Origin of the sequence: Malacoplasma muris (assembly GCF_046774425.1) — a bacterium.
GTDB classification, from domain to species: Bacteria; Bacillota_I; Bacilli_A; order Mycoplasmatales; family Mycoplasmoidaceae; genus Malacoplasma; species Malacoplasma muris.
Genome location: NZ_CP177248.1, coordinates 173,014 through 403,699 on the forward strand (window position 1 = coordinate 173,014; position 230,686 = coordinate 403,699).

Below are 230,686 nucleotides of genomic sequence, written 5' to 3' on the forward strand. Positions count from 1 at the left end.
TAGAAAAAGAAGAATCATATGTGCCAAGTCATAGAAACATGATTAGTACATATGATGATAGTGCTGGTACATTAACAATAGAATTAACTTATGGAATTATTGATGCTAACACTATTCCAAATAAGTTTATTCAAACTTATACAGGATTTACAACTTCTTCTCAAGCTAATATTAATTGACAAGGATCAGATGTTAAAAATAAACCAGTTAATCAAATTTTTCAAGATACTACAATTAAGGATATTACTTCAATAGGTGCATATAATGATTTAAAAAATACTGTAGCAAACCAAGTGCAAGCAAACCAACTTGGACAAATTTATGATACTAAGTTATCAAGAATGGGATATGTTCCAAAAATTTCTATTGAAAAAATGACATCACTTGATAACGAATATGGCTCATTCATTGTTACTCTTGATTATTCTGGAGATAAAACAGATCCTACAAAATTAAAACAAGCATATAAGAATATGTTTGGACTTACAAACTTTAAAATATCTCAAAGATATTCTGGTATGTTACCAATTGGTGAGTTATATGGAATAACATTAGATCCAAATAGTGCTAAGGCAAAAAGAGTTATTCAAAAATATGATGTTGATTCAGCAATATCAACAGATGATATAATTTCTGCTTTGGATATTAAAGGGTATAAATTGAATCAAGAAAATCCAAATAATAATGATAGTGTTACAATTCAAAGTTTTACTTGAGATGGAGAAAAATTTGTATTTACTGTTTTTGCTCAAAGTAAAGAATATTCAAGTGTATCAGAAACAAAGAATTTTACTTTAGATTGAGCTCCTAAATTTAAAGCAATTAGAGAACGTAACATGATTATTGCAATTGTTACTTCAATATTAGGTGTAATAATTGTTTCAACAGCAATTACTCTATATATTTTCAGACGTAATAGAATTAGAAGACTATTGAAATAATAAACTTAAAAATCTATCCTTAGTTTATAGGATAGATTTTTATTTATTTTTGTCAAAAGTTGCATTTGATAATTTATAAAAATATAATCATAAATGTAAAAAAACAAATTTTAATATTTGTTAGGTGGGGTATGAAATTAAAAAAGCGAATGACATTTATAAGTGCAGCAATAGGTGTTACATCTATTGTTGTGCCATCTCTTGCTATTTTAGCAAGCAATAATAATAAAACTTTAATAAATGATTTTGATGCAGTAAATAGAAATGCTGCAACATATACAAATTACTATTCTCAAGGAAATATGGAAACAATTACAAATGTAAATGGACCAATTTTATTAAAGGACAATGGATCAAAAGTTGTTAGTATGGATTGATACGGCAACATTAATTGGGAATATAGTGTAAGCGAATTAGATACAACTGATAATTCAACTAAAATTGTTGATTGAAATTATATGGATTCACATGACTGATTGTATTTAATTACAGATAAATCTTTTATCATAAAAATTATTAGTACAACAGGGTCAATCGCAGGTAGAGCAAGTAAAACATCAAGTGGTGTTAAAGATGGATCAAATAGACTTGCAACAATTTCGTTTAATAATTCATTATATGTATGAAATTCTACACAAGAAGCACCAGATGCTGTCCAAATTGATAGAAACACATTAAAACAAATTGCAACAACTGGTGTGAAAGCAGAAGCAGGTTATTTGGTTGATATTTTACCAATAGCTGTTGGATACAATGTTGGTGTTTTCTCAAATAAAAGTGTAATAGATTCAAACCAATTTAATAATGACACAATAACTCTTAAATTTATAGATGATAATTTAAAGAAAATTAATAGTTCAACTGAAACAACTGTTAGTGGTCTTTCTAGTGCTACAACATACAAGGATTTTGCAACTTATTCATTTCAAAGAAGTAAGAATACAACTTCTCCTTTGATTATTGTAGATAAAAAAGCATATTCAGTTATATTAAATAAAACAAGTATGGCCAATTCATCAATAAGTGAAGTTACTATTGCATCAGGTCATACAAATAATAATAATTGAATAAATTCTGCATTCATGGATGAAAATGATACAGTTTATTTTAAGACATTTGGTGAAACAAAAATTTATACTATAAATTACAATAATAATTTTATAGTGCATACAGAATTGAATAGTTCAAATAACACAACTTTGCAAAATATTGTTAATAATTCTAATAATAATGTTCAAATTTTTGGTGTAGCTGAAACTGGAAAGTCACAAAATATTGAATTTGGAATGGAAAAATTATATTCACAAGACACATTATGAATTACTTCTAGTGAAAATTCATATATAACAGGTATGAGAGAAAAAAGGGTAGAGAATTCTGATTATTCTATTCTTAAACCTGGTATACAATTGAAAGCATCTTCACAATCTAAGTTTGTTGCAAATGTGCCATCAATTGTTACAGCTAATGATTTTTCTTCAACTAATGCTGATGCATTAGTTGGTAATCAAGTTACTTTTAAAGCAAATGATTTAACTGGTGAATTGATTGTTAGAGCAACTTTAACAAAAAGTGCTTGATATAGTAATCAACAAAAAACAACTTCTATTGTAAAAGCAGTATATGATTCAAAAGTAAGTGTTAAACCAAAAAAATTATCTGATTTAGTAAAATGAGCAGATGATAGACAATTTTCTACACAGTTTGGAAAATATACTCCATCTCAATTAGTGGAATCTGATTTAAACAAATGATCAGGTCTTATTACAACAACAGGAATTCAGGAGGGAAATAATTTTAAGAATGTAAGTAAAAATGTTGTAATTACTAATAGAGTTGATACAAATGGTCAAATTACATTACAAGGTGTGGTGTCTTATACAGATAGACATAATAATTTTGTAAGTTATACCTTACAAGAAAAAACTTATACAATAACTCCATCAACTGGAAATTATTCTATTAAATTTTATGGTGGGGTTGGAAATGCAACTGGTACTACACAAAATCAACCATCAAAACCAAATGATTCTATATCAATGGATAATGTTTCAAATGCTGCTGTTAAAGATATGCAAAAATATTTACCTTCAATGATTTCTTGAGATCAATTGCCATTATTTTTAGAAAAAGAAGAATCATATGTGCCAAGTCATAGAAACATGATTAGTACATATGATGATAGTGCTGGTACATTAACAATAGAATTAACTTATGGAATTATTGATGCAAATAAAATTCCAAATAAGTTTATTCAAACTTATACAGGATTTACAACTTCTTCTCAAGCAAATATTAATTGACAAGGATCAGAGGTTAAAAATAAACCAGTTAATCAAATTTTTCAAAATACTACAATTAAGGATATTACTTCAATAGGTGCATATAATGATTTAAAAAATACTGTAGCAAACCAAGTGCAAGCAAACCAACTTGGACAAATTTATGATACTAAGTTATCAAGAATGGGATATGTTCCAAAAATTTCTATTGAAAAAATGACATCACTTGATAATGAATATGGTTCATTTATTGTTACTCTTGATTATTCTGGAGATAAAACAGATCCTACAAAATTAAGATATGCATACAAGGATATGTTTGGACTTAAAGAATTTAAAATATCTCAAAGATATTCTGGTATGTTACCAATTGGGGAGTTATATGGAATAACATTAGATCCAAATAGTGCTAAGGCAAAAAGAGTTATTCAAAAATATGATGTTGATTCAGCAATATCAACAGATGATATAATTTCTGCTTTGGATATTAAAGGGTATAAATTGAATCAAGAAAATCCAAATAATAATGATAGTGTTACAATTCAAAGTTTTACTTGAGATGGAGAAAAATTTGTATTTACTGTTTTTGCTCAAAGTAAAGAATATTCAAGTGTATCAGAAACAAAGAATTTTACTTTAGATTGAGCTCCTAAATTTAAAGCAATTAGAGAACGTAACATGATTATTGCAATTGTTACTTCAATATTAGGTGTAATAATTGTTTCAACAGCAATTACTCTATATATTTTTAGACGTAATAGAATTAGAAGACTATTGAAATAATAAACTTAAAAATCTATCCTTAGTTTATAGGATAGATTTTTTTTATTAAAATTTATTTAGTAATTTTTTATTAAAACAATAGATTTATTACATTTTTTATATAAAAATGCAACTTATATAGCATTTTATAATATTTTTTAAATATATATGTGATTTAATTAATAGTTAGTATTTTATTTATTTGGTGCATAAAATAGATTTTTAAAGGAGTGCTTATGAGAGACTATAAAAGAACATTAAATATGCCTACAACTGAATTTGAAATGAAAGCCAATTTAAATGTTAAAGAGCCAAAAATCCAATCAAAATGGATATTAGATAAGATTGAAAAGAAAATTTTGGCAAAAAATAAGACTACTAAGAAAAATTATATTTTGCATGATGGGCCACCATATGCCAATGGAGACTTACATTTAGGACATTCATTAAATAAAATAATCAAGGATTTTATTATTAGATATAAATCTATGAATGGATATTACTGTAGATACATTCCAGGATGAGATACACATGGTTTACCTATTGAACAAGAATTGATAAAAAAAGGTTTAAATAAAGATCCAAATCTTACAATTACTCAAAAAAGAAAAAATTGTAAAGAATTTGCTGTGCAAAACGTTTATAACCAAAAAGATCAATTTAGAAGACTTGGAATATTGTCTGAAATGGATGAAATATACTTAACATGTGACCCAGATTATGAAGTTAGACAACTTAAAATATTTGCAAAAATGTTATCAAAAGGTCTAATATATCAAGATTTAAAACCTGTTTATTGAAGTTGATCAAGTCAAACAGCATTAGCTGATGCTGAAATTGATTATAAAGAAGTTGAATCAAATAGTATATATGTTTCATTTGTTATAACAGAAAATAATGATGTTGTTCACAAAAATGATAAATTAGTTATTTGAACAACTACACCTTGAACTTTACCTTCAAATTTAGCTGTTGCAGTTAATCCAAAAATAAGTTATTCAAGAGTTAAAGTTGATTCTTCATATTTCATTATAGCAAGTTCTTTACTAGAAAAAGTAGCTGAAAAATTAGGATGAAAAAATTATAGTGTTGTAGAAGAATTTCTAGGAAAATCTTTGGATAAATTAACTTATAAACACCCCCTTTATAGCAAAAAATGTGAAGTTATTTTAGCTGGATATGTAAGTGATAAAGATGGAACAGGTTTAGTACATAATGCACCAGGATTTGGGCATGATGACTATTTGGCTTGTAAAAAATATGGAATAAAAGTTTTTTGTCCAATTGATAAATATGGAAAATTTACTGATGAAGTTAAAGATAAAGAATTGGTAGGTTTATTCTATAATGATGCTAATCAAATTATTATTGAAAGACTAAAAAAAGATAATTCTTTATTATTGTTTGAGACTATAAAACATCAAGCTGCTCATGATTGAAGAACAAAAAAACCTATTATTTATCGTGCAACAAGACAATGATTTGTAAATATTTCTAAAATAAATGCAAATATTATGAAATCTTTAACTAAAGTTAAATCAATTGATTCAACAATTGTTACAAAAATGAAAGAAATGATTAATAATAGACAAGAATGATGTATTAGTCGTCAGCGTATTTGAGGGGTTCCAATACCAATAATTTATGATAAGGACAATAAACCCATTTTAGACTCAAAAGTTGTTAATCACATAATAGATGTTATTGATGAAGAAGGACTTAATGTTTGATATACAGAGGATGCAAAATATTTTTTGCAAAATAGTGGATACAAAGACTATAGTTCCTCTAAAAAATACATTAAAGAAACAGATATAATGGATGTTTGATTTGATTCTGGTACAAGTTATAGTGTTCTTAAAGAAAATAAATTACCTTTTCCAGCAGATTTGTATTTTGAAGGAAAAGATCAATTTAGAGGTTGATTTAATTCATCAGTAATTACAAGTGTTGCTGTAAATAATGAAGCGCCATATAAAACACTTTTGACACATGGATTTGTGCTTGATGAAAATGGTAATAAAATGTCAAAATCAGCTGGTAATGGAATTGATCCAATGACAATTTGTAAAGAACTTGGAGCAGATGTTTTAAGAATTTGAGTTGCTTCATCTGATTTTTTAGAAGATGTTAGAATTTCAAAAGAAATATTGAACCAATCAGCTGAAGTTTATAGAAGAATAAGAAATACATTATTTAAATTTATATTAGGAAATTTAAGCGATTTTGACTTAAAAAAATTTAAAGGAATTAAGTATAGTCAAGCAGATTATTATGTGCAAACGCTTTTAATGGAAACTGTAAAAGAAGTACAATCTTATTATGAAAAATTTAATTATAAAGCAGTAATAAAACTTATAAATAAAAATATTTCTGATTTATCAAGTTGATATTTTGATTATATAAAAGACATTTTGTATTGTGAAAAAAAAGACAATTCTGAAAGAATTGCAATTCAAGGTACAATGCATATTTTGTTAGATAATTATTTAAGAATGCTTGCTCCTATTATCCCCCATACTTGTGAAGAAGTTTATACTTATTTCGAAAAGAAAAATAAAGAAAAATCTGTTCATTTAGAAGACTTTCCAAATTTTAAAATTGATGTTAAAAATAGAGTCAATATGGAATTATGGAATCAATTTTTTAAAATAAAAAATGAAGTATTTTCAAAACTTGAATTTGCTAGAACAGAAAAAATTATTTCACACAATGGTGAAGCAATTGTAAATATAACATCTACTGATAAAATGCCATTTGATGATGTAACAATGGCAAGATATTTAAATGTAGCTGAATTTACTTCATCATTAAAATCAAAAGGTGAATCAAATATTAAAATCAAAAACTCTAAATTTATTAAATGTGATAGATGTTGAAATTATTATCATAAAGATAAAATGTCAAAACAAGAAAAAGAAATTTGTATAAGATGTGAAAAAGTAATTTTATAAAGAATATGCTTTTAGTGCAATATATCCATTTTCTTTTATATTATAAAAATCTATAAATCCTACTTTTGCAATTCAAATATTGAATGCTTTTTCATGGCATTTAATATTTGAATTTTTTAATACATTTCTATGAGTTTCAAGAACATTAAATCTAATATCACATACAATTATGTCAACTGCACTTTTAAACATATGTGTTGAAATATTGTTTGTTCTTTCCAATAAATAAACTCTATTATTTATTCAATTATGAATCGGCGCTAATTCATTTATGATTTGTAATTTATTTTTTATTTTAATTGTTTCTACATAAACAATTTCATTATCAATATAAAGTTTATTTTTATAAATTTTTGTAGATTTCCTAATTAAAGATAATTTACAAATATGTTCAATTTCTTTTGCTCTTTTTTTTGTTCTAAACATTTTTATTCCATTTCTAAAATAATAAATTAATAATTATTAATTAAACCCTTTAAAATAATACTATATAAAAATTATAGAGGTATTTTATGACTCCACATATAAAAGCAAAAAAAGGTGATTTTGCAAAAATTGTATTAATGCCAGGAGATCCATTAAGAGCTAAATGGATTGCAGAGAATTTTTTAGAATCATATCAATTAGTAAATGATGTTAGAGGAATGTATGCATTTACAGGAAATTACAAAGGAATAAAAATAAGTGTTATGGGGCATGGTATGGGAATTCCATCAATTGGAATTTATTCATATGAATTATTTAATTTTTTTGATGTTGAAGTGATTATAAGAATAGGTAGTGCTGGTTCTTATACAAGAGATGTAAAAGTTGGAGATTTAATTTTAACAAAATCTGCATACAGTGAATCAACTTATGCAGAATTAATTAATGTTCCAACAAATAATAGTACTTTATTACCATCATTAGAAATTAATACAGCAATTGTTGATGTTGCTAGAAACAATAATATATCAATAAAGGAATCAGTTGTTCATAGTAGTGATGTTTTTTATGGCGTTCGTACTGTTGAAGAATTAGTTAAGAAGACAAATGCTGATGTTGTAGAAATGGAGTCTTTTGCTTTATTTGCTAATGCAATTAAACTTAATAAAAAAGCTGCAACTATACTAACATGTAGTGATTCATTAGTTACTCATGAATCAATGAGTGCTGAAGATAGACAAACAAAATTTGTTAACATGGTAAAATTAGCACTTGAATCTGCATGAGAATTATCAAAAAAATATAAATAGGTTTTATATGACAGTAGTAGACTTAATAATAAAAAAAAGAGATAAACAAATTATAAGTGAAAAGGAATTTGATTTGTTTATCAAAGGAATTTTAGATAAATCAATTAAAGATTATCAAATATCAGCATTTTTAATGGCTATTTATCTAAATGGATTAAATGATGATGAAACTTATTATTTAACAAAAGCAATGACTTTTAATGGTGAAGTACTAAATTATAAAGATATAGATGGTCCAATTATTGATAAACATTCAACAGGGGGAATTGGTGATAAAGTAACATTAATATTAGCACCGTTGCTTGCTTCTTTTAATTTAAAAGTTGCAAAAATGTCAGGAAGAGGTCTTGGATATACTGGAGGTACAGTTGATAAAATCGAGTCCTTTGGTGCAAAAACAGTTTTTCCTATCAAAGAATATTTAGAAATATTAAAGAAAAATAATATTTTTATTATTGCACAAAGTGATAAAATAGCTCCAAGTGACAAAATTATTTATGCAATTAGAGATACGTCAGGAACGGTAAATAATCTTTCATTAATGGCATCATCAATAATGTCAAAAAAACTCGCAACTAATGCAGAAAGAATTTATTTAGATGTTAAAGTGGGTGATGGATCTTTTTTCAATAGTTTAGTTGATGCTAAAAAATTTAGTAAAATGTGTATAAATATAGGAAAAAGATTTAACAAAAAAGTGATTGTTCACTTAACAAACATGAATAAACCACTGGGAAGGTGCTTGGGAAACTTAATTGAAGTTAAAGAGACAATTAATTTTTTATTAGGAAATTTTGAAAGCACTCATTTAAAAGAAATTATTTATGAATTTGCATCAGATATATTAATTGATAATAAAATTGCTAATAGTAAAGATCAAGCATATAAAATGATAGATGAAAAAATATCTTCAAAAGATGCATATAAAAAATTTAAAGAATGAGCAAAATCTCAAAAAAGTACATATGATTTTGACAATATCAATGACTTATATAAGACAAAATATACCGATGTGATTGTTGCAAAAGAAGATGGATATATTGATTTTAAATCAAATAAGGAATTTGGATTAGTTCTAATTGATTTGAAAGCTGGAAGAAAAAATAAAGAAGAAAAATTAGATTTTTTGTCTGGCATTTATTTAAATAAAACTTTTAATGAATATGTTGAAAAAGGTAAACCGATTATAACTATTTATAGTTCTTTACCAATCACAAGTGATATTATCTCACGTTTAAACAATAATATAATTTATAATAAAAAGAAGTTAAAAGAAGAAAAAAATATTATAGGGGTAATTGAATAATTATGAAAGAAAATAATATGAATATGAAAGCTATTTTTAAAAAATTATTGGAACTAAAAAATAATTCATATTGTCCATATTCAAATTTTTATGTGAGTGCAATAGCTAAAGCAAATAATAAATATTATTATGGTGTTAATATTGAAAATGCAGCTTTTCCATCAGGTAATTGTGCTGAAAGAAGTGCGATTGCAACAGCAATAAGTTATGGAGAAAAAGAAATTGATACATTATATGTTTTAACAAAATCTTATAATTTTGGAATGCCATGTGGTAATTGTAGACAATTTATGAGTGAATTTATGCAAAATGATAATACAAAAATATATGTTTTCAATCCAGATGGAGATTATAGAGAATTCACGATTGCACAAATTTTATTAAATCGTTTTACAAAAAAAGAAGTTATTTAAGTTAATGAGAGGTATTTTTTATGAATGCAATTTCTAATTTATGAATTAAATCAAGTAAAATTTCAACTTTATCTAAAGAATATATTATAAAGATGAATAAAAAAGAAATTGAAGATGCCTTTAATCCAAATAAAATGAAATTTGGTACAGCAGGCATAAGACAAATAATGGGTCCAGGTACAAATAGAATGAACGCTTTTACTTATCAACAAATAAGTCATGGATATGCTCAATACATTTTGTCTAAAAATAGTGAAAATCCAAAAGTTGTTATTGGACATGATAATAGAACAAATGCTGATATGTTTTCCATTATTTGTGCAAGAGTTTTGACAAGTTTTGGTATTGAAGTTTATTTATTTAACAATAATAAATTAATTCCAACGCCAATTGTTTCTTATGCTATTAATCATTATGGTTTTGATGGTGGAATTGTTGTTACAGCCAGCCATAATCCAAAAAATTATTTGGGTTTTAAAGCATATAATGAAACTGGTGCCCAAATTCTTCCTGATGAGGCAAAAATTATTGAACAAAATATGCCTCAATCTGAGACTATTTTAAATAATGAATACAAATATAATCAAGATTTAATTCAATATCTTTCAGATTCTGTAATAAAAGATTATTTTATAGATGCACGTAGTTGTCTAATTCACACAGACATTTCAAAAAGAAAAGAATACCCTATTGTGTTTACAGCTCATCATGGTACAGCATCACAATTAATGCCACAATTTTTAAGTTCATTAGGATATTTAAATGTTGTGAGTGTTAAACAACAATGTGTACCTGATGCAAATTTTACTTTTTCAAAATGTTCTAATCCAGAAGACCCAAGTTCTTTTGAATTATCTGAAAAATATGCGTTTAGAGTTGGAGCAGATATTATGTTAGGAGTTGATCCTGATGCTGATAGATTAGCTGTTGCTATAAAACATAATGGAGCATGAAGATACTTAACTGGTAATGAAATGGGAATAATATTTGCACATTATGTATTAACAAATAAAGATTTTCAAAAGAAACCATATATAGTATCAACATATGTCTCAACTTATTTAATTGATTCAATTGCTAGAACTCATAATGCATTAATAAATAGAGTGGGGACAGGATTTAAATGACATGGAAATTTAATTAATGAAAAAATTAATACTGGTGAGTTAGTAGTTGCTTTTGAAGAAGCTATTGGTTCTTTAAATTCAACAATAAATAGAGATAAAGATAGTTTTCAAGCAGCAGCACTTGCTTTAGAAATATATGATTTATATAAAGAAAAATCAATGACATTAGTTGATTTATTAGAAAAAGAAATATATCCAAAATATGGATATTGAGCTGGTGGAACAATTTCTTATACATTTCAATCAATGAATTGACAAAATGACATGGATGAAAAATTAAGCCAATTAGCAAGTATTAAAAATCCTGAAGTAGGTGGAATAAAGGTTTTAAGTAATAGATGAAATTCTGAAGCAGAGGCTTTGGAATGAAATATGGAAAGCGGAATGTGAATTAAATTTAGAAAATCAGGAACTGAGCCTAAATTTAAAATTTATTATAATGTTTATGGCAATGATTTAGAAGAAGCACAATCTACATATGAAATTTTTAAAAAAGAAATAAGTAATTTAATGAGAATGTAGTTAATAAAATTATTTATCTATTAAATTTTTGTTATAATTAACCTTGTATAAAGAAAGTAGTTAATAGTAACTCACCTGATTTCAATAAATAATTATTTGAGATAGGTTAATGCTTAATAATCAAACAAATTTAAGTTGTTTATTATCTATTGATATGCTTTTTTATGCAGCACATAAAGAAGCATATTTTCTTTGTACAAAATATTTTAAGGAAGTTTATGAAAAATAAATTTGTATTAAATGAAGACATTAGAGAAAAAACATTGTTAGTTATTGATGAAAACGGAAATAAACTTGGTGAAATGTCTAAACAAGAGGCTCTAGAATTAGCAAGACAACATTCAAAAGATCTTGTATTGTTTTCATCTGGTGATAAACCAACAGCTAAAATAATTGATTTTGGTAAATTTGTATATGACCAAAAGAAAAAATCTAAGGAAAACAAAAAGACTCAAGTGCAAACAAAAAATAAAGAAATTAAAGTTAAACCTCAAATAGGATTGCATGATTTAATGGTTAGAGTTGATAATGCAAAAAAGTGACTTGAGAGTGGTTATAGAATTAGATTTGTTGTTTTAGCATATGGAAGAATTGGAACAAAGATTGATCAAATAGAAGAAGTTTACAATAAGTTTATTTCTTTACTAGAAGATAAAGCAGTTGTTCAATCTCCATTGAAAAAAGTTAGCAATGTTCAATATGAATCTTTTTTAATTGCCAATAAAGGTAAAAAATAGGAGCGTTTTATGAAGGTTAAACAAAAAACAAAAAAATCTGTTTCTAAAAGAATGAGTAGAACAAACAGTGGTGAGATAAAAAGAAAACATGCATACAGATCTCATTTAGCACATAATAAAACTACTAAACAAAAACGTCATTCAAGAAAAGACACTTTAGTGAGTAGTGCAGATAAAAAAAGATATGATCAATTACTTTAATATATTAGGAGTTAACAATGAGAACTACATCAGGATCAACTACAAGACAACGTAGAAAGAGATGATTAAAAAAAGCTGAAGGAACTTGAGGTGTTAATCATAGCTCTTATAGAAATGCAAAGCAAACTGTAATAAAAGCTAGTCAATATGCTTATAGAGATAGAAAAAACAAAAAAAGAGATTTTAGAAAATTATGAATTAATAGAATTAATGTTTCAGTAAGAGCATTAGGATATACATATTCAAGTTTTATGGCTCAACTAAAATCTAAAAAAATTGAAATTAATAGAAAAATGCTTTCTGAATTAGCAATTCATCATCCAGAAGAATTTAAAAAACTTGTTCATTCTGTAATGTTAAATAAATAGGAGAAATAAATTAGTATTAATTACTAATTTATTTTTTTGTACTAAAAATTGACTTATTCTCTGATTTAAAATATCATTAATATAGTCTATGTCTATTAATAAATAAGGATAAAAAATGAAATCTTTGGTAAAAACAATATTAATTGAATGCTGTTTATCAGTTTTGTTAATTGCTTGATTAATAATTCTTTTAATTAGTTTAAATAAGATTCCTGTATCAGGATTTGAAACAATTCAAAATTTATTTGTAAATACTCCTGATAATACTAAACAATATGGAGCAGTGGCATTGTTTGGCGGTGTGGGATTAGCAATATTTTATTCAATGCTTATGGTCTTTCTTTACTTTATAAGAACTCCAAGAAAATTAATGTACACATTAAATATAGCCTTTTACTCTTTGTCATTTTCAGGTGTTGTGGTTGGACTATTATTAATTTTCTTGAATTTTTAATTTTTTGGTTTAGCATTATACTACTAAATGATTTTTCATTTAGTAGTATTTTATACAAATAATATAATAAAAGTACTTTAAAAATTGAACTGAGGATAATAATGAAATTTATATTTAAATTAATTTTCACACTATTCTTCTTAGCATTAGCAATCTTATGGATTCTATATACTATCAGTTTCTTTGGTATATATCATGGAGGATGGGAATGAGTACAAAGAATTCCTGGAGTGTCATGATTGAACAATCAAATTGAAAAATGAATTAATAGTGTTCCAACCGATGAAAAAGTTAGAGTAATCGGTTTACAACTGTTTTTAGCAGGTGGTGCTATTTTATTGGCATATACTGCATTATATTTCCCACTTAAGAAAATTCCATTTTTTGGACAATTAATCAAATTTTTAACTTGTATTATTCCAACAATTTCAGCACTTGCTTTAATTATTGGTGCAGTGTTATTATTTGGTGATCTTAATTGACTTCCAGGAGGATGATCTTCATCATCTCAAGGAGATCAAGGGAATGCTAACCAACAAGCTTTAATGGCTTTTAAATTAATGTTGGCTTAGCAACATACAATAAAGTAGCATAATAACTATGCTACTTTTTTATTTACTTTTGTATATACTACATATGTGTAGTAAAATTAATAGGCATAAAAATTATTTTTGAAATTTTAATTAAAATAGAGGTTTTATGGTTTTAGCAGTTGATGTAATGGGTTTTGAAAATCCAATTGATGAAGCAATAAAAGCATGCAGAGACTTTGTTAGAAAAAATAAAGATGTAACTATAATTTTGGTTGGAAAAAAAGAATCGATAATAAAGCATTTAAAAAAAAATGATGAATTTGAGATTCTTGATGCAAAAGATGAAATTAAAATGGATGATAATCCTTTATTTATAAGAAATAAAAAAGAATCATCAATGTATAAAGCAGTTGAATTGGTTGCTAATGACAAAGCTGATGGTGTTTTATCTGCAGGCAATACTTCATGTTATGTTGCTATTACTTATATGTTACTAAAAAGATTTAATAAAATTTCAAAAGTTGCTTTTATGCCTTGAATTCCTACTCGTTATAAAAAGGGATTCAATATGCTTGATTGTGGTGCAAATAAAATTGTTAATCAAAATGATCTTGTAGATTTTGCTATTATGGCTGACTTGTATAATAAAAAAGTTAGAAAGATTAAAAATCCAAAAATAGGTTTAATAAATTTAGGAACAGAAGATCAAAAAGGATTAGATTATTTAATTGAAGCAAATAAAATTTTAAAGAATACTAAGGAAATAAATTATGTTGGTTTTATTGAACCAAGATATTTATTAGAAGAAATTGTAGATGTTGCAATTGCAGATGGATTTACAGGAAATATAACTTTAAAAACTTTAGAAGGTACAGCAAAATCAATTAGTAATGCATTAAAAGATGAGTTTAAAAAACCATGAAATTTTTTAGGTTTTGTTTTATCTATGTGTGCTTTATTATCTTTGAAAAAGAAATTTGATTATAAAAATAATGCAGGAGCATTTGTTGTAGGTTTACAAAAGATTGCATTAAAAACACATGGTAGTGCTGATTATAAACAATTTTATAGTTCTTTAAGAATGTTAAGAGACACTGTTAAATCAAACATAATAAATGATTTCAAGGAGAAATTTAACTAGTATGAATTTAGGAAATTATCAATGACAAAAAATTCTTACTTTACTAAAAAAATTAAATATAAATGCTAATAATAAAAGTTTATATGTAGAAGCAATGACACATAATTCATATAATAATGAACATAAATTGGGCTTTACTTATCAAAGACTTGAATTTCTTGGAGATGTTATTATTTCTAAAATAGTATCTTGTTATTTATTTTATTTAAAATTTGATGAAAAAAGTATGACAGAAATAAGAAAAGCAATTGTAAATGGAATAACACTAAAAAGAGCAAGTGATGAATTAAGTTTAATTGATCATGCTTTTTTAGGCAGAGGTGTTAATGCTTTAACTGAAACAAATAAAATTAGAGAAGATTTATTTGAATCACTAATGGGTGCAATATATTTGGACCAAGGTGAATCAAAAGTTTATGAAATTTTAAAGAATACTATTATTAAGTATTACAACAACAATGATTTACAGGATACTTTTGATTACAAAACAAAAATTCAAGAATTATTACAAAAAAATATGTCTAGTACAAAATCAAAAGGCAAAATACATTACACTAAAGAAGATGATGGTAATGGCAATTTTAAATCAACCTTATATTTTGGTGATATAAAATATGGAACAGGTTTTGGTTCAACAAGAAAAAAAGCCGAAAATGAAGCAGCTAGGATTGCATATGAAAAATTCGTTAAACCAAATATCAATGAATAATTTATGTTTAAATTTAAATAAATATTTATTGTTATTAATAAACTACATTTATTTTTGAATGATTGTTTATATAAATGTTAAGTGTGATAGAATTTATTAGTTATAAAATTCATTTTGGTAAGTTATTATGTCAAAAAAAGCAGAAAAAAAAGCAAAAGATAAAGATGAAATAAAAAAAGCGTCATTGGATGATAATAAAGTAGATGATGTAAATAATGAACAATCATTAAATAAAAAAGATGATTTAAAAAATGCTAATGATTTGCAAGATGACAAATTAAAAATAAACATTAATTTATCAAAAGAAGATATAAGTGATTCTGATGATGAAGTAAAAACCTTATCATTAGATGAAACTAAAGATATAAAAGAAGAACAAATTGTAGAAGAAAAAAAAGTTGAAACTAAAAACACTAATGAAGAATTAACTGAAAAAGAAAAACAAGAAATTGATGAATTAAAAGCAAAATTAAAAGAAATTGATTTATCAACACTTGAAAAACAAGAAGACAAGCAAGAAGCATCAAAATCATCTGTGGAAACTAAAGAAAATACATCAGTTGAGGATGGAGAAATTACTTTACAAGCAATTAGTTCTACTGATGTTGAATTAAAAAGAAAAATTGCTCAAATTAAATCAGAGTTAAAATCCGATTTATCTTATAGAGAAAGATTCAAAAATTTATTTAAATCTAAAAAGCAAAAGCAGTTAGAAAAAGAATTAATTGAAAAAAAGGCTATAAAATTAAGTAAATCTAAAAAAGAAGTAAAATATGTTTTAACAAGTTTTAAATCTACAATTGGTTTGTTCTCAATTTTTTATAGTAGAAATGATATGCCATGAAGAATTGGTATAGCTTGTATTGTCGGTTTAATTATGAGTTTAGTATCAGTTATATTTGTTCAAAATACAGGTGTTGTAATAACTGGTATGTCAGGTATTTTTCAGGGAATTGCTAGAATTTCAAGAGTGTTATTAATTAAAAATGGTATAGGTGATAGTATTAATCATTCAACCATAAACATGATTTATAACTTAATGTTTTATGGAATGTATTTATTAGTAAATATTCCTTTAATTATTTTTTCATATAAAAAAATAGGTAAAAATTTTACAATAATTTCAACAATTCCTGTTGTTATATCCAATGTTATCCCTTTATTGATAAATTTGATTCCTAATGTAAATGAATTGTTTATATTTGGAGATACTAGACCAACTGAATTATCAATTATTCAACAAGTTCAAAATGGAGTACCAATATTGGTTGAAAAACATACAGAATTATATAATAATGGTGTTAGTATATTAACATTTATTTTTAAAGAAACTAATTCAACACTTGTTACAGATGCTCCAAAATTTATACCAATGGTTTTATACACTCTTGGAGCTGGACTTATAAATGGATTTGCTTTTTCAATGATTATAGCTGTAGGAGGAAGCACAGGAGGTTTAGATTTTATATCTTTTTATTTTGCATATAAAAAGAACAAATCACTAGGTCCTGTATTATTAGCATTTAATGTTGCTTCAGTATTTATAACAACAATGTTAGGATCTTATATCTCAGCTGTTGTAGTTAATCCACAAGCATATTCAGGATATGAATATTTCTTTTCACAGAATTTATTTACAGGAATTATTTATGCAATAACTTTATCTACAATGATTGGGAATTTATTTCCTAAAGATAAAGTTGTTAAAATTACTATTTATAGTTCAAAAGTTTATAAAATTAGAAATCATTTATATTCAAAAAATTTTAATCACTCATTAACAATCAATAACACAACAGGTGGATATAGTTTAACTGAGCAAAAAAATATTGAAATAATTTGTATGTTTATTGAAGTGCCAAAAATTCTTCAAGAAATTAAATCTTGTGATGCAAGTGGTTTAATTACAATTACACGTATAAAAGGTATTGATGGTAAACTTACAATTGCAAGTTCAATTAATTAATATAATATGAGAAATAAAAAATGTTTCTCATATTTTTTTATAAATTAAAAATTAATAAAAATATTGAATAAAAAATATTAGAATTATATAAATGATAAATGAAAATTTAAAGGAAATTTCTTATGGATTATTTAAAATATGCTAAATATATTGATCATACATATTTAGGACAAGATGCTACTAGTGAACAAATAATTACTTTATGTGACCAAGCAAAAAAATATAAATTTTATTCTGTTTGTGTTAACCCATGTAACATTAGTTTGGCAAAGAAATGTTTAGAAGGTTCTGAAGTAAAAGTTTGTGCTGTTGTTGGGTTTCCTTTAGGGCAAAACACAACTTCAACTAAAATTTTTGAAACTACTGAAGCTATAAGACTTGGTGCTGATGAAATTGATATGGTTATTAATGTTCCAAAATTAAAAGGAAAATATTTTGATTATTGTTTATTGGAAATTAATCAAGTAAAAAGTTCATGTGATAATAAACCATTAAAAGTTATTGTGGAAACATGTTTATTATCTGAAGAGGAAAAAGTTTTTGCTTGTGAATTGATATTAAAAAGTGATGCTGATTTTATTAAAACATCTACAGGTTTTGCAAAAACAGGGGCAACAATTGAAGACATTCAATTGTTTAAAAAAATTATAGGAAATAAAAAATTGATTAAAGCAGCAGGTGGAATTTCTACTAGCCAAGATCTTGAAAAGTTTATTGAGGCTGGTGCTGATAGAATTGGTACATCAAGAGGTGTATCATTAGTAACAAATAGTTTTATAGGTAATGAAAATAAATATTAAACTAATTTAAAATAAGATTCTAGTATTTATAGAATCTTATTTTTGTGTCTAAATTAAGGAAAAATATGCAAATTTTATGATTGATTATATTGCCAATACTATTTTTTATAAATTCATATTGTATTGGGAAAATATATTCCAATTGATATAAAACTTTATCAACATCATATTCTATTGTAGCAGGATGATTTTCTCTTGTATCTATAATTGGTTTTTTATCCATACCTTTTTATTATGTTACTAATATTAGACCTTATTATTTATATTTTATTTTATCCATACAAATTTTTTTGACAATTTTATATTTTTTTAATTACAAAATAATGCTAATTGGTTTTTTTGTTGAAAAAGTAAAGATTATTACTTTATTAAGCATTTTTTTAATCATAGCTATTATTTTTACTTTATTTTTTTTCCATTCCAACATTGTTGATAGTTTTGTTTCTAAAAATGACAAAATAGTAAAAAATAGTTCATTATTTAATTTTTTTATTGATAATTTATTTGATTTTTATCATGTTGAAAGAATGTACTATAGCAAGTATTCATTACCAATATTTATTGCTTTTATTCTTGCATTCTTAATTTTTAGTTTTACAAAAAATAATTATGTTTTTAATATAAAAAGATTTATTTCTACATTACTTTTAACTTCTATTTTATCAACAATAATTTTTAGCAATAGTTCAAACAACTATAATAATTATTCATTGTTGTTTTTAGGATTGTTTTTTGCAATTCATTTTTTGGTTACAAAATATAAAGAAATAAATTATAAAAATAATTATTTTATCTATAATATTCTTGCACTTTATTTGGTCATTATTAATTCCAATAATTTTGCATATCTTTTGTTAATTCATGTTTTGTTTATAATGAGTAATTATTCAATGAAAAACAATTTTGGTTTAGATAATATATTAAGGGCAACAATATATCTATTGATACCCTCTACTTTATCTATTTTAACTCAGCCAATATATGTTCCAATAATTGTTTTTGTAGTATTTATTTTATTTATATCTATTTATTATATTCTTAGAAAAAATGTAAATTATTATGAGTATATTTACAAAATAGAAAATTTTTTGAATAATAAAATTCGATATATTATTATTTTTGTTTTTGCAATAATTTTAACAACTATACTAGTGTTATTTTTTAAAAACTCATACTATTTTGACATTAATATTTTTAAAATTAGTTTCAGATCATCTAATAATATTGTCTATCAGCAAGTGATGCTTTACTTATATTATGTTTTCTATGGTATACTTGTTATTTTTTCTTATGTTTATTTTATTTTCAAATTTCAATTAATTATTAAATCATATGTGCCAGCATATTTGATATCTATGTCTGTAATTTTAATTTACAATCCACTATTTATTTCATTGTTGTATTATGTTAATACTATTTATGAAATTGATTATTATATTTTCTTTTTAATTTTATTTTTAATAGTTTATTTATTTTTATTTAGAAATTCATTAAAAATAGATTTTAATAATAAACAAGTTCTATATGAAGACAAAAAATATTTTTTAAGTAAATCTAAATTATTTTTTAAATATAATTTAAATAAAATTTTATATAGTATGTATTGCATTACTTCTATATTTCTTGTTGTAATGCCTATGGTATTTAATTTAATTTAGAAAAAAAGGAAATAGTATGAATGATGAATCAAAAAAAGAGATAAAAAATAAGATGGATCAATTGGTTAAACAATTGAAACAATATGAATATGAATATTATGCATTAGAAGAACCAACAGTAAGTGATTATGAATATGATCAATTATTGAACCAATTGAAAAAATATGAGAATAATTTTCCTGAATTCATTAGATTTGATTCGCCCACAAAAAGAGTTGGTGGATTTATTTCTGAAAAATTTAATAAGGTTAAGCATAAAATACCAATGCTTTCATTAAGCAATGCTTTTGATGAGAATGATTTAATTAAATTTGATACCGATATAAAAAAAGAGCTTGGTATAAGTGATATAGAATATGTTGTAGAACCTAAAATTGATGGTTTAAGCATCTCATTAATTTATAAAAATAAGTTTTTTTATAAAGCTATTACAAGAGGAGATGGTTTGACTGGAGAAGATGTTACAGAAAATGTCAAAACTATTAGAACAATTCCTCTAACAATAGATTATGATGGTGAATTAGAAATTAGAGGTGAAATTTTTCTAGATAAAGAAAGTTTTCAAAAGATTAATAATGATCCAAATACTGTTAAAAAATTTGCAAATGCAAGAAATGCTGCAAGTGGATCATTAAGAAATTTAGATACTACAGTTACAGCAAATAGAAACTTAAAAGGATTTTTTTATTATGTCCCAGAAAATGAGAAAATTAATTTAAGTAAACAATTTGATATTTTAAAGTGACTAGATAGTCAAAGAATTCTAAGATCAAAAGATATTGTAAAATGTAAAGATATTTTTGAAGTATTAGACAGAGTTAAATATTTAACAGAAAATAGAAATAATTTTGATTATGACATAGATGGTATAGTAATAAAAGTTAACAATGTTAGTTTTTATGAAGAACTTGGTTATACATCAAAATTTCCCAAATGGGCTATTGCATATAAATTTCCTGCTAATGTTAAAGAATCAATATTGAAATCAATTGATGTTACAGTTGGTAGAACTGGAAGAATAAATTTTATAGCAAATATTGATCCTATTGAATTGGATGGAAGTGTAATTTCAAAAGCTACTCTTCATAATGCTGAATATATTTATGAAAAAGATATTAGAATTAATGATGTAGTTCAAATTTATAAAGCTGGGGATATTATTCCTAAAATATTGGGTTCAAAATTAGAAAATAGAGATGAAAATAGCATAAAATGAATTAAACCTACACATTGTCCAAGTTGTAATTCATTATTGAAACAATTTGAAAATGAAGTAGATCAATATTGTATAAACAAAAATTGTCACGAAAAAATTATTCAGCAGATTACACATTTTTGTAGTCGTGATGCTATGAATATAGATGGTGTATCAGAGTCTATTATTAGAAAATTATATGAAAATAATTTAATAAAGGACATTAGTGATATTTATTTATTAAAAGATAAAAAAGAAGAAATATTATCAAAGGATTTACTAATAAAAGATAAATCTTTTAATAATATAATTAAAGCAATTGAAAAATCAAAACAAAACTCTCTTGAAAAATTAATTTTTGGTCTAGGTATTAAACATGTTGGTTATACTGCTGCAAGACTTTTATGTAGAAGATTTAAAACTTTACAAAATATTGCTCAATTAACAAAGGATGAAATACAAGAAGTGGCTGAAATTGGCGATAAAATGGCTGAATCAATTATTGAATGGTTCTCTAATTCTAATAATATTGAATTGGTAGCTAAACTTTTATCATATTCTATAAATATGACATATATAGATGAATATGCAAATGTTAATGTTAAAGATGAAAATTTAATATTTATGAATAAAAGTTTTGTAATCACAGGATCATTCAATGATAATAGAAATACAATTAAAAATATTCTTGAAAGTGTTTATCATGCCAAAGTAAGTGGAACTATAACAAAAAATACAGATTATCTTATAACTGGTAAAAATGCTACTCAATCAAAAGTGGATAAGGCAAATACATTAAAAATTAAAATAGTGTCAGAAGAATTTTGAAAATAGTTTAATTTTTAATAAAATTATTGTTCTAGTATTTTAATTAAGTTTTTAAACTTTTTAGATTATTGATTATCTTTTTTACTACAATTAATAGTGTCTAGAAATCTTATTTTTTATTTGAAAGGTGTTGTTATGAAAAAAATGATTATTGGTAATTGAAAAATGTATAAAACAACTTCTGATATTAACATTTTTAAATCAGAATTTGAAATGGCTATTGATTCTGCAAATATTAATGTTGAATATGGAATAGCTGTTCCATCAATTTATTTATGTAAAGTTGTTGATATTTTTAGAAACAATAAAAACATTAAAATATATGCACAAGATGCACACTACAAAGAAGAAGGTGCTTACACAGGTAATATTTCATATAAACAGTTGTTGGATTGCAATGTTTATGGAAGTATTATTGGTCATTCAGAAAGAAGAGCAATGTTTAATGATACAGATGAAGAAATTAATAAAAAAGTACTAGCATTATCTAGAAACGATCTTTCAACAATTTTATGTGTTGGGGAAACATTGTTGGAATATCAAAACAAAATATCTGTATCTATAGTAATTAATCAATTAAAAAAAGCATTAAATTCTGTTATGGATAATGATGTAAAAAATGTAATTATTGCATATGAACCAGTATGAGCAATTGGTACAGGTATTGTTCCAAAACCAGAAGAAGTTGATTTAATAATAAAAGAAATCAGAAAAACTATTTCTGAGTTATATAATCCTAAATTTGGTAATTCAATAAAAGTATTGTATGGTGGTTCTGTTAATGCTAAAAATATTAATGATTTTTTAAAATTAAATTCTATTAGTGGTTTTTTAGTTGGATCAGCATCTTTGAAAGGATCTGATTTTGCAGAACTTCTAGAACTTGGGGGTAAAGATGCGTAAAAAACCAATTGTTTTAGCCATTTTAGATGGTTTTGGCGAAAGAGAAAATGAGTTTGGTAATGCTATAAAAAATGCTAGCATGCCATGTTATCAATCTTTGCTAAAAATGTTTCCACATATTTATCTTGATGCATCAGGCGAAAGTGTTGGATTGCCAATTGGTCAAATAGGAAATTCAGAAGTAGGTCATTTAAATATTGGGGCTGGTAGAGTTGTTTACACTGGTTTATCACTAATTAATAAAGATATAAAAGATAAGATTTTTGATACAAATCCAGCATTATTGTCTGCTATTAAACATGCTATTAAAAATAAATCAAAATTTCATGTAATGGGTTTATTTTCAAATGGTGGAGTTCATTCAAATCAGGAACATATATTTAAGATTATTGAAATTGCCAATGCTTATGGATTAACTCCTATTATACATATCTTTGGCGATGGACGTGATGTTGCCCCTCAAACACTAACAAAAGATATTAAGTTACTTCTTGAATTGCTAAACACATTGAATGGCAAAATAGGTACAATTGCTGGAAGGTTTTATGCAATGGACAGGGATAAAAGATTTGATAGAACTGAATTAGCTTATAAAACACTGTTGGGATTAAATGAAAATTATTATGTAGATCCATTAGAATATGTTAATTCTCAATATCAAAAAGAAATATATGATGAGTTTTTAGAACCTGCAACAAGAAATGATGAGTTGGTGCATATTTCAGATAATGATGCAATTATTTTTGCAAACTTCAGACCTGATAGAGCAAGACAACTATCACATATGTTTATTGGTAGTGAGTTATATGATTATTCATGTCCAAAAAAATTAAATAATATATATTTTGCTACAATGATGAATTATGAAGGTATTAATCCACATGGTGTTTTATATCCTAAAGTTGTTATTAAAAATACCTTAGGTTCTATTATTTCAGAAAATGGATTAAAACAATTAAGAATAGCTGAAACAGAAAAATATGCTCATGTTACTTTCTTTTTTGATGGAGGAGAAGAAATTGATTTACCAAATACAGACAAAATTTTAATTCCATCTCCAAAAGTCACAACATATGATTTAGCACCAAATATGAGTGCAGTTGAAATTACAAATAAATTATTAGAAATAATTCATGAATATGATTTTATTGTTTTAAATTATGCAAATCCAGATATGATTGGTCACACTGGAAATTATGAAAAAACAATTAGTTCATTAGAGTGTTTAGACAAACAAATATTACGATTATATGAAAATGTATCAAAATTAGGTGGAACTTTATTTATAACTGCAGATCATGGAAATGCAGAAGAAATGATTGATGAAAACAATAAGCCTATTACAAGGCACACAACAAATAAAGTTCCATTTCTTGTTACAGATAGTAAGATAGGTTTGATACAAAACAAAGGAAATTTATCTAATATTGCACCCACAATATTAGATTATATAGATATTGATCAACCTAAAGAAATGACTGCAAAGTCATTAATTAAATGATAATTCAACTAAAATAAGGAGAAATATATGACAAATAAATTTATTATTACAAAAATCGAAGCTTATGAAGCAATTGATTCAAGAGGATATCCTACAGTTGCTACAAAAGTGTATTCTGATAGAGTATATGCTAAAGCTATGGTGCCATCAGGTGCATCAACAGGTGAACGTGAAGCTGTTGAATTAAGAGATGGAGATAAAAATAGATACAATGGTAAAGGTGTATTAACAGCTGTAAACAATGTCAATACAATAATTGCAAATGCTATTGTTGGATTGGACTGTAGAAATCAAGAAGAAATAGATAACTTAATGATTCAATTGGATGGAACTTACAATAAAGGTAATTTAGGAGCAAATGCAATATTGTCTGTTTCATTAGCAGTTGTAAAATTAGCAGCAATATTATCAAATAAACCACTATATCAATATATTAGTGAAAATATTTTAAAAGAAAAAAGAACTCATTATATTATGCCTGTTCCAATGTTAAATGTTATTAATGGTGGAGCACATGCTGATAACACAATAGATTTTCAAGAATTTATGTTTATGCCAGTTGGAGCAAATAGTATTAAACAAGCAATTCAAATGGCTTCTGAATGTTTTCATGCATTACAAAACATTTTAAAATCAGATGGTTATAATACAAATAAAGGTGATGAAGGTGGATTTGCTCCAAATTTAAAAGATGCAAATCAAGCACTTTCTTTAATGGTAGAAGCTATTAAAAAAGCTGGATATATTCCTGGAGATGATGTTTCAATAGCATTAGACTTAGCTTCAAGTGAATTGTATGATGAAAATAACAAAGTTTATGTATTAGAAAAAGCTATTAATGCAAATATCATTTCTAAAGAAGAAGGTACATTAACATCAACAGAAATGATAAATTATTGAGAACAACAAATCAATGAATTTCCAATCATATCCATCGAAGATGGATTGGCTGAAAATGATTGAGAAGGATTCAATCAAATGGTAACAAGACTTGGTAGTAAAATTCAAATTGTTGGTGATGATTTATTTTGTACAAATCCAGAAATTACAGAACGTGGTATACAAGCTAATGTTGCAAATTCTGTATTGATAAAAGTTAATCAAATAGGAACTTTAACAGAAACAATTAAAACTATAAAATTAGCTCAAAATGCTGGTTGAACTGCAGTTGTTTCACACAGGTCTGGAGAAACAGAAGATACTACTATAGCTGATATAGTTGTTGGAATGGGAACTGGTCAGATAAAAACAGGTTCTATGAGTAGATCTGAAAGAATTGCTAAATATAATAGACTAATTGAAATCGAAAATGAATTAAAAGATAAATCTATATATTTGGGCAAAAAAGCTTTTACAAGTGTAAAGTAGAAAATAAATTTTTATTTTTATCTATTAGATAAAATATAAACCTTTTAAAGGTTTATATTTTTATTATCAAATAGACTTATAATTTTACTTAATATATAATGTTTGTTGAGGGTTAATTATGGTTAGTATTATAAAAAAAATGACTGATGTTTTAGTTTCAGATAAACAACTATATGATGAATGTGGTGTTATTTTTACTTATTTAAATGAATTGAAAATTAATTTTTCAAATATTGAATACCATAATATAGCATGACAATATAGTCAAGTAATTGAAATAGTATATTCAAATAAATTAGAAAATATTAATTTAAATATTTTTGATGTCATTATTGGTTTTGCTAATGAAAACCATGCTACTACAAAAGTTAAACAATTAATTTCAGCAAATTTTGATACAACAATATTTATTTCTGATTATAGAAAAAACAACCCAGTTATTAAATATTCACTGTTTGATAATATTTCAGATGAACTTTTAAATTATCCTTGTTATAAAAAAATGGATAAAAAGAAAAATATAGTAAGTGAATATAATATATTAACAAATTACGAAAAAGAAGTTTTTGAAAAATTAATTAATTCTACTTATTCAAATAATGGTTTGTATTTTGTTGGATTTTTTATTTATTTACATATGAAATTTAATTCAACATTACCTGTATTAAATGTTAATAGAAGTTTGTTGGTAAATTTATATTTAATGAAAACAAAATTACTTTTTGCACCAACTTTGTGTATTAGTTATCCTCTATATCATAACCATAATGAATTTTTATATTTATTTCAAGAAGTTAATGATGATCCAAAAGAAATTATTAAATTTTCAAGATTGTGCTTTGATATTATTAAGCAAGCTGCAATTATAAATAGAGCTTTTGTTTCAAAAGCAATTGTAACTTATAGTTTATTAGAAGAAATTATTTCAAAAAATAAAGTATTAAAAATGCTTGAAAATAAACCATATAAAAATTTATTTAAAATATTAGCTTTTGATAAAAATATGCTTAAAAAGTATTTGGAAATAAATGATATAAGCGATGTTTTATTAATAATTGATGAATTAATTAAATTAAATTTAATTGTTAACATTTCAAATAGGGAAAATCAAGATTTTTATATGTTTAAAGAATTATTTAAAGCAATAAAGAGATTAGATAGAAATAAATCACAATCAACTGCTCAAATATTTAAATTAAGAGAAAATATGAATTAAAAAAAATAGGTTAATTATACCTATTTTTTTTATTTGTATGATTTATGACAGTTTTTATTATGTTCCCTTTAATAATAAAACTTATTTTTTCTTGATTATTTATTAATCTAATGTCTCCATTTTGAAATTTTTGATCAATTACTGAGTTTTTAATTAACTCTTCTATATATGGATATAATTGGTAATCTTCTAATTTGGATATATCTATTCTTTCTTTAATTCTTCTTCTAGCATGATGAGTGAGTACCCAATCTGTAACTTTTTTATAGTAACTCATTATTATAAATCCTATTAATAAGATGATTTATTGAAGCTAAAATAATTGAGTCTGCAACAATTCCAAAAAAATAACTCATAATAATTAATTTCTTAGATGCTATTATGTTTTCATAATTTTTATACTTTGTTTTAACTTCAATAATGCTTTTATGTGAGACAATTTTGAACATTAATGAAAACATAAAAAATATTATAGCAGAACCTGTAGCACATCAAGCAACTAAATATGAGTAAAATGAAGTGTATAAACTATTCCCATCATCTGAATTTGCAATAATATATTTGTCATATCATCTTAGTTCATTTAAAAGATCTTTATTTATTTTTACAACAATAACTTCTAAATAACCAATAATAAGCAATAATATAGCAATTATTAATAATGATGAAAAAATTATAGAACCTATATAGTTTCTTCTTGCTCTTAATAAAATATTATATACAATTGTTTTTTCTTCTAATTCATTAGTTGTATAGTAATTTGAAATAATATTTTTGTGATCATTTGTAAGGTTATAGTTTTTAAGCACATTATTTACCAAATTACCTAATATTTTACACTTTATATTTTATAAAAAAAGATTTTTTGCTAAATATTTAAAATATATTTTATTTATATATATTTTTATTTGCTTTTTTTTACTATTTTAATATAAAATTATATATGTCTATGTTAGTGTTATAATAATATATAAACTAGCAATTTATGTGTGAATAAATTTGGAGGAAACACATGGGAGTAAAATCTGTTGAAAAATTAGTAATTACTAATACTAAACCATTAACAAAAAAAGAAATTTTTAAATTAATAAGTGGAAATGCTAATATTGCAGAAAGTGTTATTAGAGATATTTTTGATGACTACACTAAATTACTATTTTCAGAATTAGATAGATGTGGAGAATTCAAATTATTGGATTTAGGCAAGATTAAAATTAGTCATACTGATGCAAGATTGGGAACTAACCCTTTAACAGGTGAAAAAACAGTTTTTAAATCAAAAACTAAACTTAAATTTTCTTTTTCTAAACAATGCAAAGAATTTGCTGACACACTTTATATTTAGTTGTCTAACAATTTTGAAAACCTATTATTTTAATTTAATAAATAATAGGTTTTTTATTTTAATTATTTTAAATTACACAAATTAGTTTAATATGATAATTAATTAATGTTATCATATAGTTAATTGTAGAAATTTTTTATATTTTTTAGAGGTATCATGAAATTTAATCACAAATACTTTGTTCCAAAGAGAGAGAGAGAGAGTTTACTATATATAATTATTATTATTTTATGATTAATAATTTCTTTATTTTCTATTTGATTTCTAATAGTTTTTCAATGACACAACACACTTAATTCTAAGCAGCCTATAGTTGCACAAGTTTTTTTAATTATTAATTGATTTTTTATAGATGTTTTATATTGTAATGGTATAAAAGACTTTATGTTTGTACTAACATATTATTTTTTTTTAAAAAATAAAAAATATAGGATTGATTATTTAGACAATGATATAACTAATAAAAAAGTAATTATTTTATATACAACATGTAATGATTTTGATGCCAAAGCATTGTTGGCATGCATGAAACAAAATTATAGTAATTTTGAAACTTTTATTTTAGATGATTCTTATGAAGAAAGCTTTAAAAATGAAATTGATAAATTTGCACAACTGCATAGAAATGTTAAAGTAATTAGAAGAAAAGATAGAAAAGGTTTTAAAGCTGGCAATATTAATAATTTTTTAAAAAATAAAAAAGATTATGATTATTTTGTTTTATTAGATAGTGATGAAATCATTCCTTGCAATTTTATAGAAAAAACTATTATTTATTTTAAAGACAAAAGTGTTGGAATAGTTCAAGCAAATCATGAAGCTAAAAGAGTTACAAACATATTTAATTTTATGGGTTCTAAGGGTGTTGTAAGTGCTTGAACAACATTTATAAGTGTTAAAAATTATTTTGGTAGTGTCACATTAAATGGACATGGAGCAATGATATCAAAAGAGTGTTATTTGGATAGTGGAGGGTTTCCTGAGATAGTAGCAGAAGATTTAGGATTAACATTAAGTGCATTAAATGCTGGATATAAATCTGTTTTTGCAAAAGAAATATTATGTGATGAAATGTTCCCAATTGATTATTTAGCTTTTAAAAAAAGAAATATAAAATGGACACAAGGCAATTTTGAATTTTTTAAAAAAGTTGGTGGATGAAAAATTTGAAAATTAAAAATTCCTTTTCATCAAAGAATTGATTTATGAATGTCTAGTACATCATTATCATTAACAGTTTTTTCTTTATTTGCTACATTAATAAACTTTACAATTTTGTATCCAATAGGGTTTAAATATAATTTTATATATCTAATTTGGATATTTATAATAATACTAACAATAACACCTATGCTGAATGATATTATATATTATTTTGGTAAAATAAATTTTTTTATATTGTTGTTAAAATTGTTTTTTGATTACTTACTTTATCCATCGATGATGGTAAGTTCTTTATCTACTTTATTGTTATCTATTTTTGGAAAAAAAGCTAAATTTATAATTACTCCTAAAAATGAGAAAAAATATAATTTATGAGACTGTATTAAATATAATTGAAAAGAATTATTTATAGCTTTATTATCAACAATTATTTTGCCAATAATATTTATTTTTGTTCATGAGTACAGATACATTTTCTTAATTTGATATATATTATTTGTACTTCCTTTAATTGGCACCATTCCGTTAACATTAATGAGCAATATTAAAGTATATAAAAGAAATCTTAAACCAAAAAAAATAAGAGGTAAAATAAAATGAAAATAAGAAAAGCAATAATTCCAGCAGCTGGGCTTGGAACACGTTTTTTGCCTGCAACTAAATCAATTCCAAAAGAAATGTTACCTATAATAGATAAACCAACAATTCAGTTTATTATAGAAGAATGTGTTAGAGCAGGAATAGAAGAAATTATAATAGTTGTTTCATCTTCAAAAAATTCTATAATTGACCACTTTGACTACAACTATGAACTAGAAGAAAGACTAAAAATAAAAAATAAAATAAAAGAGAAAAATGAAATAAAATCAATTGCTGACATGGTTAATCTATACTATATTAGACAAAAAGAACCATTAGGTTTGGGAAATGCTATTCATATTTGTAAATTGTTTATAAATAATGAACCCTTTGCTGTTTTATTAGGTGATGATGTAATAATAAATAATAAAACTAAGAAATATGGAATAGCTGAATGTATAGATTTATTTGAAAAAACTAAGTCTAATGTTTTGGGTGTTCAAATAGTAGAAGATAAAGAAATATCAAAATATGGAATTACTGATGTTCATAACATTGTTGATAATCAATACTTTGAAATAAAGAATGTTATTGAAAAACCAAAAATAGGTGAAAATCCTTCAAATTATGCAATTTTTGGAAGATATGTTTTTAATCCAGAAATATTTGATGAAATTGAAAAAGTAAAAGAAGATATAAATGGAGAAATACAATTAACAACTGCAATTCAAACATTGATAAAAAAACAAAAATTATATGGAAAAATATTGTCTAGTCATAAGTATGATTTAGGATCAAAAACAGGATTTGTTAAAGCTGTTATTGATAGTGCTATAAATAGGGATGATATATCTGATGAAATATTAGAATATATAAATAAAATTAAGGAAAATGTTAAATAGATTTATTTCAATAATTTTACAAAAATTTTAGTTATGATAAAATAAATATGTAGTTCTTAGAGTACCATTTATGGCTCTAAGGGTTTTTTATTTTATCCTAGATTTTTGTTTTATAATCAATAACATTGTGGTAATAAATATTATGTGATTTAAAGAATTTAAAAATAAAAAATATGAACTTGACGAATTAGATTTAAAACACAATTTATGAAGAATGAAAAATGATCTTTTGTGATTATGTAAAAATACAAATAATATTAGTAATTTAGCATCCATTTATTGATTCGATATTGATTTAAAGAATATTTGTTTTCCTTGAGTGTTAAAACTTGAAAGAGAATTTAAATCAGTTTTTATTTGATATTATAAACAAAATTTTCGCACAAATGATTCACAGTATTTATTAGATAAAAAATATTACAATGTTAAGAAAAACAATACTAAAAAAATAGATAAAATTATTTACAATGTTGAAGATATTTTAGCAAAAAAAAGATCAAATAACATAGATGAACTTGTTTTTGCTTTGACATTTGGCGAATTTGTGACAACATTTACACACTATAATGAGTCTATTTTTAATAAAGTGTCTTTTTCTTTTAATTTATCTCCAGATATATTTTGTAATATTTTAAAATTTTTAAATATATTAAGAAATTCTATTGCTCATAATAAAACAATTTTAAAAATTGTAGATGAAAAAAATAACAAGAGATTTAGTTTAAAGACTTCATTTTTTGATTTTCAAATTACTAAAGAACATGTAGATATTTTATCAATAAATGCTGGTGGAATAATTTATGTTATTTCTAAGATGATAAGAACACCAAACATGAATAAAACAAAAGCATTTTTAAAAGAAGTTGAAAATCTTTTAAAAAGATTAAAGTATTCATTGGATTCAAAAAATACATATTTGGATTTTGTAAATAAAATTTTTCTTAACTATAAAGACCAAATTTTAAATAATAAAAAATTTTAATAATAAAAAAATTCTAATAATACTCTTTTATTTAATATAATAATTAAAGTTATTTTGTGGAGAATTATATGAAAATAATTGAATGTAAAAAGAGTAATAATTCATATGTTGTTAAAGTTGATGTTGATAAAAAGGAATGAATCAAAGAACAAGAAAAAGCTACAAAATTTTTAGCTTCTGAAATTAAAGTTCCAGGTTTTAGAAAAGGTAATGTTCCTTTTGAAGTAGCATCAAAAAGAGTGAAATTACAAGATGTTTTTTCAAGAGCACTTGATAAGATTATTCAAGTTGTTGCTAAGAATGTTATAACAACTCCTGAATTTAAAAAAATTGAAGATGATATTTTAGAATTGCCACCATCAGTAGATGTTGCTAAACTTTCACAAGATGAACTTCAATTAAATTTTTCTTATGTATTATATCCAGATGTTAAAGTTGATGGATATAAAAATATTAAATTGACAGCAAAAATAAAAACTGTTACTGAACAGGATATAAAAACTCAACTGGATAATTATTTAGCAAAAAATGCTATGACTATTCCTAAAGAAAAAGGATGAGTTGCAAAGGATGATATAGTAACTTTTGATTTTAAAGGATTTGTTGATGGAAAACCATTTAAAGGTGGAGAAGCAAAAAATTATGAACTTACTATAGGTTCTGGACAATTTATACCAGGATTTGAAGATCAAATGGTTGGAATGGCTATTGGTGAACAAAAGGACATTAATGTTACATTTCCAAAGGAATATCATGAAAAAAAATTAGCAGGTAAACCAGCAAAATTTGAAGTTAAAATACATTCTATTAGTGTTTTAGAAAAATCTAAAATGGATGATAATTTTGTAAAAACTTTACAAATTAAAGATGTTGAAACAGTTGATGCTTTAAAAAAGCATATCAAAGAAAATTTAGCAAAAACTTATAAAAGCGAATTTGAGCAACAACAAAAATCAGAAATTTATAAATCAATTCTAGATATTGTAAAAATAGATAATATTCCACAAGCTTTAATTGAAAGAGAAAAGGCAAAAATTTCTAGAAATACTGAGCAACAAATGTCTATGTATGGAATTAAAATAGATCAATATTTACAAATGATGAATATTAGTAAAGAAGAATATGATAGACAACAATCTGAAGCAGCAATACAAAATTTAAAAATATCTATGGCTATTTTAAAAATTTGTGAATTAGAGAAAATTGAAGCTTCTGAAAAAGAATTGCAAGAAGAATTAGAAAAAGCAGCAAAAATGTATAACATGAAAAAAGAAGATATACTTAAAAATGTGAATAATGACTTGTCAATTTTTGAGTCTTTTATTGTTGAAAGAAAAGTAGTAGATTTTTTCTTAAATAAAAAATAATTAACTAGATTTAATATATATCTTGTATTAAAATTCTTTCATACAAGATATATATTTATTTTATTAATTTAAATTAATTTTTTGTATATTCTTTATAATAGTTAAGGTATTTTATGAATAAACTATTTTTTTATATTTCTATTCCAACAAGTATAGTAGCAACCGTTGTAGGTGTTGGATTGACATTTGCTTTTTTACCAAATTTCTTAGAGAATCAAAAATTTGAAAAAATATATAATATGGAAAAAGGAAAATCAGATTCTAATTCTATATTGCAAGGTGAGTACAACATTATATTTAGTTCTAACAATTCAATGAATCAAGTGTTAAATGAATATAATAATTCCAATAATAAAAAAGAATTCTTAAATAATAAGTTATCTTTGGTTTTTAATAAAGATACTATAAATATAGACACCCTAAATCAAGAAATTCAAAAATTAAATGCTCTTTCACAAGAACAAATAAAATCATGAGAAGAATATAAAAGACAAAATATAATTTCAAATAATTATTTTTGAAACTTATTTCAGACAAAAAATTATTTTACATTATTAAATTCAATAACGTTTATTAGTACAAATTACACTGGCTTTATCTTTGGGTTGATTTTATTTGTCCCTGGCATCATTGGGTTTATAGGACTAATTTCATTTTATTACACGTCAAGAAAACATGGCTTTACTTCTGATATGGAATATGATGGTATAATTACATCCAAAGAAAAAGAAGAATTTGATAATGGTGTAGAAAATCAAACTTTTGATAGATCTAAGGCAATAGATGCTATTTCAAAAAGTGATGAAATGAAAAAGTACCTTGAAAAAAATAGTAGATTAGGGTTTCAAAATCCTCTTCTACAACCAAAAGAAAAATTAAATGGTGATAAAATAAAATATTCATCTTCCCAAAAAGAACATTTGGAATCTGATGTTATTAGACCTAAATCACCATTATCAGAACAAAAAGTGGATTTAGAAAATAATCAAAATTTAAATAAATCAAAATCATTTATTTTTTATAAGAAAATAAATCAAAAAAATAAAACTAAAAAAATTAGTTTAAATTTTATAAAACAAGTTAATCAAAAAAATAAAATTAATTTGAAGAAAGAAAAAAAACTTTCTAGAAGAGAAATAGATAAAATATTACAAGGCGATTAAAATTATCACTTGTATAGTTAATCTGCTAAAAATTGTGTATAATTATGTAGAAATATCAAAAAAGGGGTGTTATGAAGAAAAATAATTTTACTAACTTATTAATAACTAGAGGAATAATAGTTTTCCCACAAACAAAAGCAGTTGTTGAAATTGGTAGACAAATTTCAATGAATGCTATTGATGATTGTATATCTAAAAAAACTAATATCATTTTGGTATCTCAAAAAAATCCTGCATTGGATACACCTAAGAAAAATGATATTTATAAGGTAGGTACTCTTTGTAAAGTTGATATTCAAGCAAAGCAAGAAGATGGTTCTTATACAGTTATTTTTACTGGTATCAAAAAAGTTAAACTTACAAAAATTAATGACAATACAACAAAGTTCTTTACTGCAGAATATGTTGATGTTGATAAAAATAAAGCACTTAATAAATCAACAATTGCTTTAATAAACGAAATGATTGAAACTTATGAACCAATTTTGTTAAACAACCAATTTGTTAAAAGAGAGCAAAATTTAAAAGAATGATTAGTTGCTAATGATAAAAAAGAATTAGCATTAAATTGAATTTCAGGATTAGCTAAAATAGATTTAGATAGCAAACAAAAGATTTTAGAATCAAATGATTTAAACTATATTTGTACAAAAATATTGGCTTTAACTATTGATGATGATGAATCTAAAAAAATTGATAATACAATAACAAAAAAAATTAATTCTAATTTGTCAAAACAGCAAAAAGAATTCTATTTGAGAGAAAGAGTAAGAGCTATTAAAGAAGAACTTGGAGATATCACAAGTAAAGAAGATGATGCTGATTCAATTAGAGAGAAAGTAAGAACAAATCAATATCCTGATCATATTAAAAAAAGAATTTTGTCTGAATTGAATAAAATGGAATCTGCTAGTAATTCTAATGAATATTCAATTACTAAATCATATGTTGATTGATTAATGAAACTTCCTTACTGACAACAAACAGAAGATACTAAATCATTAACAGAGGTTGAAAAAATTCTTGAAGAGAATCATTATGGTTTGGAAAAAGTGAAAGAAAGAATTATTGAATATCTTGCAATTAGAATGAAATCATCTAATACTAAAGGATCTATTATTTGTTTGGTTGGACCTCCAGGTGTAGGTAAAACATCTCTTGCACAATCAATTGCACAAGCATTGAAAAAGAAATTTGTTAAAGTTTCGCTTGGTGGTATGAAAGACGAAAGCGAACTTAAAGGTCATAGAAAAACATATATTGGTGCAATGCCTGGTAGAATTATAAAAAGTATGAGCAAAGCAGGAGTTAATAATCCAGTATTTTTACTTGATGAAATTGATAAATTAGCAAGTGATCATAGAGGTGATCCTGCAAGTGCAATGCTTGATATTTTAGACCCAGAACAAAATAAGTATTTTAGTGATAATTATATTGAAGAAGATTATGATTTATCTAATGTTTTATTTATTGCAACAGCAAATTATGAGGAAAACATTCCTGGACCACTACATGACAGACTTGAAATTATAAGATTAAGTTCATATACTGAAAATGAGAAAAAATCAATTGCAAAAAATTACTTAATTAAAAAAGTTTTAGCTGAATCAAATTTAAAAAAGGATGAATTAAAATTCACAGATAGTGCTCTTGAATATATTATTAAAAGATATACTAGAGAAGCTGGTGTTAGAGAAGCTGAAAGATTAATTAGACAAATAGCTCGTAAATTTGTTGTTAGACAGCAAAAAGAAGGATTAAAATCTGAAGAAATTACAGTGGATAAAGTGAAATTTTATCTTAAAAAAGAGTTGTATGACTATACAGTAAAAGATAAAGATCCAATTCCTGGAGTTGTAAATGGAATGGCATATACTTCAACTGGTGGAGATTTACTCCCAATAGAAGCTACATATTCTAAAGGTAAAGGTAAAATTTCAATTACTGGTAACCTTAAAGAAACTATGAAAGAATCAGTTTCTGTAGCTTTAGGTTATGTAAAAACTAATGCTGAAAAATTTGGGTTAGATCCTGATTTATTCAGTAAAATAGATTTACATGTTCACGTTCCAAGTGGTGGAATTCCTAAAGATGGACCTAGTGCAGGAATAGCATTAACAACAGCAATATTATCTTCATTGAAAAATGTTAAAATACCTAGTAATGTAGCAATGACTGGAGAAATTACTTTAAGAGGAAGGGTATTAATAATTGGTGGTGTAAAAGAAAAAACTATTTCTGCTTTTAGAGGTGGTGCTAATAATATTTTCATGCCAAAAGAGGATGAAAGATATTTAGATGATGTTCCAAAAGAAATACTTTCAAAAATTAAAGTAACTTTAGTTGAAAATTATGAAGATGTTTATAACAGACTATTTAAATAATTAATTTAAAAATAAGAACAGCATATGTTCTTATTTTTTTATTAAATTTAATAAAATAGTGTATTATATATTAGACAAAGAATATGATGCAGCATATTTTCTTTATATAAGAAATAGCTGTATCTTTTTTTATTTATGGGGTTTTAAATGAAAAAAATAACTATTAAAAATTTATCTGCATCAATAAATGAAAAAGAAATTTTAAAAGATATATCAATTGAATTTGGGCAGGGAGAAATTATTGCAATAATTGGACCTAATGGACACGGTAAGTCAACCTTTGTCAAATCACTAACACATCACTATTTGGTTGAAATCACAAAGGGAAAAATAAAAATAGATAATAAAGATATTAGTGATCTTTCAACTGATGAAATTTCAAGGTTGGGTTTGTTTTTGGCGCCTCAGCATTCTGAAGAAATACCAGGTGTTTTAATGGTTGATTATTTAAAATCAATAATAAATGTAAGAAGAGAGAAAAAAATAACATTACCTGAATTTTATAAATTAATTGAAACTAATTTAAGTGAACTACAAATGAATAGGGAATTTTTGCATAGATTTGTAAATCATGGATTTAGTGGAGGAGAAAAAAAGAAATGTGAAATTTTGCAAATGAAACTAGCTAATCCAGATTTTGCAATTTTGGATGAAATTGATTCAGGATTAGATGTTGATTCATTAAGAATAATTATCAATCAAATTAAAGAGTGACATAACAAAAATAGAACATTATTAATAATATCTCATCATGAAAATTTATTTAGAGAAATAAAGCCTACAAAAGTTGTTGTTATTTATAACGGAAAAATAGGAAAAATAGGTGGTTATGAAATTTTAGAACGAGTTTATAAAGATGGATATGGTTGAATCAGCAAGGAAATAGGTAAACCATAATGAATAACATTATTTTTTTAGAAAATCATGACTTTAACAAAACTATCAAAGTTAATAGTAATAAAAATGCAAATTTATATATAATTGATACTTTAGAGAAGGAAACAAATTTAAAAATAGAAGTTTATGTAGAAAATAATGCAAATGTTGATATTATTATTTCCTCTTTAAATAAAAAAAAGTTTTATAAAAAATACAATGTAATTATTCATCATTTAGGAAATAATTCTATCAGTACTTGTCAAGTTTTTGGAGTTAATAATGATAATTCTCATACTCTTTTTGATCTTGAAGCAATTATAAAGGATAATTCTGTTGGAAATTACTGTGAACAATCAATCAAAGGTGTGCTTTTATCTGACGAGTCAAAAATTGAAGGAAAACCTAATTTAATAATTAATACAAACAATATTAAAGCAAAACATGCATTAGCAATAGGAAGATTAAATCCTGCTCATATTTATTATTTACAAAATAAAGGAATATCTAAATCTGATGCAATAAAATTAATTTTAACTAGCTATTTTAATGTTATTTTATATAAATTAGACAATGAAAAAGATAGACAAAAAGTTATTGATAAAATTTATAAAGAAATTGGTGATATAGGGTAATTTTATGAGTAATATTAGAAAAGACTTTGAGTGATTTAATCAAAACCCTAACATGGTTTATTTAGATAGTGCTGCTACTTCATTAAAACCAAAACAAGTTATTTTGAAAACAAGTGAGTATATTAATAATGATTGTACAAATCCACATAATACTGATTCATTATTTTCATATAAAGTTTATAGTGTCATAGAGGAAACAAGAAAATTATTAGCTCAATATATTAATGGTAATTATAAAGAAATAATTTTTACTCCAAGTGCTACGTTTTCTTTGAATATGATTGCTGATTCATTGGAAGAATATTTAAATGCAAATGATGAAGTTTTAATAACAAATGCTGAACATGCTTCAAATATTTTGCCATGACTGAAACTGAAGGAAAGAAAAAATATTAAATTAATATTTGCAGATTCTAAAATTAAAAATATTTCTCCTGAAGAACATGATATTTTAAATAAAATAACTAATAGAACAAAAATTGTTTCTTTTGCAAATGGAACAAATTTAATTGGAACAAAAATAGATGCTGAAAAGCTTTCAAAGTTAATAAAAGAAAAAAAGTCAGATGTAATAGTAATAGTTGATGCCACACAATATCTTTCTCATTCTAAAATGGATGTTAAAAATTCATCTATAGATGTTGTTGTTGGTTCTGCACACAAAATGTTTGGGCCTACAGGTATTGGTTTTATGTATGTAAAAGAGTCTTTATTAAATAAAATTAATTCTCAAGTAGTTGGTGGGGGAATGAATCATGTAATAACAAGAGATCATTTTGAAGCCAATGATGGCTTTTCAAAATTTGAAGCAGGAACTCCAAATGTGGCAGGTATATATGGATGAAATGCAGCATTAAAATATTATAATCAATTAGATCTTTGTAATTTAAGAGACAATATTTATAAACTTAAAAAATATTTAGATGACAATTTGTCAGAAATAAAAGGAATCAAAATTTATAATAAAGGAATAGATTCTTTCATTACAATTTTTTCTTATGAAAATGTTTTTAGTCAGGATTTAGCAGGCTTTTTAGGTTCAAAAAATATTATTGTTAGAAGTGGACTGTCATGTGCAAAACTTACATATGAAATAATAAATTATGAACATGTTGTTAGAGTGTCAATGCATTTTTATACAACAAAAGAAGATATAGATAAATTACTTAATGTTTTAAAGAATTATAAAAAAGGAGATGAGATAGATGCCATCATTTAATAATGATCCAATAATTATTAGACAAATGATTATTGAAAGATATGAATCACCTATTTATAAAATTGAAAATGATGATATAAAATCAGTTAAAGGTTATAGTAGTTATAATCATAAATCAGATTCATGCATTGATAATATTACAGTATATTTAAAAATGGAAAATGATTTTGTAGTAGATGCTAGATTTTCAGGTATTGGATGTGCTATAAGTACATCATCTACTGATATTTTATGTGAAATCATTATTGGAAAAAATAAGAATCAAATTATTTCTATTTTAGATAATTATTACAATATGATTAATCAAGAGGAATACAATTTAGAAGAAATTAAAGAATTGTATATTTTTCAAAATGTTGGTAATCAAATAAATAGAGTAAAATGTGCTTTAGTTGGTGTTAATTCAATTAAAAATATACTAATTTAAAAAAAGGATTGATAATGATAAAAAAGAAAGATATTAATACAAAATATGAATATGGATTTTCTGATAAAGATAATGCAATAATAAAATTTAACAAAGGTCTTAATGAAGAAGTTATTAGAAATATTTCTAAAATTAAAAATGAGCCAAAATGAATGTTAGACATAAGATTAGAAGGCTATCGTAATTTTTTAAAATTAAGTAATCCAAAATGAGGACCTAGTTTAGAATTCATAAATTTTGATGATTATATTTATTACAATAGTTCAAATAAAAAAAGTGAAAAAGATTGAGAGAAAGTACCAGTTGAAATTAAAAATACTTTTAAAAAACTTGGTATCCCAGAAGCTGAAGCTAAATTTTTAAATGGTGTAAGTGCACAATATGATTCAGAAATAGTTTATAAAAAATTGCAATCTGATTTAGAAAAAAAAGGTGTTATTTTTACAAATGTAGAAACAGCAGTTTTAAAATATCCAGATCTTGTTAAAAAATACTTTGGTAAATTAGTTTCTTCAAATGATAATAAATATGCAGCTTTAAATACAGCTGTTTGATCTGGAGGATCATTTATTTATGTTCCAAAAGATGTTATTTTAGAAAAACCTTTACAAGCATATTTTAGAATAAATGGATTGGCAACTGGTCAATTTGAAAGAACATTAATAATAATAGAAGAAGGAGCAAAAGTTCATTATGTTGAAGGATGTACAGCACCAATATATAGTGAAAATAATTTACATGCAGCTGTTGTTGAATGCTTTGTACATAAAAAAGCAAATTTAAGATATACAACAATACAAAATTGATCTAAGAATGTCTTAAATTTAGTTACAAAAAGAGCAAAAGTTTATGAACATGCAAATATGTCATGAATTGATGGAAATATAGGTGCAGGCATTAATATGAAATATCCTTCAAGTATTCTTTGTGAAAAATATGCAAGTAGTGATTGTATTTCAATTGCAGTTGCTTCAAAGGGTGTTATTCAAGATGCAGGAGCAAAAATGATTCATTTAGCCCCTTATACTAAATCTAAAATAATATCAAAATCTGTTTCTTTGAATGGTGGTGACACAAGATATAGAGGGTTAGTAAAAATCACAAAAGATGCAATTCATTCTCATGCTAGTGTTGAATGTGATACACTAATTCTGGATTCAATATCAAGAAGTGATACTGTACCATTAGAAATGATTTCAAATAAACTTTCTTTTCTTGAACATGAAGCAAAAGTTTCAAACATAAGTGAAGAACAGTTATATTATTTAATGAGTAAGGGTTTAAGTAAGGATGAAGCAGAATATTTGATTGTATTAGGGTTTTTAGAACCTTTTGCTAAAGAATTACCAATGGAATATGCAATTGAATTAAATCGTTTGGTAAAATTGGATATGGAAGGTTCAGTTGGTTAAAGAATTTTATACTTTTTCCTCTTTGTCCTTGTAGCTCAATTGGTAGAGCATTTGTCTTCGGAACAAAGGGTTGTAGGTTCAAATCCTATCAAGGGCGCCATTTAATATTAAGTGCTTATTAGTAACTATTTCGCTAATAAGCATTTTTTGAAAGGGGTATAAAATGACTGATTTAGAAAAAGAATTTAATTTAAATATGGACAAAGCAATTAATAATTTCCAATATGTGTATCCTACATATCAAGATAAATTATTTTTTTTAAAAGAACTTAAAAATAATCCTAATTTATTAGATTCTCATAAGCATAAAAATTTATTAGAAGAATCAATGTATTTATTAGTGAAAAATGCAAAAGTGACTGAAACTAGAAAAATGCAACAAAAATTGATTTTGCCAATTCTTACAAAATTATTTCAACATGCACCAGTTAGTCAAGTTAGTAAGGAATTTGAACAAGATCAAAAAGCATTTGCAATTTTTTGTATAACTGCTTTGTCTTTTAAATTTGAAAATACAATGAAAGATCATGGTGAAACTCACCACAAAAATATAATTGAAGTATTGGAAAAATATACTTCAGAATTATCAAATTTATAGTGTAATATTAAATGGTATATAAAAGAAAGGAGAACAAACAAATGAAAAAGATTAGTACAATATTAATGGTTATATTATGAACTTTAACTGCTTTATCAATTTTAGCTGTTGGTGTTTATAACATTGTAGATAATAATCAAGCTTGTTTATGAGCATGATTCTTACCTGCTATTATAGCAGTTGTTTCAATTGGATATACAGCAATTCACTTTGTTGTAAAATCAACTTTAAACAAAAAAGCAATGTTACAAAACAATTAATTAAAAACAAAAAGATTGCAAAATATTTTGCAATCTTTTTTATTTTCTAATATAACTATACTATTACTTTTTGTTATACAAAAAAAGTAATTTATGTTAATAATGTTTGATATAATTTTTATTACACTTCCAAAAATGGTAAAATATATATTTATAGGGGGATTATTTTTATAAACTAAAAATAATAATTAATATATGAGACCTATTAAAAAATTATTTTCTTCTATTTCAATTTTAACTTTTTTATCAATGGCTGTTGTTCCAGTTTTTTCATGTTCAAATTCTATAAACTCAAAAGATAATCAAAATGGTGGTGATTTGAATTTGGATCAATCAGAGCTTGATGATTCAAAAGGAATTTTAGATAGTAGAATCTCTGAATATTTATTGAATATTAAAAAAATTAAATACACAGAAATTGAATCTAACATATTTGGATTTGATATGTATAAAGAAGACTTTTTAAGATATTTTAATCCTTTTACTGCTGTAGCTTTAACAAATGCAAATAAAGATTACTTAAAATTAGATGTTTATTCACTATTGGAAAGAATATATAAATCAAGTGATTCAAAAATTGATTTAAGTATTACTAAAGAAAATATTAATTATGATGCTACAAATGATAGTATTTCTATTGATTTTGAAATAACTATATCAAATACAAATAAGCTAGCAAGATATTTTGTTGTAAATAATAAAGAATTTTTTGTTACTCCATTTACTACTAGAGTATTAAAAATAAAAGCCCCAATGCAAAAATTAACATATACAATAAATTATGATGCTTCAACAAAAAGAAATTATTTGCAGTGATTATGTGAAAATGTTTCTTTTCAAGTTGATGATAAAATATTTGATGTAAAAGACTTTGCATTTAATTTAAAAAAATCATATGCAATACCTTATTTTGTAAAAAATATATTTGTTGAAAATCAAAATTATATTAATGAAAGCAAATTTGATTTAAAAAAATTAACTTCTGAACAAGTTAAACAAGATATTGCAAATCATTTTATAACAACTAGAGAATCTATTTTGAAGTACATTGGTTATGCTCATCCAATATTGCAAGAAATTGTAAAGAATGAATCTCTTGATAAAACTATTAAAACACTTGCTCCAACTATAGCAAATATTTTAGTGGAAAGTAAATTAATAGATCAAACACTTGTTCCATTTGTTGTAGATTTATTATCTAATGAAAAAGGTATATTAACAATTTTCAATGAGCAAAAAGAAGTTTTTACAAACTATATTTCAAAATTTTTAAAAGATTCAAGTATTCCAATAGAGTCAATTAATGAAATTTTAAAAGATCTTTCTCCATCAATGACTGATGAAAAAAAGGAAATGTTTTTAAATTTAATTAAAAGTGATTTTATACCAACACAATATCAAGCAATTCTTATAAGTATTTCACAACTTGTATTTAATGATTCTAATATTTTGAATTTAATTGATGCAATTTTTGGTGAATTAAATGAACAAGTTCAAGGTTTACTTCCACAAACTGAATTAATTAAATCTATTTTTAGTTTTTTAAAATTTGCCTTTACAAAAAATCAAGATGGTACATATGAAAATACTTTGCAATTATTATTTAAGGATAAGAATTTTGTTGCTAGTATATTAAAAAATATTCTTCCAATTTTTGGTATGGATGGATATGAAAAAATGATTGATCAAATCTATACAAACAATAATAATTTTAATATTACTAAATTTACAAATTTATTAAACACATCAATAATTCCTTTTGCTGAATTTTTAGCTACTAAAGAAAATTATGAAATAGTTAGTCAATTTGTTACTCAAGATAATAATGATGTGTATTCATATAATAAAAGCACTCAGCAAGTAACTTATAAATATCAATTGAATTTTATCTTTAAAAAAGAGTTTAGATTAGAATTGCAACCATTCTATAATATATTGCCACCAAATATGGATGTTAATGGTACTAATGTTCCAATTTCTATTATATTAGGTGTTGATGTATTGCCTTACTTTTTTACATTTGGAGTAAATGACTCTTTAGATATGTTGTTTAGTGCTAATAATAATTATTTATATTTAACACCAATTCAAGAATTGGATCATTATGTTTTTAATTACACAATACCATATACTGTTGATTTTAAATTAAATATGCCTTCAGGTTTTGATAAGATGTTTAGAGAATATGATGAAAAGGTTTTTGGATGAGATTGAGGTTTAGATACTATTCCTTGGGGATTTATTACATCTTTTTCTTATTCCTTCTTGTTTCCTTCATATACTCTTTCAGGCAGTTTAAACACAACTCATTCTAATTGATTAAATTATAATTATTTACCTTCACTTCCATCTTTAGATTTGACATTTAAATGAAATGAACTAACTGATGCTCAAATACAATCTTTGTATACATTTATTGAATCAACAGATTCTAATACTTATGTAGTTCACAATAAAAGAGGAAAAGAAAGAACATTCACTGGTAAAAAACCTATTTTAATAGAAAGCAAAAGAGAAGAACTTCAAAATATGATGTTTACTATTGGAGAAGGATTTAAATCACTACCAAGTAATATGCAACCTGTGATTTCAATTAATCCAACAGTTGATGGAAAAATTGTTTATACTGGAAGTCTTGATCAAGGTGTTAATATAAAAATAATGGAAATATCAGTTTATTTTCCAAATCCAAGAATTATAGATTTAAATAATTCAAATATTGATACAAATACATTTGTTTATCAAAATATGTATAAAAAAACTTTCTCATTCTAGAGTATTTTTTAAATATAAACTTATAATTCATTTTGATTATAAGTTTTTTATTTTATTAAATTTGTAGAACATGTTAATTTTTCTATATTTTTACTTTATAAATTACTGTTTAAAGTTGTTTTAACAGATTTTTGAATTTTAAAAAATACCCCTCTAAACTATTAATTACATACTATATAGTTTATAATTATGGTATGAATTTAAGTGGGGTTTGTATGACAATTGAAGAAAATGAAAAAAAAATTGCTGTTTCTAATGTAAGAATAGCAATAATGGTAGCAAATGAAAGTGAAGATATTGAAGTCTTGGCGCCTTATGATCTCTGAAGAAGAGCAGGTTTAATTGTAGAATTGGTTTCTGTAGAGAAAAAAAATACAATTATATTACAGTCTGGAGCTAAGATGTATTGTAATAGTATTATTGAAAGAACAAATTTAGATCAATTTCATGCAATTTATCTGCCAGGTGGTAGAGGTCATACAAAGTTTTTAGAAGAAAAATATTCTTCTGATAAACTTATAAAAACACTAAGAAAATTCGCAAATGAACAAAATAAATGGTTGCTTGCTATGTGTGCATCGCCTTCTATTTTGGGCATTTTAAGTGTGTTGGGTAATTCAAAAGCAACCGCTTATCCAGGGTTTGAAAAATCTCTTGGAAAAAATTATGTTGATGAAGGTGTTGTTGCAAGCGGCAATGTGATAACAGGCAAATCTGTCGCCTATGCAATAGAGTTTTCATTACTTGTTATAGAAAAATTGTTAGATAAAAAAACAAGAAATTCTGTAGCTAAAGAAATTTTATATGTAAAATAAAATCTGATTTCTTGTAAAATATAAGTTGAATTATTCAACTTATATTTTATTTTATTATTGGAGCTTTTTATGGAAATTACGAATAGACAAAAAGAGTTGTTGAAATATATTATTGAAGAATATATTGAAACAGCACAACCTGTTGGAAGTAAAATTATTATAGAAAAGTATATGAAAAACATTTCAGGTGCTACTGTAAGAAATGAAATGGCTTTACTTGAAACATTAGGTTTTCTTGAAAAAAATCATACATCATCTGGTAGAGTTCCATCAACAAAAGCATACAAACTTTATGATAAAGAATTTTCAATATCATTAATTGATGAAAATATTAAATATAAATTGAGACAAATATTTGAAAATAGGAAAAAATCAATTGATTTAATTATTGATGAGAGTTGTAAAGTCATTAGCGAATCAATGCAATTACCATTAGTAACAATAGAGAGAAATAAAGATGTTTCACTAAAAAGAGTTGATTTAATTAAAATAGGCGAAAATACAGCATTAATGATTGTTATTTTATCTAATGGTGAATTAACTAAAAATATTATTGAAATAAATGATAAATCTGTATTATCTGATTTATCTATTTGTATAAGAATATTTAATGATAGATTAATTGATTGCAAAATTAGTGAATTAAATGAAAGACTTGATATAGTTAAAAAGCTAATTAGAGAGAAAGTGCAATCATATGAATTTATTATGCAAGAAGTTGTAGAAAGAATTTTTAACATTCAAAATAAAATTATTACAAATGTTGTTGGTTCATCATCTTTAATTAATTTTCCAGAGTTTAATAATCATGAAAAATTAAAAGAAGTTTTAGTGATGTTGGAAAATACATCTGTTTGAGAACAAATAGCCTTAAAGCAAGAGAAATCTCATGATGGTAAAACTTCAATTACATTTGGTGATGAATTAGGTCAATCAGATGATGTTGTTTTTGCAGCAACAGATATTGGTATTGATGATAATAAGACACAATTGGTTATGGTGTCTCCAACAAGAGTTGATTATTCTAAAATAAAAGGACTTTTAGAATTTGTTCGTGAAGAGTTCAAAAAAGTGTGAAATAAAAAATAATTTATGTATAATTAAGCATACAGTGAGTAAGGTCTTTTCAAGGATCTTACTCATTATTATTTTTATAGGAGTCTAAAAATGAGTATAAACATCTCAAAATTGTTTGATAATATTCAATCAATTGCAGAAGAAAAAGGAATTACTGCTCAACATGTTAGTGAACTATTAAAAGAATCAATCGAAAAAGCATATTCTAAAGAAAATCCTGATGTTAATGTTGAAGCAAGAATCAATTTGTCTAAAAAAACAATTAATTTAGTTGAAATTAAAAAAGTTGTTGAAAAATCTGAAGATGAAATTGATGATGATATTGAAATAAATTTATCTGATGTTATTAAATTGAAAAAAGATGCAAAAATAGGTGATGATTTTGAAATGGATGTAAGCATTAGCAATTTTGAAAGAAGAATGGCAATGCATATCTTACAAATATTTCAGCAAAAATTAAATGAAATAACAAATTTAAAGATTTATGAAAAGTGAAAAGATAAAGAAAATTTAGTAGTTTATGCTGAAGTTGAAAAAAATGATAATTTAAGAAATGCTGAAGTTAGATTAAATGATGATTTTGGTGTAGTTAATAAATCTGATCAAATACCAAATGAAAGACTAAATCCAGGCCAAAAATATTATTTTCTTATAAAAGAAGTTAAACAACAGTCAAAAAGTTGACCTATTATTCTTTCTAGAACTAGTCCATTATTAATTCAACATTTAATGGCAGCTAATGTTCCAGAAATTTTTGATGGAATTGTTAAAATGGAATTGATTGCAAGAGTTCCAGGTTATAAAACAAAAATTGCTGTTTCTTGTACAGACCCAAATATTGATCCAGTTGGTACTTGTGTTGGACGTTCTGGTAGTAGAATAATGGCTGTATCAAATCATGTTAATAAAGAAAAAATTGATATTTTTGCATATGATAGTGATCCTAAACAATTGATTGTGAATATGTGTTCTCCTGAAAGTATAGTTGGTTTAGAAATAACTGATGATCCTACTGAAAATAATCCTAATAATAAAATTGTAACAATTGTATGTCAAGATGAAGTTGTTGAAAAAATTATAGGTAAATCAGGAATTAATGTTAGATTAATGTCAATGTTAACTGGATGAAGTATTGATGTAATTTCATTAAAATTAGCAATTGAAGATCAAATAGAATATGAAGATGTAACTAATTTGAGTCCTTCTAAATATAATGCATATGTTAAAAGACAAACTAATAATGTTAATTTTAACAATGGAAAATCAAAATTTAAACCATTTAGTTCTTCTTCTTCACAAGGGTTTAATGATTTTGATTATGATATTGAAGAAATCGATAATTGGGGTTCAAAAGTTACTGAAGAAGATGTAGAAAATTTATTAAATAGTAGTTCAAAAGTTTCAAAGAAAAAGAAAAAAGTTGATGACGATGATGAAGAAGTTATTTTTGTAAGTGGAAATGAATCAACTGATGAATATGAGATATTAGAAGATAGTTTTAGTAATATTGATGTATCTAAAGAATCAAAAAACAAAACAACTAAAAAAACAAAAACTATATTGAATGATTTTTCATTTGATTCTATACCATCAAGCAAGAGTGATGATAATATAGAAAATAATGATTCAATTAAGACAAATCAACAAAAAGAATCACAATCAATTGATGAATTTTTTGATAGTTATGAAGAACCTTCTACAAAGAAGAAAACTAAAAAAGATTCTAAACAAAAATCTAATAAATCTCAAACTAATAGTCAGGACAAAAAAGATAAAAAGAAAATTAATGTTCTTGATGAATTTGATGTTAGTGAAGACGATTTTGATGATACAAATGATAACAATATTGATTTAGATAATATTAATATTGATGATGATTATGAAGAATAATATCTTTGTATATCCACAAAGAATGTGTTCTATCTCAAAGAAAAAATTCCCAGTTAATCAGTTAGTTAAAATTACATATTCTAAAAAAATGAATTATTTATTTATTAATGATAGTAAAATTAAGGGAAGGTCAGTATATTTTAAAGAAGAAAATATTTTAAAAATACCTTTAAAAAAATTTAATTCAATTATTTTTAATAAACTAAAAATAACTCCAAATAGTAATATGATTGATCAACTTAAAAAAATTTTTAACAAGGAGATTTAGCATATGAAAAAAAATAACAATAGTAAATTTAATAAAAATAATAATAAAAACGCTGATAATAGAAAAAATAATGATTTAAAATCACAATTAAAAAAAGTTGATGTTGGTATTCAAGATGGTGTTTTTATTTATGTTGAGCCATTAACAATAAATGAATTTGCTAAAAAAATAAATAGAGCAAGTTCTGAAATTATTAAATATTTTTTCATACAGGGAAAAGTTTTAAATTTGAATAGTGTCTTAACAGAAGAACAAATGGGTGAAGTGTGTCTTGAGTTAGGATATGACTTTAAAAAAGAAATTCAAATTAATGAGGATAATTTTTTAGATCATCTTTCAATTGATAAAAGTGATGATCTTGAAAAAAGACCTCCTATTATTACAATTATGGGACATGTAGATCATGGTAAAACTACATTACTTGATAGTATTAGAAACACAAATGTAGCAGATAATGAGGATGGTAGAATTACTCAAAATATTGGTGCTTATCAAGTTAAATGAAAAGATAATTTAATAACTTTTATTGATACACCTGGTCATGAAGCATTTAGTGCTATGAGAGCAAGGGGAGCTGATTTAACAGATATTATTATTCTTGTTGTAGCAGCAGATGATGGTTTAAAACCTCAAACTGAAGAAGCAATAGATCATGCTATTTTTGCTAAAGTTCCTATAATTATTTTTGTAAATAAAATTGATAAAATCCCAAACCCTAATCTAGATAAAATAATGTCTCAGCTTGCTGATAAAAATGTTTTAGTAGAAGAGTGGGGCGGTAATCACACTATGATTAAAGGAAGTGCACTTACAAAACAAGGTGTTGATAAATTATTAGAAGCTATTGTTTTACACTCTGAGTTATTAAGTTTAAAAGCAAATAACAACAAATTAGCATATGGAGTAACTATAGAAGCTCAACTTGATAAAGGAATGGGTCCAGTTGCAAGTCTATTAGTTCAAAATGGAACTTTAATGGTTGGAGATTATATTCTAGTTGGTGAATACTATGGAAAAATTAGAAGTATGGTTAACGACAAAGAAGAGCAAATAAAAGTTGCATTACCTTCAACACCTGTAAAAATATCTGGATTAAATGGTGTTCCAAAATCAGGTGATAAATGAGTTGTTGCAAAAGATGAAAAAACAATTAAAGATTTAGCAAATAAAAGACAGGTAAATGCTAATAAAAAAAGAACATCAAATTTAATAAAAATAGATGGAGAAGGAGAATCAAAGACAAAAGAACTTAATTTAATAATAAAAACAGATGTCTTTGGTTCACTTGAAGCATTAAAATCAACATTATCTAGTATAGAAGTTGATGGAGCAAAAATTAATATTATTAGAAGTTCTGTGGGTCAACCAAGTGAAACGGATATAAATTTTGCAAAAAGTGCAAATGCATTGATATTTTTATTTAAATTAAAACCAACACCTTCTATATTAGATATTGCTAAATCAAATAATATTGAAATAAAAACTTACAACATTATTTATGAAATAAAGGACGCAGTTGAAAAAATATTAAAAGGAACTTTAGATCCAATTTATGTAGAAGAAAAGATTGGAGAAGTTGAAGTTAGACAATTATGAACTCATTCATCAGTTGGTACAATTGCAGGATGTAAAGTTTTAACTGGTGAAATTGCAAGAAATGCTTTTATAAGGCTATTAAGAAAGAAAGAATTAATAGTAGAAAATAAGAAAATTTCTTCATTAAAACATGGTAAAGATACAATAAATAAAGTTGAAGCGGGTAAAGAGTGTGGTTTCACTGTTGATGGTTTTAATGATTTTGTAGTTGGTGATATTGTAGAAATATATAAAATGGTTGAAAAGAAACATGAGTAATTCTAGTAAGATAAAAATTTCAAGATATGAATCAACAATAAAAAAAATTTTAACTAATACAATTCATATAGAAATATATGATCCACTAATTAAACTTGCAACAATTGTTGATGTAAGATTAACAAATGACAAAAGTATTGCTAAAATATATATTAGTTGTTATGATAAAAATATTATTGATAAAATATTAAGTAAAATTAATGGAGCTAGTGGTTATTTTAGAACAATTCTTGCTAAAGAATTAAATTGAAGAAAAGCGCCTCAAGTTATTTTTGTAAAAGATAATACACAAGAGAAATTTGATGAAGTGCAAAATATCATCAATAGTTGAAAGGAGAAGTCAAATGGATAATAGAGATAAAACTTTAAATAATAATCCTAATAATGCTAGTTCAAATACTTCTACTACAAATAGTAATAGAGTTGATGAATTAACAAATTTGCCAAAAGTTAAGTCTTATGCAGAATCAAAATATGATAAATCTTCTCAAGAATCTAATGCAACATTTTTTGAAAAATTTGAAAGAACTAAAAAAGATTTAATTAGAGAGAAAAAACAAGGTAAATTAAAAGCTCAAAAATCTGTAAAATTAAAAAATAAAATCTTAGGTTTTGAAAACAAATTGAGAGATGATGAGTTTATTAAACATTCTTGAATTGCATTCATATCTTTTAGTGTATTTTTTATAGTATATGCTTCAATATGTTTAGGATTTTTGGCAACTTCTTTTAATGGAACAACTGATCCAAAATGATCTTTTGCTCAACATTATGGGGCTATGACAAAAACAATTGTAATTTTTTCATCAATTGTAATTATTCTTGTTCCAATGCCCTATATTTATTTAATGGGTATGTGATTTGTCGGTATAAATGGAGCACATAAGAGTAAAGGATTTTTTGTATCAAATTTCATTATTTTATTAATATCATTATTATTAATATTGTGTGTAATTCCAATGTCATCAGTTATTTTTGAAAAAGTGAACAATTTTGTTCCATTTGATATACCAGTTAGTGGTGGTGATAGTGGAACTGGAGAAGATACTGGTGGTGGAGAAGCAACTCAGTCTACTTTTAAATACATTAGTAGTTATTATCTAATTTAGTTTAATTAATCTTGGTTTTCCAAGATTTTTTTATTATTTTCAATAAAATTATTTATTTTTTCATTTTTTTAATAACTTAGTGTTTAATCAATTTTATATATTAGGTTATTGAAAGACACAAGTTAAAAAGTTATAATATTAATATCTTATGCAAATTAGCATATTAAATGATTGTAATGTGGGAGTTTAAAATATATGGTTACTTTATTAAAGAATTGTTTGTTATCAAATAATAAAAAAGTTGATATAGTAATTGACAATAATATTATTGCTCAAATAAGTGAAGAACCTATTTTAGTTGAAGAAGTAGATTATAGAATTGATCAAGTTTTTGATATTAGAAAAAATCTTGTTATGCCAGGAATAATTGATGGTTTTGCAAGAGTAAAAACTCTTTCATCATATGATCTAGCAAACTATACAACTGAATCAATTGCTTGTGCTCATGGTGGAATTACTACATTTATAGATATCCCTACAAATCCTATCAGTACAAACTATTTTAATGAAATAACTTCTAAAATTAATGAAGCAAATGAAAATTCTTTAGTAAATTTTGCATTTGCAGTTAATGCTTCTGATATATCTAATCAAAAAGATTTGATGAAAATTCAAGAATATGTTGTTGGAACAATTTTAACTTTAAATTCTAGAAATTTTAAAGAAAGAATATCAGACTCTATTGGACTACAAAAAATGATAGAAGCTTCTAAGATGATTTTGATTCACTTATCAGGAACTGATATTGATATCTTCTTTGATATTTGTCATGATAAAAATATTAGAATATTATTTTATGATATTACAAATGAATATGATTTGGAAAAAATACTTGCATATAAAGCAGAAGGATACAATATTAAAACTGCTACATCAATAATGTATTTATTGTTTAATAAAGATCATATTAATAGTGAATATAAACGAAAAACAATTACTACTGAATATAAATTGGGAACAATGTTAAATAATATACATTTGTGAAATGCTATTAAGAATGGAAAAATTGATATAATTACTTCATCTCACATGCCAGTTACTTTAATTGAAAAATTTGAATCTGAAAGACCAGGAATTCCAAATTTTGAAACCTTATTTTCAATTTTATTTGATAATTGTTATTTTAAAAGAATACCAATTACAATCTTGGAAAGATTGTTATGTAAAAATCCTGCAAAAGCATATGGTTTTAAAAATAAGGGAGAAATCAAAGTAGGTTATGATGCAGATTTGGTAGTAATTAATACTACTAAGAGATGATGAATTAAAAATGAAGATATTGTAAGTAGTGCAAGATGAACACCATTTAATGATTACAGAATTAGTGGAAGAGTTATGATGACATTTGTTAATGGAGAATTAGTTTATAATTTTATTAATCAAATGATGCCAATTAGAAATGTTAAATCTGCAAAACTTGTAGAATTTGATTACGAAACTATTTATAAAAACAATTAGTATTAAAAAAATATTTATATCTTTATGATATAAATATTTTTTTAATTTATATAAATATTAATATTTTTAAATATCTTTAATTTATTGTTATATAATAAAATTTTTTAGTATTTTTTTATCAAATTATTTTTTTAAAAATGCCTTATTTATTATTTTTATAAATTAGTTGATACATTTTTTTAATATGTTATTATAAATCCATAACTTCATTTTTATGAAGTTTATAAGTGCTTTATATAAGCATTTATTTATAAATAAATATTAAGGAGAAAAAATATGCCAAATCCCCCAAGAAGAAATGCCCAGGGATGTCCTGGTTTAATATATAGAATAGATTTTAGAGAACCAAGTGAAGTTTTTGAACAAGGTTTTCAACCATGAGGAAATAATAGAAATTTTTTCCAACATATTTTAGGTTATTCTTTAGGAGATGAAATTCCTGAAGAAAGAAGAACAGGAATTATTTCAGCTTCTGATTCACCTGATTCTAGTTTGAGATTTTTTGGAGGAATGTTAAATGAACCAGAAGATCCACTTGAATATTACTTATATGAAATTAGAGCTGATGAAAATGTTTATAGTGCTGAACGTACTGCAAGTTTTTATCATCAAAGAATTAGTACTGGTCAAATAGATTTTTCAGAAGGTGATTTAGAAACTGCAATAGATGCAGTAGATGCAATATTTAGAGAATTTGCATACCAAAGAGAGTGATTTAATGTAGGACCAATTCCAAGAGAAAGAATTAGATCAGCTTGAAGAGTTGACTCAGTGCCAATTTTGCCTAATCATATAAGACATCAAAGAAACACAGTTTACTATACACCTAGAATTAATGAACCTGAAATTTTAAATGAACATTATGTTGATGAAGATACATATGCAAACAATGCCCCATATACTGAAGGAGCAACATTAATTACACCTTCTACAGTAAGTGTTCCATCTCAATTAGTTGAATCTGATGCTACAGGTGGAGTTTCTGCATCTTTAGGATTTGCTTGTTCTTTAACTCCAGATTCACCTCATAGAAGTCCAAGATCTGATAATGGTAGTCAAAAACTTAAATGTTATTTTGACACAAAAAAAGTTACTCATGATTTAAAAGCTCAAAAATATCCAAAACCTGTAATATTAAGTGATGTATTTTCATCACAATTATTTTTAAGAGGAAGTAAGACAAAGTCTGAGTTTTTGCTAACATCAAGTGTTAATGAAAAATCAAATAATGTCGCAACTCTTGCTGATTTAGAAGAACTTCATAATGTTCCACTTTTTATCTATGATTGTTTTCAATGTATATCATGAAGTACAGATGAAATTGATTTTTCTTATGCATTAACACCAATTAAAATGGGTGATATACAAACTCATTATGATTTGCAATATACAGTTGCAACAACTAATAATCAACGTCAAAAGTGAAGATTAGAACCAGTACTTATAACTCCAGATGAATGTTTTTTCAGAATTAGAAATATAGATCTTCATGATTTTTGTATTAAAAGAGATTTAAAAACAAGTAAGTTATGAGTTAGACCTATTGATGAACAAGATGATCAATATTTTGAAGAACTTTATGTTGTAATTGCAGAAAATAAATGTGATACTTGTATTTTATTGCCTCAAAATTCTAAAACAAAACTAGTTGATATTTCTTTATCATGAGTTTATGATGGCTTAAATTATGTACCAAGACCTGAAAATAATACATCTATAGAAAAAGGACCACAAAAAAATGTATTTTTCTATGATTTAAAAACTTGCAAAATAATTTATATTAGCAATAATGTATATAAGAAAACAAGTATATATGCTTTATATAACAATAGAGATAATCGTTATTATAGATGAGATTGAGTTAAATGAGTAGCATCTGATTTGAAACCAGCATCAAATAGTAGATATAAATGATATTTCCAAAACGATAACTTTAAAACTAAAGATAAATTAAATTTCCGTAACATTAGATCATATTATAAAAATGACTATTTAAGAGTTGTTACTCAAGGTATGTCATGAGGTTCATTATATACTACATGATATGAATCTGACATTAGATCAATAGCAATTTTTAGAATTGATCAATTTGCAGATGTTTAATAATATATAATTAATAAAAATCCATTAACATAATGTTATAAATTTTTATGAAATCCTTAATATTATTGAGTTAAGTAATCTAAGTAATCATCAATTACTTTGATTACTTTTTTATTTTGCTCTAAATCAATTTTTCTTGATAACATTTCAAGCAAGTTTCCTAAATCTACCAATTTAATAAAAATATCCCAATTATCTGGCAAATTTTTATTTGCTATATCATTATATGAATCTTGAAAAATATTAATCAAAAATTTGTTAGAATATATTTCTTTTTCCCTAAAAAGTTGACCAATGTCTAAAAAAGAATAACAATATGAAGCAAATTCTCAGTCAATTATACAAGGAGATAAATCGTTTTTAATTAATATATTATTTGATTTAAAGTCACAATGACAAAATGATTTATACTCTTCAATTGTTGAAAAAAACTTTTTATAATAATTATCTAATCATTCAATTTTATTTTTTCTTTTATACCCTAATTGTTTAATGACATTATTTTTTGTTAAAAAAATTTTATATCAAGAGCTGAAATCAGGCACGTTTAACTTATTGTATTTATCTGATCTAATATTATGAATTATTGCTAAAGATTTTGCTATGTTAGAAAAAATTTCTTCGATATTTTGATTATTGATGTGCTTTTCATATTCAAAAAATGGAATAGATTCTAAAACATATTCATACACCAAAATGTTTAAATCTTTTGATTTTATAGCATAGAATAATTTTGGAACTGATACAGTTTCTTTAACAATCTTATAAATTTGAATTTCATTATTTATTGCTTTTTTAGTGTCAAAACATTTAATAAACAGTTTTTTATTGTTAATTGTTTTGATACTAAAACAAATATTTTTTCATCCATATTGTATTTTTTTTAATTCAAAAACTTTAATTTTATATTTCTCTAATGTTTTCAATAATTTTTCTATATCTATATTAAAAGTATCATTTTTGTTTTTTATTAAAATTTTATTCATACTAAATAATTATAAGCAATTATAAATGATTATTAATTATTAAATAAACATATTAAAACCATTAATTAGATAGTAAATAATAATTATTTTTATGATTTCATATAAAGAAAAAACCACATACAAAAAATGCATGTGGTTTATTTTTAAATGGTGGAGATGATGGGGGTCAAACCCACGACCTCCTGAGTGCAAATCAGGTGCTCTATCAATTGAGCTACATCCCCAAAATAATGGTGGAAGTAAATGGGCTCGAACCATCGACCTCACCCTTATCAGGGGTGTGCTCTAACCAACTGAGCTATACTTCCATAATTATTATTGTTTTACAACTTAATAATTATATTATATTAAACAAAAATTTTAAACATTTCTAATCTATATTATTTAATTTTGAAAAAAGCAAAAACTAATAAAAATAATTTATATATACATGTATTCATAAGTATCTTTTTATCCATTTGCTCTCATTGACTTTGGTAAAAATTGTAGTTACACTTAATACACTCATAATAAGGAGGTTCTAGTTATTATGACAAAATATAAAAAACTTGGATTATTGTTAAGTGGTGTTGTAGCATCAGCATTAACAGTTGGTGTTGCTATTCCACTAGCAACTAGTGCTATGAATAATAGTACAAGTATAAAACAAGAAGAAAATAATTCTGGATCAAATGATCAAGGATCAAATATCCAAAAACCAGTTGATCAAGAATCAGTAAATTTTACAACTAGACAAAATGTAGCTATAGGTGAAAACTTAACATTTACAGCTGATGTAAAATCTATTTCAAAATCAAATGTTAGTTTAAAATCTGCATCTACAGATGAAACTCAAGTGGGTTCTACAAAACAATTAACTACTGTTAGTGGCAAAAAACAAGATTATAGAGTAACAACAGAATTTGCAAATAATAGAAAATATATGCCAATTCTAGCATATGATGAAAATATAAGTTACAACAATTATTCGCAATCTAGAAGTTATAGCGATGCCAATAAAGAATTATTTCCTGGTTGAGACAGAGTTGAAGATAAAAATGCAACTCAAGGATTACAAACAAAAGTGAAATCTTCTGATGGAATGTATGTTTATAAGTTCATAGCAAACAAAACTTTAAAAGGTGCATTTCCAAACATTGAAGATCAAGAAATTACTTTTTTAGTAATTAATTTACAAGATGCTGGAAATCAAACTTCATCAACAGATTTTAAAACAAGATTTGAAAATGATTTGAAAAAAATTCAACCACAATTTGTAAGCATTTCAGGTGTTAATGATTGAAATAAGAGTATGATTCCTAATTTATCTATCGATAAAAATCTTAAAAAATTAACTATTTGAGATACTTGAGATACTTTAACAGATTTTAGTGGAATTAATATTCCAAATTCGGTAAAAGAATTAGAAATTAGAAGTAATTCTTTAAAAAATATTAATCCATTACAAATACCAAAAGATACTTCTATTATTCATGAAATGGGATTTGGTGCAACTTTCAATTGTATAGATTTAAGTTCTCAAGGAAAAATGGATGATGCAAAATTGCAAGAAGCAATTGATCTTGTTTATAAAACAAGAATTAAAGAGCGTGCTTTTCAATCAAATTTTGCAGGTGGTTACATTTATCAATGAAACTTAAGAAAAACAGGTTTAACATCATTTAACAATGTTACTGTTCCTATGCTTGAGGATGGAACTGGAAGATTCTATATTGCATATGTTGCAATTGAGTCAGATGCTGGTTCATCAAATTCAACAAGTAATGAAACAATAACTGATGGAAAAGAACCATCAAATGATGCTAATATTGGTGAATGATTTGATTGAAACGAAAATGGTTGAAGTAAAGTAGAAACTGTAATTGTTTCAGCAAAAGATGGCAAAGCTTTAGATTTTGATAAAACTGTTAAAGAAATTATTGGATTTATTAATAAATATCCAAATGTAAAAACAATTTATGTTCATAGTTTAACATTTACTGATACAACTAAAAAACCAGCTGATTTAAAAGAAGCAGTTAAACAAGCTTACACTGGATATCCAGAAAAAATTGATGCAATAACTTTTTCAGATAAATCTCCTGAAACACCAGTAGAAAATAAATAATATATTAATATATTGAAAATTCATAATCATTAATTTGATTATGAATTTTTTATTTTAATTTTCTGTTTTACTTCTATTTATATTGTTAAATACTTATAGACATTTATATTTTGATAAACTATATTTGTAATAATTTAATATAATAATTCTATGTAAATTTTATTTACAATAAATTTTGCAGATTTTAAACAGGTGATAAATTATGGCTACAATTGAAATACGTAATGTAACTCAAAATGAAAAAGAAGAAATTTTAAAACTTGCTAGAAATTTAGTTGAAGAATATGAAGATAAAAATTCTTTAAACTATAACCAAATGGTTGAAAAAATGAGAGCAGGAATAAATCAAAGAATTGTTGATTTTAAATCAATTTGATTTGATAGACAACTTGCTGGTTATTTTCATATTGGAAAAAAAGATGAACAAATTATTGAAGTTTATTTCTTATATGTTTATGAAAATTTTAGAAAAAAGCATATTGGATCTCAAGTTTTAGAACATGCTGTAATACAAGCATCTAATAGAAATAAGATTTTGCAAATACAAGTAAGTGAAAATAATGCATATGCTATTAAATTTTTAACAGAATTTGGTTTTAAAAAGACAAATTCAAATGACTCTAATGTTGTTGTATTTGAAGTGGATGCAAGAAAAAAGTTTTAATTTATATTCTAGAAAAAATATATATTGTATTAATTATCATTGACTTAAATGTCAATGATTTTTCTTTATATATTTATTTTTAGCACTCTAATTTGTAGAGTGCTAAAAATGGTGTTATAATACTTTATATAAAGAATGAGGTATTTATTATGAATGAAAAAATTTATGAATTAAAAATAAGAGAAAAAGAACTTGAGACTAAAATTATTGAATTAATTAAAAAAGACAATTTAAGCGAAGAAGAAAAGAATAATTTAACAGCTTTTCAAAATGAATTAAAGAATGTCAATAAAGAAATTAAAGAATTAAAAGAATCTATAGATAATTGATCATGCTCATACTCTTACACTTCTAAGAATGGAAAAATAGAAAAACATTTTTCTATAAATAATAAAGAAGTCTCAGAACAAGAATATAGAGAATTTGTTGTAAATAAAAATATGTTACAAAAAAAACAAAACCAATTTTTTTCACTTGGAAAAATGATTGATCATATATTTAATAACTATGATGAAAATGGATCATTTACGAGATTATTAAATTGATAATTAAAAATCTAAAATGCTCATATTAGAAGTATTTTAGATTTTTTAATACTATTAATTCTTCTCTTTATTACCATTTGTAATTTATATCTAATTATCTGGTTTTATATTGTAAAATATATTTAATTTTTAATTCTTATTTTTTAAGGATAGGTTATGGAAAAAATTAAATATGGATATATTGTTGATTCAGCTATTAGTATGAGTGATGAGGAATTAAAAGAACTTAACATAAATAAAGTATGTTTTGGAATTACAGATTCATTAAATAATGAGTATGAAGATGACAATAAAATTTTGACTACAGATGTTATTATGTCAAAGTTAAAAGAAGGTATAACTTTTAAATCTAATGCTGTTAGTCCTGGTAAAGTAATGGTTTGCCTTGAAGAGATGATTGATAAATATGAAAATATAATATTGTTTACAATCTCATCAGGTTTATCATCTTTTTATCAAAATGTTCAATATTTAACAGATGAGTATAAAGGTAAGTTTCATATAGTTGATACTGGTGAAATTGGTTATGGTATTAGAAACATTGTTTTAGAATCAAAAAAAATGTTGGAAAAAGAAAATAAATCTTTAGATGAAGTTTTGAAATATGCTAGAAAACAAAACAAATTGAATTATACAATGTTTACTTGTAGATCATGAGAACCTCTTAGAAAGAGTGGTAGAGCTCCAGCAATTTTAGCTAAGACATTTGATTTTTTTAAAACAAAACCTTTAATAAGATTTGAACTAAAAAATAAACTAGGTGGAATTGCAACAAGTTTTAAAAAGCAAGTGGGAAAAATGATAGCAACTTTTTTTAGCACTTTTAAAAATATATCTTTATCAAAGATTAAAACAATTGTTTTTTATAATAATAATGTTGATGAAGAAGAAGCAAAATATATTAGGGATGAAATAATAAAGAACTTTAATGTTGAAAAAAATAAGATTATTGAGTGTTTTGTTCCTAATTTAGTATTAATTTATACATCAAATCAATCATTTGGCATTCATATTCAAACAGAGGAATAATTGTATTACTTATGATTAATGATTCATTTAAAGAAGAAGACTTATTAGAACCATTTGATGTTGAAGCTACATTAAAGGAAACAAGGGTTAAAAAATATAAGTCATATAGAGTAAAAATTAAAAAAGACTATAATGAACTTGAAAAAGGAAATGCTGAAAAAGATTATTTAAATTCTTTTGAAAAATCAATAAAAAAAATAAATCCTAAGTTAATTATTAACCAAAATGATCCAAAGCAAATGTTTATGGATATAGTAGTTAATGAAACTAGTGCTCATGGTTATCTTGATAAAGCAAAAACAACTTTGAATAAAATAGAAAGCAAAAAATTACAAGACATTATTTTTCAATCATCAAATTATGAAGACAAATTTCAAAGTGATCCAACATTTGATAAAGAAGGTAATTTATCACTTGATTGATTGAAAAATGACTCTAATTTTACTACTCTTAAAAGGTTGCAACAATGAAATAATTTCATGATAAATAATAAACATAATATAGAAAATATTTTAAAAGAAAAAAGTTATGTTTTTAAAACTTCAATTTCTAAAAGTCAAACAGAATCAATCGTTAATAGTATATTACCAAAAAGCATTGAAAAGAAAGCTGTTTATAAAAATGTGAAGTTAAAGAAAATTTTTTATATATTGTTTTTTTTGTTTTTCTTTAATAATTTTATTAATTTTTATATTTTTAATTTTATTATTAGTCTAAGGAGATTATTATGAGTTACAAAATTGCAATTGATGGTCCAGCTAGTAGTGGTAAATCTACTGTAGCTAAGATTATAGCAAAGAATAATGATTTAGTATTTATTTCAACAGGTTATTTATTTAGAGCATATGCACTAATATTAAGAAATAATAATTTACTTGAATCTACTCCAGATGCAGTTATTTCTTTTTTACAAAAAAGAATGATAGAAGTAAAAAATGAAAGATTGTTTATTGATGGAAAAGATTATACAAATGAATCAAAATCTGAACAAATTTCTGATTTTGCATCTGATTTAGCTACTAAAGACTATATTAGAGCTTACTATAATCATGTTGTTCAAGAAATGATTGAAAATATGAATGTTGTAATGGATGGTAGAGATATTGGTACAATAATAATGCCAAATGCTAATTTAAAAATATATCTTACAGCATCTATAACTGAACGTGCTAGAAGAAGAACAAAAGAATTAAAAGAATTAGGTAAAAAAGTAAGTTTTTATAAAATATGGCTTGATATATGTAAAAGGGATTATGTAGACAAACATAGAAAAATTGCTCCATTGAAAAAAGCAAAAGATGCAATTTTAATTAAAACAAATAAAAAATCTATTCAAGAAGTTGTTGATGCAATACAAAAGCATATAAATAATACAAGAAAAGTAGAAAAATAATGTTAACAGTAGCAATTGTTGGAAAACCAAATGTGGGCAAATCTACTCTGTTTAATAGAATTATCAAAAAAAATAAGTCTATTATTGATGATTTACCTGGTGTTACACGTGATCGTATTTATGCAAAGGCAACTTGACTAACAAAAGATTTTTATTTAATTGATACAGGTGGACTAACTCAAAATAATTTTGATTTTAAACAACAAATAGAAACTCAAGTTTCTTTTGCCATTGAAGAATCAAACATTATTATTTTTTTAGTTTCTAGTAAAGATGGAATTAATACAGATGATCTATATGTAGCTAAACTTCTTAAAAAAAATAAAAACAAAAAAATAATTATAGTTTCAAATAAAAGTGAATCAGCACAAGTAAATGAAGCTGAGTTTTATAAACTTGGCTTTGGGAAACCAATATTTATTTCATCATCTCATGGTATTGGAATAGGTGATTTGTTAGATAAAATAGTAAGTTATGATACTGGAAATATTAAAGATAGTGAATCATATAAGTTTTGTATAATTGGTAGACCAAATGTTGGAAAATCATCACTTGTAAATGCTATCCTTAATAAGGAAAGAGTAATTGTCTCTGATATTGCTGGAACAACAAGAGATGCAATTGATACTGATTTTAAAAAAGATAATAATTTATATACAATTATAGACACTGCTGGGATTAAAAGAAAAGGTAAAATAGGTATAGGTGTTGATAAATATGCTTTTATTAGAGTTGAACAATCTATTCATAGAAGTAATTTAATTGTTGTTTTATTGGATGGAAGTCAAGAATTTAATGAGCAAGATGAAATAATTGCAGGTCTTGCATATAAAGCAAATATACCATGTATTATTGCTGTTAATAAATGAGACCTTGTTTCAAAAAATGAATTTACTATGAGAGAGATGGAGAAAAAAATAAAAGCAAAATTTCAATTTCTATCATGAGCACCAATAGTATTTTTTAGTGCAAAAGAAAATAAGAGAATTTCAACATTGTTTGATAACATTCTTAATATTCAAGAAAATGCAACAAAAAAATTTTCTTCAAAGGTTTTAACTGAAGTAATTGCAAGGGCACAAATGTTAAATAATCCACCAAGTTTTAAAACTGGAAGAATTAAAATTAATTATGTAACTCAAGTTAATGGTCAGATTCCTACATTTGTATTGTTTTGTAATAATCCTAATTATTTGCATTTTAGTTATGCAAGATATTTAGAAAATGAAATAAGAGAAAAGTTTGGTTTAAACAATGTTCCTATAACATTGTATTTTAAAAAGAAAACAGAAGATTTAAGAAAAGGTAAAGATTTTGATTATGAATAATAAAATTGCAATTTTAGGAACAGGAGCTTGAGGGACTGCTTTATCTTGTTGTTTATCTAATAATGGGTATGAAGTGGAAATGTGAGGTATTAATCCTAGTGAAATAAAAGATTTAAATTCAGGATATAATAGAAAATTTTTTGGAAATAAGAAATTATTTGCAAAAGTAAAAGCTAATATAGATTTACAAGAAGTAATTGAAAATGCAAAATATATTTTACTTGCTATTCCATCAACATTCATTATTGAAGTGTTAGATAAAGTTAAACCTTTTATGAACAATAAGAATAAATATATAATCATTAATGTTGCAAAAGGTCTTGATCCAATAACAAATAATGTATGAAGTAAATCAATTTATAAAAATCTGAAAAAATATAACATAGATTTAGCCACTTTAATTGGTCCATCTTTTGCCATAGATGTTTTTGAAAAAAAACCAACAGTTGTAAATGTTGTTTCTAAAAAATTGGATGTTGCAAAAGATGTTGCACAATTATTTAATTCTGATTTTTTTAAAGCTGTACCTTGTAAGGATGAAATTGGATCGCAAATTCTAGCATCTTTGAAAAATCTTTTAGCAATTGCAATAGGAATTTCTGAGGAAAATCATAATTCTATTAATACTATATCTGCACTATTGACACAAGGAGTTAATGAAATGCAATTGATTGCTAAACATATGGGTGCTAAGGATAAAACAATTTTACAGTTTTGTGGTATTGGTGATATATTTTTAACTTGCACTTCAAATAAATCTAGAAATTTTACATTTGGAAAGCAAATTTTTAAAAATGGTCTTGATAAAGTTTTAAAAGAAAATAAAGCAACAGTAGAAGGATATAAAGTTTATCCAATTGTTAAAAAAATAATAAATCAAAAGAAATTAGATGTTCCTGTTTTTAAACTTATAATAAAAGTTTTAGACAAGAAACTTGAACCATCAAAGTTTGTAGATACAGCATTAGATGATTTGATGTGAACTGAAATAAATAATCCAAAAGATTCACAAAAAAATAAATAATATAGTTTTAACTATAAATTTATTAGATAATAATATATGTATAAAAACACTTTAATAGAAAGGGATAATTCTTATGACAAATAAAAATAAAAAATTAATGGGCATGAATATATCAATTGCATGCATGTCTATTCTTGGTATTATTTTTTTATTGGTTGGTTTATTAATTAATTATGTATTTAATAATGAAACTAATGTATCTAAAACTATAATGCTTATATTTACAGCGCTTTCTTGTGTTTCTTTTATTTCTGTAGCAGTGCTTGCTGTTGTTTCATGTTTTAAATCTAGAGAAATTAGTAACAAAGAATTAGAAGATAATATTTCTGAAGTGCAACATATGGCTTCTCATGAATCATTAAATGCATATGAGTATGAAAACATGAATGTTCAAGAAAATTTTCAAAATGATAAATTGGCAAATAAAAACATAAATAATAATCAAGTTGAAAATTATTTTGAAGAAAACAGTATTGTTTTAGAGCAAAATAATGTTGCAAACCAAGATTCAAATATTAATGAACAAGTTGTGTCAACTTTTCCTTCATTTAATCAAAGAAACAGTGTATCTTTAGAAAATAATCAAGAATCACATGTAGATGAAAATATCCCAGATGCTAGCAACCCCTTTGTAAATGTTCCTATTATAAATAATGCTATTGTAACTTCTAATGTAGAGCAAAAAGTCAATAATAGAGAAAATACAATTATTGAAAAACCAGCTATAGTAGAAAATGAAAATGTAAGTGAAAATTCTTATAATGTTCCATCTGCTCAACCAATGCCTACTGTTATTCAACAACCACAATTTTCAAATAGACCAAAACCTACATATATACCTGGATCAAAACCAATGCCTAAGCCTTTAGCAAGACCTATTTCATCTAGTAATTTTAATAGTAGACCAGTATCACAAAATGTGCCATTGCCAAACAAAACTCCTTCAACAAGCACACTTCAACAAAAACCATTACCTAAAATTGTTGCTACTCCAAGTAGTAGTAATTCAGAAAATAATAATTCTATATTTTCATCTAGATTTAAAAAATAGTTACTTTTTAGTTTGATTAAAAATCAAACTTTTTTTATTTAAAAATAAAAAAACTATAACTTTTAAATAGCTATAGTTCCCTGAATGAAATATGAAGTGCAACATCATAATAGCACAACTTATAACTCATAGCCAATAAAATGGTTATGAGTTTTTATTACCTTTCTATATAATGTTTATTTATTTCATGACTTGATTTAAAACCAAACATTTTTCTTGGCATGAAGTTTATCCTATTTTGTAGTCTAACTACATCATCATCTGTTAATAAATCAAAGTTTGTTCCTTTTTTATAAAATCTTCTAATAATACCATTAGCATTTTCATTGCTTCCTCTTTGAAATGAAGCATATGGTTCACAATAATAAATTTTGCAATTTAATCAATAGGCAAGGATTCCTATTTTATTAAACTCAATTCCATTATCTATTGTGATTGTTTTTACTTTTAAATTATTTTCTTCAACCAATTTTTTAATTGTTGAATTTATTGTAAAAGAATTTTTATTTTTGACTTTAATAATATATGTCATTCTTGTAACTCTTTCTACTAGAGTTAGCAAATTACTATATCCAGCTTTTCTTTTTCCAATAATTAAATCTGCTTCAAAATGTCCATACTCTTCTCTTTTTTCTATTTTAGAAGGTCTAGCTCAAAAAGGAAATACATATTTTTCATCAAATTTAGAAAACATACCTTTATGTCTTTTTCTTCCTTTTACATATCCTTTTCTGAGTCTATCTGATCTTTTTAATTTTCATCTATTGGATTTTATTCAATTAAAAACCTGTCTAGAACTTGGTGTTTTGACACAAGGATAATTTTTTTTAATATAATGACAAGTTGCTTCAACTCCATGATCTATTTTTCTAAATTTATCTAAAAATAGATCTGTAAAGCTTTTGTATCTATCAAGATAAAAAGCATGAGAATTTCATTTTCTATTTAAATATTTTTTATGAGCATTATTAGAATTATATATTCCACAAGATTCATTTCTTTTTAATTCTCTTGATATTGTAGATCTATGTCTATTCAATTCTTTTGCAATTGAATTTAAAGATCTTCTTTCTTGGTAGAACATAAATTCAATTAATGCTCTTTCTTTTTCTGATAAATGGTTGTATAACATAGTGGGTGTCTCGTTGTTGTGAAAAAATAAGGGCACCTTTTTCTTTTGTCCTATTTTATGTAAACAAAAAAATGAAGTGCACATATATTTTACAATATGTGTTGCACTTCATATTTCAATCGAGCAAACTATAACTTTTAAATAGCTATAGTTTTTAAATATTATTTATTTTCAATTAGTTTAATATTTTTGAAATCAATTTCTACAATTTTTTTAAGTTCTTGAACATATTTTTGATCAAGGTTTTGTAATTTTATAATTATATTAAAATTTAAAAAATATCTAAAAATAATATTATTAATTTGTAGTATTGATCATCTATCTGCATCACTTAAAACTTCAGCTTTATCAAAAATGATATTATCGATTATTGAATCTTTTAATTTCATTTTAGCTTTAGCTTTTTCAAGTTGTTTATTCATTTTTTGTTCAGTTTTAACAACAAAACCAAATTTGATCATATAATCAATTTTTTTCATTACATAATCTTTAATTGCAAGTCCTTTGTTTTTAGGAATCACTTTAGTTATTATTCATAAATAAAATATTCCAATTATTAATGTAATTACTGTAAATACTAGTGCTACTATTGTGTTGCCTGTTCCAAAAGCTTTTTGTCATGCTTCCCCTACAGTTTGCACTGTTGATCCAGCTTTTCCAATATTAATTGTGGCATTAACTGCATCAATAATTGGAGATGCGACTCCTGTTATTAAACAAACAACAAAGGCAATAAGTGAAATTCAACAAATAAAATCAATTAATAATATTCAAATTGGTCTTTTTATAATAGAATTTGTATTATGTCTAAAATGATTTGATCTCATTAAAAATGAAATTATTATGTAGCAGAATTTATTTCCATATCTTAAACGATAATCTAATTGACTATTCAATCATGTGAAATATCTGTCAGAAGTGAATAGATTACTAGATATGCAACTATTTTTATCAATATTTTCAATATTGTTATTTGTTATTATTAATTCCATAATTTTCCTTTTATCTAATAAGACTAATATATTTTATTACAATAATCACTAATTTATTTTATAGTTATAGTAACAAACTTATATTTTATGTATTCATAATATAAATTAATAATGATTATTAATTCATATTAAAATGAATATATATTATATCAATGGAGATTAATATGCTATTAAAATTCAGATTCAAAAATTATTCATGTTTTAAAGAATGACAGGAAATAGATTTGTTAGATTTTGCCACTTCTTTAGATAAAATATGTGCCTCTCCAGTGAGTGGTATTATAGGAACTAATAAAAGTGGTAAATCATCAATAATTAAATTGTTGCAAGTATCCATTGATTTTCTAAAACATTTTTTAAATTATGAAAAAACTGTAGATTTTAATCCTAATAGAAACCAAAGTATATCAGCAAAATCCAATCCCTTTGTATTCAATAATTTTTCAAATATATTTAAAAAAACTACAGAAGAAATTCAAGAAATTAATAATACTGTAGAAGAACAAAAGGAAATTTTGGAAAGTAATCAATGACTTGATGAGAATCATAATTTAAGCAAAAAAACAATTAAAATAAATAATGAATATGAACCTTATAATGCATGTATTGAATTGTTTTTTTTAGATTCTACTACATTATATAAATATGAATTAAGTTTTAATCATCTTTATTCTGAATATGAGAGATTATCAATTTCAGAAAATAATGGTGATCAAGAAATTAAATGAAAATATATTTATAAAAAAGAAAATCTTACATATGATGTGATTAACCAAGAAGAAACATGTGTTTATAGTATAGATTTAGACCTAGATTTTTTAAAAGTAAAAAAAGAACCTTCATTTATTCATATTAATAAGAAAAATTCATTAATAAGTTATATAAAAAGTATTTCTCAGTCAAATGCATTAACAAATTTTTTAAAATTATATTCTAATGTTGTGTTTGTAGATGAAAATAATTGACAAGGTATTTATAAAACATATAACATTGATAAAGATTATTTAAAAAGAAATAAAAGTAAATTTATTTTAGCTTTAAACACTTTGGGTTTTAATGTTGTTGATTTTAGTGTAAATCAAATAAACATAAATTCATTTTATTTGATGATTGGCAAAAAGAACATTCATGAAAAAGTTATGTACATAAATAGTGAATATGAATCTGAAACCTTAAATAAGGTAATACACATTTTATATTATGTGTTTAATGCTTTAGATAATTCACAAGTATTAGTGATGGATAATTTAAATAAATCACTAAATCATGATATTGTTGCTTATATTATTGATTTGTTTAATAAACAAGAGGGAGATATTGATAATAAAGCTCAATTTATATTTACTATGAATAGTAAATATGAAAATGATTTAATAGGAATATGTCAATCTACAAATAGAGTTGAATCAGATGATGTTGAATCTAAAATAAAGAGGGTAATATAATATGTCAGATAGAATACAAAAAAAAATATTATGTTTTGGTGATAGTAATACTTTTGGTTATAATCCATCAAACAAACAGAGATACAACAATAATGAGAGATGAACAAAGCTTTTAGAAAAAATATTAAATGATAAAAATAACTCATCTTATGAGTACAATGTTATTGAAGAAGGTAAAATTGGTAGAAGTATGTTTATTTCATTAAATATGAAAGAATCACAACCAGCAATTATTGAATTTCCCATTATTTATAATAAATATGCACCAGTTGATTATATTGTCATATGCTTAGGCACAAATGATTTAAGAAGTGACTTTAATTTAGATAGTATTACTATAGCAACTGGGGTTGAAAAAATTATTAAGTTAATTCAAAGAATAGATATCACTAAAAATGCAAAAACAGTTTTAGTATGTCCGCCAAGATTAAGTGATGATTTTAATTTAATAAAATCTTTTAATTTTGATAAGTTTTCAACTGTTAAATCATATGATTTACCATTGCTATATAAAGAAGTTGCAAATATGAATAATTGTTTATTTATGGATGCTGGATCATTTGCAAAAGTATCTTCAGTTGATGGTGTTCATTTTTCAAATATAGATCATGAAAATTTTGCAAGAGAAATAGCACAAGTTATATATGAACATGAAACAAGATATAACAATAATGAAGACTCAAAATAAATAATATATGTCACTTAAAAGTTTTTTAATTATATATATAAATCTAAATATTATACAAGTTTGCTATTAGTTAATGTATAAATTAATATTTTGGGTTAATATAAAATCCCCTAAAGGTGATTAATTTAGGGGATTGTGGTTTAATATTCACATCTTTTGATTGTATAGAAATGTTATATTAAAAATTGTATTTTATTAATAACTTTTTATATCTTTGTAATTTTTCCGTATTATTGTTTAATATATATTTCCTTTGTACTTATTGAACTTTAATTAATATTAGATTTTTGCAATCCTTTCTGATCTAGTTATTCTATTGATATTATATATTCAGCGCATTATTCTTTTTCATAGCTAAGTCTAAACCCATCTATCATTAGTTATTTATTTATGCATTGAATTAATAGATTTTAAACCACAATTAAATTATTTCCTCAATGATTTAAAAAATATTATTAAGTCATAAAAGTCTCACTAAGAATATAATGTATTTAAACATTATATTTTTTTTATTATTATTTTAAACTTCATGGTTGATATATAATAGAATTATTAATTTGGAGTTTTTTATTTTTTATGAATATAAAAGTTAAATTAATACTCTACCCAACAATATTATTTTCAGCTTCTCTAATACCAAGTATTAGTATTTTTAATGCTGTACAAAATAATATTTGTGGAAGCCAAGAGAGAGAGAGAGAGAGAGAGATACTCTTTACTAATAATGAATTAAATAATAATTATAATGAAGAATTTGAAGTATGAAAAAATACAATTATAGAATCATCAGATAACACAAATGTGAAAGTATTTTTTACTCGTAACATCACGATGGGTTATCAACAAGCACTAATTGCTACAAATTATATGTTACAAAGCAAAAAAGAAAGAACAGGTTCTGATGAGATTGTATGATTTGTAGACTATGATTTGTATGATATACAAAAATATAATTTTAATCATTATAATCAAAAATATGGTTTACAAGACAGTACTAAAAATATATCTAGTAAATATAATTTTAGTTTGTGATCTAGATTGGGAAAACAATTTTCAAATATAGACACTACAAATAAAGATGATAATTATAGAATTAGGCCATCAGAGTACCAAATAGGAAATTTTCTGGAAAACTATGTAAAAAAGTATGGTGATAATGTCAAGTTTGATGTTTGGGTTCCAGATATTTCACTTGTTGATATGTGAAAATCAGGAATTAAAGCACCAACAGCAACAAATTTTTATGCTTTTTTTAAACATGTTAATAAATTTAATATAATTACTGATGGAAATTGACAGACTTTAAATTTAGCTACAACAATGGTTGATAGATTGAATAAATCATCATATGTACAAATGACAACTGAAGAAATGGATAATAATGTTAAATTATTTCAGAGTGATGTTGATAATAGTTATTATTCTGAATTTAGAAAACATGATTTATATGATTATTTGCATTATAGTAAAATGATTACTGTATTTCATACAAAAGGATATACAAATTCACCATATTATGTTTATCCAGAAAATAAAACATTATACACAGCAAATTCTATTGATTATGATTATGTTTCAATGTCAGAGAATTATTTTGCAAATGATGAAGTAAAAAAGAATCAGTATATAACAGATTTTGAAACATTTTTTAATATTCAAAATAATAAATCTATAGTAGATTTTGTTTGAAAAAATGTTGAAAATTATGATCCTAAAAAGAAAAATATAATTTGAATGGGAGATTCTTTAATTAGACCAGATGCAAATGGTAATGAAATTTATAGATATAAAGAAAAAGAAGAAGAGATAAATAAAACAATTCAAGCACATGTTAAAAAATTTCCAACTAGTGAATATAACTATTTTGTAAAACATCATCCTTCTTTTGATCGCGAATATCAAGAAAATTTAAATCAATATTTATTTAAGGATATAATTAATCCTATTTGTATAAATCCACTACCTTGAGAAACATTTTTATCATGAGATCATAAAATGCAAGTTAATAATAAAGATGGTAAATATAATCCATTTTTTAGTGAATGATCAAATTCTTCAAAGTTTCCAAATACAAAATTAATTGGAATACAATATACTACAACAACTGTTCAGACCACAGCATTTTATCTTGCTAAAACATACAAAATGAATTTAGATCAAATTTATAAGTCTATTGGTATTAGTGATTGACCAATACCAATGACTTTTGATATTGTTAAAAGAACAACAAGTTATTCAGTTGATGCTAACAAGCAATATAAAATTAATTGTGACAAAATAGATGATATTTATGCGCCATTTTATTATCTAAATGTATTTCCTGATTATGTAAAAGACAGAATGCCTACTTTATCATATATAAATAAATTGGGAATTGATTTTTATTTAAAAAATGAGTCAATGAATAATACAACAATTATTTTAGCTACTTCTATTCCAACGATTTCAATTATTTTATTGTGTTTTGTAATAAGTATATTTATATTTAAAAAAAATAAGAAATGTAAATTTAAGTAATTAGTACAAAATAAAGATCATAAAATTAAATTTTAGAATTTTTTAATTAAATATATGAAATCAATATCATATTTTTTATTATTCTTATTTCAAACTCCATGAATGATATATAATAAAATTATTAATTTGGAGTTTTTTATTTTTTATGAATATAAAAGTTAAATTAATACTCTATCCCACAATATTATTTTCAGCTTCTCTAATACCAAGTATTAGTGTTTTTAATGCTGTACAAAATAATATTAATAAAATAAAGAGTAGAGAAAAAATAAAGGAGAATGAAACAATTGTTTCTAATTCTCAATTAAGTAGTAATCCTAGTGCAGAAATAGGAGTATGAAAAAATACAATTACAGAATCATCAGATAACACATATGTAAAAGTATTCTTTACACGTAATGCTACAATTGCTTATCAACAAGCATTAATTGCAACAAATTATATGTTGCAAAGCAAAGAACAAAGAACTGGTTCTGATGAAATTGTATGATTTGTAGACTATGATTTGTATGATTCAAAAAAATATAATTTTGATTATTATAATCAAACATATGGTTTACAAGATAGTACTAAAAATATATCTAGTAAATATAATTTTAGTTTGTGATCTAGATTAGGAAAAGAATTTTCAAATGTAGACACTGCAAATAAAGATGATAATTATCAGGTTAGACCAACTGATTATCAGATAGGAAATTTTTTGGGATATTATATCCAAAAATATGGTCAAAATGTTAAGTTTGATGTTTGAGTTCCAGATATCTCACTTGTTGATATGTGAAAATCAGGAATTAAATCAACAACAGCAACAAATTTTTATGCTTTTTTTAAACATGTTAATAAATTTAATATAATTTCTGATGGTAACTGACAAACTTTAAATTTAGTTACAACAATGGTTGATAGATTGAATAAATCATCATATGTACAAATGACAACTGAAGAAATGGATAATAATGTTAAATTATTTCAGAGTGATGTTGATAACAGTCATTATTCTGAATTTAGAAAACATGATTTATATGATTATTTGCATTATAGTAAAATGATTACTGTATTTCATACAAAAGGATATACAAATTCACCATATTATGTTTATCCAGAAAATAAAACATTATATACAGCAAATTCTATTGATTATGACTATGTTTCAATGTCAGAGAATTATTTTGCAAATGATGAAGTAAAAAAGAATCAGTATATAACAGATTTTGAATCATTTTTTAATATTCAAAATAATACTTCTATTAGTGATTTTGTTTGAAAAAATATTGAAAACTATGACCCTAAAAAGAAAAATATTGTCTGAATGGGAGATTCTTTAATTAGACCAGATGCAAATGGTAATGAAATTTATAGATATAAAGAAAAAGAAGAAGAGATAAATAAAATAGTTGAAGCTTATACTAAAAAATTCCCAGTTAGTGAATATAACTATTTTGTGAAACATCATCCTTCTTTTGATCATAAATATCAAGAAAATTTAAATGATTATTTATTTAAAAATATGATTGAACCAATTTGTATGAATCCTTTTCCTTGGGAAATATTTTTATCTTGAGATCATAAAATGCAAGTAAATAATACTGATGGTAGTTATATTCCATTTTTTAGTGAAATATCAAATGATGCAGAGTTTCCAAATACAAAACTAGTTGGGATACAATATACTACAACAACTATTCAAACTACAGCATTTTATCTTGCTGCAACATATAATATGAATTTAAATCAAATTGATAAATCTGTTGGTATTGGTGATTGACCAATACCAATGACATTTGATATTGTTACAAGAACAACAAGTTATTCAGTTGATCCAAATAAGCAATATAAAATTAATTATGAAAAAATAAATGATATTTATGCCCCTTTTTATTATTTACATGTATTTCCAGATTATGTTAAAGAAAGTGTGTCCACTTTATCATATATAAATAAATTAGGAATTGATTTTTATTTAAAAAATAAACCAACGAATAAGAGTGTAACAATTGCTTTAGCTGCTGCAATTCCAACTATCTCAATTATTTTATTATGTACAATAATAGGGATAATTATATATAAAAAAAAGAGTAAAAAAAATAAACTTAACTAATTTATATGAAAAATCCTACAATTCTAAATTGTAGGATTTTTTTAAATCTTTGGTAACATCAAATTAAATATATTAATTAATTCTCTAGCAACACCATCATTATCATTATCATGTTGAGTTATTTTGCTTGAAATTAATTTTAATACACCTCTACTATTTTTCATTGCATAACCATTAATACTTGCATTAATAATCATTTCTAAATCATTCTCACCATCACCAAATGTATAACAATTGTGAAGGGGAATAGCATAATAACTTGATAAAAACTTTAGAATTGTACCTTTATTTGAAAAAATTGAATTAATTTCAAGAACTGTTCCTTCGTCATCATGAGGGACGCTCCAACTTCTTACTATCAATGTACTTGTTATAGCTTTTATTTTAAAAGACAATTCATCCATTTTTCTTTTATCTTTTATATATATTAGAATAGAGTTTATATCTTTGTTAATTTTTTTTGTATCCTTAATAGTTATATATTGAACTTTTTCACTTGAATCAATATGAAATTTTTTAAGAAATTCTTTACTAATAAAAGGATTGAATTTATTTGATGCAATGTATGCGCCATCAATATTTTCAATTAATATACAACCTACATTATCAATGATAAATTTATCACTTAAAATGTTTTTTACCACATCTTTTGAAAAAGTTAAGTTGATTGGTAAAAAGTGTTTATCGGTTGGATTAGTTAATATAGATCCATTTAAATTTGCTATAATACTTTTTAACCCTAATTTTCTATATATTTGAATAGAAGAGCGCAAAGGTCTACCTGTAGCAATGCAGACTATATGACCAAGAGAAGCAATTTTTTTTATTACATCAACTGTTAACTTTGATAATTCCTCTTTGCTATTTAGTAAAGTGCCATCAAGGTCTGTCAAAATTAATTTTCTTTCATATCCATTTTTCATTTAATTACCAACTTTTAATCCTAAAATTTTATGAATTTTATCTATTTTTTTTGCTGCGATTTTTTGACATATTTGTGCATTTTTTTGTAATTGCTTGTCAAAATCTACATTCTTAATTATTTCATAATATTTGTCTTGTAACTCTTTTATGTGGTTACAAACAATATCAGCTAAATCTTTTTTAAAATCTCCATACTTTTTATTTTTATATAATAACTCAATATCATTAATAGATTTATTTGATAGACATGAATAAATTATTATTAAGTTACTTACACCTGGCTGATTTGTTTGATCATACTTAACATTATCAAAAGAGTCTGTTTTTGCAGACATAATTTTTTTTCTAATGTTGTCAATAGGTTCTAATAAAAAAATTGTTCCTTTTGTATTTTCATTTGATTTAGACATTTTTATGTCTGGATTTTGTAAATCCATAATTTTTGCACCTTTTTCAGCAACATATATGTTTGGAACTTTAAATATATCTTCTTTATATTTTTTGTTAAATCGAATTGCAATATCTCGTGTTAATTCCATATGTTGAGTTTGGTCTTTTCCTACAGGCACTATATCTGCATCATATAGTAAAATATCAGCAGCCATTAGTGTTGGATAAACAAATAATCCTGTTGGGATGTTTTGTGTTCCATTTGCCATTGCCATTTTTGAAGACTTATCTTTAAATTGAGTCATTCTATTTAACTCTCCCATGTAAGTGTGACACAATAAAAGATAAGATAAATGTGAGTGTTCAATAACATCTGATTGATAAAAAATTATATTATCATAAGGATTTAAACCACAAGCCATATATAATGCTGCAATAGATTTTTTGTTTTGTTGCAATTCTTTGGGATTAAAATCTTTTGTTATTGCATGTAAATCTGCTATAAATATCATTAGTTTATTATCTTTTTGAAAATTTATAATGTTTCTTAAAGCGCCTAAATAATTACCAATTGTTATCATATTTGTGGGTTGTATACCAGATAATACTATTTTCACATTTCCTCCTTTCCTATTGTGCTATTGGTTATAATTTATTGTACAATAAATACTAGTACATTAATAAAATAATATGGAGATTAAATATGAGAATACTTTATTGTTTAAGTAATTGTAGAGGCTCTAGAATAGCTGAACAATTTTTAACAAAACATTCATACGAATTTATTAAGAAAAACTTGTCATATGAACCAATCAAAGATACTGAATTATTAGATATGGATTCTTTAATTCCAAATGGTGTTATTGATCTAATTAATCCACATTCTTGATATATAGTAGAAAATAAAATTAGTTATAAAAATTTATCTAAAAGAGAATTAATAGATTTAATTATTAAGAATCCACAAATTTTGTCATACCCAATTTTATTGCAAACAAATGGTAATAAAGAGCCAAGAAAATTAATAGTTGGATTCAATGATCAAGAGTGATTAATTTTTGAAAAAGAAGTAAAAACTACTAGATATTATAATAATCTTTCAAAATTATATAAATTTAATAATTGTTGTTATTTTGATGAAGTAAATATTGAAAATTATAATAAAACTCAAAACAATGGAAAATAAATATTTTTTTGTTATTGACAATAATTCATCTAAGTCACTATTGTTAAAAAAGAAATTGAATTCAATTTTATGTAAGGAAAATTGAGTTGAAAATGAAGAAAAAAGTGAATTTATTTTTGTAATTGGTGGGGATGGAACATTTTTAAAAAATGTAGATAAATATTCTGATAAAAAAATTGTTGCTATAAATGGTGGTAATCTTGGTTATTTTTCTTCTTTCAATTCCAAAAATATTGATAGTATTTTAAAAACGATAAAAAATGAGAAGTTATTTAAAAATATATTAATGCTAAATGTTAATATTGATAACAATAATTATTGAGGTTTAAATGAAGTTTATATTTGTAGTGATACAACATTAAAAACAAATATATATATTTGTCATCAAAAGTTAGAGTTATTTAAAGGAACTGGATTAATGGTGAGCACTCCAATGGGTAGCACAGCACATAATAAAAATGCAGGTGGAGCTATAATTTGACAAAATGAAAATTTAATACAATTATTAGAGGTTCATCCAATAACTCAAAAAAAATATTCAACATTAAAATCGCCATTAATATTGAATTATAATTCAACAATTGAATTAATAAATGCATCAAATGATTTTGGAAATATTATTATTGATGGAAAGAAAATAAAAGATTGTTTTATTAATAAAATAAAAATTACAACTGAATTCTCACATTTTAAGGTGTGTGTTCCAACTACATTGAAGCCTTATATCCAAAAGTTAAGAGATTCATTTATTAGGGAGAAATAAATATGAATAAATTTAGTCTATGAATGTTTTATATATTTACATTTGGTATTGGATATATTGTTTTAAAAAATAAAGCTAAAAAACAAGCTACATTAACAAATACAGAATTAACTGTAACACATACAATTCCAATAGATGTAAATCAATTTATAAGTTATGTTGGTGGTATTGAAAACATAACTAGTACAAGTGCATCAATTAGTTCGATAAAATTAAATGTTAATGATACAAATATCATAGATGTTGATTCTATTAAAAAAATTGGTGCTAAAGGTGTTATGTTATCTGATAAATGTGTTACATGTTTATTTGGAGATTTTTCAAAAGAATTATCAAATAAAATAAATAGTATGATTTAAATTAAACCAATTTTTCAACAAAAATATGAAGTGCAATATCATAATATACAACTCATAACTCATAGCCAATAAATGGTTATGAGTTTTTATTACCTCTTTATGTATTGTTTATTTTATAATTAGATTTAAAATATTATCTTGGTATTTAATTATTTTATTTTGAAATAAAATCACATCATTACCAATTAATAAATAAAACTATTTATGTCTGTTTATGTAAATGAAATAGAAAAAAAGTCTTTCTATTAAATATTGGTTATCAAGTTTTAACAATTTAATATTTACAGATTCATTTTTAACTATCTCTATTATGTCATTATCTAAAGAATTTGTAAGATTATATTTTAAACCATAAATTTTTATTACAGATGTATTAGGATTGTTAATGATTGACAATATTTCCTGCTCTGTAAGAAATAAATTATCAAATCATTGATTTTCTTTATTTGGTGTTAATAATCAAGAATAATATTCATTAGACTTATGTAAAGCAAAATTATCACTTGTACCTTTAGAAATGATATTTAATTTTGTTATATAATCATTTTTTGTATTATTTTGTTTCCCAAAATTGGCTAAAAATAAATTGTAATTGTTTGGGTATTCAAGATAAAAATTGTAATTGCATGAATTATTTTTTTTATTTAAACTTAATCACTGAAGTTTAATTAATGTTTTCATAAATGTTTTAATAGATAATGGATTATTTGTTGTGTTTTGTCATTTATCAAAGCCTTTATAATCAAAGTTCTTCAAGAATTTACTCATTGTTATATAGTATTGATTAATTGATTCATTATAATCAAATATCAAAAATAAGATTAATTCTGAAACAAGGGATAATATCTCTTCTTTAAAAAATAAAATTTGATCAGCTGTGATATCATTAATACTATTTATAAAATTAATTTCTCTATTATAGTTGCTATTAAAAAAATTTAAATTATCAATGAATGTTTTGTTTTTATGATTTTCTTTAATTGTATGATTCGCATTAAATGAATCAATTGATAATAAATTGTTTTCATTTTTGTTTAAAACATTATATTCTTCATCATTAAAGTAAATTGGCATAATGTAGTAATCTTGTTGATAATAAGATAAGCATTGTCTTATATATTCTTTCATTATTGAATTTTTTAAAACTTGAGGATAAATATTAGACTTATCGAATAGTAAAATTTCTACAAAATTTTTATATTCTTTTGTACTAAGTAAATCAAGATTTGTAAATATTTTTTTATAAGCATCCAAAAATGATTTGTTATTTAATATTTCTGCATTCATAAAATTATTTAGGTTATATTCATTTGCTATGTTTTGGCTTCCTTTACAAATAATAATTTTATTTTTAAGATCATCATTATCCTTAGATAACATTTCATTTGATTCATTTAAATTTTTTATTTCTCTTTCTTTTTCATCTAATTGATCATAAAGAGATAAAATTAATTTTTTTCTTCCAAATAATTTGATTTTTCTTTTCATAACATAAAGATTATAACAATACAAGAATGAATATTAATAAAATATAGTCTATTAAGCTTTAAACTTAACTAGACTATATTTTAATTTTTAATATTATTTATCACATTCAAGAATTAATGTTCCATCTGCTAATTTTTCTACATTTTCTCAATTAATTACATTGAAAAAAGCTTTAATATAATCAATTCTTTTGTTTTGATATTTTAAATAGTATGCATGCTCTCAAACATCTAATCCTAAAATTGGTTTTAAACCATTCATAAGTGGTGAGTCTTGATTTCCAGTACTAATAACTGATAATTTGTTACTTTTGTCTACTACTAATCAAGCTCATCCACTTCCAAATCTTGATTTAGCAGCATTTTCAAACTGTTCTTTAAAATTTTCATATGAACCAAAATCTCTATTAATTCAATCTAACATTCTTTGATTAGGATTAGGATTGTTTGTTATTTTCATCACTTGTCAAAATAATGAATGATTATGATGTCCGCCACCATGATTTCTTACAGCTACTTTTACTTCATCTGGCAATGAATCAAAATTGCTTAAGATTCTACACAAAGGCATTTTTTGCAATTCTGGGTGATTTTTAATTCCAGTATTTAACCCATCTACATAAGCTTGGTGATGTCTTGTGTAATGTATTTCCATTGTAAGAGCATCAATGTGTGGTTCTAATGCATCATATGCATAACCAAGTTCTGGCAATTTAAACATAGTTTTCTCCAAATATTATTTATTTAATAGTATATTATAATAAATAAACATAAGTTATTAATAACTTTATGACTATATATTAAATACAGTTGTTATCACAATTGGATTTTTTCTTTTATTCTTTCATACAAAAGAAGAAATTATTTTTTTTACAGTTTCTTCTATACTTTGATTATTTAATTCATTTTCTTTTTTCAAAGAAGTCAAAATTTCATCTTTTATTGAATGTGATATTTTTGACATTAAACCTGAATCATTTTTAGCATAGAAGCATCCTCTTGTACTTAACATGGGATTTTTATATAATGTTTTATTTTTTTTATCTATACAAATTAATGCCATAAAAATTCCATCTTCAGATATTAATTTTCTATCTTCAATTAATTCATAAGCATGCTTTGAAGGAAATTTACGATCTATTAATAGTGGTGTAGTGTCTACGCAATAATTTGTAAGCTTTAATGTTTTATTGCTAAGTTCTAATTTTTGACCATTTGTAACAATAATAATTTGCTCAGGTTTAAAACCAACACTTATAGCATTATCTTTCATTGAATTAAGCATTTTAGCTTCTCCATGTATTGGAACAATATAATTTGGTTTAATCAATTTCATCATCATTTGTTGCTCTTGTCTTGTAGCATGTCCTGAAGCATGAATTTTAAAATTTGGAGAATGCTGAATAACATTAACACCCAATTTAAATAATTTATTAACTAGATTTTCAACATTTTTAAAGTTTCCAGGTATTGGGTTACTAGATAATAGAATTGTATCAGAAGGTTTTAAAGAAATTTTGGCATACTTGCCTTCAGCCATTAAATTTAATGCTGCCATTTCTTCACCTTGTGAACCAGTTAAAACAACAAGTACATTGTTATCAGTTCCTAACTCTTTGCTTGAAACAAAATCAGTTTCACTTAATTTTATGTAACCAACTTTTCTAGAAGTTTTAATATTTGCTTCCATGGATCTTCCCATAACACATATTTTTCTTCCCAAATTTATTCCAATTTCTATTATGGTTTCAATTCTTCCAAGGTTTGAAGCAAATGTAGAAACGAAAACTCTTCCTTTAGATGAACGAATAATTGATTCAATGTTTTCAATTATTTTGTCTTCTGTTTCACTAAAACCTGGTTGATCACTATTTGTGGATTCTCCTAAAAATACATCAATTCCTCTATTAGACATTTCAATTATTTTGTGAATGTTTGTGTCATCAGAATGTTTACCAAAATCAAAACGGTAATCACCTGCACTCATAATATTTCCATTAGGTGTTTTTATACACATACCAAAACAGTCAGGTATTGAATGACATACTCTAAAAAAATCAATTTCAAAGTATTTAGATTTAATATTAGAATTGTCATCATAAACAATAATTTCTGGTGGATTATTTATTTCTTTAAATTCACTTATTTTTCTCTTTATTAATTCAGCTGCTAATAATGGAGCCACAATTTGCTCAACTTGAGTCAACATTATCAAAAATGCAACACCACCTATATGATCTTCATGTCCATGAGTTATAAGTAATTTGTTAATTTTTTTATTGTTTTCTTTAAAGTAATCAAGATTAGGAATTATTCCATTAACACCTAACATATTTGCACTAGCAAATTTAATTCCAATGTCTACAACAATGGTTTCATCATTGTGTTCAACAACATACATGTTTTTTCCAATTTCTTCTAATCCACCCATTGCAAATATATATGTTTTATCTTTCTCATTATTATCTTTGTTTGAAGCGATTAAGTCCTTATTTTTTTCATAATTTACTTTTTCTTCATCACTTATTTGAGTAATGATAATTCTCTTTTCTGTTTGCTTTTTAAAATCTTTACTAATAGAATCATCACTTTGATTTAAAGACTCTTTATTATCACTTTTTGAAAGTGATTTTTTTTCTTCAATAATGTTGTTGCTTTCTAAGTTATTGATTTCAAATTGTTGATTTGAATTAATTTCTTGATTATTTTGATTATCATTTGTGATACAAATTGTTTCATCATTTTGTTTTTTGCTATTTTGTGAATCATTATTTGAATTTTTAGAATTTTGATTTTTATCTTGAAATTCTATTTCAATTTCATCAAGTTTTTTGTATTCATTATTCATATTATCTCCTTAATTAACAAAAATTAGTAAACTATTATAATGTTGTTATAAATTTACTTGTAAGAGTTTATATAGTTAAGATCTAAAAAATGTTAATTTTTATTTACTATTATAATAATATATTTTTAGTAATATTATGAATAATTATTTAAATTCTATTAAGAAAATTAGAAAATTATGAAAAATATTGATATTTTTTATTTTATATGGATTTTATATATTCAACCTATATAATAATAACTATGGGGATGTCACGGTTTCGACATGAGCAAAGGATCCTTAAATGCAGTGGGGTATGCCCCTTACAGCTGACGAGGTAGAATAAATGCTAACTCTAAAGAAGAAAGTGTTGAATTAGATTCTTTCGAAATCAACGCTATCAGCCAACAAGCAAATTTTGCAATTGCATAATTTAAACTATTGGAACATACTTGTTTTGTCTCCATTACAAATAAGTATTATTTAATTGGATAGTTATACTGATTTCTATAAGGTATAATGAAATCTATAGGATTACTTAAGTGCGGGTTGTTCTAAGCCTATGTGTTTAAGGAAATATTAAATTAGAACTAAACTGTAGAATTTATTGAAAATTTGTTTGTGGAAACGGGTTCGACTCCCGTCATCTCCACCAATTATATTTCCACCCATTAGAATATTCTAATGGGTTTTTCATTTTTGTAAAAAATGTCAGTTTATAATTCTAATGAATGTATTCATAAGAAACCACATTTATGTTATTAAAATGCTGAACAAAGAATTGAGAATGAATTTTGAAAAATATAAACAAAATAAAGCTTACATTAATTTATTTGAAAGAATAAAAGCTGATTTTTATAATAATGGTTGTAATCAAGAGAATATTAGATTATATAAAAGTGGTAATGTTTGAATATTTTAACACTCTTAAACAACAATCTTTATTAAACCAATAGTACCAAAATGTTTTATTATAAAATAGATGTTTTAGATGTAATTTATGATAAGTTCAATATTGATATACCAATATATATGAAAATTGATAAGAACGGATAATTAATCATGATTTTATTAGAATGTCTGATGAAGATGCTATATTAAAAGATAATGTAATGATTGAGTCTTGATTCACTATACTTGCAGTAAATAATAATTTAATATAATAAAGATATTGTTATAGTAAAACTAATATATGTTAAAAATGGTTTTTGAACAAGTATAAGATTTACCATTATAGCAGAAGTGATAATTGGAAGAAATTTAGTAGTAGATGAAGGAATGTAGTTATAAAATTTCAGATAATACTTTAGTTTGCGGTAGCCTTTATAGATACATAAAAAATATTTAATGAATTACTATGTGTTATGTTACTGTATGGGTGTGAATATGTATACTCATGTAGATTTTGTGTTAAAAAGTTTATTTTTATCTTATATAGTATTATCAAGCTCATTAACTCCTGTTGTTGCAAATCAAGGTGTTCAACAAAGAGCTGATCAAATATCTCTAAATAATAATGATATTCTTATCAACTCTAATGTAATTGATAATATTCAAAATACTATTTAAAAGAATAAAGATTTATTTTCATATGAAATTAATAATTTTTATAATAGTTTAATGAATGGTAGTGAAATTAATAATGAAGAATTAATTAAATTACAAAATGTTATTTATATAAATGAAATTGAATCAAGATCATGAAATAAATGATGATAAATTTGTGAGTTAATTTAACAAAAGGAAAAACTGATTATTATTTAAATTCTTATACAAATACAAAGATGTGTCTAATGCATTTAATTCTGTTGGTGCAGTACTTGATGATTTATCAACAAATCTAGGTGAAATTGGTGGACAAGCTGGCAGAAGCATGTTAAGTTCATTTATGTCTCTTATATCTACTATTTCTAAAATAGCAAGTTCATTAATTGTAGGATTTAATGGTTTTGTTAAGTATAACTTTATTAGATTATTAGCTGATAGAGGAAATGGCGTTGTTTTATTTAGATTTATTTTTGGTTACTTTATGTTAGAATGTGTCTAGGTTATGAAGTTAGATACTAATTAGTTTTTGTATGATAAAACAAGTAAATATTAATTATTTAAAATCATTATGTATTGGTAGTTTTATATCAACAATTTGAATATGTTTTTCATTAATATATACAATATTATTTTCTATTAATGATATTGATAAATTATTTAAATTAGATTTGTCTAATTTAAATAATTTTGATTTATGAGGAATACCTATAATATCTTTTATAATATTTTGGACTATGATGTTTTTTATTGGTTTTTATCTTATATCATATTTAAATATATTATGCTTTGCATATCATTTGTTTAAATATACACAAGATAAAAAGTATATTTTAGGATATTTTATATTTGTCTCTTCTTTTTTATATTTTCTTTTAAAAAAATCTAATACAACAATAAATAATGTTGATAATAGATCCCTGAATGAAATATGAAGTGCAACATCATAATAGCACAACTTATAACTCATAGCCAATAAAATGGTTATGAGTTATTATTACCTTTCTATATAATGTTTATTTATTTCATAACTTGATTTAAAACCAAACATTTTTCTTGGCATGAGGTTTATCCTATTTTGTAGTCTAACTACATCATCATCTGTTAATAAATCAAAGTCTGTTCCTTTTTTATAAAATCTTCTAATAATACCATTAGCATTTTCATTGCTTCCTCTTTGAAATGAAGCATATGGTTCGCAATAATAAATTTTGCAATTTAATCAATAGGCAAGGATTCCTATTTTATTAAACTCAATTCCATTATCTATTGTGATTGTTTTTACTTTTAAATTATTTTGTTCAACTAGTTTTTTAATTGTTGAATTTATTGTAAAAGAATTTTTATTTTTGACTTTAATAATATATGTCATTCTTGTAACTCTTTCTACTAGAGTTAGCAAATTACTATATCCAGCTTTTCTTTTTCCAATAATTAAATCTGCTTCAAAATGTCCATATTCTACTCTTTTTTCTATTTTGGAAGGTCTAGCTCAAAAAGGAAATACATATTTTTCATCAAATTTAGAAAACATACCTTTATGTCTTTTTCTTCCTTTTACATATCCTTTTCTAAGTCTATCTGACCTTTTTAATTTTCATCTATTGGATTTTATTCAATTAAAAACCTGTCTAGAACTTGGTGTTTTGACACAAGGATAATTTTTTTTAATATAATGACAAGTTGCTTCAACTCCATGATCTATTTTTCTAAATTTATCTAAAAATAGATCTGTAAAGCTTTTGTATCTATCAAGATAAAAAGCATGAGAATTTCATTTTCTATTTAAATATTTTTTATGAGCGTTATTAGAATTATATATTCCACAAGATTCATTTCTTTTTAATTCTCTTGATATTGTAGATCTATGTCTATTCAATTCTTTTGCAATTGAGTTTAAAGATCTTTTTTCTTGATAGAACATAAATTCAATTATTGCTCTTTCTTTTTCTGATAAATGGTTGTATAACATAGTGGGTGTCTCGCTGTTGTGGAAAACTAAGGGCACCTTTTTCTTTTGTCCTATTTTATGTAAACAAAAAAAATGAAGTGCACATATATTTTACAATATGTGTTGCACTTCATATTTCAATCGAGCATCTAATACAACAATAAATAATGTTGATAATAGATTTAATTTTAGAAATATTTACATATTGTATTCAATATATGTGGGTCTAGTAATTTCTTTAATTTCATTTGGTATGTATTTCACTCTTTTAAATAGATTTAATATAGTAACTGAAAAAAGTATAGGAATATTAATATCAGCTATCACTATTTTTAATATAGTATTATCTTCAATAATATTTATGTATAGTATTCTTTTATTAATATTTGCTTTCTTAAGAGTAGATAGGTACTATGATTATTGACAACAACCAACCAAATATTTAAAAATTTATTTATTTGCACCTTTTTGTGCATCAAATATTATTTTGAAAAATGCATTATAGTTTCTGATTTATTATAATTAATCACCAATCAAAATATGAAGTATACATATATAAAATATATGTGTACTTTATTTTTTTGTAAAAATAATATGTTTAAACTTTGCTTATTTTATTTATGTAAATTTAAAAATTAGTAGTAATATTAAATATGGTTATATTAATAATTTTTCAACCATAGAAAAGAGTTAAATTTATGTGAAATAAAGATAAGAAAATGTTTGAATTGTTAAACACTCATTATAATCTAGAACAAGCTGCTGCAAATATGTATACAGGTATTGCAACTAGAGCACAAAAAGAAGGTTATGATAATACATCAAAATTTTTTAAAAAATTATCTGATGACAAGATTAAAGCTCATTTACCAAGAATGTATGATTATTTTAATAGTGTTGATGAATTAATAACTATTAACAAATATTCTGTTCCAAAACATCTAAATGATAAAGATGTAAAAGCAATGGTAAAAGAAGCGCTAGATAATGAGTTGCAAATAAGAAAACATGTTACATATATAGTAGAGTATGCATTGTCAATTAAAGACTTTGAAACTTATGAATTTTTACAATGATTTGTAAAAGATGCTATTAAAGATGTAAAAGATGTTGATGATATAAATACATATTTTGAATTAGGAACATCTCCTTTACAAATTGAAAGAGCTATTGGTAATAAATTAACTAATGATGAAGAATAATTTATAAATTCCTATTGCATTAATAGGATTTTTTAATCACTATTTATATTTTGAATATAAATAGTGATTTTTTTATGTTGCTATACAACTTTATATATTGATTGAATATATATGACTTTTTTATTTATTGATTTTTAAAGAGTTAGAATACAACCATCAATTTTGACTACCCTCAATTAAGGAGTTAATTTATGGATGATATAGAAATTGTTGCAATAATATTTGGTGTTCTAGCATTAGTGATTTTAATTTATTTATTTTATATGCTGTTTAAAAAGGAGAATTAAATTTATATGAGTAATGATAGTTATTTATATACCATATTTGGTGATCTGTTGTGTTTAGCAATTGTATTATTTTTAGGATATTGAATAGGTAAATATATTTATCACTATATTTTTTTAGGAAAAAAAATTAAATATTTATCCTTTCCTCTTGATGGTGTTCAAAACTTTTTACTTTATATTTCTGGTACTTCTAAACATCAAGAAATGAGTTCAAAAAAATACTTATTTCATATATTGATATTTTCTTTTTTAGGTTTTTTATTTTTATTTATTTTATTAATGATACAAGGTTATTTATTATTAAATCCTAACAATATCAATAATATGAGATGGGATGTTGCTTTAAATACAGCTTTTAGTTTTGTAACAAATACAAATTGACAGGCTTATGTAGGAGAAAATGAAGTAAGTTATTTATCATCAACACTTGGTTTGACTACACAAAATTTTTTATCTGCATCAGTTGGAATGTGTGTATTGTTTCTTTTAATGAGAGGTTTGACTAATAAGCAAAGTAAATTAGTAGGGAATTTTTATTATGATATATCTAGAATAATAATTTATTTATTATTGCCTCTTTCAATTGTTGGAGCACTTTTATTAGTTTCACAGGGAGTGCCTCAAACTTATTCTTCTAATATAAAATATGTTGACTACATAAATAGTTCAGCAAATAATCAATTTTCAATATTAAATCTAGGTCCAGTTGCTTCACAAGTTATTATTAAACAATTGGGAACAAATGGCGGTGGATTTTATGGAGCTAATTCTTCTCATCCTTTTGAAAATCCTACAGCATTTTCTAATTTAATTCAAAATGTATCAATGTTATTGATGCCTGTTTCTTTATGTTATACATTTGGGTTCTCAGTAAATGATAAAAAACATAGTTACATGTTTTTGCAAGTTATGACATTTTTATTCGTTATTGCTCTTATGTGTTGCACTATTTCAGAATATACATATAAATTTGTCATTAATTCAAATGTCTACTATGGAAATATGTCAGGTAAAGAATCTCGTTTTGGAATTGGTTTATCTTCATTTTGATCAATATCTACAACATCAACATCTACAGGTTCAGTTAATTCTAATTTAAATCAATACACACCGCTTGGCGGAATGATTCTATTACTTTTAATAGAATTTGGAGAAATTGTTTATGGAGGCATTGGAAGTGGTCTTTATGGAATAATTGGTTTTGTTATATTAACAATTTTTATTTCTGGTTTGATAATAGGAAAAACTCCAGAATATCTTGGTAAAAAAATAGACAGTTTTGACATGAAAATGGTTTGTTTACTGATTTTGCCTTCACCAATTCTTGCAATGGGTGGAACTGCTATATCAACAATAGTATACCCATTAGGAATTTATTCAGAAAAAGGAGCACATGGTTTTACTCAGTTACTGTATGGATATACATCAATGGCAAATAATAATGGAAGTTCATTTAATGGATTTAAACATAATACTTTATCAAATGTAATGGGTGGTTTCATTATGGTAATTGCAAGGTTTGTGCCTATTGTTGCTGTTGGATTAATGTCTGATAATTTATCTATAAAAAAAATATCAAATTCTAATAGTAATCAATTAAAGACAAATAATACACTTTTTGCAATATTGCTTGTAGGAATAATTGTTTTAGTTGGAGCACTTGGATTTTTTCCAAGTTGAGCTCTTGGCCCTATAGCTGAAGCAACAAGCATTTAATAAAAATAAAAGGAGTTTTTTATGTTAAAAATTGAAAAAATTAAATTATCAAATAAAAAATATGGTAATAAAAAGAACTTTGAAAATAAAACTTTTAATAAAAAAATTATTAAGTTTTCTTTAATTCAAACTTTTTCAAAACTGAATCCATTAATTCAAATAAAAAATCCAGTAATGTTTGTTGTTTATTTATCTTCTATTTTTACAACAATTCTTTGAATACTTGCTCTTGTTGGAATAGGAAAACAACCATGATATATTTTTTCAATTTCATTAATATTATGATTCACTGTTCTTTTTGGAAATTTTGCAGAATCATTAGCAGAAGGGAGGGGAAAAGCCCAGGCTGATTCATTAAAAAATACAAAGAAAAACATTGAGGCTAGAAAACTTGAAAAAGTGGACTTTAATTCAAAATTTACTCTTGTTAAGAGTGAAGATTTAAATATTGGAGATATTGTATTAGTTAAAGCTGGTGAACAGATTCCAATGGATGGTGAAGCAATTGTAGGAGTTGCATCTGTTGATGAAAGTGCAATCACTGGTGAAAGTGCACCAGTGATTAGAGAATCTGGGGGAGATAGAAGTGCTGTAACAGGCGGAACAATTGTTATATCAGATTGATTAATTATAAAAATTACATCAAAAGCTGGCGAAAGTTTTTTAGACAAAATGATTAGTATGGTTGAAGGTGCATCTAGAAAAAAGACTCCTAATGAAATAGCATTACAAATTTTTTTAACAACATTAACTATTATTTTTCTAGTTGTTTCTATTTGTTTATATCCTTTTACACATTCATTAAGTAATAGTCTGAATCAAGGAGAGGGTACTAGTTTGACAGATATTGTAGCACTTACTATTTGTCTTGCTCCAACTACTGTTGGTGCTTTATTATCATCTATTGGAATTGCTGGTATGACCAGATTAAATAAAGTTAATGTTTTAGCAACGAATGGAAAAGCAATAGAGGCAGCAGGAGATGTTGATATATTATTGCTTGATAAAACAGGAACAATAACATTTGGTAATAGACAAGCAGCAGAATTTATTCCAGTAGGAAAAACAAAAAAAGAAGATTTAGCATTTGCAGCTTATGTTTCCTCTTTATCTGATGAAACAGCCGAAGGAAGAAGTATATTAGTTTTAGCTGAAAATAAATACAAAGTTAAAAAAGACAAAAATATATTAAAAAAAATTAAGTTTATTGAGTTTTCAGCAAAAACAAGAATGAGTGGTGTAAATATCTTAAATAAAGATGAAATTAGAAAAGGTGCTTCAGATGCAATTAAAAAATATGTTATTTCAAAAAAAGGCAATTATCCAATCGAGTGTGATAAAAAAGTAAATGAAATTGCAAAGACTGGTGGCACTCCATTAGTTGTTGCAAGAAATAATCAAGTTTTAGGAATAATTCATTTAAAAGACACTGTAAAAGAAGGTGTTAGAGATAATTTTGAAGAAATGAGAAAAATAGGAATTAAAACAATAATGATAACAGGAGATAATCCAATTACAGCAGCATCTATTGCAGCTGAAGCTGGTGTTGATGATTTTGAAGCAGAAGCAACTCCTGAAACTAAATTAGAAATTATAAAAAAATTTCAAAAAGAAGGACATTTAGTTGCCATGACAGGAGATGGAACAAATGATGCCCCTGCTTTATCACAAGCAGATGTAGCTGTTGCAATGAATTCAGGCACACAAGCTGCAAAAGAAGCTGGAAATATGGTTGATCTAGACTCAAGTCCAACAAAATTAATTAGTATAGTTAAAATTGGTAAACAACTGCTGATGACAAGAGGTGCTTTAACAACATTCTCAATTGCAAATGATATAGCAAAATATTTTGCAATCATCCCTATATTATTTGCAAGTATTTTTCCTGGATTAGAAATTTTAAATTTTTTAAATTTAACATCTGCAAATACTGCGCTATTATCAGCAATTATTTATAATGCATTAATAATTGTTGCCCTTATACCTCTTTCATTAAAAGGGGTCAAATATAGGGAAATGTCTCCAGGTAAATTACTTGCATTTAATCTTGGTATATATGGATTAGGAGGGGTAATAACCCCATTTATTTGCATTAAATTAATTGATCTAATATTGACAGCATGTGGAGTACGTTAGGAGTTAATTTTATGAGTGATAAAAGTAATATTAAAAACAAAAAATCAAAAAACAACACATCAAATATTGAAGTGACTGAAGTTGAAATAATTGATGATAAACAAAAACAAACAACTAAAATTATGGTCTTTTTTAAAGAATTTTTTAATGCTTTAATTTATTGAATTAATCCTACCAATTGATTTAAAAAGAATTTGTCTACAAAACCTATAGTTAATAAATCAAAAACATTAGAAGAAGCTAGTATTAAAGATCTAAATGTGTCATCAAATGGTTTTATTAGATTTTTAAAAGAATTTAGAATTCCTCTAATTAGTATTTGTGTATTAGGGATTATGTGTGGAGTTATTTATCCTACAATTGTCACAATAACAGCTCAAGCAACTATGCCTTATCAGGCAAATGGATCTAAAATAGAAATAACTTTAGCTGATGGAACTAAAAAAATATTTGGTAGTGAGTTAATTGGGCAAACTTTTTATAGCGAAAAAAATAAACAAATAAATGGAACATATTTATTTGGTAGACCAAATTTTTCTGCATCAATAAATTCTGATGAATTTAATAATAGTGTTGACTATCAGCAAAAAAACATTAATGAAATAATAAAAGAAGTGAATAATAAAAAACCAAATACATATATTGATCCAATTGTAATACCTCAAGAATTACTAAGTCCAAGTGCTAGTGGATTAGACCCCCATATATCAATAAGCGCTGCTAAATGACAAATTAAAATGATAGTAGAAAAAAGAAATGAACTAATTTTATCTAATGGAATAAATCCTAATACTAATAAACAATATAGTTCTTTAGTTGAAAATTCTAGTATTTTATCAGAGCAAACAGTTGAAAAATTGATTGATAAGTTCACTACTTCAAAATTTGTCTTATATGGAGAAGATGTAGTAAATATTTTAAAAGTTAATTTAGAACTTGATGGATATAAAGTTTTATAGGAATAATATGTATAGAAAACAAAGGGGAGAATTAAGAATATTTTTTGGATATTCTGCAGGAGTAGGTAAAACTTATTCAATGTTACAAAAAGCACATCAATTAAAAAAAGAGGGTTTTGATGTTATTGTAGGATATTATGAACCACATCAAAGACCTGATACAGCAAAATTGTTAAAAGGTTTAGAAACTTTAAAGTTGAAAAAAATAACATATAAAGGTAAGAAATTTAATGAATTTAATATTGATGAAGCCTTAAAAAGAAGGTCTGAAATAATTTTAATTGATGAACTTGCTCATACAAATGTTCCTGGTTCTAGAAATGATAAAAGATATTTGGATGTACTAGAATTATTGAATGCAGGAATTAATGTTATTACTACATTAAATGTCCAACACATTGAAAGTATTAATGATTTAATAAAAGACAAAATACAAAGTAAAGTTTATGAAACTGTTCCAGATAGTATTTTTGATGATAAAACAAAAATAGAATTGATTGATATTGACCCGGAGGATTTAATAGAAAGATTAAAGGATGGTAAAATCTATCCTAAATCAAAAATTGATTTATCACTTACTAATTTTTTTACAATAAAAAATTTAAGTTATCTTCGTGAAATATCAATGGTACAAAGTATTGAAAAAATTCAAAAAGAGGAAAATAATAATAAAGTAAAATCTGAAATAATGGTTTTGATTACTGGATCACCTTCTTCTGAGAAAAATATTAGAATTGCTTCAAGAATGGCTGCAAATAATTATAGTCATTTTACAGCATTATATGTTGAACAATTTAGTGATAGAGAAAAAGATAAAAAAACATTAGAAAAAAATATTAATCTTGTTGAAAGATTAGGTGGACAAATGGTTATTATGCATGGTGATAATGTTGCAGAAATTGTGGCAAATTATGTGAAGATAAACAAAATCACAAATATAGTTATAGGTAAATCATGATCAAGATCTTTAAAAAAAGGAATTGAAAATCAAATAATATCTTTATTACCTGAAATACAAATATCAATTATTCCATATACAAAATCTAAAGTAATAACAAAAAGAACTCAAATAAATTTTTCAAGATGATTAAAATTTGACTGAATATCTACTATTAAATTAGTTGTATTAATTCCACTTTTGTGTATATTATTTTTCTTTTTGAAGAGTAATTATTTTAATGTGTTGTGTGTATTGTTTTATTTAACATCAATGTTAATAATAAGTTACAAATCTAAAAATCCTTTATATAGTATTTTAATGGCTTTAGCTGGATCTTTAGGTTACATATTTATTGCTCAAATAATATTAGATGCTTGATATATGGCATTAAATTTTTTTATATTATTTTTCATGGGAATATTTTATAGTGCTTTTGTTATTCACTATATTAGAATTATCAATAAGAGTGAAAAAAATAATCACACAATATCATCAATGGTTTTGTTAAGTTCAAATTTAGCTAATCAAAATAACAATTCTAAAAAATGCGAAGTAATTGTTCAAACTGTTGGTAAACTTTTAAAAAGATCATGTATGTTATATATTTCATCAGATAGTAAATCAAAAAAATTTATTGCTAAATTACAAAAAAATAAAGAAACACCATTTGATGATGAAAATGAAAAAATCATTATTGAATGAACAGTAAAAAATAATAAACCTTCTGGAAAAAACACTCAAACTCTTATTTCATCAAAATGTCATTATGAACCAATAGAATTACATGATGGCAGTATTTGTGTATTTGGAATAGATTGTAGTGAAGTTAATCTTGATTATAGTGATATAGTTTTGTTAAAAACTCTTTTACCAATTATTAAAATATCTATTGATTAATAATCTAGATGTGATTAATAATTTTTAAAAATTAAACTTTATTGACTTAAATATATTAAAAAAGTAAAATTAAGCACTAAAATATATTTGATTGGGTGAATATTATGAAAAAGAAAATGCTAAAGAAATCATTTTATGGTTTGACTTCATTATTTGTATTGTCTTCTGCAGGATATGTGGGAGCAACAATTGTATCTAATAACAATAATTTTTTATTAAATTCAAATATTGAAACAACATCTTTTAAGGGCTCAGGTAGTAATCTAACATATGATATAGCAAACTGTACTATTAAAATTTCAGGATCAAGTTGGGTTTATAATGGTCAACCTAAAACTCCTAAAGTAGATGTACGTGAAACAGATAGTTTGGGTACATATATTGCATCTGAAGGAAGAGATTATGTATTATCATACGAAAACAACATTGAAGCTGGAACTGCAACAATAATTGTTACAGGGAAGGGAAAATATAAAGGTAGTCAAAGATTAACTTTTCAAATAGCTAAGGCTACAGATAATGAAATAACTAATTTTGAAGTTTCTAACAATAGACCAAGTGCAACATCAAAGTATGGAGTTGTAAAATTTAAATATTGTACAGATCAAAATTTTACATCAAATGTATTGACTGAGTATCCAACAACAAGTGGTACTTATTATGTTAAAGCCTATGTTGAAGATAACAGTAGTTATAATGGTGTAGAATCTAGTAGTGTTTTACAAATAACAGTATCAGCAAATCCTACTATAAAAGATATTTCTACTACAACAGTTACACTTGACCAAGCTAATTATGTATATAATGGTAATGAAATAATACCATTAACTACAGTTAAAGATAATACTACTACATTATCTTTAAATAATGATTATAAAGTATCTTGTCAAAATAATATTAATGCAGGTACTGCAAAATTAACTATTACAGGTCAAGGAAATTATGTAGGAGCAAAAGAAATAAATTTCACTATAACAAAAGCTACTACTAATGAAATAATTGAGTTTAAAATTGAAAATAATGTGCCTACTGCTAAAGCAACTTTTGGATTTGTACAGTACAAATACTGAAAAAAGGATAATGTATCAAATGTTTTAACAAATTATCCAACAGAATCTGGTGTTTGACAGGTGCAAGCATATGTTGATGAAACAAGTAATTATGTTGGAGCGACATCAAAAGAAATATTATCTTTAGAAGTTAAAATGCAAAATAATAATGGTTCATTAAGTCATAGTAATCAAATAAGAAAACAACAAATTCTTATTATTTCCATAATAGTGTGTGTATCAGTTATTGTATTATTGACAATTTCTATAATAATTATAAGATATTTAAAATCTACAAAGAACAATAAAAAATAATTATAGTAATATAAAAAAAAGAAATATAGACACATAATAATTTGTGAATATATTTCTTTTTTATTAGTAATTAAATTACAATTTCAGCATTTTTAAAAATTCATCAATAGTTTTAGTTGTAGATTCATTTTCACCATATTTTCTAAATGAAATATTTTTATTATCTCTTTCACTATCACCAATAATGATTTGATATGGAATCTTTGAAATTTGAGCATCTCTAATTTTTTTTGATAATCTTTCATTTGAATCATCAAGTTTAACTCTTAATCCATAATCTTTTAGTTTTTTATAAACTATTTCAGCATATTCTAAGTGATATTCATTATTTATTGGAATTAATGCTACTTGCACTGGGAATAATCAAAAAGGTAATATACCTTTTGTTTGACTTAAAATTGTTGCAATAAATCTTTCATATGTTCCAATAACACCAAAATGTATTAATACAGGTCTTTGTTTCTTAAGATTTTCATCTAAATATTCTAATTCAAATTTTTTTGGTAATAAAAAGTCTAATTGAATTGTTGAAATAGTAATCATCTTTCCTAAATTAGATTTTGCTTGATAATCAATTTTAGGTCCATAAAATGCTGCTTCCCCTTCCATCTCAACAGCATTATATTTTAATTGCTTTAAAATATTTCTTAATTGAGATTCAGCTTTTTCTCACATTTTTGGATCATCATGATATTTTTCTTTGTCATTCTTATCGTGTAATGATAAATCAACTTGATCAATTTTAATTTGTAATTTTTCATGAACAGTTCTTAAAATGCCATCAAGTTTTTTTACAACTTCTTCTATTTGATCTGCTTTACAAATTATATGACAATCAAACAATTCCATATATCTAACACGTTCTAAACCAATTAAACCACCTGATGACTCATATCTATGTAATTTTGAATTTTCACAATAATAAATTGGTAATTCACGGTATGAATGTGGTTTTTGTTTATAAACCATCATATGGTGTGGACAAGTCATAGGTCTTAATATGAATGTTTCATTATCTATTACAATTGGTGGAAAATTATTTTCTTTATAATGATCTCAATGCCCTGAAATTTCATATAATTTTTTACTTCCTAAAACTGGTGTGTCTAAAAAGAAAAAGTGTTCTTGGTTGAATATTTTAAATAGAAAATTTTTTATTTGATTTTTAATTGTTTCACCATTTGGTAATCATATTGGAAGACCTTGCCCTACACTATTATCAAATGTAAAAATTTCCATTTCTTGTCCAATTTTTCTATGATCACTTTCTTTTTGATTTTGCAAGAAAATTTTTCATTCTTCATAATCTTCTTTTTGATCAAAAGCTACACCATAAATTCTAATAAGTTGTTCTTTTTTAACATTATTTTGTCAGTAGATTCCACCAATATTAGTTAATTCAAAAAATTTAATTTTATTAACATTAGAAGCAATTTCGTCATTAATAATATTTTTGAAATCATCACCAATTTTAATATATTGAATGTTTTTATCATGATTCAATAAATATTTTTGATATTTATTTAAACCTGATTTAAATTGGGGAATAATTTCTATTTTATTTCCAGAAGCAATGATCTTTTTCATTTCTTTTTCAATGATTTTAAAATCATTTGAAGATAATTTATTAGGAAATAAAAAGTCAGCATAAAAACCATTTTCATTAATGAATGATGTGTAAATTAAAGCATTTGAATCAATTTTTTTTATTGCTTTAAGTAAAACTTGAGCACATGCATTATTTATTTGTTTGTTTATATTCATAGACTTCCTCTTTGTAATCTAAATAACATTTTACCACTATTCTATTTTTAAAAATTATAATTAAACCTTATATTTAATAATTTTAGTATTGATTAAGTAACTCTAATTAATCTTAATAATATCACTAAAATTAATCTATGTAGAAAGTTTATTGCAAGATAAAATTTTAAATTTTACTAACTGTTAATTTTCATTCTTAATATTATTTTGTTTAGCATATAATATTAGATATTACTTTTTTAAAATGGAACTATCAATATGGCAAAAGTTAATTTAAATAATATTAAAAAAGGTCAAAAAAATCAGAAAAAAAATTCTAATCAAAAAAAACAAAATGATAAAAATAAAGAAGCTGAATTAAAAAGAAAGCAAAAAGAGGCTAATCTAATAAATCAAGCAAAACAAGCAATTAATGAACTAGAAATTGAAATTGAAAAATCTTATAGATTCAATAAAGCAAAAAAGCAGTATGCAATATCAAAGGTTGAGGAAATAAACAATTTTATTGATCAAGGTAAATTTGAAGAATTAGAAGAATGAATTAATACTTATAAAGAATTGAAAGAAGAAGAGAAAAAGCAATTAGAAATAGAAGAAAAAGAAAAAAACAATAAATTGGAAAAAGAACCTATCAATATAAGATTTAAAAAATTCTTTGCAGAATTTAGAATTCCTGTCTACTCAAGAGTGAAAAAGATTATCAAAGAAGATCATGGAAAAGTTCGATTACTAAAACTATTAGGTGTTTTTGGAATGATTTTGATATTAATAGCAGTATTTATAATAGGTGTTTTAATGTTAGTTGGAGTAATTCCATTTAATGTTGGTACAAGTAATGGGGCTAGTCAAATATTCCCAGCAATATTAGTTGCAATTGCTATTGGATTATTTTATTTTGTTTAGTTGATTGGAATAAATATGAATTGAAAAAATATAATTGATAAATTTGATTTTAAAGTTGAGCATGTTGGTTTTGAAAAAGAAATTAAATCTACTAGAATGACAAGAACAGGATTAGAGTTGTCTGGATATTTTAGCTTAGAAACAATTAATGCTTGTATACTGTGAGGGAAAGAAGAGTTTAATTATCTTGAAACTTTTGATTTAAATACTAAAATTAAAAAAGTTGAAAATATCTTTAAGTTGGCACCACCTGTTGTTATATTGTCGCGATCATTTGCCCCAACTCATTGATTAATTAATCTTGCTACTATTTACAACATAACAATTATTTCTACTAGTTTGTCCTCGTCTGATATTAATACTAGAATTAATTTATTTCTTTCAGAGAGTTTATCTAAATCTATAACTATTCATGGTAATTTATTAGAGATTTATGGTCAAGGTGTTATGATTATTGGTGAATCTGGAATGGGTAAATCAGAAACAACAATAGAACTTGTTAAGGATGGACATTTATTTATTGCAGATGATGCTATTGAATGTAAAAAGATTTTTGATAAAGTGATGGGTAGCCCTTCTCCTATTGCTAAAGGATTTATGGAAGTTAGAGGACTTGGGATAATTGATGTTGCTAGATTATTTGGAATTGAAAAAATAAAAGAATCTACACATATTGATGTGATAATTGAATTGGTAGAATTTAAACCTAATATTCATAATTTTGAAAGATTAGGTAAAGATTTACAATATAAAGAAATTCATGGTATAAAGATTCCATATTATCTTGTGCCAGTAACTAGTGGTAAAAAAATTAGTGATTTAATTGAAGTTATTGTTGCAAATCTTAAATTAATTCAATCAGGATATAATTCTTTTAATGAATTTATTCAAAAATCTAAGGAGATAAAGTAACAATGAATGCAATATTTAACTTTTTGATGAATTGAGCACCAGACAAAATTGCATTTAAAATTGGCGATTTTGAAATCGCATGATATGGTATTTTAATGACTATAGGTTTTATGTTTGCAATTTTAGCTGCAAGTTTGAAGCTTAAATTTTGATATAAAGTATCAGTAGATCCTTTTATTTACTTTTGTTTTATTGGAATACCAGTATCAATATTAGGTGCTAGAACATGGTCCTTTATTATAGGTGATGCAACTGTTACAACTAATTTTTTTGCTGATTTTTGAAACTTTAGACAAGGTGGTCTTGCTATTCAAGGTGGAGTTGTTTGTTGTGTAATTTCAGCTTGTATTTGATTTCCATTAATACTAAAACGTCCTGTTTATCAAGTTACTACTATGTCTAATGACACTTTTAAAAATGATTTATCAAAATCAATAGACAATAAAACAAAAATAAATAGTCAAAACAATACAAGCACAACTTATGTTAGAAGGGTATCAATGTGAGTTTATGCTGATGCAATTGTTCCATGTATTCTTGTTGGACAAATAATTGGTAGATGAGGTAACTTTGCTAATCAAGAATTATATGGTGCTATTGTATCAAATCCAGAAACATCTATGGCTTGATTAAAAAATTCTATGCCTTTAGTTTATCAAGGAATGTTTATTAATGGTTCTTTTAGACAACCACTGTTTTTATATGAATCATTTTTCAATTTTTGAATTTTTATCTTCTTATATGTTGGATGTGAATTTATTAAATTTAAAAAATGTGGAGATTTAGCTATTTTGTATTTCTTATTTTATGGTATTCTAAGACTTTCTATGGAGCCTTTAAGAGATCAACAATTTATGTTTGTAACAAGTATTGTTACATCTGTATTGTATATAGTAGTTGCTATTTCATTATTGATATTAAATCACTTAGTTTTTTCAAAACATAGAGATTATAAATTTTTATGAATGTTATGAGTAAAAGCTAGATTTTATTTCTTTTTACAATTTAAAAAAGAGATTAGAGATAACCAAGTTCTTAAAAAGAATTATGGTTATAATAAACCAGTAAGTTTTTACAGAACTAAAGAAGAAATGTTATATTATAGAGAAGGTTAAATAAGGTTAAATATTATGAGAATAGATACAAATTATATTAATAATCCACACTTTTTTGATGTATTAATTATAGGTGCTGGTCCTGCAGGTTTAACAGCAGCGCTATATGCACAAAGAGCTAATTTAAAAGTAGCATTTTTTGAAAAAGATACACCTGGTGGTAAAGTTGTTAAAACTAGTGTTGTAGAAAATTATCCTGGTTTTAAAACTGTTTCAGGTCCAGATCTTGCTTTAAATTTCTTTCAACAAGCAAGTTCAATTGGAGCAAAATTTATATATGGAGAAGTAACAAATATTTCTAAATTAAATGAAATTTTTCATGTAACTACATCTGATGGAATGGTTAGATATTCAAAAGTAGTAATAATAGCTTCTGGTATGACAGAGAGAAAATTGAATATTCCAGGGGAAATTGAATATTATGGTAAAGGTGTAAGTTATTGTGCTATTTGTGATGCTGCAATTTATAAAAATAAGCCAGTTGCAGTAATAGGTGGTGGAAATACTGCATTAGAAGAATCTTTATATCTTGCAGACATTTGTAGTAAGGTTTATCTTATTCATAGAAGACAAGGTTTTAGAGCTGAAGAAGTTATAATTTCAAAAGTTAAACAACATAAAAATATTCAATTGATATTAGATGCTGTTCCATTAAGTTTTGATGGAGATGGCAAAAAAATTACAGGACTAACATATGAAAATGTAATTGATAAAAAACAAGGCAAAATATCAATTGATTGTGTTTTCCCTTTTATTGGATTTTTACCTGTTAATAATTTTTTTGAGAAATTAAATATTAAAAATGAAAATAATGGTTTTGTAGATGTTGATAGTAATTTTCAAACTAAAATTGTTGGACTATATTGTGTTGGAGATGTAGTTAATAAAAATATAAGACAAATATCAACTGCAATTAATGATGGTACTATAGCTGCTGTGCATGCTAAAAAATATATTGATGAACACTTTGAAAAGTAGGATTTATATGAAATTAGAAAAAGATGAAAAAAATTTTAAACGTGATTTAATGAAGATTTCTAAAGGTTATAAAGACAAATCAAGATTAATGCATATAATTGATTTGCTTGTAGATAAAGATATTAAACCAAGCTGCATAGATATTAAACAAATATATAAAGCAGATAATGGTTTTGAAATGAGTTATGATGTAATAGTCTATAAAGATAACCTTAAAAGATCAAATGATAACATAATTCTAGTTGTTAAATTTGTTGATGATATACTTGATGAAAAGAATATAACAAACATTTCTTATAATTATTTTTCAAGTATGCCAAATTTATTTTTTATATTGTTTTATAACAATAACAAAAAATTTGCATTAACTTTTAAAACTCTTGATGACAATAAAATCCTAATTAATAAAACAAATGAATTACCTAGTTTTAAATGAACATAATTTTAATAATTATGTTTTTTTTATTTTAAAATACTATTGTTAGTTAAAAACTAATGATAATATACAAAGGAAAAAGTATGCTTTTTAATAAAAATAGAAGTTGTGATAAAAAGCTAAAAAAAGAACTTTTATCAAAACCTATTGCATGATTATTAATAGCTGGAGCAATATGACTATTGCTTGGTTTGTTACTTGGAATTTTTTATGATTTTTTCTTTTTATTTGGAGGAACTGCAACTTTTAATAATCAAACAGGTGAATTAATTGGCAAGTATAGTGTATTTAATCCTAAAATATATGTTGCTAATCCACATTTTTATTCTACGCAATTATCTGTTTTGCATACACATACATTACTATTGGGTTTTGTTATGCATATGATATTTATTTGTTTGGAAAAATGCTTTTTGATATCACAAAGAAGAAAGTGATTTATTGCAAGTTTTGCAATTTATAATATTGGATTATTTCTTGTTATTGTTTTTATGATGATAAGAGGAATTGATTGGGTATTAAATATTAATTATATATTAGTAAAAAATATTGAATATACAAATGAGAATGGGCAAATGATTGAAACTCAAAAGTTTTATTATACTTTTCAAATTGTTGATACTATTCCATATAAAACAATACCAAGTTTTGCAACTGCAATTCCACATATTATTATGGGAGCTGGATTTGTTTTAATGATACATGAAATATCAAAAGCTCTTTTTGTTTATTTAAGAAATAGAAAAATGAACAAAGAAAATATTGACTATGAATATTAGATAAAAATATAGAAGTTCTTAATAGATGAATTAATTTATTAAGAGCATTTTTATGTACTTTAAAAATTAATAATAGTATAATAGGGACATTATGAATAGAATAGAAGAACAAACCAATATTTCATCATTGGAAGTTAAAAGGGAAAGCATTAAACAAAATATTAATAAAAAAAAGATTAGTTTTTTATCAGCAATATTTATAGTTATTGGGTCAAGTATTGGTAGTGGTATTTTTTTTAAAGCCAGTTCAATATTAGAAAATGTTGGTGGTTCATTCCCATTAGCAATTGTTTCATGACTAGTTTCAGCTATTGCTGTTGTTGCAATGGGATTATCTTTAGTTGAAATTACTAGTGGTAAAAATGATAACTTATCTTTAATAGGTTGAAATAAGACATTTAACAATAGATTTATATATAAAATGTGTAAAAATTTTATGTTTTATTTATACCTTCCATTAACATTCTTTTTTATTCCATTTTATGCAATATTAGCATTACAAGATTCAATTACTGGTTTTGGTGGAGCAAATAATTTTGGTACCCAAAATGATTGAGCTATTTGAATGATAATCTGTATAGTCATTTCATTATGGTTTATATTAACTTCAGGTTTATCATCACGTGCTGGAAATATTCAAAATTGAATAATAACATCAGTTAAATTTTTTCCATTAATTATTGTAATAATTTTAGGATTTGTTATATCAGGATTAGAAGGCCCTAAAGTTAATATTGCGCCATCTTCAACTAACTTTAAGTCTTTTGTTGCTCTTTCGCCAGGAATTGGTATGTTTATGTCATTTTCTGCTGTTTTCTTTGCTTATGATGGTTTTTATTATTCTGCAGGATTGCAATCTGAAATGAAAGAACCAAAGAAAACACCATTGGCATTAGTTGTTGGTTTAATAATTGTTACAATAATTTATTTAATTATTGCTATTTCAATGTCTATTGCAACAAATAAAGGAAGCTTTTATGATTTTCAAGAATTTTTAATTGAAAAAAAAGTGCAATGGATTTTTGGTGTTGTAAATTTTTTAATATTTATTGGTGTGTTGGGCATTGTTAATAGTTTTGCAATGTGATCTACAAGGTTTACAGAAGACTTAATTAAACTTGGAGAATTACCATTTTATTATAAATATGTAAATAAACTAAATCCTTCAAGACCAATTATTGGAATGCTATATGTTCTTGTTATTACTGTTCCAATAATTATTATTTTCTCTATTATTGGTGGTCTTGGATATGTTGAAAATGGTTTATATAATCAAAATATAGGTTTAAGATACATCGATATACTTGATAATAAAAATAATCTTGAAGCAATCATCTCAATTTCTGCATATGATAAATTTCCAAATTTAGGAAATACTCCAACAGATAGTGTTGGAAATTATCTTTTTGATAATAAAAATGATTTTGATAACATGGTTTCAATTTTAAAAAGTCATTCTTTAAAATATAATAGTATGAATAAATTAATTTCTTTTGCTGATTTAATGGCAAATTGAACTGCTATATTAGCATTTGCATTCATTGTTTTTGCAATAATAGGTTGTTTGTGAAATAGAAAAACAAATAAAATTAATGTTGTTAAATCAAAATTATTTATACCTTCAGCAATTGTTTCAAGTCTTATTGTATCTATTGGATTAATTGTGCAGATAATTGCACCATTTGTAGATTTAATATTATTAGTTAATTTTGAAACTATCGAAACAAGTGTATTAGTTGGAAGAATTATGACAATTATTGTTCTTATAGTTTTTGCTTTATTTATGACTATTCCTACAATATTTGATCATGATAGTAAATTTAATAAGAATAAAAAAATACTAACTACATAAGTTAGTATTTTTCCCTGAATGAAATATGAAGTGCAACATCATAATAGCACAACTTATAACTCATAGCCAATAAAATGGTTATGAGTTTTTATTACCTTTCTATATAATGTTTATTTATTTCATAACTTGATTTAAAATCAAACATTTTTCTTGGCATGAAGTTTATCCTATTTTGTAGTCTAACTACATCATCATCTGTTAATAAATCAAAGTCTGTTCCTTTTTTATAAAATCTTCTAATAATACCATTAGCATTTTCATTGCTTCCTCTTTGAAATGAAGCATATGGTTCACAATAATAAATTTTGCAATTTAATCAATAGGCAAGGATTCCTATTTTATTAAACTCAATTCCATTATCTATTGTGATTGTTTTTACTTTTAAATTATTTTGTTCAACTAGTTTTTTAATTGTTGAATTTATTGTAAAAGAATTTTTATTTTTGACTTTAATAATATATGTCATTCTTGTAACTCTTTCTACTAGAGTTAGCAAATTACTATATCCAGCTTTTCTTTTTCCAATAATTAAATCTGCTTCAAAATGTCCATACTCTTCTCTTTTTTCTATTTTAGAAGGTCTAGCTCAAAAAGGAAATACATATTTTTCATCAAATTTAGAAAACATACCTTTATGTCTTTTTCTTCCTTTTACATATCCTTTTCTGAGTCTATCTGATCTTTTTAATTTTCATCTATTGGATTTTATTCAATTAAAAAACCTGTCTAGAACTTGGTGTTTTGACACAAGGATAATTTTTTTTTTAATATAATGACAAGTTGCTTCAACTCCATGATCTATTTTTCTAAATTTATCTACAAATAGATCTGTAAAGCTTTTGTATCTATCAAGATAAAAAGCATGAGAATTTCATTTTCTATTTAAATATTTTTTATGAGCATTATTAGAATTATATATTCCACAAGATTCATTTCTTTTTAATTCTCTTGATATTGTAGATCTATGTCTATTCAATTCTTTTGCAATTGAATTTAAAGATCTTCTTTCTTGGTAGAACATAAATTCAATTAATGCTCTTTCTTTTTCTGATAAATGGTTGTATAACATAGTGGGTGTCTCGTTGTTATGGAAAACTATAAGGGCACCTTTTTTCTTTTGTCTATTTTATGTAAACAAAAAAATGAAGTGCACATATATTTTACAATATGTGTTGCACTTCATATTTCAATCGAGCAAAAATACTAACTACATAAGTTAGTATTTTTTTAATTTTTTATTTTATTATTCTTTGTTTTAGAAAACTCATTATATATTGATTCTCAATCATCTTTTGAAATCTCAAATTTATCTATGACATAAATTAAAGTTTCATCCTTTTTAAGGTAGGACAAAGCTTGATCAATATCTGTTACTATTTGTTCCCCTCTAGCTTCACAAGTATCTTGTACATAATAAAAAATATCATCTAGTTCTTTAAAAACTAAAAATAAATTACAGTAGTTTTTATGATCTAAATAATACATTCCTGAATTAATTACATATTTATTATTTTTAACTTCAAGAGATTTTAAAAATAAATCAAAACCTTTAAATGTCTTATAAAAATTATATGAATCATTTAAATAATTAATCAATTTGTCTCTAGAATCTATTATTGTTTTTGAATTATTAAACTTGTATATATAAATTGATACATTTATCATATCCGCCCCCACTGTTTACATTGAAAAAAAAGAATAATACAATTTATATTGTAAATTGAGTAGCCAATTTTAAACACTAGTTTTTTAAAATAAATTAAACAATCATATTTAATTGACTAAACTTATATTTAATAACAAATTATATTTATGGATGTTTTATGGAAAAATTTAAATTTTGTAAAAAATGAATATTATTAACACCAATAGCAGATGCTATTATTTTAACACTGCCTACAATGGTATCATGTGGTTTGTTTTCTACAAAATTACCTGCGAGTGCTTCAAGTTTACATAAATTTATGAATGCAAGTTCTCAAATTGAGTGAATAAGTAAAAGAAGTATGTCTTTAAAATTTGTATCTGAGACTAATTCTGTTGGTTATGGAACTGGTTGAATTTTTGCAAAGAATCCAACTAAAGATTTTTCTTATTACATTGCAACTAATCTTCATGTTGCTTCTTTTATTCAAAATCAGGAAAAATCATTTTATTCATCTGATGATGGAAAAAACTATTCAAAATCAACTGGTTTAGCTTATCCAAAAATTGAAATTGGTATTGTTGGTAAAAAATCATTAAATAATACATTTGTACAAGGGACTTCAGAATCATTGATGTCATATGATAATGGAGGATTTCATTATGTTGGTTACCTACCAACATCTAGTGCAAGAATTGCATATGCTGGACATCAAGCTTTTCCAAAAAGTGGTCAAAAATATCAAGATCCTTATAAGATTAGAAATAACTATATTAATAATGGAACTGTAGATATTGCTTTGATTGAGTGTGATTTTTCAAGATTTATTTCAAACAGTGGTTATCAACAGGATATTATTTCAAATTTTTTGTCAAATTATGATGCTAATCCAACTGTTTTTGCACAGAGTGCAGGAGAAAATTACAACAAATTATATATAGCAGGGTTTCCATATGCAAATTCTATTTTGAATCCAAATGATCCTATTTTGGGCTCTCCAAAATATCCAATTTGGGTTGGATTATCAGATGTTTCAATTACAGGTAAAACAAGTGGTATAAGTTTAAAAATAGATAAGCCAAATATTAGTGGTGTAGATCCAACATATTCAAATGTTGCTATTACTAATGAAATTCCATTTGTTGATCAAGGCTATTCATCATATAGAAATGTTGCTCTACAAGGACTAGTAGATGGAGTTGATATAGGTGGAGGAAGCAGTGGTTCAATGGTAGTAAATGAAAACAATGAGGTTGTTGGAATTTATTGAGGTACATATACATTGGGTAATGGTAGTGGTGGAACAAAAGTTGTTGGTGGAATTGATTATTTATATTCAGACACACCATATTCTATTTCAATTAATTTAGTTAAATACCCATGTCATAGCTATAATTTGATCCAAGATATTCAAAACTATTTAGGTAAAGAAAATTTACAAAAGCCTATTTGAAAATAAAATAATAGTTTTTATAGATAGAATCTTAGTTAAAAATTAACTAAGATTTTTTATTGAAATTACAATTTGTTTGATATTATTTTTAGAAATAGAAATTTTGGATTTAATTATGAATAACAAAGAAATAGATAAAATGTCTTTTGAAGAAACTACTATTAAAGAAAAATTCAATTTTTTATTATGATTTAAAAAATTTAATGTGCCAAAATGAATAGCTTTTTTTGGTTTGTTTATTTTTGCTATTTCCTATGTTTTTACCATTAGGGATTTTATTAATGCAATAAATGGACCAGATGCTGATGCATCAACTATATGGTTTGGTATTATTGATAGATTTACAAATCAAAGTAATTGACTTTTATTTATATATTGCTTTTTGTATGTCTTTTTTAGTAAGAATTCATTATTAAAAGGTAATGGATTGCTAATATCTATAATGGTTTATATCTTTTTTACATTTATTGGTTATAATGTTGTACTTGTTGGTTTATCAGGTGGAGCATATGGTTATGGTGGATCTAATGTAGTTGATACTGTTTCAAATGTTTGATTGCACATATTATGCCCTATTTATTTTCTTGTATTTGGATATTTTGAAATGTATTACAATCCTAATAAAGAACCTAAAAAATTTTGAAAGTTATTATTACTTGGAATGATTTATCCAACTATATATATGATATATGTAATTACAATACCATACACATATGGTTCACATACTGAAACAATAGATGGTGTAATTGTTCCAGAAACTTATACAGTTTATGGAAATGCAACAAATGTAAAAGATTATCCAACAGCTTGAGCGTATGTAATGGTAATGTATTTAATATTTTTTCCAGGATCTTTTGCAATTTTTTACTTTTCGTGAAAAGGATTTAATAAAATAAATAATAAAAAAATTGAAAATAAAAAAACAAACATTGAAATTTAATTATTTCAATGTTTTTATTTTTCATTAATAATAGTTTTCTGGAAATATTTCAATTCAATATCCATCAGGATCTGCAATAAAATACACACCCATTTCTTTGTTTTCATATACAATCACATTATTATTTTTGTGCTTTTCATAAGTTTTTTGGTAATCATCTGTTGTGAATGCAATGTGAAATTCATTATCTCCAAGATTATATTTACCAATTTTTGATTTTATTCATGTTAATTCAATAGTTACATCTTGCTTTGAATCTGTAAGATATACAATTTTATATTCTCCATTTTTGTCATTGTTTTCTCTTAAAACAGATAAATCAAGATTTTCTTTATAAAATAAAATTGATTTATTTAAATCTGTAACATTTATATTAAAGTGATTAATTTTCAGTTTCATCATCAACATCCTAATTTTTGTATAAAATTATTATAAATGACTAGAAAGGCATTTTATGAAAAGAAAAAAGCACATATTTTTTGATTTGGATGGGACTTTGTTAAATTCTCATCACGAAATTGCAAAAGAAAATTTAGAAATTATTGAAAAATTAAAGGATGATGGGTTTGGTATTTCAATAGCCACTGGAAGAAGTATTAGCATGGCTATTAATTATATTAACCAATTAAAGTTAGTAGATCCTGTTGTTTTATCTAATGGTACTTTTATTTTATATCCTTTAGAAAAAAAGATTAAAGTAGTTGGAAAACAAGTACCATATTTTGTGAAAAAGTATTTTGTTAATTACTTAAGAAATCATGGTGGTACAATGACATGATTTACAGAAAAACAAGATTATGTTTATTCAACAAGTTATAGTGGAGATCTTGTTTTAGAATATTCAACAAATTTAATTGATTTTTCAGGGAAACCTCTTGCTGATTTAGAAGAGTATTTATTAAAAACAAGAATTTATCAATTAACTTTAGTATATAGTGGTGTTGATATTGTAAAAGATAGACCTTTGAGTTTAGTAACAGAAGAATTTAAAGAACTTGAAAATAATAATATTTGTAAAATAACAAATACATCAAATATATTTATAGATGCAAATGATCTTAATACTGATAAAGTAAATGCAATTAAGGTTATTTTACAAGAACTATCAATAGATGAAAATGATGTTTTTGTTTTTGGTGATTCTAATAATGATTTAGGTATGATTAAATATTTTAGCAATTCAGTTGCTATGGCAAATGCATCTGAAGCTGTTAAAGAAAGTGCTAAAGAAGTAATCGGTAATAATAATACAACTACTATTGCTGAATATCTAATTGGTAAATTTTATTAATTTAAATATTAAAAGTGAAAATAAATAGAGTATTAGTATTGTTTATTTTATATAAATAGGCAAATAATTGTAATACTCTATTTATTTAATTTACAGTAATTTAGTTAATTATTTTTTACAAAATTATGGAATAATATCATTGTTGTATATACAACTTATATCAAATTAGATTAAGTTCTTGTATAGATAAATATATTTTATTATGGGATATGATAAATTAGCATATATGAGGGGAGAATGCTCTTCATGGTATGTGTTAGATAGATAGGGGTTATTATGAAAAGAAAATCACTTAATAATGTAAGCATGTCTCAACCTAGTAATCATGCAGTTAAAAAGGATTTAACAAGACTAGCTAAGGTTAGAGGTAATTCATCTTTCATTACAAAGAAGAATGTTTTACTTGGTTTAATGGCTAGTACAATGGTTGCAGTTCCTGTAGCTGTTGGTATTACTCAGATTGAAAGAAATATCGCTTCTTATAAATTTGAAGGAAAGTCATTTAGTTCAGTAGACTCAGCTTTTGATTATGTTCAAAAAAATTCAGAAGTAAAAAATTACCAAAAGGAAGGTATGGGTTCTAAATGAACTGTCACAATGAATGGAGTTAAAAGATCATTTGATACTCCAGAAGCTCTAAGAGAGTACTTATTTAGTAATCAGATAAAATCAGAAAAATATAATACTTCTTTAAATCTTGATAACTATGTTGATAAGTCAACAGGTATTTTAGGTTTAGATGATAGTTTATGAGCAAGTATGAATTCTGGTGCAAGTAGTTCAGCTAGTAAACAAACTGTTTATGAAAAAAGTAATGGTGGGTTTACAACAGATTCAGATGAAGCTATGAAAAGTTATTTTAGTGTACAAGATGCATATTACTTTAATAATATGTACTTTAACTCAAAAGAAACTTTAAGAAATTATCTTATTTCAGATTATTTACCAAATACTAGAGGAACATTTAATTCAATTACTATTGAAGGTCCTAATGGGGTAAAATCTAATCCAATTTCATTGTCTGATACTAGTGAAAACGGTGCAATTAAAGAAATAAAGAAATTTATAGAAGCAAATGCTGAAAAAGTTGTAACATATACTAATTCAAAGACACAAAAAACAGTTAATATAAATAGAAAAAATATTGATGCTGTTATTAGTGAAGTTAATGTTGAAGATTTAGATTATCAACATGTTCAATCAAGTCAAGGTGAAAGTAGATATATTATTGATAATAGTATTGAAGATGAACATAACTTAATAGGTCCTTATTTTTATAAAGGTACTATGGATGTAGGAAGTTTTTCAAATAAAAACATGTGAAAAAAAGTTAATGGTGTTTCAAAACAAGTTTATCAAGAATCTACAATTGATAAATTGGTAAGTAATTTCTTTACATTAATTATTAATGATGATAATCAAGTTAATAAAAAAGAAACTCAAACAAATGAAACAAAACCACACATTTTTAGAACTTTATTAGTTACTACAGATAATCAATCGTTAGATGAATGATATTTAGATCAAATTAAAGCATATAATGTTGATTTATATAATGAAATTGTCACTACATTAAATTCATTAATGAATGGTAAAAAGTCTAATACTTTTTATAAACTTCCTGTAATGTATAGTTTCATTATGCAAAGATTAATTAATATGAATGCTACAAATGAGATTATTGCATTAACAATTGGTTATTTCTCAAAAGTTGCTGATTTCATTCAAGATTCACTTGAACTTTCATTATTAGATGAATCATTGTTGGTAAGAAGTAAAGATAACAAAAAATTTAATGTAAAAGAATTTTTTGGAATTGGAAATAGTGAATTTGATCTTAATACATCAACAGAATATTTCTTAAATGAAATTAAGTCTTATGACTATTTAATAGCAGCAATAAGTGCATATATTGGTGCAACTAATAATATTAATACATTAGCAGGTGTGTTAACTTTTAGTGGATATGAACAAGATTATTTATTTGATTTTGGTATTATTAGCAAAGAGAAATTTTGAAATAATTATAGTAAATTTGAAAATATTTTTGTTACATACTCTAGTATTAATTACCATGAATTGCTTAAACAATATATAAAGCGTTCAACAAATGCAGAAATACATGCTCTTGAAAGTCAACTTGATACAAGTACTAGTAAAGATCTTGATACAAGTCTTGGTAAGCTAAAAACTAAGAATGGAAATAATGTTCAAGAACTTATTAAAGGTGTTGCTGCAAAAAATACTTATTTATTTGCATTAGCAGAAGAAGCACTTATAGCTGAAATTGAAGAATATGTTAAAACTGGAAAATGAGATCCAAATGGAATGTTAGTTCAACTTGGTGATATTGGTGCTAAAGGTATAGTTGAATTATATGAAAATTCAAAACAAGATGAAAATTTTAATATTTACAAATCTTATATCTATATTTTAGCTGACTTTAGAACAGGTTCTGGTGTATTTAACACTCATAGTTCAATATCAAATAGACAATTTTATGAAGCAAATATTGCAAAGTTAACACTTCTATCTTTTGCTACAGCTGGTGGGACAGCATATGTAATGAAGAAAATGTATGAAGTTTCTGGAACTATTCATGGTTTAGTAGATAATTTCTATGGACCAGATGGTATTCCTGCAAAAATACGTTCTGTATATGATTCTGTTAAAGAATCTATTAAAAATAGATGAACTGCTGTTAAGCATAAAATTCCTTTTAGATTTAGAACATGACATCTTTATTATGATGAAGTTCCTACAATATTTAAAAAATGATCAACAGTTGGTATTTTTAAATCAATAGGAAAAGTTGGTGATTTATTTGCTAAAGCAGCTCCTTTCTTAGGACTTGCTGCAGTTGGATTAGAGTTATTTATATTAATTTATGATTTACTTAAAGTAACTTATATTCAAGACTTCTATGTTTATACAACAGCTGATGGTACTGAATTTATTTGAGATGGTGGTTTAACTACTAGTAGATATTTTGGTATGGAAGTTAAACAAGAAGTTGGAATAAATGCAATGAAATTGCTTCCTCCAATTCAAATTACTAAACCTCAAATTAGTGAGTTCTATTACTATAATCAAATTAAGTACTTTGATGTGTCTCAATTAAAGAGAGATCAATTGCTAAAAATTGCTTCTGATGATAACATCCAATTAAATGCAAATTTTACAAGAAATTATACATTTAACAAAGATGTTGGAAGTTCAAGTGGTACTTATGATACAAAAGAAAAACTTATTGATGCTGTTATAGCAGATATGGGTATTACAGTAAATGATAAAACATATAACTTTAGTAATTTAAACAAAAACTCAAGTTATATTGGAAATACTTCATATGTATTGTCAAATGGTATTGCTTCTAATACTGGTGGTGATCAATCAGTAATTGCTGATAATATTGTAAAAAATATTAGACCAACAAAAGTAGCTCAATTACCAAAAATTACAAATGGAAAAATTTCTGGAAAAAGTGATGAAACATTCGTGTTGCCAGGTAAAGTTTGATCTTCAAATGGTGTAGTTGATAACTCAGCAAAATTGCAAAATTATGTTGTAGATAATTCAGCTAATGAATTAGCTAATGGATCAACAAATAATATTCCAGCTGATGGAAATATTACTTCTGATTTATTTAAGACTCAAGATGCTACACAAGCTTCAAATCTTTCAAAAGAAAATTTATTCAACTTATTTAAAACTAAAGCAACTCCTAACTCAAAAGTTGTTTTAAAATCTGATGCTTTACAAAATAATGAATTTGCAAAATTAAGTTCTGAAATTCAAGATAGAGAAATCTTTAAAGCTACATTGCCAGATCATGGAACTGTATATTTTACAGAAAGAGCAAATGCTGAAAATTGAGTTTTAAAAAATGTAAATTTTGAAAAATATACAGATGTAATAACTGATGCATCTTATGTATATAATGGAATGTACTTTGGAAGTACATCTGAATTAAAAAATTGATTACAATCTGTAATCGTGATGGGGTAATCCTTATGAAAAAAAATAATATTAAGAAAATTTTAATCATCTCTACATCAACCTTTGCTGCTATTGGTACTTCTGCTACTATAGGTATTAGTACTATTGCAAATGCAAGTGGTTTAAATATTAATTCTGTTAATTCAAAAGCAGTAGTTAATGCTACTTTTGATCCTAACAAATCATTAATATTTCAAGGGAAAACATACAAAAACATTTATCATGCGATTGAAACATATGCTTCAAATCCTCAAAATGTAACTGAAAAAATGTTTTTAGGTGATGTAATAGATGCTACTTCTATAACTAACAAATATGAAACTGTTAATCTTTCAAAGCTTAGAGAATATGATTTAACAAAAGTTACTAAAGCATATAAAACTTTAACTGATAGTTATGTTAGTTCAATAGATGAAGCTAAAAAAAGTTACTTAAAAGAACCTGTAATTGCTTGAACAGATAATAATGGTTTAATTTTTGATAGTGAAGGTGAAGCTAAAGAACATATTTTAGATAATACTTTTACATCTCCTGTAAATTATTATGAAATAAAAGACTATGCAAATAAAGATTCTAATGGTAATCCAAGAACTGTTAAAATTAATCCTTTAAATAAAACAGACCTTACAGCTCTTAAAAGAATTGCTGCAGAAAATGCTTTAATAAATGATAGTGGATTTACAATATCAAGAATGCAAAGTGATGCTGATGGTGTTTATGCAAGTAATGATTTTAAAGGTAAATCAGATCAAGAAATTGATTCTATAGTAAATCAATGAACTAATGGTATTACTAATTTAGTTAAAAAGAACATTTGATTAAATAACAATGTGGTTGCTATTCCTGATGTTAGTACTATTGTTGGGTGAATTAGAACAGGTTTTGCAAGTGTAAAACAAATGAATTTTGCAGTAAACTATTATGTTAATGCTGATCCAAAAAACTCATCTTTAGGTGTGGATTATGATACTTATATTAAAGATGCAGAATACATGACTGATAAAGATAAATTTACTGAAAAATTTGATGTTTATTATAATAGAAAATGAAATAATAAATCAAAAGTTCCATATAGAAATGCAAAAATAAAAGGTGGTCAATCAATTTTTGGTGGTCAATGATTTGACTTTAAACTTTCAGATAACCAAGAAGATACTATGTATACTTTAGCTCATACTGATAGTTGAATGGGTGAAGATGTTTCTTTCTTAGGTTTTGGTAAACAATCAAATGTTTTCTTTAGCTTTAATCCAAACCAAGAACAATTTACAAAAATTCTTGAAGATCCAACTGTTAAGGCAAATTGAGACAAAAAAGCTAGTGAAGTTTTTGAACAAGTTAAAACATATGTTCAACAAAATTTCAAAACATACTTCAATAACACTGAAATAAATGATATTCTTAATTCAATTCAACAATCAATTCTTGATTCAATTACTAGTAAAATTATTCAAAAAGATAATATTTGAATTAATCATGCTAAAAGCCCAAGTCAAGTTAAAAGTGGTTTAGATAAAATTGATACGATTGTATTAAACAAAATTAATGAAGCTTACAAAGCTAAAAAAGGACAAACTTTTAGTGATATGCTTCGTGAAAAAGTAGTTTCTAAAGAACAATATGTTGAAAATAAAGAAAATAATGAGATTATTTATACAATTGATTACAATGGTGTTCCATTGTTTAAAATGGAAAAAAGTTTACTTGACAGTCTATATACAAATAGTGCTGAATTTAAATATCAACCTTTAGATCAAGTTAAAAAATTATTATCTAATTCATTAAAACAAAACTATCAAAATGCTGTTAAAAATATAACTAATAGTTTAACTAATATTTCAAATAGTTTTAGTAAAACTGCTAGTCCAACTAATGGTTTAGTAATTGATACTAAATTAACTAAAACTGCAGTTGATAACTATTCAGGTTCTTCAAAACAAAATAACTTTGGATTAGTTAAAAAATCAATTACTAATAATTTCGATTCAAATTATTCAAGTAAATTTATTGATGAATCTCAATTTAATGGTTTTGGTTTAAATGCTCAAACATTAGCAAAGAATTTAAATGCAAAAGATGCTGATGATGAAAGTTTACTTTATACAAGAAATGGTACTTTCCAAGCAATTTATAATTACAATAAGAATTTAGAAAGATATTTAAGTCAAAAATCACCTTCACAAATTCAAATTTCTACTTTAACTTCTAATCATTTAAGTGATGCTAATGACATAGTTTGATTATTCAATAAGGATAAAACTCCTCTTCAAATTAAATATTCAGAATATTTTGATAATAAATATAAATTCAATCAAAGTTTAAGTGATGATAGTGTTTCTTTAGTTAAATCTATTGAATCAAAAGAAAGACAAATAGTTGCTAATAAACTTAATAAACCAACAAAAGTTGTTGTTGTTAAAGACTATAATGGAAACATAATAAACTTTGAAAGTGTTAATGGAAATGCTATAACAAATGATGGTTATGCAACTTCTAAAGAACAAGCTTTAGAAAATGCTAAAAATCAAGTTGATGTTAAAGAGTCATTAGATTATGTGTTCTATAATGAAACAGATGGTACTCAAACTTTATTAAAAAATAAAGTAACTAAATTGAATGTATTATCAATTAACAATAATGGAACTAAATCTACTTATGGTTTCTTAAAATATCAAGATTTATATAATTATCTATTTGATTACATTAAATTAAATAGTGAAGGTAATGGTGCATCTTTACCAGATACTCAACCTCCATTTACTGCTAACTCTATTAATGTAAGTTCAATTGCTGATATATTATCTACTGTAACTTCATTAGATCAATTAAATAAAATGACTATTGAAGAAAAGTTTAATCAATTTGGTGGTGCTTTTGGTATAAGTGATTTAAATGCATGAAAAATGTATATTAAAGATTTATCATTTGCTCCAAAACAAGTAAGCAAAAGAGCTGAAAAACAACAAGCTACTATGTCAGTTAAACTTAATGATGGATTTAAATATGCTGATGGTACAGATACATTAAATCTTGATGTTGAATATACTCCAGCAAGTGATTTAAAACCATTGCCAGGTGTTAATGGTCAAAGTCAACAAGCAACAACTGCTCTTATAGCAAGTGTTACTAGTTCAATATTATTAATCTTATTATTAGAAGTTGTGTTAATTTCAGTTATCTTAATTAATAAAAGAAGACAAGAAAATCTTGATGAAAAGAAATTAATGAAACTTGTTAATACTAAAAAATAATAATTTAAAAATATTAAGGGAAACCTTAATATTTTTTATAGGTTAATATATACTTATATTTGAGGGATTTGAATGAAAAAAATTATTTTAAATGATACAGTATATAATTTGTGTTTGGATTATGAATGTTTAAAACCAGTTTTAATTCAATTGGGCTATAGGAATTTAAGAAATTCTATATATTTTAATTTAATTGCAAAAAACATTTTACTTGATCAAGCTCTTTCAAAACAAAATATTACAATTGATAAATTGAATAATGCTTTAAAAAAATATGATTGTGTTGCTATAACACCTAAACCAATTGATATGGATAGAATTCAGTTTTTAAAATCTATTTTAATTAATCTTAACAAAACAAATGATTATAAGAAAGCAAAAGCTGATTTGATGGCACATTTACATTATGTTGAAGCATATGAAATTGGTATTGCATTGAATGAATTGATGAATGATGGAGCTACAGTTGAAGAAATTAAAAAAACTTTTTACTTAAGAACATTAGTTTTTGAAGGAAATTTAAAGGATGATGTAAGTACATTATCTGAAGAATCAAAAGAGTTATTCGATTTTATTCAATTAAATAACAAGAAAATTAAAGCAAAATTAGATAAATTATTAGTTTATTTGCCAATTCAAGAAAGGATTGCTTTATTGCAAACATTATATTTTGATTTAACAAAATACTATGTTTTTAAAGAAAACTATTTATTAAAACCTTTGAAAAATGCTGGTAATAGTGAACCATTTAAAATCATATCTACTATTGATAAAAATGTATTAGACTTGATTCAAAAGCAAATAAAATATCCTCTAAATGATAATAAAGAACTATCATTAAAAATTGAAGAAATTTGTTATAAAGCAAATGATTTAATTTTTAAAGATGAAAATATTTTAATATATTTAATCAATATTTTTGTAAGGAAAAAAATAATTGCAAAAATAAATAAAAAAATTAAATCTAAAAATAAAAATATAGTTTCATAGCTATATTTTTATTTTAAAATAAACATGTATTTTAGGAGAGAAGGGAAATATGAATTATTATAATTTAAAACCTAGATATTATTTTGGAGAAGGTGCTGTATCTTGCTTAGAAGGTGAATTTGCAAGAAGAAAATTTAAAAAGGCTTTAATACTTTATGGTGGAGGATCTATAAAATTAAATGGAGCTTATGATGATGTTGTAAAACAATTACAAAAAGCGAATATTGATTTTGTAGAGTTTAGTGGAATAGAACCAAATCCTCGTGATACTACAATAACTTCAGCAATTGATTTTGTTATAAATAATGGAGTTGACTTAATTTTAGCTGTTGGTGGTGGAAGTGTTGTTGATGCTTCAAAGGTTATTGCAACACTTGCTACAAATCGTTCAAAATATAATACAGTTTGAGATTATGTTACTAATCCTAAACAGTTACAACAATTGCCTATTCCTATTATTTCAGTTATTACTTTAGCTGGAACAGGAAGTGAAAATAATGCTGGTAGTGTTGTTACAAATCTTGATAAAAAATTAAAAAAAGGTGTTCACCAACAATATGCTATTCCATATGTAGCAATTGAAGATCCAACATATACATATACTGTAAATGCATGACAAACAGCTTCTGGTATATTTGATTGTTTTTCACATTTATTAGAGCAATATTTTGGTCAAAACACTTTTGAGTGAACAAAAGAAATAATCTTTGCACAATTAAGAGTACTTTTAAAATATGCAAAATTTGTCATTGACAATCCAACAGATTTTACATCAAGAGCTAATATATTATGAACCACATCAATGGCATTAAATTCAACTACAAGTTTTGCTAGTGATTCTGATTGAAATGTGCATACTTTAGAACATGCTTTTAGTGGTAAGTGAGATATAACTCATGGTGCAGGACTTGCATTAATTACACCTACTTATTTAGAAATCAGAGGAAAAAAAGAAGAATGATTTTACAAAAAAGTTGAACACTTAGGCAAAGAGGTTTTTAAAGTTAGTAATTTTGAAGAAACAATTTTATTTTTAAAAAGTTTCATTAAGGCAATTGGTTTACCTTTAAAATGAAATGAATTTAAAGAAATTACTTCTTTTGATGAAAGTGATGTTAATGAACTTTTAAATCACTCATTACAATTTGGAGATGAAAGTTTAAAAGAAACATATTTAGAAGTGTTAAATACTTTAAAAAATGATATTTAAGATGTTTATTAAAGAAATAAAATAAATTTTATGTCTGTGTTAACAGACATCTTTTTTATTTTATATAGAGTTTAATATTTTGCTTTTTTTCATTATTAATAAATTATAATTTTCTATATGAAATCAAATACATCTTTAAAAAATAAATTAGGGAATTTAATTAATGTTAGTGCTAGAGACACATCTATAATGGTTAATTTAAATGCAACACATTTGGATTTATCAAAATATGTTGATCAAACTAATATTAATAAATTTTTCTTAGGAGAAATTGATAAATTAGAAATAGATATAAATATTAATAGTGATAATATTTTATCAATTTTAAGATCAATAAATAGTGCAGAAGAATTTGTTAATGTTATTAATGAATATAAAATATATATTCCTACAACAAAAATTAAGTTGTTACATCAAGATTTTAAAAATAATAAGGAAAATTGTGTAGAAAAAGCAATTGATTATATAGAGAATTTAAAGCAAAATATTTTATATGTAGAAAGAAAAGCTAAAGAAATAAAAAATGATAAAGGAACTTGAAACTTATTTTTTACAAGATATTTTTTAGTTGGTAAAACACAAACAAAAAAAACAACAATTAAAGCTCCTATTTTATTTTTTAACGTTGAACTTCAATTTATAAAAGAAGAATCAAAAATAATTATTGGCAAGGCAGATGATTTTTTAGTATTAAATGAAAAACTAATAATATATTTGTTAAGAGATTCTAATAAGGAAAATAAACTATTAACTGATTTTGGTACTATTGATTCTATTAATGATTTTAAAGAAAAAGTTAATAGAATTATTGGCATTAATTTAGAATATGGTAGTAAAAATGATATGTCATTCTTGAATAAAAAATCAAAAGAAATTCAGGAACAATATGATAGTTTATTTATAGAAGATGGAACATCTTTTGGAATTTATGAACCAATGGGTGGAAAGCTAAAACAAGATTTAGAAGTAATTATAAATAGTAATACTGCAAATAGTGTTTTTGAAACTTTTAACTTAGTGCCAAATGAAGAAATTCAAAGACAAGAATTAGATGAAGAACCTTTAATTCAAATTGGTAAACTAGACTTATATCAAAAGTTTGCAGTTAGATCATCAATATTACAAAACACAATAATACATGGACCACCAGGAACTGGAAAGTCAGAAGTTATTACTAATATAATTGCAAATGTTTTGATTAAAGGTAAATCTGTAATGATGGTTTCTGAAAAGAAAGCAGCATTAGATGTGCTAGAAAAGAGATTAAATTCACTAAATATATTTATGCTTCAAATGTATGATAATAATGATAAAGAAACTTTTTATAATAGTATTATCAAACTTGAACAATTTTTAGGTAAAAGTTGATTATCTCCATGAAGTAATAATTCAATAGAAAAACTTGAAAATAATAATGTATATCTTACAAATAAAAAATTATCAAATGACTTTATTAATCAAGTTAATTCTTTGTTAGAATTAGAAAATTTTACATATAAAGATTATGACTTTAATAGTTTTAATAAAACAATAGTAAAATTATGAAAAAATAAAGAAATATTTTCTAAAATCATGAGCGAAAAAGTTTTAGAAATATTTGAAGATTATAAAAATAGTTTGAAGATTTCATATGAAGCATTATTTTGTAAAGTTGAGGATTTTTCAAAATTTATAATTGCAAATCATTTATCTTCAGAAGAACTATTTTTTGAATTTAAAAGAGATGTTGATAATTTTATTAAATACAAAAATGAATTTAATTTTGATATAAATAATGTTGATAAAATTATTCAAATAAAGAAATATTCAACCTTCTTATTTAATTACTTAAATAGTAATTTAGTTTATGCTCAAGCATTAAGAAATAATCCATATGAATTTTATAATATTATTAAAGTTGTAAAACATGCTCAAAAAATCACAATGGGATTAGTACATCCTGACTTTTTTAGAGATATAAATAATTTATTTAATAGATTAAAATCATTTATAAATTTAATAAATAACTGTAGTTCAAAAAAAGTAAAATATTTTTTTGATGAATTTGTCTATAGAAATAATTTTGTAAATATTAAACCATTTTCTAAATTGTTTTATAAAACTAAACTAACAAAACAAGATGAAATGATTTTAGAACAATTGAATTTAATTGTTAATTTACAAGCTGATTATTTAACAGATTTAAAGTATATTATGGATAACTGGTACTATTTTGAACCAATTATTATTATGTATCATTTTAACCACAAAATATTTGATGCAAAGTATATTAACTATATAAATAATAAATTTTATTTGTTTGACTATAAATTGTTTATGATTCAAACAAATTATAAATTTAATGAAGAAATATTTACTAAAACTAAAGATTTAGTTAGTGTTTATAATGTTTTTGCTGAAAAATTTCCTGAAATTAAAGATTATAAATTGTTAAATAATTATATAGATGAGCTAAAGAAAATTAATTGATTAGAATTTGACAAGATTATTAAAGATTTTGTTAAATCAATCTTGTTAGACAAATTATCTAAATTATCAAATAGTGATAGAGAATTACTTCAAAGAGCAATTCATGTTGCTAATCTAAAAAGAAGACCTGGAATATATAAATATATTGAAGAATATAAAAATGTATTGCTTTATTTATTTCCTATATGAGTTTCAAGACCAGAACAAATATCATTATACATACCTTTAGAAAAAGGACTTTTTGATTATGGAATATTTGATGAAGCAAGTCAAATGTTTTTAGAAAGAGCATATCCTTTACTTTATAGAAATAAAATTAATATTGTAGCAGGTGATCAAAATCAATTAAAGCCTTCTAGTTTCTTTATGATGAGAGATGATGATGAAAATGAAGAAGAAATTGAATTTGATGATTTAGACACACAAGAGTCATTATTAGATAGAGCACAAGCTACTTCATGAAATAATGTTATGTTAAAGAATCACTATAGATCTGAAAAGAAAGAATTAATTCAGTTTTCTAATCAATACATATATAATAATGAATTAAATTATGCTTCAGTTAATTCAATGAATGGAATCAATGGTATTGAAGTAATAAATGTTAATGGATATTTTAATGAAAAATATAATATACAAGAAGCTAATAAAACAATAGAATTATTGAGCAAATATTGTAGTAGTTTTAAATCTATTTTAGTGATTACAGCAAATGCTAATCAGTCAAAATATTTAACACAATTAATTTTCTCTAAAGAGTTTGCAAATAGTTCTATAACTAAATATTACATTAATAATCAAATTACTATTGTTAATATAGAGAATGTTCAAGGTAATGAAGCAGACCTTGTAATACTATCACTATGTTATGGTAAAAAAGATGAGAATTCAAAAGTTCATGCTAGGTTTGGACCATTAATTAATGATGGTGGTAAGAATAGATTAAATGTAGCTATTACACGTAGCAAAAAGAAAATGATTATTTTAAAATCTTTATATGCAGCAGATATTAATACTGCTTCAACTAAAAATCAAAACCTAATATTGTTTAAAAATTTCATTGAATTTTTGGATAATAATGAAAAAATTAAAAAAGAACTTTATTTAAATCAAATTAATAAATTAAATAATGAATATTATAATTTTGATTCAGATTTTGAACAAGAAGTATTTATGTATATAAAACCAATGATACAAAAGAAAAACTTAATTCTTGATACACAATATGAAGTTGGTAGTAAAAAAATTGACATTGTAATAATTGACCCAAATTCTCAGGAAGTAATTTTAGGTATTGAAGTTGATGGGTGAAAATATCATTCTAAACCAATTAAAATGGTTGAAGACATTTATAGACAACAATTTCTTGAATCAAGAGGTTATAAAATCTTTAGGGTATTAGAATTTGAATGAAAATATAATAGAGATTTAGTATTAAATGAATTATTGATGCAATTAAGAGCATGTGGTTTTTAGTAAAATTATTGCTTTATTTCCATGATTTTTACCTATATTATGTTAAGAAATCTATGATTAGTTGTCTAATTATAGATTTTTTTATATATAAAATTCCATAAAAATATTTTGAAACGTTGCGATTTAAATTTAAACGCGTTAGCATAACACTATAAATAAAAGTGGGGTTTTAAAATATGAAAGTAAATAAGAAATTATTATTTTTAGTTCCTTCAGCAATTGCTTCAATTGCTTTAGTCCCAACAATTGGTGTTATTGGAGCTAGACGTATATCAAGTAGAAACTCCAACACATTAGGCGATGTTTCTAATATTACACAAGATGTTACAAATTCAACTACTCAAGATGTTAAAGAATTGGTACCTTCTACATCAAACTTCATAAATAAAAAGATAGTTACAAATTTTGGACCAATAGTTTTTTGAGAAGACACTATTACAAGTTTGGATTGATTTGGTGCTAAAAGATGAAGTATTGATCTAAAGAATGATCCAGAAGTAGCTAAATTAAAAAATAGTGATAATTCACGTGGATTTCCAGATGGTACAAAAGGGTATGGTACAGATATTAAAAGATCATGATTAAATTATGATTATGATTTTCAAAATAATGTATTATGAATATTAAGTAATGTTAATAATGGGTGAGGTGGTAGTACAAGTCGTCATCCTCAAAAAAATCAATGATTTTTAGGAATAGATGGCATTACAGGTAAAATAAAATATTCTAAGGGTCAAAGTATTAGAATTCATGGTAGAAGTGATGTTTATAATTTTTTATCTATATTAGATGATGGGGACCCAGTTGCATATGGATTAGGATTCTCAATAAATTCATTAAGTGAAACAACAGTAATGATGGAAAGATTTGATAAAGAATCTGGTAATGTGGAATTAAAAGCAGGTAATTGACCTAAAAGTTGAGTGGGTACTGGTAGTGGATTAGGAGATGTTGGAAGAAAACATCCTCAAACTGATTATGCTAGAGTTAATCCTACTCAATCATTATTTTCAGATATTTTTTATAACATTATTCCTATTGGAAATAATTTAAATATAGGATTTACAATAAGAAAGACTAATCCAAGGAGAGATGGTAATATTTTTAAAAATGATGTTCCTTGATTAAAAAGCACTGCAGATGTGAGTGGTGTTTCTCTTGAAATAAAAATGTTATTATTAGATGATCAATTAACATATGCATTGCCAAATGACCCTATATGAGGTCAACCTGTACATTTATTTACTCCTAGTGAAGAAAATTGAAAAAATAAATTTACATATCCATCACGTGACTATCATAAGTTGCTAGATGGAAGAATTGTTACCCTTGTTTATAATAATATTGTTATCATTACACCAGGAGTTGGAAATTCTGCTCCAACATATACTATTAAAGCAATTGAAAATGGTGATAAATGAATAGAATCATGAACATTTGATAATAATGAAGATTTATTTTATAAAGTCTATGGTCAAACAGAAATTAAGAAATTAACATTGGACCCAAATAAAATATCTACAAACCATGTAGGCTCACTATATTATGATTTAGCTAATTCTCCAATTGAAGACATAAAAAATAATGCTACACATTTCTCTTTATATAATGTTTATGGTTATGCTGGTCAAATTATGTTGATTAATTCATACTTTGATGGATATAATGCAAGACAACCAATAGTAAATAATCCTGACAATAAATATGGATTAGCTGCTGCTATTGTAAGTAATAAAAATGCTTCAGGACAAGGTGATACTAAAGGTTTATTAAATGGTGAAAATGCATATTTAAAATCAGCAGATTTTGACATTAGCCAAGATGTTTTAAATAAAAAATTACCTAGTGAAATTACAAGAGAAGATATTACTTTTTTACATGAATCTTTTTTAACTAAAAACACAACTAAGAATGAAGATGGTTCTTTAAAATATGAACCATTTGTTAAAAATGAAATTGATGATTTTAATAAGACATTACAAGTTACTTTAAACTTAGATCAAATTCCTTGATTTGTTTCGGATGGAGTAATGCCTAGTAATATAGTTCCTTTAAAAATCACAAAGTCATTTAGTCTTAATACTGAATTAACAAGTAGATTTAGTTGAAAAAATGTAGATCAAGAAGATTATGACTTTAGAAATACATTACCAAGTAAAATGACAATTGAAGATATTCAAAGAGTAAGTCCTCTAGTTTCAACATTGACTAGTCAAAGACAAGTTATAAATGGTGATTCATATCCAAAAACAGAATACCAAATAACAGAAGCAAATGATACAACTGGTAAGATAAAAATACAGGCAACTTATAAATATCTTCCAATGGAATTATCTGCAAATACAAGCAATATAAAAGAATATATAACAAAAAAAGAATATACTATTTTTAGATCAACTGATGCTAAGAAAATTAGATTTGTTGGTAATAATCTTACGGATGTTTCTCAAATTCCAGAATTGAAAGAAATCAAAGAATCAAATATATTACCAAGTAGTTTTTTAAATGCATCAAAGCAAGATTATTTAAAATTTATAGATATTAATAATAGTGCAGGATATCCATTATCAAAAATGAATATTACTGCAACAGCAGATGATGTTAATGGAACTTTGACTATTAATATAGATCCAAAAGGATATGATTCATCTTTAAGTGTTCAAACAAAAACATATACTGGTTTAAACAAAACTAATACATATTCATTAAGATTCAAAGATGAATCTACTATAAAGCCAAATTATTTGCCAAGTGAAATAAATGAAGAATTATTTTACCAAAACTTTCTTACATTTAGTGGATTTGATTCATCTGATTTTGAACTTCAGTTATATCCAAATGATGTAACAGGAGCTTTAACAGCAAACATTATCTTAGTTAGTAATTATCCTAATGGTCCAACTGCAAATAGTGATTTTAAATTAGAAAACGGTCAATGAATTGCAAGAAGAACATTTACTGGATTTAAAAATATTGATGACTATAATAAAGAATATCAATTGTCTTTTAAAGAAGATGGACATACTTCTTTATATGAAGTTCAAAGACTAACTCCAAATGAGATAAAAAATAAATTAGAATCTACTGCTGGATTAGTTCTTGGTAACAAGACATATACAAGTGCAAAAGATTTGATTGAGTTGTTTATTTCAAGTAAAGGTAGTAAGTTACCTACTATAAGTAACAATAGTAATGTTGATGTTAACATGTATATCAACAATGGTGGTGGTGAAATTACTTGATCAATAACTTTTAAAAATTTAGAAGGATATGCAAATCCAATAACATTTCTACATACTGTAGGAGGATTTGCTAAAGGTAATGATGTTGCAACACCAGATATTCTAACATTCAAAAATTCTAATCAATTAAAACTATCTCATTCTAATTATTTTGATATGTTACCAAGTCAGATTGAATCAATGTTAAAAAATAATAAACAAATAATTAATAATTTCTTTTTAAATACTCCAACAGGTGGATATTTTACATCAATTCAAAGTGGTGATTTTACATTAGAAATTGTTGCAAATGATACAAGAGGAACATTAAATATTAAAATTAAATTTGTGAAAAATAACACTAATAACATTAATTCAAATTCTTTATTAGAATACAATCAAACATTTACTGGTTTTATGTATCATTAATTAAAACATAAAACAAATTTTAATCTAATTATATTTTATAAATCATGTAATTTTTTATTACATGATTTTTTATTACAAATAAATAATTTTTTGTATATTAAAATTTGACTTTAAATATTATTTCGTTTATCGTTTAGTAATGAAATTAAAGTGGGGTTTATATATGAAAATAAATAAAAAATTATTATTTTTAGTACCTTCTGCAATTGCTTCAATTGCATTAGTGCCAACAATTGGTGTCATTGGTGCTAGACGTATATCAAGTAGAAACTCCAATACATTAGGTGATGTTTCTAATGTTACACAAGATGTTACAAATTCAACAACTCAATCTAGCAAGCCACTTGTACCAGCTTATGCAAACATGGCTAATCCAAAATTAAGTTCAAGAAATGGCCCAATAGTTTTTTGATTAAACAAAATTACAAGTTTAGACTGATTTGGTGCTGAACGTTGAACTCTTAGTATGCAAACAGATGTACAATTTAGTGATGGATTTAAACCTTTCCAAAATATAGGAGATGGTAAAACTAATTGAGTAAGATGGTGATTAAATTTCGAACTAGATAAAGTTAATGATATACTGTATGTTCTTTCAAATGCAAAAGGAGGACAAAAACAATATGCTATTGCAATAGATGTTCAAACTGGTAAATTAATTGATTATTATGAAACAGCTGAAGCTATTAGTGGTGGCGTTAATAGCAATGTTCATTCTCAAGCATTTTTTCAAATAAGAGTTTTAAAGAATGGTAATTTAGCGTTTCTAGGTAAAGCTGGACATGTTGCTTCAGGAGATGTTGATGTTATAGATGTTGTTGACATTAAAACAAAACAAGTAACTAGATATAATGGAAATATTGATAATAGCATTGCTCCAAGACCTACTGCTACTACAACAGGACATGATTACAGTAGATCAACAAATATAATGTTTAATTTAATACCTATAGCAGATAATAGAAATTTATTAGCTTACTACAATTTAACAAGTAGATCAGGGACAAGTAATGATGGTGGAGCTACTGGTGGAACTTCTGAAGTTCGTTTTATATTAGTTGATGACCATATGAATACAATTTCTAATGCAACAAATGGTTGAAATAATGAATCTAAATTAGTAACAAATGCTATAACTGGAACTAGAAATAGTACAATTACTCCACAATGTGACTACCATGTTTTATTGGATGGAAGAATTGTTACTGTAATATATGACAAACTTGTAATTATTGACCCAACAGATTCTAACAATCCAAAATTATCAATTTCAGCTTTAGAAGAAGATAAATGAATTGAATCATGATCTTTTGATAGTAATGAAACATTATTTTTCAAAGAGAGAAATGGAACAAATATTAAACAAGTAAAACTTGATCCTGATAAAAATAATATTAATAATCCAAATCATGTAATTTCTCAATATTACAATTTAGCAGATTCTCCTATTCAAGAAATAAAAGATACAGCAAGTAGCCTTATTCTATATAATGTTTATGGTTATATTGGTCAAATAATGCTTATTAATTGTTATTATAGAGAATATATAGATTATAAAAAAGTTCCTACAGAACAGGAAATCACTGACAATAAATATGGATTAGCTGTTGCTATCACAAACAATAAAACAGCTACAGGTCAGGGTGATACAAAAGGTTTATTAAATACAGATAATGCATTTTTAAAATCATCAGATTTTACAATTTCACAAGATATTCTTGATAAAAAATTACCAAGTGAAATTACAAGAGAGGATTTAACATTTTTAAATGGTGCTTTTTTAACTAAAAATACAGCTAAAAATGAAGATGGCAGTTTAAAATATGAACCTTTTGTAAAAAATAAAATTGATGATATTAACAAGACATTACAAGTTACTTTAAACTTAGATCAAATTCCTTGATTTGTTACTGATGGACAAATGCCTAGCAATATAGTTCCCTTGAAAATTACAAAAGAGTTTAATACTGTTACTGAAATATCAAGTAGATTTAGTTGAAAAAATGTTGATCAAGAAGATTATGATTTTAAAAATACATTACCAAGTAAAATGACAGTTGCTGATATTGAAAGAATCAATCCTTTTGTTTCGACTTTAACTAGTCAAAGACAAATAATAAATGGTAGTTCATATCCAAAAACTGAATATGTAATAAAGGAAATAAACGATACAGAAGGTAAAATAAAAATTGAAGCAACTTATAAATATCTTCCTATGGAATTATCTGCATATGAAAATAATTTAAAAGAATATAAGTCAGAAAGAGAATATACTATTTTTAAATCAACTGACAATAAGCAAATTACATTTGTTGGAAATGCTAATACAGATGTTTCTCAAATTCCTGAATTAAAAGAAATTAAAGAATCAAATATATTACCAAGTAGTTTTGTTGGTGCATCTCAGCAAGAATATTTAAAATTTATAGATATAAATAATAGTAAAGGATATCCATTATCAAAAATGAATATTACAGCAGTACCAAATGATGTTGAAGGAACCTTAACTATTAATATAGATCCAAGTAATTATGATTCAAGCTTGCAAAGATACACAAAAACATATACTGGTCTAAATAGAACTGCAACATATTCATTGAGATTTAAAGAAAGTGAAGGTTCTATAAAACAAAACTATTTACCAAGTGAAATAAATGAAGAATTATTCTATCAAAATTTCCTTACATTCAATGGATTTGATTCATCTGATTTTGAACTTCAATTATATCCAAATGATGTAACAGGAGCTTTAACAGCAAATATTATATTGATTGGAAATTATCCAAATGGACCAACTGCAAATAGTGATTTTAAATTTGAAAATAATCAATGAATTGCAAGAAGAACATTTACTGGATTTAAAAACGTTGATGATTACAATAAAGAATATCAATTATCTTTTAAAGAAAATAGTGATTCTTCTTTATATGAATTACAAAGATTAACGCCTAGTGAAATAAAAACTAAATTAGAATCAACAAATGGTTTAACAATTGCTGGTCAAAATTATAAAAATGTAAAAAATCTTGTAGAACTATTTGTATCAAGTAAAGGTATTAAATTGCCAAATATAAGTAGTAGTAATAATGTAAATGTTAATATGTATATAAATAATGGTGGCGGTGAAATCACTTGATCTATAACTTTTAGTAATTTGGATGGTTATCCAAATCCTATAACATTTCTACATACTATGAGTGGATTTGCCAAAGGGAATGATGTTGCAACACCAGATGTTTTAACATTTAAAAATTCTAATCAATTAAAGTTATCACATTCTGACTATTTTAATATGTTACCAAGTCAAATTAAATCAATGTTAGAAAATAATAATCAATTAATTAATGAATTCTTTTTAAATCCCCCAACTGGTGGATACTTTACAGCAATTCAAAAAAATAATTTTAAATTAGATATTGTTGCAAATGATACAAGAGGAACATTAAATATAAAAATTAAATTTACAAAAAATGATACAAACAATATTCATAAAGATTCTTTATTAGAATATAACCAAATGTTTACTGGTTTTGTTTATCATTAATATAAATCACAAATTAAAAAATCATGTAATTTTGTATTACATGATTTTTTATTATTTATTTAATGTGTATTATTTGTATTTTATCCACTAAGTGTCTTTCATCATAAATTATCAAAATAATAAAATTTTACACATTAAAATTTGACTTTACATATTATTTCGTTTATCGTTTAGTCATAAAAAATTAATAAGTGGGGTTTTAAAATATGAAAGTAAATAAAAAATTATTGTTTTTAGTTCCTTCAGCAATTGCTTCAATTGCTTTAGTCCCAACAATTGGTGTTATCGGAGCTAGACGTATATCAAGTAGAAACTCCAATACATTAGGTGATGTTTCTAATATTAATCAAGATGTTACAAATTCTACAACTCAATCAAGTAAGCCACTTGTACCAGCTTATACAAATATGTCTAACCCAAAATTAAGTTCAAGAAATGGTCCAATAGTTTTTTGATTAGACAAGATTACAAGTCTAGATTGATTTGGTGCAGAGCGTTGAACGTTACATATGGTTGATGATGTAGTATTTGAAAATGGGTTTAAACCATTAGCAGTAAATGGAACTTCTAATACAAATTGAGTAAGATCATGATTAAATTTTGAATTGGATAAAGCGAATGATATATTGTATGTTCTTTCAAATGCAAAAGGAGGAAATAAACAATATGCTGTTGCAATAGATGTTCAAACTGGTAACTTAATTGATTATTATGAAACTGCTGAAGTTACTAGTGGTAGTGCTGGTAGTAAAGTGCATTCAAATGCATTTTTCCAAATAAGAGTCTTAAAAAATGGTAATTTAGCATTTTTAGGAAAGGCTGGAGATGTTGCTGCAGGGAATAATGATGTTATTGACGTTGTTGACATTAAAACAAAACAAGTAACTAGATACAATGGAAATATTGATAGTAACATTGCTCCAAAGCCTGTAGCTGATACAACATTAAATCCAGGACATAATTATAGTCGATCTACAAATATAATGTTTAATTTAATACCTATAGCAAATAATAGAAATTTATTAGCTTACTATAATTTAACAAGTAAATCAGGGACACAGAATGATGCTGGAGCTGCTAATGGTACTTCTGAGGTTCGTTTTATATTAGTTGATGACCATATGAATACAATTCCTAATGCAACAAATGGTTGAAATAATACATCTAAATTAGTAACAAATGCTATAACTGGAACTAGAAATAGTACAATTACTCCACAATGTGACTACCATGTTTTATTGGATGGAAGAATCGTTACTGTAATATATGACAAACTTGTAGTTATTGACCCAACAAATCCTAATGATCCAAAATTATCAATTTCAGTTTTAGAAAATGATAAATGAATTGAATCATGATCTTTTGATAGTAATGAAACATTATTTTTTAAAGAAAGAAATGGAACAAATATTAAACAAGTAAAACTTGATCCTGATAAATCTAATATTAATAATCCAAATCATGTAATTTCTCAATATTACAATTTAGCAGATTCACCTATTCAAGAAATAAAAGATACAGCTAGTAGCCTAATTTTATATAATGTTTATGGTTATATTGGTCAAATAATGCTTATTAATTGTTACTATAGACCTTGAATAGATTATAAAGATATTCCTGATCAAACTCAAATTGATGCCAACAAATATGGATTAGCTGTTGCTATTACAAGTAATCCAAATGCTGCTGGTCAAGGTGATACAAAAGGTTTATTAAATACAGATAATGCATTTTTAAAATCATCAGATTTTACAATTTCACAAGATATTCTTAATAAAAAATTACCAAGTGAAATTACAAGAGAAGATTTAACATTTTTAAATGGTGCTTTTTTAACTAAAAATACAACTAAAAATGAAGATGGTACTTTGAAATATGAACCTTTTGTAAAAAATGTAATTGATGACAACCAGAAAAACCTAAAAGTGACATTGAATTTAGATCAAATTCCTTGATTTGTTACTGATGGCCAAATGCCTAGCAATATAGTTCCTTTGAAAATTACAAAAGAGTTTAATACTGTCATAGAATTATCAAGTAGATTTAGTTGAAAAAATGTAGATCAAGATGACTATGATTTTAGAAATACATTACCAAGTAAAATGACAATTGAAGATATTCAAAGAGTAAGCCCTTTAGTTTCAACATTAACTAGTCAAAGACAAATTATAAATGGCGATTCATATCCAAAAACTGAATATAAAATAACAGAAGCAAATGATACAACTGGTAAGATGAAAATACAGGTAACTTATAAATATCTTCCAATGGAATTGCCTGCAAACACAAGCAATATAAAAGAATATATAACAGAAAAAGAATATACTATTTTTAAATCAACTGATGCTAAGAAAATTAGATTTGTCGGTAATAATCTTACAGATGTTTCTCAAATTCCTGAATTAAAAGAAATTAAAGAATCAAATATATTACCTAGTAGTTTTTTAAATGCATCAAAACAAGAATATTTAAAATTTATAGATATTAATAATAGTGCAGGATATCCATTATCAAAAATGAATATTACTGCATCAGCAGATGATGTTAATGGAACTTTAACTATTAATATAGATCCAACAGCATATGATTCATCTTTAAGTGTTCAAACAAAAACATATACTGGTTTAAACAAAACTAATACATATTCATTAAGATTCAAAGATGAATCTACTATAAAGTCAGATTATTTGCCAAGTGAAATAAATGAAGAATTGTTTTACCAAAACTTTCTTGCGTTTAGTGGATTTGATTCATCTGATTTTGAACTTCAGTTATATCCAAATGATGTAACAGGAGCTTTAACAGCAAACATTATCTTAGTTGGTAATTATCCTAATGGTCCAACTGCAAATAGTGATTTTAAATTAGAAAATGGTCAATGAATTGCAAGAAGAACATTTACTGGATTTAAAAATATTGAAGACTACAATAAAGAATATCAATTATCTTTTAAAGAAGATGGACATACTTCTTTATATGAAGTTCAAAGACTAACTCCAAATGAGATAAAAACAAAATTAGAATCTACTACTGGATTAACTCTTAGTGGAAATAAAACATATAGAAATGCAAAAGACTTTATTGAATTATTTATTTCAAGCAAAGGTAGTAAGTTACCTACAATAAGTAACAATAATGATGTTAATGTCAACATGTACATCAACAATGGTGGTGGTGAAATTACTTGATCTATAACTTTTAATAGTTTAGAAGGATATGCAAATCCAATAACATTTTTACATACTGTAGGTGGATTTGCTAAGGGTAATGATGTTGCAACACCAGATATTCTAACATTCAAAAATTCTAATCAATTAAAACTATCTCATTCAAGTTACTTTAATATGTTGCCAAGTCAGATTGAATCAATGTTAAAAAATGATAAACAGTTAATAAATAATTTCTTTTTAAATACTCCAACAGGTGGATACTATACAGCAATTCAAAGTGGTGATTTTACATTAGAAATTGTTGCAAATGATACAAGAGGAACATTAAATATTAAAATTAAATTTGTGAAAAATAACACTAATAACATTAATTCAAATTCATTATTAGAATACAATCAAACATTTACTGGTTTTATGTATCATTAATTTCTAAAATAAAGTATAACTATTAAATTATGGTTATACTTTATTTTTTAATATTTCAATAATGATATATTAAAATGTAAATAATTATGAAAATATATGAGAGTCACAATATGTCAAAAGAAATTAAAATTCGTATAAAAGATGCTGATCAATTAGTCTTTGAAATTTTAGAAGATTCAAAGCAAGGCGATTATTTTTGTTTGAAAAACATAAATAATATTGATTTTACAAACCTTCAAACAAAGATTTTAGAAAAAAAAGATGAATATGTTAATCAATTAATTGCAAAAGAGAAATCTAATTTTATAAATGAATTTAAATTGGGTGATGAGTATAGAAATAAAGAAAGAAGAATAAATGAATTAGAAAAAAATGAAAGTATTTGAAAAGAAAAAATTCAAAATGAATATACTAAAGCTAAAGCTGATGTTGAAAAAGATTTTATTTTAAAAATTGGTAAATTAGAACAAGAAATTGATTCATTAAAAAAACAACATAGTATTGAAATTGATAATGCTAAGCTAAAAGTACAAAATGAATTGCAGACTAAGATTCTAACTTTAGAGAATCAATTTTCACAAATAAGTGAAAAACACAAATTAGATTTAAGAGAAAAAGAAATGGAATATTCTTCTAAAATTGAACAAATTCAAAGAGAAAAAAATTTAAATGTTAAACTGTTAGGTAATGAATTGGAAAATACTTTACTTCAATATTATAATGATGCTTTAAGTATAAATGATGATTGTAGTCTTGAAAGAACAACAAAAGATGTTGATGGTACTAAACCTGATTTTATTTTTAAAGTGATTGATTATGATAAATCAGTTTTAGGTTCAGTTATAATTGAAGCTAAAACACAACTTCCTAATTCTTCAACTAGTAAAAAAAATAAAGATCATTTTAATAAACTTGAAATCGATAGAAAAAAACATAATGCTGAATTTAGTTTGCTTGTAACTGAATTGGAACAAGATGATATTTTTGTAATTAAAAAAGAAAACAGTTATGAGAATATGTTTGTTGTTAGACCAGCATATTTTATTTCATTTCTTTCTATAATGAGATATTTATTTCTTAAAAGAAGAGATATAAAGAAAAGTGAAATCAATTTTAAAAATAAACAAGAGATTATGAATGATTTTAATAAATTGAAAAATGAAATACTAGATAATAGTATAAAAAACATTGATAAAAATATACAGGAAATTATTAAATGTGCTGATAATGTTTCAAAACATGCACAGACAATAACTGAATCTGCTAATGTAATTTTAAATAAGCATTTAGAAACAGTAAAAAATAAAATAGAAAACTTTAAAATACAAGGAATAATCAAACAAATTGACAATTTAGAAAAATAAACTAACAAATTTTTATAATTTCAATATTTTTTAACGTTTTTATATATGAAGGGTTGTTGCACTTCATATATTTTTATTTTCAAGGAGTAAATGTGAAAAATAAAAAAATTGATCTAAATAAAAGTGAAACTCAATCTGGATTTTTTAATAAGAAGCAACTAATAGATTTTATTAAAGCAAGCAATACTTGTATAGGTAAAGATATTTTAATTCAACATGAATATATTGAAATTATTGATGTCAACAATAATATTCAAAAAGAATTGAATAGTAAATCAATCTGTGGGACAATAGAAATAACTCAAGGAAAACAAGAAATGAAAATAGATAAAACAGATTTGATTCTTCAAGAAATCAGAAACATAAAAAATGATTTCAATGAATTTAAAGTTGAAGTAAAAGATGAATTGAAAACAATAAGGAATGACATTAAAGATATAAAAAATTGTCCAACAATTAAATCTGAATTAAATATTTCTAAATAAATTAACAAATTTTTATAATTTCAAAATTTCTTAACGTTTTTATATATGAAGGGTTGTTGCGCTTCATATATTTTTTATTTCCAAGGAGTAAATGTGAAAAATAAAAGAATTGATTTAAATAAAAGTGAAACTCAATCTGGATCTTTTAATAAGAGACAGCTAATAGATTTTATTAAAGCAAGCAATACTTGCATTGGTAAAGATATTTTAATTCAACATGAATATATTGAAATAATTGATGTCAACAATAATATTCAAAAAGAATTGAATAGTAAATCAATCTGTGGGACAATAGAAATAACTCAAGGAAAACAAGAAATGAAAATAGATAAAACAGATTTGATTCTTCAAGAAATTAGAAACATAAAAAATGATTTCAATGAATTTAAAGTTGAAGTAAAAGATGAATTGAAAACAATAAGGAATGACATTAAAGATATAAAAAATTGTCCAACAATTAAATCTGAATTAAATATTTCTAAATAAATTAACAAATTTTTATAATTTCAAAATTTCTTAACGTTTTTATATATGAAGGGTTGTTGCGCTTCATATATTTTTATTTCAAGGAGTAAATGTGAAAAATAAAAGAATTGATCTAAATAAAAATGAAACTCAATCTGGATCTTTTAATAAGAAGCAGCTAATAGATTTTATCAAAACAAGCAACACTTGCATTGGTAAAGATATTTTAGTTCAACATGAATATGTTGAAATTATTGATGATAACAATAATATTCAAAAAGAATTGAATAGTAAATCAATATGTGGGACAATAGAAATAACTCAAGGAAAGCAAGAAATGAAAATAGATAAAACAGATTTAATTCTTCAAGAAATCAGAAACATTAATTTTGAGATTAGTAATATTAAAAATGATTTCAATGAATTCAAAGTTGAAGTAAAAGACGAATTTAAAAAAGTGAACGAAAGATTAGGTAATGTTGAAAATGACATTAAAGATATAAAAAATTGTCCAACAATTAAATCTGAATTAAATATTTCTAAATAAATTATTAAATTTTATAATTTCAAAAATTTTTAACGTTTTTATATATGAAGGGTTATTGCACTTTATATATTTTTATTTCCAAGGAGCAAATGTGAAAAATAAAAGAATTGATCTAAATAAAAATGAAACTCAATCTGGATCTTTTAATAAGAAGCAGCTAATAGATTTTATCAAAACAAGCAACACTTGCATTGGTAAAGATATTTTAGTTCAACATGAATATGTTGAAATTATAAATGATAACAATAATATTCAAAAAGAATTGAATAGTAAATCAATCTGTGGGACAATAGAAATAACTCAAGGAAAGCAAGAAATGAAGATAGATAAAACAGATTTAATTCTTCAGGAAATTAAAAACATGAATGATAGAGTTAACAATATAAACGATGAAATTAAAAATATGAAAAATGATTTCAATGAATTCAAAGTTGAAGTAAAATATGAATTTAAAAAAGTGAATGCAAGATTAGATAATGTTGAAAAAGATTTCAATGAATTTAAAGTTGAGGTAAAGGAGGAATTTAAAAAAGTAAATTCAAGATTAGATATTGTTGAAAATGACATTAAAGATATAAAAAACTGTCCAACAATTAAATCTGAATTAAATATTTCTAAATAAATTCACAAATTTTTATAATTTCAAAATTTCTTAACGTTTTTATATATGAAGGGTTGTTGCGCTTCATATATTTTTTATTTCCAAGGAGTAAATGTGAAAAATAAAAGAATTGATTTAAATAAAAGTGAAACTCAATCTGGATCTTTTAATAAGAGACAGCTAATAGATTTTATTAAAGCAAGCAATACTTGCATTGGTAAAGATATTTTAATTCAACATGAATATATTGAAATAATTGATGTCAACAATAATATTCAAAAAGAATTGAATAGTAAATCAATCTGTGGGACAATAGAAATAACTCAAGGAAAACAAGAAATGAAAATAGATAAAACAGATTTGATTCTTCAAGAAATTAGAAACATAAAAAATGATTTCAATGAATTTAAAGTTGAAGTAAAAGATGAATTGAAAACAATAAGGAATGACATTAAAGATATAAAAAATTGTCCAACAATTAAATCTGAATTAAATATTTCTAAATAAATTAACAAATTTTTATAATTTCAAAATTTCTTAACGTTTTTATATATGAAGGGTTGTTGCGCTTCATATATTTTTATTTCAAGGAGTAAATGTGAAAAATAAAAGAATTGATCTAAATAAAAATGAAACTCAATCTGGATCTTTTAATAAGAAGCAGCTAATAGATTTTATCAAAACAAGCAACACTTGCATTGGTAAAGATATTTTAGTTCAACATGAATATGTTGAAATTATTGATGATAACAATAATATTCAAAAAGAATTGAATAGTAAATCAATATGTGGGACAATAGAAATAACTCAAGGAAAGCAAGAAATGAAAATAGATAAAACAGATTTAATTCTTCAAGAAATCAGAAACATTAATTTTGAGATTAGTAATATTAAAAATGATTTCAATGAATTCAAAGTTGAAGTAAAAGACGAATTTAAAAAAGTGAACGAAAGATTAGGTAATGTTGAAAATGACATTAAAGATATAAAAAATTGTCCAACAATTAAATCTGAATTAAATATTTCTAAATAAATTATTAAATTTTATAATTTCAAAAATTTTTAACGTTTTTATATATGAAGGGTTATTGCACTTTATATATTTTTATTTCCAAGGAGCAAATGTGAAAAATAAAAGAATTGATCTAAATAAAAATGAAACTCAATCTGGATCTTTTAATAAGAAGCAGCTAATAGATTTTATCAAAACAAGCAACACTTGCATTGGTAAAGATATTTTAGTTCAACATGAATATGTTGAAATTATAAATGATAACAATAATATTCAAAAAGAATTGAATAGTAAATCAATCTGTGGGACAATAGAAATAACTCAAGGAAAGCAAGAAATGAAGATAGATAAAACAGATTTAATTCTTCAGGAAATTAAAAACATGAATGATAGAGTTAACAATATAAACGATGAAATTAAAAATATGAAAAATGATTTCAATGAATTCAAAGTTGAAGTAAAATATGAATTTAAAAAAGTGAATGCAAGATTAGATAATGTTGAAAAAGATTTCAATGAATTTAAAGTTGAGGTAAAGGAGGAATTTAAAAAAGTAAATTCAAGATTAGATATTGTTGAAAATGACATTAAAGATATAAAAAACTGTCCAACAATTAAATCTGAATTAAATATTTCTAAATAAATTCACAAATTTTTATAATTTCAAAAGTTTTTAACGTTTTTATATATGAAGGGTTGTTGCGCTTCATATATTTTTTATTTCCAAGGAGTAAATGTGAAAAATAAAAGAATTGATTTAAATAAAAGTGAAACTCAATCTGGATCTTTTAATAAGAGACAGCTAATAGATTTTATTAAAGCAAGCAATACTTGCATTGGTAAAGATATTTTAATTCAACATGAATATATTGAAATAATTGATGCCAATAATAATATGCAAAAAGAATTGAATAGTAAATCAATCTGTGGGACAATAGAAATAACTCAAGGAAAGCAAGAAATGAAAATAGATAAAACAGATTTAATTCTTCAAGAAATTAGAAATATTAAAGATGATTTCAATGAATTCAAAGTTGAAGTAAAAAATGAATTTAAAAAAGTGAATGCAAGATTAGATAATGTTGAAAAAGATTTCAATGAATTCAAAGTTGAAGTAAAAGATGAATTTAAAAAAGTTAATAATGAAATCAAAAAAGTGAATTCAAGATTAGACAGTGTTGAAAAAGATTTTAGTGAATTCAAGATTGAAATCAAAGAAGAGTTGAAAACAATAAAGAATGACATTAAGGATATAAAAAATTGTCCAACAATTAAATCTGAATTAAATATTTCTAAGTAAATTTAATTTATTAATTTTGTATGTAAAAACTAGCAAAACGATATATATATATATATATATATATAAAAGTGATAATAGAATATTTGACTCTTTTTTAATGCTTAAAAATAAAAATAAATAATAATAAAATTATTTTTAGTGTAAAATTCTTTTGTAAAAAATAAAGGAGTTAATAATGCTAGAAAGAAAAAATGTTTTAAAATTATCATTATCCTTCTTAGTTGGTAGTGTTAGTGTAATCACACCACTTTTTGTTTTAACTTCTTGTAAAAATGATGTTATTTCAAAAGATTCAGAGGATGCCATAATAAAACACACAGAATTTTTTTCTTGTAAAATAGATGACAGATTTGTAGTTAGTAATGGTATTAAAATGCATATAAATGTGTCGCAATTTAAAAATTTTCCATCACTAGATAGAAATGAAATTGTTGATAAAAAATTAATTAATTCAAATTTAATATTTGATAATATTGATCTTTTTGTTAAGCCTGGAACACACAATATTACTTCAGCAGATAAAATAATAATGCATGCTTTATACATAGATAGTTTGCAAAATAAACCAACCATTTCTTTTGCTTTTTATTTTGTAAAAGAATCAATATATGCAAATGGAAAATTGAATCAAAGTTATTCACCAATTCAAATAAGTAATAGTGGTATACATCACATTAGTCCACTTTTTTTTACATTAAAAGGTGATTGAATAAATGAAAAATAAGAGTAAATAATATATATATATATATATATACTTTGTAAAATAGACGTATTTTTTCAATGATATTTGGTTAAATATGTCTATTTTTTTATGTAATGTTTTTCAATATATTAATTGCACTATATTCTATTCTATTTATAAAAATGATGTAAATAACTATTTTTACATTATTGTATGCAAAAAAATACTAATTTTTATTAAAGAATTAGTAAAATTAGATTAGCATTTATGCATAAAAGACATTATTAATTATTGTTTTAACTTATTAAGTTGTTTTACTTGTTATTGTTTGTATAAATGTATTAAAATAATTATGTATGCAAAAAATGAAAGAAGGATGAATATGTTGATTAACAAATTTGACCAACAAACTGAAACTTATTCAGTTTTAGACATTAATGGAGAAATAACTCAATTAGGTTATAAAATTCCATTAACAAATGAACAAATTCATAAAGCATTTTATTTAATGAAATTAAGTAGAAGACTTGATGAAAGAATGTTACAAATGCAAAGACAAGGTAGAATGTTGACTTTCCCTCCTAACATGGGTGAAGAAGCTTTACAAGTTGCATCTGTATTTGGTATGGATAAAAATGATTATTATGTACCAGCATTTAGATCAGGAGCTGTTGCATTAGCAATGGGATGTCCTGCATGACAATTAATGTTGTTATGAAATGGTAATGAATGAGGAAATGTTGCTCCTGAAGGTGTAAACTTTTTACCTCCAAATATTACTATAGGTGCACAATATTCTCAAGCAACTGGAATTGGTTTTGCTTTAAATTATAAAAAACTTCCAAATGTTGCTGTTACTGTAATTGGTGATGGTGGAACATCTGAAGGTGAATTCTATGAAGCTATGAACTTTGGTAATGTAAGAGGAGCTCAAACAATTTATTGTGTAAATAACAATATGTGAGCTATTTCTACTCCAACTCATAAAGAAACAGTTCAACTTGATATTGCTGCAAAAGCAATTGCTGCTGGTATGCCATATATTAAAGTTGATGGAAATGATATCTTTGCAAGTTATGAAGCTTTTGTTGAAGCAAGAGAATATGTTGTTACAAATAAAAAACCTATTTTAATTGAGTTTGTAACTTATAGACAAGGTCCACACACTACAAGTGATAATCCAAGAGTGTATAGATCTGAAGAATATGAAGCAGAACATAATAAAAAATGTCCTATTTCAAGACTTGAAAAATACATGTTAGCAAATGGATTGATTACTCCAGTTGAAATTGCTGAGCTTGAAGCTAAAATTGAAGCTGAAATTACTGAAGCTACAAATATAATGGAAAGCAAAAAAGCTGTTACAATTGATGAAGTTTTTGATTATACATATGCTAACAACTATGATGAATTAAAAGAACAAAAACAAGAAGCTAAAAGAATCTTTGGTGGTAAATAATTATGTCTAAAATTACTGTAAACAATATTGAAGCATTGAATAATGCTATTGAATTAAACATGAGAAAAGATCCAAACATTTTACTTTGAGGTGAAGATGCTGGATTTGAAGGTGGTGTTTTTAGAGCCACTCAAGGGTTACAAGAAAAATTTGGTGAAGAAAGAGTGTTTGATGCTCCAATTGCTGAAGCATCAATTGTTGGTGCTGGTGTAGGTGCTGCTCTTGCTGGTTTAAAACCAATCGTAGAAATTCAGTTCTCAGGTTTTTCTTTCCTAATTATGCAACATTTATTCTGTCATGCAGCAAGAATTAGAAATAGATCTAGAGGAAGATGAACTTGTCCTTTAGTTGTTAGAATGCCAATGTCAGGTGGAGTAAAAGCACTTGAACACCACTCTGAAGCCTTAGAAGCAATTTATGCTCATATTCCAGGAATTAAAGTTGTAATGCCTTCAACTCCTTATGATACAAAAGGATTGATGACAGCAGCTATTAATGATCCAGATACTGTTGTATTCTTTGAACCAAAAAGATTATATAGATCATTTAAGCAAGAAATTCCTGAAGAATTATATGAAGTTGAAATTGGTAAAGCTAATGTAATGGTTGAAGGAAATGATGTAACTATTGTATCTTATGGAGCACAAGTTCATGATAGTCTTGAAGCTATTAATCAATTAAAAAAATCTCATCCAAATATTAGTGTGGAATTAATTGATTTAAGAACAATTAAACCTCTTGATGTAAAAACAATTATTAAATCAGTGAAGAAAACAGGTAGATTGTTAGTTGCTCATGAAGCTGTTAAATCACATGGTCTAGCAAGTGAAATTATTACACTTGCAAATGAATTAGCTTTTTATCATTTAAAAGCTGCTCCAGTTAGAGTGACTGGTTGAGATATTACTGTTCCTTGACCACAAGGTGAAAAATATCATATGGTTACTCCTGAAAGAATAGTTGAAAAAGTGGTAGAATTAGTAAATACTAAGGAGTAATAAAATTTTATGTATTCATTTAAATTTGCAGATATAGGTGAAGGAATTCACGAAGGTAAGGTTAGTGAAATTCTTGTTAAAGAAGGTGATGCTGTAGTTGATGGAAAGGATTTAATTGTTGTTGAAACTGATAAAGTTACAACTCCAATTGCTTCTCCAGTAAATGGTGTTATTAGCAAAGTATTAGTAAAAATAGGTGACACTATTCATGTAGGTCAAGAACTATTTTTAATTGATACTGATGGAGGAAGTGGATCAAGTTCTACAAGTTCAGCTAGTACTTCAGCATCAGTTGAAACTAAGAGCGAACCAAAACCTGCACAAGAATCATCAGGTGGTGGTGCAAGTGTAGTTGGTCAAGTTAAAGTTTCTGATGACTTATTACCATCTTTTGGTAGTCAAAATGTTTCATCTTCTACTACTGTAGTTGAAAATAAAGAAATATTAGCAAGTCCTGTAGCTAGAGCAGTTGCTTTAGAAAAAGGAATTTCTTTGTCAACAATCAAAGGTACAGGCCCTTTGGGTAGAATATTAAAAGAAGATGTTTTAAAAGCTAGTGGATCAAGTGGTAGTATTTCTTCAAGTAGTTCAACTACTGTAACTACTCCTACTTCAGTAAAAATTTCTGGTCAAGATGTTGCTATTGAAACTACATCTATGAGAAAAGCTATTGCTAAGGCAATGAAAGATTCTTGAGGAAATGTAGCTTATACAAATTTAGCTGTAGAAATTGATGTAACAGAATTATGACATCAAAGAAATAAATTTAAAGATTTAGTTTTAAAAGAAGAAGGAGTAAAATTGACTCTTCTTCCATTCATTGTAAAAGCTATTTCTAAAGCACTTGAAAAATTCCCAAAATTTAATGCTTTAGTTGATGAAGCTAAACAACAAATTGTTCAAAAAGGTAATATTAATATTGGAATAGCAATTGATACAAAAGATGGATTAATTGTTCCAAATATTAAAGATGCTAATTTTAAATCAATTTTAGAAATTGCTAAAGAAATAAGTGATTTAGCTCAAAAAGCAAGAGATAAAAAAATTCAAATGAATGATTTATCAAATGGTACATTCTCAATTTCAAATTATGGATCATTAGGAGCAAGTTTTGGTGTTCCTGTAATTAAATATCCAGAAGTTGCGATTGCAGGTATTGGTTCTTTAGAAGATAAAATTAAAAAAGATGGTTTACATTTTGTAGAAAGAAAAGTAATGTATTTAACAATTGCTGCAGATCATAGATGAGTTGATGGTGGCGACATTGGAAGATTTGCAAGCAAAATTAAACAATATCTTGAAAACTTCACTTTATTATTTATTTAATTAAAAATGAGTAAATACGATTTAATAGTTATTGGTAGTGGTCCAGGAGGATACATTGCTGCTGAGTATGCAGCTAAACAAGGGTTGCATACTCTTATTATAGAATCAGATAATTTTGGTGGAGTTTGTTTAAATAAAGGTTGTATTCCAACTAAAACATTACTTAAATCATCTAAAGTATTAGAATACTTAGTAGAAGCTAATAAATATGGAATTGAAGGATTATCAAAAGAAGGCATTTCTTTGAATTGACCTAAAATTCAAGAACGTAAAAATAATGTAGTAAAACAATTACAAAACGGAATTGGCGGTTTATTAAAGAGCGCTAAAGTTGAGGTTATTAAAGGTATTGCTACTGTTTTATCAAACAATACAGTATCTGTTAATGACACTATTATTGAATTTGATAAATTAATTGTAGCAACTGGTAGTACTCCAAGAAAATTTACAAATATTCCTGGTTTTGAACAAGGATATGCATCAGGAAAATTGATTACATCAGATGAAGCACTTGTATTAAGTGAAATACCAAAGAAATTAACAGTAATTGGTGGTGGTGTAATTGGTGTAGAGTTTGCTACTTTATATGCAGGATTGGGTTCTCAAGTTACAATTCTTCAAGGTGTTGATAGAATTCTTGAGGTATTAGACAATGATATTTCAAAGGAAATAACTTCATTATTGCAGAAAGAAAATGTTAATATTATAACTAATATTAATTTGGTTGAATTCAAGGATAATAATGTAGTTTATACAATTAATGGAGAAACTAAAGTTGATGATGCTGATGTTGTTTTAGTATCTGTTGGTCGTGTTCCAACTTCAGACTGTGTAAAACAAATTGGTGTAAATTTAGAAAAAAATGGATCAATTATTACTAATGAACACATGCAAACAAACTTTGAAAACATTTATGCTATAGGTGATTGTACTAGTAGAATTATGCTAGCTCATACTGCTCATAAAAATGCTTTAGTAGCAGTAGATCATATTCTAAATAAACCAAATAAATATGAACCATTAAAAGTTCCTTCTTGTATTTATACTCATCCAGAAGTTGCATCTATTGGTTATACTGAAGAACAATTAATTGAAAAAAATATTCCATATTATAAGGGTAAAACTCCAATGACTCATATTGGTAAAGCATTAGCTGATGGTGAATCAAAAGGATTTTTAAAATTATTAGTGGGAAAAGAATATGGTGAAATTTTAGGTTGTCATATTGTTGCATCTACAGCAAGTGATATTATTAGTGAAATAGCATTAGCAATGGAACTTGAAGCTACAATATATGATTTAACAAATACTATTCACCCACACCCTACAATTAGTGAAATAGTTTGAGAAACTGCTAAAAAAATATTAACTGATAACTTTAAAGATAAGAAATGATTTAAAAATTAATGAAAATTATTAAACTTCTAAATGATGAAAATCCATACATTAATTTGGCAAGTGAAGAATTTTTGTTAAAATATGAAAAAGATCTTCTCGATGAAGATCTTTTTATTATATGAAAAAACAAAAATACTATTGTTATAGGTAATACACAAAATGCCTTTAGTGAAATAAATTTAATGTATGTTAATAATCATAATATAAAAGTTGTCAGACGTTTAAGTGGTGGTGGGGCAGTATATCATGATAAAAATAATTTTAATTTCACATTTATTAAAAGAAAAAAAAGAAATAATTTTTCTTTTCAAGAATGTTTAGATGTAATTATAGAATTCTTAGGAACACTTAATATAAATGCTAAATATTCTGGAAGAAATGATATTACTGTTGATGGTAAAAAAATATCAGGGAATGCTGTTACTTTTTATCAAAATGATTATCTATTACATGGAACATTATTATTTGACATTGATATTGAAAAACTTGTTGAGTCATTGCATGTGGATAAAAATAAATTAGTTTCTAAAGGAATAGAATCTGTTAAAAGCAGGGTTATGAATATTAAAGAATTATTACCATATTCAATTGATGTTATTTATTTTGAAAAACTATTCATAGATTTCTTAGAAAAAAAATATAATACAAAAACAATGTTTAATAGTTATAAAAACAATTCTATTGTTAATCAATTAGTTTTAGAAAAATATATGAATTATGAATATATTTTTGGAAGAAATTATAACTTTAATTTTAAAAATAGTGTTAAATTACCCAATGCTTTAATTTCAGTTGAATTATTAATTGATGATGGAACAATTAAAGAAATTCATTTTTATACAGATGCATTATATGAAAATAATATTAAAGAATTAGAAAAATATTTTGTTAATACAAAATACAACATGAATATAATAGAAAAATCGCTTAATTTTATTGATTTAAATAAATATATGTATGAATTAGACAAAAAGCAGTTTATTGAATTGCTTTTTAAAAATAATTAACATAATAACTCATTTTAGTAATTATAAAATGAGTTATTTTTTTATATATAAAATATAATTAGAATTGCTAGAAAGATTTTATTATGAAGGTATATTATGGAAGATAATTTATTGCTAGAAAAGGAAAAAAGAATTAAACAACTAGAATTAGAAGCACATGAACTTGATAAACTAATTAGTAATAAGCAAACAACCTTTGTTATTTTAATTATTCTTGGTTTTTTGATTATTTTTATTTGAATAGTAGCTTATTTAGAATACAGAACAAAAGAAAAACTGGTAGAAGAAAAAAGAAAAATAGACAAAGAATTACAAGCATTAGTTAAAGAAGTAAGAGAAATTAAAATTAATGAATTAAAATCAAAATACACAAAAGAACAATTTGAACAATTTGATATTTTAGATGGACTTTTAAATAAACAAAATAATAAAAATGAAGAATACAGTAATATTTTAAATGACATTATGAATAGTTTTAAAAATCATCCTTCACTTATAACAAGAATTCTTGAAATTAATGAATTAGTCGAAAAGAAAATAATTAATGTTTCTAAAGAAAATTTTGATATTTGAAAAGAAATCAAATTAAAAGAAATCAAATAGTTTATTAAATTTATTCTTAATTAGGACTTATTAAAAATGAAATAACTATTATTTTATTACATTTTTGATAGAGTCTTAATTTTTACACTTTTAATAAAAAATAGTTTTTTATATTTTTATAAGTATAATTAAATCGTGTTATTAATTGGTGGTGTTAAGATGATAAAAATTGATTTTTCAAGTTTTGATACAAAGATATCAAAAGAAATTATGGAATTATATAAAGATAAGGTAAAAGATATTCATAAAATAATAACAAATAAAACTTGTCCAGGTGGTGAAATGCTTGGATGAATGGATTATCCTTTTAATTATGACACTAATGAATTGAATGAAATAATTTCTTTTTCCCAATCATGAAGAAAAAATGATAATATCAAAACACTTGTTGTTCTTGGTATTGGTGGATCATATTTGGGTTTAAAAGCTGCTATTGAAATGTGTTTGCCTGCTTTTGATAGAGATAGAGAAATAATTTATGTTTATAATTTATCTTCAAATTATATTGTATCTTTATTAAAAAAACTAAAAAAAGAAAATTTTTATTTAATATGTATCTCAAAATCAGGCACAACATTAGAAACAGCTGTAGCATTTAGATTATTTTATGAACTTATGTTTAATAAAGTAGGTGGAGAAGTTGCAAAAGAAAGAATGGTTTGTATTACTGATAAAGAAAAAGGTAAATTAAGACAAATTGTTAATAAATACAATTTAAAATCATTTGTTATTCCAAGTGATGTAGGTGGTAGGTTTAGTGCAATAACTCCTGTTGGATTGTTTGCAATGGCTTATATGGGTCTTGATGTCCAACAAATTCTTAAAGGTTGTCAAGCTGCATTAAATGATACTAATGTATCTACATTATCAAAAAATACTGCATATAAATATGCAGTAGCTAGACATTATTGTTATGAAAAACTAAATAAATCACTTGAAGTATTTGGTGTTTATGAACCTAATATGCATTATTTAACAGAACATTGAAAACAATTAATGGCTGAATCTGAAGGCAAAAACCATAAAGGTTTATACCCTACAAATTGTTTATTCACAACAGATTTACATTCTGTTGGCCAATTCTTACAAGAAGGTTCACCAATCTTTTTTGAAACTATATTACATGTAGAAAATCCAAATTTTGATAAGAAAATAGAATCATTTATGAATGATGATGATGGATTAAATTTTGTCAATAATAAAACTATCAACCAGTTAAATAAAATAGCTTGTTTATCTACAATAGATGCACATCATATTGATGGAAATACTCCAATTATTCAATTGTACATTGATAAAATGGATGAATATCATTTTGGATATTTATATTCATGATTGTCAAAAGTTGTTGCTATGAGTGCATTATTGTTGGGAGTAAACCCATTTGATCAACCAGGAGTTGAACAATATAAAAAAAGAATGTTTAAAAAATTAAAAGAAAATATTTAAAAAATTATAAATCCTATATTGTTTGTATTAATATAGGATTTTTTGTTGTCAATTTAATAATTTGATGAAAATAAATTCCTATTTTTTTGCTTCTCCCTCTTGTATTTTGCTAAGTTGCATATATAATCAAATTGGAGAATCTTTTAGGAGATCTTTTACTATGAAAAAAAATAATCATGGTAAAGTAAGTAAACTTTTATTTTCTTTACCAGCAATAATATCTGCAATTGCTTTAGTCCCAGCAATTGGAGTTTTGGGGTACAACAATTCTGCCTCTAAAAAAATTGAGGACTCAAATATAAATGCTGATGCAACAAATCCTTCTGCACAAGAAGTTAAACCACTTGTTCCATCAGTTGCAAATATGTATAATGCTAAACTAAGTTCTAAAAATGGTCCTATTGTATTTTGAAAAGACAAAATTACAAGTTTAGATTGATTTGGAGCTGAACGTTGATCAATAGATGTTACAACCATTGAACTAGATGGAATTAAACCTTTTACAGTTAATGGTAATAATGGTTCATCATGAACTAGATATTGATTAAATTTTGATTTAGACAAAACTAGAGACATTCTATATGTTTTAAGTAATGCTAAAAGAAACAGTCATCAATATGCTGTTTCTATAAATGTTCAAACAGGGCAAGCAATGAAAATGTATAAGACTGCAAATCCTGTAGTTGGAAGTACATTATCAAATGCTTATTTTATGTTAAAAGTATTGAATAATGGTAACTTTGCTTTTTTAGGTAAACCTGGAAATGTTGGTGATGGGACATCAATGGATGTTGTTGATATAAAAACAGGTGTTGTTACAAATTATCAAAGTAATATTGATAATGTTGTTTTACCTAGACCAACAGCTACTGAAGCTGGACATAATTATGCTTCATCAAAAAATGCAACTTTTAACATTATTCCAATTGCAAGTAATAGAAACTTATTAGCAGTTTATAATTTAACAGGTAAAGCTGGTACAACAGCTGATAACGGTGCTAGATGAGGTACATCAGATGTATGATTTGTGTTAGTTGATGATAATTTACAAACAATACCTAATGCTGCTGGTGGATGAGATAAGGCAAAATTGGTTACAAATGCAATTACAAACACTCGTAATAGTAAAACAAGACCTCAATGTGATTATCATGTTTTACTTGATGGAAGAGTTGTTACTGTAATTTATGATAAATTAATTATTATAGATCCTTCTAACATTAATAATCCAACTCTTGCTATTTCAGTTTTAGAACAAGATAAATGAATTGATTCTTGATCTTTTGATAGTAATGAAACATTATTTTTTAAAGCAAGAAATTCATCTAATATTAAACAAGTTACTCTAGACAAAAATAGAAATAACTATGCTAATCCAAACCATGTAATATCACCATATTATAATTTGGCTGAATCTCCAATTCAAGCAATTAAAGATGCTGCAAATTCTTTAGTTTTATATAATGTGTATGGTTATATTGGGCAAATTATGTTAATTAATTCTCAATATCAAGAAGGGGTAGATTACAAACAATATCCAACTGATGCACAAATAGAACAACAAAAATATGGTTTAGCTGTTGCTATTACAAACAATAAAACAGCTACAGGTCAAGGTGACACAAAAGGTTTATTAAATACTGCTGATGCTTTTCAAAAATCAGCTGATTTTGAAATTAATGCAAGTTTATTAAAATCAAAACTTCCTAGTGAAATTACAAGAAGTGATATAACATTTCATAATGATTCATTTTTAACTACAAATACTAATAAGAATCCTGATGGTTCTTTAATGTATGAACCATTTGTTAAAAATCTTGTTGATGATGTAAATAAAAAATTAACTGTAACTCTACACTTAGATCAAATTCCTTGATTTGTTACAAATGGGCAAATGCCTAATAATATTGTTCCATTAAAAATTACAAAAACTTATGATTTTACTTCTAATATTGAAAGTAGATTTAGTTGAAAAAATGTTGATGTAGAAGATTATGACTTTAAAAATACTTTACCTTCTAAATTAACAATTGATGATATTAAAAGAGTTAATCCATTAGTATCTACATTAACTAGTCAAAATGTAACAATTAATGGTGAATCATATCCTAAAGTAACTTATTCTAAAACAAATGTAAATGATTCAACTGGATCAATTACTATTCAGGCTAAATATGATTATCTTCCAATGGAATTAAAAGCAAATACAGGTAATTTAAAAAGTTATACAACAAGTAAAACATATACAATTTTTAGAAGTGGTACAACTAAAAAATTTGAATTTGTTGGTGGTAATGAAACAGAGGTTAGTTTAATTCCTGAATTAAAAGAAATTAAAGAATCAAATATTTTACCAAGTGTATTTGCAAATGCTTCAAAACAAGACTACTTAAAATTTATTGATACTAATAAAACTATAGGATATCCATTAGAAAAAATGAATATTAGTGTTATTCCAAATGACTCTAATGGTACTTTGCAAATTACAATTGATCCAAAACAATATGATCCAACTTTAAATTCAATTTCTAAAACGTTTAAAGGATTAAATAAAACTTCTTCATATTCGTTAAAATTTACTGAAGGAACAGGATTCAATAGATCTCAGTACTTACCAAGTGAAATAAATGAAGAAATATTTTACCAAAACTTTGTAACCTTTAGTGGTTTTGATGCTTCAGATCTTGAGTTAGAATTGTTTTCAAATGATGTTAATGGAAGTTTAGTAGCCAATATAATCTTGACAGGTGATTATCCAGATGGCCCAACTAGCAACACAGATTTTAAAAAAGAAAATAATTTATGAATAGCTAGAAAAACATTAACAGGTTTTAAAAATGTTGAAGACTTCAATCAAGAATATCAAGTTCAATTTAAAAAAGATGATGATACTTCTTTAACTGAATTACAAAGATTAACTCCTTCTGAAATTATGAATAAATTAACTGCTGGTAATTTAACAATGGGATCTACAACTTTCACTTCAAAAGAACAATTAGCTCAATATTTTATTGCAGAAAGTGGAGATAAGATTCCTAAAAATATTGTTAACAATAAAGATGTTAGTGTTGAATTATACATTAATAATGGTGGTGGAGAACTTACTTGAAGAATTACTTATAGTAATCTTGAAGGATATTCAAATTCAATTACTTTCCTTGCAACAATTACTGGATTTGTAAAGGGGAATCAAATTCCTACAAATGATATTCTAACTTTTACAAATAATGCACAACTAAAATCAAAAAATCCTAGTTACTTTACAAAACTTCCAAGTGAAATTAAGAAAATGCTTGATGATAACAAACAAACTATTAGTAACTTTTTCTTAAATGAACCAAGTGGTGGATATAAACCAAGTATAGATAATGGTGATTTTGAATTAACTGTAATAGCTGATGATACTAGAGGTAATTTACATATAAAACTTGTTTTCAATAAAAACGCTAATATTAATGCTTCTTCATTGTTAGAATACAACCAAACATATACTGGTTTTATGTATAATTAATATGAATTAACAAACTTAAAGATTTATATATCTTTAAGTTTTTTTATTTATTTTACTTGTGTATATAAATCTTTTTAAAATAGTTTTATGAATCTATTTTATTGTTTTTCAAATTTTTTTTTCATATATTTTAATAGTAATCTATCTTTATTTAGGAGAGATACTTTTTATGAAAAAAACTAATAAAAGGAATAAAATTCTATTGTTTTTCCCTGCTTTAATTGCTTCTATTTCTTTAATTCCAGCAATTGGAATTTTAGCATCTAAAGGTATTAGCAGAAGTGATATGAACAATTCTAAAATAAATGCTGATGATACAACTCAATCAACATCAAATGTTAAACCTCTTGTTCCATCAGTTTCAAATATGTATAATCCAAAATTAAGCTCTAAAAATGGACCTATTGTTTTTTGGAAAAACAAAATTACAAGTTTAGACTGATTTGGTGCTGAACGTTGATCAATAGATGTTACAACAATTACAATAGATGGTATACAACCATTTGTAGTTAATGGATACAATGGTACATCATGAAAGAGAAATTGATTAAATTTTGATTTGGATAAAACTAATGATATTTTATATATTCTTTCAAATGCGAAATCAAATAGTAAACAGTATGCTGTAGCAATTAATGTTCAAACTGGCACACCTACAAAAAAATATGAAACAGCAGAACCTATTACTGGTGAATTGAATATGAATTCATTCTTTATGTTAAAAGTTTTAACAAATGGTAATTTAGCATTTTTAGGTAGACCTGGTAATATAGGAAATGGCCAAACAGATACAATAGATGTAGTTGATGTTAAAACTGGAGTTACTACTAGACGTAAAGGAAATATTGATAATAATGTTGCTCCTCTTCCACAAAATACAGATGGTAATGATTATTCAAAATCTAACAATGCAGTATTTAATCTTATTCCAATAGGAACTAATAGAAACTTGTTAGCTATTTATAATTTAACAGGTAAACCTAATACTACAGGTGATGATGGTGCCATTAATGGTACATCTGAAGTTTGATTTATTTTAGTTGATGATAATTTACAAACTGTGTCTACAGCAACTGAAAAATGACAAAAAGCTGTATCTGTTACACAAGGGATTACAAATACTCGTAATAGTAAAACAAGACCTCAATGTGATTATCATGTTTTACTTGATGGAAGAGTTGTTACTGTAATTTATGATAAATTAATAGTTATAGATCCAGTTGATTTAAACAATCCAACACTTGCTATATCTACATTAGATGCTGATAAATGAATTGAATCTTGATCTTTTGATAGTAATGAATCTTTATTTTTTAAAGCAAAGAATTCAACGCAAATAAAAAAAGTTACTTTAGATCAAGATAGAGCAAATGTTGAACATCCAAATAATGTAATTTCTCCATATTATGATCTTGCTCAATCTCCAATTGATGAAATCAAAACATGTGCAAATTCTTTAGTTTTATATAATGTGTATGGTTATATTGGGCAAATTATGTTAATTAATGCTCAATATCAAGAAGGTATATTAGATGCTTTATATCCAAATTATGCTGTTGTAGAACAGAAAAAATATGGATTAGCTGTTGCTATTACAAATAATAAAGATGTTGATGGACAAGGTGATACAAAGGGATTGTTAAATACTGAAAAAGCTTACCAAAAATCTGCTGATTATGATATTAATGCAGATTTATTAAAGACAAAATTACCAAGTGAAATTACAAGAAGCGATATAACATTCTTGAACAATTCATTCTTGACTCAAAATACCTCTAAAAATGATGATGGAACTTTAAAGTATGAACCTTTTGTTAAAAATGAAATAGATGATAAAGCAAAAACATTGAAATTAACTTTGCACTTAGATCAAATTCCATGATTTGTAACAGATGGTGTAATGCCTAATAATGTTGTTCCATTGCAAATTACTAAGACTTTCAACTTTACATCAGACATTAATTCTAGATTCAGTTGAAAACCAGTTGATAGAGATGATTATGATTTTAAAAATACATTACCTTCAAAGATTACAAATGAGGATATAGAAAGAGTTAGTCCTTTAGTATCTACACTAACTAGTCAAAAGGTGACAATTAATAATATTAATTATCCTAAAACAACTTATACTATTACAACTGCAAATGATACTACTGGAAAATTAGTTATCAGAGCTGATTATCAATATCTTCCAATGGAATTAAAAGCTGGTGTAGAAAACTTAAAAACTTATAGTAAAATAAAAGAATATACTATTTTCAAGAATTCAGATCCTAAAAAAATTGAATTTGTTGGTGGTGCTGGAACTACAACTACTGATATATCTACAGTTCCTGAATTAAAAGATATAAAAGAATCAGATATATTACCAAGTTCTTTTTCAAATGCACCAAAACAAGAATATTTAAGATTTATTAATACATCTAAAACTACAGGTTATCCATTGGAAAAAATTAATATTACTGTAACACCAAATGATACAACTGGTACTTTAACTATTAATCTTGATCCAACTAAATATGATAATACTTTACCTATGATTTCAAAAACATATACTGGTTTAAACAAATTAACACAATATACTTTTCAATTTACTAATGGTGAAGGTTTTGACAGATCAGCTTATTTACCAAGTGATATTAATGAGGAAATATTTTATAAGAACTTTGTAAGATTTAGTGGATTTGATTCATCTGATTTTGAATTAGAATTATTTCCAAATAATGACACTGGTATATTGATTGTAAATGTTATTTTAATGGGTGATTACCCAAATGGTCCTGAAGCTAATACAGATTTCAAACAAGAAGATGGTAAATGAATTGCTAAAATTACTTTAGATAATTTTAAAAATACTGATGATTATAATAAAGAATATCAAGTTTCATTTAAAGAAGATGGAGATAAAACTTTATCAGACATTCAAAAATTAACACCTGCTGAAATAGAAAATGCAATTAAAAACAAAAATCTGACAATTGGTGGGACTACATATACTTCAGTAGAACAATTATCTGATTTATTTATTGCAACAAGAGGAATTAAAATTCCTAGTACAAATGTAAATAATGCTAATGTAAATGTTGAAATGTTTATTAATAATGGTGGTGGAGAAATAGCTTGAAGAATTACATATAGTAATTTATCAGGTTATCCTAATCCAATTACATTCTTGCAAACAACTACAGGTTTTGTAAAAGGTAATGAAATTCCAACAGCTGATGTTTTAACATTCTGTAATTCTAATCAGTTGAAAACTAAACAACCAACATATTTTAATATGTTGCCTAGCCGAATTAAGGATATGCTTGTGAAAGATAAAAAAGCAATTAATAATTTCTTTTTAAGTTCTCCAACAGGTGGTTATTTAACTGCAGTAAATAATGGAGATTTTACATTAGAAGTTATAGCAGATGATAACACAGGTTCTTTAAATATTAGAATAATTTTTATAAGAAATAATACTAATAATATAGATCCTAAATCTTTATTAGAATATACACAAACATATACTGGTTTATCTTTTAATTAAAATATAAAAACCTATAATTTATGAGTTATAGGTTTTTTTAATGTATGTTTTTTTGATGAAAATAGGATTTTCAAAATTATTAATTATTTGATTATTTAAACTGGTTTCTATGATTAAATTATTTTCATTTAATGTCTTATTAAAAATGATTTCTTTATTTTTTATAAGATATTCAATAATTGAATTTGCTCTTTGCAATTCAATAGTAATTTTATATATATTTATTAGGGATAGGTCGCATATATTTTCTAAATCATTTGTCACTAATGTTGAACTATGATAATAGCTTCTAGACAATAAACCAACTCCAAGTTTTGTTCCATTCATGTATCTAATTACAACAATTAAAATGTTATGTAGTTTATTTATTAATATAGTTTCTAATATTTTTTTACCTGCAGTATTTTGTGGTTCATTATCATCACTAAATTTTTGTTTATCATCAATTTTATAAGCAAAACAAATATGTTTTGCTTTTCTATGATCTGATTTTAATTTACTTAAAATATCATTTATTGTACAAATTTCTTCAACATAAAAACAAATTGAAATAAATTTTGAACCATTAATTTGATAGATATATTCTTTTGTTTTTTTAATTGTTTTCATAAAATTATTTTAAATTGATAATTAAAAAAATGACTAATTTTCATTAATCATTTTTTATAGTTTTTTAACTTATATTCATTTTTATTAATTAAAAAACTTATTAATTATTTGAGCATTATTAGAATCTTGTTTTTTATTTACTGCCTCTTCAATTTCATATGCTATAGCATTTTCAGATTCATCTAATCCTATAATTTTGCCATACTCATTGTTTTGAATGCACTCACATGCTTTATATACCATTTGAGTTGCTCTTACTAAATCCATTGCACTAGGAGAACCACCTCTTTGACCATATCCTAATACATTTATTTTTATTAATTCTCTAGAATTCGATTCAATATACTGTTTGTATTCTTCAAGAGAAGGAATCCCATTTTTGCCTAATAGGTTTTCAGTTACTAAAACAATTAGTCCTGATTTATTTGTTTTTCTTATAAATTGAATTTTTTCTAATAGTTCGCTTGGACTTAATATATTTTCATTTGTAATTAATATATTAGCTTCTGTAGCTAGCCCAGCATAAACAGTTAAGTCTGTGCAATGTCTTCCCATTATTTCAATCATAGCTGTATCTCTATGTGAAGTCATACATGATTTTATTTCATTAATTCTAGTTACAATGTTATTTAATGCTGTATCAAATCCAATTGTATATTTTGTAGAAGTTATATCATTGTCGATAGTGCCTGGTAGTCCAATTACATTAAAACCTGATTGATGTAATCTTAAAGCACCTTTATAACTTCCATCTCCTCCAATTACAATAAGAGTGTCAATACCTAATTGATTTAAATTATCAATTGCTTTATCAACATTTTCTTGTTCAGCAAATTCCATAAATCTTGCTGACAATATTTTAGTTCCTGGTAAATTGTATCAAGTTTTTATTTCTGAATTATTTGCTTTATATATTGCATTTCTTACTAAACCCTTAAATCCTGCATATACCAAGTATATTTCTAAATTAAATTTTTCTGCATAAGTTGCAAATGAACTAATGCATTTATTCATAGTAGAAGCATCTCCACCTGATGTCAATATCGCTATTTTTTTCATACTTACCCCAAAATTATTTACCTAAATATTTTATAATCAATTGATATTAATAACTAATTTTTTGAATTTAAAGGAAAAAAGTATATTTTAAATAATTGATTTTCTTAAAAATATCAATAGTTTAATGATATGTTATGATATTTAAGGATATTTTTATAATAGTTAGTTTTTATTTTATAGTATCATTTTAATGATACTATTTTTTTATTTTCAAACATATATAGATATTTATATATAGTATTTAAAGATTTCTTGGAGGCATTATGGAAAACAATAATACTAAAAATAAATCTAAAACTTATGTTCGTCTAATAGATAAAGAACTTGACTATTTTAGAACAAATATTACAAGGATTAAAGAATTAGAACCAACAAGTTATAGTAATGATGTATTATATGACACAAATTCAAACTTTATAACTAATGATAAAAATTATAATGAACAATCTAATGAATTAAATTCTAACCAGGAAGTAAAAAATAAAAAACCTGTTGTTAAAATTAATTCATTTCCAAAAGTGGATCCTCTTCCTCCAAAAAAGCCAGTTGTTATTATTAAGAAAAACGTTTCAAATTTAGAAAATAAGCAAAAACCAATTGTTGTAAAAAAACCAGTTGTATCTATAATCCCTCAAAAAGAATTACTTAAATCAAAAGAATTGCAAAACAATCCAACTGATTATAAAACTGATATAAGTATAGATTTTGATGCTCCACCAACAAAGGAACAAATAGATCATTCATCAGTTTATATTATTCCAAAAGAAAAGAATAATTCTTTTTGAAACAAACAAGTTGATAATCAAATTGAAAAATTAAATGAAAAACCTTTTTTACTTTTTACAAATGAGAAAGATGATAGAAATGAATCATTTAATGAAAAAGAACATAAAAAAGATTATTTTTCTACAAAACCTATTTCATCAGTTTTTATAAAAGGTCTTGATTCAAAGCAAGATGATAACAATGAAAATGATTACAATAATTATCAATTGCAAGAACCAAATGTTGTTTTTGAAGAGTATGAGTCAGATTATCAACCTGTTATAAAAGAAATAGATCATAATCTAATACCTGATGCTCAAGAGGTTGATTATAATGATGTTGATTTATCTAATAATTTAGATGTTGAAGATTATAGTACCAATATTTTAGATAATCTTGGTAGGTCTACAAAAATTACATTAAATATAAAAGATTATGAATTTGAATCATTAATATTAGATAGTATAGAAAAGCATATATATACATCAGTTTTTAAAGCAAAGATATTAAAAAAATTAAATATGTCAATTTATGCAAATGATGTAGTTTTAGTTTATTGTCCTACAAGTGGGGGTAAAACTACTCTTCTTAATATAATTGCAAGGAAAGAAAATTTTAATAAGGGCGAATATTTAATTCATGATTTTAAACATAAAGAATTAAATGAAGCACAAATAAATGATTTTATTAGTCAGCATTTATTTTACATTCATAGAGCCATAAGTTTAAGTTCTCAAGAAACAGTTTATTGACATCTAAAAAATGCTTATAACAAGTATTGTAAAGAATGTAATTATACATTTGCTTTAGATGACATAATTAATAAATTTAATATTGGAGGATGCGTTAATAGAACTTTCAATATTTTAAATAATGTAGAAAAAACAATTGTTTTAATAGTATATTCAATTATTACTAATAATAAGATTATTTTAATAGATGATCCTTATTTGCCAGATGATATTCAAGAGGATTATTTATTTAAAAATGTTATAAGAACCGCTAATACTATTTATAACAAAACAATAGTTATAACAGCTAAAGATAAAAGACTATATGATGTTGCAACAAAAGTATATTCATTAAATAGAGGAAGTGCAAAATTAATTACTAATAATTAATTGTTCTTTTTATATTTTAATTTTATAAATATCTTTTTTATGTTATATTTTATAATGGTTTGAATGTAGTATTGTATAATTCTTTTCCTTTTTGAATTAATTGCTTTACTAACATTAACAAATAAAATATATAAAAGGAGTCATAACATATATGGCAATATCAAAACAATTAAAAGCTAAATTAGTTAAAGAATTTGGTGGTAATGAAAAAAATACAGGTAAAACTGAAGTTCAAATTGCGATTTTATCAGCTGAAATAAAATCTTTAACACAACATTTAATTAATAATCACAAAGACTATACTTCTAAGCGTGGATTATATACAAAAGTTTCACAAAGAAAATCACTACTTTCATATTTGAAAAATGTAGATATCGAAAGATATCGTGAGATTATTAAAAAACTTGAAATTCGTGGTTAATAATTTAGTATAAAATAATTTTGTTAAATAGACATTTTGATTTAATTTCATTAATGTCTATTTTTTATTTTTGCTTATTTATAATTAAAATTTAAACTTGATTATACAACTTTATTGCAGTTTATATTGAATATAAGATTGTGACTAGTGATATTTGTTAAAATGATAGAATTTTGTGTTTCATAAAAATTAATATAAATTTTGAAAATATTATAAATTTTATTGTACTAAATAGTAAATAAAATTTATAGGGAAAGAAGAAATATTATGAGAAAAATTAGTAAAAAAATATTATTAACAACTTTAGGTATTACAAGTTTTGCTATTGCAACTCCTTTAATATTAACAAGTTGTGGAGATAATACTAATAACACACAAGGTGGAGGTTCAACAAATCCTGATACTCCTAGTGGTCAAAAAATAACACCAACACTTAATGCTAATTTTGAAGTGATTGGTACTATTGAGTCACTGTTTGATGTTCAAGGAAATTTGGTTGATGTAGGTAATTTATTTACTAAAATGGTAAAAGAAAACCCATCATTAAAATCAAAAGTAATTTCAAACTATAGTTCATTTACAAAAGAACAACAAGATAGTTTAGTAGTGCAAATTACAACTAATAAACAAACTGATATTCAGTGAGGTGGAACTACTAGTTATGAATCATGAGGTGCAACTGCAAATGAAGTTGTTTATTATAGTATAGGTTCACAACAATTAGATGTTTCAAGTCCAAAGGATTTAAAAAATCAATTAACAGCTGAAAAACTAAAACAAATTATGACTGAAATTGGTAGTTCTAATGCACCAGAACCAAATGCTACTTATGCATTAGAATCAAATAGTCAAATAGCATTTGATGCTAAAAAAGACTATGTTAATATTCATGTTAAAGAAACTTTTAACAGTACTACAAAAGATATAAATTTAAGAATACCTGTTTCAGATTTAAATTTAGTATTAAAGAACGCAACTGTTAATGTTACAAGTTCAGATTCTAATGTACTACCAACAACTGCAACATTGGCGCTTGATTATAATGTTGGTATTGATCCAACAGTTCATTTAATACCAGAATTTAGTCATGATATACAAGTTGATGCAGATTCACAAATAAATGATGTTAATGCAGTATTAGAAAAATTAGGTTTTATGAAATATAATAGAGTTAATAAAGCAAGTTCTTCTGAAGTATCATTAAAGTCTGCTACTACTCCTTCATTGGATAATGAAAAAATTGGTGAAACAACTCAAGTATTTAATACACAATTTTCTAATCCAAATTTAAAGAAAAACAATGGTAAATATTCTTTGTCATTTGATGCAGTTCCAACAAATGGGCATTATTGAGTTGATGGTACAACTACATCAAGAAAAGTATCTATTAACAATTTAAATATTACTTCTAAAAATTTACCACAAGATGCTACATTTAAATCAACTGTAGATTATGTAGGAACTGGTAGCCCTACTGGTCCAGCTAGTTTAGAAAAATTTAAAGCATGATGGACTAGTGTGCCAACTGGTAATCAACCAGATCAAACTGTTGCTAGTGGATATTTACAAATTCTTATACCTCAATTAGAACAATCTACTGAAGGATTTGCTAATGTTACTTTAACATATGCAGGTGATAATAATATTGGATGAGATTCATCTCGTAATATGCCAACTATAAAATTAACAGTTTCTCCAAAAGAAAATCATGCTTTTAAAGATGATGTACCAGGAGCAAAAGAAGTTGTAGTAACATTAACTGGTCTTAATTGAAAAAATTAAAAAAAATACCCAAGTAATATGGGTGTTTTTTTATTATATGTCAATTCTTACTCTACTTATAAATACTATTATTTTATGTTTAGTTACTATTAATAATTTTGAAACCAAATTTTATTTTTATAATAAAATTAATGTGATGTTTCTAAATTTTATTATTTTTTATTGAAAGGAGGAAATATATGTTTAAACTGTTAAGATTTATCAAGGGCAAAGATGTATGACTAACCTTTCTAGGGTTTTTTTTAATTATGTTACAAACAGTTTGTGATGTTGCTCAACCATTTTTATTAGCTTTATTTTTAAAAGAAGCTGACAAAGGTTATATAAATGGTGATGGCACATCTCCTACTTTTTGAGTTCAGCAAGATAATAATCCAATTGGTGGAATCTGAGGATTAGCAGGCATAATGCTTGCTTTAATTTTTATTGCCCTAACAGTTCAAGCAATTGGGATAGTTATAACAGCAAGAATTGGTGTTAGATTAGGAAGCAATATTAGGTATAATGCTTTCAAAAAGATTCAATCTTTAACTTTTAAAGAAATAGATAATATTACTACTCCATCATTAATAACAAGATTAACCAATGACATTATGTTTTATCAAAATACAGTTATTATTTCATTAAGAATGGTTGTAAGATCAGTCTTTTTAATGATTGGTGGAACTATTGCAACATTTATATTGGGTGCACAAATTGATCTTTGATGAATTGGTGGAGTATTTTTAGGTTTTATGGCAATAGTTTTTGTTTCTATTTTATTGTTACTTAAAAAATCTGTCCCATATTTTAGAAGACAACAAAAAGGACTTGATCAAGTAAATAGTAAAATGAGAGAAAATTTATTGGGTGTTAGAGTTGTAAAAGCATTCAATATGCAAAATAATCAAATTGAAAAATTTGATGAAAAAAGTTTAAATTTTGCAAGAGTTTCAACTGTTGCAAATAGATGATCAGCTTCAATTATTCCTGTGATATTTTTTGTTGTTCAAGTTTCTGTTGTAGTTATTATTATGATAATTGCAGCAAGTGCTAATACTATAAATTTTGAAATAACAATAGTGTTGCAAATTATTCAATTAACTTCTTTAGTTGTATTGGGAATTATATTAATTGTCACAATTTTAATTCAATTAGCATATGTAAAAGCTTCATGTGATAGAATTAATCAAATTTTTGATTCAGAACCTTCAATTCCTAGAAATGTTTCAAATAATTTTATTGAAAATTCAAATGTAAAATTTGATAAAGTTTTTTTTAAATATAATTCAAGTGAAGACTCTGAATATGCTTTAAATAATATTTCTTTTGAAGCAAAAGCTGGAGAAATGATTGGAATTATTGGTCCAACAGGTAGTGGTAAAACAAGTTTAATTAATTTAATTACAAGAATGTATGATCCAGTCAAAGGTGATGTATATATATCTGATATTAATGTAAAAGATATTAATTATGAATCATTAAGAAATTCAATTGGAGTTTCTCCTCAAAAAAGTTTGTTGTTTAGTGGAACAATTGCTTCTAATTTAAAATTTGGTAAAGAAGATGCTACATTAGAAGAAATGGAAGAGGCTGCAACATTATCAAATGCAATTGAATTTATTAATAGTAAAGAAGGAAGATTTGATAGTATTGTTGAACAACGGGGAACAAATCTTTCTGGAGGACAAAAACAACGTGTTTCAATTGCTAGAGCTTTAATTAAAAAGCCTAAAATTTTAATATTGGATGATTCTACAAGTGCATTAGATATGATAACAGAAGCAAATGTACAAAATAATATTAGAAAGTACAAAAATACTACAATATTTTTAATAGGACAACGTGTTAATGCAATTAGTAAAGCAGATAAAATTATTGTTCTTGAATCAGGTAATATGGTTGGATTTGGTACTCATAAACAACTTATGAAAAATTGTGCACTATACAAAGAAATAGCAAATTCACAAGGTTTTAAGGAGGGTAAATAATTATGAAAAAAATGAAAATGAAAGATATATATTATTTACCAACTTATGAACAAAGACTTAAAGAACATAATAGAAAATCAAGTTTTTTAATAACATTAAATCTTTGTTATAGATATGTAAAATATTTTAAATTTTCTTTTTGATTTGCCTTATTTGCTTCTACTTTATCAACTGTGTTCAATATTCTTGTTATTTTAGGTGTAAGTGAAATTACAAAAAAATTAAATGAATATTTAGATTCTAATATTCCAGAAGTTACATTAGAAACTTTATTGATATATGGTACAGTATTGATTGTTTTTTATTTTTTAAATGCTTTGGGAAATTTTTTAATGAATTTTATATTAGTAGATATTTCACAAAAAATTTCATATAGATTAAGAATGGATTTATTTAATAAAATTCAAATGCTGAGACTTCAATATTTTGACACACATGAAAGTGGAGATATCATGAGTGTGTTAACAAATGATATCTTCAACTTGATGATATTTATTTCTCAAAATTTTGGACAATTAATGTTTGGTGTAACTACAATGATTGGTATGTTAATTATTATGTTTTTAGTATCACCATTTTTAACATTAATCACATTGGGTATTGTTATATTACTTACAGTTTATATTGTCTTTATGTCAAGAAAATCAGTTCCAGCATTTTTTAGACAACAAGAAAAATTAGGTAAAATGAATGGTTATATTGAAGAAATATTATCAGGGCAAAACATTGTTAATTTATTTAAAAGAGAAAAATTAACTGAAGATAATTTTCAAAAAATAAATTATGCTTTAAACAAAGAAGCTGAAAAAGCACAAACAATATCAGGTTTGTTTATTCCTTTCATGAACTTTTTAGCTAATTTTTCAGTCTTTATGATGACAGTTATTGCTATTTTATTTATTGTAAATGGTATTAGTTTTGGAAGTAATATATTTGGTAATTATAAAGGCGAAAATGGAAATATAGATGTTGTAAAATCAATTGCATTAATTAATGCTTATATGTTAGCTTTAAGAAATTTTGTTCAACCTATTAATAACATTGTTGGTATGATTGCAAATTTACAACAAGCTTTAGCTGGATCTAAACGTGCTTCTGAAATGTTTATTTTAGATAATGAAGATTTACCTGAAGAAACTCAAGTTGTAGAGAGTCTTAAAGGATCATTAAAAATAAAAAATTTAAATTTTGGATACAATGAAAATAAATTGGTTTTAAAAAATATTAATCTTGATGTAAAACCTGGAGAAACAATTGCAATAGTTGGCCCAACAGGTTCTGGAAAAACAACAATCATAAATTTATTAACAAAGTTTTATGATGTTACAGATGGGGATATATTGTTTGATAATTATGACATTAAAACTATTACAAAAAGTAGTATTAGAAACCAAGTTTCTATAGTGTTACAAGATACATATTTATTTACAGATACTATAAAGAATAATATTAGATATGCAAAACCAAATGCAACTGATGAAGAAATAATGAATGTATGTAAGATTGCAAATTGTGATACATTCATCAATCAACTTGAATTTGGTTATAATACAATGTTAACTGAAAATGCAAGTGAATTATCACAAGGGCAAAAGCAATTGTTAGCAATTGCTAGAGCAATGTTAAGTACATCTTCAATTTTAATTTTAGATGAAGCTACAAGTAATATTGATACAAGAACAGAAAAAGTAATACAAGATGCAATGAATAAATTAATTGCTACAAAAACTTCTTTTGTTATTGCTCATAGATTGTCAACAATTAAAAATGCAGATAAAATCGTTGTTTTAAAAAATGGTGAAATAATTGAAATGGGAAATCATAATCAATTAATGAAATTAAAAGGCTTTTATTATCAATTAAGTAATTCAAAAACAGGTAAAATTGATCAAGAAGATTAATATAACACAATCTACAACAAGTATTTGTTGTAGATTTTTATTTATAATTATTAAATTTCCTATATACCACAAAAATATAAAAAATATCATTTTTTTTGTTTCTAATTTGTATTTGTCATTTTAAATTGATAAAATTATTATTAGATTGTTGAATAATTGATGGAGTAATATTGTGAGTGATTTAAGTAAAAAAGATATAAGTGAACTTCCTAATGCGCAAAAATTAAATAACTATAAAAATATTTTACTTAAAGAAAGAAAGCGTATTCTAGATAGAATAACTTCACTTAACCAAAAATATTCATCTACTAATCTAAGATATGCTAAAAAAGTTATTGGTGAAGAAATAGATGTATTAGAATTTGAACTTGAAAAAGTTGATAGCTATTTAAGAAATTGTTTTTTTGATAAAAGAGTATTATTGGATAATATCAAGAATAAACAAGATGAAATTAATGAAATTGAATTTTTGATTAAGATCAATGAATTACCTGAAAGTATGAAAAGCGAACTACTAAGTAAGAAATTGGATTTAAATTCATTTATTTGTGAATCAATTTTAAGAAATAATTTATCTAATGGAAATAGAAATTTTGCAAGTGCTACAAATGTTGTAGAAGTAGAAAAAATAGTTGAAGTTCCAAAAATTGTAGAAGTTGAAAAAGTAATTGAAGTTCCAACAGTTGTAGAAGTTGAAAAAGTAATTGAAGTTCCAACAATTGTAGAGGTTGAAAAAACTATTGAAGTTGAAAAACCATATGAAGTTGAGAAAATAGTAACAGTGCCTGAAATTGTAGAAGTTGAAAAAGTAGTTGAGAAAATAATAGAAGTTCCAACATTAATTGGTGTTGATAAAGTTGTAGAAGTACCAAAAATTGTAGAAGTAGATACAAATGGTAATACTCCTATAATTAATACTGATGAAATAACAGATTCAATTAATAGATTATCTGAACAAGTATCAAATAATGTTTCATATAATCAAGAACTATTCAACCAATTAAATCAAGCAAATGATAAATTAGAGCACTTAGAAAAATCATTAAGTGATTCTGTAAATGCTCAACCAACTATTCAAAAAGAAGTTGAGCCAATTTATATTGAAACTCCAGTTCTAGTTCAACATCCATATTATGATGAAGAACCTGAATATGAAGAAGAATATATTGAAACTCAAGAAACACCAACAGTTGATGAAATTAAAAATGTAGTTGTTGAAGAATATTATCCAGTTGAAGAAGAAGCACAAACTTCAGAACCAACTGTTACACAAACAGTAACAGAAGAGATTATTCCTCCAGAACCAAAGATTGAAGTTATTGTTGAAAATCCAAATGATGTTCCAGACATTACAATTAACAATGAAAGAGTAACTCCAGTAGTTACAACAAATCCTCCAGTTGAACCACAACTTTCTGCAAAAACTGTTCAACAAGAAGTTTATGAAGAAGTAGATGATGACTACTTTGATGATGATGACGATTTTGATAGTGCATTTGAATAATTTTTAGAAATAAGATATGGAAATAAATAATTTATTTTCATATCTTTTATTTTATTATTCACTAATTCTATAATAATTAGTTTAATAACTTATAAATTTTTAATTTGAGAAATTTATTTTTAATTTTTATTGAAAAAACTATTATATAATTTATTGTTACAACATTTTGGTATGTAATAAAATAACAATGGTGATGATGGAGATGAAAAAAATGGAATTTAATAAAAAGAAAAGAAGATTTATATCTCTTTTAGCGTTAGGTGCTTCTGCATTTGCTATTGGAGTACCAACAATAGCTTTAGTTTCTTGTTCAGAAACTAGCAATAATCCAGGTGGAGATTCAAACAATCCAGGTGGAGATTCAAACAATCCAGGTGGGGATTCAAACAATCCAGGTGGGGATTCAAATAACCCGGGTACACAAAAGAAAAAAGTGCAATCTTTAACAACAGATAACCCTTTTGCTTCAAAAGATGGAAATTATTTATTCCATTCATATGGAAACACATTATTTGGCACTTGATCAAAAACAGATATAAAAAATCATTTTGGAAATATAACTTGAAAAACTGATAATAAAAATAGATTATCTTATACATTTGATGATAAAGATAGTGCAGATGTTAAATCAAAATTAAATATATTGCAACAAAAAGTAACTGCTGATTGTACTCAAGCTAATTCTACTAAAAATCCACAACCTACAATTAAATTTGCTAATTTAAATTTAACAGGTGTAACTCAAGCAACTGGTTCAAATATTAGAATGAGTCTTTCTTTTGATAATTCTGATAAACTTGAAACTCTTGCAATTGCATTCTTTTTAAATGAAGGTTATGAATGAACAAATGGAGCAGTTCAAGATGGAACAAATGGTTGAGATAATATATTTGAAGCATTTGCAAAAGATACTCTTAAAAATGGTAACCCTTCAGGATATTATTTTACTATTAATAAGGATGATCCATTTTCTGCAAATAAATAATATATTTTAATTTTTTAAAGATTTAATTATATTCACAATCTTTTATTGATTGTGAATATTTTTTTTACATAAAAATATTAAAAAATGTTTTAAAGATAATTATTGTTAAATTAAAAAACATGAAGAACTATACATAATATTTTCATCATGTATTTTACTTCATGTATTCATTGATTCTATCACTAAATTTTTGGTTTTATCAACTTTAACTAGCAGTATTACTAAAGTAAAGAGGATATAACTAATGTGTAATCATTATCTTCTATTTAAGTTGGTATTGAATGTTTTTAATTGTCTATTTACATAAATATAATTTACATGAAATAAAAATGAAAAATTACCATTAGCTTTAGTTTAAATAATTTTATCAATAGTGATTATAAGAATTTAATATGTTATGATTAATATTATTGTTCTATAAACCATTTTAAAATCCTTGAAAAGGATTTTTTTATTTAGGAGTTTTATGGGTAAAAAAAGGATAAGAAAACAAAATAAAATTTTATATATAATTTTAATTTTTATTTTATTATGTTTGATAGGTGGAGTAATATATTATTTTATTTTTTATAAAGAAAATGTTAAATCTGAAAATAATAATAAACCATTGATTGATAAACCAATAGGAGATAATTTATATAGTGTTAATCAAGAAAATGGATTTATTATAAAAAATTATTCTTTAGTTGAACATAACATTTTAGAAAATCCTGCAATAGATTTGTATGATAATGATGTTTATAAATATATTAGATATTCAGTTAGTGATCATAATCCTATCGGATTTAATTTAACTATTGATCAAAATGAGTTTTATAAAATTGGTCATTGAAATACACTTAATTTTAATTTATTAAAAAATAATCCTAGTGCAAAAGAAAAAGAACATGCTATGAATATAGCTAAAATAGTGAATTATTTTAAATTTGATTTAATAGGAATGACAGAAATTAATAAAAATGTTATTACTGAAGCCAATGCTATTGAGGCAAATAACCCAGCAAGTAATTTTGTTAATTTAATAAACGATTTAGTACCAGAATCTAGAAAAAATCAGTATCACTATAATATTATTGTTTCAAAGAATACAAATTCTTTATATGCTAAAAGTGGTCAATCAAAACAAGTAGCTATTTTGTATAATACAAAAAAATTTAAACTGAGTGAAGCAAATAATACAAATGATGCATTAATTGGTAGTGGAACTTTTTATTCAAATGCATCTGTTAATGACAATGGCATTGATAGAGATTATGTTAGAGCGCCTTTTGGAAGTAAATTTCAAACGATTAATAATGTCAATAATAAAGAGTTTGTTGTGAGTTTTAGTCATTTTGATAGTCCTGGAAGTAGTCAGGATTCAGTAGATTATGGCCTAATAGATGGTATTGGGAAGCAAGAATATTTTGAGGCACAACAAATAGATAAAGTTATTGAAGAGTTTAGAACATTATATAATACCAATAATGTTATTTTTATGGGTGACACTAATATAAAAACAGGTAAACAAAATTTGGCTTTTAATATTCAAAAATTATCTAGTTTAAATTATAAATTTGCATTTGATGATAATGATTATTACAATACTTCATTAGCTACAGTAGCAACTGTTAATAAGTATCCAAATGATCAGTTAAAATGATATTCTAATGCTTATGATAAAATAATTTATCGATTAGATGAGTTTCAAACAACTATTGGGAAATAGTTAGTATTGAAAATACAATTAAGTTATTAATTTTATATAAAAATGTAAGTAAAATAATAATAAAATTAAATATGTTATTATATTGGAAGAGTAACTTGCTATGAATAAATTTAATTATAATAAAACTTTAACTTTTTATGGTTATAGTAATGTTAAAGTTGTAAAACTATTAGGTTCATTTTATTTTTGTAATAAATTATTTTTATTGTTTTTAGAAGAAAAAGATAATTTACTATTTAATTCTTTATTTGTAATAAAAGATGGGAAAATTATTGATTATATTTGTAATTTTATAGATCAACAATTTAATTTTGAATCATCATCAATTATGGATGGTAGTTTTTTTAGCAAAAACTTAAAACCATATTTATTTTATACTGGATCTATTATGGATGAAAATGGTAATTTTAAATCAGTAATTGTAAGATCAGATTTTAGTCCAATTAATAATTTAATTAGTCATAAGACTGAATTGAGAGTGGATTTTAATAATGTTAAAAAATATAATCGAAATATTTCAAACCCTTTTGTATTTTCTTACAATAATAGATATTATTTATTAGTTGTATCTAATAATTTAGAAACTAATAATGCAACATTATTATTGTTTAGTTTAAGCGATTTTTTGAATAATCCAAGATTTATAAAAGAGATTAATATTAAAGATATATATGAAACAATTGATAGTATACATTTAAAAGTGATGGGTGATAGTATATTATTATTTATTACTTCAACTTTTAAAAATAAATCTACTAAAGATCCTTTGAATGGTCAAATATCTTTTTATTCAATAATAGAGGATTTACATAATTTTTTTAATGATAAAGATGAAATTTATTTTATAACAAATTTTAATAAAGTTGATGTTTCAGATAATTTTATTTATCCTTTGATTTATTCAATTAATAATGTAAATTATTTATTGGGTGTTGTATCAGATAGTGTTAATAATAATTTGATTACAAGCCCTAAAGTCTTTTCTTTTGATGGAAATAAAATAAAATTAACTCTTAATGAAGTTAGTAAGAAATTAATCTCTAAAATATTTGATAATAGAGTTTTATTCCGTGAATTATATTTAGAGGATGATCATAAAATTGAATTGTTAGATGATCAAAAATTATTGTTTACTATAAGTTATGATGGTTTTGATCTAAAAATAGAAAATCATACAACATTGAAAATAGATGAATCATACATTTTAGTAAATAAAGATAAATGTAATGTTAAGGTGCTAGTTGATACAAATGTTTTAGAAATATATATTGATAATTTTTGTGTTTATACAGCAATTATACATATAGAGAAAAAGATTTTAATGCATAAAAACTTTATAGTTAAAATTTAAAAGATAGTTTTGAACTATCTTTTTTATTTACAAAAAATATTTAAAAATTAGCACTCAAATATGCAAAGTGCTAAATATGGTGTATAATCTATTAAACTAGCAAATAATGGAGGTATATCATATGGAATTTAATTTTGAACCTAGTGATAATAGAAGTGCATTAGAAAAATACACACGTAATTTGAACCAAGATGTTGAAAACAATAAGTTAAATAATGTTATTGGTCGTGAAGAAGAAATAAGAAGAATTATTGAAATATTATCTAGACGTGAAAAAAATAATCCTATTCTGATTGGAGAACCAGGTGTTGGTAAAACAGCAATTGTAGAAGGTTTTGTAAGAAGAATTATTTCAAAGGATGTTCCAGGTAATTTAAAAAATTGTGTTGTATATGAAGTGAATTTATCATCAATTATAGCTGGTGCATCGTTTCAAGGCGAATTTGAAAAAAGAATAAATAATTTAATTAATGAAGCTAGAAAAAAAGATGCAAATATTATTTTGTTTATTGATGAAATTCATCAGTTAATGGGTATGGGTAAAACAGGTCCCAATTCTGGGATGGATGCAGCAAACATTATTAAACCCTTGATGGCTCGTGGTGAAATTAAAATTATTGGTGCAACTACTTTACAAGAATATAAGCAGTATATTGAAAAAGATGGAGCTCTTGAGAGAAGATTTCAAAAAATATTAGTAGATGAACCAACTCCTAATGAAGCATTAGCTATTATGAGAGGTTTAAAAGAAAAATGAGAAATTTTTCATAATGTAAGAATTACAGATAATGCATTAATAGCTGCTGTTAAATTGTCTGAACGTTATATATCTGATAAATATTTACCAGATAAAGCAATTGATTTAATAGATGAAGCTGCTGCAAAAATTAAAACACAAGCTCATAGTGCTCCTGTAGAACTTGATACAATAAATCGTGAAGTGTTTTTATTAGAAGCTGAAAAAATAGCCTTGAATAAAGAAAAGCATGATTCATCAATTAATAGAATAAATGAAATTGATAAAAGACTACAACAATTAAGGTTATCTCAAGATAAATTAACTAAAGAATGAGAATTACAAAAAGAACAACAAGCAAAACTTGCAAAGGTTAAAAATGATATTGAGCAAAACACTCATTCAGTTGAAATGTATCAAAACCAAGGAGACTATGTTCAAGCTTCAAAAATAATGTATCAAGATTTGCCTAAATTAAAAAAGCAACTAGAAGATATTGAAAAAGAAATTTCTTTAAATAAAAATCTATTGATAAAAGATTATGTTGATGAAACAGATGTTGCAAGTGTTATTAGTAGAATGACTAAAATACCTTTAGAAAAAATATCTGAATCTGAAAATGAAAAACTATTAAAACTAAAAGATAATTTAAAACTTAGAGTTAAAGGACAAGATAATGCAATAAATTTAGTTGTTGATACAGTTTTAAAAAATCGTGTTGGTATTAATAACCCAAATAGACCAATAGGTAGTTTTATGTTTGTTGGTCCAACAGGTGTTGGTAAAACAGAACTTGCAAAATCCTTAGCATACAATTTATTTAATAGTGAAAAAGCTATGGTAAGAATTAATATGAGTGAGTATATGGAAAAACACTCTGTTAGTAGATTAATTGGTGCTCCTCCAGGATATATAGGATATGAACAATCTGGTGAATTGAGTGAAGCTGTTAGAAGAAAACCATATTCGATTGTTTTATTAGATGAAATAGAAAAAGCTCATCCCGATATTTTAAATTTATTGTTGCAAATATTAGATGATGGTCAATTAAAAGATGCACAAGGTAGATTTATTAATTTTAAAAATACAATAATTATTATGACATCAAATGTGGGATCTACATTTGTAATTGATAATAAAATGGATGAATTTAATAAAATATTAAAAGCAACATTTAAACCTGAATTTTTAAATAGAATAGATGAAATTGTTGATTTTAATCCAATATCTATTGAAATTGCCAATGATATATCTGTTAAATTGTTAAAAGAATTATCAAATCGTTTGAAGGAAAATAATTATAATATACATTTTTCAGACAATATTGTAGGTTATATTACAGAAAATGGATATGATAAAGAATATGGTGCAAGACCACTAAACAGATTTATTCAAAAAAATCTTGAAACTTACATAACAAATCAAATAATTAAAAAAATAATAGTTCCAAATCAATCTATTTTAATAGATTATGATAAAAAACTTGGATTACAAGTTAAAAAACAATCTTAATAAAAAAACCTCAAATTGAGGTTTTTTTAGCTCGATTGAAATATGAAGTGCAACACATATTGTAAAATATATGTGCACTTCATTTTTTTTGTTTACAAAAATAGGACAAAAGAAAAAGGTGCCCTTAGTTTTCCACAACAGCGAGACACCCACTATGTTATACAACCATTTATCAGAAAAAGAAAGAGCATTAATTGAATTTATGTTCTACCAAGAAGAAGATCTTTTAAATTCAATTGCAAAAGAATTGAATAGACACAGATCTACAATATCAAGAGAATTAAAAAGAAATGAAACTTGTGGAATATATAATTCTAATAATGCTCACAAAAAATACTTAAATAGAAAATGAAATTCTCATGCTTTTTATCTTGATAGATACAAAAGCTTTACAGATCTATTTTTAGAAAAATTTAGAGAAATAGATTATGGAGTTGAAGCAACTTGTCATTATATTAAAAAAAATTATCCTTGTGTCAAAACACCAAGTTCTAGACAAGTTTTTAATTGAATAAAATCCAATAGATGAAAATTAAAAAGATCAGATAGGCTTAGAAAAGGATATGTAAAAGGAAGAAAAAGACATAAGGGTATGTTTTCTAAATTTGATGAAAAATATGTATTTCCTTTTTGAGCTAGACCTTCCAAAATAGAAAAAAGAGAAGAATATGGACATTTTGAAGCAGATTTAATTATTGGAAAAAGAAAAGCTGGATATAGTAATTTGCTAACTCTAGTAGAAAGAGTTACAAGAATGACATATATTATTAAAGTCAAAAATAAAAATTCTTTTACAATAAATTCAACAATTAAAAAATTGGTTGAAGAAAATAATTTAGAAGTAAAAACAATCACAATAGATAATGGAATTGAATTTAATAAAATAGGAATTCTTGCCTATTGATTAAATTGCAAAATTTATTATTGTGAACCATATGCTTCATTTCAAAGAGGAAGCAATGAAAATGCAAATGGTCTTATTAGAAGAATATATAAAAAAGGAACAGACTTTGATTTATTAACAGATGATGATGTAGTTAGACTACAAAATAGAATAAACTTCATGCCAAGAAAAATGTTTGGTTTTAAATCAAGTTATGAAATAAATAAACATTATATAGAAAGGTAATAAAAACTCATAACCATTTTATTGGCTATGAGTTATAAGTTGTGCTATTATGATGTTGCACTTCATATTTCATTTAGGGTAAAAAAACCTCAAATTGAGGTTTTTTTATTTATCTTTCTGTTATATTTTTTTATTTTTTATCTAAATCAAAATAAAGCTTTAAAATTAAAGTATTTAATAAATATATTAAAATGAGGAATCTATGACAAATAAGTATACAGTAATTTCAAATGTTTTTAAAAACAAATATGAAAATTATATTGGAGGGCATTGAGTTGCTCCAATTGAAGGAAAATACATTGATAATACTTCACCCATTAATGGTAAAGTTTTATGTAAAGTTCCATATTCTACAGATGCAGATATTGAAAAAGCTTTAGATGCAGCACATGCTGCAAAAGAAAAATGAGCTAATACAAGTCCTGCTGAAAGATCTAGAATTTTATTAAGAATTGCAGATAAAATTGAAGCAAATTTAGAACTAATAGCATATGCTGAAACATGAGATAATGGTAAACCTATTAGAGAAACATTAAATGCTGATATTCCATTAGCAATTGATCATTTTAGATATTTTGCAGGATGTATTAGAGCACAAGAAGGTACAGTTGCTGAAATTGATAAAGATACAGTAGCTTATCACTTTCATGAACCTTTAGGAGTGGTTGCACAAATTATTCCTTGAAACTTTCCAATTTTAATGGCAGCTTGAAAAATCGCTCCTGCATTAGCTGCTGGTAATTGTATAGTTTTAAAACCTGCAAGTGCAACACCTGCAAGTATTTTGGTATTGTTAGAAATCATTGGAGATTTGTTACCTCCAGGTGTTTTAAATGTTATTAATGGTAGTGGTGCAAAAATTGGTAAAACTTTAGCTACTAGTCCAAGAATTGCAAAAGTTGCTTTTACAGGAAGTACTGAAGTTGGAAGACAAATTATGCAATATGCAACTGAAAATATTATTCCATCTACTTTAGAACTTGGTGGAAAGTCTCCAAACATTTTCTTTGAAGATGTTATGGATAAAGATGATGACTATTTAGATAAAGCAATTGAAGGCTTGGTATTATTTGCATTTAACCAAGGTGAAGTTTGTACATGTCCAAGTAGGGCTTTAATTCATGAAAAAATATATGACAAATTTATGGAGAGAGTTTTAAAAAGAGTTGCTGCAATAAAAGTTGGAAATCCATTGGAAATGGATACAATGATGGGTGCACAAGTTGATAATAAACAAGTTGAAACAATATTAAATTACATTAATATTGGAAAAGAAGAAGGCGCAACTTGTTTAATTGGTGGAGAAAAAAACAATCTGCCCGGAGAACTTGCAAATGGATGTTATATAAAACCAACTATTTTTAAAGGTAATAACAAAATGAGAATTTTTCAAGAAGAAATTTTTGGTCCAGTGCTTGCTGTAACTACTTTTAAAGATGACAAAGAAGCTTTAGAAATAGCAAATGATACAGTTTATGGTTTAGGTAGTGGTGTTTGAACTAGAGATATAAATAGAGCTTATAGATTTGGAAGAGGAATTAAAGCTGGTAGAGTTTGAACAAATTGTTATCATCAATATCCAGCACATGCTGCTTTTGGTGGATATAAACTTTCAGGTATAGGACGTGAAACTCATAAAATGATTCTTGATCATTACCAACAAACTAAAAATATCTTAGTAAGTTATTCAACAAAGAAATTAGGATTTTTTTAATACAATTTCTTGATTGTATTAATAATGTAAATCTATAACTTTTAGTAGTTATAGATTTTTTATTTTGTTACTATTGCATTAATCATAATAAATATATAAAATTCATATTCTACTTGCACTATTGAATTAGTAATTTTAGAATAATATAATTTTAATAGTATTATTGACTTATTTTTAGGAGTAATTTATGGCTAAAAGGTCTTTAAATATTTTATGCTCTTGTATAACTAGTTTCTTAGTATCAGCACTAACTATAACACCTACAATATACTTTAATCAAACAAGTTTACAATCATCTAATAATATTGATAATAGCATTAATTCATTAACTTCTACATCTGCAACTACTAATAAATCATCACTATTTGTTAGTAATAGGAATAGTGATTATGAAAGTCCAAATGGAATAGTGCAACTAAAAAAGGATGCAAATAATCAAACTGCTCTTGAATTTGTTTCATACTTTAATAGTGTTTATTGAACATACAATATGGTTTCAGCAACAACAGAAACAAATAAATCAATTTTAAGTTTACAGCCTGATTTTAAAAGCTTATATAGTACTAGTGTTAAGTATAATCCTTACTCTAACACATTTTTTGTCTATGGTACATATATAACAACTAACAATGATAATAAGGCTGCATATTTATTTCAATTAGATGCTAATACAGGTAGAGAGATAATTATTAATAATTCTCCTTCTACTTCTCTTTGAGTTGAAAAACAATATATAAAAGAAATTGAAGGCATAGTGATGTATGGGGCAACTAATAGTGTTTTAGTAATACCAAAATATGAGTATTGAGCATCACCTATTACTAATACTGTACTTTATAGAGTTAATTTTAGTGCATACACTTCTGTTTGGCTTAAATTTAAAACATGAGATATTTATCCTGCTGTCTTTGATAATAATCTTAATAAAAATAATAATTTTAAAATAGGTTCAATATTTGAATTGGGAGACAATCTAGGTAGATGAGGTATGACAATATTAGATACTACAGATCCTGACACTTTAAAATATAAATATGCTTTTTTTGATGATCAAATATATTTCTATGGATTTTCAACTAATTGAGAGACAATATCAACTAAAAATCCTAGTAATGCAGCACAAATATGAAGTAAAAACTATGGTGAGATATCAGTAGCAGATCCTGTTTTTTATAGAAATGATGCAACTGATACTTATACAATGATTGATATGAATGTTAACCCTGTAACTGATTCATCTTTTATTAGTGGTGGTAACATCAACGCAACAGGAAGTAGTGAAGTTCGTATATCAACATTTACTTGAACTAAAGGTTTTAACCCCACAAATACTGTTACTAAAACTCAATTAACTAATAATAGCAAGGTTAATTATGTATATCAATTCAAAAAAGATGCAAAACATAATCTTTTATATATGAGTTGTTATCCTTACAATGCAGAAACTACTACAGGAAGATCAATTAATACTTCTTCTACAAATTTGTTTTGTTTTTCTATTACTCCTGGGCAGACAACCCTTACTTCTTTAGGATCAGTTTCCACTTCATACTCATTTACTGGTAAAAGAGCAATTTTAAATTTTTCAGTAATAAATGATTATCATATTGATGGATTAAATCCTGAGAATGCTAGTGAAAAAAGTTCTTTGGTAAAAGAAGTATTAGCATATTCAACAAGCCATACAAGCATTACTATAGATACACCAATTGAAAATATTCATCAAAAAAGAGTAACTAATGCAAAAAATGCTAGTAATACTTGAACAAAGGGCAATGACATAGATTGAGGCCCTTTTGCAAAAGGTGATTATTTAACTACAGCAACTGCAAGTGGTCAAATTAATAAATTGCCAGGTGATGTTGATGAAACAGTAATTCCTAATTGAATAACATATACTAATGGTACTACAGCTGTAGATTATTTAACTAATTCTTTAGAAAATGTGACAGCTCCTAGTGGATATAGTTTATCAGCAAGTGGTAAAATAGCATACAATAATGAAACTGGTGCTTTAAAAGCAAGAGTAAAAAGTGAATTGGCAAAATGATGGTATGAAAAACCAACAACTGGAGCTCTTGAAGGATATGATAAAGTTGTAAACTATACAGATATGGAAATTACTGGATTTGCTACTATAAGTTCATTAATGTTTAAATTAGTAACAAGTTCTGAAGTAGATGCTACTAAATGAGACAAAATTAATGGAGAATATCTTGGAAAAAAATTGCCTAGTCAATTAACTGCACAACAATTTTTGGATGATTTTATTATTCAAGGAAATAAATTAAATGTAACTGTTAGTGATATTTTTCTTAGAACTGCAGATCAAGCAAAAGACAGTTCAAAAGCAATTGATATTGTTTATAATGATGTTAATGGAACATTAACTGTTGAATGAAACATGACAGATAAAAGCTCTCCAGGAATTACTCCAAGTTATTTAGCTGGAACTTATACATATACAGGTTTTTTAAGAACATCAAGTTATGCAGCAATAACTTTAGATAATACAGCTTTTACTGCACTTAAAGCAAGAAAATTAGCTTATGAATTCACTATTGAAGATATGTTAAAAGTTGTTACTTTGTCAGATGGTTATAATACTGATATAGCCAATTGAGAATTGCAATATACAGAAAATCCAGGTACTGAAAATTACAATAATAATTTAATTAGTGGTACAACAGGTTTTACATTCTCTTATAAAAGAACAAATGATATTCCTTCATCAATAGATGATACAATGTTAAAAGTTACAATTGATTCAACAAATGGAACAGGTTGTAAAAAACTTGAAGATTACATAGGTGGAGCAACTGTTTCATCAACATCTAACCCTGACCCAAAATTATCAGGAATTTATTTTGATGAAAAATATGCTAATTCTTTAACTGGTACAGAAACTGCAGAAAATGTTGATTCTAAAATAAATAATTTAATTTCTCAAACAATTAGTGTTGATTTAGATTGATTTAGTGTAAATCAATTTATACCTGTTAAAAACTCAGCTTTATCAGTTGATAATAAAGCTGTATATGATTTAACTTTAAAAGATGATATTACTAGTAATATTCAAATAACAAAAGATGGTATCACTAAACAAAGTTTAGTGATATCAAAATCATTGCAAGAAAAACTAAAACTAACACGTCCTAATATGTTGAAAATTAACTTTCAAGATGATTTAAGAGTTACCTTTAATTATCAGAGTGTTAATTATAATTGAAATTATGATATTGCTCCATCTGAAGGAACAAATTCAACAACTGTGGATTTTCAATCACTAGTAGAAAAAGTCAATCTTGATAGAGAAACAAATAAAATGGAATTACTTCCAACTGATTATCCGTCAGCATCAGCTTTTGTAGACAAATATATTAATAATATTGACTTATTCAAAAAAGACTTTAATCTTATATCAAATGCAGGAGTGAAATTAACGTCTACAGGTACACCAACAGATCCAAGTTATTTTGAAATTACAGAAGTTGATATGATTGCAAATGATCAAAATGGAACAGTTTTAGTTAGATATAAATTGTATTATCCAAATTTAACAAGTTCTATAGAAGTAACTACATCACCTGAAATAACAATTACAGGTTTCCCATCTTCTAGTATTACTATAACAATTTTAATTGTTGTAGTATCATCATTATTAATTTTATTAACTGCATTAGTTATTTGATGAATGTTTTACATAAATGTAAAAAGAAATAAAAAATTATATCAATATAGAGACAAATATAACAAAAAAACATTTGCAAAAATTTATAAAGATAAAGTTGTAAAAAATTAATTAATACAAATATTTAAAAAGGAAAAATATGACTAGATTTAAAGCAAAAAAAATATTTTATTCAATATTTGCTTTACCAATTATTTCATTAATTGGTATTTTTCCTTTTGTACCATTGAATAGTATTAATGATATTAATTTACAAACAATTCAAACTAATCATTTAAGCAGCAATGCTGCAACTTCAATTAATTCTATTAATAACTTTACAGATTATGATTCAATTGTTAATACAACTACTTTTCAATCTATTTCTACTAAAATAGGTTTTTTAGGAAAAACAAAAGATAGTAAAACAGCAATTTTAACAAGTTATAGTGGAGTGATTGTTTGATCAAGTACAATATCACAAATACAATTAGTTAAAGATTTTTATGCAAATAAAGGCATCAATGATATATCAACATATACTATCAATGGTTGAGTTAATGTTACATTAGGTAGCCAAGAATATATTTCAATTTTATTTGGAACACCAACAAATGAAAATCAAATAGTGCTATTTTTAGATGCTGCAACTGGTATTGTTTTTACTCCATATTCAATAGCTAATCCTAATTCTTCAAATACATATGTGGGGAATATGGCATATGTTGGAAATGGGCAAACTACACTTTATAAAACAAGTAGGTCAAAAATCTTAGCAATTGGTGGAACAACTTCAAGTGATATTTCATCTAAAGCACAAATTGTTACATTAACAAATACAAATATTAGTTCTATGCAACCTAATATTTCTTCAATTGGTTTGAACGAAACTGATTCTTTTGTAGGATTTACACCAGGCTTTCTTTCAACATCTTCTACAGTTGATTTTTTTCAATTTAAAAAATCAGATGGAACTATTTATACTGTTGCTGTAGATCAAAATTTAAATAATATTTTAAATTCTAGTAGTCAAAAAGTTAGTCAAGATTTAAGTGTATTTACAGCAACTTCATCTTTTACTGAAAACCAAATAATAAAATATGGTTTTTCTTGTACTACAAATAGTGCTGGTGTTAATACTCCAAAATTTGTTTACTTAGTTCCAGGTAGTTCAACAAAATTACATTTAGTAACTTATAATGTATCGTCTAAATCATTTTCAAAAACTGAATTTGATATTTCAACATCTAAACCAAATGATGTTATATCAAATGCAATTTTTGACTATACAAATAATAAAATATATTTTTCATTATCAGCATCAGATGATTCAATAATTAGTTATATTGATGTATCAGCATCTACAATGACTTATCAAACTTTGAAAGCTAAAGGAAGTATAACTATTAATAAGCCATGATTAATGTCTCCTGTTATTAATAGTGGTACAAGTTCTGCTTTTGTTGCTATTAACAATGAAAATAAAGTGGTTAAAAATTATATAAAAACAGACAACACAACAGCACCAGAAACTGAGCTTGCATTTGCTAAATATCAAGATCCTGTAGCAAATATTAAAGCTGATACAAATATCATGAAGGGAACAATGGCTTCAAGTGTTACTACATCTTCATTAAAAAACCATTTAGTATTTGTGGGTAATTCTTCAGGTTATACAGTTGAAGTATTATCAATGAATTCTGATAATAATAAAGGTACATTGTCATTTAAGTATGTTGTTAAGTATAAAGCTTGATGAAGTGATTCTGTTACCCAATCATTTGATATTCCTATTTTTATCGATGGCATGTATACACTTTCAAATGTTAATGTAGCTTTTGTTGTAAGTGAAAATATAGATCCTACAAAATATGCAGAGATTGAAAAATTAAAAGAGAAAAAATCAGCTAATATAATCACAAAAAGAGAAGTTTTAGATAATTTCATTGTTGCAAATATTACAGATAAAAATGGCAATAAATTACAACTGCAAGAATCTTATATCACATTAGAATCATTAGAAAATGATTATACTTTAAAAGTTACTCTTAAATTACCAGCTGGAAGTTTTCCAACAGGATTCACTAATTTAACTTATACAGCTTCTTTTAAAGGGTTTAGTAAATTAGAAGGATATGATGCAAGAATTTTAAATGACAATGATGCTTCTGTTACATTGCTTAAGTCAAAATTTCCTTCTGAAATTACTTTTGAAAATGTGATGTCAAGTTTTATAGATTTTAAATCATCTGGTTATTCATATTATACATCTAGGGAAAATTGAGATTATGAATATACTTATGATGATTATTTAGGAACATTTAAAATAACTAAATTGTATTACAAAAGAACAGAAGGTGTGCCAACTTCTTTATCTAGTTCAAAAAGAGAAATAATAGGTTTGAATAATCAAAAAACATATAATAATTTTAAAAAAATACTATCAAGTTTTAATGTATCTCCTGTTTTAAAAAATGTTCCAACAAGTGTTGCTGGAACAATGACACCAGTTGATGCTTGAAATGAATGAAATGAAGCCATTACTTCAGGAAATAATAATGAAATTATTAGTACACTTTTATACAATAATGTAGATTTTAGTTTGGTAAAATCTCCAAGTGATTTAGTGTTTACACCTTTAAATTTAAATACAGCTAATCAAGAGAAAAAATTAATTTTTAATATAAGAATTAAAGAAGGTGCAACATTAAATATAAAATATAAAGGTAATGATTTAGTTTTTAGCAAAGATGTTGAAAATAATTTAATAAATAAAAATCCAAATAAAAATTATTATCCTTTTAGAGCAGAATGACAAGTTGATTCTTTAAATGAATATTTTGAATGAAATATTCCAGAAGGTTCTGGATTTAGACATGATATTGAAAATGGAGTTGAAAGATTAACTATAAATTTAGATGAGCAAAATTGACAATTAATTAATAGAACAATGACTGTTGATGAATTCTTGTTAAATCCTGTTCAATATAAAACAGCAATTGTTCAATTGTTTAATTATTCTGATAATTATGAAATACAGTTTTCAGATCCTATTTCAAATTATGAACAGGGGATTGTAACTATAAGAATAGATTTTATAAATAAAACTACAAATCAAGCAAGTGAAATAAATCTTAATAATAGCACAACAAGAAATGTCAGTTCTACTAAAGAAATAATTATTGTAGGTTTTAAATTGCCAACTTCAAAATTTGCAATTATAATTCCTATTCTACTATCATTAATTATTGCATTGGCATTAATTATTAGTATTACATATATTTTTTTAAGAACTAAAAAAATACAAAAAAATAAAAAGAAAAATTTTCAATCACAAAAATTACTTGAACAGAGAAAAGAAAAATATGTAGTGGTTGAATCAGTTGTTAAAGACAACAATAAGGACTCACTTAATAATTTAAATAACAAGAATAGTAATCTTGTTGTTAATAGATTTCAAGGAACAAATAGCAAATATAAGAAAAGGTAAGAGTAATTTATTATGATGAGAAGAAAAATTAGTAGGTTTAAAAGAATATTATCTATAGGATGTCTTACACTTATTCCTATATCTTTGGGATATACATCAGCATTTGCATTAGTTAAGCAAAACAATAGTTTACTTGCTGTTGATAGTGTAAAAAATAATAAATTAAATGATTCAACTGCTACAAATAATGCAAGTAATAACTCAAGGATAATAAGTGGTCTTGATGCTATAAATAGTTATTCAGATTATGATCCAATGTTTTCAAGTCCAATGCATCAAGTAGTAAGTAATTCAGTAGGATTTCTAGGATTATCAAAGGATAAAAAAACAATTATTTTAACAAGTTATAATGGGTTGATTGCTTGATCAAATAAAGTTACAGAAATTGAATTAGTTAAAAGTTTTCTTCAAACAAATCAAGTTACTGATACATCTAACTATACAGTAGAAAGTTGATCAAAAATTGATAATGACTATTTGGCTGTATTATTGCGATCAACAGATACTAATCAACCAGCAATAACATTTGCATTAAATATGAGCAATGGTGAAATATATTGTCCAAGAGTTGATAGTTTTGGTAATCCTATCCCAGCTAGAAATATTATAAAACTTCCTAATGAGGTAAATGCTATAGCTCCAGCTTCTGAGCAAGGAACATATTTTGCTCTTCCTATGGGAGGAGAATCAAGAGATACTTTGAGAAAAGTGACATTAGTTTCAATCAATGCACAAGGAATTAGCGGTTTAGATTTACAAAACACTCAAGCTACAACAAATTTGGATGAAAAAATATTAAGTATTACTCCTGGTGCAAAAGGGACAAATAAAAACTTTTTATTTACATTTATTCCTACTAGTCAAAGATTTGCAATTTATGTCATAAATAATCAATTTAAAAATTGATATGTTGGTCAAGCTATAGCAAAATTTACTATTAACCAAGATCAATTTTATCTAAATGGATGAACTGACCAACAAAAAAATGAGTTATTTAATGCTACATATAAACAAGGATTTTATTTAGGGGATAGAAATACATTGTCTAACAATGCAATGAATATATTGATACCTATGCATGGACATACTCGAGAAACTTCAGGTTTTATTTATGTTGCATATAATAATTCTACAGGAAGATTAACTACAACAAAATTAAATAATTCTTCATCAACTGGAGTAGAACAACCAGCAGTTGTTACAGTAGAAGGAACAAAGGTGTTTTACTCATCTAAACAAACATCTTTAAACACTATTTTTGGTCAAATAGATTTATCTAATTCTGCATCACCAGTATTCACAACTATTAAATCATCAACAACTGAAGCTCAAAAGGCTAAACCTTGATTGTTTGCACCAGTTAGTGGAACAAATGGTGCTGCATATGTTTACATTGATACAACTAGTACTGGTGGGGCTATTAAAAGAGAACACTTAACAGGAACTACATGATCTAATCCTATTGATTTATCATTTAACAAATATACAGACCCTGTTAATGCTATTAAAAGCAATGGAATTTATACATCAAAAATTGTTAATAGTGTAACTGATGCTGAATTAGTTAGTTTACTTGGTTTTAGTAATAGTACTTTAAAGTCAACATATACAATTTCAATAGCAAATAGAACTAATAATCCAGATAACGGTATTTTAGAATTTGATTATAAAGTAGAAACTGTTTCATGATGAAATTCTGCTTCTAGAACAACTTTTTATATACATGTAAAAGTTGAAGGTTTTTATGCACTTAGTAATATTAATTTAGCTTTTGTTAATTCACCATCTGTTGATAATACAAAGTATCAAGCAATTAATCAATTGAAAACTACTAAATATGCAGATCAAGTAACAAAAGCAGAAATATTACAAAATTTTATTAAATATGACATAACAACTAAGAATAATACAAAATTAACATTAACTGACACTCATATAACAACTTCTGTATCAACAGATAAAGATGCATTGACAGTAACTGTTAGATTACCAGCAGATCAATTTCCAACAGGAATTACTTCTTTCTCATCAATAATAACAAGAACATATACATTTACTGGGTTCTTATCTTTATCAGGTTATAATTTTACAGTTAATTCTGCAGCTACTGATAGTTTAAAAACAAAATATCCATCACAAATAACATTTGATGACATTATTAATCAAGTTGTTAATTTAGGTGCAGCATATTCTAAAGCATCAACTGATTGAACTTGTAATTATACTTCAGATGATTTGAATGGAACATTAACTATTAGTGAATTAAAATATACAAAACAATTACATCAACCAGTTCCTGAAGACAAAAAAAATATTATATCAAGTCCTCTTGTAATTTCTGGATTAAAAAATACTGCAAGTTTATTTACTAAAAGACCAACAATTGCAAATATACCAAAATCAAGCAGTGTTGGTAAAACACCATCAGGTATATGAAATGAGTATAAAACAGCAGTTGATAATAATGATGCATTAACACTTTCAAGAAATTTAATTTATAAATCATTATCAAACCCTGTAACTCTTAATAAAGATGATTTGATTTTGAATATAACAAATCTTGCTACAGCAGATACTGATGGAGAGCTACGTTTTGATGTAACAATTAAACAAGGTTCTAAATTAGTAGATAAAGTTGGCAATCAAAATGTTGTTTTTGATGCAACATATGAAAATAAAATAAAACAACTTTATCCTACTGTTTATCCTTTTAAATTAATTCAAAAAGTTGAAATGGAAAAATATGATGTAAATTGAAATTCTTCAACAATAGAAAAATTAGATAATGCAACAATGGACAGCGATAATAACATTGTTATTAATTTGGATGTTAATCAATGAAATGGTGTTACAAATTCAATGACAGCTAATGAATTTACAGACAATTATGAAAATTATAAGGATAATATTTTAGGATTATTTTCATATACTGATAGCTATATACCAAATATTTCAAAACCACTTAGCAATTTAACTGAGGGGACAGTTGTTGTTCAAGTAGAGTTTACTCCAGGAATATCAGTTGATAAAAATAATAAAAATAGTTTGATAAATTTAAAATCAAACGAAGCCCAAAATACTGCTGTAGGTTCTATTCATAAACAAGTAACTATTCAAGGTTTTAAAATTCCTTCATCTCCTATGTTAGAATTTTTACCATTTATAATTATTACTGTTTTAGGTTTATCATTATTAATTTTATTTATTTTTATAGTTATAAGAACAAAGAATGCAAAGAAACTAAATGATAAAAAATTTATAAGACCAATTGTTAATAAGTCAAAAAAATATTTAGGATCTAAAGAAATTGTTGTTGAATCTTCTTCAATTCTAGGATTAGGATCAAAAGAAGTTGTTAAAGAAGAATTAATTAACAACACTAAAAAAGAACCTAAAAAATGAATTTAAATTAAATAAATCTATAACTTAATGTTATAGATGCTCGATTGAAATATGAAGTGCAACACATATTGTAAAATATATGTGCACTTCATTTTTTTGTTTACATAAAATAGGACAAAAGAAAAAGGTGCCCTTATTTTTTCACAACAACGAGACACCCACTATGTTATACAACCATTTATCAGAAAAAGAAAGAGCATTAATTGAATTTATGTTCTACCAAGAAGAAGATCTTTTAAATTCAATTGCAAAAGAATTGAATAGACATAGATCTACAATATCAAGAGAATTAAAAAGAAATGAATCTTGTGGAATATATAATTCTAATAATGCTCATAAAAAATATTTAAATAGAAAATGAAATTCTCATGCTTTTTATCTTGATAGATACAAAAGCTTTACAGATCTATTTTTAGATAAATTTAGAAAAATAGATCATGGAGTTGAAGCAACTTGTCATTATATTAAAAAAAATTATCCTTGTGTCAAAACACCAAGTTCTAGACAGGTTTTTAATTGAATAAAATCCAGTAGATGAAAATTAAAAAGATCAGATAGACTCAGAAAAGGATATGTAAAAGGAAGAAAAAGACATAAAGGTATGTTTTCTAAATTTGATGAAAAATATGTATTTCCTTTTTGAGCTAGACCTTCTAAAATAGAAAAAAGAGAAGAGTATGGACATTTTGAAGCAGATTTAATTATTGGAAAAAGAAAAGCTGGATATAGTAATTTGCTAACTCTAGTAGAAAGAGTTACAAGAATGACATATATTATTAAAGTCAAAAATAAAAATTCTTTTACAATAAATTCAACAATTAAAAAATTGGTTGAAGAAAATAATTTAGAAGTAAAAACAATCACAATAGATAATGGAATTGAGTTTAATAAAATAGGAATCCTTGCCTATTGATTAAATTGCAAAATTTATTATTGTGAACCATATGCTTCATTTCAAAGAGGAAGCAATGAAAATGCTAATGGTATTATTAGAAGATTTTATAAAAAAGGAACAAACTTTGATTTATTAACAGATGATGATGTAGTTAGACTACAAAATAGGATAAACTTCATGCCAAGAAAAATGTTTGGTTTTAAATCAAGTCATGAAATAAATAAACATTATATAGAAAGGTAATAAAAACTCATAACCATTTTATTGGCTATGAGTTATAAGTTGTGCTATTATGATGTTGCACTTCATATTTCATTCAGGGATCTATAACTTAATGTTATAGATTTTTTATTATTTCATTTAATAAAATTGTTAATTATTTTTAAAAATAATTCTGTAGGACTTGACTTTTTTTTTTTTTGATAAGGTGATAGTGTGTTGAAGAAAATTAAATAAGAAACGAGATAATGTATATATGAAAAAAATTAGTAAGAAAATCTTGCTTGCCACTTTGGGTATAGCAGGATTTGCAATTATTACTCCTGTTATCTTAACTAGTTGTTCGACTAGCACTAATTCACCTACTAACCCAGACAATCCTAATAATCCTGAAAACCCTAGTACAACAAAAGTTGTACCAGAAGTTGCTAATAATTTTGAAACAGTTGGATCTGTTGCAGATTTATTTGATAATCAAGGACAATTAGTTAATGTTGGAGAATTATTCAACAACAAGGTTAACAGTAGTGATGAATTGAAAAAACAATTAATTACAAATTATGATAAATTTACTCAAGAACAAAAAGATAACACAGAAATTCAAATTTCAACAGAAACACCATCTGGTGATTTAACATGAGGTGGAACAACTCCAGTTGATACATGAAATACTGCTCAAACTGAAGTTGTTTACTATGACATTAATTCTCCTGAGATTAATGTTTCAAGTGCAAAAGATTTAAAAACAAAATTGGATGCAAATAAATTAAAAGAAATAATGAGTCAAGCTAATAGAACTGATGCTCAAAATATGACATATTCTTTAGTAGAAGCAAGTCAAATAGGACTTGATGCTAATAAAGATTATGTAAATATAAATGTTAGTGAAACACCAGCATCTGGAACTGCTAAGAATCTTAATCTAAAACTTCCAGTTTCTGATCTAAACTTAGTTGTAGATTCATCAAAAGTTAGCATTGTAAGTAAAAACCCACAAATAGTAGAATCAAAAGAAGCTACAATAACTTTAGATTACAATATTGGTATTGATAGCACAGTAGTTTTACCTACAACATTTACTAAAGAAATCACTTTAGATTCTCCTGATATTACTCCTGAAAATGTTGTTGCAAAACTTGGTTTTGTTGAAACTACTGTAACTACAACTTCATCAACAAGTGCAATAAATTTAAATAGTGATTTAATTGGACAAACAACACAAATATTCAACACAATGTTTGCAAATCCTACTTTAAATGAAAATAATACAGCACTTTACTTTGATGCAACTCCAACAACTGGACACTACTGAATTGATGGTACAAACACAACTAAGAAAATTGCTATTGAAGGATTAACTATAACTCCTGGTCAACCTTTACCAAAAGATGCTAAGTTTATTAGTAATACTACTAATACTGGTAGATATACTACTAAACTTCAAGGAAGTTTAGAAAATTTTAAGGCATGATTAAATACCAATGGTAAAGTAGCTATTCAAAATGCTATTAATGACATGAAAAGTGATACAGCTAATTTTGCAAATGTAGATTTCATTTTTAAGGGTATTGAAACAGGTGGAATATCTTGAAATCAAGATATTAAAAGAGGTTCATTGATTTATACAGTAACACCTATGGATCAACATGCTTTTGAAGATGGTGTTCCTGATGTTCATGAAGTTACTGTGCTTTTATCTAATGCAATATTTAACTAATGTGTTAATTAAATTAAATTGAGTTAAAAAATCTATAGTATTTATTTACTATAGATTTTTTTCTATTTTTATAAAAATTATATTAATTTATTTTATTTCTTTTGATTTTAATAGTCTATAATTTATTTACATGTTGTGATAATAAAATTTATATTAATCATAACTTTCATAATATAACTTATTTTTTTAATTTTTTTATAATTTTAGGAGTAATATGAATGATAAAAATAAAATAAATATTTTAAAAAAATATTCTGAATTCATAAATATGATTATCCCATTATTATTATCAGTGCCTTTAATGGTGATTGAAATGGTTACAATGATTAGTGGAATACACCTACCACTTTATTATGATTGATTAGCTTTTGCAATAGCAACAATTGTTATTTTTTACTTTGGTAAAGAATACTATAAATGGTGCATAATTGAAATTTTTAAATATAAGTCTATTGGAATGTCAACATTAATTACATTAAGTACTTCTGTCTCATATGTATATAGTACCTACTTATTAATTTATAAAACAGTAATATTTGCAAGAACAGGAAATTTACCTCATATAATGTCTTTTTATGAGGTTGGTGCAACTATAATTGCTATTGTTAATGCAGGTGAATATATTGCTAAAAAAATTAGAGATAAATCTAATCAAGATATTAATAATTTATCTTTGTTGTTAGTTCCTAAAGCAATTTTATTTAATGAAAGTAAAAATACATATGAAGAAGTAGATTCTTCAGCACTAAAAATAAATGATTTAGTTTATGTAAAAAAGGGAACAAAAATTCCGATTGATGGAATTATTTATGATAAACCAACAGATGTTGATGAAGCATTATTAACAGGTGAAACAAAAAGTGTTTATAAAAATGTAGGTGATAGAGTAATTGGGGGAACAATTAACTTATCAACTGATATTATTATTATAGTAAAATCACTTCAAACAAATTCAATTTTAAGTTCAATAATAAATAATGTTAAAAAAATTGAGAATTCAAAAAACAAAACACAAAGAATGATTGATATTGTAGCAAAATTTTTTACACCAGTAATAATATTGTCAGCAATTCTTGCATTTTTATTACAGATGTTTGTGCCTAATATTTTAGACATTTCAAATAATTCAGGATTATTTGGGAATGTTAATTTAGATTGAATAAATGGAAATACTTGAGAGATTAGAGCTCAAAAAGGACTATATTTTTTTATTGCAACTTTAACTATAAGTTGTCCATGTGCATTAGGAATAGCATCTCCACTTGCAAGTTTAATTGGAATAAGTAAAGGTGCAAAAAATGGAATTATTTTTAATAATTCAGAAGTTTTTGAAAAAATTAAAAGAATTAATAAGGTTGTTTTTGACAAAACAGGAACTTTAACAACTGGAAATCTTAAAGTAAGTAAAATAATTGGTTCTACAAATAATTTAAATAAAATATACGAAATGGAAAAAATATCCTTTCATCCTCTTGCTAAAGCAATAGTTAATTATTGTATAAATAATAATTATGTAAAAAAATCAAATAAAGAATTGAGTTATAACTTTGAAGAAATAGCTGGTGTTGGTGTTTATGACAAAAAAAATAATGAGTATATTTGTTCTTTAAAATATGCTTTTGAAAAGAATTTTAAATTTGAAAATAACATGGAGAAAGATTATAAAAAATATATAGATTCTTTTAGTAATACTCAATTATTACAAGTGATTGTAGTATATGTCAAAAATAAGATGATTAAAAATATTATTTTTCTTGAAGATGAAGTAAGAGAAGATGCTATTTTTGTTATTGAAAAATTTAGAAAAATGAAAATTGATATTGCTATGATTACAGGAGATAGTAAAGAAAATGCTTATAATATTGGTAATAAATTAAATATTAATGAAATTTATTATGAAATATCTCCAAATAAAAAAGCAAATATAATTAAAGAGATGCAAAAAGACAATAAACAAATTGTTTATGTTGGAGATGGAATAAATGATCTTGAAGCCTTAAAGCAATCGGATTTATCTTTTTCTATAACACAAGATAATGAATCAGCAAAATCAGTTGCTGATGTTAATTTAGTTTATTTAAATATCAATAGTATTTATAAAGCTATTGTTATTGCAAAGCAAACAAGAATTGCGATTATTACAAATTTAATTTGAGCATTTGGATATAATTTAATTACAGTTCCTTTAGCTATTTTAGGGTTTATTCCAGCAATTGTTGGTGTGTACATTATGATGTTGAGTGATATAACAGTGAATATCAATTCATTAATTTTTAAGTTTATAAAAGTTCCTGATGCACATCATAATAATAAAAAACATTAATATCTTGCAATAATATGTAAAAAACTGTTTATAACTACTAAAATTTGTTTTTAAAATATTATATAATTTATATGATTGAAGGAATTTGAGGTTTAAAATGAACAACATTATTGCAAACAATTTAAAAAATGGTGGTATCAACATTTTTGAACAATGAAAAAGACTTCATATTAAGTTATTAGAAATTAAAAATGCTAAGTTAGATGAAAAAAAAGAATTAATTCCAGCATTAGAAAAACAATACAATGAAATTATTTCTAATGCCATTAAAGTTAATGGTGGTTCATATGAATTTAATTTATCAAATTTGGTAAAAATTGTTAAGTATTTAAACAATTCAAATGACTTTTTTAATAATCGTGTAAGTTTTGAAATGATGGATGAAATTCTATTATTAGTTTATTTATATGAATGATTATGTTTGGGCAAAGAGAAAAATATTTCTATTTTAGGAAATAAGGAAGAAGTTATTCATAAATTTAAAATTCTAACTTTTAAGACAAATAGTGAATATCGTTTAATATTTGAAGGTATTGATTTAAATAATAAAGATGATTACAACACTTTTACATCTAGAATAAGAAATGCAACATTTAGAGCATATAATTCTTTATTAAACATAATTTCAATTGATAATGAATATTTTGAAAAAGTAAGATGTCAAGAATATGTAAATATAAAATTACTAAATGAAGACTATTTTTTAAAACTATGAAAAGATACATTTTCAATTGAAGATGAAAGAGTTACTTATTCTTATAGTGCAATTAATAGTGATGATGTTTTTATATTTATTAATGTGGAAACAAAAACAGAACAAGTTGCTTTTGTTAAATTTAGAATGTTTGAAACATTTGTTTCTAAAAATGGTAAAGTTGTTTCTAATGGAATATCAAAAGAAATTTTAAGAATAGAATTTTTAAATCCTAAATATGAAAATTTAGGGTCAAGTATATTGGCTAATGTCTTAAAACTTGCTAATAGAGTTGTAAAATACATTTTTTTACCAGATTTAAGATTTAGAAATGAACAATGAGAACTTGAAAATAGAAATTAAATAATTATTTTTGTTATTTTAAATATGTTTTAAAAAAAGGTTTAAGTTTCTTAAATCTTTTTTTTATGTCATATGTAAATAAATTTGATTTTAGCATTTCTTTAAATTTTCTAAAATCAACAAGTTTTATTTCATCAATTTCATTATTATTAAAATTAATTTTAGACAAATCTAATTGATCTAATTTAACAAAATATGTTGTCATAAAATAACAAATTTTATTATCAACATTGAATAATATTTTATTCAATTGATGTGGTTGCAAATCTATGTCTAATTCTTCTTTTACTTCTCTAATTGCAGCCTGTAAAATAGTTTCATCAAGAGTTACAGCACCTGCAACACATTCATATAAATTTGGGAAAAGTGATTTATTTTTACTTCTTTTTTGAATTAAAATTTTTTTCTGTTTTTCTATAATAATTCAGATATTTACAAGATGGAAATAAAAACCTTTTATTGGTAAAAGTCTTCTATCAATATATTCAGAAAACATATTTTGTTCTTTGTCATAAACTCTAACTAATTCTTTTTTCATAATATGTAATTGTAATTCAAATTAATATATATTAGTTAATTGTTAATTTATGAATCATAAAATTTATTAAGATAAGTGTTTATTATTTGTGTTTGATTTTCCTTTTTTGTTTTTTGTATCTCAATTAGTGTAAAATTAATAATGGATTTTTAGGGGGTTAACATGGTAAAAGAAATTAAAAAATTTGTTAATGACCTAAAGGTAAGAACAATATTCCCTTTTTATATTGATAATATTAATGATAATTTTTTTAGTTCAATTAATAAATATAATAATAAATCCTTTAACAGAAAAATAGCATCAAGACTTAATAATTTAAAAATTGAAGAACTTAAAAAACTTAAAGAAATTGAAGATATTTCAAGCCACAATACATTATTACTTTTAATTAATAGAATTATAAAAAAAATAGTTTCTAAAACAGGAACAGATAAATATGATTTATTTGTTGAAAAAGATATAGATAAAAATAATCAACCAATTTATGTTGAAGAGAAAAATGAAATATATGATTTTAATGTAATAGGTAATGTTCAAAAAGATAGAAGATATATTTATGCAATAGATATTGATAAAAGATCATATTTATTTAATTATGTAGAACAAATTCAATTTTCTTTCTATTTAGATGAAAAAAATAAAATGGTATCAGGTGGTGTTTCTTGAAATTGAGGTAATGATAATAAACCTACTAATCAAGAAGATGTCAATGAAAAGGTTTATATAACAAATTTAATTAAATATTATTTAACAAGAGAGATTAAGGATATTAGTTTAAACAACATTATAAGTATTTTTGATAATGATACTAATAATAATCAAAACAAAAAAAGAAAATTTGTTACAAAACAAAATTATGAAAAAAATATAACTCTTGAATCTTTAAGAAACTCATGAAAAGAATTAATTACTAAAAAGATACTTAATAAATCAAACTATAGTGAAAAGTTGGGAAAATATTTATTAAATGAGCTATTTTATTCTTTGATGAATACATTGATGATTTCTTTAGCTGTATTTGAAGAACTTAAAATCTATTTTAGACATAATGAACCTGAAATTTATGGTCCTTTATTAAAAAGAGTATTAACAACAAATGATAATGATAATCAAAACTACACTGAAGATTTTTTTGAATTATTTGCATTTTTAAAAAAGAATTATTTTAACTTTGAAAAAATGAATTTGAAAAAAATTCTTGATGCAGACGATGCAATTCAAGCATTAATAAAATTTGATAAAATAGAAAATTTGTATTTTGGTGAGCCATTATTAAGTTATGAAATTATTAGAAATAGTGATATACCTTTTTTAGATGAAGATGATGATGTATTTATGAATAGTGTTGAATTAAAAACATTATTTTTAATGACAATGGATCCACAAATATTTGGTATACATCACAATAATCATAATTTTATTAATTACAGTGAATTGAATACTATGCTATCAAACATTAATTATAATTTAGAGAATTGAAAAGATGTTTTAAATGAAAAAATTGACCAAACAATTTGTGAATGAAATTATGACTATGTTTCTTTTTTAAATCAAGATTTAACATTTTTAATTGTAAAAAATAATAATCCAATTGATTTTATTTCAACTAAAAAAAATAACTATGATTATGATGCAAATAGAAAATTATTTAATAATTATTTGTGATCACAAATTTATGCACATGCCATTATTTACAAAATGAAAGATTTAGAATTGAAATTTAATACAAATAAAGTTAAATATCCTCAATTATTAAGAGGTTATATTCTTCAAGTTGAGCAACTTCATTTTGATTGATATGACGATTTTTATGGATTACCACAAATAAAAAAAGTCATAAAAAAAATAGATGAATTTAAACAATTAAATAAATCAATTTCATTATTAACTAAAAAAATAAATCGTGAAGACAAAATATATGGAAAATCAAAAGAAAGATTAAATATTTCTTTTGCATTTATTGCAGCATCACTTTTTGGTATAACAGATTTTTTAACAATGGTATTTACAGTTTTAACTGTAAAGGATACAACAAAAGGATTATTATTAGAAAATATAATTACTATAGCTGCAGGATGCTTTATTTCTTTTATAATGCTTTTGATATTATTGTTTTCAATAATTTCTCCTATTATTAAAAAAAGAAAAATGAAAAAGGAGGTTTAGACTATGAAAGACAAAAATATTAATAACAAAATGTTTAATGGATTAAAAATAAAAAATATTTTTTCATTTTATATTGATGATATAAATGATAAGTTTTTTACTAGTTTAAAAAACCATCCTAATAGATATTTTGTAAATAAAGTTTTACCAAAAATTAAAAAAAATTTTGATAAAGATGAATTAGAAAAGTTTACAGAAATAGATAGTTTAACAAAAAATAATAAAATTAAATTAATGTTAAATCTTGCCCTTAGAAAAATTGCTTCTAAAACAGGAACAGATAACTGTGAATTATTTGATTCAGCAGAGAGAGATCAATTTGGAGATCAATTATTTATTAAACAATTGCTTCAAGGAACTGATTCTCAAGTTTTAAGTGATACAAATATTGACAGAAGATATGAGTTTGTTATTGATATTAATAAAAATTCTTATTTGCATAAGTATTTATCCAATATTCAATTATCATTTTTTCTTGAAGATGATACTAAAATGCTTTCTGGTGGTTTTAGTCTTAATAAAAATTTTAATGATAAATTAGGAATAAGTTTTCCAGAAGTTATTTCAGATATATATTTGTATTCATTAATTAAACACTTTATTGGAAAACAATTATATCCAATTTCTTTAAATAATATGTTGGATATGATTGAAAGTTTTGAATCATCTCACAAGAAGAGAAAAGTATGATCAAAAGCTAAATATAATATTGATTTTAAACAAGTTTCAATTGAAAATTTAAAAGATAATTGGGTTGATTTAATTAATAGAAAATATTTAAATTTTTTAAATATTACTAAAGATAAAAAAGAATATTATGAAAATACTATGTTTTATTCAATTTTAATTGTAACAATTATAATGTTGTCTTTGTATGAAGAGTTAAAAAAATATTTTACTAATGAAAAACCTGAAATGATTTTAAGTTTATTGGATAAACCTCAACTTATGAATTCAAATACCAATCAAGATCCTGAAACAGATTTTTATGAAATAGGTCATTTTCTATTTGATAATTACACAGATAAAAATAGAAATGTTAAATTAAATAAAATTAAAAGTTATGAAGATATAATTGACACACTTAATGAACAAAAATCTTATGATTTGAATTCATTTGGTAAACCAATTGTTACTATTGAATTATATAGAAAAGAAAATGAACCATTTATTAATGAATATGAAATATTTTCTAGAAATAATGAATTAAGAATGATTTATTTAACAACAATTTCTCCTGAACTTTTTGGAATGGATGAATCTACAGGATATTTTATTGAATACAAACAATTTGAAGATATTATTAATAAAAATTCATTACAAAAATTTAAAATTAGTGAATCACTTGGTGAGAAAATTGAAAAGTCTAGATGTGAGTTAAACTATGATTACATTACATTTATTAGTAATGAACCTAGTATGTTAATTATTAAAAACAATACAGAAACTATGTATAATGAATTGCATTCTGAAACTATGTATACTGGACTTTATGAAAATTATTTTTGATCACAAATTTATGCACAAGCAAGATTATGAAAAAGAATTCATATTGAGTCAGAATTTAATTATGATGTACAAAATAAAATTGACATATATCACAAAAATAAATTAGTGGCATTAGAGAATTTAATTTTTAATTGATATGATAGTTTTTATGGGATGCCTGGAATTAAAAATATTGTTTATAAAATAAATGAATTAAGTGATTTAAAAAATTCAATTGAAATGTTAATAATTGAAATTAGACAAAAAGATGAATTGTCAAAAAAAGATAAAGAAAGAAAAAGTGTTTTATTTGCATATGTGATAGCATCATTAATTGGATTCATTAATTTTTTTGGAATGGTATTTACAATATTAACTGTAGATAATACAAAGGAGGGATTAACTCCTGTCAATATTGCAGTCATTTCAATTGGAACAGTTCTTGTATCAATTTTGGTTGGTATTCTAATTTATTTTGGAACAAAGGTTTTGAAATCAAAGTTTAAAAAAGGATAAATTTAATTAAAAATTCATGATTCTTTTTATGAATTTTTAATTTTTTATTAATATAAAATGACATTCAATAATATAATTAATAATCATTTATTCAATAATCTTATTTTGGATTATAGTGTTGTATAGGAGAAACTATGGTTGAAGTAGATACATTAAAAAAAGCTTTACTTGTAGAAAAGTTATCATTTATTTTATCAGTTACTTTTTTTGTTATTTTTATAATTATTTCTATTGTTGCTTCTCTTCTTATTTTTGTATTTTCTAATTCACAACAACAATATTTATATAATAGAATTGATTTTACAAGTGATATAAAAATTGGAGTTGGAATTGCATTGTTTGCATTATTAGGAATTTATGGAATTTTTACAATAATTTTATTGATTATTCTTAATATTAGAAGTATTGAAATAACATCAAAATTAGATATATGAAAAAGTAGAATGTTTTATTTAGTCATTTCATTATTATCTTTATTTTTAATAGGTTTCATTGGTAATTTAGTTAAAATTATTTATATGAAAAGTGATATTGAAAGACTTGAAAAATTTGGAACATATAATCCAAATAATAAAAAATTATGAAAAGATGAATAAATATTGAAACAAATTATAATAATAAAAAAAGATGTTTTTTACCAAACATCTTTTTTCCCTAAATGAAATATGAAGTGCAACATCATAATAGCACAACTTATAACTCATAGCCAATAAAATGGTTATGAGTTTTTATTACCTTTCTATATAATGTTTATTTATTTCATAACTTGATTTAAAACCAAACATTTTTCTTGGCATGAGGTTTATCCTATTTTGTAGTCTAACTACATCATCATCTGTTAATAAATCAAAGTCTGTTCCTTTTTTATAAAATCTTCTAATAATACCATTAGCATTTTCATTGCTTCCTCTTTGAAATGAAGCATATGGTTCACAATAATATATTTTGCAATTTAATCAATAGGAAAGGATTCCTATTTTATTAAACTCAATTCCATTATCTATTGTGATTGTTTTTACTTTTAAATTATTTTGTTCAACTAATTTTTTAATTGTTGAATTTATTGTAAAAGAATTTTTATTTTTGACTTTAATAATATATGTCATTCTTGTAACTCTTTCTACTAGAGTTAGCAAATTACTATATCCAGCTTTTCTTTTTCCAATAATTAAATCTGCTTCAAAATGTCCATATTCTTCTCTTTTTTCTATTTTAGAAGGTCTAGCTCAAAAAGGAAATACATATTTTTCATCAAATTTAGAAAACATACCTTTATGTCTTTTTCTTCCTTTTACATATCCTTTTCTAAGCCTATCTGATCTTTTTAATTTTCATCTATTGGATTTTATTCAATTAAAAACTTGTCTAGCAGTTGGTGTTTTGACACAAGGATAATTTGTTTTAATATAATGACAAGTGGCTTCAACTCCATAATCTATTTTTTTAAATTTATCTAAAAATAGATCTGTAAAACTTTTGTATCTATCAAGATAAAAAGCATGAGAATTTCATTTTCTATTTAAATATTTTTTATGAGCATTATTAGAATTATATATTCCACAAGATTCATTTCTTTTTAATTCTCTTGATATTGTAGATCTGTGTCTATTCAATTCTTTTGCAATTGAGTTTAAAGATCTTTTTTCTTGGTAGAACATAAATTCAATTAATGCTCTTTCTTTTTCTGATAAATGGTTGTATAACATAGTGGGTGTCTCGTTGTTGTGAAAAAATAAGGGCACCTTTTTCTTTTGTCCTATTTTATGTAAACAAAAAAATGAAGTGCACATATATTTTACAATATGTGTTGCACTTCATATTTCAATCGAGCAAAAGATGTTTTTTACCAAACATCTTTTTTAATTAAAATTATTTTTTTCTTTAATAATTTTATTAATAACATCTTCTACAAAATATGAGCTTTTGTTTTCGATAATATTTTTTGCAACATTTTTTACAAATGGATATGTATCATGTCTAGAAAAACTGTTGTTGAAATTATAAAGCATAGATATATCATTTCCTCCATCTCCAAAGACAGCAAATTCTTCATTATTTCCCTTATAATATTTTTTGTTAATCATTTGAATTGCAGCATATTTATCAATATTTTTTGGAGTAATTTCAATTGTACTAGTTGTTAAATATCAAAGATCTGGAAATTTAGCTTGTAAATCTGATGTTATATGCAATCTTTTTTCTATAGGCATTTTATAGTCTACAAATGCTATTGTGATTTTATATGCATTTTTTAATAAAGATGTAGAAAAAGAACTTCTAACTAATAAACCAATACCAGTTTCTTTGAATCTATTAAGCATATAATTTGTGCTTTGTAATACATTAATGTTCTCATTTTCTTTTATATAAAAAGTAATATGTGTTAATGTCTTGCCTAATGAATATCCATACATATATAATTGATTAGGATATTTTCTATCTATATATTCAAATGCTTTCATAGCATAGTTGTGTTCTTGTTCTGTAAAAGTTCTTACAAAAATTAATTGATTCAAACTTCTATTGTATATTTGAGCTCCATTGCAACCTATAATATAATCATAGTTATTTATTCCATTTAACTCTAGTATTTTTTTTGCATTTAAATAATCACGTCCTGTTGCAATAGAAAAATTTATTCCATAATTTGGAAGCGAATTAATTGTACGTGCAAATTTTGGATCTATTTTCTTATCATTTTCACTACTTGATTTAAATAGTGTTCCATCTAAATCTGTAAATATATATTTAATGCTATTCATACTTTGAACCCAAAACAATAAAAGCTTTTTATTTATTATATATTTAGTTTTGTAAATTTATTGAATTTGTTTTACTATTAATATAGGTGGATTTGATTGATTAATATTAATTTATTTTTACTTTTAAAGTATTAAAATTTGTTAATTGTTGATTGTTTCTTTCAATTGACTGTTAAATGTTTAATAAGAATTATAAAGAGGTCTTATGTCTGAAGAACTAGAAAAATTAAAAAAACTAAAAAAGATTGAGAAATTTAATCTTACATGACAAATTGTTTTTGTGATTGTATTTATCTTACTTTTAATTTTAAATTCTGTTTTTATTGCAAATTCTGTGGTTAATAACAATAATAATATATATGAAAATTCACCAAATACATCTACAACTGATACACCACTAATATCTTCAACTATAATATTTGCTATTATTGGTTTATATAGTTTGATAACATTTATTATTAATCTTATTTTTAACATTAAAAGTATAGTTTGCTCATCAAGGTTAGTTAAATCAAAAAATAAATCATTGTATTTAATAATGCCTATATTAGCTATTTTCTTTCTTGGTGTTATTTCAAATCTAGTAAATTTTATAGTTTGTAAAACTGAAATAAAAGATATTGAAAATAATCCAAGTGATACTTATGGACAAACTTATGTAGGAGAAAAGCCAACAGCTCCTTCACAATCTATTTATTAGTTTTTAAAACACTCAGTTGATGAGTGTTTTTTTATATATATTTATCAAATTCAATATAAATTCAATTATTTTTATTAATTAGTTTTAAACATATTAGAATAAAAGTATGTATAAATGTTTTTTGTACATTACTAATTTAAACAATAATTTTTATTGCATTTTATTTAAAGGAGGAATTTATGTCAGAATTGGATAAATTAAAGCATGTTCATTTTTGTGAAAAATTTAGTGGCATCTGAAGCATTATATATGTATTTTGTTCTCTTTATCTTTTACCTGTTTATATTGCATTAACTAGTTGATATTTTGATTCTTCATATAAGTTATCTACTCATGATGCAGAATATTATAGAAAAGTAGCTACAATACTTGTTGGAATTTATATAGCATATACTGTTTTAACTTTCATGTTATGTTTATTTTTTAATATTAAAAGTATTTTTTATTCGATTGAACTTGTGTCATCAAAAAACAAATGGATTTATATAACTATGTCAATATTGTCTATTTTTTTATTAGGAGTTATTTGTAATATTGTTAATTGAATACTAGTTAATAAAGAAATTAAAAGTTTCCAAAATGACAATATTAGTGGTCAAATATATGAAAAGGAAATTGGTTTTCCTGAATCATTAAAATAATTTTAATATTTTAGAAATTTATTGATATTTAAATTAAAGAAAATATGTAATTTTATATTAATAATCAAATAAGATTATTAATATTTTTTTATTAATTTATAATTTACTTAGTAGATATTTATTATTTTGAGGAATAAAGTGATAAAGAAAGTAGATTTTAAATCTCTATTTTTAAATCCTATTGATGGTTTTTATAAACATATTATGTCTAATTTAAATGAAATAGTTGATTCATTTTTTGAAGACGAATTTAAGGATACAAAACCTAATTATAATTTAATTCAAAATTGTGATTTAGAAATAAATAAAATTAAAGAAGAAATTAAACAAAGAAAAAATAAAGATAAAATTTCATCTAGATATACAGTTAACTCTGTTATATTTTTTTTATTTTTCTTTCTTATAGGTTTTTTAATGTTTCCTATATATTTAATAAACAATAGAATAATTAATGATTTTTCAAAATATCATTCTGAAAAGAAAAAAAGAATTAATGAATTAGTTAAATTAAAATGCGAACAAATATATTATTCATTTACCACTATTACATTAAGAGATATATATTCATATGTTTTTGAAAAATTAGGGATGAAAGTTTTAAATAATTTTAATCAAAAAGAAATATTAAATTTAATAAATGATAAAGATGTAATAGATATTTATTCAGGGATGACAGGAATTGTTAACAACACACCATTTTATGATGTTATTGCAAGAAAACTTGTTTATAAAAGTAATTCTTTAATTTTTTCTGAAACAGTTGTAAGTGATCATGAAATTAATGAGAAATTAAAATCGACAAATAATAATGGTGAAACAAATATTCAATCATATGTTCCAGTAATAGAGGAAAAAAATTTACTAATTTTTAAAACTAATTTTTTAACTAATTTAACCATTGCTAATAATTCTGCAAAATATGAAAGTAATAATTTCTTTGAAAATAAAGAATTTTCTGAAAAAGTTAAAGTAGTAGATTATACAAATAATAAAGAGGATACATTACAATTTTTTACACTGCGTGCTCAAGATAATTTTGTGAAATGATATAATTTTCAAAATCAAAGAGTATTTGATTTTGTTAAGATCTATGATAAGTTTGTTGTTAAAAATTACACTTATGATTTTAATAATTTAAGAAATATAAATAAAACAATAGATTCTATAGTTGCTATTAGATATGATTCTAGAATTAATATAAATATGATAAAAAATGCTATTAAAAAAAATGTTTTTGATTATTTTGATAGATTTGCTAAAATGTTACAATTACCATTACTAGTCCCTGGTATAGCAAGGGAGTGATATAGAAATGATGGTGATTATTTAATAGCTACTGAATCTGATTTTGCGGTTGAAAATATTGATGACATAACTAACTTAGAACCAATTGATTCAATTGATAAATTCATGGATGAAAAATATTATAATTTTACAAATGGTTCAGTACCTAAAATAAAAATATGATTTACTCAAGAAAAAGTTACTAAAACTAGACATAATTGTTTAGTTGGTAGATTAATGATGCATTCTTTTTCAATGCAGAAAAAAACCGCTAGTCATTATATTGGTGGACATACAAGTCAATATTCTTATAATGTGTTTTCTAAAATTCAAGAAAAAAAGTACTTGATAACATTATATAAAAGATTAATTACAAGAACAATTTTTATTATTGGGAAAACACTTTCTAAACTTATTAGTCAAAACCATTATGTAAATAAAGACTTTTTTGATAATGTTTTGAAAAATAATATTTGAACAAATGATCCATTAGATTTTGAACACTCTCCAAATTCTTCTATATTATTTGATATAGCCAATCAATTTAATGAATTAAATAATAAATATGATCTTAATGCATGTTTAAGATTAGATGATTCTGGATTATATGTTTCAATAGATAATACACAAAAAGTAAGTGATTCAATTATAGATGAAATTATAGAAATGATTTATAAATTTTCTCAACTTAATTATATGATTTTAAAATAAAAACTAATAGTTAATGCAACACTTATATTACTAAGCTATTAGTTTTTATTTTATTGTTTTTTATTTAAAAAAAAGTTTTTAGTATAAAATTTTATATATAAATTGTTAAAACATATTTAATAATAAATTTATAAATAATGTTATTTTTATACTTGGAGGTTAATGTGAATAAAAAAATAGATTTTAAAAATATTTTTGTTAACCCTATAGACAATTTTTCAAAATATATTATGAGTAATTTAGACAAACCTCTAGATTTATTTTTTGAAAAAGAAATGGAAGACACTAAACCAAATTATAATCTTATAAATAAGTGTGATTCTGAAATTCAACTTTTAAAAGAAGAAATAGAACAAAGAAGGATAAGTGACAAAATATCATCATTACAATTTTGAAATGTTATTATTTTTATATTATTTTTTCTTTTAATTGGTTTTTGCTTTTGATCTATATATAAAAAAAATAGAAATATAATTAATAATTTTTGTTCATTTAAAAAAGAAAAAAATGATCATATTAATAAGTTAATTTACATAAAATGTAATCAAGTGTTTGCTTCCTTTTCAACAATAACTTTAAAAGATATTTATTCTTTTATTTTTGAGTATTTTGGAATTAAAGCTATTAATAACTTTAACCAATCATTATTATTTAAAGAAATCAATGATAAGGAATTAATTGACATTTATTCTGGAATCACAGGTATTGTAAAAAATTCACCTTTTTATGATGTAGTTGCAAGAAAATTAGTTTATAGAGAAGTTGAATATTCTGCATCAGAAACTTTTTATTATACTTATTATTCAGATGGTGAATCGCATACTGGTTCAGAAACATTAACTGCTTACCATTATGAAAACACACCTTTTATTGATGAAAAAAATTTATTAATTTATAAAACAAACTATTTAAAAGATCTAACTATTTCTACTAATAATCCTTCATATGATAAAAATATTTTATTGGAAAATAAAGAATTTATTAAACTTGTTAAAGTTGTAGATTATTCTAATAGACAATCAGATTTATCTCAATTTTTTACAATCCAAACACAAGAAAATTTTGTTAAGTGATATCAATTACAAAAATCAAATGTTTTTAATTTTTTAAAAGTTGGAGATAGAGCAGTTGTTCAAAACTCAACATTTGATTTTGATTCATTAAAGAAAATTAATAAGACATTAGATGCTTTACAACTTGTAAACTACAATGAACATATTACATTTGATTTAATTAAGTCAAAAATTAAAAAAATAGTTTTTAGTTATTTTGATAGATTTACAAAAATGCTGCAAATTCCATTATTGGTTCCTGGAATATCAAGAGAGTGATATAGAAAAAATGGTAATTATTTAATTGCTTCAGATTCTAATTTGGAAGTTCAAGAAATTGAAAAAATAGATTTAATTGAACCAATTGATTCTATAGATAAGTTTTTAGATCCAAAGTTTTATTCTTTTAAAAGTAAAGAGATTCCAAAAAGACCAATATGATTTACAACAAATAAAGTTATAAAAGAAAATGATTGTCAAATAGCTATTTTGAATATGCATTCTTTTAGGTCGGAAAAACATTATGAAAATGTTGCTGTTCATGGTTTTAATGTTGGGACAAAAGTTATTACTGTAGAATATGATAAATTTTTCCCAATGGAAGAAAAAAAGATGTTGATTGTCTTTTATAAGTCTTTTAAAACTACAAGCTCATTCATAATAGGTAAAAATTTAAAAAATATTATTTCTGAAAATCATTATGTAAATAAAGAATTTTACAACTTAATTAATCAAGAAGGTATTTGAACAAATGATCCAAGAAAATTCGAAAACTCTCCAAATAATTCTTTATTAATTCAATTTGCTAAGGAGTTTAATAATTTAAATAATCAATTAAATTTAGAAGCATCATTAAGACTTGATGAACATGGTATATACATTTCAGTCAATAATTATGATGTTGTAGATGAAAAAGTTTATAAAACTATTACAAATATAATTCGTAGATTTTCTAATGTAAATTTTTTTTAATTAAAATTTTATATTGAATTGCAAAATAATGTATAATTTATTAATTGGCAAAATCTAATACAAAGGAGTATTTAAGATGTTAGTAGACACTAGAAAACCAGCTAATCCACAAGGAACATCTTTAAATGTTGATAATACAGAAATTGTAGCTAATCCAACAAGTGGACAAAAGACTTTATTTAATGTTTTAATATTCTTTTCTTGATTTCCATTAATTCTGCCAGGAATAATTTGATGAGTAAACAGAATTAAGAAAAGAAATGTTTGGGTAGAAAAACAAATGGAAGTAAATAATGCAGCAGCAGCTATTGATGTTAATTTAACAAAACGTGCTGATACTTTAATTAAGTTGTTAGAACAAACAAAAGGTTATTTAAAGCATGAAAAAGAAACGCTAACAAACATAACAAAAATGAGAAGTAGTGGTGCTCAAGCTACTCCAGCAGACATTCAAGCTAAAGATCAAGCTATTTCTTCATTAGCAAGAAATATTAATATTCAATTAGAAGCATATCCTGATTTGAAGGGTAGTTCAGTAATTGGTGAGTTAATGAGTAGTAGTCAATATATTGAGGGTGAAATTGCTGCATCTAGAAGATTATATAATCAAATAGCACAACGTTTCAATGCTGATATTCTTACATTTCCAAATATCTGTATTGCATATAAAGATAATCTTAGAACATTTCCATTGTTTAGTGCAAGCGAAGAGCAAAAAAAAGATGTGGATATGTCAAAATTAAGTGAAATTTAATTAAATTAAAATCAAATTCCTATAATATTAAAGTTATAGGAATTTTTATTTACTATCTACATATTTTTAAATGTAATTTTTATAATTGTGTTATCATTTAATAATCTTTTTTTAAAAGTGTTTATTATCTTAAAGGAGTTGCTATGTGAAAGTTATTCTCTTTTATAAGTACTAAATATAAAATATTAGCATTACTTGGTGTTACACTTGTTTTTTTAGGTGTTATAACAGATTTATTGGTTCCAAGTATGCTTGGTGGTTTAACGCAAACTTTGAGTGCACACTATGAACAAAAAATTGATCCTGACATAAAGACAGTTGATATAGTTTTTATTTATAAAGATTGAATAATGACTTTACCATTAGAAAAATCTTTATTAGTCTGTTCATTAATGATGGTTGGTTTTTCTGTTGCTGGAATAATTTTTGGATTAGCTTCTGTTTACATTGGAGCAAATGTTGCAGTTGAAGTTGCAAAAGTTACTAGAAATAATTTATTTAAAAAAATTCAAGGATTGTCAGCAAGTAATATTGCAAAGTTTGGTACATCTAGTTTAATTACTAGACTTACTAATGATATTGTACAAGTTCAAACAATATGAATACTTATGTTAGGTATGATGGTTAGAGCGCCATTCTTATTTATTGGTGGATTAATTTTTTCTTTATTAACAAGTCCATCATTATCAATATCTCTTGCTGTTATGATCCCAACAATGCTTGTTGTAATAATTATTTGTTCAATTAAGGTTATTCCTTTATTTACAAGAAATCAACAAATTTTGGATTCTATTAACAAAGTGTCGCGTGAAAATATTTTGGGTGTAAGAGTTGTAAAATCATTTAATTTAGAAGAAATTCAAAATGGTAAATTTAATGTGGTTAATGATGAATGACAAAAAGTTTCAACAAAAGCTTTTACAATATTAAACATTTTGATACCTATAATTACTTTTATTACAAATTTAGCAATGATGTCATTAATAATTATTGCAAAAGAGACTAATAATTTTGGAACAAATCAATCACCAAATATTGATGCTTTTAATATAGCAGCTAATGTTATTACTTTTAGTCAATATTTAGGTTATGTAACTGGTGGATTAATAATGACTGTAATGGTTTTAGTGTTAATGCTAAGATCAAGAATTTCAGCAATTAGAATCAATCAAGTATTAAATGAACAAGAAGATATTAAATTAAATAATTCAAATGTATTTATAGAAAAACCAAGTATTAAATTTGAAAATGTTTCATTTTCTTTTAACAAAGGTGCTGAAAATGCATTAACTAATATAAATTTTGAATTAAAAGAAGGGCAAACCCTTGGAATAATTGGACCAACAGGCAGTGGTAAATCTACAATAATTAATTTGTTATCAAGAATATATGAAACAACAGAAGGTTCAATTTATATTGATGATAAAAATGTTAATGAAATTAATTCACAAAATCTAAATGATTCAATTGGTCAAGTGTTACAAGAATCTATTTTATTTTCTGGAACTATAAAATCAAATTTACTTTTTGGGAAATTAGATGCTACAGATGAAGAAATTGATAAAGCTACAATGATTGCATGTGCTAGACCTTTTATTGAATCATTTGATGATAAATATGATCATGTTGTTGAACAACGTGGAAAAAATTTATCTGGTGGGCAAAAACAAAGATTGCAAATTGCAAGAGCTATTTTAAGACAACCTAAAATACTTGTTCTTGATGATTCAACAAGTGCACTAGATGCATTAACTGATAGAACATTAAGATCAAACATTAAAAAGTATATGAAGGGAACAACAACAATTATTATTGCTCAAAAAATAAATTCAATTAAAGATGCTGATAAAATTCTTGTTTTAGAAGATGGAAATATTGTAGGTCAAGGAAAACACAGTCAATTAATTAAAAGTTGTGCTTTGTATAAAGATATTGCTAATTCACAATTGAGCAAGGAGGAGCAAAAAAATGTCTAAGTTCAATAATAAATTTGTGCTGCAAAAAGCCAAAAATTCAAAGCACACACTTAAAAATATCTTTAAACGAATTGAAGGCAGAAAAGAATTAATTGTTATTTCTATAGTCTTTTCATTTATAGGAATTGGTTTATATTTATTTGCTTCAATTGCTTTTGGACAAATTATTCAATTCTTTTTTGTTCCAAAAATATCTTGAGATGAAAATGGATTAGGAAATACAGCGTTTTTAAGATTTCTTACTGGTGGATATAGTTGAGATGACCCAAGAGCATTCATTATATCAATTTTCATAATATTAGTTTGTTATTTAGTATATTGTTTATCTCAAACTTGTCAAAACATTTTAATGATTAGTATTTCTCAAAAAACGTCAGCAAAATTAAGAAAAGAAGTATTTGAAAAATTACAAAAAATGCCAATATCTTATTTTGATACTCATCAAAGTGGTGATTTAATGAGTAGAATGACAAATGATATTGATAGTTTGAGTCAAGGGTTAACACAAAGTTTAAGTCAATTTATTCAAAGTATTATAACAGTATTTATTTCTTTTGTAATAATGATAGTAATGAGTTCTTTCATTACACTAATTGCTATTGTAATATTGCCACTATTAATGAGTGCTAGTGTTATTTTTATTAAAAAAGCACAACCTTACTTTTTTAAGCAGCAAGAAAAAATTGGTGATTTAAATGGTTATATTGAGGAAATGATTAGTGGTCAAAAAATGGCTAATTTGTTAAATAAACAAGACTTTGTTGCTAATAAATTTTTTAATCTAAATAATGATATTGTTAAAACATCAATTATTTCTCAAACATACTCTGGTTTTATGTTTCCTTGATTTAGTTTTGTAAGTAATATTATTTTACTTGTGGTAAGTTGTATTGCAGTGGCTTTTGCGTTAAACAATATAATAGCAGGTGGTGTTGGTGGATTTGATGGTAGTGGAAAAATTACTATTGCATTTCTTGGCACATTTCCTTTGTTAGTTAGAAATTTAATCAATCCAATTAGTCAATTATTAAGTACAATGAATGTTGTTCAACAAGGTATTGCTGGAGCTGAACGTGTATTTGAAATTATAAATTTAGTAGAACCAAAAGATAAAAAAGATGCAAAAGAATTAACAAATGTTAAAGGACATGTACAATTTAAAAATGTTAATTTTGGTTATACTCCAGAAACACTAAATTTAAAAAATGCTAACATTGATGCTAAACCAGGACAAATTATTGCAATTGTTGGTCCAACAGGAGCTGGAAAAACTACAATAATTAATTTATTAACAAAATTTTATAATTACAATTCTGGTCAAATTTTTATAGATAATAATGAAATTACTGATATAAAAGAAAAATCTTGAAAAGATAATATTTCTATAGTTTTGCAAGATACATATTTATTTACTGAAACAATTAAAGAAAATATTAGATATGGTAATTTAGATGCAACAGATGAAGAAGTTATAGAAGCAGCAAAAATTGCCAATGCTCATCATTTTATTATGCAATTTGAAAATGGATATGATACTGTTTTAACTTCTAATGGTAAAGATTTATCACAGGGGCAAAGACAATTATTAGCTATAGCACGTGCTGTTATTTCTAAATCAAATATTCTAATATTAGATGAAGCAACAAGTTCTGTTGATACAAGAACTGAGGTTAATATTCAGTCAGCAATATTGAGACTTATGAAAGGAAGAACTTCATTTGTAATTGCTCATAGATTATCAACTATAAAAAATGCTGATCAAATTTTAGTTATAAATGATGGTACTATTATTGAAAGAGGTAATCACAAATCATTATTAAAAATTAAGAATGGTTTTTATGCAAAATTGTATAATTCACAATTTAAAAATAATGTAATTGCTGACGAATAAATTATTTTTTACTCAATAGAATTTCTATTGAGTTTTTTATTTTAAATGTTAAATATTTATTTAATAATTATTTTAATTATTATGAGTTAAAATTAAGGTAATGGTAAGATGGTATTTAGCATTTGTTATTTATTCTAAAATATAGTTTTTTAATAAATTATGTCTTACTATGATAAATAATAAATTAGGAGAACTAATAAAAAAGTTTATTAACTTTTTTGAGTTTTAGTGATTTTATTTTATTAATTGATAATTGCTTTTTTGTTAAATGTCTTTATACAAAATTGCATAAAATATTTTATGTTATAAGTAAAAATATTCTATAAGAATAAAATAAGAGATTATTTCTATATTTTATTAAATTGAAATAAATAGTATTTTAATAATTTAAATTTTTATAAAGCAAATCTTAAAAATATTTTATTTCTCCTATAACTAATTAATAAATTGAAATTAATTTAGGAAATTATTATGAACAGAAAAAGAGAAGAAGTCATAAGATCAATTGAAAAAGATATTGATTTTGAAAATGTAAAAAAAGAACCAATTCTTAATAAAGAAAATCAAACAATTAATGATGTTTCTAATAATGATGCAGACAAATATAAAAGTAATGTTGTAACTTTTGGAGATGTTGATAATAAACACAAAAATAAAAATGTTCAAATAATTAGTTTTAAAGATTCTATTAAGAAAAATTTTAATTTACAAAGATATCAAAAAATGGAGACAAATATTGCATGAGTTAAAATACTTGCAATCTTACTTGTTGTGTTAACACACACAATTCAGTCTTCATTAGGTTGAGCAGCTATAAATGGTGGATCAGTTACTGAAATTTATCAATATGCTGGTAATAATGCTTATGCATTGCATTTTTTCCAAATTTTATCAATTCCATGTGTTAATTTGTTTGTTGTTGTTTCTTGTTTTCTTGAGAACAAGTCCATGAAGATTAAGTTTTATAAGCTAATAAAAATGTATTTATTGATTACATTTATATTGCTTATGATGACTGCAATTAAGTGAGCTATTTGGCCACAAAAAATTAGTACTGAGGAATGAGTTAATGCAATTATTTGATTCTATATAGAAGACCCATGATATTTCACTGCTTATTTTGCTTTCCTATTGATTGTTCCTTTTGTAAACTATATGTTTAAAAAATTAACTTTAAATGGAATAAATGTTGCATTCTTTGTTGTGATAATAGTGTTCTTGCTATGAAAATTTTTAGCAATGTTATTTGGCACAGGATTATGAGATGGCTCTTTGGGTATAGTTCTTTCAACAAAAATAAAAGATGCTGTTACAAATCGTGGTTATAATGTAATTAACTTTTTAGTTATCTATGTTGTTGTTCAATGAATTATTGCTCATAATTTCTTTGCTAGATGAAAATGATGAGGATGATTACTAATATATATTGTAAATTTTGGTATTCAATATTTGATGATTGTTTGAACATATTCAAATATGCTGTATGAATATTCAAATCCTTTTGTAATCATATCAGCAATATCATTATTTGGATTGTTTTATAATATCAAAGTAAAAAATAATGCATATGTTAATTACATTTCAACATTAACAATGTTTATATTTCTATTCCATTGAAATGCTTTGGGTAAAACTTTTATCTTATACAACCAAGTAAATGCTGATCTTGGAAATATGTGATTATCAAGTATAATGCAAACACTGTTATATCAAAAGACAGTGTTCATGTTTGGGTTATGAGTTGGAACTCCAGAACAATGATCAGCTTATGTATTATTAATTTTTGCTGTATTGTTTTTAGCATTATTAATGATATCAATAACATTTGATATGATTTGTCGTTTTGTTACATCTATCCCTTGATGACAAAAAATGGTGCAATGAAACAAAGATTTACTAAAACTTGATCGTTTTGAAAATTTGTTTGTTGATGACAAGTAGAAAATTATAACTTTAAATAAGGAGTTTTTATGAAATTAAAAAAAAGTTTATTTTTACTTCCATTTGTTTTGCCAGTTATTGCAGTTCCATTAACATCATGTAAAGAATCAAATTTTTCAGATTTATCATTAGGAGCATCAATTCAAAATAATATGAAACAAGCAAGAGTGTTTGCTAATAATTTTGCTTTTTTTGGTGGTGATGATGTTTCATATACTAACTATGATTTATATGATAATAATGGATATAGAAATCAAGTTGAATTATTTGAAGATTATACAAGAGTATCTTCTCCTTACAAATTAGAAAGCGATGTAACTAAATTAAAATATATTTATGGCAAAAGAGTTATGTTTGATGTAACATCTCCAGGATATACAATTAAAAATGCTGTTGATATGTTTGACAATGTTACTAAAAGTTATGATATTTTAACAACTATTTATAATGTTGATACAAAAGATGTAAATGATATTGATGTAAATGATTTTAAAAATTATTTAAAAACATTTATAGATAAGTCTTTATCATTAAGAAATGATACAGGAATGGTTATTATTAAAAATCATTATCAAACTAATAATGATTCTTTTAATAATAAAAACCAATTGATAAGTAATGCTATTCAAGAAACAATTGCAAAAAATTATTGAGATAATCCTAAAAAACTTAACCGTATTAATGTTGTTAATCATGCTGAAATGTCATCTAAAAAAACTATTATTTCACCAACAGAAAAATTTGTTGATTTATGTATAAATGAAAATGGAACATTGAATCAATATGGACAATTAGAATTGTTTAATCAATCTATACAATCATTGTATCCAGATGCTATTGATCCATTAACTAGAAATTTGACAGGTTCTTATATTAATTATTCTCAACCTACACATAATTTATCATCTGGTAATTCATATGTTGTAGTTGATGAAGCACAAAAAGATAAAGTGGCAAATTTTCAATCTTATCTAAAAGGATTAAATAGTGCTAAATGATATTTTTTTGGGGATTCATTGACATGTGCATCATATAATACAAAAGGATATAAAAGTTATGTAGATTATTTAAGATATTTAATAAAAAATGAGCATAATAGAAAAAATGATGTGTTCATAAATGGTGGCGTTTATGGAGGAACATATACTGGTGAGTTTTCATTTATGAATGTTTTATTTACAAAATATAAACTTGATGTTTTCCATGTTATGATGGGTACAAATGATTTAATAAGTTATAAATCTGATTCTACTGGACAAAATGCTGCTACATATATTCAAACTAATATTCAAAAAACATATGAAGAATATAAAAAAATTAATCCAAATGGATGATTTATAATATCTTCTATACCAAATTATTATCTTCAAACATCTAATATTAATAATTTAAAAACATCTGTAACAAAATCTAATGAAGCACTTAAAAATTTTGCTCAAGATAAAGCTGATGTTCTTTATATAGATTCAACATCTTCTATTGATCGTGTTATTCAAAGTGATATTGGTAATACAACAACAAATTCTGCTTTAATGCAACAACTTTTTGCTGCTGATAATGTTCATTACAATACTAATGGATATATAATCATAACAAAACAACTTTTATCTGGTCTTGGTTTTGATTATTCTAAAAGTAAATTTTTAGATTTCTAAATTTATGAAATTAACTAATATAATTGTATCCTTGCAATTTGCTTTTTCTAGTTTATCATTTGCAACATTACATTTAAATAATAATATTGAAAATGTTGTTGAAAACAAAGTATTATCACAAAAAAATAGTGATAATAAATTTGATCAATGAATAAACAGCATTCAAAGTAGTAGTCTTAATAATAATATTCAATTATTTATAACTCGCGATGTTTCTTTAATTTATCAACAAGCATTAATAGCTACAAATTACATGTTAATAAATAATAAAGTAAATGGAAGTCAAAATGTAAATAAATATTATTGATTAGTTAATGAAAAAGATTATGATAGTAATAAATGAAATTTTAATTATTATAGAGAAAATTATAATAATTTAAACATTATTACCAATACATATGATTTAAATCATGCTATTAATCATCCATATGATAATTGACTTGATTCAACAATGATTTTTGAACTAATAAATTATTTTAAAATGATTTTTAATGAATCATTTAAAATTGATTTATGGATATCTGATATTAATATAGAAGAATTATGAAATGGTAGCAATGATAATTCAAACAGTTTAGCATTTTATGAGATGTTAAAATATACTAATAAAATTAATGTTATTTCTGATGGAAATTATCAAACTAAATATTTTGCTTTAAACTTTGTTGAGAGATTAAATAGTCTAAAAAGTCAATTATCAAAAGTTGATGCTAATAAAAAAATTAATGATTATAAAAATGATATTAATAATAGCTTATATAATGAATTTAAATCTACATCAATTTATGATTTTTTATTAGATAATTCTTATATTAATATTTTTAATATAGCAAGTTATTATAATTCGCCATATTATAAATTAACATCAGGATATAATTTTTATCAAGTTTATGAATATCAATATGATTACTATAGCATGGCCAATTTATTATTTAATAAAAATAATGAAGCAAAATATTTTAATGATTTTGTTAGCTTATATGAAAGATTTTTTAATTGATCTAATATTAATTCTTTTGAAGATTTAATTTTGGAAAATAAAGATTTATATGACAAAAATAAGAAAAATGTTATTTATATTGGAGATTCTCTAATAACAGATGAAAGTGAGTTTTATCCTCAAAGAAAAGAAGAACTAAATAAAATAACAGAAGCAATGTTGAAAAAATACAACCCTAAAGAATACAATTGAATTTTTAAAAATCATCCACGTTATACTTTAGAAGTTCAAAAATATTTAAATTCATTTATGTTTAATAAAAATTTTAAACCAATTTATTTAAAGAATTTTCCTTGAGAAATGTTTTTGTCTTGAGATAATAAGAAACAAAAAGAAGATAGTAATTATCAACCTTTTTTTGGAAATTCAGTAAATTTATCAGAGAATACAAAAACTATTTTAACTGGTTTGCAATATTCATCTACTGTTATTGAAACAACATGATTCTTTTTAAAAAATGTATATAATCTTGATGATTTTTCAGCATACAATTCTATAAATGCTAATAATTTTCCAATTGCTGCAACTTTTGATATTATTAGGCCAACAAAAATATATAATTTTAATCCAAATCAAAATTATTTAAAAAATTATCAAGGTATTGTTGATATTCATGAACCTTTTTATCAATTACATAATTTCTATGATTATAAAAATGATTTAATGGATTCAAAAACTTATATTAACAATCAAGGAATAGATTATACCTATCCTACTAAAAATAATTCAACAATTTTATTTGCTATTATTGGCACAATTGTATTTATTGGTATTATAATCATAGTAGTGGTAATCTTTATCAAAATTTATGTTAACAAAAAGAAAAAAAATACTAAAGGATAATTTATGAAATTTAGTTGAAAATATATTTTATTATTACCAATATTTGGACTATTGTTTGTTCTTCCAATTGCATTAACTTCATGTGATGATCCTGCAACGTTTTTTCAAAAATATGGTCAAGGGCAAAGCAACAATGGAAATAATTCTAGTAATACTGATAATGAAGAAGATGATGGTGGTTCTTCTGGGCCAGTTATTCCAAGTTCTCCATATTAGTAAATTTATTTATAAAAAGCAACAAACTATTAGTACATATTTGTAACATATCTAGTTTGTTGCTTTTTGTTTTTTAACAAAGGTGAATTTATGAGAGTTTTTAAAAAAATGCTTTTATCATTATCAATCTTTAGTTTATCATTTCCTATAATTGTCTCAGGATGTTCTATTAAAAAAGAAATTGGATATAAAAATTATGAAGAAATTTCAAAAATTTTTTCATCTTTAAAATTAGGCTCAGAAATTGTTACTAATGCAAAAACAGTTAAAGTTATTTTTAATAATTTTGGATTTTTTGGCGGTTCTGACATTTCAGCAGATATTTATGATTGATTTAAAGATGATGGTTATAAAAATCAGATAGAATTATTTGAAATTTATCAAAAATGAAAAGGGCCATATGATTTACAAGGTGAATATGCTAATGTTAAATACACTTATGGTAAAAGAGGTTTTTTTGATTTCAGTCATTCAAATTACACTATTAAAAATGCTGTAGAAATTTTTGATGGTGTAACAAAAGAAAATGATATTTGAACAACAATTTATAATATTGACACAGATGATGTATTAAATGTTAATGAAAATGATTTCAAAACATATTTAAAATTATTTATTGATAAATCTTTATTGTTAAGAAACAACACTGGAATGGTAATAATTAAAAATCATTATTATACTAATGATAATGAATTTAATAAAAAAAATAGTCTAGTCAATAATTATATAAAAGAAGTAATTGTAGAAAACTATAAAAATGATCAAAGTAAATTAAATAGAATTAATTTTGTAGATCATACTAGTATTACACAAAATAATCCATTTGTTTTAAATCAAGATCAAAAATTTGTTGATTTTTGTTTTATTGAAAATAACAAATTAAATGCATATGGCAATTTAGAAATGGTTTATGATTTAATTAAAACAATTTACCCAGAGTCTGTTGCTCCTCCCATACAAAATATAAGTATAGATTTACTTGAAAACAATAAACCTGATCATAAAATAACTGGTGATAACAAATATGTTATTCAATATTTGCAACAATCAAATAAAATGAATAATTTCCAAAAATATTTGAGCAATTTAAATAAAGCAAATTGATATTTTTTGGGTGATTCAATAACTGCAGGTAGTATGAATACAAAAGGTTATAAAACATATGTAGATTATTTAAAATCGCTAATAAAAACTGATTTTAAAAGACCTAATGATTTGATTGTTAATGGTGCAGTGTATGGCGGAACTATAAAGATGAATATAATTTTAAAGATGTTCTCTTTAATAAATATAAGATAGATGTTATGAGTGTGTTGCTAGGAACAAATGATCTTGCATCACTTGATCAATCAACTATTGATACTGAAGCTGCAAAATATATTACAGAGAAAATAACAATGACACATGATTATTTTAAAAAAAGTAATCCAAATGGATGAATGTTTGTTTTATCTATTCCATGTTATTATAATTCAAGAGCGTCAAATAAAAATCTTCAAGAAGGTGTTAAGAATGCTAATAATGCATTAAAAGAATTTGCAGATAGTAAAGAAGATGTTTTATATATTGATGTAAAAGCATCTATTGATTATGTTGTAAAAAATAACTTTAATAATGAAATTACAAACACCAATCTAATGGTGCAAATTTTTGATCAAGATTTTCTACACTTTAATACAAGTGGACATATTATTTTTGCAAAACAAATTTTGACAAATATTGGTTTTGATTATTCAAAGAGTAAGTTTATGAATTTTTAATTTATAGCAATAATTTTTAAAAATTATTTATTCTATATATGAAGTGTTATTAAACACTTCATTTTTTTATGATTACCATTTTATAAAATATGTAATTTTTTATTTTGCTTTAGAAAGTTTAAAAAATGTGAATTTAAAATATTTTATGTTTTAATTTAATTGGAAAAAAGGATTTAAAAATTTAATTTTGAAAATAGGAAGTAAAAAATATGCTCTATTGTTAAAATATAGCACTTTTTTACTATTATCTATTTCTCAAAAGGGAGAATATTATGAAGAAAAAAGAGTGAGTTTTTTCAACTTTTTTTGCTGTTGTGCCTCTTTGCTTAATTGGTTCAACATTGGCTATACCACCTATTAGTGTTGATAATAGTTTGTCTATAAATAATAGTGATAAAAAAGTGTTTGGAAACAATCTAACAGATCATCAAAAAATAAATAAAATTTATAATGATGCTTATTCTGAACCTATTTCAACAAATGATGGATTTTTAGGAATGTCTGTTGATAAAAAAGTTATTGTTTTTACATCTTATGGTGGGATTGAGATGTGAAAATTTGATTTAACAAGTAATACAGATTTTGCTGGAATATATAAACATCAATATCCAACAGAAGATATAAATAGTGTTACAATAAAATCTTTAAAAATGATAACAGTTAACAATAAGAATATAATTGTTTTATTGGTATCTAATGCTAATTATGAAAAAGGACTAGTTTTTGGATTAGATGCAAGTATTGGAACAATTTTTGATCCAATTAATACTGTAGCCATAAACAAAGATTATTCATTACTTTCTTATAAAACACTTGATGGCGCTAATTTATTATTTGAAAATAGTAGCGGAAATATTTTAGTAACAAGTGATGGTAAGTGACTTGATTCAAATGTAATAGTTGATAATTCAAATACAAGCAAGCAAAAAAAAGGATATTTTAATACTACATCATTAGTTATTCTAGATAATAAGGGAGTAACTGGTTTTAATAATGTTAATAATAAAGGTATTGGGCTTAAATATACAGCTCCTTCAGTTAATAATGGAACTGTTACAGATTCAGCAATTGACCAAAATACAAACTATTTATTGTATGCAATCATTCCTGGGAAAAAGAATTCTGGAATAAATTTAGCTATAATGTATTACCCAAAAAAACTTAATACAAGTTGACAATTACTTACTCATTTAATATTAGTTGATGATTCTATGAACCCAATTATGCAAACTAATGATAATGGTGATTTAGATTTTGTAGAAATTTCTGCAAGTAATAACACTCCATTAGTTTACAACATAACATCTACTAGTGAGTTTACTTCAATTGATATGATTCCTCATTATGGATATCAAGTTAATTCAAATGATGATAAATCAAGATTTTTGGTTGTTTATTCAGGAAAAGAAAATTATGCTGTCCAATATGCTGTTTCAAAAGATAGTAATGGTAAATATACTATTGCAGGTGAAAAAGGTGGAGACATGCAAAATGGTAATAATGATCATGATGTTTTATACTTTAGTTATAATAAAACAACTAATCGTTTATATACTTCTAATAAATGATCTAATAATTCAACAAAAGCATTAATTGGTTATATTGATTTTAATCAAAATGTTACACAACCAACATCATTATTAAATTATAATGCAGTTATAACTTCAGCAAATGGTGGAAATCAAACTTATGTTCCATCAATTGTATCTGTTGTAAGTGAGAATGCTTTAACAAATTATCCATTAGTATATGCTGATCCAAATCCTTCTAATAATGATGCATCAGATACGTATTTTAATACACTATTTGGATATTATGATAATGTTGGTCAACCATTTAGATTAAATCAATTGACATATAAAGATCAGCAAAGTGAATTTGAAAAACAATCTTATTACAAAACAAAATTACCATCTACAATAACAGAAAATGAATTAATTAGTTTATTAGATATAACAGGTCAATCTAATAATAATTTACCATCTGTACCATCTAATTCACAAAGTTATTTAAACAAAGAAGTTAGTATTAATGCTGATGATGTTAATGGTGTTTTAGATGCAACTTATACTGTTACTTATCCAAATTTTTATAATCCATCAACAAGCTCAACTATTAAAATAAATTCTATTTTAACAATGGGAGAAGCAAATAAAACTAATGGTAAATATTTGTATTTAGTAACAAATGGAAATGGTACTGAAGATAATAACCAAAAGTATAAAGAAATAGCTGAATTAAAGGCAAAAAATTTACCAAGTCAAATCACAAAACAAAACATAATTGATAAATTTTTAATGAGTAATGTTTATGATAAACAAGGGAATAAGATAACAATAACTTCTGATGAAATTACACTTATTCAAAATGACTCTTTAGGAGAATTAGAAGTAACAGTTGATGTATCTAATAAAACTATTGAAGGATATAGTAAATATCAATTGGATAGAGTATCAAATAAGTATACAGGTTTTAGAAAAATTGAAGGTTATAACTCTAGAATTAAAACACAAGAAGAAATTGAAAGTTCATATAAAAGTGTTTTTGGAAAAGAACTTTCATCATTATATCCAAGTGAAATAAATGATATTGATGTAATAAATTATTTTGTTGATCTTGGTTCTAGTTTTTCAAGAGATATAGAAAAATGAAATGTTGCATTTACACCAAATAATCTTGATGGAGAATTAACAATTTCATTAACATCAACAGATAATTCAATCCCTTCAAGTATTGATAAAAATATAATTAAAGATGTTAAATTTTTAGGATTTAAAAAAGCTATTGATGAATTAAAAAAACCTATTACACTTGCTAAATCTACTTCATCAAATATAGCAGATGAATTTAAAAAATATGAAACAGCTTATAATGAATTTATAAAATATACATCAAGTGATGATAATTATAGTAATGCAAGATTAGAATTGTTAACAACAGGCTTGATGAAAAGTGTATCATCTACATCATTGTTTGCAAAAACAGATTGAAAAATTTCATTAATTGGTGAGGCTACATCACATGCAGCTAAATTAAAATTTGAGTTAAAAGATAATGCAAAAGCTATTATTAATGTAGGTACTGGTAATGCTGATTTTGTTTTAACTGAAAGTGATAAACAACAGTTAATAAATAATGCTGATATTACATATCCAATTGAGTTAAATTGAGAAACAGTGCTATCAGATCAAAGTTTTGTATGATTAAAACCAAATTTTTCAGATAGCAAAGAAGAAGAAAATTTTAATCCAAATAGTGATGTTTTATCAATTGATTTATCAAAAGCTAGTTTAAATTCAATAAATAGTGATATGTATGCTAATCAAGTTACTAGTGAGAAAATTTTAAATTTATTTTCATTATCATATTTTGATGTAAAGGATTTTTCTTTAATGATAGATAATCAACGTGGAATAGTTAATGCCACAATGGTTATTGTTTCAAATCCAAATTCTTCTAATTCAAAAAAACAAATAAACTTTAAATCTAATGTTAATGTTGGTGTAAATCCTGGTGATCAAATTCTAAAAAAGATAATTATTACTGGTTTTAAAAAACCAATTAATCCTATATATTTTGTTATTCCATCTGTTGCAGCATCTGTAATAATAGTTCTTGTTGTTGTATTGATTGTGTATTTTAAAGTTATCAAAAGAAATTTACGTAAAACATTAACTAACACACATACAAAAAATAAAAGAGTTGATTTTAACTCAATGAAAAATAATAGTAAGGAAGGAAAAATGCCATGAAGAAAATAAAATTATTAAAAGTTATTCCTTTCTTTGCTACTGTGGGATTAATTGCACCAATTCCATTTATTGGTGTTACAAATCAAATAAATACATTAAACATAATGAGTAATAATCTTAGTTCTAATACTAGTAATAGTGAAATTATTAATACAAATAAACAACATATTGGATTTGTTGAAAAAACAACAAAACATGGGATTTTAAATTATGCATTAGATACAACAAATCAAATTGTTAATTCTAATTCATCTATTTCTTCATATAGTCATTTTGGAACATTATTATGACAATATAATTTTAGAGATTCTAATTTTTTTAATCAGATTGGAGCAACACAAGGATCAAAAGTTAATACTGAAGTAATTGAAACATTTAGTATTAGATATAACTCAAGTTTTGATCAAGTGATTGTTTATGGAAAAACTAAAGGATCAACATCTGGATTTTTATTTGCATTAGATGCTAAAACAGGTGCTGAAGTTTTAGTATCACAAGGTGATACAAAATATATTGATTCTTTTTTAGTTCAAAATAGATATAATCAAAATGAAAAAACTAGATTACCTTTCACTCCTGATATTTTAGATTTTGATAAAGATGGAAACATTGTTATTTCTGCAAGACAAACAATTACAAATTTGTTGACTTCTGGAATAATAAAAATTAGTCCAAGAACTTTAACAATTAGTACATGTAAATTAAATAATGACATGTTTAAAATTAATACATCTGGTACAATTGATGACTCTGTTTTATTAAATGATAAAATAGCAATTCAATCTTTAGGACATGTTAAAGATAATTTGCATTACATTTTATTTGTTAATTCAGATTCTACAAACACAACTTATGCTAATGCTATTCAAGAAATGACAATTTTCTTTGTTAATTTAAATTTTCAAAATTATTATTCATATAATGCAACCGGAAATAAAAAACCTATATTTTACAATTTTTCTAGAATGTCAAAGTATTCAAATGATAATACAAGTGCTGATAAAAGAAGAATTACATTTGGTAAAGATTGAACAACTGAGGGTTATCCAAAAAATGAATTAGATTCAATAACAGAAAAAGATAATGCATCAATTCATTATAGTATTAAAATGAATGAAAACACTTTACCTGAAAAAATGACAATCAATTATCAAAATTTAGTTAGTACAGGTTTTGTGACTCATAGTGATACAAATCAATTTTCAACAATTTCATTTTTACATGGATCAACAGTTAATAATTCACTTTCAATGATGTCAAGAATTTCAGTGGATTCAAGTAAATTTACTAATCAACTTGAAATATCTAAAACTGAAGTTGGAAATATATTATCAACTGATGCAAAAGTAAATCTTACAACAAGATTATTTAAAGAAAAAAACAATAGTACTGAAAATTTTTGGTATCTATTTAATTCATTTACTTTTGATACTATCAATAATGCAGCATATGCAACAATAGCTTATAATGCTGAAAATACAGGTATAAAAAGTTCTATTATTAGAATTGATTTAAATACAATGGAATATAATGGTTTAAATACTATTAATATTACTACTGGAATCAAAGAAAGATATTTAGATGGTGGTATTATAAGTTTTTCAGATACAAAAGGAAAAACTAGATTAATGTTACAATCTGTAGAGAATACTACTCCAACACTAATTGGAATGTATTCTGACAATACAAATATTACTAATGTTAGTGATTTTACAATAGGTAATATAGATATTCCAACTTTGAATAATCCTCAAGATTTAGCACAATCAAAACAATTGCTTGCAAAATTGCCTCAAGACCTTACAGATCAAGAAATCTTGAGTTTAATTGAGTATGGAAATGGTTATACAAAAGAAACTACTACTAAAAATAAATCAACAACTTCTACAACACTTGTAAAAAGTTATAGAGTTTCTTTAGAAAAAAAGAATGATCAAAATTTCTTTGCAGATAATGATAAAGGTACATTAAAATTTACAGCTGTTGCAAATTTTAAAAAATGATGAGATCCAAATAGTAATGAATATTATCAAATAAATATACCAACACAAACTATTACAAATTTTTATACTAATAACTCACTTTCTATAAAACAGGTAATTGGTCCTGAAATTGATAGTCAAAAGTATAGAGAAGTTCAAAATTTAATAGAAACAGTTTATCCAAGTAATGTTACTAAAGAACAAATTTATAATAATTTTTTTGTTTTTGGTTCAACAACTAATACGATGATTACAACATCAAATATTGAAATTAAAAAAGCTACATATAATCCAAATGAAACAATGAATAATAATATTTACATTTTAGCTTTTGCTGATGATAATACTGGTATATTAACTATAAAATATAAAAATCCACACACAAGCAATACTTTAGATGCTCAATATAGTTCAGGAGTTAATTCTTACATCTTTAATAGAAAGTTAAACAATTATGATGAAATAAAAATTAATGAACAAAAACTTGCATCATTATCATCATCTAAAACATTATATGAATTGACAAAAACAGATATTTTAAATGCTTTAACAATTTCAAGTGGATATAGTACTAATTTAGATAATTGAAACATTACTGGTGTTGGTTCTAACTCTACTTTAGATGATGCTTGAGAGGGTACACCAAATATAACAATCTCTTATATTAGAAGACCAAATGTAGACCCAGATGAGTCTATAAAACCAACTTTTAATGAGATAACAATTAATTCAACTAATACAAAATTCATACCATTAAAATCAGTATTTTCAAATTATAAAAAAATTGAAAATACTTCAAGCGGTTTATTTTCATTTAATAGTCAAGTTGCAAATAAATTAATACAAAACCGTCAAGCTGAAGAGATTATTAATGAAATATCAAGTGGTAATTTAGATATTTTTAAAAATTCTTTGATTATTAAAAATGATTTAATAGATTACAATAATCTTGAAATAAGACTAATTTCAAATCAAGGGGATAGTTTACAATATGGAATTAAAATTCCAGAAGATGCTCAAACTAATATTACTTTTGGAAATACAAAATTAAAACTAAATAATGATATAGTTAATAAAATAAATTCAAATAATGATACAACATCCCCAACAAATGAAACTTTTACTTTATTTGTAATTACTCTTACTATAACAAGAACTAACTTTCAGTGAAATCATAATTTATCAAGTGATTCATCATCTGTAAAAGCTTCTTCTATTAAAATTAGTAATCCATATCAAAATCTACCTTCTAAATATATGGAAAAATTTACAAAAGATTCATCACAAGGTTATATACAGTTTCAAAATGAAACACAATTATTATCTATTCCTAATGCAGTAAATGATCCATATTCAAATTATGTGATTAAAAATGTTGATTTATCAAGTAATGATTTTAATGGAGTATTACTTGTAAGTTATGATTTATACTACCCAGAATTACAAGCATCAAGAATTGCTACCATGAGTATTAGTGGATTTTTATCAACAACAATAATAATTGCTTTTTGATCAAGTCTTATTATATTGATAGGAATTATTATTGCATCTATTTGAATATCAATACATGTAGCTAAATCAAAAGACAAAAAATATAAAGTATTTAGTTCAAATAATTTTTATAAAAATTTTAAAAAATCTAAAAAAATAAAATAATTTTTATATTTATTTTATTTAAAAAATTATTATTTTTTATAACAATAGGTATATAATAATATTTATAATTAGGATTTTATTATGATTAGTTACACATTTAACAAAAACAAAAAAGGATTTAAAAAAGAAAGTAAATTACAAATTTAACTTTCTACTTTTTTGTTGCATAACTAATTAATAATACTTACAAACAATGTACTAGTTATTGTAGCAAAGCAATAACTAGTATTTTTTTATTGATTCTAATTATAATTATTTTGTTGTATAGGAAGGATAAGTTTTATGAACAAGAATAATAGAGTATTTAATGACCAAGAGAAAATACGACGTGAAAAGTTGTCTCAATTACAAAGTTTAAATATGGATCCATATTCTGTTGAATATGTTAGAAGAACATTAAATTTGGGTGAATTTAGACAAAAATATGCAAGTTTAAAAAATGAAACACATTCAAAAGATAATCATGTTTTAGTTGGTAGAGTTATGAACTTAAGACAAACTTTTGGGGTTATAAAAGATTTTTTTGGACAACTGCAATTTTATTTGAATAAAAAAGAATTAGATGAAAAAGTATTTAATTATTTCAACAAATATGTAGATATAGGAGACATTGTTGAGATTAAAGGAAACCCATTTGTAACCATGAAAGGTGAGTTATCTTTAAATGTAAAGGAAATAAGAATTGTTTCAAAATCATTAAAACCACTTCCAGAAAAATATCATGGTTTACAAGATGAGGAATTAAGAGCAAGACATAGATATGTTGATTTAATTACAAATTCAGAATCTATGGAAACATTTGTTCTTAGAAGTTTAATTGTAAAATATATTAGAAATTTTATGGATGGAAATGGATATTTTGAAGTTGAAACACCTGTTTTACATCCCATTTTAGGTGGTGCAAATGCTAGACCTTTTAAAACTTTCCATAATGCTTTAAAAAGAGATTATTATTTGAGAGTAGCAACTGAATTACCACTTAAAAAGCTTATTGTGGGTGGTTTTGATAGAGTATATGAAATTGGTAGAATTTTTAGAAATGAAGGAATGGATGCTACTCATAATCCTGAATTTACTTCAATGGAAGCATATACTGCTTATCAATCAATGGAAGATACAATGGATTTAGTTGAAAATATTTTTCATTATGTTGCCCAACAATTAAAAGTTAAAGAAATTCAAATACCAGCTAAAGATGAAAATGGACCTTTAGGACCAAAAATTGAAATAGCTAAGAAATTTAAAAGAATTAGAATGACAGACTTTGTTAAAGAAGTAACTGGTGTTGATTTTGATAAAGTAAAAGATGATAAAGAAGCATTAGAAATTGCTAAGAAACATAATGTTCAATTTGAAAAGCACCAAAAAACAAAAGGACATATTTTGAATTTATTTTTTGAACAATTTTGTGAAGAAAAATGTATTCAACCTACTTTTGTTTGGGGGCATCCAACAGAGGTTTCTCCACTTTCTAAAAAAGATTATCAACGTCCAGGATATACAAAAAGATTTGAACTTTTTATAAATACAAAAGAATATGCAAACGCTTTTGCAGAACTTAATGATCCAATAGACCAATATGAAAGATTTGAAGATCAAATTAATGAAAAAGAATTGGGTAATGATGAAGCTGTAGAAATGGATATGGATTTTATAGAAGCTTTAGAATATGGTTTACCACCAACTGGTGGATTAGGAATTGGTATTGATCGTCTTGTAATGTTATTTTCAAATAAATTAACTATTAGAGATGTACTATTATTTCCTCACATGAAAGACAAAATATAAACATAATATTAATATATCATGATAGAAAAAGGTTATGTTCCCAAAGTTTCTTATAGAAAAACTATTGAATATATAAATTCTTTTGAAAAATCTTTAAAAAGTTATTTATCTAAAAAATATAAAGTTATAGATTTTGATTTGCCAATATTAACAAATATAAATAAAAGTGTTGATATTAATTTGGAGCAAAAACGTTATATAAATTTTGATAATAGTAGTAATAACAAAATATACCAATTAATATCAAATTATAGTAATTTGATGAGTTATATTATTTGAAATTTTGAATTACAAGGAAATGAATGTGCTTTTTTTAAATACAAAGTAATAGAAAGAGATTCAATAATTACTAATAATGATTCAATGCAAAAAAATATTTATTCAATAAATTTTGTTATCCATGAAGAGGAAAGAAATATAGATTTTTTAACATTAATGGCAAGCAATATTATTGAAGGTATTAATCAAGCTATTATTGAATCTAAACAATATTACAAAACTAGAACATTTTTTGTTGATAAAAAATCATATGATATTTTAGACATTAAAAAAAAGTATCCATTATTATCTTATAAAAATTCTTTTAATAGATTCGTTACATTAAAGAAATCAGTTTTAATTTATAATGTTATAAATGAATTTACAAATTCAAATGTTACAAATTATAAAGATCCTGATAGTTATGACTGAGAAAATACAATGGGATGATATTTATTTGATGATAATTCTCAAAAACCTTTGGAAATGTTTCTTATATCAATTTCGCCAAATTGAACAATATATACTAAACAAAAATTAATTTATAATAGTCCAATTGAAGATAATGATTATATAAATAAGTTAAAATCGGATAAATTTCCTCCAATTGTTTCTATTAAAATAAATTATGATTTACTTTTATATGTAATTCTTAACAAATTAAATATTAATGAATTACCATGCATAAATAATGAATATAATTTAAATGTGATATATAAATATTTTAAGTAATAGGTGTTATATTATGAAAGAAAAGATTAAACAATTATCAAAAGAATATTTAAGTGAAGTGATTTCATTTAGAAGACATATTCATCAAAATCCTGAATTAGGTTTTGAAGAATACAATACAACAAAATTCATTCAAGAACAACTTAATAATATGGGTTTAACAAATCATAAAGTTGCTTTGAAAAGAACTAAAACAGGTGTTTATGTGGATATTGATTCTAATAAACCAGGTAAGACAGTTTTATTTAGAGCTGATATTGATGCTTTGCCATTAGAAGAAGAATCAAATGTAGAATATAAATCAAATGTTAAAGGTGTTGCACATATGTGTGGACATGATGGACATATAGCAAATCTTTTAGGTGTTGCAAAAATATTACTTCAACTAAAAGATAGTTTTAAAGGGAAAGTAAGATTATTATTTCAACCTGCTGAAGAAGGTCCTGATATGGGAGGTTGTGTTGAAGTTGTAAATGAAAAAGAAGTTTTAAATGGTGTTGATTTTGCATTAGGGTTCCATGTTTATGGAGCTGGAAATTTTGGGAAAGCATATTTTAAATATGGTCCTATGTATGCAAGTTTTATTGATTGAGATATTAAAATAAAATCTAATGGTGGTCACTGTAGTGAGCCACATAAAAGTGCAGATCCAATTATTATAGGATCACAGGCTATTAATTTATTTCAATCAATATTAACAAAAATTAAGAGTCCATTAGATAATGCAGTGCTAGCTGTTGGAACATTTAATGGTGGTTCAAATTCAAATGTTATACCAACAGAAGCAACAATGACTGGAACAATTAGAACATATGATTTAGAATTAGGAAGAACAATTGTATCTAAAATGAAATCGATTATGAATTCTTTATGTGAATTATATAATGGAACATATGAATCAAATTTTTTAGAAGGTTATCCTCCATTGATTAATAATAATCAACTAACAAAATTTGTTATGAATGAAACAATTAGTTTATTAGGAAAAGATAATGTAAAAGAAATTGATCATCCTACATTTGGATGTGAAGACTTTTCTTATATTGCAAATGAAGTTCCATCATGTTATTTCAAAATAGGAATTCATAAAGAAAATGAAATAGAACCATTACATCATTCAGGGTCATTTGAATGAGATGATTCAGTTCTTGAAACATCAATGGCTGTAAGTGCAAATGCAATAATTTCTTTTTTAAATGCAATAACTAAATAATATGTAAAAAAATGAAGTAATTTATGTTACTTCATTTTTTAATTGTTATTTAAATCATATATATATTTAAAACCATATAAAATTGCATTTTCATCTATATCATATTTAAAATCTACACTTAATTTATAAGCTTCTCCACCTGAAACTATACAATGTATATTTTCTTTATTTTCTCTTACATTATTATAAAAGCTCATTACAAATCCAGATCTTGAAATATTAAATCCTGCTTCTAAAGCTTCTATTGTATTTTTGCCATAAATTAAATTAGATTTTTTGCTTATAGTATTAGTGTTAATTAATGATGCATGGTCTAACAATAAATTAAAACTTGTTCCAATTCCTGGTGCTATAGCTGCACCAACTAATTCTCCATTTTTTAAAAAAAGCGCAAATGCTGCTGTTCCAAATGACACACCAATTGATGTTTTGTTTACTTTATAACAATATTCAGCTAAAGCTATAATGTCATCGCCAATTTCTTGTCTTTTAACATTTTTCATTACAAAAGATGTTTTTGTATCATTGTTTATTAAATAAGGTTTAACATTAAAAATATCATTTATACTTCTTATAAAATTATTTGTTTGTTTTGGTACAACACTCCCAATAATGCTAGAAGATATTTTGTATTTTCCAAATTGTTTTAATAATAAAGAGTTTAAATATTTTTTTGTACATTTAATTTCTGTTTTGAAAAGATATTTGTTTAATAATTTGTTTTCTTTACTAAATAAACCAATTTTAATGTATGAATTCCCTATATCTACTACAAGAGTATTATTTTCTACACTCATAATTACTTTCTTCTTCTTGTAAAATACAATATTAAACAAATTATTATGATTAGTCCTAACACACCAGCTGTTATACCAAATTCTAATCAAAATTTGTCTTGAGCTGCCTTTTTTTGTTCTTCAGTTACATTAGGATCATCAATTTGTCCTGAATTTAAATTTGAACTTTTATATTCTGAATTTTTTAATATATTAGTTTGTGCATTTGTAGCTACTACTATAGAACATGGAATAGTGATAATAGAAATTAGATGAAAATACTTGATTAATTTCATAAATTATACTTTTAAAATAATATCTTTAGAACTTGGTGTTCCAAGTTTAAATTGATAAAGATGAACATCATTTCTATTTTCATGAATAGAATAAATTCTATTTCTTAAATATTCTAAGTGATCTATTATTCAGCTTGTATATTGATTATCTTCTAATTTGTTAATTTCAGATAAAACATTAATATAAAAACTTGAATTAGATATATTATTTTCATTTTTAACTACAACATGTTTTAAAACTTTTAATGTTTTATTGTTGATTTCAAAAAATAAATCAACACCATCATTTTTTGCTTTGTCATATTCTGAAAAAGGTTTGTCATAAATTCTAATGTGTTTTTTGTCATTTTCTATAAGTGAATTTAATCCTTGTTTTATTTGATTCATATCCATAATAATTACCTCTCACATATAATAATTTTAAAATAACATTGATAATACTATTAATAAAAGTAAAACAAATTTTAAAGATTATTAATGTTAATATATTATTAATGTAAAAAGGACATGCATAATGATAAGTAACATTGTTTTTCTAAAACCAATATTGATTCATAAGGATTGAGGTAATAATGATTTAGCTCAATATGGTTATAAAGAAGATGGTATAGATGTTGGTGA

175 protein-coding genes, 3 tRNA genes and 1 other RNA gene (2 of these 179 running past the window's edge) are annotated in these 230,686 nt (G+C 24.3%); 152 read left to right on the forward strand and 27 right to left on the reverse strand.

The window, feature by feature from the left end:
• From ACLFO7_RS00695 to ileS, 3 genes are all read left to right on the forward strand, one after another.
• On the forward strand, positions 1 to 941 hold the final stretch of the coding sequence (locus ACLFO7_RS00695) for an EGFR-like transmembrane domain-containing protein (protein WP_412032432.1). Its footprint begins 2,002 nt before the window's first position; only the last 941 of its 2,943 coding nucleotides appear in the window; the start codon falls outside the window, past its left edge; it ends in the stop codon at positions 939 to 941.
• A 131-nt stretch (positions 942 to 1,072) separates the two neighbouring features.
• A complete protein-coding gene (locus ACLFO7_RS00700; RefSeq protein WP_412032433.1) occupies positions 1,073 to 4,006 on the forward strand; it encodes an EGFR-like transmembrane domain-containing protein in 2,934 nt (977 codons plus the stop codon).
• A gap of 215 nt (positions 4,007 to 4,221) precedes the next feature.
• Positions 4,222 to 6,939: an isoleucine--tRNA ligase gene (gene ileS, locus ACLFO7_RS00705; protein ID WP_412032434.1), complete on the forward strand. Its 2,718-nt coding sequence runs from the start codon at positions 4,222 to 4,224 to the stop codon at positions 6,937 to 6,939.
• Here ileS and ACLFO7_RS00710 read toward each other — a convergent pair.
• Positions 6,934 to 7,365, reverse strand: a complete 432-nt coding sequence (locus ACLFO7_RS00710; RefSeq protein ID WP_412032435.1) for a hypothetical protein — start codon at positions 7,363 to 7,365, stop codon at positions 6,934 to 6,936. The genes ileS and ACLFO7_RS00710 overlap by 6 nt on opposite strands.
• An 86-nt stretch (positions 7,366 to 7,451) precedes the next feature.
• Here ACLFO7_RS00710 and deoD point away from each other — a divergent pair, with 86 nt between their 5' ends.
• The 13 genes from deoD (at position 7,452) to deoC (ending at position 18,451) form a co-directional block, all read left to right on the forward strand.
• The gene (gene deoD, locus ACLFO7_RS00715; RefSeq protein ID WP_412032436.1) at positions 7,452 to 8,174 is read left to right on the forward strand and encodes a purine-nucleoside phosphorylase; all 723 of its coding nucleotides are present in this window, start codon (positions 7,452 to 7,454) and stop codon (positions 8,172 to 8,174) included.
• 7 nt (positions 8,175 to 8,181) lie between these two features.
• Positions 8,182 to 9,480 carry a thymidine phosphorylase gene (locus ACLFO7_RS00720; RefSeq protein ID WP_412032437.1) on the forward strand — a complete coding sequence of 433 codons (1,299 nt, stop codon included), beginning with the start codon at positions 8,182 to 8,184 and terminating at the stop codon, positions 9,478 to 9,480.
• 2 nt (positions 9,481 to 9,482) lie between these two features.
• Positions 9,483 to 9,893: a cytidine deaminase gene (gene cdd, locus ACLFO7_RS00725; protein ID WP_412032438.1), complete on the forward strand. Its 411-nt coding sequence runs from the start codon at positions 9,483 to 9,485 to the stop codon at positions 9,891 to 9,893.
• Between the two features lie 20 nt (positions 9,894 to 9,913).
• Positions 9,914 to 11,542, forward strand: coding sequence for a phospho-sugar mutase (locus ACLFO7_RS00730; protein ID WP_412032439.1), 1,629 nt, complete (start codon positions 9,914 to 9,916; stop codon positions 11,540 to 11,542).
• 218 nt (positions 11,543 to 11,760) lie between these two features.
• Positions 11,761 to 12,279 carry a translation initiation factor IF-3 gene (infC, locus tag ACLFO7_RS00735; protein ID WP_412032440.1) on the forward strand — a complete coding sequence of 173 codons (519 nt, stop codon included), beginning with the start codon at positions 11,761 to 11,763 and terminating at the stop codon, positions 12,277 to 12,279.
• A 9-nt stretch (positions 12,280 to 12,288) separates the two neighbouring features.
• Positions 12,289 to 12,480, forward strand: coding sequence for a 50S ribosomal protein L35 (gene rpmI / locus ACLFO7_RS00740; protein ID WP_412032441.1), 192 nt, complete (start codon positions 12,289 to 12,291; stop codon positions 12,478 to 12,480).
• 17 nt (positions 12,481 to 12,497) lie between these two features.
• On the forward strand, positions 12,498 to 12,848 hold the full coding sequence (gene rplT / locus ACLFO7_RS00745; protein ID WP_412032442.1) for a 50S ribosomal protein L20: 351 nt from the start codon (positions 12,498 to 12,500) through the stop codon (positions 12,846 to 12,848).
• Positions 12,849 to 12,963: 115 nt separating this feature from the next.
• On the forward strand, positions 12,964 to 13,302 hold the full coding sequence (locus ACLFO7_RS00750) for a hypothetical protein (RefSeq protein ID WP_412032443.1): 339 nt from the start codon (positions 12,964 to 12,966) through the stop codon (positions 13,300 to 13,302).
• A gap of 239 nt (positions 13,303 to 13,541) precedes the next feature.
• Complete coding sequence (locus tag ACLFO7_RS00755; RefSeq protein WP_412032444.1) at positions 13,542 to 13,874, forward strand: hypothetical protein; 333 nt, start codon at positions 13,542 to 13,544, stop codon at positions 13,872 to 13,874.
• A gap of 127 nt (positions 13,875 to 14,001) precedes the next feature.
• Positions 14,002 to 14,976 carry a phosphate acyltransferase PlsX gene (plsX, locus tag ACLFO7_RS00760; protein WP_412032445.1) on the forward strand — a complete coding sequence of 325 codons (975 nt, stop codon included), beginning with the start codon at positions 14,002 to 14,004 and terminating at the stop codon, positions 14,974 to 14,976.
• Between the two features lies 1 nt (position 14,977).
• Entirely contained in the window at positions 14,978 to 15,685 is a 708-nt protein-coding gene (rnc, locus tag ACLFO7_RS00765) for a ribonuclease III (protein WP_412032446.1), read from the forward strand.
• A 127-nt stretch (positions 15,686 to 15,812) separates the two neighbouring features.
• Complete coding sequence (locus ACLFO7_RS00770) at positions 15,813 to 17,651, forward strand: YitT family protein (RefSeq protein ID WP_412032447.1); 1,839 nt, start codon at positions 15,813 to 15,815, stop codon at positions 17,649 to 17,651.
• Positions 17,652 to 17,773: 122 nt separating this feature from the next.
• Positions 17,774 to 18,451: a deoxyribose-phosphate aldolase gene (gene deoC, locus ACLFO7_RS00775; RefSeq protein WP_412032448.1), complete on the forward strand. Its 678-nt coding sequence runs from the start codon at positions 17,774 to 17,776 to the stop codon at positions 18,449 to 18,451.
• A gap of 19 nt (positions 18,452 to 18,470) precedes the next feature.
• Here deoC and ACLFO7_RS00780 read toward each other — a convergent pair whose 3' ends face one another.
• Complete coding sequence (locus ACLFO7_RS00780) at positions 18,471 to 18,674, reverse strand: hypothetical protein (RefSeq protein ID WP_412032449.1); 204 nt, start codon at positions 18,672 to 18,674, stop codon at positions 18,471 to 18,473.
• Positions 18,675 to 18,774: 100 nt separating this feature from the next.
• On the opposite strand from ACLFO7_RS00780, the gene ACLFO7_RS00785 reads away from it, so the two are divergent.
• The 6 genes from ACLFO7_RS00785 to ACLFO7_RS00810 all read left to right on the forward strand — a co-directional run bounded on the left by ACLFO7_RS00785 (position 18,775) and on the right by ACLFO7_RS00810 (position 27,120).
• On the forward strand, positions 18,775 to 20,109 hold the full coding sequence (locus tag ACLFO7_RS00785; RefSeq protein ID WP_412032450.1) for an O-antigen polymerase: 1,335 nt from the start codon (positions 18,775 to 18,777) through the stop codon (positions 20,107 to 20,109).
• 16 nt (positions 20,110 to 20,125) lie between these two features.
• A complete protein-coding gene (gene ligA / locus ACLFO7_RS00790) occupies positions 20,126 to 22,138 on the forward strand; it encodes an NAD-dependent DNA ligase LigA (protein ID WP_412032451.1) in 2,013 nt (670 codons plus the stop codon).
• Between the two features lie 129 nt (positions 22,139 to 22,267).
• Positions 22,268 to 23,035, forward strand: coding sequence for a triose-phosphate isomerase (gene tpiA, locus ACLFO7_RS00795; protein WP_412032452.1), 768 nt, complete (start codon positions 22,268 to 22,270; stop codon positions 23,033 to 23,035).
• Positions 23,028 to 24,539, forward strand: coding sequence for a 2,3-bisphosphoglycerate-independent phosphoglycerate mutase (gene gpmI / locus ACLFO7_RS00800; RefSeq protein ID WP_412032453.1), 1,512 nt, complete (start codon positions 23,028 to 23,030; stop codon positions 24,537 to 24,539). The genes tpiA and gpmI overlap by 8 nt, the downstream gene beginning before the upstream one ends.
• Positions 24,540 to 24,563: 24 nt before the next feature.
• Positions 24,564 to 25,904, forward strand: a complete 1,341-nt coding sequence (gene eno / locus ACLFO7_RS00805) for a phosphopyruvate hydratase (RefSeq protein WP_412032454.1) — start codon at positions 24,564 to 24,566, stop codon at positions 25,902 to 25,904.
• A gap of 118 nt (positions 25,905 to 26,022) precedes the next feature.
• Entirely contained in the window at positions 26,023 to 27,120 is a 1,098-nt protein-coding gene (locus ACLFO7_RS00810) for a hypothetical protein (RefSeq protein ID WP_412032455.1), read from the forward strand.
• A gap of 10 nt (positions 27,121 to 27,130) precedes the next feature.
• Here the strand turns inward: ACLFO7_RS00810 and ACLFO7_RS00815 are convergent, their stop codons facing one another.
• Complete coding sequence (locus ACLFO7_RS00815; RefSeq protein ID WP_412032456.1) at positions 27,131 to 27,397, reverse strand: hypothetical protein; 267 nt, start codon at positions 27,395 to 27,397, stop codon at positions 27,131 to 27,133.
• Complete coding sequence (locus tag ACLFO7_RS00820) at positions 27,384 to 27,941, reverse strand: hypothetical protein (RefSeq protein ID WP_412032457.1); 558 nt, start codon at positions 27,939 to 27,941, stop codon at positions 27,384 to 27,386. The genes ACLFO7_RS00815 and ACLFO7_RS00820 overlap by 14 nt, the downstream gene beginning before the upstream one ends.
• Positions 27,942 to 28,132: 191 nt before the next feature.
• On the opposite strand from ACLFO7_RS00820, the gene ACLFO7_RS00825 reads away from it, so the two are divergent.
• The 25 genes from ACLFO7_RS00825 to ACLFO7_RS00945 all read left to right on the forward strand — a co-directional run bounded on the left by ACLFO7_RS00825 (position 28,133) and on the right by ACLFO7_RS00945 (position 55,782).
• Complete coding sequence (locus ACLFO7_RS00825) at positions 28,133 to 28,465, forward strand: HU family DNA-binding protein (protein ID WP_412032458.1); 333 nt, start codon at positions 28,133 to 28,135, stop codon at positions 28,463 to 28,465.
• Between the two features lie 384 nt (positions 28,466 to 28,849).
• A complete protein-coding gene (locus ACLFO7_RS00830) occupies positions 28,850 to 30,235 on the forward strand; it encodes a glycosyltransferase (RefSeq protein ID WP_412032459.1) in 1,386 nt (461 codons plus the stop codon).
• The gene (gene galU, locus ACLFO7_RS00835) at positions 30,226 to 31,110 is read left to right on the forward strand and encodes a UTP--glucose-1-phosphate uridylyltransferase GalU (RefSeq protein ID WP_412032460.1); all 885 of its coding nucleotides are present in this window, start codon (positions 30,226 to 30,228) and stop codon (positions 31,108 to 31,110) included. The genes ACLFO7_RS00830 and galU overlap by 10 nt, the downstream gene beginning before the upstream one ends.
• A gap of 142 nt (positions 31,111 to 31,252) precedes the next feature.
• Positions 31,253 to 32,092: an Abi family protein gene (locus ACLFO7_RS00840; protein ID WP_412032461.1), complete on the forward strand. Its 840-nt coding sequence runs from the start codon at positions 31,253 to 31,255 to the stop codon at positions 32,090 to 32,092.
• A gap of 68 nt (positions 32,093 to 32,160) precedes the next feature.
• Positions 32,161 to 33,459 carry a trigger factor gene (gene tig, locus ACLFO7_RS00845; RefSeq protein WP_412032462.1) on the forward strand — a complete coding sequence of 433 codons (1,299 nt, stop codon included), beginning with the start codon at positions 32,161 to 32,163 and terminating at the stop codon, positions 33,457 to 33,459.
• 113 nt (positions 33,460 to 33,572) lie between these two features.
• Positions 33,573 to 34,622: a hypothetical protein gene (locus tag ACLFO7_RS00850; protein ID WP_412032463.1), complete on the forward strand. Its 1,050-nt coding sequence runs from the start codon at positions 33,573 to 33,575 to the stop codon at positions 34,620 to 34,622.
• Positions 34,623 to 34,693: 71 nt separating this feature from the next.
• Entirely contained in the window at positions 34,694 to 37,006 is a 2,313-nt protein-coding gene (gene lon / locus ACLFO7_RS00855; RefSeq protein ID WP_412032464.1) for an endopeptidase La, read from the forward strand.
• A 147-nt stretch (positions 37,007 to 37,153) separates the two neighbouring features.
• Positions 37,154 to 37,903 (forward strand): Fe-S cluster assembly ATPase SufC, encoded by a 750-nt coding sequence (gene sufC, locus ACLFO7_RS00860; protein ID WP_412032465.1) that lies wholly within the window; start codon positions 37,154 to 37,156, stop codon positions 37,901 to 37,903.
• Positions 37,903 to 38,517, forward strand: coding sequence for a SufD family Fe-S cluster assembly protein (locus ACLFO7_RS00865; RefSeq protein ID WP_412032466.1), 615 nt, complete (start codon positions 37,903 to 37,905; stop codon positions 38,515 to 38,517). The genes sufC and ACLFO7_RS00865 overlap by 1 nt, the downstream gene beginning before the upstream one ends.
• 4 nt (positions 38,518 to 38,521) lie before the next feature.
• A complete protein-coding gene (locus ACLFO7_RS00870) occupies positions 38,522 to 39,736 on the forward strand; it encodes an aminotransferase class V-fold PLP-dependent enzyme (protein ID WP_412032467.1) in 1,215 nt (404 codons plus the stop codon).
• A complete protein-coding gene (locus tag ACLFO7_RS00875) occupies positions 39,723 to 40,163 on the forward strand; it encodes an iron-sulfur cluster assembly scaffold protein (protein ID WP_412032468.1) in 441 nt (146 codons plus the stop codon). Before ACLFO7_RS00870 ends, ACLFO7_RS00875 begins: the two co-directional genes overlap by 14 nt.
• A 14-nt stretch (positions 40,164 to 40,177) precedes the next feature.
• Positions 40,178 to 41,575, forward strand: coding sequence for a Fe-S cluster assembly protein SufB (gene sufB, locus ACLFO7_RS00880; RefSeq protein ID WP_412032469.1), 1,398 nt, complete (start codon positions 40,178 to 40,180; stop codon positions 41,573 to 41,575).
• 24 nt (positions 41,576 to 41,599) lie between these two features.
• A tRNA-Arg gene (locus tag ACLFO7_RS00885) sits at positions 41,600 to 41,675 on the forward strand.
• Positions 41,676 to 41,738: 63 nt separating this feature from the next.
• The gene (locus ACLFO7_RS00890) at positions 41,739 to 42,173 is read left to right on the forward strand and encodes a hypothetical protein (RefSeq protein WP_412032470.1); all 435 of its coding nucleotides are present in this window, start codon (positions 41,739 to 41,741) and stop codon (positions 42,171 to 42,173) included.
• Positions 42,174 to 42,214: 41 nt separating this feature from the next.
• Entirely contained in the window at positions 42,215 to 42,433 is a 219-nt protein-coding gene (locus ACLFO7_RS00895; protein WP_412032471.1) for a hypothetical protein, read from the forward strand.
• A gap of 195 nt (positions 42,434 to 42,628) precedes the next feature.
• A complete protein-coding gene (locus tag ACLFO7_RS00900; RefSeq protein ID WP_412032472.1) occupies positions 42,629 to 45,208 on the forward strand; it encodes a P116 family lipid acquisition surface protein in 2,580 nt (859 codons plus the stop codon).
• A gap of 215 nt (positions 45,209 to 45,423) precedes the next feature.
• The gene (locus ACLFO7_RS00905; RefSeq protein WP_412032473.1) at positions 45,424 to 46,023 is read left to right on the forward strand and encodes a DJ-1/PfpI family protein; all 600 of its coding nucleotides are present in this window, start codon (positions 45,424 to 45,426) and stop codon (positions 46,021 to 46,023) included.
• Between the two features lie 69 nt (positions 46,024 to 46,092).
• Positions 46,093 to 47,112 carry a heat-inducible transcriptional repressor HrcA gene (gene hrcA / locus ACLFO7_RS00910; RefSeq protein WP_412032474.1) on the forward strand — a complete coding sequence of 340 codons (1,020 nt, stop codon included), beginning with the start codon at positions 46,093 to 46,095 and terminating at the stop codon, positions 47,110 to 47,112.
• Between the two features lie 78 nt (positions 47,113 to 47,190).
• The gene (gene nusA, locus ACLFO7_RS00915) at positions 47,191 to 48,990 is read left to right on the forward strand and encodes a transcription termination factor NusA (RefSeq protein WP_412032475.1); all 1,800 of its coding nucleotides are present in this window, start codon (positions 47,191 to 47,193) and stop codon (positions 48,988 to 48,990) included.
• Positions 48,980 to 49,258, forward strand: a complete 279-nt coding sequence (locus ACLFO7_RS00920) for a hypothetical protein (protein ID WP_412032476.1) — start codon at positions 48,980 to 48,982, stop codon at positions 49,256 to 49,258. The genes nusA and ACLFO7_RS00920 overlap by 11 nt, the downstream gene beginning before the upstream one ends.
• Positions 49,259 to 49,261: 3 nt before the next feature.
• Positions 49,262 to 51,112 (forward strand): translation initiation factor IF-2, encoded by a 1,851-nt coding sequence (gene infB, locus ACLFO7_RS00925; protein WP_412032477.1) that lies wholly within the window; start codon positions 49,262 to 49,264, stop codon positions 51,110 to 51,112.
• Positions 51,105 to 51,464: a 30S ribosome-binding factor RbfA gene (rbfA, locus tag ACLFO7_RS00930; RefSeq protein WP_412032478.1), complete on the forward strand. Its 360-nt coding sequence runs from the start codon at positions 51,105 to 51,107 to the stop codon at positions 51,462 to 51,464. Before infB ends, rbfA begins: the two co-directional genes overlap by 8 nt.
• A complete protein-coding gene (locus ACLFO7_RS00935) occupies positions 51,457 to 52,221 on the forward strand; it encodes a hypothetical protein (RefSeq protein WP_412032479.1) in 765 nt (254 codons plus the stop codon). The genes rbfA and ACLFO7_RS00935 overlap by 8 nt, the downstream gene beginning before the upstream one ends.
• A 195-nt stretch (positions 52,222 to 52,416) precedes the next feature.
• Positions 52,417 to 53,679, forward strand: a complete 1,263-nt coding sequence (locus ACLFO7_RS00940; protein WP_412032480.1) for an amidohydrolase family protein — start codon at positions 52,417 to 52,419, stop codon at positions 53,677 to 53,679.
• 276 nt (positions 53,680 to 53,955) lie between these two features.
• Entirely contained in the window at positions 53,956 to 55,782 is a 1,827-nt protein-coding gene (locus ACLFO7_RS00945; RefSeq protein WP_412032481.1) for a hypothetical protein, read from the forward strand.
• Positions 55,783 to 55,844: 62 nt separating this feature from the next.
• Here ACLFO7_RS00945 and ACLFO7_RS00950 read toward each other — a convergent pair whose 3' ends face one another.
• The 3 genes from ACLFO7_RS00950 to ACLFO7_RS00960 all read right to left on the reverse strand — a co-directional run bounded on the left by ACLFO7_RS00950 (position 55,845) and on the right by ACLFO7_RS00960 (position 57,076).
• The gene (locus ACLFO7_RS00950; protein ID WP_412032482.1) at positions 55,845 to 56,768 is read right to left on the reverse strand and encodes a phosphotransferase; all 924 of its coding nucleotides are present in this window, start codon (positions 56,766 to 56,768) and stop codon (positions 55,845 to 55,847) included.
• A gap of 148 nt (positions 56,769 to 56,916) precedes the next feature.
• Positions 56,917 to 56,992: transfer RNA gene (locus ACLFO7_RS00955), tRNA-Ala, on the reverse strand.
• A 7-nt stretch (positions 56,993 to 56,999) separates the two neighbouring features.
• Positions 57,000 to 57,076, reverse strand: a tRNA-Ile gene (locus ACLFO7_RS00960).
• A 221-nt stretch (positions 57,077 to 57,297) separates the two neighbouring features.
• Here ACLFO7_RS00960 and ACLFO7_RS00965 point away from each other — a divergent pair.
• The 9 genes from ACLFO7_RS00965 (at position 57,298) to ACLFO7_RS01005 (ending at position 65,909) form a co-directional block, all read left to right on the forward strand.
• The gene (locus ACLFO7_RS00965; protein WP_412032483.1) at positions 57,298 to 58,875 is read left to right on the forward strand and encodes an IgG-blocking protein M; all 1,578 of its coding nucleotides are present in this window, start codon (positions 57,298 to 57,300) and stop codon (positions 58,873 to 58,875) included.
• Positions 58,876 to 59,077: 202 nt separating this feature from the next.
• Positions 59,078 to 59,539 (forward strand): GNAT family N-acetyltransferase, encoded by a 462-nt coding sequence (locus tag ACLFO7_RS00970; protein ID WP_412032484.1) that lies wholly within the window; start codon positions 59,078 to 59,080, stop codon positions 59,537 to 59,539.
• Positions 59,540 to 59,688: 149 nt separating this feature from the next.
• The gene (locus ACLFO7_RS00975; protein WP_412032485.1) at positions 59,689 to 60,087 is read left to right on the forward strand and encodes a hypothetical protein; all 399 of its coding nucleotides are present in this window, start codon (positions 59,689 to 59,691) and stop codon (positions 60,085 to 60,087) included.
• 153 nt (positions 60,088 to 60,240) lie between these two features.
• Complete coding sequence (locus ACLFO7_RS00980) at positions 60,241 to 61,113, forward strand: DegV family protein (protein ID WP_412032486.1); 873 nt, start codon at positions 60,241 to 60,243, stop codon at positions 61,111 to 61,113.
• A gap of 11 nt (positions 61,114 to 61,124) precedes the next feature.
• Positions 61,125 to 61,895 (forward strand): hypothetical protein, encoded by a 771-nt coding sequence (locus tag ACLFO7_RS00985; protein ID WP_412032487.1) that lies wholly within the window; start codon positions 61,125 to 61,127, stop codon positions 61,893 to 61,895.
• Positions 61,841 to 62,506, forward strand: coding sequence for a (d)CMP kinase (gene cmk, locus ACLFO7_RS00990; protein WP_412032488.1), 666 nt, complete (start codon positions 61,841 to 61,843; stop codon positions 62,504 to 62,506). Before ACLFO7_RS00985 ends, cmk begins: the two co-directional genes overlap by 55 nt.
• Positions 62,506 to 63,834 carry a ribosome biogenesis GTPase Der gene (gene der / locus ACLFO7_RS00995; RefSeq protein WP_412032489.1) on the forward strand — a complete coding sequence of 443 codons (1,329 nt, stop codon included), beginning with the start codon at positions 62,506 to 62,508 and terminating at the stop codon, positions 63,832 to 63,834. The genes cmk and der overlap by 1 nt, the downstream gene beginning before the upstream one ends.
• A complete protein-coding gene (locus tag ACLFO7_RS01000; protein WP_412032490.1) occupies positions 63,827 to 64,858 on the forward strand; it encodes an NAD(P)H-dependent glycerol-3-phosphate dehydrogenase in 1,032 nt (343 codons plus the stop codon). The genes der and ACLFO7_RS01000 overlap by 8 nt, the downstream gene beginning before the upstream one ends.
• Before the next feature lie 73 nt (positions 64,859 to 64,931).
• Complete coding sequence (locus tag ACLFO7_RS01005) at positions 64,932 to 65,909, forward strand: hypothetical protein (RefSeq protein WP_412032491.1); 978 nt, start codon at positions 64,932 to 64,934, stop codon at positions 65,907 to 65,909.
• 157 nt (positions 65,910 to 66,066) lie between these two features.
• Here the strand turns inward: ACLFO7_RS01005 and ACLFO7_RS01010 are convergent, their stop codons facing one another.
• On the reverse strand, positions 66,067 to 67,041 hold the full coding sequence (locus tag ACLFO7_RS01010; protein ID WP_412032492.1) for an IS30 family transposase: 975 nt from the start codon (positions 67,039 to 67,041) through the stop codon (positions 66,067 to 66,069).
• A gap of 161 nt (positions 67,042 to 67,202) precedes the next feature.
• Positions 67,203 to 68,033, reverse strand: coding sequence for a hypothetical protein (locus tag ACLFO7_RS01015; RefSeq protein WP_412032493.1), 831 nt, complete (start codon positions 68,031 to 68,033; stop codon positions 67,203 to 67,205).
• A gap of 164 nt (positions 68,034 to 68,197) precedes the next feature.
• On the opposite strand from ACLFO7_RS01015, the gene ACLFO7_RS01020 reads away from it, so the two are divergent.
• The 4 genes from ACLFO7_RS01020 to ACLFO7_RS01035 all read left to right on the forward strand — a co-directional run bounded on the left by ACLFO7_RS01020 (position 68,198) and on the right by ACLFO7_RS01035 (position 74,781).
• Entirely contained in the window at positions 68,198 to 69,478 is a 1,281-nt protein-coding gene (locus ACLFO7_RS01020; RefSeq protein WP_412032494.1) for an AAA family ATPase, read from the forward strand.
• A 1-nt stretch (position 69,479) separates the two neighbouring features.
• Positions 69,480 to 70,166, forward strand: a complete 687-nt coding sequence (locus ACLFO7_RS01025) for a GDSL-type esterase/lipase family protein (protein WP_412032495.1) — start codon at positions 69,480 to 69,482, stop codon at positions 70,164 to 70,166.
• A 576-nt stretch (positions 70,167 to 70,742) separates the two neighbouring features.
• Positions 70,743 to 72,683, forward strand: coding sequence for a hypothetical protein (locus tag ACLFO7_RS01030; protein ID WP_412032496.1), 1,941 nt, complete (start codon positions 70,743 to 70,745; stop codon positions 72,681 to 72,683).
• 145 nt (positions 72,684 to 72,828) lie between these two features.
• Positions 72,829 to 74,781 carry a hypothetical protein gene (locus ACLFO7_RS01035; RefSeq protein WP_412032497.1) on the forward strand — a complete coding sequence of 651 codons (1,953 nt, stop codon included), beginning with the start codon at positions 72,829 to 72,831 and terminating at the stop codon, positions 74,779 to 74,781.
• A gap of 41 nt (positions 74,782 to 74,822) precedes the next feature.
• On the opposite strand, the gene ACLFO7_RS01040 is transcribed toward ACLFO7_RS01035, so the two are convergent.
• Both ACLFO7_RS01040 and trpS read right to left on the reverse strand, forming a co-directional pair.
• Positions 74,823 to 75,704, reverse strand: coding sequence for an HAD family hydrolase (locus ACLFO7_RS01040; protein WP_412032498.1), 882 nt, complete (start codon positions 75,702 to 75,704; stop codon positions 74,823 to 74,825).
• Entirely contained in the window at positions 75,705 to 76,712 is a 1,008-nt protein-coding gene (gene trpS, locus ACLFO7_RS01045) for a tryptophan--tRNA ligase (protein WP_412032499.1), read from the reverse strand.
• A gap of 86 nt (positions 76,713 to 76,798) precedes the next feature.
• Here trpS and ACLFO7_RS01050 point away from each other — a divergent pair, with 86 nt between their 5' ends.
• Genes ACLFO7_RS01050 through ACLFO7_RS01060 form a run of 3 tightly spaced genes read left to right on the forward strand, consistent with a single transcriptional unit; the run spans position 76,799 to position 78,403 of the window.
• Positions 76,799 to 77,281, forward strand: coding sequence for an ArsC/Spx/MgsR family protein (locus ACLFO7_RS01050; protein ID WP_412032500.1), 483 nt, complete (start codon positions 76,799 to 76,801; stop codon positions 77,279 to 77,281).
• On the forward strand, positions 77,271 to 78,044 hold the full coding sequence (locus ACLFO7_RS01055; RefSeq protein WP_412032501.1) for an NAD(+)/NADH kinase: 774 nt from the start codon (positions 77,271 to 77,273) through the stop codon (positions 78,042 to 78,044). The genes ACLFO7_RS01050 and ACLFO7_RS01055 overlap by 11 nt, the downstream gene beginning before the upstream one ends.
• Positions 78,045 to 78,046: 2 nt before the next feature.
• Entirely contained in the window at positions 78,047 to 78,403 is a 357-nt protein-coding gene (locus ACLFO7_RS01060) for a hypothetical protein (protein WP_412032502.1), read from the forward strand.
• A gap of 198 nt (positions 78,404 to 78,601) precedes the next feature.
• Here ACLFO7_RS01060 and ACLFO7_RS01065 read toward each other — a convergent pair whose 3' ends face one another.
• From ACLFO7_RS01065 to ACLFO7_RS01075, 3 genes are all read right to left on the reverse strand, one after another.
• Positions 78,602 to 79,891, reverse strand: a complete 1,290-nt coding sequence (locus tag ACLFO7_RS01065) for a hypothetical protein (protein ID WP_412032503.1) — start codon at positions 79,889 to 79,891, stop codon at positions 78,602 to 78,604.
• Positions 79,892 to 79,984: 93 nt separating this feature from the next.
• A complete protein-coding gene (locus ACLFO7_RS01070) occupies positions 79,985 to 80,611 on the reverse strand; it encodes a superoxide dismutase (protein WP_412032504.1) in 627 nt (208 codons plus the stop codon).
• A gap of 72 nt (positions 80,612 to 80,683) precedes the next feature.
• Positions 80,684 to 82,738, reverse strand: coding sequence for a ribonuclease J (locus ACLFO7_RS01075; protein WP_412032505.1), 2,055 nt, complete (start codon positions 82,736 to 82,738; stop codon positions 80,684 to 80,686).
• A 244-nt stretch (positions 82,739 to 82,982) separates the two neighbouring features.
• Here ACLFO7_RS01075 and ssrA point away from each other — a divergent pair.
• The 5 genes from ssrA (at position 82,983) to ACLFO7_RS01100 (ending at position 85,212) form a co-directional block, all read left to right on the forward strand.
• Positions 82,983 to 83,372: a transfer-messenger RNA gene (gene ssrA, locus ACLFO7_RS01080) on the forward strand.
• A 72-nt stretch (positions 83,373 to 83,444) separates the two neighbouring features.
• Positions 83,445 to 83,639: a hypothetical protein gene (locus ACLFO7_RS01085; protein WP_412032506.1), complete on the forward strand. Its 195-nt coding sequence runs from the start codon at positions 83,445 to 83,447 to the stop codon at positions 83,637 to 83,639.
• A gap of 464 nt (positions 83,640 to 84,103) precedes the next feature.
• Entirely contained in the window at positions 84,104 to 84,286 is a 183-nt protein-coding gene (locus tag ACLFO7_RS01090) for a hypothetical protein (protein ID WP_412032507.1), read from the forward strand.
• A 217-nt stretch (positions 84,287 to 84,503) separates the two neighbouring features.
• Positions 84,504 to 84,764: a hypothetical protein gene (locus ACLFO7_RS01095; protein ID WP_412032508.1), complete on the forward strand. Its 261-nt coding sequence runs from the start codon at positions 84,504 to 84,506 to the stop codon at positions 84,762 to 84,764.
• A 31-nt stretch (positions 84,765 to 84,795) separates the two neighbouring features.
• On the forward strand, positions 84,796 to 85,212 hold the full coding sequence (locus ACLFO7_RS01100; protein WP_412032509.1) for a hypothetical protein: 417 nt from the start codon (positions 84,796 to 84,798) through the stop codon (positions 85,210 to 85,212).
• A 47-nt stretch (positions 85,213 to 85,259) separates the two neighbouring features.
• Here ACLFO7_RS01100 and ACLFO7_RS01105 read toward each other — a convergent pair whose 3' ends face one another.
• Positions 85,260 to 86,234 carry an IS30 family transposase gene (locus tag ACLFO7_RS01105; RefSeq protein ID WP_412032510.1) on the reverse strand — a complete coding sequence of 325 codons (975 nt, stop codon included), beginning with the start codon at positions 86,232 to 86,234 and terminating at the stop codon, positions 85,260 to 85,262.
• Between the two features lie 677 nt (positions 86,235 to 86,911).
• Between ACLFO7_RS01105 and ACLFO7_RS01110 the strand changes: the two genes are divergently transcribed.
• The 6 genes from ACLFO7_RS01110 to ACLFO7_RS01135 all read left to right on the forward strand — a co-directional run bounded on the left by ACLFO7_RS01110 (position 86,912) and on the right by ACLFO7_RS01135 (position 95,714).
• Positions 86,912 to 87,415 carry a ferritin-like domain-containing protein gene (locus ACLFO7_RS01110; RefSeq protein WP_412032511.1) on the forward strand — a complete coding sequence of 168 codons (504 nt, stop codon included), beginning with the start codon at positions 86,912 to 86,914 and terminating at the stop codon, positions 87,413 to 87,415.
• A gap of 293 nt (positions 87,416 to 87,708) precedes the next feature.
• The gene (gene kdpA / locus ACLFO7_RS01115; RefSeq protein ID WP_412032512.1) at positions 87,709 to 89,418 is read left to right on the forward strand and encodes a potassium-transporting ATPase subunit KdpA; all 1,710 of its coding nucleotides are present in this window, start codon (positions 87,709 to 87,711) and stop codon (positions 89,416 to 89,418) included.
• Between the two features lie 21 nt (positions 89,419 to 89,439).
• Complete coding sequence (gene kdpB / locus ACLFO7_RS01120; protein WP_412032513.1) at positions 89,440 to 91,554, forward strand: potassium-transporting ATPase subunit KdpB; 2,115 nt, start codon at positions 89,440 to 89,442, stop codon at positions 91,552 to 91,554.
• A gap of 11 nt (positions 91,555 to 91,565) precedes the next feature.
• Positions 91,566 to 92,513, forward strand: coding sequence for a potassium-transporting ATPase subunit C (locus tag ACLFO7_RS01125; protein ID WP_412032514.1), 948 nt, complete (start codon positions 91,566 to 91,568; stop codon positions 92,511 to 92,513).
• 7 nt (positions 92,514 to 92,520) lie between these two features.
• On the forward strand, positions 92,521 to 94,350 hold the full coding sequence (locus ACLFO7_RS01130) for a hypothetical protein (protein WP_412032515.1): 1,830 nt from the start codon (positions 92,521 to 92,523) through the stop codon (positions 94,348 to 94,350).
• A 104-nt stretch (positions 94,351 to 94,454) separates the two neighbouring features.
• The gene (locus tag ACLFO7_RS01135; protein ID WP_412032516.1) at positions 94,455 to 95,714 is read left to right on the forward strand and encodes a hypothetical protein; all 1,260 of its coding nucleotides are present in this window, start codon (positions 94,455 to 94,457) and stop codon (positions 95,712 to 95,714) included.
• 75 nt (positions 95,715 to 95,789) lie between these two features.
• Here ACLFO7_RS01135 and thrS read toward each other — a convergent pair whose 3' ends face one another.
• On the reverse strand, positions 95,790 to 97,478 hold the full coding sequence (gene thrS, locus ACLFO7_RS01140) for a threonine--tRNA ligase (protein ID WP_412032517.1): 1,689 nt from the start codon (positions 97,476 to 97,478) through the stop codon (positions 95,790 to 95,792).
• A 258-nt stretch (positions 97,479 to 97,736) separates the two neighbouring features.
• On the opposite strand from thrS, the gene ACLFO7_RS01145 reads away from it, so the two are divergent.
• The 7 genes from ACLFO7_RS01145 to ACLFO7_RS01175 all read left to right on the forward strand — a co-directional run bounded on the left by ACLFO7_RS01145 (position 97,737) and on the right by ACLFO7_RS01175 (position 104,453).
• Positions 97,737 to 98,381, forward strand: coding sequence for a hypothetical protein (locus tag ACLFO7_RS01145; protein ID WP_412032518.1), 645 nt, complete (start codon positions 97,737 to 97,739; stop codon positions 98,379 to 98,381).
• 15 nt (positions 98,382 to 98,396) lie between these two features.
• Positions 98,397 to 99,293: an HPr(Ser) kinase/phosphatase gene (gene hprK / locus ACLFO7_RS01150; RefSeq protein ID WP_412032519.1), complete on the forward strand. Its 897-nt coding sequence runs from the start codon at positions 98,397 to 98,399 to the stop codon at positions 99,291 to 99,293.
• Positions 99,294 to 99,295: 2 nt separating this feature from the next.
• On the forward strand, positions 99,296 to 100,408 hold the full coding sequence (gene lgt / locus ACLFO7_RS01155; protein WP_412032520.1) for a prolipoprotein diacylglyceryl transferase: 1,113 nt from the start codon (positions 99,296 to 99,298) through the stop codon (positions 100,406 to 100,408).
• Positions 100,409 to 100,423: 15 nt separating this feature from the next.
• Positions 100,424 to 101,386: a thioredoxin-disulfide reductase gene (trxB, locus tag ACLFO7_RS01160; protein WP_412032521.1), complete on the forward strand. Its 963-nt coding sequence runs from the start codon at positions 100,424 to 100,426 to the stop codon at positions 101,384 to 101,386.
• Positions 101,387 to 101,393: 7 nt separating this feature from the next.
• On the forward strand, positions 101,394 to 101,828 hold the full coding sequence (locus ACLFO7_RS01165; RefSeq protein ID WP_412032522.1) for a hypothetical protein: 435 nt from the start codon (positions 101,394 to 101,396) through the stop codon (positions 101,826 to 101,828).
• 77 nt (positions 101,829 to 101,905) lie between these two features.
• Positions 101,906 to 102,601 carry a DUF2871 family protein gene (locus ACLFO7_RS01170; RefSeq protein WP_412032523.1) on the forward strand — a complete coding sequence of 232 codons (696 nt, stop codon included), beginning with the start codon at positions 101,906 to 101,908 and terminating at the stop codon, positions 102,599 to 102,601.
• A gap of 91 nt (positions 102,602 to 102,692) precedes the next feature.
• On the forward strand, positions 102,693 to 104,453 hold the full coding sequence (locus tag ACLFO7_RS01175) for an APC family permease (RefSeq protein ID WP_412032524.1): 1,761 nt from the start codon (positions 102,693 to 102,695) through the stop codon (positions 104,451 to 104,453).
• 91 nt (positions 104,454 to 104,544) lie between these two features.
• On the opposite strand, the gene ACLFO7_RS01180 is transcribed toward ACLFO7_RS01175, so the two are convergent.
• The gene (locus tag ACLFO7_RS01180; RefSeq protein WP_412032525.1) at positions 104,545 to 105,522 is read right to left on the reverse strand and encodes an IS30 family transposase; all 978 of its coding nucleotides are present in this window, start codon (positions 105,520 to 105,522) and stop codon (positions 104,545 to 104,547) included.
• Between the two features lie 158 nt (positions 105,523 to 105,680).
• Positions 105,681 to 106,118, reverse strand: a complete 438-nt coding sequence (locus ACLFO7_RS01185) for a hypothetical protein (RefSeq protein ID WP_412032526.1) — start codon at positions 106,116 to 106,118, stop codon at positions 105,681 to 105,683.
• A gap of 158 nt (positions 106,119 to 106,276) precedes the next feature.
• Here ACLFO7_RS01185 and ACLFO7_RS01190 point away from each other — a divergent pair, with 158 nt between their 5' ends.
• A complete protein-coding gene (locus ACLFO7_RS01190; protein WP_412032527.1) occupies positions 106,277 to 107,557 on the forward strand; it encodes a DUF31 family putative serine protease in 1,281 nt (426 codons plus the stop codon).
• A 109-nt stretch (positions 107,558 to 107,666) separates the two neighbouring features.
• The gene (locus ACLFO7_RS01195) at positions 107,667 to 108,491 is read left to right on the forward strand and encodes a DUF1600 domain-containing protein (RefSeq protein ID WP_412032528.1); all 825 of its coding nucleotides are present in this window, start codon (positions 107,667 to 107,669) and stop codon (positions 108,489 to 108,491) included.
• A gap of 24 nt (positions 108,492 to 108,515) precedes the next feature.
• Here ACLFO7_RS01195 and ACLFO7_RS01200 read toward each other — a convergent pair whose 3' ends face one another.
• A complete protein-coding gene (locus tag ACLFO7_RS01200) occupies positions 108,516 to 108,890 on the reverse strand; it encodes a VOC family protein (RefSeq protein WP_412032529.1) in 375 nt (124 codons plus the stop codon).
• A 55-nt stretch (positions 108,891 to 108,945) separates the two neighbouring features.
• On the opposite strand from ACLFO7_RS01200, the gene ACLFO7_RS01205 reads away from it, so the two are divergent.
• From ACLFO7_RS01205 to ACLFO7_RS01340, 28 genes are all read left to right on the forward strand, one after another.
• Complete coding sequence (locus tag ACLFO7_RS01205; RefSeq protein ID WP_412032530.1) at positions 108,946 to 109,782, forward strand: HAD family hydrolase; 837 nt, start codon at positions 108,946 to 108,948, stop codon at positions 109,780 to 109,782.
• A gap of 276 nt (positions 109,783 to 110,058) precedes the next feature.
• Complete coding sequence (locus ACLFO7_RS01210; protein WP_412032531.1) at positions 110,059 to 113,790, forward strand: hypothetical protein; 3,732 nt, start codon at positions 110,059 to 110,061, stop codon at positions 113,788 to 113,790.
• Between the two features lie 5 nt (positions 113,791 to 113,795).
• Positions 113,796 to 117,032, forward strand: coding sequence for a hypothetical protein (locus tag ACLFO7_RS01215; RefSeq protein ID WP_412032532.1), 3,237 nt, complete (start codon positions 113,796 to 113,798; stop codon positions 117,030 to 117,032).
• Between the two features lie 72 nt (positions 117,033 to 117,104).
• A complete protein-coding gene (locus tag ACLFO7_RS01220; RefSeq protein ID WP_412032533.1) occupies positions 117,105 to 118,022 on the forward strand; it encodes a DUF438 domain-containing protein in 918 nt (305 codons plus the stop codon).
• Between the two features lie 49 nt (positions 118,023 to 118,071).
• Positions 118,072 to 119,232: an iron-containing alcohol dehydrogenase gene (locus ACLFO7_RS01225; RefSeq protein WP_412032534.1), complete on the forward strand. Its 1,161-nt coding sequence runs from the start codon at positions 118,072 to 118,074 to the stop codon at positions 119,230 to 119,232.
• Between the two features lie 117 nt (positions 119,233 to 119,349).
• On the forward strand, positions 119,350 to 123,177 hold the full coding sequence (locus tag ACLFO7_RS01230; protein WP_412032535.1) for an AAA domain-containing protein: 3,828 nt from the start codon (positions 119,350 to 119,352) through the stop codon (positions 123,175 to 123,177).
• A gap of 176 nt (positions 123,178 to 123,353) precedes the next feature.
• Positions 123,354 to 126,827, forward strand: coding sequence for a lipoprotein 17-related variable surface protein (locus tag ACLFO7_RS01235; protein ID WP_412032536.1), 3,474 nt, complete (start codon positions 123,354 to 123,356; stop codon positions 126,825 to 126,827).
• 163 nt (positions 126,828 to 126,990) lie between these two features.
• The gene (locus ACLFO7_RS01240) at positions 126,991 to 130,371 is read left to right on the forward strand and encodes a lipoprotein 17-related variable surface protein (protein ID WP_412032537.1); all 3,381 of its coding nucleotides are present in this window, start codon (positions 126,991 to 126,993) and stop codon (positions 130,369 to 130,371) included.
• Positions 130,372 to 130,577: 206 nt separating this feature from the next.
• Positions 130,578 to 133,967 carry a lipoprotein 17-related variable surface protein gene (locus ACLFO7_RS01245; RefSeq protein ID WP_412032538.1) on the forward strand — a complete coding sequence of 1,130 codons (3,390 nt, stop codon included), beginning with the start codon at positions 130,578 to 130,580 and terminating at the stop codon, positions 133,965 to 133,967.
• 110 nt (positions 133,968 to 134,077) lie between these two features.
• Positions 134,078 to 135,331, forward strand: coding sequence for a DUF2130 domain-containing protein (locus ACLFO7_RS01250; protein ID WP_412032539.1), 1,254 nt, complete (start codon positions 134,078 to 134,080; stop codon positions 135,329 to 135,331).
• Between the two features lie 92 nt (positions 135,332 to 135,423).
• Positions 135,424 to 135,816, forward strand: a complete 393-nt coding sequence (locus tag ACLFO7_RS01255; RefSeq protein WP_412032540.1) for a hypothetical protein — start codon at positions 135,424 to 135,426, stop codon at positions 135,814 to 135,816.
• 93 nt (positions 135,817 to 135,909) lie between these two features.
• Positions 135,910 to 136,302, forward strand: coding sequence for a hypothetical protein (locus ACLFO7_RS01260; RefSeq protein ID WP_412032541.1), 393 nt, complete (start codon positions 135,910 to 135,912; stop codon positions 136,300 to 136,302).
• A 91-nt stretch (positions 136,303 to 136,393) separates the two neighbouring features.
• A complete protein-coding gene (locus ACLFO7_RS01265; RefSeq protein WP_412032542.1) occupies positions 136,394 to 136,828 on the forward strand; it encodes a hypothetical protein in 435 nt (144 codons plus the stop codon).
• Between the two features lie 91 nt (positions 136,829 to 136,919).
• On the forward strand, positions 136,920 to 137,450 hold the full coding sequence (locus ACLFO7_RS01270; RefSeq protein ID WP_412032543.1) for a hypothetical protein: 531 nt from the start codon (positions 136,920 to 136,922) through the stop codon (positions 137,448 to 137,450).
• 93 nt (positions 137,451 to 137,543) lie between these two features.
• Positions 137,544 to 137,936 carry a hypothetical protein gene (locus ACLFO7_RS01275; RefSeq protein ID WP_412032541.1) on the forward strand — a complete coding sequence of 131 codons (393 nt, stop codon included), beginning with the start codon at positions 137,544 to 137,546 and terminating at the stop codon, positions 137,934 to 137,936.
• 91 nt (positions 137,937 to 138,027) lie between these two features.
• Positions 138,028 to 138,462: a hypothetical protein gene (locus ACLFO7_RS01280; RefSeq protein ID WP_412032542.1), complete on the forward strand. Its 435-nt coding sequence runs from the start codon at positions 138,028 to 138,030 to the stop codon at positions 138,460 to 138,462.
• Between the two features lie 91 nt (positions 138,463 to 138,553).
• Entirely contained in the window at positions 138,554 to 139,084 is a 531-nt protein-coding gene (locus tag ACLFO7_RS01285; protein WP_412032543.1) for a hypothetical protein, read from the forward strand.
• A 93-nt stretch (positions 139,085 to 139,177) separates the two neighbouring features.
• A complete protein-coding gene (locus ACLFO7_RS01290; protein WP_412032544.1) occupies positions 139,178 to 139,741 on the forward strand; it encodes a hypothetical protein in 564 nt (187 codons plus the stop codon).
• Between the two features lie 175 nt (positions 139,742 to 139,916).
• Complete coding sequence (locus ACLFO7_RS01295) at positions 139,917 to 140,465, forward strand: hypothetical protein (protein WP_412032545.1); 549 nt, start codon at positions 139,917 to 139,919, stop codon at positions 140,463 to 140,465.
• Between the two features lie 340 nt (positions 140,466 to 140,805).
• On the forward strand, positions 140,806 to 141,882 hold the full coding sequence (locus ACLFO7_RS01300; protein WP_412032546.1) for a thiamine pyrophosphate-dependent dehydrogenase E1 component subunit alpha: 1,077 nt from the start codon (positions 140,806 to 140,808) through the stop codon (positions 141,880 to 141,882).
• 2 nt (positions 141,883 to 141,884) lie between these two features.
• On the forward strand, positions 141,885 to 142,880 hold the full coding sequence (locus tag ACLFO7_RS01305) for an alpha-ketoacid dehydrogenase subunit beta (protein WP_412032547.1): 996 nt from the start codon (positions 141,885 to 141,887) through the stop codon (positions 142,878 to 142,880).
• Positions 142,881 to 142,889: 9 nt separating this feature from the next.
• A complete protein-coding gene (locus tag ACLFO7_RS01310) occupies positions 142,890 to 144,206 on the forward strand; it encodes a dihydrolipoamide acetyltransferase family protein (RefSeq protein WP_412032548.1) in 1,317 nt (438 codons plus the stop codon).
• Between the two features lie 6 nt (positions 144,207 to 144,212).
• A complete protein-coding gene (lpdA, locus tag ACLFO7_RS01315; RefSeq protein WP_412032549.1) occupies positions 144,213 to 145,613 on the forward strand; it encodes a dihydrolipoyl dehydrogenase in 1,401 nt (466 codons plus the stop codon).
• Positions 145,613 to 146,611, forward strand: coding sequence for a lipoate--protein ligase (locus ACLFO7_RS01320; RefSeq protein WP_412032550.1), 999 nt, complete (start codon positions 145,613 to 145,615; stop codon positions 146,609 to 146,611). Before lpdA ends, ACLFO7_RS01320 begins: the two co-directional genes overlap by 1 nt.
• 96 nt (positions 146,612 to 146,707) lie before the next feature.
• The gene (locus ACLFO7_RS01325; protein WP_412032551.1) at positions 146,708 to 147,214 is read left to right on the forward strand and encodes a hypothetical protein; all 507 of its coding nucleotides are present in this window, start codon (positions 146,708 to 146,710) and stop codon (positions 147,212 to 147,214) included.
• Between the two features lie 159 nt (positions 147,215 to 147,373).
• The gene (locus ACLFO7_RS01330; protein ID WP_412032552.1) at positions 147,374 to 148,663 is read left to right on the forward strand and encodes a glucose-6-phosphate isomerase; all 1,290 of its coding nucleotides are present in this window, start codon (positions 147,374 to 147,376) and stop codon (positions 148,661 to 148,663) included.
• 160 nt (positions 148,664 to 148,823) lie between these two features.
• Positions 148,824 to 152,174: a lipoprotein 17-related variable surface protein gene (locus ACLFO7_RS01335; protein WP_412032553.1), complete on the forward strand. Its 3,351-nt coding sequence runs from the start codon at positions 148,824 to 148,826 to the stop codon at positions 152,172 to 152,174.
• A 169-nt stretch (positions 152,175 to 152,343) separates the two neighbouring features.
• Entirely contained in the window at positions 152,344 to 155,706 is a 3,363-nt protein-coding gene (locus tag ACLFO7_RS01340; protein ID WP_412032554.1) for a lipoprotein 17-related variable surface protein, read from the forward strand.
• 18 nt (positions 155,707 to 155,724) lie between these two features.
• On the opposite strand, the gene ACLFO7_RS01345 is transcribed toward ACLFO7_RS01340, so the two are convergent.
• Together ACLFO7_RS01345 and ACLFO7_RS01350 are read right to left on the reverse strand one after the other, a co-directional pair.
• Positions 155,725 to 156,315 (reverse strand): YigZ family protein, encoded by a 591-nt coding sequence (locus tag ACLFO7_RS01345; RefSeq protein ID WP_412032555.1) that lies wholly within the window; start codon positions 156,313 to 156,315, stop codon positions 155,725 to 155,727.
• A gap of 84 nt (positions 156,316 to 156,399) precedes the next feature.
• A complete protein-coding gene (locus tag ACLFO7_RS01350; RefSeq protein WP_412032556.1) occupies positions 156,400 to 157,374 on the reverse strand; it encodes an ATP-dependent 6-phosphofructokinase in 975 nt (324 codons plus the stop codon).
• 263 nt (positions 157,375 to 157,637) lie between these two features.
• Between ACLFO7_RS01350 and ACLFO7_RS01355 the strand changes: the two genes are divergently transcribed.
• The 19 genes from ACLFO7_RS01355 (at position 157,638) to ACLFO7_RS01445 (ending at position 192,746) form a co-directional block, all read left to right on the forward strand.
• Positions 157,638 to 159,260 carry an ATP-binding cassette domain-containing protein gene (locus tag ACLFO7_RS01355; protein WP_412032557.1) on the forward strand — a complete coding sequence of 541 codons (1,623 nt, stop codon included), beginning with the start codon at positions 157,638 to 157,640 and terminating at the stop codon, positions 159,258 to 159,260.
• A gap of 151 nt (positions 159,261 to 159,411) precedes the next feature.
• Positions 159,412 to 159,681 (forward strand): 30S ribosomal protein S15, encoded by a 270-nt coding sequence (gene rpsO / locus ACLFO7_RS01360; RefSeq protein WP_412032558.1) that lies wholly within the window; start codon positions 159,412 to 159,414, stop codon positions 159,679 to 159,681.
• A 267-nt stretch (positions 159,682 to 159,948) separates the two neighbouring features.
• Positions 159,949 to 161,463, forward strand: coding sequence for a P35 family lipoprotein (locus tag ACLFO7_RS01365; RefSeq protein WP_412032559.1), 1,515 nt, complete (start codon positions 159,949 to 159,951; stop codon positions 161,461 to 161,463).
• Between the two features lie 179 nt (positions 161,464 to 161,642).
• The gene (locus tag ACLFO7_RS01370) at positions 161,643 to 163,433 is read left to right on the forward strand and encodes an ABC transporter ATP-binding protein (protein WP_412032560.1); all 1,791 of its coding nucleotides are present in this window, start codon (positions 161,643 to 161,645) and stop codon (positions 163,431 to 163,433) included.
• 2 nt (positions 163,434 to 163,435) lie between these two features.
• On the forward strand, positions 163,436 to 165,334 hold the full coding sequence (locus ACLFO7_RS01375) for an ABC transporter ATP-binding protein (RefSeq protein WP_412032561.1): 1,899 nt from the start codon (positions 163,436 to 163,438) through the stop codon (positions 165,332 to 165,334).
• Between the two features lie 172 nt (positions 165,335 to 165,506).
• Positions 165,507 to 166,838: a hypothetical protein gene (locus tag ACLFO7_RS01380; protein WP_412032562.1), complete on the forward strand. Its 1,332-nt coding sequence runs from the start codon at positions 165,507 to 165,509 to the stop codon at positions 166,836 to 166,838.
• A gap of 211 nt (positions 166,839 to 167,049) precedes the next feature.
• Complete coding sequence (locus ACLFO7_RS01385) at positions 167,050 to 167,823, forward strand: hypothetical protein (protein ID WP_412032563.1); 774 nt, start codon at positions 167,050 to 167,052, stop codon at positions 167,821 to 167,823.
• Positions 167,824 to 168,289: 466 nt separating this feature from the next.
• On the forward strand, positions 168,290 to 169,531 hold the full coding sequence (locus ACLFO7_RS01390) for an MnuA family membrane nuclease (protein WP_412032564.1): 1,242 nt from the start codon (positions 168,290 to 168,292) through the stop codon (positions 169,529 to 169,531).
• A 100-nt stretch (positions 169,532 to 169,631) separates the two neighbouring features.
• Positions 169,632 to 170,882: a hypothetical protein gene (locus ACLFO7_RS01395; protein ID WP_412032565.1), complete on the forward strand. Its 1,251-nt coding sequence runs from the start codon at positions 169,632 to 169,634 to the stop codon at positions 170,880 to 170,882.
• A gap of 121 nt (positions 170,883 to 171,003) precedes the next feature.
• Positions 171,004 to 173,130: an ATP-dependent Clp protease ATP-binding subunit gene (locus tag ACLFO7_RS01400; RefSeq protein ID WP_412032566.1), complete on the forward strand. Its 2,127-nt coding sequence runs from the start codon at positions 171,004 to 171,006 to the stop codon at positions 173,128 to 173,130.
• 154 nt (positions 173,131 to 173,284) lie between these two features.
• The gene (locus ACLFO7_RS01405) at positions 173,285 to 174,259 is read left to right on the forward strand and encodes an IS30 family transposase (protein ID WP_412032567.1); all 975 of its coding nucleotides are present in this window, start codon (positions 173,285 to 173,287) and stop codon (positions 174,257 to 174,259) included.
• Positions 174,260 to 174,461: 202 nt separating this feature from the next.
• Positions 174,462 to 175,973: an aldehyde dehydrogenase family protein gene (locus ACLFO7_RS01410; protein WP_412032568.1), complete on the forward strand. Its 1,512-nt coding sequence runs from the start codon at positions 174,462 to 174,464 to the stop codon at positions 175,971 to 175,973.
• Positions 175,974 to 176,160: 187 nt separating this feature from the next.
• The gene (locus ACLFO7_RS01415; RefSeq protein ID WP_412032569.1) at positions 176,161 to 179,775 is read left to right on the forward strand and encodes a lipoprotein 17-related variable surface protein; all 3,615 of its coding nucleotides are present in this window, start codon (positions 176,161 to 176,163) and stop codon (positions 179,773 to 179,775) included.
• 28 nt (positions 179,776 to 179,803) lie between these two features.
• Positions 179,804 to 183,133 carry a hypothetical protein gene (locus tag ACLFO7_RS01420; protein WP_412032570.1) on the forward strand — a complete coding sequence of 1,110 codons (3,330 nt, stop codon included), beginning with the start codon at positions 179,804 to 179,806 and terminating at the stop codon, positions 183,131 to 183,133.
• Between the two features lie 12 nt (positions 183,134 to 183,145).
• A complete protein-coding gene (locus ACLFO7_RS01425) occupies positions 183,146 to 186,541 on the forward strand; it encodes a hypothetical protein (protein WP_412032571.1) in 3,396 nt (1,131 codons plus the stop codon).
• 157 nt (positions 186,542 to 186,698) lie between these two features.
• The gene (locus ACLFO7_RS01430; protein WP_412032572.1) at positions 186,699 to 187,673 is read left to right on the forward strand and encodes an IS30 family transposase; all 975 of its coding nucleotides are present in this window, start codon (positions 186,699 to 186,701) and stop codon (positions 187,671 to 187,673) included.
• A gap of 232 nt (positions 187,674 to 187,905) precedes the next feature.
• Positions 187,906 to 189,366: a P35 family lipoprotein gene (locus tag ACLFO7_RS01435; protein WP_412032573.1), complete on the forward strand. Its 1,461-nt coding sequence runs from the start codon at positions 187,906 to 187,908 to the stop codon at positions 189,364 to 189,366.
• 214 nt (positions 189,367 to 189,580) lie between these two features.
• Positions 189,581 to 191,689 carry a heavy metal translocating P-type ATPase gene (locus ACLFO7_RS01440; protein WP_412032574.1) on the forward strand — a complete coding sequence of 703 codons (2,109 nt, stop codon included), beginning with the start codon at positions 189,581 to 189,583 and terminating at the stop codon, positions 191,687 to 191,689.
• Between the two features lie 97 nt (positions 191,690 to 191,786).
• On the forward strand, positions 191,787 to 192,746 hold the full coding sequence (locus tag ACLFO7_RS01445; RefSeq protein WP_412032575.1) for a hypothetical protein: 960 nt from the start codon (positions 191,787 to 191,789) through the stop codon (positions 192,744 to 192,746).
• A 13-nt stretch (positions 192,747 to 192,759) separates the two neighbouring features.
• On the opposite strand, the gene ACLFO7_RS01450 is transcribed toward ACLFO7_RS01445, so the two are convergent.
• Entirely contained in the window at positions 192,760 to 193,284 is a 525-nt protein-coding gene (locus ACLFO7_RS01450; protein WP_412032576.1) for an NUDIX domain-containing protein, read from the reverse strand.
• 162 nt (positions 193,285 to 193,446) lie between these two features.
• Between ACLFO7_RS01450 and ACLFO7_RS01455 the strand changes: the two genes are divergently transcribed.
• The 3 genes from ACLFO7_RS01455 (at position 193,447) to ACLFO7_RS01465 (ending at position 198,050) form a co-directional block, all read left to right on the forward strand.
• Complete coding sequence (locus tag ACLFO7_RS01455) at positions 193,447 to 195,450, forward strand: MPN338 family protein (RefSeq protein WP_412032577.1); 2,004 nt, start codon at positions 193,447 to 193,449, stop codon at positions 195,448 to 195,450.
• Positions 195,451 to 195,453: 3 nt separating this feature from the next.
• Positions 195,454 to 197,454 carry an MPN338 family protein gene (locus ACLFO7_RS01460; RefSeq protein ID WP_412032578.1) on the forward strand — a complete coding sequence of 667 codons (2,001 nt, stop codon included), beginning with the start codon at positions 195,454 to 195,456 and terminating at the stop codon, positions 197,452 to 197,454.
• Between the two features lie 134 nt (positions 197,455 to 197,588).
• Positions 197,589 to 198,050, forward strand: a complete 462-nt coding sequence (locus ACLFO7_RS01465) for a hypothetical protein (protein WP_412032579.1) — start codon at positions 197,589 to 197,591, stop codon at positions 198,048 to 198,050.
• Between the two features lie 135 nt (positions 198,051 to 198,185).
• Here ACLFO7_RS01465 and ACLFO7_RS01470 read toward each other — a convergent pair whose 3' ends face one another.
• Together ACLFO7_RS01470 and ACLFO7_RS01475 are read right to left on the reverse strand one after the other, a co-directional pair.
• A complete protein-coding gene (locus ACLFO7_RS01470; protein WP_412032580.1) occupies positions 198,186 to 199,160 on the reverse strand; it encodes an IS30 family transposase in 975 nt (324 codons plus the stop codon).
• 153 nt (positions 199,161 to 199,313) lie between these two features.
• Positions 199,314 to 200,216: an HAD-IIB family hydrolase gene (locus tag ACLFO7_RS01475; protein ID WP_412032581.1), complete on the reverse strand. Its 903-nt coding sequence runs from the start codon at positions 200,214 to 200,216 to the stop codon at positions 199,314 to 199,316.
• 205 nt (positions 200,217 to 200,421) lie between these two features.
• Between ACLFO7_RS01475 and ACLFO7_RS01480 the strand changes: the two genes are divergently transcribed.
• The 18 genes from ACLFO7_RS01480 (at position 200,422) to ACLFO7_RS01565 (ending at position 228,993) form a co-directional block, all read left to right on the forward strand.
• Positions 200,422 to 200,916 (forward strand): hypothetical protein, encoded by a 495-nt coding sequence (locus tag ACLFO7_RS01480; RefSeq protein ID WP_412032582.1) that lies wholly within the window; start codon positions 200,422 to 200,424, stop codon positions 200,914 to 200,916.
• Between the two features lie 179 nt (positions 200,917 to 201,095).
• Complete coding sequence (locus ACLFO7_RS01485; protein WP_412032583.1) at positions 201,096 to 201,557, forward strand: hypothetical protein; 462 nt, start codon at positions 201,096 to 201,098, stop codon at positions 201,555 to 201,557.
• Between the two features lie 138 nt (positions 201,558 to 201,695).
• Positions 201,696 to 203,552: a hypothetical protein gene (locus ACLFO7_RS01490; RefSeq protein ID WP_412032584.1), complete on the forward strand. Its 1,857-nt coding sequence runs from the start codon at positions 201,696 to 201,698 to the stop codon at positions 203,550 to 203,552.
• A gap of 164 nt (positions 203,553 to 203,716) precedes the next feature.
• On the forward strand, positions 203,717 to 205,576 hold the full coding sequence (locus ACLFO7_RS01495; RefSeq protein ID WP_412032585.1) for a hypothetical protein: 1,860 nt from the start codon (positions 203,717 to 203,719) through the stop codon (positions 205,574 to 205,576).
• A 76-nt stretch (positions 205,577 to 205,652) separates the two neighbouring features.
• The gene (locus tag ACLFO7_RS01500; protein ID WP_412032586.1) at positions 205,653 to 206,330 is read left to right on the forward strand and encodes a LemA family protein; all 678 of its coding nucleotides are present in this window, start codon (positions 205,653 to 205,655) and stop codon (positions 206,328 to 206,330) included.
• 143 nt (positions 206,331 to 206,473) lie between these two features.
• Positions 206,474 to 208,306 (forward strand): ABC transporter ATP-binding protein, encoded by a 1,833-nt coding sequence (locus tag ACLFO7_RS01505; RefSeq protein ID WP_412032587.1) that lies wholly within the window; start codon positions 206,474 to 206,476, stop codon positions 208,304 to 208,306.
• Positions 208,299 to 210,197 carry an ABC transporter ATP-binding protein gene (locus ACLFO7_RS01510; RefSeq protein ID WP_412032588.1) on the forward strand — a complete coding sequence of 633 codons (1,899 nt, stop codon included), beginning with the start codon at positions 208,299 to 208,301 and terminating at the stop codon, positions 210,195 to 210,197. Before ACLFO7_RS01505 ends, ACLFO7_RS01510 begins: the two co-directional genes overlap by 8 nt.
• A 471-nt stretch (positions 210,198 to 210,668) precedes the next feature.
• Positions 210,669 to 212,138, forward strand: coding sequence for a hypothetical protein (locus tag ACLFO7_RS01515; protein ID WP_412032589.1), 1,470 nt, complete (start codon positions 210,669 to 210,671; stop codon positions 212,136 to 212,138).
• Between the two features lie 29 nt (positions 212,139 to 212,167).
• Entirely contained in the window at positions 212,168 to 213,793 is a 1,626-nt protein-coding gene (locus tag ACLFO7_RS01520; RefSeq protein WP_412032590.1) for an SGNH/GDSL hydrolase family protein, read from the forward strand.
• 4 nt (positions 213,794 to 213,797) lie between these two features.
• Positions 213,798 to 215,636 carry a hypothetical protein gene (locus tag ACLFO7_RS01525; protein ID WP_412032591.1) on the forward strand — a complete coding sequence of 613 codons (1,839 nt, stop codon included), beginning with the start codon at positions 213,798 to 213,800 and terminating at the stop codon, positions 215,634 to 215,636.
• A gap of 3 nt (positions 215,637 to 215,639) precedes the next feature.
• Positions 215,640 to 215,852, forward strand: coding sequence for a hypothetical protein (locus tag ACLFO7_RS01530; RefSeq protein WP_412032592.1), 213 nt, complete (start codon positions 215,640 to 215,642; stop codon positions 215,850 to 215,852).
• A 90-nt stretch (positions 215,853 to 215,942) separates the two neighbouring features.
• On the forward strand, positions 215,943 to 217,151 hold the full coding sequence (locus tag ACLFO7_RS01535; protein WP_412032593.1) for an SGNH/GDSL hydrolase family protein: 1,209 nt from the start codon (positions 215,943 to 215,945) through the stop codon (positions 217,149 to 217,151).
• A 5-nt stretch (positions 217,152 to 217,156) separates the two neighbouring features.
• Positions 217,157 to 217,612: an SGNH/GDSL hydrolase family protein gene (locus tag ACLFO7_RS01540; RefSeq protein WP_412032594.1), complete on the forward strand. Its 456-nt coding sequence runs from the start codon at positions 217,157 to 217,159 to the stop codon at positions 217,610 to 217,612.
• A 272-nt stretch (positions 217,613 to 217,884) separates the two neighbouring features.
• Positions 217,885 to 221,373: a lipoprotein 17-related variable surface protein gene (locus ACLFO7_RS01545; protein ID WP_412032595.1), complete on the forward strand. Its 3,489-nt coding sequence runs from the start codon at positions 217,885 to 217,887 to the stop codon at positions 221,371 to 221,373.
• Positions 221,361 to 225,002, forward strand: coding sequence for a hypothetical protein (locus ACLFO7_RS01550; protein ID WP_412032596.1), 3,642 nt, complete (start codon positions 221,361 to 221,363; stop codon positions 225,000 to 225,002). Before ACLFO7_RS01545 ends, ACLFO7_RS01550 begins: the two co-directional genes overlap by 13 nt.
• A gap of 282 nt (positions 225,003 to 225,284) precedes the next feature.
• On the forward strand, positions 225,285 to 226,790 hold the full coding sequence (gene lysS, locus ACLFO7_RS01555; RefSeq protein WP_412032597.1) for a lysine--tRNA ligase: 1,506 nt from the start codon (positions 225,285 to 225,287) through the stop codon (positions 226,788 to 226,790).
• 18 nt (positions 226,791 to 226,808) lie between these two features.
• Positions 226,809 to 227,780 (forward strand): hypothetical protein, encoded by a 972-nt coding sequence (locus ACLFO7_RS01560; RefSeq protein WP_412032598.1) that lies wholly within the window; start codon positions 226,809 to 226,811, stop codon positions 227,778 to 227,780.
• A gap of 13 nt (positions 227,781 to 227,793) precedes the next feature.
• Positions 227,794 to 228,993, forward strand: coding sequence for a M20 metallopeptidase family protein (locus tag ACLFO7_RS01565; RefSeq protein ID WP_412032599.1), 1,200 nt, complete (start codon positions 227,794 to 227,796; stop codon positions 228,991 to 228,993).
• Positions 228,994 to 229,031: 38 nt separating this feature from the next.
• Here the strand turns inward: ACLFO7_RS01565 and ACLFO7_RS01570 are convergent, their stop codons facing one another.
• From ACLFO7_RS01570 to ACLFO7_RS01580, 3 genes are read right to left on the reverse strand one after another with little or no spacing between them, the layout of a single operon-like run.
• A complete protein-coding gene (locus ACLFO7_RS01570; protein WP_412032600.1) occupies positions 229,032 to 229,790 on the reverse strand; it encodes a type III pantothenate kinase in 759 nt (252 codons plus the stop codon).
• Between the two features lie 2 nt (positions 229,791 to 229,792).
• Positions 229,793 to 230,065, reverse strand: coding sequence for a hypothetical protein (locus ACLFO7_RS01575; protein WP_412032601.1), 273 nt, complete (start codon positions 230,063 to 230,065; stop codon positions 229,793 to 229,795).
• Positions 230,066 to 230,068: 3 nt separating this feature from the next.
• Positions 230,069 to 230,458 carry a hypothetical protein gene (locus tag ACLFO7_RS01580; RefSeq protein ID WP_412032602.1) on the reverse strand — a complete coding sequence of 130 codons (390 nt, stop codon included), beginning with the start codon at positions 230,456 to 230,458 and terminating at the stop codon, positions 230,069 to 230,071.
• 121 nt (positions 230,459 to 230,579) lie between these two features.
• Between ACLFO7_RS01580 and ACLFO7_RS01585 the strand changes: the two genes are divergently transcribed.
• Positions 230,580 to 230,686, forward strand: partial view of a hypothetical protein gene (locus tag ACLFO7_RS01585; RefSeq protein ID WP_412032603.1) — the 5' end (the start) only. Its footprint extends 808 nt past the window's final position; only the first 107 of its 915 coding nucleotides appear in the window; it begins with the start codon at positions 230,580 to 230,582; the stop codon falls past the right edge of the window.